Consider the following 230,686-nt stretch of genomic DNA (forward strand, 5'->3'; position numbering starts at 1 on the left):
GCAAAGACACTTCATCTTGGGTCTTTGACAAGGTGATGATATGCCCCCGAAAGTTGATCTTAAAGGAATAACTGTGCCAATTGGCAGGAATATTGGGGTCGAAGCACAACATGCCATCTTTCACGCGCATACCCCCAAACCCTTCGACGATACTCATCCAAGTACCAGCCATAGAGGTAATATGCAAGCCCTCTTCCACTTCTTTATTATAATCGTCCAGATCGAGTCTAGAGGTACGCAAATAAAAGGCATAGGCCTGTTCAACCTTATCCAATCGGGAAGCCAAGATGCTGTGCACGCAAGGGGAAAGGGAAGACTCATGTACCGTAAAGGGCTCATAAAACTCAAAATGTTTTTTATGGTCCTCCCAGGAGAAATGTTCCTCAAAAAAATAGAATCCTTGTAATACATCGGCCTGTTTGATATAGGGTGAACGCAAAATTCGGTCCCAACTCCATTTTTGATTAATGGGCCGCTGCGATGGATCCAAGTCGGAAACAGGTATAAGTTCCTTATCTAGAAAACCATCTTGCTGCAAATACACCCCATGGGTTTCCGAGGCTGGGAAGTAGATGTTTTGTGCTATTTCTTCCCATTGGCCCGGTTCATGTTCTTCCAGCTTGGTTTTCTTTACAATCCGCTCATAATCCTCGCTATACTTTTTCGATACCAACTGCAGTTGTTCCTTGGCATATAGCAGACACCATTGTGCCAAATAATTGGTATACCAGTTGTTATTTACATTGTTCTCATATTCGTTGGGACCCGTTACCCCCAACATCACATATTGGCTCCTCGGTTCTGAAAAGGAGACTCGTTGTGCCCAAAAACGGGCAATGCCCACCAGAACCTCCAAACCCATTTCAGGGATATAGGTCAGGTCGTTGGTATATCGTGTGTAATTATAAATAGCGAAGGCAATGGCTCCGTTCCTATGTATTTCCTCAAAGGTGATTTCCCATTCGTTATGGCATTCCTCGCCATTCATGGTTACCATGGGATAGAGGGCCGCCCCCCCATCGAACCCTAACTTTTCGGCGTTTTCAAGCGCTTTCGGGAGCTGCTTGAATCGGTATTCTAACAGATTCCGGGCCACTTCTTGGTTTTTGGTGGCCATATAAAAGGGAATACAGTAGGCCTCGGTATCCCAATAAGTACTTCCTCCATATTTTTCGCCGGTAAAGCCCTTGGGACCAATATTCAACTTTGGATCATTACCCAAATAAGTCTGGTTTAGCTGAAAAATATTGAAGCGAATACCTTGTTGCGCCTTAAGATCGCCCACGATCTCGATATCGGCCGTATCCCAAATCGATTGCCAGGCCAAGACTTGTTGCACTAAAAGCGTATCAAAACCCATCTCCAAGGCTGTATCCAAAATTTGGTTGGCTGTTGGTATCAGATTTTCTTTGGCATAACGCCGATCGGACACATACCCGCCGAACTTATATAGCTTTAGGGTCTCGTTTTTTTCCATATCGAGCTCATACGCATGCCCTAAGCGTTCCCCTGCCAATACGGTTTCAGGGGCGGAAGATATCCAGTTGCCTTCATGACAGAGTCTGTTAGCCATAAAACTACACACATGAAACTCGGTTTTTAGGGTATACGCCTTAAGGAAAGCCCGTTCACCTTGACTTTCCATAGCCGTTTGGTTCCAAAACTTGTCGTCCCAATTACTGTCTTCGTTGGTTATACCGCCATCGAGATAGGGTTCCAATCGAATTTTATGCGCCCCATCTAAAACCTGGATGGTATAGGAAATGGCCCCGAGTTCTTCCAATTTCAAACTTAGAAAACGTTTCACCGAAACCGAAAGCTGGGCTCCATTGGACATAGTGGCCTTGAATGAACGTTGGTACCAACCCTCACGCATATTCAATTCGCGCCGGAAGTCGGTTACTTGGGTACAGCTATTTAAATCGAACGGTTCCCCGTCAACCCAAATATCTATCCCTATCCAATTGGGGGCATTCAATACTTTGGCGAAATATTCGGGATAGCCGTTTTTCCACCAACCCACTTTGGTCTTATCGGGATAATATACCCCTGCTATATAACTTCCTTGAAAACTTGGCCCTGTATAGGTTTCCTCAAAATTGGCCCGTTGCCCCATGGCCCCGTTCCCTAGGCTGAACAAACTTTCCGACGATTTGACCCGGGCCGCATCAAAACCTTCCTCTATAATAGACCAGGCATTGGGTTTAATATAATCTTGATTCATTTTTCTAGGCTTCCATTAATCCTTTTAAAAAAACTTGGGGCATTTCGTTAAAATCGCGAAAGACGGTATGGGCATGGCCCAAATCTTCCTTTTTACCAATCCCAACCGAATACATACCTCCGCTATTGGCCGCGGTAACACCTGCCTTCGCATCTTCGAAAACCACGCAATGCTCGGCCGGAACCCCTAAATGTTGGGCTGCGGTCAAAAACACCTCGGGATCAGGCTTTGGGGCTGTTACATCATTTCCGTCCACTATGGCATCAAAGAGGGGGCTCAGCTTCATTTTATCTAATATCAAACGGGCATTTTTACTGGCCGAGCCCAATGCAATCTTGGCCCCGGCCCCTTTTAGGAACAACAAAGTCTCTTGTACTTTGGGCAACACATCGCCCGGCCCCATTTGGGCGATATGTGCCAAATAATCGGTATTCTTTTGTTCCATTAAGGTCTTGAAAGTATCTTCATCTATTTGGGTTTGCCCCCATTCGAGTATCAATCGCAAGGATCGTTCGCGGCTCACACCCTTTAAGTTCTCGTTCTGTGCCAGGCTCAGATCAAAACCCAGACTTTGGGCCGTTTTTCGCCAAGCCAAATAATGGTACTTGGCCGTATCTACGATTACCCCATCCAAATCAAAAATAAATCCGCTATATCCCATATATCAATCTTGTTGCACTACTTCATCTACATCATTCACCTTACCGACCAACAAAGCGGCCAATAGAAAACTAAACCCACTCAACATTAGGGCGAAAATGGCTTGGTCGCCATACACATATTTTACCAAAGCCCCCCCTATCAAGGCATTGATAATTTGGGGGATTACTATAAAAAAATTAAAAATGCCCATATATACCCCCATTTTACGCGGGTTTATACTTCCTCCCAAAATGGCATAGGGCATGGCCAGAATACTGGCCCAGGCGACCCCAACCCCGACCATGGAAAGTATCAACCAGTTTTTATCGGGCATAATATAGATGGATAAAAGGCCTAGCCCTCCGATTATCAAAGACAGAGCATGCGTACGTTTCCGTCCTATTTTTTTAGCTATGGTCGGCAGTGCAAAGGCATACAGGGCCGATACCAGATTGTACACCCCGAACAATATGCCGACCCAATCGCCTGCCTCTTGAAAGCCAGTACTACTAGTATCTTCTTTTGGCAAACCATAAATATGTTGGGCAATGGCCGGTGTCGAATACACCCACATACCAAAAAGTCCGAACCATGAAAAAAACTGTACCCAGCTCAATTGACGCATGGTCTGGGGCATTTTTTTAAAGTCTTCGAAGATATCCCATAGCCTGGCCTCTTTAACAGACTCGTTTTCCGTTTCTTTTCCTGAAAAAGCATCCAATTCTTGTGGGGTATACTCCTTGGTACTATAGACCGTCCAAAGGATAGTACCAACCAAAAAAGCGGCACCAATTATAAACGACCAAACGAGGTGTTGGGGAACACTTCCCGCTTCACTGACATTCTCAACACCGAAAAAATCATGTAGAATAATAGGCAACCAAGAGCCAAGAACCGCCCCTATCCCAATCAAAACCGTTTGAATTCCATATCCAACAGTTCGCTGGTCGGAGCGCAGGTTATCGGCTACCAAAGCACGAAAAGGTTCCATGGCAATATTAAAAGAAGCATCCATGATCATAAGCATGCCCGCCCCAACCCATAGCGCCGGTAAGAAGGCTATAAACATGTCGGCCTGCGGCAAAAGCACCAATCCAATAGAAGCTAAAAAGGCCCCGAGCATAAAGAAGGGTTTTCGCCGGCCCAGTTTGGTCCAGGTCTTATCGGAATAGTGCCCTACTATGGGCTGAACGATCAAACCGGTCAATGGTGCGATTAGCCAAAACCAGCCTAAATGATGTACATCGGCACCAAAACCCTGCAAAATTCTACTGGCATTGGCATTCTGAAGGGCAAAGCCCATTTGAATCCCCAGAAAGCCGAAACTCATGTTCCAGATCTCCCAAAATCCCATTCGACGTTTTTCCATGGCAAATTCGTATTAACATTTCTTTTCGCTAACGATCAGCCCAATAAGAAATGGATTATAAATACGATAAGTGCAGTGACTTATCAAAACATATGTTCAGGTGAGAAGTAAGAACAAACGCTTTGACCAGTCCAAAGATATGGATTTTAATCAAATAGGTTTTAATGTAGACCCTATCAGGTGACTTTTATGGCAACGGCCGTAGATTCCCTTTTAACCAAATCGGCCTGGATAACTTGAGTGGTAAAGGCCAAATCGGAATCAGACTCCAAGCGATCGATAAGCATTTGCGCCGCGGTCTGGCCCATATCGTAGCCATGCTGCACCACTGTGGTTAGACTTGGAGAGAATTGTTGCGAGAGAATACCGTCGGTAAAACCAACTACGGCCACATCTTTAGGTACACGCAACCCCTTTTTTTGCGCTGCCTTAATAGCCGATACCGCAAAAAGTTCATTAACCCCAAAGACCCCGTCAAATTCAATTTTCGACAGAAATTCCTGGATTTCGGACACACAAGTATCCATATCCTCTATCTTCAGGATCAGCTGATCATCAACTTCAATACCAACATTTTTTAAAGCATTCATATACCCACGGGTTCGCTCACAACCCACACTAACATAGTCAACGGTGGTAACCAGTGCCACGCGTTTACACCCCCGATCCAATAAATGGGTTACCGCCTTTTTGGCCGCTAGGGCATCGTCGATTACCACTTTATCGCACATGACCTCATCGGTAATACGGTCAAACAAGGTCACAGGCATACCTTGGTCCATGACCTCCTGTAAATGCCTATAATCTTTCTTTCGCAAGGTGCCCTTGGATAACGAAAGTATAAAGCCATCGATACGACCATTGGCCAACATCTCCATATTATTCACCTCTTGCTCAAAAGATTCGTTAGACAGGCAAACCACAACATTATAACCCTGGGCATTGGCCACTTTTTCTACGCCACTGACCAGGGTGGTGAAAAAATGATGCACGATCTCAGGTACGACTACCGCAATATTCTTGGTGCGCCTATTCTGTAAACTAATGGCTATTGTATTGGGCTTATAGTTATATAGTTTGGCAAAGGCCTTTACCTTGTCTCGGGTATCTTGGCTAATCTCCTTACTATCTCTAAGGGCTTTTGAAGCCGTTGAAACCGAAATATCGAGCTCCTTGGCTATTTGTTTTAAGGTCACCCTTTTTTTCATGAAGTACGTTTTGAGGATACGGAAAGGTAGTCCATTTACCCAAAACAACCCCATAAAAACAAAAAGTTCTCCACACGAAAACGCTTTCGTTGTTTATTTCCCACAAAACCAAGGCCATAATTAAATATATTGCCATAGAGAAGTAGGAACATTCCTTTTACCGAAACAACCAACTGCACCCAAACGTTAGTTTCAAAAGTTTTTAGACCAACGAAAAATACATTCGCAACTTTCACTTTCGAATAAAATCACTATATTTCCATAATTATTGCATTTTTCGCAATAATACAAGCCAACCAATTTAGTTCTTAAAATCTTCAGAGCTATTTTTATCAATCCGGCAAACCAAAAAGTTATCAACACGAAACCGTTTTAGTTGATTGTTTCGGATGAATTGCAAACCCATTAACGTTTTTTTTACATAAGTTTAACCGTTGTAACTCAAATTAACTACACTTTAAATTAACTTTTTATGAAGATTACGCTACTGAAAAGTTTTTTGATGGTCGGCGCATTTTTATGTTTCGGCCTGATAAAAGCGCAAACGGTATCCGGTACCGTTTCCGATGCCAACGGCCCATTACCGGGGGCCAGTGTCCTGGTCAAGGGGACCACTACCGGTACCCAAACCGATTTTGATGGAAATTATACCTTGGAAGGCGTCTCAAGCGACGCAACTTTGGTGTTTAGCTATGTAGGTTTTAAAAGCCAAGAGATTGCCGTTGCCGGTCAATCGACCATTAACGTAACCCTGGAAGAAGATGCCGAAACTTTAGATGAAGTGGTAATTATCGGTTATGGTACCACCACGGTAAAAGATGCCACCGGGGCAGTAGCAGCCGTAACCTCTGAAGATTTTAACGGCGGGTTAATCTCTACCCCCGAACAACTGATCCAAGGTAAGACCGCCGGTGTTCAAATCGGACAGGCCAGTGGTGAACCTGGTGCCGGAGTTAGCATTCGTATTAGGGGATCCAACTCTATCCGTTCTAACAACAATCCTTTATTCGTAGTAGATGGAGTGCCTTTAACTGGTGAATCTACCACACCCGGCGGAGGTGATGTAATCAATGGCCCCAATACGGCCCGAAACCCCTTAAGTTTCTTAAACCCAAGTGACATTGAGAGCATGAGTATCTTAAAAGATGCTTCGGCCACGGCCATATACGGTTCTCGTGGTGCTAACGGGGTTGTTATCGTAACAACCAAAAGCGGTAAATCTGGCCGTGGTGGTGTTTGGGAATTCGATTCCAGTTTAAGTATTGCGAGCCCTGCGAATGAATATGACTTGTTCGATGGACCTACCTTTATTCAAAGAACGGCTGATCTCCGTAGTCCTGAAATTGCTGCTGCCAGTAATTTTGGCAATAATACGGACTGGCAAGATTATATTACCCGTACTACAACTTCACAAACACAAAACTTATCCTATTCGAACAACTATGGTAAGGGAAATGTACGAGGTACTTTCTCATACGGAAAACAGTTTGGGGTAATCCAAAAATCGTCCCAAGAACGTATTACCGGTCGCATTAATGCCGCACATCGCTTTTTGGACGACAAGTTAAGACTCAATTTACAAGCATCCATTTCACGTATTAATGATGAAGCACCACCAGTAAGTGCCGAATCGGGTTCAAGTGGCAACTTGATTGGTGCCGCTTATTCCGCCAACCCAACTTGGCCTTCTAACCCTGGATTCTTTTTAGAAGGAAACCAAATTAACCCTGCCAACTACTTGGCAAACTTCCAAGCGGAAACCCATACAAACAGGGAGTTGATCAATTTCTCTACCGAATATGATTTTACTCCTGAACTTACGGGTAAGGTAAATTTAGGGTATGACCATTCCGATGCCGAGGCCATCACTGCCGTTTCCGGTAACATTAACAACTTTAATAGGGTTTCGGGCAATGGACAATCGGCTTATAATACTTTAGAAGCCACCAGTAAACTTTTGGAGGCCACTTTGAACTATAAAAAACAATTCGACAATTCCAGTATAGACGCTATCGTAGGTTATACCTTTCAAGATTTCAGAAGGGAAGGTATCAATTCCCAAGGTTGGGGTTCCCCAACTACCGATTTGAACCGTATGGGTGAGCTATTGGAAGAAACCATTCGTGGTGCCCAAGGTGCCATAGATGGTTCTTACCAGCAATTTGGCTACGACAGCGGATCTACTTTCGTCAACCGATTGTTCCCTATTGACAATACGGGCACTATAGATAACAATTTCAAAAGAGGTTATGATGCTGCCTGGGGCGACACCTTCGACAATACGGACGAACTGCAATCATTCTTTGCCAGGGTAAATTACGACCTGAGCAACAAGTATCTCTTTACCGCTACGATTAGGGCCGATGGATCCTCTAGGTTTGGTGAAAATAACCAATACGGATACTTCCCTTCGGCTGCATTTGCTTGGAAAATGCACGAAGAAGATTTTATGGGCGATGCCTTTTCCACCTTTAAACTTAGGGTAGGTGCCGGTATCACAGGTAACCAAGAAGGTTTAGGATACGCACAATACCTCAAACGTCAACGTTATGCCCAACCCGGTATTACAGACAGCGGCACCATTGCCCGACCCGGTTTGGAAACCGTTGCCGTACAGAACCCGGACTTAAAATGGGAATCGACCCTAGATTTGAACTTCGGTATCGATTTTGGGGTAAATGCAGACCGATTAAGTGGTTCTGTGGATTTGTATAGAAAAGAGACCAGTGACCTATTGTTCCGTCAGGCCGCAGCAGCACCTGCAGCCGACCCTTTTGTTTTCAAAAACTTGGAAGACGGCGTCGTAATCAACCAAGGGGTTGAACTTTCGTTGAACTACGATTTTATACAACAAGAAGATGTTACCTTCAGCGCTGCTTTCAACATTGCCTATAATGATAACAAAGTAGAAGGTTTGAACGGAACTACCGCAGATTTCGGTGCCCTTCGCGGCCCAGGTCTTTCCGATGCCTTTGCCCAACGTTTAGGTGAAGGTATATCGTTGTTCTCTTTCTATATGGCAGAATATGCCGAAGATGCCAGCGGTAATCCGGATTTTGATCCCAGTGACAAAAAATTCGTAGGGGAAGACGCCTTACCCGATGTAACGTCAGGTCTATCGCTGAACCTTCGCGTTAAAAACTGGGATGCCTCGGCCTATTTTAATGGTCAGTTCGGATTCTCGGTATATAACAATACGGCAAATGCTTTCTTGAACTTGCCCACCTTCAATACCACAAGAAATGCCACCGATGAGGCTTTGAACAACAAATCGCAAGAAGTTTCAACCTTGTATTTGGAAAAAGGTGATTTTGTAAGATTACAGAATGCCTCCATAGGGTATAATGTTCCTTTAAGCGGCGAAGGCGCCCTTAAATCCCTTCGTATTTCAGCAACAGGACAAAACCTTTTCTTAATAACCGATTATAGCGGTTTGGATCCTGAAGTAAACTCTTCTACAGGTGATCTAGGAAGCGGCATACCAAGTGCTGGGATCGACTACACCTCATTCCCAAGACCTAGGGTATTCACACTTGGATTAAATGCCAGATTTTAATTAAAAAAAAATGACGATGAAATTCATAAACAAACATATAAAGCTTCTTGCTACATCTTGCCTTGGGGTATTGTTGGTGGTTTCCTGTACCGATCTTGAGGTTGAACAGACAGACTCCATACTTTCACCTAATTTTGAAGGCCTTAGCGCCGAAGAAGCATCAAGTACCCTTGATGGGGCATACAACTCTTTACGTGGTTATATTGGCTCACAGGGCGATTTATTTGCCTTAAGCGAGGTAACCGCCGATGCCTTATTGATTCCAACCCGAGGATCGGATTGGGGCGATAATGGTCTATGGCGTGAACTACACCAACACGCCTGGAAAACAGATCACCAGTTTATTGGAAATGTTTGGAACAATTGGAACCAATTGCAACTTACCGCAAGTGAAATATTGGACGAACGTTCACAATCATCAGCTGCAGACAGGGCGCAAGCCTCCTTTTTAAGAGGTCTTGCCGTATTCGTAATCTTAGATAATTTCGGACAGGTACCTTTCCGTGACACGGCAGCACCACCCTTAGAGGATCCTGCCGTACTTACCGGACAGGCCGCCGTAGACTTCATTATTGCCGATTTAAATGCGGCCATTTCCGGTCTTCCAAGCGATGGTGCCGGTAGCGACAATAGTAGGGCCACGCAATCTGCCGCTCGTTATCTATTGGCCAAGGTAATGTTGAACAAACATATTTACTTAGGTAATGGTTCTGCCGATAATGCCGACATGGCTCAGGTAATCTCTTTGGTTGAAGCTATCGAATCCGATGGTTACGAATTGGTAGAAGGATACTTCGACATTTTTAAGAGTGATGCCGACAACGAAACCATTTGGTACGTACCCACTTCCGTTGGTAACCGTATCTTCAACACCTTACATTACAACTCTACCAATCTTGGCGGAGGGGGCTGGAACGGATTTAGTACCCTAGCCGAATATTACGATCTTTTCGAAGGGGACCCCAATAGTAACCCTGAAGGTGGTGACCAAGAAGAACGCCGAGGCTATGTGCCTACTGCCGGTATTCCAATTGCAGATGCACCTCCTGGTTCAAAAGACGATGACCCTGCCGATGGCTTTGCCGATGGCTCCAATGTGGGTTACGGTTTCTTGATCGGACAACAATATGCTTTGGACGGCAGTGCCTTGACCGATAGGAACGGACAACCCCTGGCCTTTGAAAGGGACTTTGTAAACGCAGCCAATGGTTCGGCTAGTTTAACCGATAATAACGAGGTTACCGGAATTAGGGTCATCAAATACAACCCAACATTTGGTGCCTTTGCCGAACATGAGATTTTCTTCAGATATTCAGATGCCTATTTGATGAAAGCCGAGGCCATGATGCGTTCTGGACAAGATGTGACCGCTATGATCAATGTTTTACGTGAGTTAAGAAAAGCCACTCCTTTGGCATCGGTATCTGAACAAGATCTATTGGACGAAAGAGCCCGTGAATTGTATGCCGAATTCTGGAGAAGAAATGACTTGATCCGTTTTGGTCAGTATACACGTGATTGGGATTTTAAAAACGCTGACGCTGTAAATAATGCAGACAGACAGCTGTTCCCGATTCCGGCCAGTCAAGTAATCTTGAATCCAAACTTGGTTCAGAACCCGGGTTACTAAACCTTTGTTATAGACTTAAAAAACAAAGGCTACTTCGGTGGCCTTTGTTCTTTTTGGTTTTTATTCCATGTCCTAGGGCAAAGGGCGCTTATCATAGCCCAACCCTTTTGACGGTTTTCCTCACGGTACCACAAAACCAACTTACCAACGTAACGCCTAATCCGGAATTCCTTTTAATTTTTTCCGAATTATCGCCAAGATTATTATTTTCATTACCGCTTGATTTTTACAGCGGTTAACCCAATTCTTTAGTCGCTGATTAGGTAAGCTATGAACAGACACTTTATGAAAATCTTCAATAAATCCCTGCTAGGCCTTTGCGCCATTATATTGATTGCCTTCTCATGCAAGGAACAATCGGAAATGGCAGCATCGGCACCAAAAACAACGCCACTATTCAGTCTTTTATCTTCTGAACAAACCGGAATAGACTTTGTAAACGCGATTGAAAACCAAAAGCAATTCAACATTTTCAAATACCGGAATTTTTATAACGGTGGGGGCGTAGCCATAGGCGACATTAATAACGACGGTCTGGCCGATGTTTACCTCACCGGAAACATGGAAACGAACAAACTCTACCTGAACAAAGGCAATATGCAGTTCGAAGATATTACCGAAAAGGCCGGAGTGGGTGGCAATAAACCCTGGTCTACCGGTGTGGCCATGGCCGATGTAAATGGCGACGGACTTTTAGATATCTATGTAAGTAATGCCGGAAATATGGAAGGCGATAACCACGATAATGACCTCTATATTAATAATGGTGATTTAAGTTTTACCGAAAAAGCCGCGGAATACAATTTGGCTAAAACCGGCTTTTCTACCCACGCCTCTTTCTTCGATTATGATTTAGATGGGGATCTCGACGCCTATATCCTCAACAACAGTAATATTCCCGTAAGTAGTTTGGGCTATGCCGAACAACGCGATACCCGTGCGCAGGATTGGGAAAACGTACCCAAGATTTTTAGGGGTGTCGGTGATATGCTTTTACGCAATGACGATGGCAAATTCGTAGACGTTAGTGAAGATGCCGGAATTTACGGAAGCCTGATTGGATTCGGACTCGGGGTATTGGTAAGCGACATCAATGGCGATCTTTACCCCGATATATATGTGTCCAACGATTTTTATGAAAGGGATTATCTCTATATCAATAACCAAGATGGCACCTTTACCGAAGATATCAAAAATTGGACTTCCCACCTATGCCTTTCGGCAATGGGGGTAGATATGGCCGATATAAACAACGATGGCCATACCGATATCTTTATTACCGATATGCTCCCAGATGGAGACGAGAGGGTAAAATCGGTTATGGAGTTCGATGGTTATAACGTTTTCAAACTCAAGCAGAGTAAAGATTTTTACCAACAATACATTCAAAACACCCTTCAGTTAAACAATGGCAACCAGTCTTTTTCTGAGGTAGCCTATTTTAGTGGGGTATCGGCCACCGATTGGAGTTGGGCCGGACTCATGTTCGATATGGACAACGATGGGTATCGCGATATTTATGTGACCAATGGTATAAATCATGACCTTACCGATCTCGATTTTGTGGATTTTTTCGCTAATGAGATTATTCAAAAAATGGCGCTTACCGGTAAAAAACAAGCCATAGACTCTATTATAGATAAAATGCCCGTGGCTCCGCAACCCAACTATGCTTTTAAGAACAATGGCGATATAACCTTTACCAACTTGGCTCAGGAATGGGGTTTGGGCGACCCAAGTAAATCCAATGGTGCTGCTTATGGCGATTTAGACAACGATGGCGACCTAGATTTGGTGGTCAACAATGTAAATATGCCCGTTTTTGTCTACGAAAACCATACCGATGTCCAAACGGACAACCACTTTTTAAAAATCAAACTTTCGGGTGAAGGGAAAAACCCCTTTGCCATTGGTAGTACCGTAAAGCTATATACCCAAGGTCAAATCTTAATGCAAGAACAAGTGCCTTCCCGAGGATTTCAATCGTCTATGGATTATGTAATGACCATAGGCTTGGGCAAATTTACTACTGTTGATTCACTTCGTGTGGTTTGGCCCAATGGTACCACCGAACTCATGACCAACATTGCCGCAGACCAAACCCTTAGTCTAGCGCAGATAAATGCGAAAAAGGAATCCATTCCTACACTTGTAAAAAAATCCCCAACCCTGCTCAAAGAAGTTACAAACCCAGCGTTGGCAACCCATAAAGAAAACCATTACAACGATTTTGACTATGAGGGCCTCATTTCAAAAAAGCTCTCTCAAGAAGGCCCAGCCATGACCACGGCAGATGTGGATGGAGACGGTCATGAAGACGTATTTATTGGAGGTGCAAAAAACCAAAGGGCACAACTCTATTTGCATAGCGGCCAAGGAAAATTGATACCTAAAGCAAATGAAATATTCGACAAGGATAAAGATTTTGAAGATACGGCAGCAGCTTTTTTAGATGCCGATTCCGATGGTGATTTAGACTTAGTTGTTGGTAGTGGTGGTAACGAAGTGGGACAGGAACAAAACTATATTTTGCGACTATATCTAAATGATGGCAAAGGCAACTTTACCACTAGCGATCAACGCTTGCCCAGTACCTTTAAAAATATTTCGGTAATAGCCCCCTACGATTTCGATGGCGATGGTGATACCGATGTGTTTGTGGGATCTAGAAGTGTCGTAGGCACCTATGGCATAGACCCTGACCATCTATTGTTGGAAAATCAAGGCAACGGAAGTTTTAACGATATCACCGAAAAAGCGGCGTTCCCAACTAAAAAGGCCGGTATGGTTACAGATGCCATTTGGGCCGATATGGATGGCGATGGCAAGCAAGACCTTATAACCGTCTCGGAATGGGGCACCCCTAAAATATTTCGCAATAATGGCAGGCGCTTGGGTAAATTCAGTTCTAGCCTAGACAGTTTAAACGGTTGGTGGCATACCCTTGAGGCAGCGGACCTTGACAATGACGGCGACCTTGATCTGGTATTGGGCAACCAAGGGAACAACATACCCTATAAACCCGCCCAAGGCAAACCTATGAAAATGTGGGTCAACGATTTCGACGATAACGGGACCATAGAGCAAATCGTAACCCAACATAAAAACGGCCAAGATTATCCACTTCATCAAAAAAGCGAATTGACGGCACAGATCGTCTCTTTAAAAAAGCAAAACCTAAAAGCATCCGACTACGCCAAAAGAAGTATCGATGGCCTGTTCGAGGCCTCCATATTAGAGAATGCCATAGTAAAGGCTGTAGAAACGCCTTTCTCGGTAATTGCTATTAACGATGGCCAGGGTCATTTCCGGATACAAAAGCTGCCCACTAGGGTACAGTTGTCCTGTGTTTGTGATATTAGCTGTCGCGATATTAACCAAGATGGCCTTTTAGATATCATCTTAGGCGGCAACAATTTTGAATTCAAACCCCAATATTCCAGACTCGATGCCAATTACGGCAGTGTACTCTTAGGCAAAGGCAATATGGAGTTCGAGTGGCAAGATTACAACCGTAGTGGTTTCTTTATTCGAGATGAAATGAAGCATCTAGAATCGTTTAGTGACAAACAGGGCAACGTATTCTTAATTGCGGCCATTAACGATAATAAACCAAGGGTATATGGCTTGGCGAATTAGGGCACTTATCTCGGGCTTGGCCTTTATCGGCCTTTCTTCCTGCGGCCCCGAAGAGGGATCACTTTTCGAATCCCGATCTGCAAAATCTTCGGGTATTTCATTTGAAAACACCCAGACCCCAACGGAAGATCTTAACATACTGGATTACCTTTATTTTTACAATGGTGGGGGTGTCGCCTTAGGCGATATCAACAACGACGGTTTGGTAGATGTTTTCCTTAGTGGAAACCAAACCCCTAATGCCTTATACCTAAACCAAGGCAATCTACAATTTGAGGATATTTCGCAAACCGCTGGCGTGCAAGGCCAAAGTAGTTGGAACACAGGAGCCACTATGGCCGATGTTAACGGCGACGGGCTTTTGGATATCTATGTTTGTGCCGTAGTCGGGTTAAACGGTTTTGACGGCCATAACGAACTTTATGTAAACCAAGGAAACGGCAAATTCACTGAAGAATCGGCCAACTATGGTCTGGACTTTGACACCTACGCCTCTTCTTCGGTCTTTTTTGATTACGATGGCGATGGCGATTTGGACCTATACCTACTCAACCATGCGGTACATACCCAAGAATCGTACGGGAAAGCATCGTTGCGCATGCAACGCAATTATGAGACCGGCGATCGTTTGTTGCGCAACGAAAACGGGCATTTTGAAGATGTAAGCGAAGCAGCCGGAATTTTCGGTGGGGTAAACGGTTATGGCTTGGGTATTTCGGTGGCCGACTTTAACCAAGACGGATGGCCGGATATTTATATAGGCAACGATTTTCATGAAGACGACTATTATTACCTCAACCAAGGGAACGGTAGCTTCCAGGAAGCCTTAAGGGAAAATTTTGGGCATACCACCCGCTTCTCCATGGGAAGCGACGCAGCCGATATTAACCATGATGGTTTGGTAGACCTGATTTCATTGGATATGTTACCGTACAATGAGAAAGTACTTAAATCTTCGGATGGGGATGACAATGTACAGACCCAAAAAATGCGTATCGAACATTTTGGCTACCACTATCAGTTTACGCGAAATATGTTACACCCCAACCAAGGCAAACACGGTTTTTCCGAAACGGCCCTAATGAGTGGGGTAGCCGCTACCGACTGGAGCTGGAGTGCCCTCTTTAGTGATTTTGACCAAGACGGAAACGAGGACCTGTATATTTCCAACGGTATTCCCAAGCGCCCCAACGACCTCGATTTTATTCGATTCGTTAGCAGTGACCAAATCAAGAAAAAAATCAACAACACCAAATTGGTCGATCAAAAAGCACTGGAAATGATGCCTTCTGGCCTTGCCATTAACCAGTTTTTTCAAGGTGACGGAAAACTGCATTTTAACGAAAGAACCGATTGGGTAGGCCGCGACAGTACCGTATCAGGGGCTACGGCCTATGGTGATTTGGATAACGATGGCGACTTAGATTTGGTAATTAATAACCTAAACGCCCCGCCATCCATATTGATCAACAAAACCGATGCACAGGGGCATTATCTAAAAATAAGTCCGCGATTCAAGGGAAAAAACCCTTTTGGTTTAGGTACCAAAGCTTACGCCTTCCATAAGGACAAAATGTGGTATAAAGAACTTTACCCGAACCGAGGTTTTCAAGCCTCGTCGGAACCTATACTGCATTTCGGACTAGGCGCTATTGAACAATTGGATTCGGTTCGGATTATTTGGCCAAACCATAGCTATCAAACCCTTACCGCTGTAAAAACCAACCATCACTTAACCATAAGTCCGGAAGATACCCAACCGTGGAACTATGCTTCTACCGAGAGCAAAAACCTCCTCTTTACCCAAGTAAACGATCAGCTCGGACTAAACTTTGAGCATGAAGAAGATAATTACACCGATTTTAACAGGCAAAAATTGATTCCGTATCAAATCTCGGATCGTGGTCCGGCCGTGGCCCTGGGCGACCTAAACCATGATGGACTGACCGATATATACTTTGGCGGATCTAAACGTAAACGTTCGCAAACCTTTCTGCAGACCGAATCTGGCTTTATACGTTCCGACTTTACGAACTTGGCCCAAGATTCCATTAAAGAAGATGTTGCCGCCCATATTGCCGATTTTAATGGCGATGGTAAACAGGATATACTAATAGGTTCTGGTGGCGGCGATTATTACAAACAAATGAAACCTCTTACCGATTCTTATTTCGTTTCCGAGAAGTCTGGTTTTGCGCTTTCCGACCTACCGGAATCCTTTCAAAATGCAAGCGTAATCGCCCCGTTCGATTTTGATGCCGATGGCGATTTGGATGTTTTTATCGGAAACCAGGCCGTTACCAATGACTTTGGCCGAATGCCTTCTTGTCAATTGCTAAGAAACGATAACGGGCATTTTGAGGAGATTCCGTTACCGGAAACCAATCAAATAGGCATGGTCACCGATGCGGTCTGGAGTGATTTTGATGCCGACGGAACCGAAGATTTGATTATAGTGGGGGAATGGATGGCCCCGCTTTTTTTCAAAAACAAGGGCGGTATTCTTGAAAAAGTAAACCCCCTAAGCGATAACCCAATTGGTCTATGGCAAAGTTTGGTCCCATTTGATATGGACCAAGACGGGGATACTGACTACATTCTTGGGAATTGGGGATTGAATTCTAAATTCACTGCCTCTGAAAAGTATCCGTTACGCATGTACTATGCCGATTTTGACGATAACGGACAAACCGAGACCATCGTAGCTACGGCAAAAGATAATAACTATTATCCGCTCTTATCCTTCGACGAGCTTTCATCCCAATTGGTTTCCCTAAAAAAGGAATACACCTCCTATAAAAGTTTTGGGGGCACCTCAATGGAAGCCCTCCTGAAAAAAATCGCTCCGGCATCCAAACCCCAAGTATTTGAAGTCTCGGAACTCCGTTCCGGCTATCTTAAAAACGAGAATGGACGATTTGAATTCGTAGCCTTTGACGACCCTATTCAAATCGCTCCGATTATGGATTTTTGCATTTACGACTTTGACCATGACGGTACCTTAGAAGTACTGGCTGCCGGCAACTATTTTGGGGTTACCCCTTTACACGGCCGATTGGATGGATTTAGCGGGGCCCTTATTGAACCCGATGGCCATATTAGGGAAACCCATAATTTAGGACTCGATTTAAAGAACCTTTCCGTAAGGCATTTGAACCTACTTGCCTTTAACGAAAAACAATTTTTATTGGTTACCTTGAACAATGCCAAGGCCCAAATCTATCAATTGAAATAGACCATGCGAATGAACACTATTAAATCTTATGGAATGTTGTTGGCAGTGCTGTTGCTAGGTATCTCATGTGATTCGCCTAAAAAACAAATCGACATTAGTCCGGAAGACCTGCATAACTCTGTAGACCGGGTTACCGAGATCATGATCCACGATATTTTCTCTCCTCCGGTGGCCAGCCGTATTTTTGCCTACCCCAATATCGGGGCCTATGAAGTAATGGCTTTGGCAAATCAAGACTACCAGAGTTTGGTCGGTCAGGTTACCGATCTTACCCCAATTCCGGTACCCACAGACACTACGGGGCTAAATTATCCTTTGGCGGCACTTATCACCCATATCGACTTAAGCAGGCGTTTGATTTTTTCGGAAGAAATGCTCACCAGCTACCGCGATAGCCTGTATGCCGTCTGGGAAACCCAAAACCCGACCTCCTTTATGACCTCCAAAACCTACGGGCTTACCGTTGCCGACCATATCGCGGCTTGGATGGACAAGGACAACTACAAGCAAACGCGTACCATGCCCAAATTTTCGGTAAATACCGATGACCCCTCGCGTTGGCAACCAACCCCCCCAGCCTATATGGACGGTATTGAGCCTTCTTGGAACAAGATCAGACCCTTTTTAATTGATTCTGCTGCCCAATTCAAACCCATTCCACCCCCACCCTTCTCCATGGAACCAGGAACCGATTTCTATAAAGAGGTTAAGGAAGTGTATGATATCAGTCTGGAGATAACCGAAAAAGGGGACGATTCCGAAGAAATAAAGATTGCGCAGTTTTGGGACTGTAACCCCTATGTCTCGGTAACCCGGGGACATTTAATGTTCGCCACCAAAAAAATCACGCCCGGAGCCCATTGGATCGGTATTACGAAAATTGCCAGTCGCAAATCGGGTTATGGTTTTAACGAAACCCTATTCGCCTATACTAAAACATCTATGGCCATTGCCGATGCCTTTATAAGCTGTTGGGACGAGAAATACCGCTCTAACCTGATTCGACCCGAAACTTTGATCAACCAATACTTCGATGATCAGTGGGAACCCGTTCTACAGACACCACCATTTCCGGAATATACTTCAGGACATTCGGTAGTCTCAGGGGCGGCCGGACTTACCCTGACCAGTATTTTTGGCGATGATTTCGCATTTGACGACGACACCGAAGAACCCTATGGGTTGGGTACCCGAAGCTTTCAATCTTTTAACGCCGCCGCCGATGAGGCGGCCATTAGTCGCATGTATGGTGGTATTCACTATCGTGCAGCCGTAGAAGTCGGGGTAGACCAAGGGAGAAACTTAGGTCAGTTCGTAATCGACAAGCTAAAAATGCGTAAGTAAGTATGGGTAAAAAACTAAAATGGGGCTTGGTTCTGTTAATTCCGATAGGGTTGCTTTATTACTTATTCTGGCACCCCTTCGATTACCAGGTCGGTTTTACCACCCAAACCACTACGGGAACCCTTAACCAAACCATTAAACTATGGAACCAAACCCAGAAAAACGGAAAAATCATTGCCCAAAAAGGTTTAAATGAACTTACCCAAGAGATTCAAGTCGGCGATTCTATCCATAGGTACCACTGGCAGATCCAACGAAAAACCGATACTACCCTTTATGTCCGGGTACGTGTAACAGACACTGAGAATTCCATTTCGAACCGACTGGCCCTCCCTTTCGGAAAAACCGATTTTAAAACGGGGGTAATCCAAAAAGTAACCGATTTCAATACGGCCCTAAATGAACATTTGGACAAGATTGATGTGCGTGTAAATGGACCAGCGGAAATTGAGTCTATGTTCTGCGCCTATATTCCTTTGGAAGGCAAACAATTATCGAAAGCCCGGGAAATGATGCAGTACTATCCCTTGCTCTCTAATTTCGTAATAGAAAACGGACTGGAGACCAGTGGTATACCCTTTGTAGAAGTCAGCCATTGGGATCCACTTACCGAAGATATCAAATACAATTTCTGTTACCCGATTTCCCCTACAGTGGCCTTACCCCAACATCCCACCATTAAATACAAACGCATTCATGCCAAAAAGGCCCTAAAAGCTACCTACCATGGCAATTATATTACTTCGGATCGTGCCTGGTATGCCCTATTGGAATATGCAGAAAAGCAGGGCCTAGAAATAGCTAAGCAACCTATCGAGTATTTTTTCAATAATCCCAATATCGATATAGACGAAAAAAAATGGAAGGCTGAGATTTTTATGCCTTTGAAGTAAGGAGCTTGTTTCTACTTGATATACAGGGAATTTACCGAGTTTAAGGCGTTTTAGTATGTATCGTATCCAACACCTTAATACGTTTCCGGACGGTTTTGCGCATATAAGGGTGACTATTGGGATATAACGATAAAAACTGTCTGTATTTTTTTAGGGCTAGGGTCTTATCGGCATACAACTGATCGCCTAGGGTACAAATATTATAAAAGGCCATGTCGTCCTTCGGGTTTTCCTCATGGGCTTTTTGAAAGCTTTTCAAGGCTTGCTGCATTTGGCCACGCTCACGTTGTACCATGCCTATAAAACCATACTCCTCCTCAAAAGTATAGGTCTTGAATAGAATGGCTTCCCGGGTATAGTAAATGGCCGAATCAGGAAAATGCTCCCTTTCATAGAGCTGACCTATGTTCTTTAAGGTTTCGAAGGTTGGGCCCAGTACCGTATGCATGAGCTGATAGGTCGCAATGGCATCGGCGTATTCAAATGATTTTATCTGGCAACTCGCCAGTTTATGAAAAATATAGGACTTAGACTCCCCTAGGGCCATTAGGTGCTGAAATACGGGTATGGCATCTTCGTAACGCTCCTTTTCGTAAAGGGCCAAGGCCTTAAAATTCACCAATACCTTATCATTTGGCCTATACGCCAAGGCAGCATCGGCAACGGCCAAGGCGGCATCGGCATTCTTTTGCTCCAAATACCATTTGGCCAAGCTTTGGGAGGCCCTAAAATGTTTAGGCTGTAGGTTCAATGTTTTTAGAAAATAGCCCTCGGCCCGCTCCTTAGCCGGACTAAGAAGCAGGCTTTTGGCCAAATAATAATTAAAGTTGGGTTGGTTGGGTCGGTCTTGCACCAAAGCCTCAAATGTGCTAATCGCCTTTTGTGGTTGTTTTTGTTTTAGGTACAGCTTACCCAAAGCATACCTAGCTTTAATACGATAACTGTCCTTACCGATTACATGCTCATAGGCACTAATGGCCTTTTTGGGCTCATCTATACGTTCGTAGGCCAAAGCCATTTGCTGCTGGGCCTGTAGACTACCATCTTTTTGGTAATACGTCAAGGCCCCGTAATAATCTTCTATTAGAAAAAGACTATCGGCAATTTTTAGAGATTGTTGTCCCATTAATACAATAGGGAAACACAGGAAGCCAAAAAAGAAAAAACGCATCTGTTTTGGTTTAATAGATATGTTAATCCCGCTTTGAAATGGTATACGAGGTCTTACCATCGGTCAACACAAGACTACTACCCTTATCTAAACTTTTTAAAGCTTCTATCTCAGCATTAAAGGCCCTAACTTCTTGTCCTGTTAAATCAGCCGTATTGATCACCGAGAAGGTTTTGGCAGCACCGCCCCCATCCACAACATTTGATTCCATGGCCACTAGATCAAACCGCCTTTCAATAGATACATCTAAATTTTTATCAAGGCTCTTAAACGCTTTTTGTCTTGACATATACGACAAATAGCGCTGTGTTGTTGGCAGGGGCAATTGTCTTTTTTTAACATCAGAATACCGCTCCATCAACAACTCCATATGTCTTTTACTGGTCATAGCAAACAAGAAATAATCCTCCTTTGTCAGTTGGTCTATCGTACCCATTTTACGGTAGATATCGTGTGTTCCCATATATACTTGCAAGCCATTTAAGTCCAGCCCTTTAATATCATTCTCTATGGTCGCGATCAATTGTTCGTCGGAAAGGGTAACGTCCTGTTTTCCGTTTTCCTCTAGTATACCGTCTTCCTCACAAGAGGTATACAGCAACACCCCCATTAAAAACGGGAGTAACCATAAATACTTGAATTTATTTAGTTGGCCGGATGGTTCTTTGCGTAACATATCGATACGTTTTTTTAATAATGATTTTTTGTAAAAAGGGTTGATAAAACTTATATCTCGTGTACCAAAGGTTTCGGACAACAACAGTTGGTACTGTTCTTTTTTGGGTACCCCGGAACCGGTGTCGGCCAAATACTCGTGCAGTTCACTGGTTTTCTTCTGGTAGATATAAACCAAGGGATTGAACCAAAACATTACCCGCATGAGTTCAAAAAACAGCAGATCCAACGAATGCCATTGCCGTACATGTACCAATTCATGTTTTAAGATGGAGGCCTTCTGTGAACCCGTTAAGCGATCGCCCAGAAATACATTTTTAAAAAAAGAAAAGGCCGTCTCGCTATCCGGAAGCTGTATTTGGTAATGGTCTACATGTTTTCGAAGTAACCCTTGCCGCCTTAAGCGCCTAATCTTCGTCAGTTTTACCACAAACCAAATCAAGGCCAACACAGACCCCGTTATGGGTATCAAGTACGCCCATGGGAACGTGTCGTGGGAAGCTTCACTGGTCGGTCCCAATGCCACCTCGTCCAATTGTATCAAAAAATGGGGATACAAAAGGGCATCGGGTGTTACGGTTGACCGAAAAACAGGCAGGCTAATGCTGGGTAACACCATGGCCAAGCTAAAGGCACCTATCAAATAGGCCCGGTTCCATTGGAAAAAGGTCTCTTTTTTAAGGAGTAGATCGTAAATGATCAGAAAGCCCAATTGAAAAGCCATAATTTCGATAAGATAACGTATCATTCTTCTTCGCTTTTAGTGTACCCTTGCTGTAGCTATATGTATAATGGCACTTCAGAATTACCTATTCAATTATCATTTCATAATCTGGCAAACCACTAAAACTAAATCCTAATTGCTCTCCCTGGGTTACTTCAATAGAAAAGTTCCCATCAAAATCAGAAACAGCATAGGCTTCACTGTTGGTCGCCAAAATGTTTACTCCAGGTAAGTTCAATCCTTTGGAATCGGTTACCTTTCCTTTGTAATGCCCATTGTTATCCATTTTCCCTAAAACACGCATTCTTCCTATCGGTTTTCTTTGCACTGTTTTATCATTATTTGCTTGCGAACTAAGCTTAAACGTAATAGGAATGGCAAAAGGCACCTGCACCTTTTTCCCTTTTTGTTCGCCCGGGGTCATTTGTGGTAGTTCTGAAATAATCCGTGCCGCCTCGGTTTCCAATAGTTTATGAGGGCCACGTAGGCGTACATTGGCAATGCTACCATCGGTATCAACGGTAAACAAAACCGATACCCTCCCCTGAATACCTTGTTGCTGGGCTTCTTCCGGATATCTGAAATTTTCTCTTATATGCTTTTGAATTTCCCTTTGGAAACATGCCCTAGGATCAGTATCGTTTTCACAGCCAGGGAAAACCGGCACCTTTTCTACTCTGGAAAATGGAACACCAACGGTTTGGGTTTGCCCATCCATCGGCAATATTTTATTTGGGGTATCATCAGCTTTTCTTTGCAGGAAAGCACTACCATTCTGAATACTATAAATGCCATAGGGATTCCCTTCTTGGCCTTTGATAAAAATCGTGAAACGTTCCTTATCGTCTAGATGTTCGAAAATCAGGTCTTTTAGTGCATTTCTTTCATCTTCAGCGGTAAAATCTTCCCCACTGAACCTGAATTCAACAGAATTCTCATCTATCACGGTAACCCCAGGAAGCGTGGCTTGCTTTTCTTTGTCAACAGGTTGTTCCGTTTCACATGAAGTATAAAGTAGCATACCTCCTAACAGTGGCAGCAATAACAAATACTTCATTTTTTTCAGTTGGTGGGATGGCTTTTTGCGTAACATATCCATACGTTTTTTTAATAGTGATTTTTTGTAAAAAGGGTTGATAAAACTAATATCTCGTGTTCCGAAGGTTTCGGACAACAACAGTTGGTATTGCTCTTTTTTGGGCACCCCGGAACCGGTGTCGGCCAAATACTCGTGCAGTTCACTGGTTTTCTTCTGGTAGATATAAACCAAGGGGTTGAACCAAAACAATACCCGCATGAGTTCGAAAAATAGTAGATCCAACGAATGCCATTGGCGGACATGTACCAATTCGTGTTTTAAGATAGAGGCCTTTTGAGCACCCGTTAAGCGATCGCCCAAAAACACATTCTTAAAAAAGGAAAAGGCCGTTTCGCTATCGGGAAGCTGTATTTGGTTGTGATCGAAATGTACCTTAAGCTCCCCTTGGAGATGCAAACGCCAGATCTTGACCAGCTTGAACACGAACCACATTAGGGCCAATACGGAGCCTACTATGGGAATCAAAAACTCCCAAGGAAGCGTATCACCGGAAGCTTCGCCGCCGGCCCCCAATACCACCTCGTCCAATTGTATCAAAAAATGGGGGTACAAAAGGGTATCGGGCGCAACAGTGGCCCGAAAAACGGGTAGACTAATGCTGGGCAATACCAAGGCCAAGCTAAAGGCACCTATCAAATAGGCACGGTTCCATTGAAAAAAAGTCTCTTTTTTAAGGAACAGATCGTAAATGATCAAAAAGCCCAGTTGAAAGGCCATGACCTCAATGAGATACCTTATCATGATTCTTCGTTTTTAATTTCCTTCATAATGCTCTCCAACTCCGACAGGTCCATGTCGTTATTTTTCATAAAAAAGGAGACCATACTTTTAAAGGAACCTTGAAAATAATTCTCGACCAAGGTGCTTATACTTTGGTTACTGTACTCCGATTTGTTCACCAAGGGAAAATATACATGCCCCCTACCCACTTTTTCATGCCCCACGAATCCTTTACCTTCGAGAATACGGATAATGGTACTTACCGTATTATAGGCGGGTTTGGGTTCGGGCAAACGGTCTATGATCGTGGCCACATTGGCTTTTTCCAATTGCCACAGTTCTTGCATTACTTCCTCTTCTGCTCGTGTTAATGATTTCATATCAAATGGCTTATCGATTTTCAAATATAACTAAATATTTAGTTCTAACTAACTTTTTAGTTAATTAATTTTCGGCCACTATTGTAGACCTGTCAGGTTTTGGAAACCTGGCAGGTCTATCTGGTGTAACGAAAAGGGGGTATCTTCGTCCTATAGGAAAACCAACCGTAATGGACATTTTTTTATTGGTCGTCGGACTTCTTTTTATGCTAATAGGCATCGTCGGTAGCTTTTTACCCGTGTTACCCGGCCCACCATTGAGCTGGGTTGGCCTTCTACTACTACACCTTACCGATGCCGTGCCCCAAGACTGGACCTTTTTAGTGATTACCTTGGTCATCGCACTACTTATTTTCGTGATGGATTATATCATTCCGGCCGTTGGCACCAAGAAATTCGGAGGCAGTAAAGCAGGAATGATCGGAACTACAGTGGGCCTATTGGTGGCCATATTCTTTCCCATTTTTGGCTTCTTTGGTATAATCATTTGGCCGTTTTTAGGGGCTATGGTGGGGGAATTGATCAATAAGGCAGACAAAAAAACCGCCCTGAAGGCGGCTTTTGGTTCTTTTATCGGTTTTATAACCGGAACATTCCTAAAGTTTTTGGTAGCCGTTATCTACCTCGGGCTTTTCATCTCCATTAGTTGGGACTATAAAGCAACACTGTTCTCATTTAGCTGATCCATTCCAAATCGGGATTATGTTCCCGTAGGGCTTTTACGAAACCCAAACGATCTTTTGGCGCGACCATGGTATTGTTACCTAATGAATACTCCAAAGCCAAACGATTGAACGATGGTGCCGGTGCCGATATCCCGTCAATCGTTGCTGTCACCTTGGTTATTCGGGAAATATCCATCTTCCTATTGAATATTCCCCCACATTTAATGTATAGTATACCTTCGGAATCCACTATATAGTAAGTGCCAAAAAAAAGATATACGATATAACCTAAAAAAGGCAATAACCAAAGTACCATTATGCCCAAAGACCTTATGCTGCTTCCTTGAATTAATCCCATTCCTATTGGGAATAACAAAACCAAAAAAGCGAAGAGAAAAAGAGGATAACTGGGTTTGGCAGGAAATCGTTTCAAACTATTGCGTTATAACCAAGTCGTTTTTTCCCTTATATCACCCCTTACATACTCAGGTAGCTCGGCCTCATAATGGCCCATATAAAAGAAACCTATACAACGTTCCCCTTCGGCCAATGGGGTAAACTCACCAAAATATTCAATAAAACGCGGACTAGACCAAAAACTACCGATGCCCAAATCGCTGGCCGTTAACCACATATTCTGTACGGCCATGGCTACTGAGGCCAGTTCTTCCCATTCCGGTAGGCTTTCTTTGGGGTCGCGTTGCATACAGATAGCGATAATGGCACCGGCCTTTTGCGGATTGGTCAACAAACGTTGGGTTACATTGGCCTTAACATGCTCGGTGGTCTCTTCATATTTATTGGAAAGGAACACCCCTAATTCAGTCAGCTTTTCTCCGGTAATGACCTTAAAACGCCAAGGCTCGGTCTTTTTATGGGTGGGTGCATAATTGGCGGCCTCCAATACCTGTTCTAGGGCTGCTTTGGAAATTGGTTTATCAATATACAAAGGCGGGGTTACCGACCTTCGGTTCTTAATTACATCTAAAATCATTTGCTAATACTTTAGTCGCAAAGCTAGTATTTTATTGTGGGTTTTGGGATTCGGAATTGATAGGATTCGTTCCTTTAAATACATTAATTCTCCCCTAAACTTTAGCTTACCAATTGGTTACACCAAATAATAATTCTAGTGAAAACCCTCACCCCAGCCCTCTCCCGGAGGGAAAAGGAGCAAATCCAAAAAAGGTTCGTTTATACTTTATCTTCTCCAAACAACAACTCCAAGCCATGTTTTAATACCGGGCTACGATTCGATTTTTTCCATACCGCCGATAATACGGCCCGTTGGGGCAGATGGTCCAAGGGAATAAAATCGACATTCAGTTTAAAACCTTCTTGGAACGAGGTAGGCACGATTGCCACTCCCATACCATTGGCCACCAAGGTAAATATGGTTTGGGCATGCACCGATTTATGGGCTACCTTGGGGGTAAAGCCGGCGTCTTCACAGATACTCATAACCGTGTCGTAATAATACGGACTGTATTCTTGGGCGAAAAGGATAAACCCGGTATCCTGAAACTGATTCAAGTTTCTGAATGGCTTCCCGCCATGGCCCTCGGGTACCACCAAAGAAAAGGTATCCTCAAAAACAGGTTGCATTTTCAAATCGGCCGGTACACGGGCCATACGTACAAAACCCAAATCGAGCTTGTCGTGCAACAACTGATCTAATTGGGCCCGATTAGACAATTCGGTCAAGGCGGTTTGTATGCCTGGGTGTAATTCTTGTAGTTTCAACAACAATTCGGGGATAATGTTCTGCATGGCCGACCCTAAAAACCCGATACGTAGTTCCCCTAAATTTCCTTGGGCGATTTGTTTTAACTGCTGCACCACGGATTCCATATGGTTGCCCATAAAACCGACCTCCTCCATCAAATAATTTCCGGCCGCGGTCAAGGCCACCTTTCTTGTGCTCCGCTCAAATAGGGCTAGCCCCAACACGTCCTCCAACTGTTTGATCTGCCTACTTAATCCCGGTTGGGAAATAAATAGGCTTTCGGCGGCCTTTCTAAAGTTCAATTCGGTAGCCACGGCCATAAAATAGCGAAGATGCCGCCATTCTAATTCTTTACCTAAAAGCATCAATTATTGATTAAATTGGTATTTATAGGTATCAAAACTAGGAATTATCTTTGAATTGGGCCAAAAAGCCCGCCTAATCAACCTGACCCTCAACCTAATACTGTTAGAACAAGACGAATAATGAACACAAATACATTCCATTTAGGTGCCGATCATTTAACCGCCGGTATCTGCCTTGAACTGGTCCGGGGCCAAAGACCCATGACAATAGATGCGACCACTCGACAAAAAGTTCGGGAAAGTAGTGCTACGGTGCAGCGTATCGTAAATAAAGGGGAGCCCGTATATGGTATCAATACCGGATTTGGCCCACTCTGTACCACCAAAATCTCCAAGGAGGAGACCCGTATTTTACAAAGCAACATTCTGCAAAGCCATAGTGTAGGGGTTGGTGAACCCATTGCCACTGAGATCGCCAAGATCATGTTGGTCCTAAAGGTGCATTCGTTGGCCCAAGGGTTTTCGGGTATAAAGGAAGAAACCTTGGACCGTATCCTATGGCATTTGGAAACGGACGCTATTCCGGTTGTACCTAGCCAAGGTTCGGTGGGGGCCTCAGGAGATCTGGCGCCTTTGTCGCATTTGTTCTTACCCCTGATCGGACTCGGCAAGGTGGTGTTCCAGGGTAAGACCATAACCACCCAATCCCTTTTTGAACAGACGGGGAAAGACCCATTGGAATTAGGCCCTAAAGAAGGCTTGGCCTTAATCAATGGCACCCAGTTCATTGCCGCCCATGCCGTAAAGGTGATCGAGAAATTCCATAATGTACTTACCCATGCCGATCTGGTGGGTAGCATGATGATCGAAGGGCTTCAGGGATCTATAAAACCCTTTCACCCGGCCTTGCACGCCCAACGCCCCTTTAAGGGTAATGTGCATGTGGCTGAACGCATCAACCATTTTTTAAAAGGCTCCGAAATCTTGGAAGACCATGCCGATTGCGAACGGGTACAAGACCCTTACTCCTTACGCTGTATCCCCCAGGTTCATGGTTCGTCTCGAAATGCATGGCTGCACCTCAAGGAACTTGTAGAGGTGGAATTAAACTCGGTGACCGATAACCCTTTGGTCATTGACGACAAACTCACCATCAGTGGCGGAAGTTTCCACGGACAACCCTTGGCCATGGCCCTGGATTATGCCGCTTTGGCCGCTTCGGAAATCGGCAACATATCCGATCGCCGCATCTATTTGGCCTTGGAAGGTAATAGTCCGGGTGTGCCCAAACTATTGATGGAAGATACCGGAATCAATTCCGGATACATGATCTTACAATACACCTCGGCCGCCTTGGCCAGTGAGAACAAGACATCGGCTTTCCCGGCCAGTGCCGATAGTATTCCTACCTCCTTGGGGCAAGAAGACCATGTGAGTATGGGCTCTATCAGTGGTCGAAAAGCATTGCGCATAATCGACAATGTCGAAAAGATATTGGCCATAGAATTATTGACCGCGGCCCAGGCCTTTGAGTTTAGAAAACCCATGAAATCGGGACCCGTTTTGGAGGCCATACATGCTACCGTTCGTAAAGTGGTGCCCTTTGCCGCCGTAGATCGGGTTTTTCATGACGATATTGAAAAGGCCATTGCAATAATCCATGAAAAAGAACTTTTAAAGGTAGTCCGCGAAGTTCGGGATACCGCAAAACTGAATACGGATACCCAATACCAAACCCTGTTCGAAACCTATTGATATGCAAAAGACATTGATCGGGCCCTTTGCCCAAATACTTCCTATGACCGGGCTTCCGCTCAAAGGAGCTTTACAAGATGAGCAATTAACCATTATCAACGATGGGGGTATCTTGGTGATGGCCGGTAAAATCGCCTTGATCGGTAACTATGCCGAAATGAAAGCCATGGCCGATAGCGAAACCTTATTTGAGGTTATCGAAGGAGAACAGGTGGCCCTTCCTAGCTTTGTCGATTGCCATACCCATATTTGTTTCGGTGGAAACAGGGCCAAAGATTATGCCGCTAGAAATGCCGGTAAAACCTATCTCGAAATCGCCGCTGAAGGGGGTGGTATCTGGAGTACGGTAAACCATACCCGGGCCGCTTCCGAGGCAGCACTCGTCGCCGGAATTTTAAGCCGTGCCCAACGCCATTTAGAACAGGGGGTAACCACCATTGAGGTTAAAAGTGGTTACGGACTCAGTGTAGCCGAAGAACTAAAAATGCTTCGGGCCATTCAAAAGGCCGATAAGGAGAGCCCGGCCGATTTGATCGCTACCTGTCTGGCGGCCCATATCGTTCCTAAAGACGGACAAACGGCCCAGGGCTATCTCAAGACCATCGTAGCCGAATTGTTCCCCATACTTCAAAAAGAAAATCTCGCCCAACGGGTAGATGCCTTTATTGAACAAGGGGCCTATACCCCTGCCGATGTGCAATACTATTTTGAAGCGGCCCAAAAACTAGGACTGGATATTACAGTTCATGCCGATCAATTCTCAACCGGTGGCAGCCAGGCCGCCATTGACCACAGTGCCATAAGTGCCGATCACCTCGAAGCCAGTGGACCTAAGGAAATTGCTGCCTTGGCCCAAAGCGACACTATTGCCGTGGCCCTGCCCGGTGCTTCTATGGGATTGGGTTGTGCCTATACGCCCGCCCGTGCCCTGCTAGATCAGGGAGGCGCCCTGGCCATTGCCAGTGATTGGAACCCAGGCTCGGCCCCCATGGGCAACCTATTGATGCAGGCCGCAGTTTTGGGTAGTTATGAAAAACTGAGCAATGCCGAGGTCTTGGCAGGTATAACCTTTAGGGCAGCAGCTGCCTTGAATATCCAAGCAGGTACTTTACAAGAAGAATGTCAGGCCGATATCGTAGCCTTTAAAACTGATAACTATCAGAACATTTTGTACCAACAGGGCATGTTGATACCTGCTCAGGTTTGGAAAAATGGTAAACCGCAAATTCACAAATAAGTTAGATTGACCATGACATTCAAAACCAGTCCATGTTTTTGAAGTCCAACATCGAAACACTAACGCCTAATAGCTATCCATTATGGATTTCAAAGCACAGATAAAACAGGGGATTCCTTCCCAATTACCGGCTCCTAAGCCCTACCCTACCGAAGGGAACCCGGCCCCCAAGCGGAAAGATATTTTAAATACAGCCGAAAAACAGCTGGCCATACGCAATGCCCTGAGGTATTTCCCGACCGCTTGGCATGCCGAATTGGCCCCGGAATTCGCTGATGAACTACAGGAGTACGGCAGGATCTATATGCATCGGTTCAAACCCGATTATGCCATGTATGCCCGACCTATTTCCGAGTATCCGGCCCAATGTGCCCAAGCGGCTTCCATAATGCTTATGATCCAGAACAATTTGGATCCCGCCGTGGCCCAGCATCCCGAAGAATTGATTACCTACGGGGGCAACGGAGCAGTTTTCCAAAACTGGGCCCAGTATCTATTGTGCATGAAATACCTGTCGGAAATGACCGAGGAACAAACCTTGCATATGTACTCGGGCCACCCCATGGGATTGTTCCCTTCGCATAAAGAAGCTCCACGGGTTGTGGTGACCAACGGTATGATGATCCCAAACTATTCCCAGCCCGATGATTGGGAAAAATACAACGCCCTTGGTGTGACCCAGTACGGACAAATGACGGCCGGATCCTATATGTACATTGGTCCGCAAGGTATAGTTCACGGTACTACCATTACCGTAATGAACGCCTTTCGGATGAAACTGAAGTCTGGGGAAACACCACAGGGGAAGATTTTCTTAACCGCCGGATTAGGTGGTATGAGCGGGGCCCAACCCAAGGCCGGAAACATTGCCCAATGTATTACCATTTGTGCCGAGGTAAACCCCAATGCGGCCCAAAAACGCCATGAACAGGGTTGGGTAGACGAATTGATTTCTGATATGGATAGCCTAGTGGCACGTACCCGTTTGGCCATGGCAAACAATGAGGTGGTCTCCATTGCTTTCGTAGGCAATATAGTAGCGGTTTGGGAACGTTTTGATACCGAAAACATCTTTGTACACCTTGGCTCTGACCAAACTTCGCTACACAACCCTTGGGCGGGTGGTTACTATCCGGTCGGACTTTCTTTTGAGACCGCAAACGAGCTTATGGCCTCGGATCCCGATGCCTTTAAGTTGGCCGTAGAGGCTTCCTTACGTCGTCAGGTGGCCGCAATTAACAAACATACCGCAAAAGGCACCTACTTCTTTGATTATGGCAATGCCTTTTTATTACAGGCTTCCCGTGCAGGTGCCGCTATTATGGATGGCGATAAATTCAAATACCCCTCATACGTACAAGATATCTTGGGGCCCAAATGTTTCGATTACGGTTTTGGTCCTTTCCGATGGGTCTGTACCTCGGGCAAAGCCGAAGATCTGAGAAAAACCGATGCCATTGCCGCTCGTGTGTTGCGCGAGATTAAGGCCGCTTCTCCCCAAGAGATCCAAGAACAGATGCAAGACAACATCCAATGGATCGAACAGGCCGAGGAAAACCGATTGGTCGTAGGCAGCCAGGCCCGAATCCTATATGCCGATGCCGAGGGCAGGGCCAAAATCGCCCAAGCCTTTAACGATGCCATAGCTTCCGGTGACTTGGCAGGGCCAGTGGTATTAGGCCGCGACCACCACGATGTAAGTGGTACCGATTCGCCTTTCCGGGAAACCTCCAATATTTTTGACGGCAGCAGTTTTACCGCCGACATGGCCATTCAGAACGTAATCGGAGATAGTTTCCGTGGTGCCACTTGGGTATCGATACACAACGGTGGTGGTGTAGGCTGGGGCGAAGTAATCAATGGCGGCTTTGGTATGCTGTTGGATGGTAGCGACGAAGCCTCGCGCCGTTTGCAATCTATGTTGTTTTTCGACGTTAACAATGGTATAGCCCGACGCGGATGGGCCCGTAACCAAGAGGCCTTGTTCGCCATAAAACGGGAAATGGCCCGTACGCCCCAACTACAGGTAACCCTACCCGAAATGGTAGACGACCAACTGTTGGAGGGCCTCTTTTAAAACCCATACTCCATGGAGAATTATACCCCAGCCAACCCTCAACTCTGGAGCGGACGCCCTTCGGAAGACCAACAATATGTACACGAAAAGGTGGTTGCCGTAAACCTTAGGGAAGCAGCTACCTCGCCGTCTAAAAAGAGCTTTTCAATCTTAGGCTATGCCTGTGACGAAGGGGTCGCCCGAAATCGAGGTCGTGTTGGGGCCTACCACGGGCCCGACCATATCAAAAAAGCCTTGGGGCCTATGCCCAACCATCTTCCCCAGAAGTATCAACTGTTCGACATGGGAAGTGTTGTATGTATTGGTGATGATCTCGAAGGGGCCCAGAAAAGCCTTACCGAAACGGTTCGTGTGATCTTATCCCAAAAAAGTTTCCCGATCGTATTGGGTGGTGGGCACGATATCGCTTATGGTCATTTTAAAGGGATTAGAAACCATTTTGGCCCAGATAAAAAAATAGGAATTATCAATTTCGATGCCCATTTCGACCTTAGGGACAATGGAGGGATACCGACTTCCGGAACCCCTTTTCATCAAATAGCCACGGAGGCCCAAACAAATGGGGAAGCCTTTCATTACCTCTGCTTGGGCATCCGCCAAGACGCCAACCCCAAAGTACTTTTCGAAACGGCACAACATACGGGTAGCAAGTTTATCCTTCAATCAGAGTTTACTCTTTACAACCTTAAAAAGGTGAACAAAAAGCTCCAAAAATTCCTCGATGAAGTCGATTTGGTCTATGTGACCCTAGATCTAGACGGCTTTGCATCGGCCTATGCCCCGGGGGTGAGTGCGCCATCACCTTTTGGCTTTAGTCCGGATATCGTTTTGGAATGCCTGAATACCATTATCGCCTCTAAAAAACTCACCGCCCTGGATATTGCAGAGTACAATCCTACCTACGATATCGATGGTATTACCGCCAAACTAGCAGCCGGCTTGCTACATCATTCCATACATCGATTAAGCGGTAAATAGGCTAAAAAGTGTCGTTGGGAGGATTCGTTCCTTATCGGAAATACCTTTTATGTATCTTCATGGCTTAACCAAACCTCATTAGCCATGCGATACCTATACTGGGCCTTAGTTACGTTGTTTTTAAGTGCCTGTTCCGAAAAAAAAGTCGTTGTTGGTCAGGCTGCCGTAATTCCCAAACCTCAGCAACAAACAAATGGTAAAGGCCATTTCGTCTTATCCCAAAACCTCAGTATTTCAATTGAAAATGACAAGCAACAAGCTATCGTTTCACAATTTTTCGGGGAACTGCCTGGTAATACTTGGCAACTCAGTTTCAGTACGGAAAGTCAGAACCCGCACATTACATTAACATCGGACGGTAAGCTTGCGGAAGAAGCTTATTCATTACAGGTTACCACCCAAGGCATTCAGATAAAATCCGGAAGCGAAAGTGGTTTCTTCTATGCGCTCCAGACTTTAAAACAATTAATGCCTGTTGAAAGCCTTTCGGCCAACTCTGGCGATTGGGGCATACCGGCTGTTAACATTACCGATGCGCCGGAATTTGGTTGGCGGGGTTATATGCTCGATGTATCGCGTCATTTCTTTGATACCGACGAGGTAAAAAAGGTGATAGACTTTATGGCCGAACAAAAGCTGAACCGTTTCCACTGGCATTTAACCGATGACCAAGGGTGGCGTATCGAAATCAAAAGCTACCCCAAACTTACCGAAGTGGGTGCCTGGCGTGTAGATCATAACGAAACCGATGAAAGCATTTCGAACTGGTGGGGACGCCCCGTTCAAAAAGATGGGGAAAAGGCTACCTATGGAGGCTTTTACACCCAAGAAGATATCAAAGACATCGTTGCCTATGCCAAGGCGCGTTTTATTGAAGTGATTCCGGAAATAGATATGCCCGGACACGCCCAAGCTACCATAGCCGCCTACCCTGAAATCGGCTGTGTAAATGCCGCACCCTATGTGGCCACCGGTGGCGTTTACAAGAACAATACGTATAACCCCGGCAAAGAAGAAACCTTTGTATTTGCCGAAACCATGCTGAACGAGGTAATGGACCTTTTCCCCTTTAACTATGTACACATCGGGGGGGACGAATGCAATAAGGAGCAATGGAAACTGGACCCTTTTGCCCAAAAACGCATGAAAGACGAAGGCCTCAAAGACGAACATGAACTCCAAAGTTATTTTATAAAGCGTATCGAAAAGATGATTAATGCCCGGGGAAAGATTATGATCGGATGGGATGAAATCCTAGAGGGTGGTTTGGCACCCAATGCCACCGTTATGAGCTGGCGGGGCGAGGCCGGCGGACTGGCATCGGTAAAAGCCGGACACGAGGTGATCATGACCCCAAACAAATATTGCTATATCGATTTAAAACAGGGTCACGACGATATGGAGCCTAATCTGGGCTACGACTACCTATTACTTTCTACCGCTTACAACTACCAAGTAGTCCCCGATAGCCTAACGGCCGAAGAAGGCAGATTAATCAAAGGGATACAAGCCAATTTATGGACCGAGTCGATAAGCGATTGGGGTAAACTGACCTATATGACCTACCCCCGCTTATTTGCCATTGCAGAAAACGCGTGGACCGCACCTGATGCCAAAGACTGGGATGATTTTACCGAGCGTTTGGCTCCACAACTAAACCGGTTAGACGCTCAAGGCGTACGCTACGCCACTAGTGCTTATAGCCCTTGGATCGATCATAAGGCCGACGGTAAGCAAATACGGGTCGCCCTACATACCGAAGTAAACGGACTCGACATTCGCTATACCACGGACGGTACCGAACCTACATCATCTTCAACAAAATATACCGATACCTTAAGCCTGACCGAGACCGCCACCCTAAAGGCCCGCAGCTTTAAAGATGGTAACCCCATGGGCTATGTGGCCACCATGCATTTGCCGGTACACCAGGGCTTTGGTTTCTTGGTAAAAGACTCCACGGCTTCCAGGGTCAAGGAATTACCCAAACTAAGTGACCTACAATACGGTAAATTGAACAACGGGGATCCAAATTGGCAATACTTACCCGCATCCATAGCCTTATACATAGACTTTGATACACCCAAAACCCTATCGCAAGTATCTTTTAACGCCTTGCGGTTTACGATCTCGGGAATTTATCCGCCAGAAAAAGTAGCTGTTTTTGGGTTGGATACAGAAGGAAACTATAGTCAACTAGGTACGCTAAACAAAACCGAGGAAGCCGGCACACAGGGACGCAATAAAATACGATATAAAGTAGCCCTCAAAGAAATGCCCGTATCGGGCCTACGTATTGATTTGGATGCCATTAACCCCATTTTAGAGGGGCATCATAGGGCCGGAGGCCGACCCTCGATGCGCCTCGATGAACTGGTGCTCGAATAGATCAGGCACCGACCCATCGCCCTCTGCTCAAACACTAGGGTTGCGGCATGGCTACGGTAGCCCCGCTTTGGGCCCGTGCCAACCGATATAATATGAACTGTAGGTAAAACACCGAACCAAAGAGCAGTCCGATCCAATGCTTTGCCGTTGGTTTGATTTCGAGATATTCGAATACTTTTTGAGCTAACAAAAACACATAATTGGTAAAAGCCAAAAAGAATAGGGCCCCGATTAACCATTGGTCCCATTCAAAAAAATGTACATTATCCCTAAATACGAAAAACAATACACCCCATAGTAATACCAATGCCGGCATATAAGCCTTGTTCCATGCAAACTTTACGGCGTCGGACCTTCTGTGCAACCAATACAGGGCATAAAAGCCAAAACTCACAAAGAATAACAAGATAAATACCAACGAATGGATCTTGGTAGCCAATTGGGTAGGCTGGGACGAAAAATGTACCATAACCCAGAACAACAAAAAGATGTTCCCCAATACGAACATCAGAGATTCGAAACGGAAAATTTGGGCAAACAGACTTTCGTCGTACGAAAGAGGAACCAAAAACTCAAAATAGAGATTTTGCAAATACACTAAAAACATAAAACCCAAGCCCATAAAGGCATAGATCCAATGGGTAGATTTGCCACGGTGCTTTACGATCAATAGGAGGCCCATGAGGTACATGGCCAGTTTTAGGACCAAGGTCATTTCGGTAGACCCGAATTTGAGTAGATTTTCAAGCATAACATCAATGTTTTGATTATCAATGTTATAAACTTGAAAAATATTAATAAATTGTAATCTTATTCCTACTTTTCGATGTATTACACTGGCCTTATATCAATTACTTGAACTGGAATACGTTAAAAGGCTGGGCCGTTCCGTTAACGGTAAATACCTTAACTCCATGTGCAGGTACTACGAACACGCGTTCCGACTCGTTACTTAAGGGCAAGTCTGTTTTTTCCCAAAGATCACGCAAGGTATAGCCCTTATGGGCCTGTATACCGAGGGAATCTAAATGAAACCCAATTGGTTTTTCCACTTCGCTACGGTTAAGCAAGGTTACCGCAATACGACCACTCATGGTATGGCCCAAGGGTTTGGCCCATACTTCAAGATCACCATCATCCTTTAAACGCCGGGCCTGATAGCACAATGGATCTTGGTTAAGGGCAATAAGCTCGCTCTGGGTCAAGATAGACAAGGTTTCATTAGACATTTGGGTGAGGTCGTTACCGGCCAACAAGGGCGAATTCATAATACACCACATACTAAAATGGGTCTTGTCTTCTTCATACGACATGCCCCTGCCGATCTGTAGCATATCCATATCGTTAAAATGGCCTGGGCCTGAATACTTCCATAGGTCGGCATTCAAATCTACGATGCGCATAATGGATTCGAAGGAGTTGTGTATATCCCCAGAAATACGCCAAGAATCGGCAATATCCAAGGCCCATTCCCCAGGAAACTTCCAACGACAGATATTGAATACGGTTTCGGGTTTAATGGCCTCGATCTGCCTGGCTATTTCGGTGTAGCGGGTTTGCTCGTCCAGGCCCAGCCATTCGCCGCCACACCAGTCGATTTTTATAAAGTCGTAATCCCATTCCCTTAACATTTTGGTCAGATCTTTATAATCGTGACCATAAAGGCCCATACCCGAACCAATGGTGTCCTTATCCCAGTAAGAGGCACAGGTATTGATACCCGCATCGGAATATATACCAGCTTTTAGGCCCTTGTCATGTATATAGCGGGCCAAAGCCCCCATCCCAGATGGAAAACGTTCTTGATGTGCCAACAAATTACCCAGACTATCGCGCCCGCCAAAAAATCCGTCGTCGGTATTGATGTAAGTATAACCGGCTTCCTTCATACCATTCGAGTCCATGGCGTCGGCCTGCGATTTTATGATATCTTCATTGATATGTACCCGGTAGTTGTTCCAACTGGCCCAACCCATTATTGGGGTTTTGGGTTTGGTTACGGCAACTTCTTCTGGCGCTATTTCCTGTTTTTGGCCTTCAGCACAACCGACCAAAACCAGTAACATACTCCATACGATAAGAAAATGGTTCGTGTTAATATTCACAATCATCTTGATTGTGCTTTACGTAATACGACTTGTAGTTCTTGGCCTTTTTATCTTTACAGCCACAGAGATCCAAAACTTCAAGGTTTCGGAATTCGGTATCGTGGCTTTCTCCCTGTATGGCAATATAGCCTTCGGTAATTGGGGCGCCGTCGGTAAATTTACTCTTATCGAGACCATCTAGGCCAAGGTCTAAAATTGGGTTGGTATAAGTTAACACCGTATCGCCTTCCACAATATGATGCACTATGGAATCGCCAAGGACCACGGCCTCTACTTGTACCCATTTTTCCCTCGGATAGGTTGCTCCTTGGGTATTGGGCATACAATGGGCTTTTGTAAATTCGCCATTCAAGGTTACATGGCAACCAGGCGTACATAGGTTTCCAGTCGGACGTGATTTACCTGGGGTTTGCTCGGCCAACAACTGAAACTCAAAGGAGGCCGGAAACGATTGATCTAAAGTCATGGTCGCCGGATCTTGACAATGTAGCATAAAACCATTATTGGCAAAAGCCCAACCCGGGCCACCCTTAACCTGTTCGCCCACCATACGGTATTGGGCCCGAAGCCGGTAATGGGAGTATTTCTGTTTATAGAACAAATGCCCGAATTTTGAATCGAACTGCTCATAATCGGCATAAGAGGCCTTTAAAACCCCGTTCTCTACCCGAAACGTATTCAAATGGTTATCGCCCAGTTCGTAGCCCCTAATTTTGGGGGTCCAGCCTTCTAGGTCTTTCCCGTTGAAAATAGAGACCCAATTTTCTTTATCGGGACTTTGGTTTTTCTGGGAGGCACAACTCCACAAGACAATGATTACAGCTGCAATGAAACCGATAACGGTCAACCCTTTCTTCATGTTCTTTTTGGTTTTGGATTGGTAATTTTCAAAAATAATGGAAATGCCCCGAATGGGAGGGCCAACCAAATCAGTTTACCACAAAATCGGGGCTACTTTTTATAAAATTCATCGGCTGGTACTCGAAGTGTGGTCAATTCCACCACATGACTGTCTGGGTCTCGGGTATACATCGATTCAAAATAATAATGGTCTTGAATCCAATACTCCAATTGTAGTGCATCGTATTTTTGTTTGGCCTTGGTATATTCCGCAGCTTCGAGTTGAAAGGCCAAATGATCTATTTTTACGTTTTTATTTGTTCCGTCTAATTCAGGATCATTCAAATTTGCCGGAAACAGAGCCACTCCGGTCTTTCCAGTCAACATAAAAATGGGGAATGGCCCCCACTCGGGCAATTCGTATTTCACTAGTCCCAACACCTCGGCATACCAAGCTATTGATCTATCCATATCGCTGACACGTAAGGCCACATGGTCTAAAAATGCGATCTTAAATTCGTGCTTATTGTTCATTACGTCTTTGTATTACCTATTTTACTAGTCAAGTAGTTTTGAAACTGATGGGGTTCATCGATATGTAAAGCCAAGCTTGTGGCCTGTTTTTTTATCCCATAAAGGCCCCGAATCGTACAAGGCGAATGTAAATTAATCAGTACGTTATGCCCTGCAAGTTCGCCCAAAGGTGATACATACAACCGATTTTTGTCAGGTTCCAAATCAGAGGAAGTAACCACAACTTCCTTGATCTCTGAAATTTGAATATGGGTAGAAGCCATAATACCATATCGTATAAGCAGACCATTTTCCTGGACCATTATGGGCCTGTAAATCAAGGATCGGGCAAAACCATATACCTGAAGGGCCGAATACATACTAATGGCCGTAGCTATCCAAGCCGCAGTGGCACTCCATTTTAGCAAAAGAAAATGTAGCCCTACCGCCTCGGCAAACACGATTAACAAAAGCCCGATAAACAGGCTTAGGTGCGTACCTTCTTTGTGGTAACTGAAATTTCTTGGACAGTTTTCAGGTGTTTTCCAGTGAAAAAAACCATAATAAAAAACGGCAATTTCCGTGGCAAACTGATAAACGATGCGTTGGGGCAATACAGTGGCACAGGCCTCGATTAAGTTGGCAAAAAAGTCCCGTTGACCCTTTCCTTGGGACACAAAAGTCTTTCGTAACTTATACATTTTGAACCCTACCCAAGAGATCAACCCCAATTCTATCAAGGGTAACGCCCAAGTTTTAAAGGTGTTTAAATAGACCTGATCCTTTTCGGGCATCAAGAAAATTCCCATCAACAAGCCCAACACCATTACAGGTACTACCGTGGTTTTTGGTATGCTGGTTTTACGTATCAACAGACCATACACCAAGGGGATGACCAACAGAAGATCTAAACTAACCGCCAATGCCATTTGTGGATGCCGTTCCATCCATGGACTTTGCATAATAAAGGCCAAAGTGGCCAATAGGGTTATGGGAATACCGAAGCGATATGCATTAGGATTACGTAATACGATGGACTTCATATTCAAAAATTCAGCATACAATATCTATCAAACCATAAGTCACTTTAGCTAGCCTGACGTTACGTTTTATTTCCCTTAATTTAGGATTATTCCAACCAAGACTGGTAATAGGTACCATCATCGAGATCCAATGCGGTTTGGGTAAGTTGAAGTGGCTTAAACGTATCGATCATAACGGCCAGCTCTAAGGTTTCTTTTTGTCCCACACTACGTTCATAAGCCCCCGGGTGTGGTCCATGCGGTATACCGGCCGGATGTAGGGAAATGAAGCCTTTGTCTACATGGTTACGGCTCATAAAATCGCCATCGACATAATACAAGACCTCATCGGAATCTATGTTGGAGTGGTTATATGGGGCCGGAATGGCCTGGGGATGGTAATCGTATAAACGAGGCACAAAAGAACAGACCACAAAGGCATCAGTCTCAAAGGTTTGATGTATCGGTGGCGGCATATGCACCCGCCCCGTGATAGGCTCAAAATCGTGAATAGAAAAACCGTAGGGGTAGTTATATCCGTCCCAACCAATAATATCGAAGGGATGGGAGGCGTAGACCAATTCGTGCAACATACCCTGCTTTTTGATCTTTAGGGTAAAATCGCCAAATTCATCGTAGGTCCGCAAATTTTGGGGCAGCTTAAAATCGCGCTCACAGAAAGGTGAGTGTTCTAAATGTTGCCCAAACCAATTCCGATAGCGCTTGGGGGTATAAATAGGGCTATATGATTCGGTAATCAACAAACGATTGTCTTCCGCATCAAAATGGATTTGGTAAATCATTCCCCTGGGTACCAAAAGATAATCGCCATATTCGAACGGTATCTCGCCCAACATGGTTTTTAAGGTTCCCGTGCCCTTGTGCACGAAAATCAGTTCGTCGGCATCGGTGTTTTTATAAAAATAGTCGGTCATGGACTTGCGGGGGGCCGCTACGGCAATATGGCAATCACCGTTGAACAATACCACCTTCCTACTCTCAAGAAAATCGTCGGCAGGGTCTATATCGAAGCCTTTTAGCATACGGGAGGTTATGTTATTGGCCACAGCTGCCTTTGGGGACATATCAATGGCATCACCCACCGATTTTACCATAGTGGGCCTATGCACATGGTACATTAAAGACGACATACCATCGAATCCTATGGTACCGAACAGTTGCTCGTAATATAGGTTACCATCTGGTTTTTTGAAGGTAGTATGGCGTTTATGTGGGATCTTTCCCAAAGTATGATAGAGTGGCATACAAATCGAATTATTTATTCCTCAATAAAAATACGACAATGCGGCTATTCCATAAAAAAACCACAGAAAAATCACCCAAAATCACCGATTCATCAAGGAGCAAATAACCTTCACCTCTTACTTGCAAACTTAGGGCCCTCGCTAAAAGACACAAAAAAAGCCCTCCATATGGAAAGCCTTTCATTGGAATTGCCATTTGCATGACAATCGAACATATTCCTTTCGGAATACAACACAACAATACAAAGATACGATAAAGGTCACGTAATTGAACACCCAAAGCAAGAAAAAATAGGGTTAGGCCTATAGCCAGGCTAAACTTGATGTCTTAGACTAAAAGAGTACAGAACGTAGAGAAAAGACAACAAAAGCGTGAACACTTTCCGCGGCAATCCAAAAGATTATGGCGCGGAGCAACCGTTGAGTCGTTGAATGAAAGCATAAAACTTGGCTTAGCCAAAAGTCTATTACTTATATGCTAGGGGCGTAGCGTACTAATCGCTAACTAAAAAATACTTCAGGAGTAGGCTTTTGTTAAATAAGCTCGTGTCCGTTAATCTCGGAATTTCGGTTTTCTTTTACATTTTTGGTCATGGAGGAGGCAGACATATCCATTTCAGGAATACTTAACAAGGGTACCTGGGTATGAAATGCGATTCGTTTAACCACAGGCTCCCGGGTCATCTTCTCTACATAACTGTGCTGATAATTGAGCATGGCCAACAAATGCAGATCCAGTTCTTGGGAGAATACCTCTAGGGTACGAGATACCGAATTCAATTCGGAAACCGTATGTACATAGTGCTCAATATCGCCCAAATACTTGCGTAACATATTTAGGTTAAAACGCTGGACTTCGGTAAGCGGTTCTATCTTATATTGTACGTAAACAATACGTAAGGTAGCCTTAAAAGTACGGGCCAATTCGATGACCGGTCTTAGTTCGCTTTCGGCATAAAATCGGTTAAAATCGGTTGCGAAACCTATTTCCTTGGGGCAATCGAACTCAAAACCGGCCGGAATGGCCAAAACAGGACAGCCCTTAACACTTTTGATCATACGCACGGTATTGCTTCCCATAAACACTTCCTCCAAACCGGAAGCCCCTTTGGTGCCCGTAACTACCAAATCAATATTGTATAACTCGACCACCTCTTTGATTTCCTCGATCAATAAATTAAAAGAAGAAATCGTATTAAAATGATGGTTGGCACATCCAAACTGTTCTTGCACCCGATTCACCAATCGTTGCAACCCTTGCTCGGAAGAAGAACGGACCACATCGTCAACTTGACCGGAAGGGGTAGCCATAAAACGGCTATGGGCAATGGCCGGGGTATAGGTATTCAATAAATGAAAGGTACATGGCTGGTCTTTATACAGCATTACCGCATACTTCACGGCGTTCCAAGCATTCTCGGAAAAGTCGGTAGGTAATAGGATATTTTTCATTTGTTGGTCTAATACAAGGGAAGCCCTTAGTTGTTTTTCTTTTTTGACGGATGGGGGTAAAAGTAAATCCAACTTCCAGCTAAAACTATGACATATGTCAGTTTTCCCCTTCAACCACTGGTTCTGAGCACTTAAGAAGTAACATTGAAGTTATAACGCACAAAAAAGCCCGGCATAACCGGGCTCTATTTTTATTGACAAGAGTTATTAAAAACCTTCAACCAGATCGCGTAAGGCTTTTTCTTCTAGAATTCCGATGCGCTTCCCGGAAATACGAAGCCAACCTTTCTTTTTGAATTCCGATATAATACGAATGGCAGATTCGGTAGCCGTACCTACTACATTGGCAATATCTTCACGGGATAAGGTAAGCACCAAATAACCTTCGGCATCTTCCCCAAAATAGTCTTTCAAGTACAAAAAGGCTTCTGCCATGCGTTGCTTTACATTTTTTTGGGACATATTTACGATAACATCGTCGGCCTCTTTTAAATCATGGGCCATATGTCTTAAGATCTCTACGGTAAAGTCGGGGTTCTGTTTTAAAGAGTTCAAGATATGTTCTTTAGGCACGTAACACACCTCCATATCGCTCACGGCATGGGCACTTAGGTTAGAAAACTCTTCAGCAATAACCGAGCGTTGGCCCAACAATTCGCCCGTTGAAGCCAATTTTACGATCTGGTCTTTACCATTGGCCGAGAGCTTGGATAACTTAGACACCCCATTCCTAACGCAATACACTCCATTAAGTTTTTCCCCTTCTTCAAATAGAGGTTCCCCTTTTTTAATGGTTTTTACTTCTTTGGAATCTGAGACTTTTTTAAGTTCTTCCTTACTCATAGCCCTGAGTGCATTGAACTTACGCACTATACAATTTTCACATCTACTCATAGCCAAGGATTACCGTACCGTATAAAAATACGTTTTTTTAACATTTCTTAAACAGAATTTGTACATTTATATGCGTCCCAAATACTTTTCAGTACACAAAGATACGTAAGAAAACAGCTTTTCTCTGTAACGCGGGTAACAAAGAAAAGCTGACCGATGTCATATTTTTGCAAACAGGTCTTCTAGACCTTTGCGTCAGGTATATTAGCAAATGGAAAAACAAACCGACACATGTTTTCATTGTGGCGATGATTGCGGGGCGAAGCCTATCGTTTATGACGACAAACCATTTTGTTGTCACGGTTGCCAAACCGTATATAGCATCTTTGCCGGTAATGATTTGACGCATTTTTACGACATTCAGGCTGCGGCAGGTAGCACCCCCCAAGATATTAATGGTAAATTCGATTTTCTAGACAATGAAGCTATAGTCGAAAGGCTTTTGGAGTTTAATGATGGTAATATACAGGTGGTTAACCTTTATATACCTATTATTCATTGTAGCTCGTGTATCTGGATTTTGGAAAACCTGAATAAACTGGCCCCGGGCATTGTACAGTCGCAAGTGAATTTCCCCAAGAAAACGGTGCGCATCACTTTTGCTTCGAACGAAACCCATTTGAAGGGTCTCGTCGAAATGCTGGCCAAAATAGGTTATGAACCCTATATCTCCTTAGACGATTATGACAAGGGAAAAGAAAAGACCGACCGAAGCCTAATCTATCAACTTGGTGTGGCCGGGTTCGCTTTCGGAAACGTGATGCTGCTCTCCTTTCCGGAGTATTTTGAAGTGGGCGAATATTGGCTCGAAAAATTCAAAGGAGTATTCCGGTGGATCATGTTCGCCTTCTCGGTACCCGTGGTCTTTTACGCGGGTAAAGACTATATGATATCTGCCTATAATGGGTTGCGTTCCAAAATATTGAATATAGATGTACCCATAGCCTTGGGTATACTCGTACTTTTCCTGCGCTCTACCGTAGAGATCATCTTCGATTGGGGCCAAGGCTTTTTCGACAGCCTAACCGGACTGGTGTTTTTCTTGTTGCTCGGGAAGTTCTTTCAACAAAAAACCTATTCCTTTCTCTCCTTTGAGCGCGATTATAAGTCTTATTTCCCTATAGCCATTACCCGGATAACGCCGGAAGGCAAGGAAGAACAGGCCCAAGTGTATGATATAGAAAAAGGAGATCGCATCCTTATTAGAAATGGGGAACTGATTCCGGTAGACGGGATCTTGATCCACGGCAAGGCTACCATAGATTACAGTTTTGTAACCGGTGAAAGCGTTCCGGTCGAAAAACATTCGGGCGATAAACTTTTTGCCGGCGGAAAACAACTAGAAGGCGTTCTGGAAATGGATGCCCTGAAATCGGTGTCGCAAAGTTACCTCACCCAATTGTGGTCCAATGCCGTTTTTCAACAAGAACAAGACGGATTTCAGACCCTTACCGACAGTATTGGGCGTAGGTTTACCCTTATCGTTCTCAGTATTGCCTTTATTGCCACCGGCTATTGGCTTTATGCCGATCCCAGCAAGGCCATGAATGTTTTTACGGCTGTACTTATAATCGCCTGCCCATGTGCCATTGCCTTGGCCGCCCCTTTTACTTTGGGCAATATGCTGCGTATTTTCGGCCGATTGAAATTTTATCTCAAAGATGCCCGTACCGTTGAAAAACTGGCCCAAATAGACACGGCTATTTTCGATAAGACCGGTACTATAACCACAGCCCAAAAGACCCAGGCCAATTACGAAGGTATGGCCCTGACCGATGAAGAGTCGGTCTTACTCAAAAACACCCTGCGGGCCTCGAACCACCCCCTAAGCCGCAGTTTATATGCCCTGCTGGACGAACACGACATTATGACCCTGGACGATTACCAAGAGGTAGTAGGCAAAGGCATACAAGGCACCAAGGCCTCTAAATCCATTAAAATTGGGTCGGCGGCTTTTGTAGGCGGTACAGTGAACGAACAAGCCAAAACTACTTCGGTTCACTTAAGTACCGAAGCTGGTTATAAAGGGTGTTTTGTGTTCCAGAACCAATACAGAAATGGGGTAAAAGCAGTTTTTGACCAACTGGCCCAGCAGATGGAAGTGGCCGTACTATCCGGTGATAACGACGGTGAAAAAGAACGGTTAAAATCCCTATTGCCCCCTGATACCCAAATGCATTTCAACCAAAAACCCGACGATAAATTGGGCTATGTGAAATGGCTGGAGGAACAAGGTCGTAAAGTACTTATGGTTGGCGACGGACTCAACGATGCCGGTGCCTTGGCACAAAGCCATGTGGGTATTGCCATTTCGGAAAACGTGAACGTGTTCTCACCAGCCTGCGACGGCATATTGGATGCCAGTAAATTCCAATCGATCTACAAATACATTATGGCCTCTAAAAAGGCCGTAAGCATTATAAAGACAAGTTTCGTACTCTCGTTCCTATATAATATCGTAGGGCTATACTTTGCCGTAACCGGACAATTAGAACCCGTAATCGCGGCCATTTTAATGCCCCTGAGCTCTATCAGCATTGTGGTTTTTACCACCGTGGCAACGAATATCCTAGGTAAAAAACTGGAACGATAATGCGAAAAATCGAAAAGAACAACCAAGTGGTTTCGATCCGATTCCTTAGCACCAAGGAATCGTACGGAACACATCAAAAATAGAATATAGATTAAAAGCTGATAAAAGTCATTTTTTCAGGTGGGCCCTGAATGTAGTTTTACAGCGAATTTGTGGAAGTATGAGTGTCATTTATCTATTACTGGCGGTGAGTATCACCGTTGCGGTCATTTTCTTTGCCGCTTTCGTATTGTCCGTGAGGTCAGGGCAATACGACGACTCTTACACCCCCTCGGTACGTATGCTTTTTGACGACGAACTGGTTAGCGAGCCCGGTTCAAAAGCCCCTGCCGAAAACCCAAAAAACGTTCCAGCTAACTCTAAAATAAAAGTTTAAAATTGTAATTATGGAAGTACAACAGTTCTATTACGATAATAAAATCGTAAAAAAATTCCTCTACGCCACCATGCTGTGGGGTGTGGTCGGAATGTTGGTTGGGCTTATCCTAGCCTTTATGTTTTTGTTCCCCAACCTCACCGATGGCATTTCGTGGTTGAGCTTTGGTCGTTTGCGCCCCTTGCACACCAACGCCGTGATCTTCGCCTTCGTAGGGAACGCTATTTTTGCCGGGGTCTACTACTCCACCCAACGCTTGCTCAAAGCCCGTATGTTCAGCGATGCTTTGAGTAATTTTAATTTCTGGGGATGGCAGGCCATTATTGTAGCAGCTGCGGTAACACTTCCATTAGGGTACTCTACCTCTAAGGAATATGCCGAGTTGGAGTGGCCTATCGATATTGCCATTGCCGTGGTATGGGTAGCCTTTGGCTGGAACCTTATCGGAACCTTGTTACGCAGACGCCAACGTCATATGTACGTAGCCATTTGGTTCTATTTGGCCACCTTCGTAACCGTTGCGGTACTCCACATCTTTAACAGTCTCGAGCTTCCGGTTAGTGCGCTTAAGTCGTATTCGGTTTATGCTGGGGTACAAGATGCCTTAGTACAATGGTGGTACGGCCACAATGCGGTAGCGTTTTTCCTTACAACACCCTTTTTAGGTCTGATGTATTATTTCGTGCCTAAAGCAGCCGATAGACCTATTTACTCTTACCGATTATCCATCGTTCACTTCTGGTCCTTGATCTTTATCTATATCTGGGCCGGACCCCACCACTTGTTATATACTTCCTTGCCCGATTGGGCCCAAAACCTTGGGGTTACCTTCTCGGTAATGCTTATCGCACCATCTTGGGGTGGTATGATCAATGGTCTTTTAACCTTACGTGGTGCTTGGGACCGTGTACGTACGAACCCAACACTTAAATTTATGGTGGTCGCTATTACCGGTTATGGTATGGCCACTTTCGAAGGCCCTATGCTTTCGCTTAAAAACGTTAACGCCATTGCCCACTTCAGTGACTGGATCATTGCCCACGTTCACGTTGGTGCCTTGGCCTGGAACGGTTTCCTAACCTTTGGTATGATCTACTGGTTGGTGCCGAAAATGTTCAAGACCAAATTACATTCGGTGCCGATGGCCAACCTGCACTTCTGGATCGGTACTTTGGGTATTATCCTTTACGCCCTTCCGATGTACGTGGCCGGATTTACCCAAGCCTTGATGTGGAAAGACTTTAACCCAGATGGTACTTTGGTTTACGGTAACTTCTTGGAAACCGTTAACGAAATCATTCCAATGTACTGGATGCGAGCCATAGGTGGTACCATGTTCTTGGTTGGTATGATCATTATGATCGTTAACGTAATCATCACCATCAAAAAAGGAAGTCAGGTAGAAGACGAATTGGCCGAGGCCCCAGCCTTGACCAAGGTTTCCAAAAGAAGGGTATTGGGCGAAACTTTCCATACTTGGTTAGAGCGTAAGCCTGTTCAGTTGACCGTTTTGGCCACCATTACCATTTTGATCGGGGGCGCCATTCAGATTATTCCGACCATATTGGTAAAATCGAACATTCCGACCATTACTAGTGTAAAACCTTATACACCACTTGAATTGGAAGGTCGTGACCTTTATATTAGAGAAGGTTGTGTGGGTTGTCACTCTCAAATGATCCGTCCATTCCGTTCAGAGGTTGAGCGTTACGGCGAGTACTCCAAAGCTGGGGAATATGTATACGACCACCCTTTCCTATGGGGTAGTAAACGTACCGGTCCCGATTTAATGCGTATCGGTGGTAAGTACTCCGACAACTGGCACTTAAACCATATGTACGATCCGCAAAGTACCTCTTCAGGCTCCATAATGCCAGCTTACCAATGGTTGATTGAAAATGAGCACGACCGTAGCGATGTACAAGCCAAAATGGAGGCTATGGTTACCTTAGGTGTACCTTATACCGAAGAGGACATTGCCAATGCTCCTGCCCATATGGCCGCACAAGCCGAACAGATAGAAAAGAACCTGTATTCCGATCCAGACTTTGCCAAAAGTTACGAGGACAGCAAAAACCAAGCTGCTGCCAGTGGAGAACCTTTCGTTCAAATGCGGGATAGGGAAATCGTATCCTTGATTGCTTACTTACAGCGTTTGGGAACCGATATCAAGATTAAGGAAAACTAACAAAGAAAACGATTCAACATGTTAAAGTTCATTAAAGGTCATATGGAGAGTATGGAGGGCATAGCCACCTACCCCATGATATCGTTGTTGATTTTCTTTGCCTTCTTCGTAGTTCTTTTTTGGTGGGTATTCACCGCCAAAAAAGACTATATCGAAAAAGTGAGCAACCTACCCTTAGAAGACGAAAACTAACTTAAGTAAAAACCAATACAGATGAAAAATATGTCACCCTGGTGGATCCGTATCCCCATAGTGTTCTTCCTGGTATTTGGATTGATGGAGTACTTTGTAGACTCTGGAGACCAATTGGCCGTTATAAAATACCCGATCACACAATTCTTCCTATTGTTGGTATTGTTGATCCTAATCGCCATCGAAATCATTTTGGTAGCGATAGAAAACGTGATGTTACAAACCCTATCGGAAGAGGCTAAAGCCCGTTATTTGGCCAAAAAGACCGAAGAAGGCAACTTTGGCTGGGCCAAAGGCATTATTGAAAAACTGACCCGTTCGAAAGCCATTGAAGAAGAAGGCGAGATTATCCTTGACCATAACTACGATGGCATCCGCGAGCTGGATAACCGTTTACCCCCATGGTGGGTATACCTTTTCTATGCTACCATTGTTTTTGCGGTAGTGTATCTGGTACGTTTCCACATTGCGGGCGATTACGACCAAAAAACCGAGTATGAGACCGAGGTGGCCGAAGCCCGTGCCGCAATCGAAGCATATAAAAAGACCGCCAAGGATCTTGTTGATGCCAATACAGTAGAACTACTAACCGATGCCAGCGATCTTAGTGCAGGTAAAACCATTTACGAAACCAATTGTATTGCCTGTCACATGGCCGACGGTGGTGGAGGTATTGGTCCTAACCTTACCGATCCGAATTGGATTTTAGGCGGAGGCATCAAAAATGTGTTCAACACTATCTCTGAAGGGGGTCGAGACGGTAAAGGTATGGTGGCCTGGAAACAGAGTCTTAAGCCAGCCGAAATCGCCCAGGTGGCTAGTTATGTTTTGAGCATGCAAGGCACCACTCCGGCCAACCCAAAAGCCGCCGAAGGTGATGTTTGGGTAGATGAGAATGCCCCAGCAGCCGAAGAGGCCCCTGCTACCGAAGCCCCTGAAGCGTCTGTAGAATAGGGACCTACACGCAGCCAAAACCTTGAACTAGAAATAGAACCGACCCTAGTCAACGGTAAAAAGCAACATCATGCAAGAACAGGAAGAAAGATTTAGGGATTCGATCGCTACGATAAGCGAGGAAGGAAAACGGGCATGGATATACCCAAAAAAACCCAGTGGTAGGTTTTACAACTACCGAAAATGGGTAAGCTATGGGCTATTGCTCTTCCTTTTTGCCTCGCCTTTTATCAAGATCAATGGCAACCAATTCCTGATGTTCAATGTGCTCGAAAGGCGCTTTAACATCTTTGGTTTCCCCTTCTGGCCCCAAGATTTCCACCTCTTCGTGATCTCCATGATCATCGGCGTGATCTTTATCGCCCTTTTTACCGTTGGCTTTGGTCGTATTTTCTGCGGATGGATGTGTCCGCAGACCATTTTCCTCGAAATGGTCTTCCGTCGTATCGAATATTGGATCGATGGGGACCGTGGGGCCCAACAGCGTTTGGCACGACAGAAATGGAATGCCGAAAAAATCAGGAAACGCCTGCTGAAATGGTTTATCTATGCCGTAATCTCTTGGTTTATCGCCAATATCTTTTTGGCCTATTTGATCGGCTCCGATAAACTTATGTTATACATTACAGACGGCCCCCAACACCATTTGGGCACCTTTATACCCTTGGTGATCTTTACCGGGGTTTTCTATTGGGTGTTCGCCTGGTTTAGGGAACAAGTTTGTATCATAGCTTGTCCGTACGGACGTTTACAGGGCGTGCTGCTCGATAACAAATCGATTGTTGTGGCCTACGACCATGTACGGGGCGAAGGTGAGAACGGTCGCAAAAAATTTCGTAAAAACGAAGACCGAGAGGCTCTGGGCCATGGTGACTGTATCGATTGTTTACAGTGTGTACACGTTTGCCCCACTGGAATCGATATCAGAAACGGCACCCAATTAGAGTGTGTTAACTGTACTGCCTGTATCGATGAGTGCGACCATATTATGGATCGTATCAAGAAACCCCGAGGGCTTATCCGTTACGCCAGCGAGGAGAACATTGAGAAAAAGGCCAAATTCCAGTGGAATGCCCGTATGAAGGGCTATAGCGCCGTACTATTTTTATTGGTAGGTATTTTGATTGGTATGTTGTTCCTCAGAAACGACCTCGAGGCCAATGTACTGCGCTTACCCGGTCAATTGTACGAGCATAAAGAAGGTAACATTATCAGTAATGTGTATACCTACAAATTGGTAAACAAGACCTCTAAGGATATTGAGGACGTTTCCTTTAAGTTGCTTTCGCACGATGGCAGCATTGAGTTGGTTACCCACAAGAACTTTACGGTACCGGCCCAAGATCTGGCCGAGGGTACCCTGTTTATAGAAATTGACCAAGGCGATCTTAAAGGCGACAAAAACAAACTAACTATTGGGGTTTTCAGTGGCGAGGTGCAGGTAGAAACGGCTACCGCACGCTTTTTGGCCCCCAAGAGTTTTAGATAAATCCATAATTGGGAGTTGAATTAGTGTAAGTAGTGGTTTAAAAACGATAGTAATGAAAAAGTTGAATTGGGGTACCGGAATCGTCATAGCCATCGTTAGTTTTATTGGCTTTATCATGTATTTCGTAATCTATATGAGTACCAATAGAAGGGCCGATCACGATTTGGTTACCGAAGACTACTACAAACAGGAACTGGAATACCAAAAGGAAATAGATGCCGAAAAAAAGACGGGAGCGGCATACAAGATAACTATAGAAAAGACCAAAGAAGGTCTTGTACTTTCTTTCCCAGAACACTTGGATCCCGCTAAGATCCAAGGTACAGTGTCCCTATATAGACCGTCCAACAAACACCTGGATTTTGACTTACCCTTAAGTCTATCCGACCCGCATTTGCTAATACCTGACACTCGTTTGTTGGATGGTCGCTGGGACCTAAAAATCGATTGGAAATACCAAGACGATGCTTATCTACAAAAAGAAAGTATCACTTGGGTACCACAATAATCCCATGTACTGACTATGGTCGCCACAGCATTTTTATTGGGTTTAATGGGCAGTCTGCACTGTATGGGTATGTGCGGACCCATTGCCTTTATGCTGCCGGTAGACCATAAAAAACCCTTGAAAAAGGCCGGACAGATCGGCCTGTACCATGTCGGGCGCTTACTGGCCTACGGCCTTATCGGTCTGGTTTTCGGATTCTTGGGCAAGGGCCTCTATATTTTTGGCATGCAGCAAAAACTCTCCATTGCCATTGGGGTGCTTATGATTTTGATCGTATTACTGCCCCAGCATAGGTTCGCCCGTTTTAAACTGGCCCAACCTTTGTTTAAAATCATAGGTAAACTTAAATCCCGTTTGGGTAAGGAATTGGCCAAAAAATCGCCCGATACCTTTCTTTCCATCGGTTTCTTAAACGGATTTCTTCCCTGTGGTCTGGTCTATATGGCCCTTTTTGGAGCCTTGGCCATGGGCAGCCCGGCCGAAGGTTCGTTGTATATGATCCTTTTTGGATTGGGTACCATCCCCTTAATGACCTCGGTCATATATTTTAGCCATTTATTTAAAAACTCGTTTAAGGCTAAGGTACGTAAACTGATCCCGGTTTTCGTAATGCTGATCGGGGCCCTTTTTATCTTACGCGGACTCGGTCTCGGTATCCCTTATGTATCGCCTAAAATGGCCACCCAAGAAGTTACTGCTGAGGTGGAGTGCCATACGCCTTGATATTGGTGTGCGATGTTGTAGAATAGTCCGAACCATTTATCCAATCTATCAATTATACCAACATTTCATGTTGTACCCCCTAAACTAGAGACTGGGTTAACTGACTTTTCACCTCATAACAGTCGAAACAAACGAACGAGTGTATAAGCATACAGTCGGCCAAATCATAATCGTCCCCAATGGAATCGATTTGGGCGTAAAAAGTCATTGTTGATTTACATGAATCGCACAATGGGTATTCCTGTACCGGTAAACCATCTGGCTTACCGCCAAGTTTATGTCTGGTACCGGCAATATTGTTCCATTTGTAGCCCAAAGCCTGTCGGCCTTCTTCGGATTCAGGTTTTGGAATTAATTTAATTTCGGGTATAGTCATATATTTTATTTATTCACTTGATAATCGATTAGTCCATTTTTTAGGATTCTGTGAAGTATGAAACACAGAAAGCACATAAATATCAGTTCCCTCAACCAAATAATGTATCCCAAACGGAAATCGTCTTATGAATTTAACCCGAACCTCTTCGTATCTATACTGATACCCCAATGGAGTTCTTAGAATGTCGGCATAACCCTCTTCTAAGCATAACTCAAAATCAATGGAAAGACCTTTTCGAATATGTTCATAATACGCAATGGCATGGGTTATATCGGAATCAGCAGCTTCTGATATTTGAAGTTTATAACCCATTGCGTTTGTCTGTATTCCTTAAGCGTGATTCTTCTAGGGAAATATACTTCATCTGCCCTTTTTTATGGAGGGCCAAACGATTTTCAAGTTCTTGTTGAACCGCTTCGCTTAGCGGGATGGATTCCTTTTCTAAATCATCCCATATTTCCTGAACTAGAAGTATTTTCTTTTCCCTAGATAGTTTCTTAATCTCATCAATACTCATACTACCTTATTTTTCGAGTTTGCATTTAGGGTCCAATGAATTCATTGGTATCAATCACTTCGTATTAAAACACCAAACCAGTATTAGCAAGATAACTAATTATAACAGAAGCATGAAAAATGCTTTTGCCTTATACCTATTTAGAAGTCGATTAGAACCTAACTACTCCAAGGTTTTCATTAACTCCGGGCTTAAATCCATTACTTTTTTTGTCAATTTTCCGAGTGCGGAAATATTTGACAGCACAATGACCCCGTTTTTATTTTCCACATCGATTATCATGGATGCCGAATAGCCCCCTGTACCGCCATTGTGCCAATACCACACCGCATCTGCATCTTGCTTAACGATACCCCAGGCCAATCCGGTTGAAAAGCTTTCCGTTGCCTTATAATGCGGTTTTCTTGTCAGGGCTAGGCTCGCATTGGCTTCATCGAACTGGGCCAGGGCGAATTTGGCCAAATCGGCCGTAGTCGAAACAACACCGCCGGCCCCCATTAAAATGGCCAAATCCCATTGGGAAACCTCCTCCCCATCATCATTTAATCCTTTTACCAACTTATCTTTTACGGTTGATCGGTTGGTGGTTGTATGGGTCATTTGGAATCTGTCAAAAATCTTGCCAGTAACCAACTCGCCATAACTAGCGCCTTCCATTTCACCCAATACGAAGCCCAACAAACCCACACCTAAATTGGAATATTCGGATTTTGTACCTGGGGTAGACGACATTTTGAGATGAACGGACAGATCTTCTTTTAGCCGCTCTCTATCGAAAGTCTTATACGGATTGGTCAAATCTAGGGTAGGTGAACTTAAACTTTTAGGCAGGCGCGGAAGCCCAGAGGTATGTGTCGCCAGCTGTTTAAAAGTGATCTGGACATCATCTTTTAGGGTAAAACCTAGATACCCATTGATCGTATCATCTAAATCGACTTTTCCGTTCACGACAAAATCGGCCAGTAGGGTTGCCGTAAACACTTTGGTAATAGATCCGATTTCAAATACGCTATCCCTGTTGACTACGACCTGCACCTCATCTTGTTTTCGTAGTACCCCATAGTAATTGACACTTCCGTTATCGATTATGGCTACTGCTAGTTGGGCTTTTTCGGGGAATGCTTCAAGCTGCTCTTTTATTAATTCCGATTGCTCCTTTGTAATCTGGTCCGTCTGCTTATTTTGGGCATCTATTTTCGTAAGTACGAGTAGACCTAAAATCAGGATGTACATATTTTTCCCCGGCATATTTGATACATTTAAAGAAATAGCGATCAAAAAGGTAACCATTATATAAGAAACCATTCCAAATATAGCTAGTGATTTTAGAATCAATGATGTAAACTACCACGGCATGGGTCAATGCTTTAAAAACATCACAGTCGGTCTTTTAATCGTAAAAGATGCAACAATCCACAATATACCAATGTTTTCATTTATAAGTGTTAGTGTTTTTCATTAAATTACACCGACCAACGAATTACCAACATGACCAAATCCCTGCTCCACTTAACCCTTTATCTTCTCTTTAACCTTGCCTTTTCCCAATCCCAAAAAACAAACCATCAAACACCCAAGGCTTCTTCCATTGCAGAAATACCCGTAAAGCTACTTACAAAGGGATATTACTTTAGAGAAACACCTACCACCATTAGTGGCTATTATCATAATGGCAAGAAAACCTTTAATACGGTAAATGCCTTTAGTATTTCCCCTGATGGTTATGCTACCAATTTATGGGTGCGCGATTCGATACGTCCCATAGACTGTCGTTCCTATAAAAAACTGAAAAACACTTATGAAGCCGGACATAAACATCTAATACGTCTTGTGGAAGAAGATCGGGGATGTAAAGCCCGAAAAGAAATTTACAATTTAGGTGTTGTTCGTAGAACTGGTTCCCAAATAAGGATAGATTTCTACTCACATCACTGGGACGGTTACGGAAGACCCATTAAGGACAGGCCAGCATATTCGTACATCGGAAAAATTGAAAACGATTCCACACTCTTCTTTTTCAAATTCTTGAATTTTTACAACCTTCAGTCACATGACATAGCTGAGAGATTCAATTTTAGAGCTACCACTTCTGCAAGAGCGTTACCACCGGAAACCAAAAATACATTGGATAAGCTAAAAGATAGATTCCCTGGTGACTTTTACGAAATTAAAAAGCAACAATTGGATAGTTATCCACATATCATAAAAGAACAATGCCCCGAATCCCTAACTGGTATTCAATATCAAGGTTATTTTTTTCGCCAAAACCTCTTAGACCTTAAAGATAAAAACACCGCCGATGCCACGCGTTTGGTCTATGGAACAAAAACCGAAGACCGCGAAATAAAAATGGTTTCCGGATTAGCGCTGTATCCCAATGGATATGCCAAAAAACTATGGCTATCGGGCCTTGACCAAATAGCATGTAGATCAAACAAATATCCGAAAAACACTTTTGATGCCGCGCACGCCAATATCACCGCTTCCCTTGTCAAAGGAACTATTGGCACTTGTGATTTTGTGGGTCAAGATATGAGTGGTATGGGCATAGTAACCGTAAAAAACAATAAAATCCGCATCCGCTTCTTTGGCCCTGATTGGCGCAAAAGGACAAAGAAAAATTATCCCATGGTAGTACATGAAGATTATTTTGGCACGATATTAAACCCAAACACGATTCATTTTGATTCACATCATGACCACTATGGCCCGCATATTCAAAAAAGCAAAATCAACCTTATGTATCAATTTAAGAGTACCCCTGCACTTATGCCAATAACGCCCACTTCACAACAAAAGCTAAACCAACTCAATTGGCTCTACCCCATGGAAAACACCGAACAAAATTCCAACAATGCGCCAAACACCTTAGAGCAAAGGTGATTGTATGACCGGAATTAGAGGTTGCTAAGCCCCCTTAAACCAGAAAGGCCCCAAAGGAGTGTTCAATTCCAACCATTTTCAAATTTTCAAATCACCAATTATACTCCTAAAAGTAAGGTTGATCCGGGCCCTATTTACCTTTTTGGTCGGTGGTAAGCGATGCCACCCTCTCCCTACCGCTATTGCGACACAAGATAACCCTTAGCTATCATGTAGGGAAAAAGGAAATTAGGATATGCAATTTTCATAACAAATTAACCTTCAATACATAAATCACCTTATTAAAGTTTTAAAAGTCAAATTAATCCGAGGGCTTTGTACCTTTTGGTTGGCGGTATACGGTGCAACCCTCACCCCTAACCCCTCTCCCTGAGGGAGAAGGGAATTTCAAAAAAGTCATCCCTAATTCCAACCATTTTCAAATTTTCAAATCAACGGACTATTGTCCTAAAAGTAAGGTTGATTCTTGGGGTAAGCACCTTTTTTGTTGGCGGTAACCGATGTAGCCAATGGTCTTGTGTGGTGCCTTGCATGGTTAATAGGCTTCCTGGTTCGAGTTGCATCCAGCGGGTGGCTATGGTCTGTTTATGTTTAAACCCGAACTTTCGGGTGGTGCCTAAACTTAAAGAGGCTATGGTGCCGTGTTTTTTAAGGTCTTTTTCGCCATCGCTATGCCAGGCCATTCCCTCTTCGCCGGTATGATACAGGTTCAACAAACAAGAGTTATAGGTGGTTCCGGTTTTTTGTTCCACTAATGCTTTTAACTCCAAAAGCTCGGGCGTCCACGGCAAGGCCTGTTTGGTGATTTTGGAATAGGTATAGGAAAAAGGTCGGTCGCCATACCAGGCTACCTTGCGCTTGGTCACCACTTTTTTACCGAAAATCATGGCCTCGTCATGCTTCCATGCAATACCTTCCATAAGCCTTTGGAAATAGTGCTCGGCCCGGGCCGCATCAATTACCTTACCGTAATAATACACCTCGCCATCGAAGGGCAACAGGTTTACCAAATCTAAAGGGGTATGTTCGAATAGATCCATTCCTCAAAAATACGGCTTGTTTTTGGTGAAACAGGTTCAATTTACCCCGCTATTATCCCCAAGGGGGATGTGTAATGGTTTTACAGGTATTTCACGAAGTAACCTACCCGATTAAACGATTCCACAAACCCCTTAGGGATTATGGCATTTTCAAATCCTCAAATTTTCAAATCGAACCAAAATTTTTAAAGCCTTTTCCCTTACTAAGGCCTAGGCTTTTTCTTAGGCGATTTTACGGTTTTACCTCCTGGGGCCATGGTATTGGTTATTCCACTGAGAATGGATTTCCATAGATAATTGCCTACACTTTTGTAGGGATCCCGTTTAAAATGCATTACAGCCACCCTAGCTTTTTTCTTTCGGGTAGGATTGGCTTTTTTCACCAGAGTATTTACCGCCCAGCTTAAGAACTTATTCTCTTCCAAAGAATTCACCTTGAACACATGGGCCTCGAGATCGTGGTACAGCATGATCATACTGCCTTGCGAGGCCGTGGCATTGGCCGTACCCTTAAAGGTCATTGAGTCGAGGTCGCCCTCAAGTACTTTTAACCCTATGGCCGGGAAGAGGGCCGAATCGAACAGACATAATTGGGCCGCACCCAAACTACCCCTAAAACTAAAATCGTGATAACCCTTTTGTAAAGGAAACTCCATATATAGTTCTAAAGGGGCCTTTTGCATCAATACCCCATCCAAGTTCAATCGCATAGGCGTTTGGGCCAATGGGGTGATAGTGGTAATATGGTTTAGCTCGGCAACTATTCTAGAAATATCAATCGTAAGCAAGGTATCGCGTTTGGCCAATTTTTCTTGGATCAACACCGAGGCATTTTGAACCTTCACCTTTTCGATCCTAAGCGAATCTGTCATTTGTTGTAAGGCCAAATGCGGTAGTTTTTTTGTTTTCGCGGCATGAAAGGGTTTGCCTTTGTCTTTATACAGTTGCAATTCCAGGTCATGGATACCGATACTATCTATATACACCCCGTGGCCCCGAACCATACGGGCCAATTGAAGCCCGTGTACCTTGAATTCCGGTAGTTTTACATGCACTACATCCTTACTGTTCGGATACAGGGCCGCCATTTCTTGGTTCGACTTTTGCGGATCTATAACCAAATCCTTTACAAGTAAATCGCCCTTGGCAAAATCATACACCAATTCTGAGAAACCGGCATTGTAATGCATACGGTCCATACCCACTTGAACCGCCCCGATTTTCAACTGCTCTTGAAGGGAGCGCATGCGAAAACCATCGGCATCATTGGGTATGATTTCAAAGCCGCTCGTTTTAATATCCAAGGGGTCGTTTCGGAACAGGTAGCTACTATCACGTAGGTCCATTACCGCCAATTCCAAGGCTTTAAAGCGAATTTGGTCTACCCGCACCCCTTGCATTTTACCCAAAGGTATGGCGTCTAGATCCAGGCTCCCCGTTTTCTTATCCGCCTTTTTAAAATTACCATTGCGATACGTTTGGATCTGCAAGCCATCGAAAAGCAATTCTTCGACCTCGATCTTAGACTGGATAAGGGCTTTAAGGATATGAATACCGCTTATGCGTAAACTGCGCATACGAATATCGGTCAGGGCCTTAGTTCGGGAAGTAACACTGTCAAGGGTTTCCGTTTTGGGATGTATGACCACATCGTCTACCTCCAACAGCCCGCGCAGCAAGCGAAAGCGTACTTGACCGACCTCGGCGGAATACCATCCGGAGGGGTTTTCGACTATAAAATCCGTGAGCTTCTTTTCGAGGGTACGCGATACCAAGGCATTGACCGCAACTAGCACTAGTACCAGTACGAGCCCCCCGAGCAACCAAAATTTCTTGGAAAGTTTTATGGCCATGATGTTGGTTTGGCCTAAAGATAGCCATTCTCTTCTTTCCAATGTACAATTAGGTAATGTAACGATGTACCCGTGTAACAATGAAGCAATTTGAAGATGTACCCATTTGAAAATGGAGCTGGAAATTGTTTAATCCGGATTCCAAAGTTCCAAAATAGACGAAATCATAGAGAACTCCCTCTCTGGCGCCTGCTTATATAGACATGCCCTCAACCCTATACAAAGTCATACGACTTTTGATATTAGACACTGTTATCTTTTGGTATTGGACATTGTATACGATCACCGTATATTGCCACAAACAAACCTTACTTTATTATGAAGAGACGCAGTTTTGTGACCAAAACGGCCTTGGGGAGCCTAGCCACAGTGGTTGGAGCCGATATCGTTTTTGGCAACCACCTTCCCAAAGGTTATACCCCCCTTGGGCTGGATACCGTTGATCCGTATAAGGCTTTTGGCAAGCACCCCGATATGAAGGTGTTGAACGACCGCCCTTGGAATATTGAATCGCAAGCGCATCTTTTAGACGATAAGGTAACCCCGAATGCTTCTATTTTTATTCGGAACAATGGGGTAATGCCCGAAGATATCGATGTGGGCAGCTGGACGATTACCTTCGATGGGGAATCGGTAAAGCAATCGAAAACCTATAGCCTGCAAGACCTGAAAAGTAAGTTTACCCAATACACCTACCAGGCTACCTTGGAATGTGGCGGTAACGGAAGGATCGAGTTCGACCCACCGGCCAAAGGCAACCAATGGGGCTTGGGTGCCGTATACTGTGCCGAATGGACCGGCGTAAGACTTCGCGATGTATTGGAAGACGTAGGTATAAAGGACGATGCCGTTTATATTGGATATCATGCGGCCGATACCCACTTGAGTGGCGACCCTAAAAAAGAACCTATTTCGCGTGGCTGCCCCATGAGCAAAGCCCTACAAGACGAAACCCTCCTCGCCTTTAAAATGAATGGGGAAGACATACCGTTGGCACACGGACACCCGGTACGCTTGATCGCTGGCGGATGGCCGGCTTCGGTATCCGGAAAATGGATAACCGGTATCAGTGTTCGTAATAAAGTACACGACGGTACCAAAATGACCGGTTCGGCCTATAGGGTGCCCTGTAAACCCGTAGCACCCGGAACCGAAGTTACCGATGAGAATATGTGCATTATTGAATCGATGCCTGTAAAATCGTTGATTACTTATCCAAAAACTGGGGGGCGCCTGGCCAAAGGGAAACCTTTGCATATACGGGGCCATGCCTGGGCCGGGGAATATGAGGTGGTTAAAATGGAGTACTCTATAGATTTTGGCGCCTCTTGGACCGAGTGTACCCTATCTAAACCCGCTAATCGCTTGGCCTGGCAACATTTTGAAGCTACGGTAAACTTCCCGGCGGAAGGTTATTATGAGGTATGGGCCCGTGCCACGGATAGCAACGGTAAAAAACAACCGATGTTGGTACCCGGCTGGAATCCCAAAGGCTATTTGAACAATGCCTGTCACCGTATTGCGATCAAAGTAAAGGCCTAAGATGGAAAATCCTTTACAATCGCTGTTGCAAAAACTGTACGGACTCTTATTGGGCTTTTTTGCCATTTTAATAGCAGCCGGGGCTTTATTGGTTTATGTAGCCACTAGTCCCGACCCTTTTGGTATGAATACCCCCGAGGTGGTGATCGCCGAAACGGAAACCGAAGAAGTTGTAGATCCCGATTTAATTGAAAACGGAGTGCATGTAGCCTCAGGTTTGGTGGAGGGCGAAGGTTTGATGACCGTGGTACAAAACTGTACCAGCTGCCATTCAGGAAAGCTGGTAAGCCAAAACCGTATGAACCGGGAAGCTTGGAAACATACCATTGAATGGATGCAGGAAACCCAAGGCCTTTGGGATCTGGGCAACAATGAAGTGATCATTCTCGATTACCTCAGCGAATATTATGCCCCGGTACACCACGGCCGTCGCCAAAACCTAACCGATGTGGCTTGGTACGATTTGGAGTAGTAGCTAAGATTTAGTTGTTCTAACACAAATAAAAATCCCGTCAAATGGCCTTTGACGGGATTTTTCGTATCAACTAAAACCTAATAGAACCAGGTATGGGTCTATTATCTTTTTATATCTTAAAAGTCATTACCGGAATCTTGGAATGGTTGGCAATATCTTCACCTATGCTTCCCATAAAGAAATGCAACAATCCTTTACGGCCATGGGTTGGGATAGCGATCAAATCGGCATTGGTCTTTTCACTGAACTCCAAAATCCCTTTTTCAATGGTATAGTGATTGTAAATCTCAACTTCTTGTCCGTTATGTGCCAAATTCTGGAATTTGGAGATACGATCGTAGGCATCTGAAGTACTTAAAAAGTCATCGCCTGGAGTATTAATGAAAACCAAGTTCATCTGGGCATTTAACAATTCGGCAAAAGCCTTGGCCTTTTTATAGGCTGGCAAATTTTCTTTTTGGAAATCGCAGGCAAAGACCATTTGTTCTACCTTAAAATCGTCCCAGTCGTTTTTGATCACCAATACCGGGATATCCATATTACGTACCACCTTTTCGGCATTCGAACCTATAAAGAGTTCCTTTAAGCCGTCGGTACCATGTGAGCCCATAATAATAAGATCGGCCCCTTGTTCCTTGGCCACTTCATTGAGTTCGTTGAACACCTTAAAGTGTTTGATAATCGGTGTAACCTGTACCCCTTCTAAAAAAGGTTTCTTTACAAAATCGCTGAATCTCTTCTCTGCCAATTTTATCAAAAACAGCATTTGTTGATGCTGGTTAACCTCTGAAGAGGAAATAAAGGCTTCGGATAATTCGAGCATATGCAAGGCCAAAATCTCGGCATCGTGCCTTTTGGCCAAAGAAGCAGCCACTTTTAGGGCGTATTCCGACTGCTCGGAAAAATCTACGGGTACGATAAACTTTTTCATGGTATTTGGGGGAATTTAAGGGTTGAACAATCTAGTTAACATCTCATTATATGGTCATGGAAAACAATTTGGTCTCCGGTTTGTTCCGGTGCAAACGCAAATCGAATGCCATGCAAATATTCCTGATAAAAGGTTTGCCACTTTCAAATACTTCGATCCCATCGGCATGTATTCGCAACAAACCATCGGCTTCCATTTCGGTCAATCGCGACAGTATCTCGGGCATTTCTTCCAAATAGCCAACGCCAAAGGGCTGCCATTTCGTATGAAAATGACACATTAAATTCAATACATGGCGGCGTATAACCTCATCTTCCTCCGTTAATAAATGCCCACGGTAGACCGGAATGGTTTCTTTCTCCAACAGCTCGTAGTATTCCTCAATACTTTTTACATTTTGGGCGAAGCCGTACCAACTATCGCTGATACTGCTCACACCAAGTCCGATCATTACTTGGGTATTCGATGCCGTATAGCCCATAAAGTTGCGGTGTAGGGCATCGCGTTCCATAGATTGATGCAGGCTATCGGTAGGTAGGGCAAAATGATCCATACCGATCTCTACATAACCAACTTCGGCCAAGAGGGCCTTGCCATGTTCGTATTGGGCCCTTTTCTCATCGGGTTTGGGCAGATCTTCGTCTTTATAGCCCCGTTGGCCGTTCCCTTTGATCCAAGGTACGTGGGCATAACTATAAAAAGCCAGGCGATCGGGCATCAGCTCTTGGGTCTTTCGGATGGTTTGGTCAACGTCGGTACGTGTTTGGAATGGTAGGCCGAAAATAATATCGTGACCCACTGAGGTGTACCCGATTTCCCTGGCATTATTCGTTGCTTCGGCCACCTTTTCAAAAGGTTGGATCCGATTTATAGCTTTTTGAACGGTAGTATTGTAATCCTGGACCCCAAAACTTACCCTACGGAACCCCACATCGTACAGGGCTTGTAAATGCTCTCGGGTCGTATTGTTCGGATGACCCTCAAAACTGAATTCGTAGCCCTCGGCACGATCGGCATTTTCGAACAGACCATTGATCAATCGGCCTAAATTCTGCGGACTAAAAAATGTCGGGGTGCCACCACCAAGATGCAATTCCTTGATACGGGGCCTTTCCGGAAGGGCATTCACATATAAGGCCCACTCTTTTAACAAGGCGGTGATATAGGGGTCTTCTACCTCGTGGCGTTTGGTAATACGTTTATGGCACCCACAAAAGGTGCACATGCTCTCGCAAAAGGGCAGATGTATATACAAACTGATGCCTTCGGTGGCATTGCTCTCTTCGAAGCCTTTTACCAAACTCTGCATCCAGCCTTGGCCCGAAAACGAAGGCAGGTGCCAATAAGGCACGGTAGGATAACTGGTGTAGCGGGGGCCCGCCACATTATATTTTTGAACTAAACTGCACATAATACCTGAATGACGCTCCAAAAGTAGAAGAAGGCCTACCCAAAAAATATGACAATTGTCAGGTTTGACCCGTAGCAGGTATGCAGCTTATCGAAAAAAACTACAGCAACCCCTTATTTTACAGGGTTTTGCCCCATTTCTATACTGAGCAACCCACCAGCCTTTAATTGTTCATGGGTAAAGGTTAAATTCGTCAACTCCACCCCATTTAAACTGGCTTTTTGCACATATTTATTCTGGGCACTGTTATTTTTGACTTCGATTTTCAACTGCTTATCACCGGCCAAGGGCAAGGTAACCTTATCGAATAGGGGCCTGCCTACCAAATATTCTGGTCTACCCGGTGCCATTTGATAAAAGCCCATGGCGTTCATCACATACCAGGCCGACATTTGTCCGCAGTCTTCATTACCGATAATACCTCCGGGCTCGGTGGTGTAAAACTCACGCAAGATATAATCTACCTTTTCTTGGGTTTTCCAGGGTTGGCCCGCTTCGGTATAAAAATAGGCGATATGGTGGCTAGGCTCGTTCCCGTGGGCATATTGGCCAATAAGCCCGGTAATATCGGCACTGGCCCCATCGCCCGTAATCTCTGAAGAAGTGGTAAACAGACTGTCTAATTTAGTGGTAAAGGCTTCCTCAGACCCGAACAACTTTACATAACCGGGGGTATCGTGGGGCACGAACCAACTCCATTGCCAGGCGTTACCCTCTACATAATCGGAATGTTCGTGATCGGAGTAGTTGGGATCGAAGGGGGTACGCCAACTACCGTCGGCATTTTTGCCCCGCATAAATCCGGTACTGGCATCAAAATATTTTTGATAATTGAGGCCGCGTTCCAAAAATCGTTCTACCAGGGCATCGTCGCCATTCGCTTTGGCGATTTGGGCGATACACCAATCGTAATAGGCATTTTCGAGTCCGTAGGTCACTGAGTTCCCGATTTTGTCTGATGGGATATGTTCCCCTTTATTGATATACCAATTGTGCTTGGTCATTACCCGTTCGCCTCGGGGTTCTTTGATCTTGGCCAGGGCCGTGGTATCGTAGGAAGCACTTACCAAAGCCGCCTTTAGGGCCCTTTGCGGGTCTACCCCGGGCAGATTCTTGGTCAAAGCATCGGCCAAATTGGCCACGGCGGGGTAACCTACCATAGTACCCGTGTAGTTGGAAGCCAAGGGCCATTTAGGTAAAATACCGCCCTGTTCGTATTTTAACAATAGGTTGTTGGCCCAATCGGCGGCCAAGTCTTCATCCAATATGGTCATTAAAGGGTGTTGGGCCCTAAAAGTATCCCAAAGGGAGTAGACCGTATAGTTCATTTGCCCTACTGGAGAAGTATGGATCTGTTTGTCCATGCCGCGATAGCGACGGTCTACATCCTGATAGATCATCGGCGCCAATTTGGTATGGTATAGGGCCGTATAGAAAATGGTCTTAATATCGGAATCGTCGGTTTCTACATACACTTCCTGCAAGGCATCGTTCCATTGCTTACCCGCTTCCTGGCGTACGCGATCGAAATCCCAATGGTCTAGCTCGGCCTCCAAGTTCTTTTGGGCCCCGGCCACATCGACCATAGAAATGCCCACTTTTAACAGCACAGGCCCTTCGGAGGTTCCGAAATCGAGATAGGCATCTACATTTTTACCTTCATACAAGCTTTTCGCTCCCACAGAAACACTATCTACCATGGCCTGGGTTATGCTAAAGGGTTTAGAAAACTTGGCATAGAAATGTACCGGATGATCGTAGGCCCAACCTTGTGATACCTTGGTTCCCTTTAGGGTGGAATCGTTGACCACCTCCATGGTATTGGAAACGTTACTGTGTCCCCAATTCGCTTGAAGTATATGGCCTAGATCGAACAATAGCTGCTGTTTTTCGCCAGTAGCATAGGTATACTTATGCATCCCGACACGAGTGGTGGCCGTGAGCTCGGAAGTTACCTTATAATTATCGAAAGCCACTTTGTAATAGCCGGGTTCGGCAGACTCTTGGGCCTTACTGAAGGCAGCCACAGGTTTTTCACTGGGCTCCCCGGTAAAGGGCAACACCAATACATCGCCCAGATCCCCTATTCCCGTACCGCTTAAGTGGGTATGCGAAAAGCCATAGATCAGGCTATCGGCATAGTGGTAACCACTGGAAGCCTCCCAGCCCATTAAATGGGTATCGGGACTCAATTGTACCATACCATAAGGTACTACGGCACCCGGGTAGGTATGCCCATGAAAGCCGGTTCCGATAAAGGGATCGACAAAGGCCGTTAAGTCTTCGGTCGGGGTCACCGGGTTCGCCTTTTTATCGCTGCCCGAACAGCCCACCATAAGCGTTGCCAAACCCCATAAGGACAAGTAACCTAATATTACATTTACTTTCATAGTATCGTTTATTCTTTTATTGAAAAACTTGCTTCTAGTTTAAAGTCTTGGGACGATTCGCCAATGGCCAGATTAAAGTTTCCGGCCTCGGTTTCCCATTCTTTCTTTCGATTGATCAAGGCCAACTGGGCCGCATCTACTTCAAAAACCACTTCTTGCTCTTGTCCGGCCCCCAGATGGATGCGATCAAAACCACGCAACTGCCATTCGTAAACGGTAACCGAGCTCACTTCGTCATTGATATATAATTGAGGTACCACATCACCGGCCCTATCACCTGTATTTTTCACTTTGAAGCGTACTTTTAAACTTCCGCCTTGGGTAGTGAGTTTGTTTTCCAAACGTAAATCGGAAAAAGCAAATTGGGTATAACTCAATCCGAAACCGAACGGAAAGAGTTCGGTTACTACCCTGCTTTCACCCGTACCATTGGGACCATCTTTGGCCTGCCCTCTTTGTGAATCGGGTTTGTACGGAAAATTAAAAGGTACCTGACCCACCGAACGCAATACGGTTACGGGTAGCTTTCCGCCCGGATTATAATCACCGAATAGTACTTCTGCAATCGCCTGCCCACCGTACTTACCCGGAAACCAAGCTTCCAAAATAGCTTGGGCTTGCCGATTGGCATGGTTGATGGTTAACGGATGCCCATTGAGCAAAACCACGATTATGGGTTTACCTGTCGCTACCAAGGCATCTAACAACTCTTGCTGATGGCCAGGCAGGTTCAGATCGGTACGGCTTAGGTTTTCGCCCACCATGCTTTCGTCTTCCCCAAGGCAAACGATAACCGCGTCGGAAGTTTCGGCTTCCTGTACCGCTTGAGCGATCTTGGCTTTTTCAGTAGCATCAAGGGGTACATCAAACACCTCGGAATCGGGCCAATTTTTATTTTTCAGGTCAATGCCTTCGGCATAGGCCACATTTACCTTTCCTTTCAAATAAGCGGAAATTCCGGCATAGGCCGAAATGACATCGGTACCCAAGGCCCCATACCTACTAATGGAGGCCGAGGTGTTTTTGGCCATGGGGCCACAGACCAGAACCTTGTCCAATTTGGCTACATCCAAGGGTAAGGTTCCTTCTTCGTTTTTCAACAAAATAAGTGACTCCCGTGAGGCTTGCAGGGCCAAAGCCTGATGTTGGGCCTTACCCACGACTTTTGCGGCTCCTTTTTCATCGCGATAGGGGGCATCGAACAAACCCTCCTTGAACTTAACGTACAACACATCGGATACCCGTTGATCTAAGGTAGCCTGGGTCACTTTTCCTTCGGCCACCAATTCGCGTAAAGGGGCCACAAAGTTCTTCGGATGGTTAAAGGTGGTACGTACATTGAGCCCAGCGTTAATGGCCTGGCGCACGGCGTCTTTATAACTTTCGGCCACGTGGTGCTTGTTGTATAGATAAGCTACGGCATCGCTATCGGAGACCACATAACCTTTAAACCCATAGGTGTCGCGCAATAATTCCGTTAAAAAATAAGGACTACCGGTAACCGGCTCGCCATCATAATCGTTATATGAACTCATAACACCCAACAAATCGGTCTCTTCTATCACCCGTTTAAATGGGGCCAAATACATTTGATGCATGTCGCGCCAGCTAATATGGGGGTCTAGTCGTACGTGCCCATCCCGACCTCCTTTGGGTGCCGAGTAAACCGCATAGTGCTTTAGGGTGTTGGCCAAGCCGTTTTCCTGTATACCTTTAGAAATATTCACCCCATATTCCCCCACCAAAAAAGGATCTTCACCAAAACTTTCTACAATACGCCCCCAACGTTGGTCTCGGGCCACATCCATTACCGGGGAATATATATTGTGATAGCCCAAGGCATAGCCTTCGGCGCCGATTACCTGTCCGGTTTTATAGAGAAGTTCCGGATGCCAGGTAGAGCCCATTCCAATCTGGGCCGGAAAAGAGGTCGATTTATAATGGTTCAAACCGCGGATTCCCTCATTGGTGAATTCTACGGGGATACCCAAACGGGTCTCTTCTACAAAGAATTTTTGAATCTGGTTCAAGGCCCAGACGTGGGAATTGTACGGAAACTTGTACTGGGCATCGACATAGACCCCGTTGGAAGGTTCGTCTATATTGGCCAAACCATCTTTCCATAGCTCATTTTTCCAACTCGGGGCCGGTAATTCATCTTTAGCCACCCTGCCATACCCGTATAAAGTGACCAATTGCATGGTTTTTTCATCGGTGGTCATTTGGCCCAACAAATCGGCTACCCGGGCATCGATAGGAGCTTTAGGATCTTCATAGACATCCTTTTTCCCATTTTTATTGAAATCGACCCACCCTTTTTTATACATTTTACCTGTCTGGGCCAAGCCATTGGTACCCATCATTAAAACGACGATAAAAAAGAAAGATTTCCAGTATTTATCCGATTTCCATTCGATCATAGTAAACACATTTGATACGGTTATGAAGTCATTTAAACTTTTACCATTTGTTAAAAGTTTAAACCACTTCAATTTGTGGCAAACCTGCCACTCTGTACACCTTATGGCAGTAAGGTAGGCATCCCCTAAGGCAACCACCAAATTTTTGGCTTAATACCTTGGGTTGGTATACGAACAGAGGCCATGGACTTATCAACTCCTAAAGAAGCATGGGTTTTTACCCCCTTTGATAACGAAAACTGTTTTCTAAAAAAAAGGAATATCGACGGGATTAAACCCTACACCCTTCCACAAGGTCTATTCAGGGGGACATTTTTTTATAACCCAAGATTTTATGTAATATCACATTTAAATTTAGATAACCACCATGCAAACCTTTTTCAAAACCCTAGTCTTCTTTACCTTTTGTGTAGTTTGGCATCCGGCCACAGGGCAGTCCGATACCCCACCGAACATTATCTATGTACTGGCCGATGACCTCGGTATTGGCGATGTGGCCATTTTTAATGCAGATGGAAAGATCCAAACCCCTAACCTAGACCGCTTGGCCACCGAGGGCATGCGATTTACAGATGCCCATACCTCATCATCGGTATGTACCCCTACCCGATATGGTATATTAACCGGAAGGTATAACTGGCGAAGCCCCTTGAAACAAGGTGTCCTTACCGGAATTTCCAAAGCTTTGATCCCGAATTCAAGAACCACAGTGGCGTCACTATTAAAACGCAAAGGCTACCATACCGCCTTTGTTGGTAAATGGCATTTAGGTTGGGACTGGGCCGTAAAAGAAGGTTTAGAAGCCAGTGGTAGCGGATGGCAGCCCAAAGACACCGATTGGATCGACTTTACCAAACCCATTACCAATGGACCAAAAGACCTTGGTTTCGACTATTCCTATGGGCATTCGGGCTCCTTGGATATGGCTCCTTATGTTTATGTAGAAAACGGTATACCCACCCAAGCTCCTAAAAAAACTACCGTTGACAAAGGAAAATATACCTGGTGGAGACAAGGCCCGACCAGCGACGATTTTATACATGATCAGGTTACGCCCCACTTTTTCGACAAGGCCATTTCCTATATTGATCAACAAGAAGGCAAGCAGCCCTTTTTTATGTACTTGGCCCTACCATCGCCCCATACCCCCATTTTGCCAACAGCCGAATGGAAGGGTAAAAGTGGCCTGAACCCCTATGCCGATTTCGTAATGCAGGTCGATGCCCATATGGGCGACCTTATGGCCGCTTTGACGAAAAAAGGTATGGCCGAAAATACACTGATAATCTTTACCTCGGACAACGGATGCTCTCCCCAGGCCGATTATAAGGTCTTGGCCGAAAAAGGACACGACCCCAGTGCTATTTATCGCGGACATAAAGCCGATATCTTCGAAGGCGGACACCGGGTGCCCTTTATTGTACGCTGGCCCCAAAGGGTTGCCGCCAACTCGGTTTCTGAAACCGTAATATGTACCACCGACCTTATGGCCACCGTAGCCGATATCGCTGGTTTGGAATTAGCCGATACCGAAGGGGAAGATAGTTTTTCCATGTTGCCCCTACTCGATACCAAAGCCAAAGGCAAATACCAAAGGGGCAGTACCATACACCATTCCATTAACGGAAGCTTTGCCCTGCGTAAAGATGAATGGAAATTGGTAATGTGTCCCGGTTCAGGCGGATGGAGCGCCCCAAAACCCAATGCCAAGGAAATTGCCGAGCTACCCGAATATCAATTGTACAATTTGGCCACCGATCCGGGTGAAACCGAAAACCTGTTCGAAAAAGAAACCCGGGTAGCCGCCAAAATGACCAAAGAGCTCTTACGCATCATTAACAAAGGGCGTAGCACCCCTGGCAGCAAACAGGCCAATGACCCTAAAACCGACGGCAAAGCCTGGAAACAATTGGAGAAAATAAGTAAATAAAGGTTATCTGAACCCTATAGTTACAAATACCCTCATCCCCCAAAATGCTTCGGGACAGGCTAACCCCTTTCCCGCTGAGCGGGTTGCCTTGTAATAATAATTTTCAAGCTGATGGGGGCCAAACCAAAAGCTTGTTCTCCATAAACATGGCTTTTCACCAAAAAACTAGGTACTTCAACCGCTTTACAAAATAATAATGCCACCCCTTTGCCGTTTGCCATTAGAGTAACGTACATTTACATCCAAAAATTTACAGAAAGATGACACTACTTCTTATGGCAGGCGGCTTTGGTAGCCGATATGGTAAACTAAAACAGTTCGACGGATTCGGACCCAACGGGGAATTCTTGATGGAGTACAGTATGTACGACGCCATCCAAAATGGTTTTACCCATATCGTAGTCGTAACCCATAAAGACAGTGTCGAAAAAATACAAAGTTACCTTAGGGAGCGTTTACCCGCCCACGTGGCCTTAGACGTAGTGCCCCAGGTAATTGAAGACGTACCAGCCGGTAGCACCTATGACCCAGACCGTAGTAAACCTTGGGGAACCGCCCATGCCGTTTGGGCTGCCCGCGATGTAATCAAAGGCCCTTTCGGGGTATTGAATGCCGACGATTATTATGGTCAACAGGCCTTTGCCGAATCGGCCGGGTTCTTTAACGATACCTCCCATACCAATAACTACGCCTTGGTAGCCTATCGTTTAGACGAAACCTTATCTACCCATGGTTCGGTTTCCCGTGGGGTAAGCGAAACCGATGGCAATATGCTGAAACAGGTTACCGAACGTTTAAAACTGGTGCCTTTCGAAGGACAGGTTAAAGACGAAGAAGATGGTACCCTATTCAAAGGCGACGAGCCTGTAAGTATGAACTTTTGGCTGTGCCGTGCCAATATCTTCGACTTTATAGAAAAGCGTTTTACTGAATTCCTAGCCTCTTCGGAGTCGGAAGGGAAAGGAGAGATTTACCTGCCCAAGATTGTTCAAGAAATGCTAGATGCCGAAATGATCGGGGTGGCCGTAGTGCCAAGTAATAGCCAATGGTTCGGGGTAACCTACTCAGACGATAAGGAATTCGCCCAAAAAGAATTGGCCGGAAAAGTAGATAAAGGCCTATACCCATCGCCACTTTGGGGGTAAAAAACATGGGGGCCGATCGCCATAATCGTACCTAAAAACCTATAATCTCGAGTATCGAGTATGGAACAAGAGAAATTGGAACAGGTTCTTTCCGCTTTTATTAAGCTAGAAGGACCTGTTGTATTTAGTACCCTTTCCCAAGGATTGATCAACGACACCTATCTGGCCCAAGATACGGCCAACGACAAAGGCTATGTACTACAACGCATCAATGCCGGGGTTTTTGAAAATATAGAAGGCCTTATGGCCAATGTATCCAAGGCCCTTAAACGTTTACATGGGGAAGGTTACCATAAAATAGCTATGGGAGAGACCCAGGATGGGCAACCTTTTCTAAAAAATGCGGCCGGCTATTGGCGGGTCATGGATTATATAGACCAGAGCACGGCCTACAACACCAGTTCCGATATCGAGATCGCCCGTGAAGCCGGACGTATCGTGGGGCGTTTCCACGAATTGATGCAAGCTGCCGATCCGGAAGATTATGTAGCTACCATTCCGCAATTCCACCATATGCCCTTGCGGGAACAACAGTTTAAGCATGCCCTAAAAAATGGGCTGAAAGACCGCAAGCTAAAGGCCCAGACTGCCATTGATTTTGCGCAACGCACCTTGCCCTTGGTTACCGACCCGGTATTGCAACAGCTGCCTTTACGACTTTGCCATAACGACACCAAGCTTAACAACATACTATTTTCCAAATCGAACGATAAAGCCCTTTGTCTTATTGATCTAGACACCCTTATGCCTGGGCTCTTTCTGTTCGATTTTGGCGATGCCATTCGAACGATTGCCAATCCGGCCGAAGAGGATTGTCGCGATCTAGACCAGATCGTATTCAATAAACCCATGTTCGAGACCTTTGTACAAGGTATGGCACCCCATCTCGGCTTTTTGACCGCGGCGGAAGTAAAGACCATGGCCCTAGGTGCTATTTATATGCCCTTTATTCATGGGCTTCGTGCCTTGACCGACTATCTTTTGGGCGATGTGTACTATAAAGTGGCCTATCCCGAGCAAAATATAGATCGCTGCCATAGTCTTTTCGCCTTTGCCCAACAAGCACTGGACCATAAAGCGTTTATGGAAAAAACGATACAAAGATCGTTTTCAAAATAACGGCTGACTTCCACTAAAAAAACGGCAAGTCGTACTAAGATCTTGGCATAGTAAAATTGGTCGATGTCGTATATTACACCCAAAATCAAAGCATATGACCATAGGTGTTGGCGGATCTACGATCACCGCGGAATTGGATAAAATCCAAGATATGACCACAGGGGTAAAACCCATTGGATTGGCCGAATATAAAGCCCGTATCGAAAAAGCGGCCCAATTACTTCGAAATTCCAATTGGAATGCCCTGTACATCAATGCAGGAACCAATCTGCATTATTTTACCGGTACCGCCTGGAACCCCTCCGAACGTATGGTAGGTGCCCTCTTGTTGTCCCATGGTGAAATCGTTTATATCGTGCCCCGTTTCGAGGAAGGAACTTTCTTGAAATTCCGCCAGATCCAAGGTTCGATCCAATGCTGGGAAGAACACGAGAGCCCTTATGCCTTGGTAAACCAAATCCTGCACCAGCACGGTATCGATCAAGGCCATTTGGCCCTAGACGAAAATTGCCCATATTTCTTGGTAGACGAACTCCAACAGGCCAATGCCAGTTTCCAATTCGAAAATGGGGGTGCCATTACCCGAGCCTGCCGTATGCTTAAATCGGAAGCCGAAATCGCCATAATTCAACGGGCCAAAGACATCACACTAACGGTACAAAAAGCGGCAGCCCGTATTATACGCCCCGGTATCTCTGTGGCCGAGGTTACCGATTTTATCAATAGGGCCCATATCAAAGCGGGTATCCCCTCCGGAAATTATTTCTGTATCGTTCTCTTTGGTGAAGACTCCCAATATCCGCATGGCGTAAGCAAGCCGCAAAACCTTGTGGAAAATGATATCGTTTTGGTTGATACCGGTTGTAAACTACATGGTTATATCTCCGACATTACACGCACTTATGTCTATGGCAGCCCAACCGAGCGCCATAGGGAAATATGGAATTTGGAAAAGGCCGCCCAACAAGCTGCTTTCGAAGCCGCTCAACTGGGCACCCTTTGTGGTGCCGTAGACGATGCAGCTCGAAAAGTAATCGCCGCTGGCGGGCTAAGTCCCGATTACGAACTGCCCGGCCTGCCCCATCGCGTGGGACATGGCACCGGAATGGATATTCACGAATACCCCTATTTGGTTCGGGGAAGCCAGATTCCCCTGGAAATAGGGATGGTAGTCAGCAACGAACCCATGCTCTGTATTCCGGGGGAATTCGGTATACGGCACGAAGACCATTTCTATATGACCGAAAACGGCCCCAAGTGGTTTACCCAACCCATGCCTAGTATTGATGACCCCTTCGGTATAGCCCCCTAAATTAGGTTATTCTTCGTTCTGGTTATACCAGTTTAAAAAACGATTCATTGGGGAACTGTTTTAGATACATTACATTAGGGGCACCAAAACACAAAAGACCCTCAAAGCTGTGGCCCGATTGGAAATTTGTCCGCATCTAAAGAATTGCGCCTATCAACATTTTGAAAAGGCCGAATCGTACTTAGATGTAGTAAGCACCTTTGCCAGATTATACTATGTCATCGAAGGAAAAGGACAACTGAACTTTCTAGATCAACGTATTGATCTAGCTCCAAACAACTTATACCTTATCCCTTCCTTTGCCCGTTGTACCTATATCTTTGAACCTGGCCTAAAACAGTACTACATCCATCTCGACACCTTATGCTCCAATGGGTTACCCATGGCCCTGAATTTTCAACTAAAAACCAACCGGCCAACCGACGAATTTGACCTACAACTCATTAAAAAAATCGTGGCTGTACACCCATTACACGCCTTGCGAAATGCCAAACCCGAAGTATACCAGAAAAAAGATTGGCTACAAAAGGAAATGGGTTACCGTAGTGCTGCCGTACGTTACGAAACCCAGGGTATCTTACTAAAATTACTATCGGGCTTTATCTTGGGAACCAACCCAAAGATTTCGGCGAACCCCCATTTTCATAGTATAACACCACTACTTCAGTTTATTGAGGAGCATATTGGACATAACCTGACCCTAGCAGGATTAGCGGCACAGAGCAAGTTGTCCAAACCCCAGCTCACCCAAATATTCTTGGCACTTTTTGATAAAAGCCCCACGGTTTACATCTTGGAAAAACGATTGGAAAAATCGAAAACCTTAATAGTGAACACCAATCAAAACCTACAATTAATCGCAGAGCAATGTGGCTTTAAAAGTTATTCCTATTTCTGTAAGCAGTTTAAAAATGCCTATGGGTTGGCACCTTTGAAATACAGGCACTCCCATTAACCCCATGGTTTAGCGTGCTTGCATTTGTGGGCTACCCTTGTATCGTAGTTCGAGCACTTGAAGGGTTCCCTCCTTTTTCAATGCTTTAAGATCAATTACGATTTCCGTTTTGTTTTCGGTAACCGTTACCGGCTCCCTCGATTTATAATCGACCACTCCCAAAATGGGTTGCGACAATTTGGGTAGGGTTATGCTTTCTTGCCCCTCCCAAAGAAACAACCAAGCTTTTTGGCCCTTTCGGGTACTCACCCCTCCTTGAAAGGGATAATAGGGGCCGCCGCGTGTACCATAAATGGCCCCACCATATTGATCTAACCAAGCCCCCAAAGCATTCATTAAAACCACTTGTTCTTTAGGAAAACTACCATTGGGTTTTGGGCCTAGATTAATCATATAATTGCCATTATTACCTACCACTTGTACCAAATCTAGGATCAATTCTTGGGCCGTCATCAAATCGGGCGATTTATTAAAAGACCACTGTTTTTTATCTAGGGTAACCCAGGCCTGCCAAGCATGGTCTCCCCAAACCGTTACATTGTTCCCGTGGTTTACCAGGCGTTCACGATCTTGAAAATCGCCCGCATAAGTACTGCCATCTATATCGATATGGTTGTCTTTACCGGCCATTCGCCTGCCAATGTCTATGCGGGTACTTAACAGTACATTTTCGTTCAGAGCCCTTAGGTCGCGATACATTTTAGAGCCCATTTGATGGGTATAGGTTTCGTCCCATTCCCCATCGAACTGAATAAAACCCACCCCATAATCTTCGATCAACTCGGCACATTGGGCATACATATACTTCAAATACCTATCCATATTAGGGGCATCTGGCAAGGTCTCGAATAGGGTTCCTGGCCCTCCAAATACATTGGGGGTCCAATCGGGATGGTACCAATCTATATTCGAGTAATAGGCTCCTAAAACGATTCCGGCCTCATCGCAGGCCTGCTTTAGCTCTTGCATAATATCCAATTTTAAACCGGCCTCTTCCATATCGTACCTACTCCATTTAGAAAACCAAAGGGCAAAGCCATCGTGGTGTTTCGCCGTAGGGGAAATATATTTCATGCCCCACCTTTTCAATAGGTCTACCCATTCCCTGGCGTCAAATTCCGTGGGTGCAAAATCTTTATAAAAGGCATCGTATTGGGCTACGGGTATTTTCTTGTGTCTACTCCAAGAGATCTCTTTACCGCCCAAGGATGAAGGCCCCCAGTGTACGCTTAAACCCACTTTAAGATCACGCCATTGTTCTTGGGCACTTTGTGGCACCTTTAATTCAGGGTTTAAATCGCCACCACCACTCAATTGACTCCAAATTTTTATAGAGTAGAGACAGAACAACCCCATTATAATGATCAAACGGTTATTACATACTGCCATAGATGTTTATTTTTGGGTAAAACTAGAAGAGCCTTTACATTTAAAACTGCTTTTTCCCTAATAATTTATGCTTTATTGAACCCCTAATGCGCGCTACGGAATCTACACCATCTTTCTACCTTAAGACCCTGAAACCAGAAGACCTGGAACCGTACTACCATATGGTTAGCCGGAACCGGGAACGCCTAAACGATTTCTTTGCCGGTACGGTCTCACGAACCCAGACTAAAGCCGACACCAAGGCTTTTCTAGAGTGGATGCAACAGGCCAAAGCGCAAAAACAGTATTATCCGTTTGTAATCGTGGCCCAAGAAACGGGGGCTTTTATTGGCTTTATCGACCTAAAAAACCTCGATTGGCATTTACCCAAAGGCGAAATCGGGTTTTATTCCGATCAGGATGTCGAAGGCCAAGGCTTAATGTCATTGGTATTGCCACAATTCTGCGATTATTGTTTTACCGAAATCGGGCTGCATAAGGTTTTTCTGCGTACCCACCAGACCAATGTGGCCACCCAACGTTTGGCCTTAAAAAGTGGTTTTACCCGAGAGGGCCTATTACGGGAAGACTATAAGACTAGCTCGGGTGCATATTTAGACCTCATCTATTATGGTAAACTGGCTTCGGAGGCTTCTAATAGTCTACGTTTTGAAAAAGTTGAAAACGAGCATCCCGATTTTCAACGTTTGGTTAGCCAGTTAGACTTGGAACTAGCCAAAAGGGATGGCGATGCCCATGGATTTTACGACCAATTCAACAGTATCCAAAACCTAAGGCATTGTTTGGTAGCCTACCAAGGAACCAAAGCAGTGGCTTGCGGTGCCTTTAAGGCCTTTGACGCAGAAACCATTGAAATAAAACGAATGTATACGCTTATGGAATTCCGAGGTAAAGGGATTGCTGGCAAAGTACTAGGGCAACTAGAAAGTTGGGCATTAACCTTAGGCTACTCCCAAGCAGTTCTGGAAACCGGGAAAAGGCAACCCGAAGCTATTGCCCGATACAAAAAATCGGGTTATAACACCACACCCAATTATGGCCCCTATCGGGGTGTCGAGAACTCTATCTGTTTTATAAAGGTCTTACACTAAGACAGCATAGGAACCACCCTTATCCAGCAAACTTTATACGTATTTTTCCTTCATTTTATCGGGTTTTTTCAATATTAACTTCGTTTTTTCGTTCGTTTGTAACCAGTTACCGGATTCCCAAATCCTGAAAGACCTACGAACATGTTATTTAAAAGCGACCTTCTTAAAGGGAATAAGTTCTTCGTACTATTTTCCTTCCTGTATTTTAGCGGTTCACCACTTTTGGCCCAAGACTCTGATGGTGATGGCATTCTTGATAGTGAAGAGTGTAGCCCGAACATTGTCTTTCAATCCAACGAACTAACTATTGACCAGCACTGTACACCCAACTTTTCCGCCGAAGGCGATTATTTACCACTAGAAATGGCCGGACAACATTGCAGTGGTAACCCTGAATTTGGAAACAACCAATGGAACAATAGCTATATACGGCCCGGCGAATATATTTCTAGCGCCACCTCGGTAAGTCAATGTGAACTTCCTGAGGGGGACTTTAGAGGCATAATGCTTAAAAACCGAGACGACCAACCTATACCCGTTCAACCCAACACCCAATATCGCCTTACCATTCAAATGCGACATAGCAATTATAGCTTAGGAGCACCCCATAATGTGTTTCCTATACTCAGGTTTTATATAGATGGGCAATATATTACCCCCGCCAACCTGTCTCATCATAATGGGCAATGGTACGAACTCTACGCGACATGGAACAGTGGTAGCAAAACCCAAATCGCAAAATATGGCTTACACAATGGCCAACGCTACGGTTGTGGCAACGATATGCGTTATCATAGTTTTAAAATGGAATTGGCCAATCCTGGCCCTCCCGGAATTTCTAACTGTGATTTTGATGAAGACGGCATACCCAATATCAATGATCTTGATTCTGATAATGATGGCATTCTCGACCAAGTAGAAGGTAACGTGGATACCGATGGTGACGGTTTTCCTGATTTTCTTGATTACGATTCGGATAATGACGCTTGTAGCGATGCCAATGAAGCCTATCACAACCCCAATGCCGATAATGCAGATGGTATGGAGTACAACGATGCCGATAGCCACACCATTTCTGATGGTAGTGGCAAAATAAATGCCGATGGTACGGTAGGTACTGCACCATACACACCACCGGTCAACAATAACCGCCTTATTGACGATGGACCAAACTCTATCTGCCAAAAACTGCCCGACCTAGGCGTTCTCTTACTAATCAATGATGGTATCGTTAAAGGAATTAAAGACCAACAAATTGTAATAAGGGTTAAGGAACTGAACCAAACCCAGACCATACCTGGGCAGCCCATTACCATAAAAATCAACAGGTCTGGAGATATGGCTTTTACCTACGATCCAGGTTTGGCCCTAATACAGGTAAACCAAAACCATATTCCACTTGCCAATAACGATTGGCAGTTAGACACCAGCGACCCTTCTTTCTATATCTTTAGAAATACAGCTGGTTTGCAGGCCGGTGCCTTTAGCAGTATAGGCATTGTAGCCCAATTTGATTCGCAAGGCACTACCGGGAAACAGAATTTTACCGCCTCCTTGGAAAGGGCTTCCGGAGGAGAAACCAATGCTACCAACAATTCCGATGTCGAAACTGTTGTTTTTTTAAAGGAGTAAACTTTTCGATCCAAAACTTTTTATGGATTACCCATCTTTGGCGACTCCTTAAGCAATAGCACCAAAACCAGGGCGAGTATGGCCAAGGGCACAAAAAACTTGAGCATTACACCGAGATAGGCATTTTTATCCAAGCCCATAATCACTACCATGGCTATACCACTAAACTGACCCACCAACAAGAGAAAGCCTTGAGAGGTGGCCTCTGGGGTGGGATGGGTAATCTCGGCCATGTACTGAAACCCTATTGGCCCGGCACTCATAACGAAGAAGCCTAAAAGAAAGCTACTTGCCAAGGCGATTTGGTACACGCCTTCATGGGCCATGCCCAGCCATTGTGCCAGTTCGGGCGCATGGGCCATACCGGCCACCGCAGGCAACATTCCGGCAATACAAAGCACCAAAAAAGGCTTCCGTTTTTGGTATTTATCGGATAGCATGGGTAAAATTAATGCCCCAATGATGCCTCCAATCAACATAATACCCCCAATGAGCCCATCGGAATCGGTCACTTCCAAATGGGCTGCTATGGCATCTACCAAAGAACTGATGGCATTAAAAATACCCAACCCAATCACAAATAAAAGTCCGGTCAGCCAAGCACCCTTGGAACGTAACAAATGTCCGTAGCCCGCTTTAAAACCCAGGTTTTGTACGTCAGAACCTTCTCGGATTCCCTCCGGCCTTGCCCTAAAAAACCATAAAAACAACAAAGCCGACAATACCGTAGGGAACATATAGATCCACAACATATGGTCTACTCCTTGGCCATAATTCACATCGGCGGCGGCGGCAACGACCAGACTGGGGGTAACCACCATCACCAAAATAATGCCTACATATTGGGCCAAGGCCAAAAAACCGGCTACCATAGCACGTTCATCCCCGGGAAACCAGCGGGCACTAAAGGCCGTAACACCATTTAAAATAAAGGGTTGGGCCACGGCCAATATCAATTGACCCACGAAAACCAACAGTATATTATGTCCGAAAAAACCTTTGATAGCCCCACCAATCAAGGTTAGTATGGCGCCAAACCCGATGCCTTTACGTATACCATAAGTGTCTAAAAAATAACTGGCCGGTACACACATAAGCAAGAACATAACCATATAAACCAGGGCCAAAGTATCTATAGTCAACCACGAAAATCGTGTTAACTGATTGCCGTAAAACACCTGGGCCACTCGGGCAATTGGGGCGTGGGTAAGCCATTGTAACTCTACCATTATGGTAAGAAACATAAACAACAACAGCATTAACCACCGCTTTCGGGGATATTTTTGGGTAGAAACCATGGATTTGATTTTATTTCATTACTTTTACATACCGGACGGTCTGTTTCCAAATATATAAACATTTCCATGGATTACATAATCGCACATGATGTAGGCACCCAGAGTAACAAGGCTGTATTGATCAGCACTGGGGGTAAGATAGTCGATTCAAGTGAGTATTCCTATGGTATGGACTTACCCAAACCAGGTTGGGCCGAACAGCAACCCGAAGACTATTGGACCGCCGTTTGCCAAGGTACCCGAAAAGTTGTAGCCCATTTAAAACCAGAAGACCAAGTACTTGCCATGGTCTTTTCTACCCAAAGCATGGGTATTATCCCTGTGGATAAAAAAGGTAAGGTCTTGCACCCGAATATTTCTTGGGTAGACGCCCGGGCCGAACAACAGGCAAAAAAAATAGTCAACCGTTTTTTGGGGCAATCCGTTTTTAAGGTAATCTCGGGTGTAGAATTATCGGGTAAAGATGTGATACCCAAATTACTTTGGATCAAAGAAGAACTCCCACAGGTCTATCAAAACACCCATAGGTTTCTCGATGTTAATGGTTATCTCAAATATCGCTGTACGGGCAAAATGGTCACTGAATGGTCTGGGGCCTGTAGTTATGGCTTTAACCTAGAAAAAAAAGATTGGGAACGCCTTTTCTTTAAGATTGCTGGTATTGACCTCGAAAAATTACCTCCCTTGGTAAAATCGACTGATTTAATCGGTGCATTGACCCCGGAAGCGGCCCAAGATTTGGGGCTTTCTACATCGACCCAAATTTTCGGGGGCTGCGACGACACCCAAAGCGGGGCCATGGGCAGTGGTCAAATAGACCCCGAGAGCGCCCACGCCTATTTAGGCACCTCGGCTTGGTTGGGGGTTAGCCATTCCAAACCCTTCAAGTTTAAAAGAGGGGTGGCCAATTTGGCCAGTGCCGACCCTAAAAGCACCATACTGGTTGGCATTACCGAATCTTCAGGGGCCAATCTCGAATGGGCCCTAGAGAACCTCTACAAGCAAGAAAAGAAAGACGGTTTGGACATTTACGCCCTTATGGAGGCGGAGGTAGCCGCGATACCGGCCGGCGCCGACGGACTGATCTTTACCCCTTGGTTTACCGGAGAGCGGGCACCGGTTACCAATACCACCCTACGTTCCACCTTGTTCAACCTAGGCCTGGAACACACCCGGGGCCACATACTATGTGCCTTGCTCGAAGGGGTTGGCTATAACCTTCGTTGGACCATGGAGAATATGCAAAACGACTATGGTTTTACCATAAAGGAACTCACCTTAATCGGAGGTGGCACCTTGAATACGGCTTGGATACAAAGTTTGAGTGACATTCTGCAAATACCCTTACACATTACCCAACACCCCAAAATGGCCGGGGCCATTGGCTGTGCCATGACCGCATTGGTAGGCCTAGGACTGGCCCCCGATTTTAAGGCCGTAAAAAAATACAACCCTAGGGTACAAAGCTTTACCCCGCGAAAAGACCACCAACAAGTGTATCAAGATAGTTACGAAAACTATAAATTATTGTACAACACCCTTAAGGGTATGTATAAAAAGATAAACGGAAAAAGATTCAACCACCAATGACCGAACAAGAAGCACGTATCGCTGTAGACAAGGCGGGTAAAAAACTACTGGCCGAAGGTCTTGTGGCCCGCACCTGGGGCAATGTCAGTATTCGAATCAATGACAACGAAATGATCATAACACCTTCTGGAAGACCCTATGAGGAACTGGGGCCCGAAGATATGGTCAAGGTAAATTACCGTACCCATGCCTTTGAAGGCCATGTTAAACCATCTTCTGAATACAAGTTGCACACCGAAATCTATAAGACCCGTAAAGAGGCCAATGCCGTTATACACACCCATCAAATGAACGCCTCTACCGTGGCCACGGCCCGTCGTGAAATTCCTCCAATTCTCGACGACCAAGCCCAACTTTTGGGGCCATCGGTACGTGTAGCACCCTACGCCTTGCCCAATACAAAAAAAATAGTAAAAGCAACGGTACAAGCCCTTCGCGGACGCAATGCCGCCCTAATGGCCAACCACGGTGCCGTTTGTATCGGCCCTAATATAGAAGAAGCCTTCGTAGCCTGTCAGGTGCTGGAAAAAGCCGCTAAAGCCTTCATTGAGGCAGAATTTTTGGGCGGTGCCAAATCCATTAATAAATTTGAAGCTTGGTTAATGCATAAGTATTATCTTATGAAATATTCTAAACAGGCTAAAAAGAATACATAATGGGCAGAAAAAAAGATCCACGTAGTAAAGAGAACATCATACAGGCGGCCTTTATCCTTTTTTTGGAAAAGGGCTATCGCGATGTTACTATCAAAAACATTACCGATGCAACTGGACTTTCGAAAGGAGCGGTTTACCATCATTTTACCAGTAAGGAAGAAATCTATATGGCCACTTTGGAGGTCTTTTATTTCGACTTGGTAAACCAGGAAGCCGAACAGATGATTACGGGTAATTTCGTTAACGACATTGAAAACGTATATCATTTTGCGGCCGAGGTTTTTGCCAGAATTGAAAATTTGACGAAAACCGGGCTCGATTTCCCAATCAGAAACTATTTCAGTTTCCAGTTGGAGAGCGAAACCCATAGCGAGGTTAGGGCCCGTATACGGGAATCGGTGGTCACTTATAGAAAACTAGCCGAAGGTATTGTACGCAAAGCCCAGGAAAATGGACAGATTTCCACCGATTGGGACCCCGAGTCCATAGCCCTACAGGTGTTGGGTATGGTTGAAGGAATCGCCATTAACCACTCTACGGTTAAAGGAGACATTAAAAACGTGCTCCTCTCTAAATACAAACAAGTTTTTACCACCTATTTTAAAATGATCGGCGCTACCTAAAGCGTCTTATTTGGCCTTTTGGTGCTGCGCCTTTCGACATGCCCACGACTATATCAGCGTAACACCAACTCTTTAGAGGCCCTAAAAAAAGAACCCATGAAAAGCCCGTTTAGCATTAGTCATTACCACGATACCCAACCTATTTACCAAAAACTAAAAAAATTGGTCGACCAAGAAGTGGTTGGCCTCCCCAAGGCCCTATTGGAGAAGTCTTTGGGCTATTTCGATGAAAAATGCCCTAAGTCAAAGGCCATGATCGATCGGGCCAAGGAATACATTCCGGGTGGGGTACAGCACAATCTAGCCTTTAATTACCCCTACCCCATCGTTTTTACCAAGGCCGAAGGGGCTTATCTCTACGATCTGGATGGCAACCCATATCTAGATTTCCTCCAGGCCGGCGGGCCCACCGTTTTGGGTTCCAATCCTGAGGAGGTTCGAAAAGAAGCCGTAGCATTATTGGAAAGTTGCGGCCCATCGACAGGGCTCTTTCATGAATATGAACTGAAATTGGCCCAACTCATTTGCGAAAACATGCCCTCGGTAGAAAAGTTTCGCATGCTTAACAGTGGATCTGAATCGGTTATCGCGGCGGTACGAGTAGCCCGTTTGGCCACCAAAAAGAAAAAAATAATAAAAGTAGGCGGGGCCTACCATGGTTGGATGGACCAAATGGTGTACGGCACCAGAATTCCGCGTACCGGGCGTTTTGAGGCCCATGGTATTCCCAAGGCCTATACCAAGCATACCCAAGAAGTCTACCCCAACGATATTAAGGCCTTAGAACGCAAATTGAGATTCAACAAGTTACGGGGAGGTACGGCCGCAGTGATCGTAGAGCCCTTAGGGCCCGAAAGTGGCACCCGCCCTGTACCTATAAATTACAACAAACAAGTACGCGCCCTATGTGACAAATACGGAGCCCTATTGATATTTGACGAGGTTGTAACCGCCTTCCGGGTTGGTATGCAAGGAGCACAGGGTTACTTTGACGTTATGCCCGATCTTACCGTTTTCGGCAAGGTGGTGGCCGGGGGTTATCCGTCTGCCGGTGGTCTTGGCGGTAAAAACGAGTATATGCGTTATTTGGCCGCTGGTTTGGATGGCGATAAAAAAATAAAAAAAGCCAAGGTAGGTGGCACCATGGCCGCCAATCCGCTTAGCTGTGTGGCAGGCTACCATACCCTAAAACAAATTTTAGATACCGATGCCTGTGCCCAAGCTGGAAAAGCCGGGGATCGATTGGCCAAAGGCCTGCAAGAGATCATGCAGAAATACCAATTGCCCTATGTAGTCTACAACCAAGGTTCTATCGTGCATTTGGAAACCTCGGGGGTCTTGTTCGTTGATGTAAACTTCGCCAAACCCTGGACCTTGCCCAATGCCCTAAAACAGATTAAAATACGTAAAGATGTTATGGAACAGATGGGGGCCGCCTTTATGGCAGCCGGCATCGTTACCCTGGCGGGTAGTAGGCTATATACCTCGGCGGCCCAGACCGATGCCGTTATCGATGAGGCCCTTGCTAAATTCGATGGGGTATTCGCCCAAATTAAGGGCTAACCATTACCAGGACTTAAAAAACAAAAAAGATCATTAGTCAATCCAGGAACACCCCTAGTATTTTCCTTTGCCGTTTCCGGGTTTCTTTTTGAAGCATAAAAAACGGGGCAAAAGCCCCGTTCCAGTTCAACTAAAATAACTACGCGATTACTTCTTACGCGTACATTTTATCTTTAAATCGCCTTCCGGAGTTTGTGAAAAACCTTCCATTTTATCTCCATTTGCAGTCAACTCTACCGGAATACTCGATCCTTCTACCCAAACCGAAAAAGTAATGGTGTTCCCTTCAACCTTAACATGGGTACCCTCCATAGAACCTCCATCAATGGAAATAACTACTTTATACTCCCCATCGGCCTGGGAAATAGCTATCTCGCCCGTATTGTATTCATAAGGCGCGTTCGGGGAGGTATATTTCCAAGTTCCCAACACCCCTTTGGAAGCTACCATGGACTGTAGCGAAAAGGCTAGGAATAATACCGGTAACAAAAGGGCAATTCTTGCTTTTTTCATTGTGTTTATATTAATATTAGTAATTGATGTTTCCTAAAAGAAAATGAAACGGCCCTCAAAACATACCAACCGTTCGGTTGCAATTTAACCAATTAATTTCAATTAGACGTTAATCCTATCCCAATTTAAGCTAAAGCCCTGTTACGAACAAACTTGCCAACGTAAACTTAACATGGCCTAACCCACCTTTTTATCCTCTAAACGACAGCTTTAACTACTTAAAACCATCTCAAATCGCTTCAATCATAACGATTTAGAAACATCTAAAGTTCGGATAATCAAATAAAAAATGTATTTTAGCGACCGGACGGTCGGTTTCGATTCGAAACGACAACTCAACTTTAACTAAACAATCCAATATGAAAATGAGACAGACCTATCTTATCTTATTGGTATTCTTTTTCATGGGCTTCACCACCTTGGTGGCCCAAGAGACCTTAACCGGTACCGTTACCGATGCCGACGGTTTACCGCTGTTGGGGGTTAACGTAGTGGAAAAAGGAACCAGTAATGGAAATGTGACCGACTTCGATGGCCGCTTTAGCCTAAAAGTCGACCAACTACCAACCACCCTATTCTTTAGCTATGTTGGCTTTAAGACCGCAGAGATCAACGCAACCAACAATTCCCCCATTCAAGTCGTACTGGAGGAAGATGCCCAAATGATCGACGAGGTCGTGGTTACCGCATTGAATATCGAAAGGGACAAAACCTCTTTGGGCTATTCCCTTGATGTGGTAGACTCTGAACAGGTAACCGTAGCCAAGGAAAACAACATTGTGAATTCCTTAAGTGGCAAGGTATCAGGGCTCCAGATAACCCAAACCACGGGAGGGGTCAATAAAGAAAGTCGGGTGATCCTGCGGGGCATTAGCTCCCTGACCGGAAACAATACTCCGCTTTTAGTGGTCGATGGTTTTCCCATGAACGGTAGTTTCTCCGATATAAACCCAGACGATGTAGAAAGTATCAGTGTCTTAAAAGGTGCTGGCGCCTCAGCGGCCTATGGTTCGCGTGGGGCCAATGGGGTCATTTTGGTCACTACCAAAAAGAGTGCCCAAAAAGACAAGATTGGTATCTCAATAGCTTCTTCCATCGGTTTTGAAGACATTATGCTTACCCCTGATTTCCAAAACGAATTCGGTACCGGTGCTTTTTCCGAGTTTGCACCCATTAACAGCGACGGGCGTCCGGTCTTAGATTACCCCTTTTCCTGGAGCTGGGGGCCAAAAATGGAAGGCCAGACCTACACCAATTGGCTAGGTAACGAAGATACCTTTACCGTTCAGGGCAATCCTTTTGAAGAATTCTACAGAACCGGGGTATCTGCCATTAATACGGTAACCTTGGAAGGCGGGGGCGATAAATCGACCATGCGTTTTACCTATACCGACCAGCGAACCAAAGGTATTATTCCGAACAACGACCTAAAGAAGCACACATTTAACCTGCGGTCCACCTCAAAACTGACCGATAAACTATCGATGGATAGTAGGGTGACCTATATTTTGAATACCGTACGCAACTCGCCGGCATTGGCAGAGAATGGCGACAATACCGCCCTAATGCTTTCCCTAATGCCCCGCGACATTAAACTATCGGACCTTAAGGCCAATACCGAAGATGCCAACGGCAACGAATTGAAATGGCTGAACGACAATACCTTTAACAACCCCTATTGGACCCTTGCCCATGTAAACAACCAAAACAAATTGGATCGTTTACAAGGTTTCCTATCATTGACCTACGATATATCCCCTGCTTTTACCTTGACCGGTAAATCAGGTATCGATATCCTTGGACAAGATTATACCTATCATGCCGATTCGGGTAGTTCGGTTTATTCCAATGGCCGTGGTGAATACCGTCATAACACCAATGAGACCATAGAGTGGAACTCCGACTTCTTATTGAGCTATAAAAAGACCCTAGATCGTTTAAACCTAGGATTCAGCGTTGGGGGCAACTATCTCATGCGAAAATACAATCGCTTAAACACCTATGGTAAAAACGAAAAGGCCCCCGACCTGTATAGAATCAGCAATTATGGGGTAGTTACCACAGACGATTGGGAGTCTAAAAAAGGTATCTATTCCTGGTACCTGTTAGGCCAGGCCGATTATGGTGGGTACGCCTATTTGGATGCTACCTTTAGAAACGATATCTCCTCTACCCTACCCAAAGAAAACCGTTCATACTTCTACTATTCGGTAAACGGTAGTTTGCTTTTCTCCAAACTGTTGGGCTTGGAGGGCAGCACCTTTAGTAGTGGTAAGATCAGGGGATCCGTGGCCACTGTAGGTAACGATACCGATCCATATCAATTGCTTACCACCTACAATTTTGACAATAGGACCTATTTACCCTATGCCATGGCCTCGAGCCCAAATGGACTTCCCAATTCCGACCTGAAGCCTGAAAACACGGAATCATGGGAAGTAGGTACAGACCTCGCCTTTTTCGACAATAGGCTGTCTATTGGCGGAACCTATTACGAAAGTGTGACCGATAACCAGATCATGCCGGTTACCATTTCCCGTTTTTCGGGCTACCATACCAAACGTATCAACGCCGGAAGCATCAAAAACTCTGGTTTCGAACTGGCCGTGAACGGTACCGTTCTGCAGAACGAGGATTTCAGCTGGGAATTGGGTGCCAATATTACCAAGAACAAATCTTTGGTTCAAAGCCTGCACCCCGACCTAGAAAACCTGGTCTTAGGTAAACTTAGGACCGTTACGGTAGAAGCCCGCCCCGGTAGTCCGCTTGGCGAAATTTGGGGCTTCGATTATCTGCGCGATAATTTTGGTCGACGCCTGATCAATGATCAAGGGTTCGCCCAAAAAGGGGAACGTAAGAAACTAGGCGATATCAACCCGGATTTCTACGGAGGTATTACCACTGCCTTCAAGTACAAAAACTGGTCTTTAAGGGCTTTGGTGTCTTACCAGCAAGGTGGGGAGTTCTACACTTGGGGCCGTGGGTATAGACTGTTCTTCGGAACCGATGCCCAGTCGGCCGTTGGTCGTGTAGACGGCGTTATCGAAGACGGAATCAATGAAAACACCGGTTTTGAGAATACCCAGTCCATTAACCCGATGTTACAACACTTTACCAATGTTTTCACAAACGATATCTCTACCGACCTTATCCTAGACGCTACCAATGTAAAAATGCGTGAAATGGTTTTGGCCTATGAGGTACCCCGAAGTTTTTTAGCGAACACCGGAATAGACCGTGTAACCCTGAGCGCCTGGGGGCGTAACCTGTTCTTTTTCTATAATGCCGCCGGCGATATAGATCCAGAATCGTCTTATAGCAGCGGAAGTGTTGGAAACGGATTTGAGCATTCGTCCCTCCCCTCTACCCGAACCTTTGGAATGGATCTAAAACTTGACTTCTAAAACATTGCACATGAAAAAGTATTTCTATCATATCGCATTCGTCTTGGCTCTTGGTACACTTACCGTAGCCTGCGACGACCATTTAGACAAGCTGAACACAAACCCGAACGGACCAGAGACCATAGACGATGCGCCCTTGTTCACCAAGGCGGCCCATAGTCTTTTGGAATATACCGCGAACACCTCTTCCTTTAAGTTCGGGGGACAATATTCGCACTCCATTATGTGTGGGGGTACCGCCCGTACGGCCGATGGTTATACCGATGGCTTCGATGGGGATTATAACGGTATGGCCTCGAACCTAATGGATAACGTGATCCGCCAAACGACAGACGCCTTAGCCATTACCGCCGAGGGCGACGGCAAAAACGAACTCCGACACGCCCTGATCAGTGTGGTAGAGGTCATGGCCTTTGCCAAGCTAACCGATATGTACGGCGACATACCGTATTTTGAGGGAGGCCATGGTAAAGAAGGTAATGTAACCCCGAAATACGATAGCCAAGCCGACATCTACGACGATATGGTGGCCCGTTTGGCTTCCAGTATCGACATTATTCAAGGGGGTAATCCGGCCAACGCCTATCCGAACAGTGACCCTTTCTTTGAAAACGATATGGACAAATGGGCCCGATTGGCCAATTCGTTCCGTTTGCGTTTGGCCCTGCGTATGCGCAATGCGGATCCTGCCAAAGCCCAAGCCGTAATCGCGGCCTGTCTTACCAAACCTTTTATTGAAACCATAGATCAGAATGCAACTTTCGATCGCTTCGAAACCGTAAATCCGTGGTTCGATCTTACCTATCGCTGGCCCGAACTTAAAGTTTCGACCAAATTCTTGGATCAATTGCAAAATACTGCCGACCCTAGGTTGCCGGCTTTGGTGGCCCCCGATACCAACGGAGGTTACCGGGGCATTACCAACGGCATCTCTGATACCGACTTTGCTGAGTCTGACTTTGGTTCGGCTTCCAACTTAGGCGACAAGGTTATTGAAAGTGGCTCCAAGCTTTATTTTATGACGGCTGCCGAAGTTTGGTTCTTGCGTGCCGAAGTAGCCTTATTGGTCAATGAAGATGCTGCTATGGCCAATACCTACTTCCAAAACGGATTACAAGCTTCCTTTGACCAGTGGGATGTAGACGGTTCCGCCTTCTTGGCCGGGCCACATGGTTCTTTAGCCGGAAGTCCAGAGGCAATGACCGAGCAGATCGACACCCAAATCTGGGTCGCCCTGGCCCCAGATTACCTAGAATCTTGGTTCAGCATCCGTAGAACCGGTTACCCAGTTATAGAACAACGTACAGGTGATATGCAATTGGGGGTTACCAACGGGGTACTTCCCTCTCGATTCCTTTACTCCACCTTGGAGCTTAGCACCAATAAAACGAACGTAGAGGCCGCCATTGCCAATCAGGGGGCCAACAAAATAGATACTCAGTTATGGTGGGACAAACAATAACAAAAAACAGCCCTATGAAAGCGCTACGATACCTTAGTTTGGCCTTAGTGGCCCTTGTGACCATGGCCTGTGAAGACGATGATACACTACCTGTTTTGGCCGATTTCCAATTTTTGGTAGAAGAGGCCCAAGTAACCTTTAACGGAACCACCCAAAGTGCCAGCTCGGTAGTTTGGGATTTTGGCGACGGCAATAGCAGTAACGAGGAAGACCCAGTACACATCTATGCAGGTGCAGGTACCTATACCGTAACCATGACCGCTACCGATGCCAACGGGGCCACCTTTGTAGAGACTAAAGAGGTCGTTGTACCCGAATCACTTAGCATCTTGCTAACAGGCGGACAAGCCTATCCGAACGGAAAAACCTGGCGTATAAAACAAACCAGTACTGCTGGCGATGGGGCCGGCCCCATCTCAAACGACCTGAACCTTTTCATCGCTTCTCCGGATTATATTCTGCTCGGTGTTGGATTGGGTGGAGGTTATGAAGATGAATTCACCTTTAAATACGACGGTTCATATTCGGTAAACAATATAGACGGCCAGAGTTTAATGGGCTTGGTTTATGCCATGATCGAAAAACAGGCCGATATCCGTGCCGTATCTGCAGATCCGCAGAACGTACCCCTGGCCGATGTGGTCTATACTCCGGTCACCGATGCCACTTGGGAAGTGGTAGAAGGCGATTTCACCATTCAAAGCGCCTTGGGTCCGGTACCTTTTGTAGATAAACAACAACTGATTTTGGGCGACTATATAGGTTTTGCCGATAAGGCCTATAACGTGGTACTTAAAAGTATTAGTGAAGATAGTATGAGTATCGCCATAGGCTTACATACCGAAGCCGCGGCCTATACCCTGCCGACTTTGTTCCTACACCTTACGTTGGAACCCAAATAAACCAATTTGTATACTGTCAAAAGCCGGTTTTCTCAAGAAAACCGGCTTTTTTTTTCCGTTGGGGCTAACCCAAATTACCACACCTCTTATCGAAAGCATGGTGCTCTTCTAGTGGCAATTATGTATTTTTACTTTTTAAGACCAAACCAATGTTCCCCCTATGAATAAGATTATCCCGATCGTATTCCTATGCGTTATTTTCAATGTCCATTCCCAAGATTCGATTCCCTTATTTCATTTTGACAGTATAAGTAATCATTTACAAAAACTAGCCCAAGAAGAGAAGTTTGAGGCCATTGTAAATTCGATAGATAATTTCCATAAAAACGATTCTGCCTACAACAGTCTACTGGTAACCAAAGGGTACTATCAATTACGGCTCAAACAATACGGGGAAGCCGAAAACACCATGCGTTTCGGACTAGAAAATGAAAAGGGCGACCTTCGTAGTAGTTTCTATCAAAACCTTGGTGTTTCCCTAGAAAGGCAAGAGAAATGGCAAGAAGCCTTAACGTATTACGACAAAGCCCTTGTCGAGTACCCCAGAAACCACATTTTCCTATATAAAAAGGCGTATTGCCTCGAACAATTGGGCCAAATAGAAAATGCAGCAACAAAATACAAAGAAGGTATTCGTATGTATCCCTTCTATCGGGCACCTTACGCGGCATTGGCCAATCTCTACTACCAACAACGGCAAACGGCACAGGCCCTCTTATTATACAATATATTCCTGGTTATGGAGCCTGACGCCGATAACGCCTTCCATTACCTTAAATTGGCCAATGAGCGCGCCAATTACCCACTAGAAACCATCGTTGTCGACCCCATAGCCATATCCATCGACGATGACGGCTTCAAAGAGATAAACAAAATTTTGAACGCACGGATTTCCATGAATTCCAATTATCCGTTACCCAATGACCTGAATATTGCCTTGGTCAGGCAAACCGATGCCCTATTAAAGTTGTTAGGGGAATTTAAGGGTTCTGGCGGGTTTTGGGAAAAAGACATCATTCCCTATTACAAATGGGTATCGTCAAGCGAAAAATTCAACGATTTAAGCTATACCGTTTGCTATTCCATCAAGAATGAAAAATACAAGAAGCTGGTCGACAAACAGGTTGAAACGATTCAAGGGTTTATGGGCGATTCCGAAAATAAACTGTCCGAAAACATACAGATCGGAAAATCGCCTTGGGAAGACCAACCGGGGAACGTTTATCACCATTATGGCGATGGGTACTTAAGTGCCATAGGCCGATATGAAAATGAAACCCCCAAAGGCTATTACGAATATTATACTTCAAAAGGAAGACTGTCGAGTAAGGGTTACTTTAATGAGAAGGGTGAAAAAACCGGTAAATGGACCTGGTATGGGCCTGGTGGTTACCTAAAGGAAACCGCGAATTATGAAAAAGGTGAGTTATCGGGAGAAAACCTAGGTTATTTTAAAAATGGCCGCTTGGAATACAGGGCACAATATAAAAACGATGCACTAGACGGCGATTACGAGCTATATCGTCAAAATGGAGCCCTTTACCATAAAAAGCGCTTTAAAAACGGGAAACTTGACGGTGATTTCCTTTCCCATAAAGAGGTAGGTGAAGGCCATCCGCATCAAAAAATCAACTATACCAAGGGCCTGATCCAAGGACAAGTCATAACCTACAACGACCTCAAGAACACGATTGCTACCTATGAATTCAAGGAAGGTAAGCGAAATGGTACCGACAAAGCCTATTACGATAATGGCATTTTACAATCGCAAAACCAATTTGTCAACGGGCTAATGCAGGGTATGCAAAGTAGTTATTTCCCGAACGAACAACTGGAAAGTGAAGTCAACGCCATGGATGACCTGTATGAGGGGGTTCGAAAAACCTATTTTCCGGACGGTGTATTGGAAACCACCTCTGAATATTCCGAAGGAAGCCGGAATGGCCTATTCACCGAATATGACAATGATGGCAAACCCTACTACCAATTCGAATACAAAAAGGATAATCTGATCGCTTACACCTATTTCGACAAAGCCGGTGAGGTAAGAAAAGCGGCCAAAAAGAAAGGTGGGGAGTTTCCTTATACCGGTTATACGGCATATGGTCAGAAAAAGGGGGAAGGTCTTTACGATATAAAAGGTGGTAAGGAAGGCCTATGGAGCTTTTATTCGGACCACGGGGTACTAAACGATTCCGGCACCTACTCGGACAACCGATTGATAGGGACGGCCAAGACCTACTACAATACGGGTGAACCTTTGTCGATTAGCCAATATGGTACCGATGGGGTTATCCATGGTTACTACCAAGAAATGCATACTAATGGCAAACTTAAAACGCAAGGTTGGTACATTTCTGGGCAGCGACACGGGCAATGGGAACACTATTATCCTGACGGCACCTTAAAGGAGCGCTTGTACTACCACAAAGACGAACTACATGGCTCCCAAGACTTTTTCGCCCCGGATGGGAAAAAGGCCAGTTCTTCGGTTTACGAATACGACACATTGCTCCATGACCAATATTACGATCCACAAGGCCATGTTATGCAAAAACTGGATTATAAAAAAGATGCCCAGTTAGTGTTATCGAGTGCCTATAAAAACGGACAAATGGAAACATCCCAGCAATATCGCTATGGGATAAAACATGGTAGCTATAAGCGATGGGGGTATTTCGGACAAGTATTGGTAGAAGGCCAATATGTAAACGGTAAGGCCCAAGGGGTTTGGAAAAGCTATTATGATACCGGTGAGTTAAGTCGCGAATTCGCTTTTATCCTCGACAAGCTTACCTATGATAAATCTTTTTATAAAAATGGGCAATTGGAAAGTGAGGAGTACTATCTCAATGGCCAAAAACATGGTACTTGGAAAAACTTTTCGGAACAAGGTCATCTAGAATTACAGATAGAGTACCTTTTGGACCATAAGGTAGGGCCTCAGTATTTTTATGGGCCGGAAGGCGAACTCCAATTGATCAGACATTACCAAATGGGGCGACTTATGGGCTATAGCTATCATGACGCCAATGGTAGACCCACGGCCATGACGCCTTTGGCAAACGAGAGTGGGAGAATCGAGGCAACTTATAAAAACGGAAAACCTTCGCGCCAAATGAACTATGACAAAGGCGAGTTTAACGGTGATTACGACTCATTCTACCATAGTGGTCAACTACTAAGGCGAACACCCTATTCAAAAGGGAGGGTGCATGGCGAATCCGTTGAATATTACAGCGATGGCACACTGAAAAAAAGACTGCCCTACCAATACGATTTTTTGCATGGTACGGTAGAGGAATTTTATGCCAACGGCAAACTTAAACGTACCACAGAATACCTTTGGAACAAACTCCACGGTAACCAAATTTGGTATAACGAAAAAGGTGATCCCATTAAGAAGACCACTTACTTTAACGATAGCATCCTTTTGTCCGAAAAACCATAATACATGTTAAGGAACCTTTTTATTCTACTGCTATTTTCGGTAAATCTGGTGCATTCGCAGCAAACCGATTCCGTTGCCTATTATCGTAACCTTTTTCCAAATGCCCATGCGGTCCGTACCAAGCAACATACTACCGTGACCATAAAATTAGTCGATGGCAGACCCCTTATAACCCAAGAGCAGGAAGAAGAAATCCTGTATCTAGACAAGATGGCCAATGCCAACGCCAAACAATCCTTATATCAGTCGACCTTTGTCAAGGTTAGCGATATCGAAGCGAAAACACTGGTCCTGACCGACAACGGGAAATACAAGGAATTCAAGGTTAGTGAGTTTACCGAAAAAGATGAGTTGAACAATTCATTTCACGACGACTTTAAATCTATAAACTTTATTTTTCCCCAATTACGCAAAGGGGCGAAAACCTCGTTAACCTATACCGAGCAAATCAATGACCCTCGTTTTTTGACAACTTTTTTCGTGAATGATCATTTACCGGTTATCTCAAGTAAGTTAAAGGTAATCGTAGATCAGGGGGTAACTTTAAAATATTCTGAATTCAACCTAGATCAATTACCAGTAAATAAAACCGTAAAGGATACCAGAAAAGGCAAAATATACACTTGGACGGCCAAAAATTTGGAGGCTCCAAAAAATGAAAATAATACCTTGGGGTATAGGTACCGATACGGCCATATTATACCCATGATTGGCAGCTATCAAGCTCAGAACGGAAAAGTGTCGGTCTCTGAAAATACCGACGCCCTCTATTCATGGTATAGCTCCCTGCTCGAAAATGTAAATCGCGATAGTCCTTCGGAAGAAATCACTAAAAAGGTCGGGGAATTGACCGCCAATCTCCAAACCGACATAGAAAAGGTAGAAGCCATATACCAATGGGTCCAGGAAAACATCAAATACATAGATTTCGAATACGGTCTGGGCGGATTCATACCACGGAATGCCAACGACATATATGCCAAGAAATTTGGTGACTGTAAGGACAAAACCAGTCTTTTACACGCCATGTTGCAGGTTGCCGGTATCGAGAGCCACTTTACATGGATCGGTACGCGCGAACTCCCATATACCTATAAAGAGGTACCAAGTCCGATAGTGGACAATCATATGATTTTAACCTATATGGACGGGGATAACCCGTATTTTTTGGATGCCACGGGAAGGTATTCTACCCTAGAGCTTCCCACTTCCTTTATTCAAGGTAAAGAAGCCCTAGTCGCTAAAAACGAAGACACCTATGTTGTTATGGAGGTACCCACCGTACCTGCCGTAAAGAACCTTTTTCATGACCACAGTAAAATTACCCTAGAAAACGGTGTACTAAAGGGTGTTGGGGAAAGTGAAATTTTCGGCAACCAAAAAAAGGCGGCCTTCTACAGTTTGGAGCGTACCGACAATACGCATAGCACCAAACAATTCTACAACCAATTTTTTAGAAAAGGTAACAATAGCTTCCAGTTCCTGAACCTAACGGAGAAAAACAAATTCGCCTACGACAAACCATTGGGTGTAGCCTATACCTTCAGTATTTCAGATTATTACAAAGAGATCGCCGGGAGTATTTACCTGAACCTAAACCTTAATAAAAAAGTACTGGAATACAGCATAGACAAAAAAAGGGAACTGCCTTTTGTTTTTAAATACCTGGAAGCCTTTAACCTAGAGTTGGAACTCGAAATCCCCGCAGGGTATCGTTTGGAGTATTTACCGAACGATTTCGAATGCCATAACGCACTTTTAACAGGAAGTATAAGCTACAAACAAGAGGGAAACAAGGTGTTATACCGTCAAAAACTGGAGACTTTCCAGCTAGTAATAAACCCTGACCAACTGCCATTAATGCGGGAAACCGTAAAAAAATTCGAAAAGGCCTACAAAGAGGTCTTAATTTTTGAAAAGGAATAGCCAATTATGAAAAACATCCGGACCATCCTTCCAATACTATTCTTCCTGAGCATACTACAGGTCTCCTTGGCCCAAAACGAACAAGCCAGTTGCTTATCTTATGATTGGGGTGCCGCCTCGCAATACGGGCCCATAACTGATTCTGAGCAGGATATGATCATACTCAAAGAACAAAAAACGGTTGAGTTCCATTATGATGCAAACGGCGACCTTAACCACCACTTTCTAGAAAATACGGCCGTTTGGTTGAACGCCGATGACACCATAGAGGAATACAACAAAATCTATCTACCGTATAATAGTACCTCGCAATTATTAGTCAGCAAAGCACGGGTTATTAGTCCTAAGGGAAAGGAACTCGTATTAGATCAATCTAAAATACTGGAGGCCAAAGATGACGAAACCGGTAGGCAATACAAATATTTCGCCCTTGAAGGTATTGAAAAAGGAAGCATTATTGAATATATGTACATTGAGAGAAAAAAGCCTTCATACAATGGCATTGCCTATCGCATTCAAGACGAACACCCTATTTCTTCCTTTAGCTTTAAATTGGAGAGCCCGAAGAGCTTGGAGTTCAAACTTACCTCATCCAACGGTATCCCAGAGGCGGTGAAAGACACGGTAAATGGTAAGAATATTTGGAAAATCGGGCCAGTACCTATTGCGGAGTTGGAGCGGGAAGAAGGCGCGGCCTATGACGCCCTTAGGGGTAGTGTTTCGTTTAAGCTCGATAGAAATTACAGCAACGGAATGCGGAATATTTCCGGGTACTCTCAAGTATCCCAGAACATCTTCAACTACTACTACCCCAATCGTTCATTAAAGGAATTGGAACCCTTAATGGCCTTTATTGAGGAAGTCAGTGGTACCACTTCGGATTTGGAATCCCAAATCCGAAAACTTGAAGATTATATTAAAACAAATGTTTTCCTTACAGAAGGAAACGATCCAGGCTTGGAGGACCTAAAGCAGGTAATCGAACAAAAAATAGCCAACAATACAGGGGTATTAAAGCTGTATACGGCCCTGTTCGAACAACTCGGAATAACGCATGAACTCGTTTTAACCTGTAATCGCTTAGAAGATAAGTTTGACCCTGTATTTCAATCGCATCATTTTCTAAGGGATTACCTGATTTATTTCCCAAAACAAGACAAATACCTTGACCCTCACAGCCTGTATAGTAGATATGGATATCCTACCGCCCAATTGACCGACAATTATGGCCTTTTTATAAAAAAAGTCTTTGTGGGTAGTTTTAAAGCCGGACTTGACGAGGTACGCTATATAAACCCGGTACCTTCTTCCGCTTCCGGCGATAACCTGGATATAAGCATCAGTATGGCTGCAGATGCACCCGAAAACACCCAAATTGAGATAAAGAGGGAAATTTCCGGCTATTATGCCAGCTATATGCATCCGTATATGGATCTTATGAAGGAAGAAGATGAAGAGGAACTAATGGACTCCTTTGCGAAAAGCTACAATCAAGGCCTAGAGGCACAAACGTATAGCTTCACCAATAAAGACCCGAAGCTTTTCGGTCAAAAACCCTTGGGTATCAACATGAGCTTCGACACCAATCTGTTTGTTGAAAAAGCCGGCAACCGATACTTGTTGAACATTGGCCAACTCATTGGGGAACAGATGCAAATGTATCAGGAGAAAAAAAGGGTGCTCCCCTACGAAAATGACCATCAAAGATATTATGACCGGACCATAAAGGTACGTATTCCGGACGGCTATTCCATTTTAAACCCGGAAGATGCCGTAATCGAGCATACCCATAAGGTAAACGGCTCCAAGGTTTTTGAGTTTGTTTCAGGTTACGAGATGAATACGAACGAAATGCAGATCACCATTAAGGAAACCTATGCCCAAAACATTGTGGCACCGGAAGACTTTGAAGGTTTTAGAAAAGTAATCAATGCCGCGGCCGACTTTAACAAGGTCGTTTTGGTCGTAGCCCCTAAATAGCGGCAAAACCCAAGTGGCCTTACCACCATCCACAATTAAAAACAATCAAAAAAAAATCGACATATGTCCTTACCCGAAAATATCGCTACACTTCTTCAATCCGAAGAAATTAACTGGCAAAACTTATTGGAGGCGACCATTTCCCATTTCGATTGTACTACGGGCACCCTGCATTTTTTAGACCCAAAGACCCAATTACTGCACCTAAAGGCCAGTAAAGGTATTCCCGGGTTTTTAATGCCCAAGGTATCGACCATTCCGGTAGGCAAAGGTATGGCCGGTATAGCGGCCGAACGTAAAGAGGCCGTAGAAATGTGTAACCTACAAACCGATGCCTCGGGGGTGGCCAGACCGGCCGCCAAAGAAACCAAGGTTGAGGGCTCCTTGGCCGCCCCATTGCTATTGGACGGGGTGCTGTATGGCACCATTGGCGTGGCCAAACCCGTGGCCTACGATTTTAGCGAAAGCGAGATTGCGGCCTTGATGGAAATAGGCACGGAAATTTCCAAACGTTTGGTATAGGTCCGTACCCTAAACAATAATTGAAATCAGCCCCTATTCCTTTGAATACACTTTACGGCCATCCATCCAGGTTTCTAGGACTTGGATTTCGGAAATCTGATGGGGGTCAACTTTGCGTGGGTCCTTTTCCAGAATGACCAAGTCGGCAAATTTGCCTTTTTCTATACTCCCGAATTCATCTTCGGACATGAGCTGCCAGGCCGCCGAACTGGTTACTGCCCTAATGGCCGACTCTACCGACACCTTTTCTTGCGGCGCCAATACATAATCGGGCTCTTTATAGGTGGTTCGGGTTACGGTAGTCTCGATCATTTGTAGGATATTGGGATCGGTAACCGCGAAATCGGACTGAACGGTATAGTTGATGCCTGCCTTTTCTACAGCCGCGCACCTGTCCAACAACTGTACTTTTTCGGGCCCGAACACCTTATCGCGCATATGGGTGCCCCAATAGTTAACATGCCCGATCAGAAAACTGGCAGAAACCCCCAGTGCTTTCATTTTTTCAATCTGTTCATCGTGTAGAATGGAACAGTGTTCTATCCGTGGTCGTAAACTGGCCACATCATAGCCTTTTTTCGCCAGGGAATCGATTACCGTCAATATATTGTCAATGGCCTTGTCGCCATTCCCGTGAATGGTAAGTTGCCATCCTTCTTTGGTCCGTTGTTCGGCAATACGCATCAGTTCGGACACACTCATATATTCGACCCCTGAATTACCATGTTGGTGCGGATCGAAATAACCATCGCGCTGCAGGCCGGTAAAGCCTTGATTGGATCCATCGGCAATCAGTTTAAAACCAACGATCTTGGCCAAGGCATTCCCATCGTACATTTTAGTCCCCGCTTCGGTCCATTTATCGTTTATGGTATAAAAAGGATAGGCCCTTATACGTGCCGAAAAATCGTCACGCTTCGAGGTTTCGAACAATACCTGTGCCTCTTCGGCACTTTGCATGGTAGCCCCTAAAGAAAATTCACTGGTGGTGGTTATACCAAAACTATTGAAGGAATTCAGGAGTTTTACGATGGCTTCCGAGAAATCGAGATTGGCCACGGCCGGGATCTGGCCATAGATCTGCATAAAGGCTACATTGTTTTTGATAACCCCGTTCAACTTCCCACTTTCATCGCGTACGAATTCGGCCCCTTCCGGATTTTCGACATCGGCCGGTATTCCGGCTACCTCATAGGCCTTCGAATTCACATAGGCCAAATGCCCGGACGCGTTCAAAATAAAAATCGGATGCTCGGTAGAAATGGCATCCAACTCTTTAAAGGTAAGTGCCTCTACCCCATCTTGCACAGCCGGATCCCATCTACTGGCCACGATCCATTCGCCCTTGGGTTTTTCACTGGCCATTTTCTTTAGATGGGCCAACACTTTCTCTGTATTGGCAAATTCGGTCATCCCTACATTTTCGGTGGCCAAGAAAACAGGTGCAAAAGTCATAATATGGGCATGGGGATCTACAAAACCGGGTAACATGGTCTTGCCCTGTAGATCGATTTTGGTTACTTCTTTACCGACCGAAGACTCCACGGCTTCCAAAGATCCCGTGGCCACGATTTTTTTACCTTGTATGGCCACTGCCTCCACTTCAGAAAAATCGGTATCGACGGTCATGATCGTACCGCCATGGAACAGGGTAATCGGGTCAGCACTTTTTTCAACAGATTTGGTTTCCTTACAAGAAAACAGGCTAAAGCCCATAATAGCGGCACAAAGCCCTTTGGCCCATAAACGGCCGTAACGTTGGTGTGGTTTCATTTTGAATAGCATTAGGTTTGAAACCCTAAGATACCATATAACCGAATTATACGAAAACGATTTAGTGATAATAAGCGCGCAGCCCCATATGAAGATTTAACCTATTTTCGCGCCATCAACCAAACTTTAGCAAACATGAAGAAAACCTTGGCCATTATTGGCACTCTAATCCTATTCGCTGTTGTGGTCGGCGGGCGTTTATACAAAAAGTACCAACGCAAGCAAATTCAGGATACCCAACGTATTGAACAAAGACAGGCCATGCAAAAAGCCCAGCAGGAAAGGGCCCGTATCGCCGATTCGCTGGCCCAATTGGAACAACGACGTATTAATGATTCTATGGGTCAGGCCCGTGTAGACCAAACTAAGGCGGGGCTCGAAAAGCTTCGTGCCACAAGGGCAGCCCTGGAGGCTCAAGAGCAATAAATCCAATATAAAAAGACTGTCTTAAGGAAGCCACCTAAGACAGTCTTTTTATATTCGTTCAATCAATCCCAACGGTGTCCGGTAGATAAGGCCAATTTACCTCCTCCGGTAAAAAACAAGGCCAAGGCACCCAGAAGGAACAAGCCTAATAGCTCTACACCCCAACCTCCATGTTGGTTAAGCGTGAAAATTTCGGCAGAATGTACCAAGAACATGGCAAACAAGGCCCCAAAGATCATAATGCCGGCACCTAAACGAGTCCTGAATCCGACCAATATCAGTAAAGGTCCCACGATTTCCGTGATATAGACCCCATAGGCCAAAAAGCTGGGCAAACCACTTTCGGCCAACATGCCTTCTATAAAGGAAACCCCACTTAATTTGGCCAGGCCATGAAGTAACATCAGGCCTCCAATAGCGATACGAAGGATCAATAGACCCAAATCATTGTTCTTATCCATATGAGTAGTTTAAAAGGTTACATTGGCATTACCCACAACCTTCAAATGCCCCCACCACTCCTCATTTTGAACCGGTTATGGTTTTTACAAGGTACAAAAATCTTCGAAGCACACTAAATTAGAACCTATTACACCATCCAAAACAAGGCTGTATCAACTATCGATCTCGCCCCAGCACATGTATTTTATCTCCAAGAATTCATTCATCCCGTACTTGGATCCCTCACGGCCAAAACCACTTTCCTTAATGCCCCCAAAAGGAGCTACCGTGGTTGAAATGGCACCGGTATTTATGCCTACCATTCCATACTCCAAGGCTTCGGCTACCCGCCATAATCGGGCGTAATCGCGGCCGTAAAAATAACTGGCCAGACCGTATTCGGTGTCATTGGCCAAAGCGATGACCTCGGCCTCAGTGCCAAACTTAAATATAGGGGCAATCGGCCCAAAAATCTCTTCTTTATAGACCCGCATGTGCTTATCGGCATGGGCCAATACCGTTGGCGGATAAAAACAACCTTCGCCCTTGGCACCACCAGTGGTAGTTTTCGCCCCGGCCCCAACAGCCTCTTGTACCATGGCATCCATTTCGGAAACCGCTTGGGTATTGATCAACGGACCTATAACCGTACCGGGCTCCGTTCCATTACCAACTGGTAAAGCGGCTACGGCTTCACTAAATCGGTTTACAAAAGCATCGTAAATTCCTTCTTGGACAAAAATACGATTGGCGCAAACGCAGGTTTGGCCTGCATTTCGGTATTTGGCGAGCAGGGCTCCTTCGACGGCCTTCTCTAAATCGGCATCGTCAAAAACGATAAATGGGGCATTACCCCCAAGTTCTAGGGACAGTTTTTTAACCGTATCGGCGCTTTGGCGCATTAGGGTCTTGCCCACGGCAGTAGATCCGGTGAACGAAAGCTTACGCACTGCTTTACTGGCGGTCATTACCCCTCCAATGGCCCTTGAATCGGTACCCATGACCACATTGACAACCCCAGGCGGAAATCCGGCTTCTTGGGCCAGCTGCATCAAGGCCAAGGCCGATAAGGGGGTTTGTGCGGCCGGTTTTATAACTACCGTACAACCTGCGGCCAAAGCCGGGGCCACCTTTCGGGTAATCATCGCATTCGGAAAGTTCCATGGTGTAATCGCCGCCACGACCCCAATGGGTTGCTTTACAGTGGTTATGCGGGCATTGGCCATATGGGCCGGAATGGTATCGCCATACACCCTGCGGGCTTCTTCGGAGAACCATTCTACAAAAGAAGCCCCATACAATATCTCGCCTTTGGCCTCGGCCAAGGGTTTCCCTTGTTCCAAGGTTAAAATAAGTGCTAGGTCATTGGCATGGGTAATAATCAGATCGTACCATTTGCGTAAAATCTTGGCCCGTTTCCCGGCAGACTGGGCCTTCCAAACTTCAAAAGCGGCCTCGGCCTTTTCAATGGCCAATTCTGTCTCGGCAGCACCACAATCGGCCAATTGGGCCAAAACCTCTCCATTATACGGGTTGGTGACTTCAAATCGTTTATCGTTTACGGCATTGATCCATTCCCCATTGATATAGGCATCGGTCTTTAACAGCTCCGGATGTTTCAGTTCCATACTTTCAGTTTACAGCAATAAAGTTACATATTGGAATACATGGCATCTATTTCGGCCTTGTATTTTTTTCGGATGACCCGGCGCTTGGGCTTCATGGTCGGCGTAAGTTCGGGATCGCTGCCATCTGTTTTAACAAACTCCCAGGTATCGGCCAATAGGGTAAACTTTTTAATACTCGAAGTATGCCCCAAACCGGAATTGACCTTAGCTACAATATCCTGGAATTTGGCCACCACTTGTTCGTTTTTGCAAAGCGCTGCTAAATCGTTTGCCTCAATACCTGCCCTTTTCGCCCACTCTTGCAAGGCTTCCGGAGCCGGTAAGATTATGGCAGAAATAAACTTCCGTTTTTCGCCAACGACCATAACTTGTTCCACCAAAAAATCTTCTTTTAATGTGGCTTCAATAGGCGATGGGGCCACATACTTACCCCCAGAGGTCTTTAACAACTCTTTTTTACGATCGGTAATCTGTACGAATTCAACCCCGGCGGCATTGGTTACCAATTTCCCCACATCGCCAGTGCGGAACCACCGTTTTCCGTCTTTTTCGAAAATTACCTCGGCCGTAGCTTCCGGGTTTTTATAATAGCCCAACATAATATTGGGGCCCGCGGCCAAAATCTCGCCTTCATCAGGACCAAAACTACCATCTATATCCAATGACACCTCTACTTCGGGGACCAAACTACCTACCGTACCTACTTTAGAGCGGTGTTTTTGGACTGAGTTGATCGTCAGGGTCGGGGCCGTCTCGGTAAGTCCGTAGCCTTCCCGAATACGGATACCGGCCGTAGAAAACACCTTTACCAAGTGTTTGGGACAGGGCGCAGCACCCACGGCCATGGCCTTTAAATTGCCTCCGAAGGCCGCACGCCATTTGCTAAATACGTGGGTGTCGGCCTTGGCCAAATCTTCTTTTTCCTTTTCCGTAAGCTCTTTGTCGAATTCAAATCCGTCGGCCAGTGACAAGGCCCAAAAGAAAAATTCTTTCTGCGGCCCCTCTAAGGCCAACCCTTTGTTGTAGATACTCTCGTATATTTTTTCCAACAAACGGGGTACCGTGGTAAAATAGTGGGGCTTTATGGTCATTAGATCACCCTCGGGTCCTACTAACTCTAAATGGGAAGTTTGATATACACTGCATCCGTTGTAGATATAGCTATAGGTTACATTCCGCTCAAAAACATGACAAATAGGCAAAAAACTAAGGGTGGTCTCGCCTGTTTTAGGCTCTAAATGCGGAATCATACTGACCACATTGCTAATGATATTATTATGCGATAACATCACCCCTTTTGGGTTGCCCGTGGTACCCGAGGTGTAGATTAGGGTGGCCAGGTCATCGGTCTCTATACCGGCTTTGATCTGCTCTACTTCAACCTGACTTTGGTCATCGGTTTCAAAGAGGGTCTCCCAAAAGGGAGTTCCGTCGGTTAGATCAAAGGCAAAAACCGCCTCTAAGCTGGGTACCGATTTTTGGGCCTCTTGCACTTTGGCGGCCAAATCGTGCTTACCTACAAAGGCATAGCGTACTTCAGCATTATTAAAAATATAGGTGTAGTCCTTCGCGCTAATCGTAGGGTATACAGGCACGGTAACTGCCCCTATCTGCCCTATGGCAATGTCGGCAATAACCCATTCCGTTCTATTCTGATAGACCGCAATCGCGATCTTATCGCCTTTTTTAACCCCTAGCTTAAGTAGCCCACGGCTAAGCTGGTTGGCCTTGGTAATGATATCTTGGGTACTGAAGTGTATCCATTGGCCATCATTTTTATAAGAGATGGCCTTTTCCATAGGATGATTGGCCGCTTGGTAATATATAAAGTCGAATAATCTACGTACTTCCATGATTGGTCTTTTGGTATTATTTGGTTCGGTTTTTCCGGTAAGAATCCTTGATATGAATCTTACCATCGCGGAAGGTAAAAAGGTCACAACCATTCACCTCTACTTGTTTCCCATTGGCATAGGTACCCGTAAAGTACCACATAGAGCAGCCCCTGTCGCCGGAAACAAAGTGGGTGTCATCGTTCCATTGGGCATCAGGAAACGCTTTGAAAATATCCAAAAAGCTTTGGCGCACCTCCTTAGCCCCGGAAAAACGCGTACCATGGGCATGGGTACCCGCTGAACCTTCATAAATACAATCGGGTGTCATACAAGCCATTAAAGTTTCAATATCGTGTTTATTAAAGGCTTCGGCAAAGGTTTTGAGTAAGGCTATTTTTTCTTGGTTTTCCATGATGCTAATCCATTTTAAACTGTTCTAATTTTTTCTTGATCTCGGCCGGAAGCGGAATGGCCTTACGCGCACCTTTATCCAGCAAGGCGTAGGTGATTTCCGCCGAACCCAATAGTTCTTTTTTCGTATTGAACATGCGGTGGGCAATAGTGGTGGTCTTGGTAGCAAGGGTTTCTGTATGGGAATAGATTTCCAAAGCGTCGTTCTCGAACACTTCCTTTTGATACCGAAAGCGCTGTTCCAATACCACGATACCCAGATTACGCTTATCGGCATACTTACGGTCATAGCCTATAGCATCGAAAAACGACAAGGCCGCCAACTCGTATTTATTTACATACCACATCACGTTCATATGGGCATTGGAATCGCTTTCGCCCATACCCACGGCTCCTTTATAGGTGAGCATTCCTTTTTCCATAGTTCTTAGGCCGCCACAGGTGGGCGATTTTTAATGTATGAATCTTTTAATTTGATCTTGGCTCCCCTAAAATGGAGGATATCGATCCCGTTTACCTGAATACGTCTATTGTTCGATACCGAGGCGGTAAACATCCATTCGACATAGGCCCGGGGCCCTTGTACCAAAATCTCGCCCAGTTGCCATTGGGCATCGGGGAAGCGTTCGAGTACCGCAGAAAATCCCTGACGTACCTTCGCTTTACCTACATGCACCTTGCCGCCCACTTCCATTCCGGCAGCTTCCATAAAGGCGCTATCCTCATCCATATATTTCATAATCCCATCTATATCATGGGCGTTCCAGGCTTCCATGAAACTACTTATGATCTTCTTTCTACTTATGGCTCCCATCGCTTATGGTTTTTATGGGAATTCTAGGTCGAACCCCCTACAATTTTCAAAAGTCTTAACAAGTTGTAATACCTCTAGATCGTTATACCTTGGCCCCACGATCTGCATCCCAATAGGCAGGCCATGGCTACTAAATCCGCAGGGAACCGACGCCGCCGGTTGCTGACTCAGGTTGAATAAAAACGTATACAACCAGGGGTGGAACAATTCCGATTCGTCGGCAGCGGCCAACTCTGCCTTAAAAGGCAGGGATGCTACCGTAGGTAACAACAAAAAATCGTAGCCCGCAATAAGTTGGGCCGTTCTTTCCCGAAGTCTTTGCAAGGCGTTATATGCTTGGTATAGGGCAACCGCCGTCATATCCTTCCCTGTGGAGGTCCAGTTATTTATCAAGGGTGATTTGACCTTATCGGACTCCGGAAGGGTATCGAACTCGGTCAAGCAACGGATCTTGTAAAACGCTTCCGCTACCTTATAATCTTCGGTCGCAAAGGGTTCCTTTTCCAAAACCGCTATTTCCAACCCGGCATCCCTCAAGGATTTTACCGCATTATCCATGGCCGAAGCCACTTCCGTATCCACGGCCGGCCCTAGTCCTAAAGAAGGAATATACAATGCTTTTTTCCGTTTGATATCCAAGCCATCCAATGCCTCCAGATAATCGACATTATCGTAGGGTAAAGCCGTAAAATCGCGTGGATCGGGCTCACTTAACACCCTCATCAACAAAGCGGCATCGCTTACGTTTCGGGCCATGGGTCCCGCAGCCAAAGCCGGACTGTTCGGAAAATAGTAGGGCACGCGTCCCTGGGTTGGTTTATGTCCGACCAAGCCACAAAAAGAGGCCGGTAATCGAATGGATCCCACAATATCGGTACCTATGGCAAAAGGGCCCATTCCGGCAGCCACGGTTGCCCCGGAGCCCGAAGAGGAAGCCCCCGTATTGTAATCGGTTTGCCAAGGGTTTCGGGTAACCCCATGCCTAGAACTTACCCCACCACCCAAAATGCCGTAATCGCACATGGTATTCTTACCCATGATCACCGCATTATGCGCCTTGATCCGGGCTACGGTCGAATGATCGGTGGTGGCCCATTCGGCCTTATTCGCCGCAGAGCCGCGGTACATGGGCATATCTTTACAAGGTAGGGCGTCTTTGACCGTGGTGGGTATACCATCGAGCAAGCCGACCGGGGCACCGGCCAACCAGCGTTTTTCAGAGGCCGAAGCCTGCGCCATGGCCCTGTCGTAATCGAGATGGTAAATGGCATTTATGGTTGGGTTTACCGCATCGATACGTTCGAACATGGCCTTGACCACCTCAACAGGTGATAGGCGTTTGGAAGCATAGCTCTCCAAAAGTTCCCTAGCCGTCATATGTACGATTGCTTTTCCCAAATTATAGCGCGCTTAAGGTCTTATATGATTTTTGTCCGTAGAGCAAAGGGGCATCGTCGGCCATGGCAACGGCTTCTACCTGCCCAAAAAACACCGAATGCGAACCTTGTTCCACAACTTGGGTCAGGGCACAACTCCATTGTACCAAAGCCCCTTGCAGAACCGGAATACCCTGGGCATTATCTTGCCAGTCGCCGGTTTTGAATTTTTCCGAAGGGTCTTCGTAACGACCTGCAAAAGCATTGGACACCTCTACTTGCCTTTTGGACAATACATTTACCGAAAACCGTTTGGCCGCCAAAATCTGATCATGGGCAAAGGCGTTTTTATTTACACAGACCAGCAGGGTCGGCGGACTATCGGATACTGAACAAACCGCAGTGGCCGTTAAACCAGACCGCTGGCCGTTATGGGCCGTGGCGATTATGGTAACGGCCGCCGCAAGTTGCTGCATGCCTTCTTTAAACTGTTCTTGGGTAATGCACATTACCCGTTCACTTTTTTGATCACCCCTTCGGCAAATTCTTCCAAAGCCTCCATTTCTAGGTCATCGCCAAAGAAATTACAGTGGTGCCAAACGAAAAATTCATCAATCTGATACTTTTCGGCCAAATGCATGACTTGGTCCAAGGTTTCTTGTTGTCCCCCATTCCAAACACGTCCCATGGGTACGTGATAAGGCGGTGCATTATAGGCGTAGTTGAAGGTTTCGGTAAACATATCTTTATAGCGTTTACGCGAAGCCTCCGTTTTACCGGTAAGCAAGTGGGCCCCTAAGGCCAAAATATCGTTATTGGTGGCATTCAACCCTTTTTCTTGGGCCGCTTCTAGACAGTTATCTAAAATAACCGGCATAAACTCTTCTTTATCTGCCGTTACGAACGATACCATTTTCGCCCCTTCGCCTGCCCAAAAACGAGCGGTTTGCATTGAGTATGAAAAGGGGGCGTATACCTTCGGATAAGGTTGTTGTAAAGGTCTTGGCGTAATGGCCCCTTTGGCTAAAATACCGCGGGAATCGACCGTATCGGCCGGACTCCAGTCTTTGGTTGGGTTAAACTCCCAAGGTACATTGGCCGGGAATTTCCAGAACTCCCCATCGTGGCTGGTGAGGTCTTCGGTCCACAGTTTTTTTACCAAGGCCCAGTTTTCGTACAAGGCCCTACGGTTGCGTTGATCGGCCTCGGAACCGTCCGACTCGGCCGAGGTAATATCGAGATGTTGGCCCAAAGTGGCCGTCCAACGTGCGGTATTCCCGCGCGAGAACCCAGCAAAGGCACGGCCTCCGGTCATATGATCGAGCATGGCAATGTCTTCGGCCACCTCAATTGGGCTCTTGGCCGTAAGGTTCATACCCAATTGCCCTACCAAAAAGTTCTTGGTGTGTTGGGCAATGTACAGGTTCCACATCAAAGGGTTGGTCGTGGCCTCAATACCCTCGCACTGCATATGGTGCTCGGTTAAACAGAAGCCTTCGTACCCTAATTTTTCGGCATAGACCATTTGGTCCTTAAGCTTTTCCATCATAATCTGGAAACGTTGGGGGTCGCGCCCAGCCAAGGCTACGTTTTCCCCATACTGCCGCATAAACGGAATGGCTAAAATTTTAAATCTCATCCTATGTTCTTTTTGGTTATTCTCAGTTTATTCACTGGATTACCACATTGCTAATTCAATAGTTCATAAATTCCGGCAATACCCTGGCCACCACCTACACAAGCGGTTACCATGCCGTATTTGTTGCCCCTTCGCCTCATTTCATGGAATAGTTGCGTAGAAAGTTTGGCTCCGGTACAGCCTAGCGGATGACCCAAAGCAATCGCCCCACCGTTTACATTCACGATATCGGGATCTATACCTACCTCACGGATTACGGCCAAAGCTTGGGAAGCAAAGGCTTCGTTCAGTTCTACCAAATCGATATCGTTGAGTTGTAGCCCGGCCTGCTTTAAAGCCTTCGGAATGGCCTCGATGGGCCCTACCCCCATATACAAGGGATCTAAGCCCGCTACGGCACAGCTTACCATACGCGCGATGGGTTCTAAATTCAGTTCTTTTACCAAGGTTTCGCTTACCACTAACAAGAAGGAAGCCCCATCGGAAGTCTGGCTCGAGTTTCCGGCAGTTACAGAACCTCCAGCCTTAAATACGGGGCGAAGTTTAGCGAGTACTTCCGGATTGGTGCCGGCGCGTACGCCTTCGTCGGTATCTACTACAAACTCTTTGGTCATGCGCTTCCCGTTACTGAAATGGGTCTCGGAGACGGAAATGGGAACGATTTCGTCTTTAAACTTACCATCGGCTATGGCCTTAGCGGCCAATTGGTGCGAACGGGTGGCGAACACATCCATATCTTCCCGGCTGATGTTGTATTTTTCTGCCACGGCTTCGGCCGTATTCCCCATACCGATATAATAATCGGGGGTATTCGAAGCTACCTTATAACTCGGGGCGTATTTATTACCCAACATGGGCAACATACTCATACTTTCGGCCCCACCGGCGATATAACAATGCCCGCGACCGGCCCGTATTTTAGCGGTGGCGATATCTATGGCCTCTAAACCAGAGGCACAGAATCGGTTTACGGTAACGCCAGGCACTTTGATACCCATGGACATCAAGGCCACCTGCCTTCCGATTTGAAAGGCCTGTTCGGCCTCGGGAACCGAACAACCTACGATAACATCGTCTACCATTTCTGGGGTAATCTGTGGCACCTCGGCCATCATATGGGCCACTACCTTGGCCCCTAATTCGTCGGAACGGTGGAATCGGAATCCGCCTCGATGCGATTTTCCAACGGCCGTCCGGTATGCTTTAACTATATAGGCTTCCATTTTTTTCTATGGTTTCGTTGCTTAATTTCTTAGGGGTTTGCCGGTCTTTAACATATGCTTGATTCGTTCAAAAGTCTTGGGTTCAGCCGCCAGACTGGCAAAAGCCTCCATTTCCAATTCCAACAGATAGGTCTCGGAAACCTCTTGGGTACCCGAAAGGTCGCCCCCACATAAGATCCACGCGATTTTCTTGGCGATCAAGGCATCATGCTCCGAGAAGTAACCGCCGTGTACATATGAGTTAATGAACACATAAATGGCTGCCAATCCGCCCTGACCCAATACCGTAATCCTTTCGCGTAGGCTTGGTGCTTCATAACCCGGTGCCAAGGCCAGTACTTGTTGTTTGGCCCTGGCCAAGGTAGCATCGGGGCGAGCTACGATGGTGTCTTTATGGGCTACTAGATAATCCATATCGCGGGCCTCAAAGGCCGAGTTGGAGATTTTTGACATGGCCAATTGATTGAACTTCGCAATCAATTTGGGCATCATCACATCTTCAAAATAGAAGCCATCGGAAAGCTTTAATGCCATTTCCTTGGTACCACCCCCGCCGGGTAACAAACCTACACTGGCCTCGGGTAGTCCCATATACGATTCATAAGCGGCCACAATGGCATCGGAATGCATGGCGATCTCGGCACCACCACCCAAGGCATGCCCCTTTACGGCACTCACCACGGGCACCTGGGCCAAACGCAAGGCCGAAGTCATTTGCTGAAAAGTACCACAAGCCGTTTCTATGGCCTTAAAATCTTTCTTTTCGATACTCTCGGCCACACCTACCAAATTGGCCCCAACCGAAAACGATTTGGTGTTGTTACCAAGTACAATGCCTTTCCAGCCCTCGGTTTCCGCAATGCGGATGGACTCCAAAATTCCTTGGGTTACTTCCAACGAAATGGCATTGGCCTTGGAAATGAACTCTAAACAAAGTACCCCATCTTGCATATCGTGAAGGCGTACCCCGTCGTTCTCAAAAACAGCTTTGGCTTCAGTGCTACCCAAATTGGCGAATTCGGCACGGTCGGGTACCGCTTTATAACCACCGGACAACATATCGAAATACTGTTCCCCATCTGGACTGTAAAAACCTTGTCCGCGTTCTATAAGACCTACGGCCCAATCGGCCACGGTGGCGCCTTCGGCTTGGGCCAATTCCAATCCTTTTTGCGTACCGATAAGATCCCAATATTCAAATGGACCTACTTCCCAGGCGTAACCGGCCTTCATGGCATTGTCAATGCTATAGATATTGTCCGACACCTCGGGAACCCTATTGGAAATATAGGCGAAGAACATACCAAAATAGCGACGTACGAATTCCCCAGCCTTGTCACCTGATACCAAAAGCTGTGCAAGACGTTCTTTTAGATTACCATGGGCCCACAAACTTGGAATGACAACTTCGGGCATTGATCCATAGGAATTGGTTTTTAAATCCAAGGCTAGAATTTGCTTTTTACCTTGGTCATCTTTGGTCTTTTGGTAATAGCCCTTTCGGGTCTTGTCGCCTAAGGCCCCATTTTCCAACAGCCATTTGATATAGTCCTGCCGTGGTCTTTGGCTAAATTCCTGAAGGAGTTCATCATCGGGACAGGAAGCCACCATAAAATCCATGACCTTTTCGTTTACATCGATACCGATAAGGTCTTGAAGCCTAAAGAAGCCTGTTTTGGGTCGGCCGATAGGTTTTCCTAAAATGGCATCGGTCTCGGCAATGTTCAGATCCAACTCCTGTACCAATTTTTCAATGATAATACCCGAAGCCACACTAAATCGATTGGCTATAAAAGCGGGGGTATCTTTACATAAAACCGTGGTCTTGCCCAACACCTTTCTTCCATACGCCATAAGGTCCGATACCAATTCGGGTTTGGTAGCTACCCCTGGAATAATCTCCAAAAGTTCCATTTGACGAACCGGGTTAAAGAAATGCATCCCCAAGAAATGGGCTTTAAAATCGGCCGAACGCCCTTCGGTCATAAGGGCAATGGGAATACTTGAGGTATTGGATGCCACGATAGATCCCGCTTTTCTATGGGCATCTACCTTTTCGAACAAGGCTTTTTTAATGTCGAGGTTTTCTACGACCACCTCAACGATCAAATCACTTGCGGCAATTTTGGCCAAATCGTCTTCTATATTGCCTATTTGTACGCGTTTGGCAAAATCCTTGGTATAAAAAGGTTTCATACGCGACTTGCCCGCCGCCTTTAGTGCCGCTGCCGCAAAGGCATTACGGTTCGATCTTTTGGCCCGGGCCGCCCCTTCCAATTTTGGCGGAACGATGTCTAGCAACAAAACCTCGCAGCCGACATTGGCATATTGGGCGGCGATGCCCATACCCATGGTGCCAGAACCCAGTACGGTAACATTTTTTATCCGTGTCATCTTTGTTTTCTTATGGTTTGGGCGTTTTGGCCCACTCTATTTATAGTTTTCAATTTCGGCCAATGGTATCCGGCTTTTCGCAAAATGTCCGGAGCCATAGGCTATCTGATTATCGTTTTCATCGTACAACATGGCATCGGCCACATAGCCTTTTCCCAAAACCTCGCGCAAGCGACCCTTGGCGATCAAAGTGCCACTGGTTACGGGTTTCAAAAACTCGATTTGGAAACGACTGGTCAGTAAATGCACTTCTTCCTCTACCGACATACAGGCATAAAAGCAGGCGTCGTCCAAGAGTCGGAAATAGACCGATCCGTGTGTAAAACCCAGCCCCATATGGTATTTTGGGGCCACGGCCAACCGAATTTCGGCGGCAGCCTTACTCACTTGTATCTCCGTGGTATCGTAAAAATCGCCCAAGGGGATATTTAGATACAGACTTTCGAGCTTTTGATAGTGCGTACGGGCCATAGTTTACAAAATCAGTTCTTCGCCTTCCCCTTTAATGGTAAGCATATCGGTATTGGTCAGGGTTACGGCACATGAGGCTATACGAGGCATTTCGAATTTGTAGAAATAGCGCAGCGTTAGCAACTTGCCCTCGTAAAAAGCCTTGGGTCGTTTTGTGGCGCCGGCATTCAGGGCCTTTTTGGCGGCAACCCCCATTTTTAGCCATTGCCAACCGATGACCAAGGTGCTAAAGAGCTCCATCATAACATTGGCATCGGCCAAGAAGGTCTCAAAATCGCCAGCAGCGGCATTGGGAAACAAATGGGCCAAAGTAGCTTCCAATGTTTTAAAAGCCTCGTCTAAATCATTGGCATGGCCTTTTAAATCTTCGTATCCTTGGGCCTCATTGATGACGGCATACACTTCTTTCCCGAACAATTTTAGGGCCCTACCCTTGTTCATGGTCATCTTACGCCCTAACAGGTCTTGCGACTGAATGCCCGTGGTACCTTCGTACAAAGACATGATCCTGATATCGCGATAGTATTGTTGTAACGGAAAATCCATAGTAAAGCCATAGCCACCCAATACCTGTAGGCCATTGGATACCGAAGTCTGCCCTTGTTCGGCCGGATAGGTCTTTACGATCGGGGTAAGCAGCTCCATGATCAATTCGTAATCGTGCTTGGCTTCCCCTTCGGCCAAATGTTCTAGGTCAAAATAACGGGAACACTCCAAAATCAGGGCGAAAGAACCTTCAGTTACGGCACGCTGCAACAGTAGCATTCGACGTACATCGGCATGGTTCATTATGGAAATCTGCTCGGTGGTGGCGTCTTTTACCCCAGACTTGTTCAATTTACGGCCCTGGTTACGCTCGTTGGCATATTGTAAAGAGGCCTGGTAAGCCGCCGAAGCGATTCCAGCGCCCATTACCCCCGTACCGATACGTGCCCCGTTCATCATCTGAAACATATATTGAAGTCCGCGGCCGGGTTCGCCGACCAACCAACCCTTACAGTCGTTTTTACCGCCAAAACCTAGGTGTACTGTGGCAAAACCTTGTTGGCCTACCTTTTCGAACTCGGCAATAGATTGTACATCGTTGTACTCCAAACCACCATCGGCGGTCAATCTGTTTTTGGGTACCACAAAAAGGGAAATACCCTTGGTACCTGCCGGTGCCCCTTCGATACGGGCCAAGGTTAGGTGGATCACGTTATCGGTAAACTGCATATCGCCCCCCGAGATAAAAATCTTCTGGCCTTCTATATTGTAGGTACCATCGCCATTGTCGGAGGCCGAGGTCTTGATATCGGATAAAGAACTACCCGCTTGCGGCTCGGTAAGGCACATAGAGCCCATCCATTCGCCATTGGCCATTTTTTCTACATAGGTATCTTGTAGTTCCTGGCTACCGAAGGTGATGATCAATTTGGCGGCCCCTGCCGTTAACAAGGCATAGCCCGGAGCACTGTTGTTGGCCGCGTTCATGATCAAATCTATGGCGCGATACACGGTCATGGGCATTTGAATGCCATGGTTCTCGTAATCGAACATGGCGCCGAACCAACCCATTTCGGCCAAGCCGGCATTTACCTTCTCTATATGCGGATGCACATAAATCTGACCCTCTTTAAAATACACCGGTTTGGTATCCATTTCCGTGCTATACGGAAACAGTTCACGGTCGGAGAATTCTTTAAAGGAATCCAACATCATCTGGATATTCTCCAAGTCGTATTCCTGATATTTTTCGTGCCCGATTACGGGACTTAGGTCCAACACTTCCTCTAAAATAAAGCGTAGGTCGTCTAATTCAATATACTTTTCAGCCATTGTCTCTCTTACTATTCGATAAATATTATGGGTAGCCCGCCTCTTAAGCCCCTAGGACGAAGCCCGCTGTTGGGCGTGGCTACTGTATTGATTTTTAGCTATAGGATCATATGTGCTCTAGGGTGTTCAATCCTTGATGTTTTTCTGGGTAACCCTCCATATAGTCTTTTACGATCTGTTGGTAGTTACGCACTTGGGCCTCGGTATGTTTGGCCGAAATTCCGACCGAAAACTTGGCAGATTTTATAGCCTTTTGCTGCTGTTCACAGGCATAGTTATCCTCGGCCACAAAATCGTAGGTTTCCATGGGATCGGGGTTTTTGGCCAATTTTTTCATTTTTTGCCCCGCAAAATAGGCGTTGACATAACGGGGCAATAGTTTGATCTGATCCACAAGCCCTTGAGGCTCTACCTTGGAGCGCACCACCAAACGGGAACGATCGGGCGCCAATGGAATCACATGGAAGACAGACCAGCTATTAAAGCCCTCGGCCAAGCCACAGTTGGGGAACAACATGGGGACATAGGCCTCTTTTTTTGCATTTTTTATGGGCAATAAGGGCTGATACGCCAAGCGTTTATTAAAATCAGTCTCTACTACCGGCTCTTTGAACATGTAGTGTGGGCCTACATAACAAAACTCGGCATTGTCGTGATCGAACATAAACAGGGTTTTGCTGTGCAATTGCTTAAGATGGTATACATCCATAAAGTTCTCTACCAAGATCTTCCAGTTACAGGCTACTTCTTCATCTATGATAAAATCTTTGGCCTCAACCAATTGTAATGGTTTATGTACCGGACTCAAATAAGGCATCACCCCTTCGAAATAATCGGACAGGGATTGTTCCGGATTTTCATCTTTATGCACAAATACCATACCCCGGAAAATATCGACGGAAGCCTTATGCAGGCAGAATTTCTTTTTGTCGAGGTTCGGGAATTGGGTCTTTTCATCGGGCACGCTAACCAATTCTCCGGTCAGGTTATACACCCAGTTATGATACGGACAAGTAATGGCCGTTTGTTGTTTTCCCACGGCGCGTAACAGTTGGGTACCCCGGTGGCGGCATATATTGTGAAAGGCCCGCAGGCGGTTATCGCGTCCTTTGACCACCATAATATTATCGTTACCCACTTGAACGGTAACATAATCGCCCGGATTGGCAAGATCTTCCACGAATCCGGCAAAGTTCCACACCCTACCGAAAACCATCTCTTTTTCCTTTTCGAACCAGGCTTCGGAAGTGTATGCCTCAATGGGCAAAACAGGCATTAATCTGGTATCTTGTTCCATGCTATCCTAATTTTTTTTCTCCTCTAAAAATACTTCCCCTTTAGACCAATCGTCTTGACATAGGTCAAAAAAAGAAGTATATAACCAACTTATTTCCAAGGCCAAAGCTGCTTTTTAGAAGTAAGCCGGAAAAAATGGCTTTAAGATGAACATGATACTAAAGCAGAACCACAACAAGGCGGTTAACCAAAAAGCCAAGGGGTTTTCTTCCCTATGGGCGTTGATCAAAAAAAGCATCTCGTCTGTACGGAAACCATCGGCGATCCAAGAGAGGAACAACAATCCCCATCCGATAGACATCCAATTCCCAATCTCGGGATGGGTATAGGGCAATATCAAACTTGCAAAGCCGCCCAGTATCGCAATTAAATTCAGTGTTTTCATCAGTTTATTTTTAATGTTTTAAGATCAATGAAAATGAGGCCGGAACCCTAAAGTAACCGACCTCAGCTTAACTACCAATCAAGAATATTGTTCAATTTCACACTTACCCCGGCCATAAAAGGCAATCCGCGGGAAACATAAGGAAAGGAAACAAAAGGTACCGCCCCTTTTCTTGCCCCTAAAATATATTCGGTATCGGCTATATTGTTGGCGAACAAGGTTACATCTAACTTGCCATTGGCCAAACCGCGCACCCCACCGGAGGCATTCCACAGTCCGTAAGGGTCGGCACTGAAATCGGGGTCGTTATCCTGGTAAAAATATACCCTGCTCTGCCAAGAATAATCGGTCTCCAAAAAGAGGTTACCGAAGTTTTTAAGTGGGATTTCGAAGCCACCGTAAAACTGTACGGAGGTACGAGGGGTAAAGGTGGGCTGGTTGCCCGAATAATCCAATTCTACCGTAGTACCCGGAACCTCGCCACTAACCGTGGTCTTAAAATCTTTGTATTCGGCATTAATATATGAGAAGCTACCCCCAATAGTTACATTTTCGGTCAGATTGACCGCAGCTTCCATTTCAAAACCGGCCGAAGTAGACTCGGCCACGTTCTGAATCGCCAGAACATTGCCCGTAAGCTCCTCTACCTGAAGGTTTTTGTAATCGTAATAGAATACCGAAAGGTTGTAGAAACCATAGCCATTGGCGAAATCGGTCTTTAGGCCCATCTCATAGGCATTGTTGTACTCGGGCTTTACCTCTGGCAAACGGTAGTAACCAAAACCACCGGGTTTATAACCTCTAGAGTAACCGGCATACGACATTACCCTATCTGAGAACTTATACGAGAGGTTTACCCTGGGCTGAAAAGCCACCCAAGAATTGTCTACCGTATTGTCGGCAGCCCCCAAACCTTCGAAAAGGGTCTGGATGTTCTTTTGCTTGGCCGGATTTTCGAACGTAGGGTTCGGGTTTTCAAAATCACCTATATAAATCGATTCTTCTTGCTGATAGCGCCCCGAGGCCAATTCGGCCACATAGCGTAATTCCTTCTTATCGTAAGATACACGGAAACCGGCCGTAAGATCGAGTTTGTCACTTAAATGGAAGGTGGCATCGGAAAAGACCGAACCACTCATGATCTTGGACTGATGCAAGGTTTCTTCCTTAAACGGGGTGGCATCATAACCTAAATAGCCCCTGCCGATTATGTTGTAACTCTCATCGTAACGAGTAGGCGAGGTTAAGGCCAAGAACCTATCGATCTGGGCATCGTCGGAAATCATATTGTTCCACTGATCCGAATCTTGGTAAAAACCGTTAAGGGCCACCAACCAATCTACGGTATCACTGGTACCTTTTAATCGGAACTCCTGGTTATAGGTGTCGAATTCGTCAATTGACTCGAAACCGGCATAAGGGACAGGACTTTGGTCAAAATCGACCACAAAATCCAAGCGGTTATGGTTGTAAGCCGACAGAGACTCGAACACCATATGTTCGCCAATGTACTTTTTCAAGGTCAAGGTGGCCGTGGTGTTTTCAGATTCATCTTTCTCACCATCGAAATCCTTTACTGTTGTACGTGAAAATCTATCTTGTTCGATAGGATAAACCTGCGAAAGATCAATGGTGTAGATTTCCCCCGTAAAAGGGTCTACCCCAAAATTGCCCTGGGTAACATCGGTAGCTGGCACCGGCACCCCTTGGGTTATATAATTATTGGCCGTTGATACAAATGGTGCACCACCCCTATCGGAATTGGTATGCGAAATCTTCAGGTCTGCCGTAAAGGTATCGCTAGGGGCATAAAAGAAGCCCAAACGATTGGCCAATAGATCTACCTTTCCCAACTCTTTCTTGGCCCCGGTCTCGGCATCTATAGAAGTTACCAAACCATCGCGTTGTTGGTATTTTCCGCTTAAGCGCACATAGAATTTATCGGACAAGGCAAAGTTGAATACATAATCTGCGATCTGTTGTCCTTCGTTGCCCATAGTCCCTTTTAAGGTTATATCATTGAAAGGTTGGGCACTGTTCGTATTAATGGCAATAGCACCTGCCGAGGTATTTCTACCGAACAGGGTACCTTGAGGCCCTTTTAAAACCTCTATTCTTTGGATATCGAAAAACTCGTTATTACCCGCGGTAAGCCTACCTGAAAAGAAACCGTCGGTAAAAATACCTACACTACTCTCTATAGAGTTGTGGAAGATATTGGAACTGATACCACGAATACTATATACCGAGGCTCCAGGCGTATCTCCTCCGGAAAGGCCGGGTATTTCGGTAAGAATACCGTCGAGGTTGTTTATTATGGGTTTGGCATCGAGCCGTGAGTTATCGAATACACTGACCGCTATAGGCACCTCTTGTAATTGTTGTTCCCGTAATTGGGAGGTAACCACGACCTCGTTCAAGCTGGTCCCGTAGGCCATATGAACGGATAGGGCATTGTTGGGCGCCTCTAAAACGATTTCTTGCGTAGCATAGCCCACATAGGTAAAGACCAAAGTCAAAGGATAACCTTCTTGGGTCCCTAGATCGAAACTCCCATCCATATCGGAAAATACCCCGGTATAGGTCCCCTTAATACTTACGGTAGCCCCTGGCAAGGGTTCATTGGTTCCTTCATCGTACACCTTTCCCCCTATGGTTTCTTGCCCATAGACCCCCAGGACCAAGCTGAAAAAAAGCCATGGCAATGCCCGCTTAAGCACCGAAGTGCCCAGTTCAATTAGTTTCATTCTGAGTTAGTTTATGTTAATATTACATTTAGCGCTGAAGTGCTGCCGCAACTTCAGGAAAGTATACTTCCAATCCTTTTTCGGTATAGTAGGGGTAAATCAACTTGGAAATATGATCCAAGGCTCCTTCCAAATCATCGTCTTCCTTACCCTTCGTAGCCTGGCGGGTCAACCAAAAATGTAACGTATTGGTAATTGCTTCCGCCAAGGTTTTATACATACCTTCTATTTCTTCTTGCCTAAAATACCCTTTACCTACACTGATAAACAAAAGACTCTCGATTATCTCGATCTGCCTATTCACCATTTTTTGGTGTTTCAGTGCAATTTGAGGATACATCTGGATAATGGTCACGATATCTTTATAAAAGAACCTGTACTTGCTCACCTGTACGAGAAAGTGCCTCGGCGCCTCCATACCCTTACCCTGACTGATCAAAATCTGATCCGAGACCGAAACCGCTTTGATACTGGCGATCATATGGTCGTAAATGGTATTCATCAACTCCCTATTATTCGGGAAATGATAGGTGATGTTACCCGGGCTTATCTGAAGGTACTCCGCAATGTCCCGCACTTTAACGTTGGTAAAACCACGTTCGTTGTACAAAGCGATTGCGCCTTCCAATATCCTTTTTTTCGTCTGCTGGGCTTTTGACATTATCCTAATTTTCGTTTGACGGATGTGCAATATACGTCAATCGATCTTGCCAAAACTATACAAAAAAATCAATTGTACAAAATTTTAGCTATTTATTTGTACAACTGTACTATTTTGACTAAAATTGACCGTGATAAAAAATAACGACATTCAGTTGAACACTATAGATGAAGGTGTTAGCGCCCTTAAAACAGGGGGTATGGTTATTGTTGTAGATAACGAAGACCGCGAAAATGAAGGCGATTTTATTTGTGCTTCGGAGTTGATAAGCCCGGAAACGATCAATACCATGGCCAAATTGGGCCGCGGATTGATATGCACCGCTATTGAGCCCCAACGGGCCCAAGAATTGGGCTTGGATATGATGGTTAGCCAAAATACCGACGCCAACCAAACCGCCTTTACCGTCTCCATAGATCTTATAGGTCATGGTTGCACAACGGGTATATCGGCTTACGATAGGGCTACTTGTATTAAGGCCATGACCCAAGCTCAATATACCCCCGCCGATTTTTCGAGGCCAGGACACGTATTTCCATTAGTGGCCAAAAAAGGGGGTGTTCTTAAACGTGTTGGCCATACCGAAGCGGCCGTTGATCTGGCCAAACTGGCAGGCTTATATCCCTCTGGTGTATTGGTAGAGATCATGAACGAAGATGGTACTATGGCCCGCTTGCCCCAGTTGCGTGAACTGGCTACCGAATTGGACATACCCTTGATATCTATAGACGATTTAGTGGCCTACCGTCTACAAAGGGAACAATTGGTACGCCGGGTGCAGACCACCGCAATAGATTCGGTATATGGCCAACTGGAACTACATGCCTTTGAGCAATTGACTACGGGCGATATGCATATTGTAATCAAAAAAGGCAGTTGGGAACCTGAAGAACCCGTTTTGGTGCGTATGCATTCGAGCAGTGAAACCATTGAGTTTTCCCAGCTTCTCTATTCCGGAGAGTCTACCGTACTGCAAAAATCCTTATCCATGTTACGCGATGCCGGAAAGGGTATTGTGGTCTTTATGCGCCATAAAGAAAAAGAGGCCGATATACTTACCCAACTTCGTAACTTATCGGAGCCGCCTAAAAAGGAAGCCTCTAGATCCGCAGAAAAAAACCAACGCGATTATGGTATCGGTGCCCAAATTATCAGGGCCATGGCCATTCAAAAGATCAAACTCATTACCAATAACCCCAAACGCCGCGTAGGTTTAGTGGGTTACGGACTGGAAATCGTAGAAAACATTGAACTTTAATACCACAGATATGAAATCGATACAACTCTTAATCTTAATCTTGGCCTGTACCCTTGGACACCAGGCCCATGCACAAAACCAAGAAAAATTACATGGACATTGGAAGACTACTTACGACTACCAAGGCGATAAAGTAGAAGTTACCTATCAAATAAAAACCGAGGCAAAAAAAACCCAGGCCCGTACGGTTAAAATGAGTATGCAGGGCCAAAGTGAAAAAGACGACACCCTGGTCATGTCCAATATTACGATGAGCAATGGTAAGGGCAGTACCAAATACCACATTGAATATGAAGGTGAAAAGTATGATGTAGACGCCAAATTAAAATTGGTAGATAAGAACACCCTGGAAGTTTCCTATGACTTTTATGGCTATTCCGATACGGAAACCTGGAAACGCACTAATAAGTAACCCTAATACCCATAGCATCATGCCTATTCAAACCCTGAACCCCTATACCAATAAAGTAGAACAAGTTTTTGAACCCCACACGTCCGAGCAGATCGACACGGTAATCAGTACGGCCCACAACGCCCATCTAAGCTGGAAGAACACCCCCATTGCCAGGCGATGCGAACTGGTTAGTAAACTGGCCAATGTTCTGCGCGATGAGGCCGACCGTTGGGCCCGAATCCCGGTAATTGAAATGGGGAAACTCTATCGCGAAAGCCTGGATTGGGAAGTTGATATCTGCGCCCAAATTTGCGAGTACTATGCCAAAAACGGTAAAAAATTCATGGCCCCCGATACCTTAAAGCGCAGCTTACTCAGTGGTTCTACCGTGGTAGAAAAGCACCCCATAGGTGTACTTTTCGGCATAATGCCATGGAACTATCCGTACTATCAAATCTTTCGCTTTGCCATACCTAACGTCATTGCCGGAAACACCATTATTCTAAAACATGCCTCCAATGTACCCCAATGTGGTATGGCCGTAGAGGAGATGTTCAAAAAGGCCGGGTTCCCCGAAGGGGTATACACCAATGTATTGGTTTCTGGTTCTAAGGCCGCCCAGCTTATAGAGCACCCCCATGTAAAAGGGGTTTCACTAACGGGTAGCGAGGCCGCAGGGGCCAAAGTGGCCGAGTTGGCCGGTAAGCACCTTAAAAAGGTGGTCATGGAATTGGGAGGTAACGACCCCTTTATCGTGCTAGACGATGCCGATATCGACTATGCGGTGGAATTAGGACTCTTGGGGCGTTTTTTCAATACCGGTCAAACCTGTATCGCCTCAAAACGATTTATCATCCATGAAAAGGTATACGACGAATTCCTAACCAAATTCAAGGCCGCCTTTGCCTATTTTCAACCGGGCGACCCCATGGAATACAAAACCATGTATGCCCCCATGAGTAGTATGGCCGAATTGGACTACCTGCATCAATTGGTAACCAAAGCCCAAGAGCAAGGGGCCACCTTGGAAGCCGGAGGTAATCGCATGCCCGATCTCGAAGGGGCCTGGTATGCCCCGACCATACTGGCCAATGTTACACCGGATATGGATGTTTACCATCAGGAGTTGTTCGGGCCGGTAGCGGTTTTCCATAAAGTAGCTAATGACCAAGAGGCCATTGCCCTGGCCAACGATTCGGAATACGGACTTTCATCAGTGGTGATGTCCAAAGACAATAAACGAGCCGATAGCGTGGCCCAACAATTGGAGGCCGGTATGACTTTTGTAAACTGCCCTAGTATTACAGAACCGGAAACCCCTTTTGGTGGAATAAAGAATTCGGGTTACGGCAGGGAATTGGGCCAAATGGGCCTAGATGAGTTCATTAACCGAAAAACCGTTCGTAAAATTCCGGTATGGGCCTTTAAAATGTTATTGAAAAAACAGAAAAAGGCCTTAATGGGTTAATATCGAGTCGATTATTGCAAAAACACCCCTTCCTATTTCAAATTTTGATATAGGTCAAAGGGGTTGTGTATCAATTTATTGATCTTGCCGACCATACTTTAATCCTTACTCGAAATGGAACGGACAAAACCCATGATGCATGCCCTTCCGGTTGAAGCCTACACCTCCCAGGAATGGTTCGACCTAGAAATGAAGACCCTTTTCAGTACCACTTGGCAATTTGCCGGCTTGGTCGAAGATATTCCCGAACCCGGAGATTATATTTCGGTGCAGGCGGGCAACAACAACATCTTTATCGTTAAGGGTAGGGACCATCGTCTGAGGGCCTTCCATAATATGTGCCGCCATAGGGGAACGCAACTGCTAAGGGCTGTGGGTAAAACACAAAAGGCCATTACCTGTCCGTATCACGATTGGACCTACGATCTAGAGGGTAAGTTAATCAGCCTACCCAAAAAGGAAGTCGAGTTTCCGGAGCTAAAAGACAAAAAACTGCATGAATGCGGACTGAACCTTCACGAAGCCTCCGTAGGTATCTTTAAAGGTATGTTGTTCGTTCATCCCGATAAGGACGCCCCCAGTATCATGGAGTTCTTTGGGGAGGTAGAACCGTACCTAGGACCCCATGTAGTTGAGGAACTGATGGAGTATACCGAAAAGCCGAATGAAGTTGCCTATACCAAAGAGATCAACGCCAACTGGAAGATTATCGTAGAGAATTATATAGATCATTACCATTTGGCCCATTTGCATGAAACTACCTTGAATATGTACGATCATGCCAAGGCCGAATTTGGTTGGGCCGGACCGCATTATTGGTTTTACGAACCTCTGATGCCCGACTATTTGGCCGATATCGATAATGCCGCCCTTTACCCCTTGATCAAAAGCGTGCCCCGCGAGCAAATAGGTGCCTATGTACCCTGGTTGTTCCCCAATATCGGAATTACCGAAGACGAGGCCGAATGGAACACCTTCCATTTGACCCCATTGGCACCCGACCGTACCTTGTTGGTCATCCGGTCTAAGACCGAGCCAGCCAGTGAACGTGAATACGCCGCACAAGCCAGTAGATCGAACCGAAGCCCGGTTTGGAGCAAATACGGTAACCGGGGCAAATACGACGGCGATTGGGAAGATGACCCCATGGCCTCGGGCGACTTTATGCTGGAAGATGTTTATGCCTGCGAACAACAACAAAAATCGTTGAGTTCACCACTGTTTCAAATCGGTGCCACGGCCCAAAGGGGCGAATATGCCGTAAAACGCTTTCAAGAAGAAGTGTACAAACATATGGCGGCCCACGGTGCCTTTGACAAGAAATAAATCTACCCTAACCACCAAACGAGAACCATTATTTTAAAAAACTACCCGATAAACCCTATCGCATGTCCACTTTCCACTCCTTAAAAATCATAGATAAAAAAGACGAAACCGCAGAGTCGGTTAGCCTGGTTTTCGAGATACCCACAACCCTAAAGTCCGATTTCACCTATAAGGCAGGGCAATACCTAACCCTTAGGTTCCGAATCGAGGGGGAAGACGTACGCCGCTCCTACTCCATTTGCAGTGCCCCGACTAACGATGGCCCCATGCGAATCGGGGTAAAACGGGTTAAAAACGGATTGGTCTCCAACCATATCTCCGATACGCTTCAGGTGGGGGACCAGGTGGAGGTAATGCCCCCCAACGGTCGTTTTTTCGTAACACCGGACCAAGCGAATTATAAAACCTATTATCTCTTTGCCGCTGGGAGTGGTATTACGCCGATATTGGCCATCTTAAAGACCATTCTCCACCAAGAAACACGCAGTTATGTGTATTTGATGTACGGTAACCGCGACATGAAATCGGCCATGTTCAAAACGGAGCTCGACGATTTACTGGAAGCCTATAGCGACCGTTTTTTTATGACCCATATCTTAAGTCGTAGCCGTAGTAGCTGGCTCGATATGCTCCGTAAAAAAGATGAGGACCATAGAAAAGGCCGTATAGACACCCTGTCGGTAAAAGGTTTCGTAAACGATTACCAACCCTATGCCCAAGACACCGAATATTATATCTGCGGCCCCGGTACCATGATCGAAAACACCAAAACCGCCCTAAAAGAGATCGATGTACCCGACTCGCGAATCCATTTCGAAAGTTTTGGTGACACCACCTCAGAAGCTAGTGGTATTGGGGTATCCCAAGCCCAATTGGAGGCCCATTTAAACGGTGAAAAGATCAACGTCCCTATGAAGGAAGATCAAACCATTCTACGCGCCTTAATCGAAGCCGGGAAAGAACCACCCTACTCTTGTGAAGGTGGGGTATGCTCTACCTGTGTCTGTAAGCTGGAAAGCGGTAAGGTTCATATGAAAGCCAACATGACCCTAGACGAAAAAGAGGTGGCCCAAGGCTTTATCCTAAGCTGTCAAAGCCTTCCCCTAACCGAAAAGGTGGTGGTGCGGTATAAGGAGTAGGTTATTGCTCTTCAAACCGCAACACATAACTTACCGTACTTGCCCCTCCATGAATATTGGTGCCCGACGGTACGAACAAGTGGGTAGGGCAGCCTTGGGAATCCAATAGTAATTGTGGACGTTCGAATTTACCCCGCATACCCCCATAGTGAAAACTGTAATCTTTGGGCAAGGTCCCTTCGGGCAAATAGTCTTTCATCAAATGGAACGCTTTGGTTGGCGAACCAAAATTGATACCGTCTTCCGAAGCCCACAATAAGCCGCCACCCCTTTGGATCATACCATGGTTATCGGTGGTCATCAGGTAAAATTTACCCCCGCAACTAAAGGCATAACCATCTTCTATAACCCGGTCATTGTTCGTAATCGGTACCGGCAATTGCACATATGGCCCTTCGAGGTTTTCGGCAACGGCCAAACCCATGGTAGAAATTCCCTTTTTCTGGGTTTTGTAATACAGGTAATAGCCCCCGTTAGTATGGGGTAATAGAGCCGGGTTGTTGACCCCGTTGCCCGGATTAAAATTCCAATAATCGGGGTTGGCGGGAGGTTGTAAGATCATACCATCTCGACCTACTTTTTTCCATGGGCCGTAAACCGACTTAGACACCAACATGCCTATGCGCTGATTGGCCGGCATATGTTCCAATCCGTCGTTAGAGATATAGGTCAGGGCATAACCGTCTGCCACTTTTTTAATATTGGGATTGTGAATTCCCATACGATCCCAACTATGCCTACCCGATGGCGACAAAACCACCTTTAAAAATGTAAAGGGTTTTTCGGGATGGTCCGATACGTAATGGGCAATCTCACTATGGGTTTTCCATCCAGGTACCACCCCAATGCTATCGGGCCAACGTGCGGCAAAAATATGCACTTTACCATCTTCACCATAAATGGGGGAACTACCCCAAACGTGATAGCCCGGGTCATGTACCGCCACACCAACATATTCCAATAAATCTGCCGTTCCACCATCGAGGTCTAGGGCTTGTGCATAACCCGAAAGGAAACATAGGAATGAAATGACAATAAAAAAGGTTTTCCGGAACATTTTCGTAGTATTTATGTTTGGAAGTTAGTTTAGTTCAAGAAATAACCCATGAAAACTTGTTGTTTGTAACTAAAACCTTAAAATTTGGTTAGTCTCCCTTGGTTTTTCCTTGCTTCCTTTTTTTATAGGCCTTAAAGCGTTTTTCGTAATCGTCGAAATCGGCATCTGTCCAGTCTTTGGTGCGTTTTAGGGGTAGATCTACCGCCTCTTTAACCCCTTGGGGCGCTTGTTCGGAAAAGGTATTACGCCCCCGATAATCTTTTTGTAACTCAAAAGCATCGTACAAATCGCCAATGGCGGTATAGGCTTCGTACCTCAGCGTATTATCTTCAATCTTAATCAATTGATACAGCTGGGTGTTAGAGGCCGAACGGTCTACCCAAGGGTAAAAACTACTGTCGTACATCTTGGGACCACTGACCGATACCACATACACCGGGCCTTTGTCCCCTTTGTATTGGGCGCCATAGTCTTTGTTGGTACCACGCCCATAGGTATGATCGTGCCCTTGGAGCACCAAATCTACCCCATACTGCTCGTACAGCGGTTGCAGGGCCGTCCGTAGTTTTAGGTTTTCGGGCCCCTTACGAGCCGAGTACAAGGGGAAATGATGGGTGACCACCGTCCATTTTTTGGGATTGTTTTTCAACACCTTTTCCAACCATTGGCGTTGTACCTCCATGGTTTCGGGATGATAACGGGCCGCGCAACTATTTAGACTGATCAGCCGCATATCGTGATAATCGATAAAGTAGACCGTTTCGCGCAGTTCCGGAATTCCCGCGGGCCCATTTTCGGGTAAACGGAAGCTCTGTTGCCAATAGGGCGACAATTTTTTATGCCTGTCCAATCGGTCACCGGCCACACTATCGTAATATTCATGATTGCCCGGGGTCATTACCGAAGGTACGCTGCCATTGATCCAGCCCGCGGCATGGTACCATTCGCCCCATTCCGAATCGCGGTTAGATCGGTTGATCAGATCCCCGGCATGCAACATAAAATCTACCTGTGGCATAGTACCATAGGCCTCCCTTACCACCCGCGACCACATAGATTTCAACTCGGTTTGGGAATCGCCGAAATAGAGAAAGGAAACGGGGCCGGCATCGGCCCTGGCAGTCGTAAAATGGAACCATTCACTCCAGTGGCTACCATCGCCCACCCTATAGGCGTATTTGGTATCGGGTTTTAAATCGGTAAACACCAACTCATGCTGTTTGGCTACCACATGATCTTCCAAATGAGGGATATTCTCAAAAAAACTGGACGTGGCCCATATCGTTTTTACGGATTTTCGAAAATCGGGCGAGCCCGTGGCCTGTGCGAACTGGGCCTGTGCCTGGGTTACCGAAGTATCGGTACGCCAACTTACCGCTTGCGAACTTGCCGGTGTGGCAGTGAGGGTCAATATAATCCTATCGGGTACCGGGCTAGGGGAAAATTCTCCATTTTGGGCACAAACCCTACTGGAAACCATGACCAAAGCCATAGCAAGCATTACATATTGTTTCATAATATATAGATTGTTAAAAAAGGAGGGCCATGATCGACCCTCCCTATATAAGCTAGGCAACACACACCTAGCAACTCAAACCAACTCCAATTGAACCTGAATTAAAACTTAAAGCGCAGACCGGCCAACCAACGGGTACCGTTGATCTCGTATTGGTTCAATCTATTGGGAATACCATCGAGGTAACTGCGGTTGCCCTCATTGGTGATATTGATCCCTTCTATGGTAAAACTGAGGTTTTTGGTAATCTCATAAAAAGCCGAAAGATCGAAACGCTGGTTCGCATCGGTCCACCTTCCATTGATCCCCCTATTGGGCGATTCGTTAAAGGCATCGCGGAAATTATAGGCAAAACGGATACCGAAACCATACTTTTCATAAAAAGCGATGGCATTGTATACCTTTTCGGAAGTTCCCCCAATTACATTGTCGTTTTCATCCTTGGCATCGGTATAGGTAAAGTTGGCCTGCATACCCAAACCATCGAAGGGCGATGGTAAAAAGGAGAAAAATTGCGAAGCACTCAATTCGAACCCTTTGATGGTTCCGTCGGCATTGATCGGACTGGTCAATATGGCATCTACCACTTCGGGTTCCAAGGTTATGGGGTTTAGGATCTCTACCTGAACCACTTCCTCATTACTATCGAATGCGGTTAGATCCTTAACATCTTTAAAGAAAACACCCGCCGAGAAAACACTTCCGGAATTGTTGTAGTATTCAAAGGAAACATCGACCTGGTTGGCCATAAACGGATCTAATTCCGGATTCCCGTTAAAAGCGTTATACGGACCTTCTGAAACTATCTCCCCCGTATCGTCAAATTCGACATCGTTCACATTGAATGCCGCTCGGGTGTCTTCGGGGGCCGGCCGTTTCATAACACGGGCCAAGGCCACACGGGTCAGGAACTTATCCGAAAGCTCCAAGGCGATATTGAAACTGGGCAATATCTCGGTATATTGATTGCCCGCCGTAATAATGGCCCTTTCGAATAGCTCGGAATCGAAATCGCGATCGTTCACCACACTTACCCCGGTAGATTCGAAATCGGTACCTACGACCCTTACCCCAATGTTACCACGGAAAGGCTTACCAAACATAGTACCCCTAAGGTTCGATTGTACATAGGCCGCCCAAGAATCGAAAGAGGTATTGTAATTGTCCTCGAACAAGCGATCGGTACGGTCGGCGGCAGATTCGATCAAACCTTTGGATTGTGCCAATTCATAGGCCGCGTAAGAATCTGGATAAAGAAAGGGACCAAAACCGGCTATTTCGAGTTTTTCGCCGTAATCGCTAGGGGAATTACGAAGGTTGTCGAAAACCGAACTTACATCTGAGAACTCGCCGGTAAAAATCTGTCCGGGACGGTTTCTATCCTCGTCACGATCTAAATAGCGGGCACCGAATTCCAGTTCCTTAAAAATACCTTGATTCCAGTCGTAGGTAAAATCGGTTTGGGCCGCAGTCTGTTTGTGATCATAAAGATCAAAACTACCCCCGGCACTGAAACTAACGCGGTTATCCGGATTATTAACATCGTAAATATCTGGGTCGTTAATATCGAAATTGGTGGGGTTGATGAGGGTAAAACCAGCGTCGCCGCCCGAAAGACGGTATCCAAAGGTCTCCCCAGGGCCCAAAAGCCCGTTTAAACGACTTTCGATACGGGCATCGCCCTTGGTAATTTCCTCCACGGTATTTTGGGAATAACTTAACCCTAAAGACCCTTTTAAACGATCGGAGAATTGATAGTCGGCCCCAAAGCCAAATAACTTCAACTCTTCGGTATCTTCCCGAACCGAACTTCTCGACAAAAGTGAAATATCGCTGAACTGGGCCTCGACAATGGTATTGTTTTCATCGACCACAGCAGAACCGGGCACCAAGACATCATCCATCATTCGGCGCCATTGGATCTCGTTCTGGCTAAACTGTCGGAACTTTTTCTTTTTGGATAGGGTTCCGTTAAAGTAGAGGTTCAACTGCTCGGTAGGTTGATATTGAAGTGCCAAATTAAAAGTGGCCTGATCGTTTTCCCTCTCGTTATATCGGCTCCTCGATTTTTCGGGATACAGGAACTCTTGGCCATCCTGACCCAAATCGGTATCGCGGTACCCACCCGACCTATCGTCGTGATAGGCATCCCTTCGGTACTTTCGCTTTCCGCCCTGAAACCCGAGTATGACCCCGAACTTATCGTTGAAAATGTGGCCCAATTGCACCGAACCATCTGGGGTTACACTGCCCTCCAAAGATTCGTAATTGGCCCGTAACCTACCCGTTATCACGGTTTCCTTTTCCAGCTCCAAGGGTTTGGCGGTCACAATATTCACGGTACCCCCGACACCACCTTCGATCTGTTTGGCGGTCGGACTTTTATATACTTCCAAAGAGGTGGCGAGATCGGCCCCAAGCAAGCCTACATCGAGCCCGTCGCTATCGTCGGCCGCCGCCCCTGGACCAATACCCGATCCGTTTACGGTGATTTTGGTAAAGAAAGATGAAAGTCCGCGTACGCTTACCTCCCGGCCCTCGTTATCTTGGCGGGTCAGTTGTACCCCGGTTACCCGCTGTAGGGCATCGGCAATATTGGGATCGGGCATTTTACCCATATCTTCGGCAGAAATCGCGTCTACGACCTGGTTAGCCTCCCTTTTGATCTTGGAAGCCTTGGCAAAACTGGCCCTATAACCGGTTAGTACCACCTCATCGAGTTCGGCGGCATCTTCCTCCATGCCCACATTCAAGGTCTTGGAACTGCCCACAGACTTTTCAATGGTCTTAAAACCCAAAAAGCTAAAAACCAATACATCGCCGGATTGGGCTTCAATCTCGTAGGCTCCGTTGAAATCGGTGATTACCCCACTCGAAGATCCTTTAACATGCACCGTTACGCCCGAAAGTGGCACGCCCTTATCGTCGCGTACTACCCCCTTGACCAGGGCCTGAAAATCATCGGCACTCGGCCAAATGTAGTCCAGAATCGATTTGGGTTTGGGCCGTACCCCTTTGATCAATACTTGTTTTTTAATGATATCGTACTCCAAGACCTCATCGGGAAACATCAGATCCAGTACGTCTTTGATCTTTACTTGTTCTACCTTTAGATCCATACGACGGGCCGCATCGATCTCCTCGGTTTTGTAGAAGAACGAAAAATCGCTTTGGGCCTCGATCGCCTCAAAGATTTCGGCCACCGACGCATCGGTAAGATCCAGACTGACTTTTTGCTTCTGGGCATAGGTATTGGCCTGTATTTTAAACAGCGCCAAAAGAATTAATAAGGCAGAGAGCTTCATTTTTCTGTGTTTTTTCAGAAAGCCCCTGAGTACTCGGGGGAATAACCTCGAATTTTCCATAAATTTGAAATGATTTTGATTGGTAACGTAATTGAAATCGATCCTACCGGGTAACATGGCCGTGTTTCCCGGTTTTTATTTTTTCTATACTCAGTTGTTTTTAGGGTTATATATGTAGATTTTATTTTCTGCTATATGATAGTCGAAACCGACGCTTTCTTGAAACACTTCCAAGACCTCATAAATGTCCTCATCGGTAAAGCGACCACTAAAACGGGTCTGTTCCATGGCCTTGAAATCATTGATTATACTCACATTGTACCGGCGTTCTATACCGGAAACGATATCGCCAAAGGCCTGGTCGCGGAACCTAAAGATGCCTTGGGTCCAGTCGAGATAGTCGTTGGGATCAACCGTTTGTTTTTGAATACCACTAGATGATAGCGCCGCCATTTCGCCCGGCACCAGATTTAATACGGGGCTTCCGTCGCCTTCGCCAACCTGTACACGACCTTCTACTAAAACCACATAGTTTTCCTTCGCAAAGCTATTAACGCCGAATGCCGTGCCGAGTACTTCGATTTGCATCCCATCTATAGCTACCACAAAAGGTCTTTCGGCATCTTTGGCCACATCTAAATAGGCCTCCCCGGTAATGGAAACCTGTCGTTGTCCCGTTTGGCCGAATTTAACCGGAAACTTTATGGAACTTCCCGCATTAAGTCGCACCGCCGTACCATCGGAAAGTTCTAATGAAAATGTTTTTCCATGAGGTATCCGTAGTTCGTTATAAACCAGGGTGGTAGCCGAACCTTTTTCGTAACTCAGGGAGTTTTGGTGGTGAATGGCCTTACCCAAGCCGTCGAAATCTATACTTTCGACTTTCCCGGACTCCGTTAAGGGTATGGCACCCGAGTCGGTAGTTAAAACAATACGGTTCTCGGGAAATTGTAACTGTGGTACTTCTTCTTTTACCCACCATGTTCCCAGGCCATAAAGTCCGATCAAAATGGCGATCGCTGCGGCCAATTTTAACCAAAGCCTGCCGCGCCCCTTAAGTGAATCTTGACTTAATCTGTGCTGGAAATCGAGCCAGAGTTCATCCGCTATGGTATCCTGCTCGCTTAAAATCGCTTCCTTGGTCTTCGATTCGTTTTGAAAGGACTCCAGAAAAGATTCCAACAGCAATTTCTCCTCAGGGGAACAGTTGCCAGATTGGTATTTATCGAAAAGTTCTTGGGCCTTTTTCTTGTCCATTACTACAGGTTCTCATTCCAATAGTGTCGAGAATAAGGAAAGGGTACTACTTGAATCCGAAAAAAAAATGAAAATTTTCTATAGCCCCCAAAAAAGTAAGAGTATGGGCCAAACGATATTCTCCTGAAGATTTTCGCGGAGAACGCCCAGGGCATGGGTAATATGGTTTTTCACCGTTTGCAGGGAAACCCCCATTTTTTCGGCAATTTCCTTGTGGGTCTGATCATCGAACCGACTGAGTTCAAATGCCTGCCTACACTTGGGCGGTAACTTGGCTATTTGAGATTTGATTTCGCGTTGTAATTCGGCCATTTCCATTTGGGCATGGGCCGATAGGCTACGATCTAAAATCTCTAATCGGGCCAGATCTTGTAGACTCGGACCCTTTTTACGCAAATGCGCAAAGAGTTGGTATTTTACCGCTTGAAACAGGTAGGCCCGAGGATTGGCCAAGGTAATTTGGTCCCGTCTGACCCAGAGCTCGGTAAACACATTTTGCACCATATCGCGGGCCAATTCTTTATCGCCAACCACATTCTGGGCATAGCGCAACATTTCGGAAGCATGGGCCTTATAGACCGCTTCGAATGCCTTGGGGTGTGCTAAAATCGTTGTGGTTTTCGTTTCCATTTTTAGGCCCGTTCAACAACAGGAAAATCCCTTCTAGAATTCGGTATCCCTATCTGGTTTGCCAATTTAGCAAAAGAAGACAGAATTGGATATCGAATCCTTATTTTCGGCTATAAGATAATGATTTCTTAATAGTCGAACAGATTCCTAAAGCTGGGACTACTCGCTAACAAACCCTTTACCCGCCCGATAACTAAGTACGATACCATGGGTAGCGCCCAAGGGGGAACCCGACTCGTTACGGGTATAATTGTACAGGGCCCTGATGTTTTTCATTATATAAAACCCAGCCATGGCCGTAAACGAACTATTGGTACGATAGCCTGCCCCGATCTCGATCATACTTTTGATACTTAAGGAAAGGTTCACATCGACTTGAAAAGGGGCACCGGACTCATATTTGAACAACATACTGGGTTTTAAGATATAATCGGGACTATAGCGATCCAAGACAAAATGGTATCCGGTATACCCATAAATGGGTTTGGATAGTTTTAGATTATCTTGGTTAGAAAAGCTATCCCCAATCAAATTTGGTATGGAGACGCCTGCAAAGAAATTGGCATGCCCGAACATAACCCCAGCACCCGCCATGGGCATGGTCGAATTGATATTCTCAGAAAAATTGGGGTCATCGGTAATGCCCAAACTCAATAAATTCTGATCGTACATAAGCACACCGGCTTGTAGACCAAAGGAAATAAAAGAACGGTCGTAGACCTTCCAATACGGATAGGCATTATCGTTCAATATTATACGATACGAATAGGCCCCGTAAATCTGGGTAGCGGTGGTTACCCCCACCTTATCGTTGATTACAGCCGCGCCCAAGCCCATGTTCCTATCCCGAATGCCACTATGGGCCGAGAAAGAAAAGGTCTTTGGCGCCCCGTCAAATTCCGAGCTACCAAAACCGATATTGCTCAGGTTGGCCTCCCAATCGCCTTGAATACCCGCATAGGCCGGATTCACCAAAAAAGGATTGTAATTATATTCGGTAAAAGTGGGCGTCTGCTGGCCCCAAACCGAAACACTGACCCAAAACAAAAGTAGGAATGGATGGTATAAAAATCTGGTCATGATTATCGTTTAAGGACTAGGAACCCTTGGGTTGCCTTTAGGTTATGGGATTCAGGAATATCGATTTGGAAGAAATAGGTGCCTTCGGGTAAGGTACCCCCACCCCTGTTGGTAAGTTGGTTGGCCTGGCCCCGAAATACCTGTGAAACATTGTCGTAACCCGATATCTTAAATACGGCATCGCCCCATCTGTTGTATATGGTCACCACGTTATTAGGGTATTGTTCTATTCCTTTGATTTCCCAAAATTCGTTGATACCATCGCCATCGGGAGAGAAACCATATTGGGTCTCTACTTCGGGTTCTTCTATAGTGGTAAACGACTGTTCGTCACAGCCCGTAGCATCGCCATCTTCGTTATAGGGAATTATGGTTACAAAAATTTCACTTTCGAATGGTAAATCGGTAGCCAATTGATAACTGGTCAAAAGGCCCACATCTACCAAGGGCAATAGATCATCACCGCCGGGAGAAGTCCCCACGCCAAGGTGGTAGCCTGTGGCCGTATCTATGGCCTCCCATTCCAAAACCGTGTCCACAGCTACTTCGGTGTCTCCTGTGGCCGGATGCACCAAGGCACTACAGGGGGGCGGATTGGGTATACTTAGGGTCGTAAATCGGACCTCGTCGCAAAAGGCCGAAGTTCCTGCGGTATTATAGGCCTCTACCAATAGATAGAGGTCTTGCCCTTCGGGTAGGGGCTGTGACCACTGATAGGTGGTAACCGCGCCAACATCCATCGCATTTAATAGATTATATTGGCCTGACACGTTGCCCAAGGAAATACGGTAACCATCGGCTTGTGTAACCTCTTGCCACGAAAATGCGGTATCTATGGGTACGGCCGTATCGCCTTGGCTTGGGTATACCATTAACGGACAGTCTGGAATCGTTTGTGGGGGTACGGTTACAAAACTTTCTTCGGCGCAACCCAAGGCATCACCAGCGGTATTGTAAGGAACTATTGTTACGTAATAGGTTACGCTTTCTACCCATCCCGGGCCAAAACTATAGCTGGTTACATTGCCTACATCTTCGTTTAGGGTAATCTCACCGCCACCGTTTACCGAACCTACCGTAATTCGATAGCCTAAGGCCTCGGGTATGGCAGCCCATTCGATATTGGCATCCAATGGTACATTGATGGCCCCATTCAGCGGGGAGGTCATGGCCGTACAATTCGGTGGGGCAGCCCCATTAAGGGTGGTAAAACTATTTTCGGAACAACCACTGGCATCCCCCAGGGCATTGTAGGGCACTACACTGACATAAATGGTAGTGTTCTCGGGCAGGTCGTCCGGCAAATCGTAGGTGATATTGGCTCCCACGTCGACATTATCTACTATATCGTTACCCCCACTGCTTGTGGCCACGGTCAATCGGTAGCCGGTAGCCTCACCTAAGGGAATCCAGCTGATATCGGTATCCAAGGCAACCCCCACGGCATTGGGTGCAGGTACCAATAGGTTGGAACAGGCCGGTGGACTGGGTGCTACATTGGTATCGAAACGTTCTTCGGTACAACCTACGGCATCGCCCACCGCATTATAAGGGGTAATAGTAACGAATATGGGCGATAATCCCGGCAGATCGTTGGGTAAATCGTAAGTGGTTACGTTCCCCACATCTAACTGGTCTAGAATATCGTTACCGCCACTAGTGGTTCCCATACGTATTCGGTAGCCCGTGGCCGTGGCCGAAGCCGCCCAGGAAATATCGGAATCTACGAACACCCCGGTGGCATTGTTCGTAGGGTCGGTCAATTGGGTACAAGTCGGTAAAGTGGCCACGGTTTCCGTGGTAAAACTTTCTTCGGTACAACCCAAGGCATCCCCTTCAGCGTTATACGGAACAATCGTGACGAAATAGGTGGTCGATCCGTCCAATTCGGCGGCAAGGTCATAGGTTGTTATATTACCTACATTGGCCGCATTCAGAATATCGGTGGCACCGCTCGTGGTGCCCATATTAATCTTATAGCCAGTTGCCGTTGGTGACACGGTCCAAGACAAATCGATATCGACGGCTACATCGGTGGCTCCACTTAAAGGCGCCGTCAATTGGGTACAAGCCGGTACCGTGGCCACGGTTTCAGTGGTAAAACTTTCTTCGGTACAACCCAAGGCATCCCCTTCAGCGTTATACGGAACAATCGTGACGAAATAGGTGGTCGATCCGTCCAAATCGGCGGCAAGGTCATAGGTAGTTATATTACCTACATTGGCCACATTCAGAATATCGGTGGCGCCGCTCGTGGTGCCCATATTGATCTTATAGCCGGTTGCCGTTGGTGATGCTGTCCAAGATAAATCAGTATCGATAGCTACATCGGTGGCTCCGCTTAAAGGCGCCGTCAATTGGGTACAGGCCGGTACGGTGGCCACGGTTTCAGTCGTGAAGCTTTCTTCGGTACAGGTCGTGGCCGGTCCGTTGGCGTTATAGGGTACAATGGTCAGGTATACCGTAGTGTTTTCGGGTAGATCGGTGGCCAAATCATAAGTGGTCACATTACCTACATCCAAATTATCCAAAAGGTCATTACCCCCAGAACTCGTACCTAGGGTAAGCCTATAACCATCGGTATTGGCAGCAGCCGTCCAACTTAAATCGGTAGAAACGGCAATATCGGTTGCGCCGTTCAATGGGGATACCAAAGCCGTACAGGCTGGTGGATCATTCAGGGTACCGGCACCTGTCCTAAAGCTTTCTTCGGTACAGGCCAAGGCATCGCCAATATTGTTATACGGGATTATGCTTACATAATACGTACGATTGGTACGTAGGTCGTCGGGAAAGGAAAATGTAGTCGCATTGCCAACATCAACCTGATTTACTACTTCATTACCCCCTTGGGTAGTACCTACCACTACCAAATAACCGGTGGCATCGGCTACGGCATTCCACGCCAAGCCGGTATCGACGGGTACATTGGTAGTACCATTCAATGGATTGCTTAAAGTGGTACAAGCTGGTGGCACGGGTATTAACTCCGTGGTGAAAGAGGCTTCGGTACAGGCCGTGGCATCGCCTTCGGCATTATACGGGGTTAGGGTTACGAATATTTGGGTATCCTCTGGTAAATCGGTGGTTAGATCGTAGGTGGTTACATTGCCTAAGTCTACATTGGAAAGCACTTCATTACCCCCAGATGTAGTACCCACGGAAATTCGATAGCCATCGGCATTGGCCACAGGGGCCCAGCTTATATCGGTGGTTACCTCCACCTCCGTAGCGCCATCTACCGGAAGGGTCAAGACCGTACAATCGGGAACGGGAGCGATGATGGTATTGGTAATGGTAAAGCTTTCCTCGACACAACCCACGGCATCTCCTGTATCGTTATAAGGTACCAAGCTTACGAACACCGTATCGCCTGCATTAAAATCATTGGTAAAACTATAGGTGGTTTCGGTTACGGCCTCATTGTTTACCACGACCACATTACCGGGCATGGTCCTTACCGTTAACCTGTAACCACGCGCAAATAGGGCGCTATCCCAACTTAGGTTGGTGTTTTCGGGTACGTCTATGGCCCCATTCAAAGGGGAGGTCAATTGGGTACAGGCCGGAAGCGGACAATCCAACACATCGCCGGTGATGATCCAGCCATAGGTGTCGATTATAGCCTGTCGTTCTTCCAGGGCATCGCAATAGGGCAAGGTGGCCGCCCCAAATTGCAATCCGGGTGTAAGGGTCTGTTCAGACCAGGCAATAAGCGTATTGTCATAGTTAGTACGTGACAGCCCAGCATTGTCCAACATTTCTTGAACTTGGGTTACTTGGGCCATATTCCAATCGCCCAAATCTTGATCGAAAGCTGTGGCATTATCGAACATGGACCGCATGCTAGTAGTTCGAATATCCCATTGTTCCATGTTCTGGTTATAGGCCGAGGCATTTCGGAACATATAATCCATATTAGCGACGTTGAACACCCGCCAATTGTTCAGATTTTGATCAAAGGCCGTAGCCCCACTGAACATGGCCGACATATTTTCCACGCGACGCACGTTCCACGATCCAATGGCCGAATTAAAGCTGGTGGCGCCTTGGAACATACGCTCCATAGTGGTTACCGAGGCCACGTTCCAGGCATCCATACTTTGATTATAGGTCGTGGCATTTTGGAACATACCACCCAAAGTGGTGACAAAGGAAACATCCCATGCATTGAGGTTTTGATCAAAAACCGTAGCCCCATAGAACATTTCGAACATGTTCTGGGCTTCCCCCGTATCCCAGTTGCCCAAGGATCCGTTAAAACTTTCGGCCCCTTTGAACATGGCCTCAAAATCGGTTACCGAGGCCACATTCCAGTTATTCAATTCTTGATCAAAGGCCAAAGCCTCTTCGAACATAGATTCCATTAAGGTTACCGAACTTACATCCCAAGTATTTATAGGCTGATTAAACAGTTCGGCCTCTTCGAACATCGATGTCATATTGGCCACGGCGCTTACATCCCAATTGGCCAAAGGTTGGTTAAAACTTTCGGCATTTCGGAACATGGCGGTCATATTGACCACGGAGTTTACATCCCAAGTATTTAAGGGACTATTAAAGGCTACGGCATAGCTGAACATATACCGCATATTGGTTACATGGGTTACGTTCCAGTTGCTGATGTCTTGGTTAAAACTTCGGGCCGAGCTGAACATGGCCGACATATCGGTTACCTGGCCCACATTCCAATTGTTCAAGGGTTGGTCAAAACTACGGGCACTGGTGAACATATCACTCATATCGGTAACATTGGACACGTTCCAGGTGTTCAAGGGTTGATTAAAATCTACACATCGCTCGAACATCTCCGACATATTCGTCACTTGGGAAACATCCCAATTGTCTAGCGGTTGGTTGAAGGCCATATCGTATACAAAACCGTTGAACATGCCATGCATATCGGTCACATTGGATACATCCCAACTATTTAAGGGTTGGTTGAAGGACTCTGCCCTTTCAAATGCTTCGGACATATCGGTTACCGACGACACATCCCAGCCATCCAAAGGTTGATTAAAGGCCTTGGCTTGCTCGAACATACTCCGAATAGTAGTCACATTAGACATGTTCCAAGAATTCAAGGGTTGATTGAATTTGGAAGCCGAATAAAACATACTACTCATATGGGTAACATTGGAAACGTCCCAATTGTTTAAGGGTTGATCGAACTCGGAAGCCCCTACAAAGGTGGAAATCATATGGGTTACATTGGAGACATCCCAGTTATTGATGTCTCCATTAAACTCGCGACACCCACTGAACATACTCGTCATATGGGTAACTTGGGAAAGGTCGGGTACATCGGTGGCATTATAGGTCATATTACGACAACCATAGAAGGCACGTTCCATAGATTGCCACTGTTGGGTACCCCATTGGTCTATGGTCTGTAATTTAATGGCATCGGTATTGGAATAATCGTGATATGGCGCCGGGTAATCGCCAATAATCGATACCGTATACACGCCCGGATTGAGGTAGGTATGGGTAATATCGCCAGTTACATTGTTATTGTATTCACCATCGCCCCAATCTATGGAATAGTTGTAGCTTAAATAGTTCGGGTAGCCTGTATTGGCCTCGATCTTTAACTGATTGGCGTTGGTCGTGGATGAGCTGGTAACCGAAGTATCGTAAGTAAGTTTAAAGGCATCGGGACTGTTAACCCAACTATCTACCACGGTAAAACTCATTTCGGTACAACCCGTAGCCGGGCCTTCGGCATTGTATGGAACCACGGTAACGTAAACCGTATCGCCCGGAATAAATTCGTTGGTAAAAATAACTTTGACCACATTGCCTACATCCTCGTTGTCATAAATCACTTGGGTGGTTGCACCGTTTTCGCGCCGTATGCTAATGCGGTAACCCGTGGCATTGGGGGCCGGGGCCCATCGAATATCGGAATTGGCAGGCACATTGGTATCGCCATCCAAAGGTGCGGTAACCTGGGTACAGAGTACAAAAGAACAATTGGGAATATCGCCGGTAAAGTTCCAACTGTGGTCGTCTATCAATTCTTGACGGGCCGCCATACCATCGCAATACTTAAGCGCAGTTGCCCCAAAATTTATATTGTCCCTCACCGATTGGGTGGCCCAACCGATCAGTACGTTGTCGTAATTCTCTTGGGAAAGACCACTGTTGGAGAAAATATCGGTCATATTCGATACATTGGCAATATTCCAAGGGGCTAGATTCCGGTTAAAAACACTGGCCGAAAGGAACATACCATTCATATTGGAAGCCGCGGAAACATCCCAGCCACTGATGTCTTGATCGAATACCGATTGTGCAAAGCTGCGTTGAAAATTGGTTACCGCACTTACATTCCATAAATCCAAAGGCTGATTAAACGATTCAGATCTATAAAAGACATAAGACATATTGGTCACTTGAGATACATTCCAAGCATTCAGGTTTATGTTAAAAGTCTCGGTTTCTTGGAACATGGAGGCCATACTGGTCACATTGCCCACATTCCACCCGCTGATATCCTGGTTGAAAGCATCGGCCCTTTCGAACATTCGGTTCATATTCGTTACCTGGCTTACATCCCAATTATTTAGGGGTTGGTCAAAGTCCCGAGTATCCCTGAACATATTTGCCATATCGGTGACATTACTTACGTTCCAGGTATTTAGGGGTTGATTAAATACCATCGTGGCATAAAAGCCATCGAACATGCCACTCATATCGGTAACCGAAGACACATCCCATTGATCCAAGGGTTGGTTAAAATAGGTAGCCCTAAGGAACATATCGGACATATCTGTCACATTACTTACGTTCCAATTGTTAATGTTCTGGTTAAAATCGCAATATTGTGAAAACATGCCACTCATATCGGTAACCGCAGCAACATCCCAATTGTTCAAAGGTTGATCAAAGTCGGCACCCGCAAACATATCTACCATTAAGGTAACATTAGCTACGTTCCAGGTATTCAAGGGTCGGTTAAAACGATTGGCATAGGCGAACATACCACTCATATCGGTTACCTGACTAACATCCCAATTGCCAATAATCTGATTAAAATTATTGGCTGCACGGAACATATTCTTGGTGGTGGTTACCGAGGCGGTATTCCAATTGTCCAAGGGCTCATTAAAGAGATGGGCCCCGGAAAAAGTTTCCGACATATCGGTTACCGAAATCGTATTCCAATTGTCCAAGGGTCGGTTAAATATCTCGGCATCGGCAAACATGCCGGAGATATCTGCAATAGTACTTACATTCCAATGGTTAAGAATGCCGTTCATGGCCACAGCTTCACGGAACATATTCTTTAAACTGATGACTTGCGTAAGATCGGGTGCCGCAATGGCATCGAAATTAAGGTTGGTACAGCCGTAAAAGGCATTTTCGAAAGATTGCCAGGTGAGGTTTCCCCAATTGACTATTTCCAATATCTTTTCGCGATCCCCGCCATCATTAAAGTAAATGGCCGGAAATGTACCACTGATACGTACGGTGTAAATACCGGCACTGGCATAGGTATGGGTAATATCTCCAGTGACATTGGTATCGGAATTTCCATCGCCCCAATCTACCGCGTAATTATAGGTAAAGGCCGGATTAGTAGGTATCGTAATCTCCGTGTCCAATGAAACACCGGGCAGGGAAGTATCCCATCGGGTTTCAAAATCTTGGGCGGTTAGGGAAAGGGAAAAAAAGATAAGAACGAGCGACAACCATCGTACAAGCATAGGGAACTTAGGGTATTTCTAAAATTAGGACCAATTTGGCCGCTAAAACTAAGTTCCGTTTCTAGTTAGGGAAACATAATGTTGTCAAAAGCAAGATTTATATGGTGAGTTTGGTTTTTACCGCTAGTAAGTTTTTCTAGCATCCTAAACCCAGATTCCATCTAGCTTTTATAGGCTATTACCCTGTGGTCACATGTTGAATGCCCTATTTCCAATCACAAAAAAGCCCCCCATTATATTGGAGGGCCCTTGGTGTAGTTGTTTAGGATGGTTTTATGCCGTTAAAATCCAAAGGCATTTTAGAATTTATCTTCCCACAAAGTGGTTATTTCAGTATGGGTTAAATTGCGGTCGTAAATCGCCATTTCATCCAAGGTACCTTGAAAAGGGACGTCTACACATACGGCGCCACTACTATCTAAACGGTTGCCAATGGCCAAATGACTATCGGTATCCTCAATATCAAAAGGAAAAGCATTGACCGACGTAGCGAGGGTCAAGGTTTGTTCCGTTTGGTTGATAACCACTTCGAACCGATCTGACCATTCATTGGTACCCGGATCAGCTTTGTAGTTTACCACTACATGGTACCATTGATCTAATTGGAGGTCGGTATCAGTTATAAAACCACGGTAGGCCGATGCGGAATTACCATAAAAAATGATGGATAACTTCCCATTTCTCACCCGCATAATGAACTCTTGCTCGTCTTCACCACAACTGGTCGATTGCGACAGTTTTGAGAGTATGGTGCTATTCTCGAGCGAAGTAGCTGGTTTCATCCAAAAGGAAATCGCAAAGTTCTTATCGACGCCATGAAAGAAGTCTTGATCATCTAAATCGATGAACGCCCCTGGTTTTGAAAAATCGAAAGCTTTGTCCGCTATGCCATTACGGTCTTCGGCCAGGGCCAATTCCATGGCGGTCCCGGTATTGGCATTGGCCGACATATCTGTGGCATCGCCGTCTAGGGGATAATGGGCCACAAGACCATTCTGGGGTATTTTTACATCATTAAGGGTAATGGTTACCCCAGCATTTTTGGAGGTTGCCCCACTAGACACGACCACGGTGGCCGTAATTTGTGGTTGGCTTTCAAAGTCGAACAAATCGGCATTTTTAACCGTAATCTTTCCAGAACTGGCATCTAGGGCCAAAGCCCCTGAGGGGTTCTCTTGGGTTAATTTGAAATTTAGGGAACCTTGATCCGTACTCCCCATAACCGTAGAAATATCTTGTCCGGTTTTGGGGTTTTCATCTATGGTTACTTTAACATCGGCAGTGGTTACCTTGGTCGTACTTGGTGCATCGTCTTTGCCGCAAGAAAAGCTTAACAGGGCCAATATTATGGCCGTACTTATTTTTTTCATCGTATTGGATTTAATATTGATTTGTACATTGATTCGATTAGCATTCGGGGCCTATTCTATCGCTACTTTTCTGATGATATGATTTTCGGAATCACCCACATAAACACTACCATCTACTGGATCAACTACCACACCTACGGGTTTGCGGAAAAGAGATACATCGGCCGGGCCATCTACATAACCCACTACCCCACTTCTACCCGCGAAAATCTGGGTATCGTAAAAAAGTCCGCTATCATCCAAGGCGGCCTTTAGCACGGTATGCAATCCGTTTACGGCTGTGGTTATATATAGGGCATCGGTAGTGGTATCGACGGCGATACCTTGTGGCCCTCGGATTACGATACCTTGAGAGGCCAAAGTGGCCAAGCCCCCGCCAGCATCCAATACTTTAACCTTGTGGTTTCCGGTATCGGTTACAAAAAGGAGGTTGGTTGTTTTATTTATGGTAATATCGGTCGGGGCGTTCAGTCGCGATACGTTCGATCCGCCATCTACATCACCTACCATACCATTACCGGCCATGGTAGTAACAACCCCTGTATCGGTAATTTTTCTGATAGCATTATTACGGGTGTCGGCCACATAAACGAACATGCCATTTGCGGTTACCGCCACCCCAGAAGGGTATTGGAATTGGGCTTGGTCACCCGTTTGATCGGTTAAGCCTGCCGTACCGTTACCAGCCAAGGTAACCACTCCGCCAGCGTCTATTTTACGAATAGCGTGGTTGTAACTATCGGCCACATATACCACCCCAGATTGATCTACGTCTACATCGGTGGGGTGATCAAAGGTGGCCCCGGTTTTGCTTCCGTCGTCAAAACCAGCTACGCCAGGTTTTCCAGCAAAAACACTTACGACCCCGGTACTTATCTGAACATGACGGATGATGTGGTTGTCAGTATCGGCTATATACATATCGTCGCCCAAAATGGCTATGCCCTTGGGCCTCGAGAATCTAGCGGCTGCTCCTACTCCATCCATAAAACCGGAAGTACCGCCCTTACCTAAGAAGGTGGAGGTACGCAATACGGTATCGTCAACATCGGTTACGATAATGGTTACGTCTTCCGTAGCACTTAATCCGCCATCGGAAACCATGACTTTTACGATATGTTGGGTCGCAGTCTCATAATCGAGACTATGGTTTGGGTGTAAGGTGATTATTCCGTTCGGATTCACACGGAACTTATTCGGGCCGGTCTCGGATGGCACTAAACTAAAGGTGATATCGGCATTCTCGGGATCGGTGGCCGTAACCACACCCACTTGGGTACTTGGTGCAGCATCTTCGGCAATTTCAAAGGTAAAGGGAGCATTCGTAAATACTGGGACTTCATCGATATCGTTGATTACCACCTTAATTTGAATACTGCTACTCAAACTGCCATCGGAAATGTTAATGTTCAGTAAATAGCTGCTTTGCGCCTCTCTATCCAAATTGTCGGCCGTATTCGTAAGGGCGCCAGTATCGGCATCTATGGCAAATACATTGGAAGCAGAGGCAGGAATAGTACTTGCAATGGTGAATTTTAATGCATCGTTATCGGGATCGGTAGCCGTTACAGTTCCCATGGCAACGCCCGCCGGGCTGTTTTCATCTATGGCAAATTCCTGGTTGGCAGCAATTACCGGAGCTTGGTTCTCATCTACATCTACCACCGTAATGGTCATGTTTTGTTCTACTTTATCGGCACCATCGGTCACGGCAACTTTAATGGTATGGGAGCTAGCGGTTTCAAAGTCTAGTGAGGCATTATCAGAAAGGCTTAAATCGCCTTGACTTGAAATTTCAAACAGGCCATTACTGTTTTCGGTGATACTGAATACAAGTTGATCCCCATCGGGATCAGTTGCCTTTACTTTTCCTATAATCTGGGCATCGTCAATAGCCTCGGAAGCGGAAAAAGTCTGCGCCTTTATTTCGGGCGGGGAATTTTCAACGGTATCGTCTTCGTTACTACAGGAATACAGGGATACAGCTACGACCGCCAGGGCCAAAACCGTTTTGATTGCGTTCGTTTTCTTCATGGATTTTATATTACAAAATTGAGGGTCTCCCCTTTGGTTTTGCAAAGAAAACGCTAGCAAAAAACGATCATTCCATCTTCACCTTTTCCATTTCGGACAAGTGTATATTTAAAATCGGACAGTATCTATTACACACTGTAATACAGTACCTTAACCCAGAATAAAATCTAACGATTTTACCTAGTCCGGATAGATATCGCGCCCAAATTGCTCTTTATACAGGTTGTTTAAATAGGTGCCGTTGGTTAGACCGACCGATAGGGCCAATTCTTGAAGCGAACGCTTGGGACCACTTTCAATGACCTGCCTAATACGTTGTAGTTTTATCTCCCTGATAAAGGCGTTAGGTGTAAGACCAGTCTCTTTTTTTAATGCCCGGTAAAGGGTCCTTTCCGAAATATTAAGATCTTGTGAGAGCTGGGCCACTCCAAAATAGGGGTCCGAAATATGTTCTTCCACTAAGTTTCGGGCCATTGACGTATGGGTTGGCGTAGGGTCCGGTATTGGGAAGTTATCGGCAGGTTTTTCGATTTCTGATTGAAGGAATAACTTCCGCTCTCGGGTATTTTCCAGTACATTCCGTAACCTAAATACCAATTCTTCCTCAATAAAGGGTTTGGTCAGGTAATCTTGGACCCCTAACTGAAGCATCCCTAATTTACTTTGGGTATCGGCCCGGGCGGTGAGCATTATAACGGGTATCATGTATGGTTTGGCCTTCATGGCCTCTAGCAAGGCACTCCCATCCATAACCGGCATCATAAAATCGGTTACTACGGCATCGATCCGTTCATTTTCCAAAATCGTGAGGGCCTCTTTGCCATTGGCCGCTTGTACTGTTGTATACTCTTTTAAAACCTCCGCCACATAGTCCCGCATTTCGGCATTGTCGTCTACGACCAATACCTTCTTTTTTGTCAAATGATTCTGATCATACACCTTTTTGTAAAGTTCTAAATTTCTATTCCCATGGGACTCACTTCTTTCTTTCGAAACTTTATCTAAAGTAATCGTTATGGTTAACCCGCCTTTGGCATTGTTCGCAGCTTTAATGGTTCCGCCAAGAAGACTGATAACCTCTTTACTAAAAGCCAACCCTATGCCACTACCCCCCGCCTTATTTAAATCGTTATCAGCCTGATAATAGCGTTCGAAAATACGTTCCAAATCCGTATCGGCCACCCCGGTTCCGCTATCCGAAATCCGGATTTCGTAGGTCTGGCCAAGGTTGCGGACGCCCATGCTGACTTGTCCTTGGCTGGGGGTATACTTTAGGGCATTGGTCAAGATATTGCCAAACACCCGTTCTAGATAAATGGAATCGGCGAAAATGTAACCTTCTTCTTTTGCCTGATCTAAAGAAAAACGGATGTCCTCTTTATTGAAGATAGGTTCGAACGATAGGAATACGCGTTGGACAAACTGATTCAGATTTAAGTTTTTATGCTCCAACATCAAAGAATTGGATTCGATTTTAGCTATGTCGATAATATCGTTTATCAACCCTTCCATCTTGTTAATATGGCGCTCTACTTTTTTGACCCTTTGAATCGATTCCCCGTCATTGATTTCTTGATATAAGCTGTTTAATTGGCCTTTTATCAGGGTTATTGGTGTACGAAACTCGTGGGTAAGGTTTACAAAAAAGTGGTTTTGAAAGGTATTAAGCTCTACCAATTCCTTACTTTGTTTATCGAGCCGTTTTTGCATTTTAACCGCCTGTTCGTGCTGCCGTTTTAATTGGTCCTCGTAGTTTTTGTTGGTATACTTAAACCCCCAAACACAGAGGAACAATATGGAAAACAAAGCGGCCCCATTATTCAACAAATGATCGGCCTCGTACCGAATTCCTTCCGTATTAAGGATGATATAGTAACCTACTATACTTAGAAAAAACCCTGAAAAGTTGACCCATTTGTTTTTAAAGAACAACAAGCTGATTATGGCGATTATCACACAATAAATACCAAGGATCGGCGTGGAAATGGTGGGAAACAAAACCAGAAAGTAGAGGTAATTGACCACCCATAATAATGCGGATGCTTTTTGATACCCCATGCGTTTATGAATCCATAACACTAGGGTATACAGTAAGCCCATTACCCCATGGAAAATGGCCATGGCGTAGGCACCCGTAAATAATGAATACAGGCCAAAAATAGGGTTTAATACCACCCCGTTTAAACTTAATAAATTTAAAAAGGAGACTTTTTTCCTTTGAAGTGCCGTGGGCTTATCACCTAACCCAATCTGCACCAATCTTCGCAACAACAACATAGGAACTCTTTAAAATACCCAAATCAACCCGTAAAAATTACGGTTCCAACTAGGTGGGACAAATGTACCCATTACGAAATAAGCCTTGTCGAATACTTATTTTACCATTTCAGTCAGGTTTTGATGAAATCGGACATCCAATTCATAAAGAGGTATTCCCAGCCCATATGCGTTGGCCGGTATCCCATATTCGTGAACCAGGGTATTCCCTAACTCCAATTTACGCCATCGATCAATGCCATTTACCTTAAGGGCTAACCTAAAATTCCGTTTCTTTGGGAGTATCTGTGCCCTTATCGGGCTTGTTTTTTTGGAGAAATCAGTCCAAGGGCGAGGTATTTTTTAATCCTTCAATTCTTTTATGGGTAAACTTTTTAAAACCTTCCTAATCGTAATTTGCCTGACAAGGCTAAACGAACCCTTGCAATCCCAAACCCAGGAACTGGATAGTTTAAAAACAGCCTTGGCCAATCATACCGTACAAGATACTACCCGTGCCAACCTCTTGTACAGTATGGCCTACTACAACTTTCAAAGGGATTCGGAACAGGCCAACCTTTATCTTAACAAGGCGGCAAGCTTAAGTGACAGTCTCAACTACGCCCTTGGTCAGGCCAAAGTGTTCTATTTAAAAGGGGTTTTTGAGAATATTAAATCGAATATCCCTCAAAGTCTTTCCTATTTTGAACAGGCATTGGAAAAATACAAATCGATAAACGATATCAAGGGAATGGGGGTTATCAATATTGCCTTTGGTATAACCCACTACGATCTATCTGAATACGACAAAGCCATTGAACGCTATAAAAAAGCCCAAAAAATATATGAGGAATTAGGAGATGAAAGAGAACAGATTACTTGCTTGATAAATATAGGTAACGCTTACTCTGAAAAAGGAGAATATACCAAGACCATCGATTATTATAAAAGGGCCTTAAAACGTAGTAAGGCCAGTGGTGATGCAGATGGGGTGTCATCGGTTCAGTTTAATTTGGGCGTTGTCTACAAAATACAGGGCAATTACCCCCTGGCCATAGCAAACTACAACAAGGCCTTGCAATACAATTTGGCCACGCAAGATACCTTGGCCATGGCCAAATGTTACAATAATCTAGGCGATATCTACACCCTGATGGAAAACTATGACCGGGCCCTAGGACATCTGAAAAAATCTTTGAAATACGCCCAACAAAAGGGCAATACACGTCTGGTAGCCTCTACCCAAAGTATTATCGGGGGTATTTATCTAAAAAAGAATGATCCAGAATCTGCCTTAAATTATTATAAGACCTCACTTGAGTTGAGTGAAAATACAAACGACCTAAGGCAGCTGGCGGTATGTTACAATAGTATTGGCAAAGCAAAACTAATGTCGCGATACCCCAAGGAAGCTCGAAAAGCCTTTGAAAAAGCGAATGAAATAAGTTCTGAAATACAGAATAAGCAGTTATTGGCCGAGAGCTACCTAGGTATCGCCGAAAGCCTACTCTGGGAAAACCAATTCCACAAGGCCGTTACACCCCTAAACCTAGGTTCGGAAATCGCCGATGAACTCGAAATGTTAGCCATGCGCAAAAAAGTCGCAGGCTTGCGGTATACCATATTTCAGGGCAACCGAGACTATAAAAAAGCCTTGGAGAGCCACATCCAATACAAAAAACTGAATGACAGCCTTTTTAACAAGGAAAATGTTGAAAAAATAGCCCAATTGGAATATGAATACAAATACAAACAGGCCATGGACTCGGCCAATATACGGGAGTTAAAACTGACCAAAACCGTTTTGACCACCTCCCAGGATCTCGAAAAATCGAGACAGCGATACCTTTGGGCGGTTATTGGTATCTTATTGGTAACCTCGGTACTTGGTGGGGCCTTTTTCTTTCAGAAATATCAAAACATCAAAGCCAAAAACCAAACGATTTTGACCGAGCAAAAGTTGTTGCGTTCTCAAATGACACCACATTTTATGTTCAACTCCCTGTCGGTCTTACAGGGGATGATCCTGAACCAGGAAAACGGCAAATCGCTAACCTATCTATCAAAATTCTCAAAGCTCTTACGAAGTACCCTAGAGGGTTCGCGACAAAAATTGGTAGCCCTTTCCGATGAGCTGGCTACTATAGATGGGTATATGGAGTTGTGCAACCTAGATACCAATCCTCCATATCAATATACACTTCAAGTAGACCCAGACGTAGACCCCCGTTCATTGAAAATACCCCCCATGCTGATCCAACCTTTTGTTGAAAACAGTGTGGAACATGCTTTTACGGCCTATGAACCCAACAAACGTATCGAGGTCGGTATACAGTGTAAAAACCAACAACTATGCTGCACCATAACCGATAATGGCAAAGGCATATCGGAAAACAGATCCAAAACCAAAAAAGGTAAAAACTCCCTGGCCACTACCATTAGTACGGAACGCTTGCAAAAATTGGCCAAAGAATTCGGTATGCCGGGCTCCATAACCATACAAAACAGAGCCGTTTTTGGAGAAAAGGGGACTTTGGTTACCTTAATAATTCCGTATAAAATACATGTTGATTCCTAAAAACCGACATATTCATTTCTTTGGAATAAGTACATTTTTATGCTGCTGGTTCTTTTGCATACAACCCGTTTTAGGACAAACCAAAAAAATAGACAGCCTAAGGCTACGCCTAACCTTACACTCAGAAAAAGATACCCTAAGGGTAAATTTATTAAATGAGTTGGCCCATGCCCATCATGTAAAGGATACGACCAAAGCCACATCGTATCTCGAGGAATCTTTGGCAATAAGTGAGCACATCGGCTATGTAAAAGGCAAAGCGAACGCTTTGTTTATAAAGGGCAAATTAGCCGCTGAGGCAACGTATTACAAGAGAGGAATCGTTGAATTCTCCAAAGCCGTAGCATTGTACCAAACCATAGATTGGCATGAAGGTACTGCCCAATGTTACAAGGAAATGGGGCTGTTCATGTACAATAATAGCCGTCAAAAAGAGGCCATTTCATACTTTAAAAAAGCTTTGGTAGCCTCGAATAAAACCGACCATACGAAAGCTACCGCTGAGATTTTATATGAGTTGGGTTGGTCGTATACCGATATCGACGATTATGAAAACGCCAGGATCTATTTTCATAAAGCCCTACAGATCAATGAAACCATCAATAATGCCAAAGGCAAGGCTTCTTGTAAAAATGGTATTGCCGTAACCTATTCCAATGAGGGGAATTATCCCTTGGCCTTAGAATATTTTAACCAAACCCTAGAAATCGCCAAAAAGAACTCGATTACAAGACGTATCATGCTAACCTATGGCAACCTGGGGAACCTATACGAAGCTTTGAAGAAATACGATAAAGCGATTGAATTCTATAAAGAAACTTTAAAACTTGCCAAGGAGACAGATATAGGTGTGCTTTCAAAAACCTATAACAATTTAGGGCAGACCTATAAGGGAAAAAAAGAATTTAGTTTGGCCAATGAATACTATCAAAAGAGCCTGAAATTATATGCCGAGATCAACGATAAACGTGGTGAAGCTTTTGTACTTAACAATATTGGGGACATTTATTTGGAAACAAAAAACTATCCGGAAGCATACGCCATGTATTGGCGATCACAAAAACTAAGTTTGGAAATCGATAACCTTAAAGGATTGAGCGCCTCCTATTTAGGGTTGGCACAAACCCTGATCGGCCAAAAAAAATACCATCAAGCCCTTGAATATGCTTTAAAATGTAAGCAACTATCGGAAAACCATAGGTTTTTTTCAACTCAAAACAAAATACTGGAAACACTGGTAACCATCTATCAAAATACCGGTAACTATAAAAAAGCACTAGAAAGCCATAGGCAGTTCAAAATTCTGAACGACAGCATCTTCGATAAGGAGAATATTCAAAAAATCGCCCAATTGGAGTACGAATACAAGTACCAACAAGCCTTGGACTCGGCCAATATCCGTGAACTGAAACTCAGTAGAACTATTTTGACCACCTCCCAAGACCTCGAAAAATCGAGGCAACAATACCTTTGGGCCGTTATTGGTATTTTATTGATCTCTTTGGTACTTGGAGGCGCCTTTTTCTTTCAGAAGTACCAACACATCAAAGCCAAAAACGAAACGATCTTGACCGAACAAAAACTGTTGCGCTCGCAAATGACGCCGCATTTTATGTTCAATTCCCTTTCGGTACTTCAGGGTATGATACTGAACCGGGAAAACGCTAAATCGCTGACCTACCTATCGAAATTCTCTAAGCTGTTACGAAACACCCTAGAGGGATCTCGTCAAAAATTAGTGGCCCTTTCCGATGAACTGGCCACTATAGATGGGTATATGGAATTGCGTAACCTAGATACCGAACCTCCTTTCCGGTATACCTTAGAGGTAGATTCGACCGTAGATACCCGAAGCCTGAAAATACCCCCCATGCTTATACAACCCTTTGTTGAAAATTGTGTAGAACATGCTTTTAAGGCCCATGAGCCTAACAAACAGATCGAATTGGGCATTCAATTCAAGAACCAAGAGTTGTGTTGTACCATAACCGATAATGGCAAAGGTATTTCCGAAAATAGATCCAAACGCAAAAAAGGTAAAAACTCCCTCGCCACCACCATTAGCTCGGAACGCTTGCAAAAATTGGCCAAGGAGTTCGGTATGCCCGGTTCCCTAAATATACAGAACCGTGCCGATTTTGGAAAAAGGGGTACTTTGGTTACTTTGATAATTCCGTATAAAATAGATTCGACTGCGATATGAAGGCAATTTTGATAGAAGACAAGGAGCACATTCGAAAAGGGTTAAGGCGCATGCTAGAAATGGTAGCGCCCGAAATACAGATCGTAGGGGAATGTGGTACGGTATCAGAAGCCGTTATCGTGGCCCAAGCCTGTACCCCGGAACTGGTGTTTTTGGATATCAATCTGCCCGACGGTACGGGTTTCGACTTTTTAGAGGGTACCGAAACACTCGATTTTAAGGTCATTTTTATCACTGCTTACGAAGAATATGCCCTACGGGCCTTAAAAATGGGCGCGGTAGATTATCTATTGAAACCCGTAGATCTCGAAGAATTGAAAGCCGCTTTACTAAAGGTAGCCGAAACCCCGGTGCACTCGCAAAAACAAGCCATCAACACTGCGAAGAAAGCCTATGAAAACCAAGGGGACACCCTAATCCTATCGCTTCAAGACTCGTACCAGATCATAGACCTGAACGAACTGGTCTTTTGTGAATCAGACAAAGGCTATACCACCTTTTATCTGGAAAATGGTAAAAAATACCTCACCAGTAAAACCATAAAAGAGTACGAAGAACACCTACTCAATTTTGATTTTACCCGCCCCCACCAATCCTTTATGGTCAATTTAAAGTTTATAGACAAATATGATAAGGCCGGTACCATATACCTGAAAAACGGTAAAAAGATTCCGGTATCGTCGCGTAAACGGGAATCTTTTTTAAGCCATCTTTTTAACTGGAATAAAAAGTAGCATATCAATACCCTTTACTCTTTAGGTAGTTATAGTTTAGGACATCTCCCTATTATTTATGTATTTGGTCCATCGGCATCCCAAAACACAAATCGACTGTCAAGTAACGCTTATGGATTGGCTCTACCCGAAAAATACTTGGGTGTTTCCTAGGCTTTTTCTTTGATCTAGATTTACCATCCGAAAACCAAATCAATTCGTATGGAAGACCTTAAAATGAAACTAGGCAAAGCAGGAGCCGTATTGGCCGTATTGGGATTATTATCCCTCGTACTCTCCATTTTCAATTACAACATCAGACTCCTTTCTTGGATAGACGTATGGGGCAGTACCATGGGTTGGATCCTAAGATTCGTGTTTATTGGCGTAGGTGGTGCCCTTTTCTACCTCTACGGCCGCGAAGAAGCGGAATAACCCTTTATTAACGACACAGCACTTTCCCCTATCCTTGATTTCGTTTACAGGCGGAATGCCTTTGCCCTATTCCTTTTTTAGGTACTGGCTTTGGTATGGCCATAAACAATGAAATGGTCCTAACGAAGGCGCAAGGGGCTGCTTATCAATATCAATTTAATCCACAACAAATGAAACATCTTACACTATTCGTAGCCGCCTGTATGGGCTTGGTTACCTTGATTTCTTGCGGCGGAAGCGCGGCCAACCAGCCTCCAACGGCCGATGGCTTTGCTAGCATTGAAGAAGAACTGAACAATGAATTTGGCGATAACGCCTATTACACCGAACTGACCATTACCCATAACAAAAGCATTGGTAGCATTATCACCACTATGGTCACCGATGCACCAGAATCTTTGAAAATGGGACAATGGACCTATTCACAAGGGGTTTGGAAGCAAACTTCTGAGGTAAGTCTGGAAATTCCGGAAAACACCAAGGCCGAAGATTTTATGTTTCAATTGAACGATAAGATCAACTTGGAGACCTTAGGCGGTTTGGTCGAAAAATCGATGGGCCATTTAACCGAAGAAAAAGAGCTCGAAAATCCAAGCCTACAAATGGCCTTTGTGAAATTTCCTAAAAACGGCGATCTGGCCCAGACCGAATACAATGTATTTCTTCAACCCGAACATGGGGGTACCACTTTTAGTTACCGCTATGACCTTAAGGGCGCACTGATCGAGATGGATTATTAAGAGCCAGTTTAAGTTTTATCCTTCAGTTTTGTTATGGCTCTTTTATCACCACTTTTTGTTATAAAAATACTCATTTGGCCCTGCCTGCCGGCAGGCAGGGCTGCCAAACTCCGTTTTTCACGCCTCAATTGGCAATAACCTGCCCGTCCGGCAGGCGGGAATGGCCTATAACCCCCGAATTACTCGGGGCTAAAAACAAAATTTAAACAGGCTCTAGGTAAAAAAAAAACGAAACTTATCTCAACACCATTTAATTTTTAAGCCAATTACCATTGAAAAATTTAAATAGATTCCCCGCATTGTGGCTCTTGGTATTTACCCTAGTCGCCTTAAGCTGTAATAATGACGATGACGGCACACTAGTTGTTCAAGCAGAAGACCTGGAAGTGACCCTAGATGAAAATCCTTCCCAAGGTGCTTCATTGGGTACCATAGAAACCTCCGGAAACGGGACCCCGAGTTTTGAGCTGGTTTCGCAGACCCCTTCTGGTGCTTTAAGCCTAGACGAAGTCACAGGCGAAGTTACCGTGGCCGATGCAGCCGCATTCGACTTTGAGACCAACCCTGAAATTTCGGCTACGGTAAATGTCGTTGGGGCCGCCGAATCGGTAACGGTTAGCATTGCGTTGAACAATGTACCCGAAATAACCCTTCAAGATCTAACGGTCGATATCGATGAAAATCCGGCCGATGGCGATGCAATAGGTACGGTACAGGCCACCGGAAATGGTGATACCGTTTTCAGTATTGCTACACAAAGCCCGGCAGGTGCCTTGCAAATCGATGAAAATACCGGTGCCCTTACCGTGGCAGATGCCGGTCTATTCGATTTTGAGACCCATCCGGTAATTACTGCCACGGTAGCTGTTGTAGACGGTATAAACACCGCCGCTGTTACTGTAAGCCTGAACAATGTTTCGGAGTTAAGTGCCCAAGACTTTAGCGTTACCATAGATGAAAACCCTACCAATGGGCAACTCTTAGGTACCATACAGGCTAGTGGATCCGGAAACAACACTTTTTCCATTAGCACGCAAAGCCCGGCAAACGCCCTTAGTATCGACACCACTACCGGGGAGTTGACGGTCGCAGACCTCAATCTTTTTGATTACGAGACTAATCCGGTAATCACGGCTACTATTTTGGTCGAAAGCGGGGTAGATACCGCCACCATTACGGCCACTATAAACCTAAACGATGTTTCGGAGCTAAGCGCACAAGACTTTTCGGCTACCATAGACGAAAACCCTACCAACGGACAAGTCTTAGGAACCGTTCAAGCCAGTGGATCCGGTAACACCACTTTCTCCATTAGCACCCAAAGCCCGGCAGGTGCCATTACTATAGATGCCGCTACCGGTGAGCTAACTGTCGCAGATGCCAATCTTTTTGATTTTGAGACCAATCCGGTAATCACGGCAACTATTTCTGTCGAAAGCGGGGTAGATACCGCCAATATTACGGCCACTATTACCCTAAACGATGTTTCGGAGCTAAACGCACAAGACTTTAGCACAACCATAGACGAAAACCCGACCGACGGGCAAGTATTAGGCACCATACAGGCAACAAGTAACGGAACCCTTACTTTTTCCATTAACTCACAAACACCGGCAGGCGCCCTAGGTATAAATGCTGGCACGGGTGAATTATCGGTAATCGACCCCAATCTTTTCGATTATGAGACCAACCCCATAATCACAGCTGAAATTTTGATTGAAAATGGCACTGAAACCACCACGGCTACCGCTACCATTACACTGAACGATGTAGATGAAGTATCCGCCCAAAACACGAACTTAAATATTGCCGAAAACCCTTCCAATGGAGACGTGGTCGGTAGTCTACAGGCCTCTGGTTCAAACTTAACATATACCATTACCTTTCAAAACCCGGCGGGGGCATTTAGTATAGATGCCAATACGGGAGAACTTTCGGTAGCCGACGAAACTTTATTCGATTTCGAGACCAACCCCAATATGTTGGCCACCATTTCGGTAAGCAATGGTACCCAAACCGTTTCTGCCAATGCTATGGTAGCGCTCGACGATCTCAATGAAATTGGGGAATATAAGTTTGGAGGCGTAATCTTCTGGATAGATCCTGCTAGTAACAATAGTGAAGGCCTTGTATGCGCAACCACTAATCTCAATGTTGCCAATTGGGGCTGTTCAGGTACACTAACCGGGGCTTCCGGAACGGGTATAGGCACCGGGGAAACCAATACGGCTACATTAATCGCTGCCGGATGTGGTCTTACCGCCGCAGAATCCGTATCCAACTTAGACTGGAATGGCTACGATGATTGGTTTTTACCTAGTATTGATGAATTCAACGAAATAGCCGTAAACTACAACGCCTATATCTGGCCAACTATTCAAGCGAATGGAGGAAGCGCCCTTATGGGCACGGTTTGGACTTCTACCGAAGTTAATGCGAATGATGCCTATATAGCCTTTTTGGGAGGTAATGCCCCTGTGGCCCTAACCAAAAGTGTCGCAAATATTCACGTATTACCCGTCAGATCTTTCACAGATTTCTAAAAACGGAAATATTCATAAATCACAAAGCACGGTTTGTCAGGCATATAGGGCAAACCGTGGCTTTGATCCAATTAACACAATGAAAATGGAAGCCTAGTTCAATCAATACCTAGCATATGAGAAATACAAAACAACTTTTAGCTTCCGTTCTCCTATTTTTCACCCTATTAATAGGATGTAATACCGATGACTCCGATACTTCTGGAGTCCAAGAACGGGCCACCCCACAAGCATTTATGGCCCTAAAGCAAACCGCTTATGAAAGTCATATTCAAAACTTTCGGTTCGATGCTGGTACAATTGGCAGCTTCACCACCGACAAGGGGGTACAATTAACCATTAACGGGGCCTGCCTATCAAAAAATGGAGCAGCCGTTAACGGAATGGTCGATATCAATCTGGTAGAGGTTTTTGATAGAAGCGGTATGCTTACCACCCACAAACCTACCATGGGCCAGTTACCCAATGGCGACAGGGCACTTCTCATTTCTGGCGGCGCTTTTTCAATTGAAGCCGAACAAAACGGGGAGACCTTAACCTTAACATGCCCTATTCAACTCATAGTTCCTTCGAACCTCACCGGAGGTACCGATATGGCCATGACCCTTTGGCAGGGAGGCTATGACGATGACTGCGATGCTATTGAACAATGCGATGTGGTTTGGGAAGAAATCACCGAAAATGTGGCCGAAGCCATCAATTTTTCGCAGGGACCAGATGGCGAACCTGCCTATTACGCTTACTTCAGCAATTTTGGCTGGACGAACATCGATCGCTTTTATACCGACAATAGACCCAAAACTACTTTAATGGTCGCCGTACCCCAAGGGTTCAATGACCAGAACAGTGTGGTTTACCTCTCCTACGACGGAGAACCGAATGCCCTGGCATACCTCGATACTTTTGATAGTAACACCCAATTGTTTTCGGAACATTACGGACAAATACCCATAGGGTTGGACTGCCATATCATTTTTGCCAGTACCGACAATGGGCAATGGCAATACGCCATAAAACAGGCCACTATATCAGAAAATGGAACCATAACCATATCGGAAACCGATTTACAATCAGGCACTGAAGCGCAATTAACGGCAGCCATTACCGGTTTGCCGTAAAGGTTGGTTGGTAGAAAAGGTGCCCGTTTTGGGCACCTTTTATCACCTTGATAAACAATACAGCATTAATACAAATACACCCATGCACAAAAACATTACATACTTTACACCCATAGCCCCCAAACAGGCCTCTACCCGCCAAGAAGAAAAGTGGGACGCTGCCGTGGCCCTATTTAAAAATAAGGCCTTTGCCCAAGTGTTACCCACCTTACTCGATTACCTTGGGCCTCAATTCCAATCCAAGAAAAAAGGGGACACCTATGAAATAGCCCATGGTTCAGTGGTAGTTTCGCTGACCCAAACCGATACCGAACTGCATATATCTTGTCCGTTCGTAAATATCGCCCAAGCCAAAAAAGTGCCTCTGATGCGCCGGTTGGCCGAGTTGCGGATGTATCCGTTGAACCTGACCAACCTGGTCTTGGAAAACGATTTGGTGTATTTCAGCTTTTCTTGCCCATTAAATCTGTGTGAACCTTATAAAATTTATGGTGTTTTGCGTGAAATATGCTTCTATGCAGATAGTTATGACGACGAATTCATAGAAAAATTCGGAGCCACACATTTGCAAGAACCCAATATCACTGCTTTCGCCAATGATCTTAAGGAAACGGCCTATGCCAACTACCAAAGTATTTTGGAGCAAGGCTTGTCGCGATTGGCCCATTATATGGAAAAGCGACACATTAACAATGCATGGTATACCCTGAACATTAGCTTGAAGCAAATTGAGTTCCATATAGAACCCCAAGGGTATTTGCGGAGCCTGTTGGAAAAAGCCATCGACGGTATTTTCGATAGGAATCTGGCCATTCAAGACCGTTTATTACACGGTAAGGCAAGTTTGGAAAAACTAAAAGCCTATGACAAAGACAATTTCTATAAAGACCTCTATCAAATAGAAACCTTCGTACCCCATAAATACAGCGGTAAAAAGGAGAACATTCGCGAAAATTGGGAAGACAGTTATGCCGAAGCCCAAGATATGCTAGCCAACTCGCGGTTCGAAGATGCCTGCCATTTGATGCAATCGTGCTTTTACGGTCTGTTTTACTACAATTTGGTAGGCGAAGACCTGGCACAACCCATCACCGACGCCTTGGCACAGGCCAGCGGATTAGACTGGAACCAAGCCGCCCCCATTTTGTTAAAAGGCATGGAGGCCTTGATGGAAGATCAGATTTTAGAAAATGATTTTGGTATGGATCTCTCCAAAATCATGGGCGCCCAAATGGAACAGTCCATGGCTGCTATGCAACAAATTATGGCCAACTTTAAAACCAACTAAGATGAGTGTAATACGCGACATAGAAAATTCAGTTTATAGAATCAACACTGCCCAAGGTTCGGGAACCGGCTTTTATAGTCTGGCCGATCAAATTATCGTAACCAATTACCACGTTGTGGCCGGTTGTATGGCCGTAAGTGTAGAAGGCACGGACAAACAACGGTACAAGGCCCAGGTAGTTTATGCCAACCCTGGCAAGGATATCGCTTTTTTAAAGGCCGAAAATTTACCGAACCCGGCCCAATCGGTGGTTACCAACCATCAGAACGAAACCATTTCCCGCGATAAAGTGCTGGTTCTGGGCTACCCCTACGGCATGCCCTTTACGGTAACCGAAGGTATCGTATCTAACCCCAACCAGCTCATAGACGGCAGTAACTTTATACAGACCGATGCGGCCATAAACCCCGGCAACAGTGGCGGACCGGTAATCAACGAAAAAGGCGAACTCGTGGGTATGGCCACCTCCAAGTTTACGGAGGCCGATAATATGGGCTTCGCCATTCCCATGGAAACCCTGCGCGAAGAACTTGAAATAGTCGGGGATCTGTCAGATGGTTTTACCTTAGGTTGCCCCAGTTGTGGCGGACTCATCGCCGAAAAGACGGAATATTGCCCCAATTGTGGTAACGACATTAACGAAAATTGGTTCGAGGCACACCCGCTCTCCGACTTTAGTATTCAAGTAGAAACCGCCATAGCCAAATTGGGTATCGCCCCAGAATTGGCACGCTCGGGTCGCGAACGCTGGTTTTTCCATCAAGGGAGTGCCGAAATACGAATGTTCGTTTACGACAACAACTACCTCTTTGCCACTTCACCTTTGAACGAACTGCCCCGAAAAAATCTAGCGGAGGTGTACGAATATATTTTAACCGCCGATACTGGGGCGCATCGTTTGGCCATTTCGGACAACCAGATCTTTCTCTCGTACCGGGTACATATCAGTGACCTCTACTCCGACAACAAAGACACGGTCTTGGAAGGTTTGGCCCAATTGGCCACCAAAGCTGATGATCTAGACGACCATTTCGTAAATGCCTACGGCGCGAAAATGACAGTCTATAGTAAATAACCGTAACTAAAAATAACAGCTTAAAATCCCGACGATCATGACCTACTTTATTTCGGCCATATCCGTATTGGTAGTATTCATAGGTATTGCCGCCATTGTTATCAACAACCGGATCATAGACCAAAAAAACCGGGTGGCCCAAGCCTTCGGCAGTATCGAAGTGTATCTAAAAAAGCGTTTTGACCTAATTCCCAATCTGGTGGCCATGCTGAACAAATACATGGCCCATGAAAAAGAGGTGCTGCTTAAAGCCACAGAACTGCGAACCCAAGTTGCAAATGCCCAAGGGCAACAAGAGAAAATCGAAGCCTCAAATGCCTTGACCCAACTTATGGGCGGATTACATGTAAACGTGGAAAATTACCCAGAACTGAAGGCCGATAAACAGTTTGGGGTGCTCCAATACCAGCTAGCCGACATTGAAGATCAAATTTCTGCGGCCCGCAGGGCCTTTAACGCCTCTGTAACCCAGTACAACAATACCATACAAATGTTTCCGGCCAATATTATAGCAGGAATTCGAAAAGACGGCAAAGAAAAACTGCTAGAAATCCCAAAGGCCGATCAAAAAGAAATCGATATCCATCAACTTTTAAACCAATAAACCATGCAAATGTTCGACAACCTTCCCTGGTACGGTTATATAATCTTTATCATCGCCGTGGCCGCTTATGCCTATCGCTATTTTAGCAAATTCAAGGAAGGCTATGATGAAGCCGACCTAAAAACCGTAAAATTCAAGACATCAGAAGCCGGTAACCTAACCGCCGACCAACAATTTGCCGTGGCCCTTTATGCCCCTTTGACCGAGTGGTACGGCGCCGATACCAATACCCTAACCTTCTTAAATGCCAAAGCGGCCAACCGCTATTTGCAAAGATGGCGCATAGACACCCGGGAAGGCTATTGGGACCTTACCGAGTACTTTATGAAACAGGGAAGACGTTGGTATTTCGATTTTATATATAAGCTAGTTAAAAACGAACCTGAAGAAAATTGGAACGATCTTATGAAAGGGTATTTTGGGGAAAATGAACGTGCCGAACGTTATCTCAAAAACTTAAAATCGGATACGATATTGAATACCTTAAAACAGAAAGGCCTGATTACCTTTGATTCCGAAATGGATGTGGGTATCATCGGCTACGATGCCGCTACCCTAGTAGGCCAGGCCAGACAAGCCTATACCACCGGAATCATTACCGAAGATGAAGCCTTCAAGGTTTTACAATTTGCCAAAGATCTGGCTACCACTCATTTTTCGTCTTGGGAAGACTTCGGAAAGAGTTTTATCATCGGCTTTGCCATAGATCAAAGTCATCGTGATGCTGCCTTTAGGGAAGAAGTGTACCACCTCTACAAACAAGTTGTGGCACACCCCAACAGCCCTTGGAACACCCTAATTTGGCCCTAAATATGAAGCAGGAAAAGGCCGATATAACCAAAATACACCAAGAAACCTCAACCGCCCTACGCGATATTTTTCAAAAGCGTAGACGCACCCGAATACTCCAAAAATGGGTATGGGGCATTACGGGTATATTTTTGGTGCTCATGCTCTTGGGCCTATTGGCCTATAACCTGCCCTATTTTGTTTCCGAGCTACCCGAACTTCAACTGAGACCCGAATACCGTATGTACCCCTTGATCGGGTGCGTGGTTTTGTTGACGTTTTCGAGCTATTCCTTTACAGCGGCCTTTCAGAAATTCAAGTTAGCCGAAACCCAGACCATGGCCCAGATGGTCAAACGTTTGTTTCCCCAGGTAGTATTTGCGCAACAAATCAAAGCGCCCGAGGCCCAAGTGGTGGATAGTAAACTGTTCCCTTGGATCAAAGAAGATTCGGCCTTGTATTGTTATGGTCAAATTAGGTCGCGAACCCAAACCACAGAAATCAACATCACCGATCTGGGTATGGTAAAAGCCAACCTATCGAACCGATTTTTGGCCGGGCTCATGCATATTCCCGTCCTGAATTTTTTTTTGGTGCTATACCAGCAGGTTTTTAAGCAGATGGTCTCGCACAACTCGGCCGAAACCGTCAATTTTACCTTTAGGGGCATGTTCTGTTGGTTCCGTTTTAAAAAGAAACTCAACGGACATACCGTGGTCTTGCCCAATACCCCGGGCTCCAAATTGGACCGCTGGGGCAGTTTTAACTTTACCGAAGAAGAACGCATCTATTTAGAAGACCCCCGTTTTAACGACAAGTTCGTTGTGTACGCCACGGATCAGGTAGAGGCACGCTATGTGCTTTCTTCCGCCTTTATGGAACGGATATTGGAACTAATGGAGAAATTTGACCGTCAGGTGTATCTATCGTTCCAAGACCGAAAACTCTATCTGGCTGTGGACAATGCCAACGGACTATTTTCTTTTCCGGCCGGACAATTGGATCGGGTGGAAACCGTACAAGATCTGGCCCATGATATACAATTGGCCCTCGATGTCCCGTTTGAGTTAAAGCTCCATTAAGCCCATATCTATGGAATATTTGATCCTTACTGCATTATTCCTTTTACTGGCTAGCCTGTTATACCTATGCTACCTACTGCTTAGGTGGTTTTTTGCCAGAAAAGTGCGTGTTCAAGGGTTGATGCTAACGCTGGGGCTTATATTCTTGGGACTTAGTATAAACCATCTCTTTTTTAAGCAAATGGTTTTCGTGCAATCCCAAGTATATCCTGATCTGTATTTGGTGAAAAATCCGGTTCAGGATCAAACGGTATTAAACGCGGCCATAAAACAAAAGATCTTGGAAACCGTAGCCGCCCACGGACCAACTTCAACAGGCGTATGGCATGCGGAAACCATAGCCCAATACCAATTGCGGTTTTATGAGTATACCCGTAGCAACGCCTTTCATATTTTTGCCGATGCCGGTACCAGTTACTTTTTGGAAAACAAAGAAGATTTTGGCGGTTTTGTCTCCGAAGAACTGGGTATGTATACCCAAAACCGACTGGCCGAGTTCTATTTTACGAGCTGTAAAAACAATAGTTCAGAATATTGCGGGGACCTGGCCTATTTTAAAGAAGGCCAATTCGACTATGCCGAAGAGATTCCCAACCTGCTCCCAAGACACGAACCCCCAAAAGATAGCTTGCCATGAGACTCGTATTTCTATTCATTTGTTTAAGCTTGGTCTCTTGTAACCTGAAAACAAAAAAGGCGGACAAAAAACAGACGCCACACGTTTTAAAAACCACATCGGACAGCTCCGAAGCTGTTTTGGAGGCTCCGGCATCGGAGCAAACGCAGTCAAAATTAACCCAAGAGATCAGTATCGAAAACCTCTATTTGGCCCTGACGGAAAAAGACACCACAGCATTTTTTCGGCAGTTTCCCAAAGATTTCCATCAGTTTCAAAGTTACTTTGGATGGAATACCCCAGACGATGCGCCACATGAACTATACGAACACAGTGTACACTATATAGAGTACTTCTTTTATCTCCTGCGTAGCGGAAATCATGCCGAACAGGAAGAGATCCTCATAAACATTTGCACCAATGGTGCCTGGGAGGCCGATGGGGTCAACTATTTTCAAAACCATACTCTACAATATCTAAAGGAAAAAAACCGATATTCCCTGATAAACGACTTGGACGATACCCAGGCCAAATCGGTGCTCTTCTTTCTTTTCGATGGGCCACACCCCAAATATGATGCAGATTTTGCGGCTCAGCTTAATCCCGCTAAAAAAACACTTTTAGAGTCTTTATTCGCCTCCAAATTCTCCCAAGGTTATAATGCCCAAACCTATAGGCTATCGGACTACGAAGGCATGGAACATTATACGATTACCGATATCGACATCAACAAAGATGGCAAACTCGACAAGGTGGTCAGTGCCGATCCCTATCAGGGTGATGAGTTGCTATTGTTCCTCTATGGTAAAAACGGCTATGAATTCGCCCTAAAAACCCGAAACTTTTCTGAAGATGGGGGGCACCAAATCACATCGGTTATTGCCGATGAAAATGGTTTTGTGGTCATCACCGCATTCCCAGATCGTGGTTTCTTTGAGGCGCATCATCATATCGCGCTTAAAAAAGGGCGTTGGATACTTACCCACACGGTGTATAAAACCGCTTCAGGCCAAGAACAAGACCATTCTATTTCCGTTTGTCAGGTGCCCCAGGGTATAGATTTAGGTAACGGCAATGACCCTATTTTACTCCACGGGCTACCCGACGAAGATGAAAGAAATCGCATTTGTACCAATGAAAAAAGGGTCACTAGGGCCAACATAGATGTGCAAAGTGTGCAAGAGATAAAAGCTTATGTAGAAACACCATTTCCCTCTATTTATGAATATTATCAAATAGAACGGACAGAACCCGAAGCTATATGGTCGAACAAAATGTTCGGCCGCTGCTGTTCAGAAACCGATATGTCGTATGCCGAACTCTTGACCTTCGACATACAAGCCCAAACCTCCCAAACCCAATACCCCGCTTCCCATTTGTCGGATCAGCTTTACTGGACTGCTTTTGTTTTTACCGAAAATAGCCCGCCGGAAATCAAGCTCCTTCTTAAACGAGATAACGCTCTACATAAAAGCCATACCCAATTGGACATCGATCAGGTACTACAACCCAACGACACCTTGTTATACCCCTTCAAACTAAGTCTGGTAAACGGTTATGCCAAATCGCATAAAACCTATACCGAAAACGGCCGGGTTAAATTGCTTGAGGTCTTTTTAAATGGAGAATATCAAAGCAGGGTTCATTTGCAAGACACCCCTGTTGTACAAAGCTTCGGTCTTGATTTTATGTTTACTAAAAACGATGTGGTTAGCCTGGTACCAATTAGCTTTTATACCGGAAGCACCTTTGACGACGTTTGTATTTCAGAAATACAAAGTAGTTTAGGCCAAATCGCACATCATAGTATCAACCAAAAATATGTAATACAAGAACTTAGTGAGAAAACCAAAAAAATAAAAAACGAAGACTAACACCCCTTTGAAAATACTGAAACAAATCATTAATTATTTTGCCTATACGGTTGTTGCCCTTCTAATGGGTATCGCCTATATGCGCGTGGTCTTAGGGCCGAACGATGTTGCTGCTGAAGGATTGGGCTACCTCTGGCATATGTTTTACCAAATGGGACTAATCGGGGTAGGTCTTCGGGTGGGGGCCATAGTTGCCCTTTTGTTTATTACAGTAGACGTTCTTTATCTTAGAAAAAGGCTGGCCCAAGGTTTAAAATCTAGTTTGATACGTTTGGGGGCAATCGTATTGATTACCCTATTTGTGGGATGCCTACACTATATTCTTGAAAAAGTAATCGATATCATTTAAAAACTATTGGCAAATTGAACACCACAACCCAAAGATTGTTTTTTTACTGGATCGGTAGTTTGGTACTTGCCGTGGTCGGTTACTACCTACTTTGGCTGGTTATGCCCCGTCATGGGGTATTCGGTTCGTGGTACCGAATGCCTTTGTACCATTGGGGGTACCCCATACCATTTATCGCCATCCCCTGTTTTTTTTATGGCCTTTTGGCCCATTCGCTAGCGGCATATTTTTTAAAACAGAACCAGCCCAATCGGATATTCTTAACCCTTGTCATAATTATATTGACCATGCTGTTAAGTGCTCCTTTTGGGGGTATGCTCTGGCATTTCTACGATATGAAACTGGGCCATTTTCCCATAAACTGGCTCTCTAAAATGGTTAAACTGGGTACCGCATGGGGATTGGAGCTAGGGGGACCTATCATTCTATTCTCTTTTCCTTACAACCTTTTAGGAGCTATTTGCTGTTTTTATCTGACCCAAATGGGTGCGGAACGATTCAGCAACAAGAAAAAAGTACAGGAATAATACGATAATCCTATGAAGTATCTATTACTATTTATACTGCTTACCACAAGCCTGTCTTGCACCGATGAAAAGATTTATTTGGATGAAAACGGTAAGGAAACCAGTCGGGAAAACGCCCTATATTATCGTAACAAACCCGTTTGGCAAAAAGGGGTGTACATCATGGACGATTATTACCTCAGCGGGGAAAAACACTTTAAGGGTCAAACCTTGGATTCTTTGGGCATCCAACTGGATGGGGACGCTACCTGGTATCTAAAGACCGGAAAAATAAACCGTAAGGAAAACTACAAAAACGGCATCCTTGCTGGGCGTTATTTGCCCAAATCGGAGGCCGAAGGTTCGGAAGATAGCGGTTGGGAAGAAAAGGACTTGGTGCTGGTAGCAACCGCGCTTCCCCAAGACGCTACCCCAGATAAACAAAGGCCGAACACAGAACATTCCATAGCGTTTAAAGAGGTAATGGCCCAACTGCAAACCAAAGACCTTCCGCTTGTAGAAACCACCAATTTCGACAGTTTTATTGAGGCCGAAGACTACGATGCCATAGATACCGAAGCGGGGATTGACCTTAAATTGTTCCAACTCGATCAAATCTATCCCGATTTTTATGGCGAAAACAGGAACTACAGAATCATTTCGGCCTATAGGTTGGTGTTTTCCGATGCTTTTTATGCCGTAGTGATCACAGTTAAAAAATCGGAACATGAAATGGAGTCGTTACTCATACACTATGATCTTGAGGGCCATCGTATGGAACATACCCAAGTGGCCTATGATGAAATTGCCGAAGGTATGTCGCGTAGCATGGCCAGGATCAATACATCAGGACTAACGGTACACCAAGTGTTTTGGGACGATCTTCGAAAGATACAAGAAATCGAGTATGAGATAGGCAGTAATGGGGAGATGAACCAAGTGGACAAGAAACAACTACACGAGGACATAGCCAACTACAAGCTGATCGATCGAAGCCTCCAAGAACTTAATCTCGACTGGATTCTATTTAAAACCAATCTTATCGCCGTTCAAAAACTGTCCAGTTGGCCGGAAGAAGCCTTGATCGTGTTGCCCCGCATAAAGCAAGAAGATGCCCAATACCTCGAAATAAAACCCCAACTGGTTTTGGTCAATACCGAAAAGGCCAAGGTAACCCATACGTTTTACGAAAAGGCCGCGGAGGCCCCGTTTTGGGCCTCGGATGCCGTTCGCCTTGACCTAATCAGCATAGATGTAGTGCCTTACCCTATCTCAGATCAGACGAACGCCTATGGTATCCGGGCCCGTTACACAGGGTCATCTCGGGTAAACCCCTATCAGCAAGAAACCCTGTCCCTATTCGTAAAATCAGGCGATGTCTTAAAAAGGATTTTACACGATTATGAGGTCGTTGATGCTGGTGGCGAATGGGATGGCGAATGCGCAGGCGAGTTTCACGAGACTAAAAAGACCATATCCCCTAGCCAAAACCCAAGCCATGGCTATTTAGATTTGGTGGTACACCATACCCAGACCCAGACGAAAAACTTTCTAGATGGTAATGATGATTGCGACAGCCAAGACCAAGTAAGCACACGAACCAGCTTATTAAGCTTCAATGGTACCAATTATGAAGAAACCAAGGGTTCGGCCGTAGTAGTGCAAGATGGGGAAAAAGAAGCCTTTTCCAAATTCCATCCGCCTAAACTAGAAGATTTTACCTTGGAGACTTATTCGGTTAAAGATGCCCATCAACTGGGCGATCTAAAGATAATCAGCGGCTATTACCAGTCGGCAGAACAGGACGAGACAGATTGGGGCGATTGCCTAGTAGTACTTGACGCCCAGGATAAAATGATATTCAAATCTAAAGGCGCGGGCGATGTGTACTTGTACGAGCCCCATTTTTTTAGAAACCCAAATGACGGTAAAACATTGATTATTTGCCAATTGGCCTTTGAATACGCTTTTGGTGGGGACGTATTTATGCTGGAAAACGGGGCCATTAGTCCGTTGGGCAATTTGAATGTTGAAGGCTATGATGAAGACCAATACTTGACCGATATCGTGCGTATACACCAAAACGGGGAACAGATTGAATTTAGCTTCGAGGCCGAAAAATTAGTATGGGACCGAGGTGGGGAAGGTGAAAAAACAATGCCGAACGACAACCTCAAGTACATTTATAAAGACCAAGTTTTGAAACTGGTTAGACAATGAATTCATTTAGAGCCTGTTTAAATTTGTTGAAAAAATTCTGATTCGCCTAGTTCGTGGTACTAAAATCTACAAGGGCAATCCAATCTTTTCCTAGATTGGGTTTCCGGCAGAAAACAATGCTTACATTTGCTGGTACCTAAACGGCCATTACTTGCTTATACCTAATAAATAGCGAGTAAAAACCAGTAGTTTAGGTGATAAAAGCGTAAAGAAATACTTTGGAAAAACTTCCAAACAATAAACTGTCGAAGCGTTGGCAAAGGAGTGTTTTAGGTCTTTGCCTTATGTATCTTTTGGGGCTATTCAATCCGTTGGTCTTGGAAGTACTACACCAAGTTTCGCATTATGCCTCCTCCGAAGACCATTCCCACGGTTTTTTCAGTGACCATAGCGAAATAGATTATAGTGCTATTGAATCTATGGCCGTACACTCCCATATGACCTTGGACGAATTCAAGGATTTACTCATTCTTAACGATACGGAGGATAAGGATGTGGAAGATAGCCCTTCATTTAAGTTTCAGAAACATTATAGTAAACGAAATCCTTATACACTTTTTAACGGGTATATGACCGATTCCAAAAAGCAATGGTTCTATTGCGCCCCCTTAGCCAAGGGGTATGCCCAGCTCTGCCTCCGACCACCTAAAAACGGGTAACCTTAACCAGGGCCTATCCGATTTCGTTGAAAAAAAGCAGTTGATAGGACCCATTACTATCCGATTACATTTTTCTACACCCGTTTCGACATAAAAACAAGTCGAAATGAGGTCAACTTTTTATATAACACGACATGAAATATTTTATGGCGGTCTTACTCTTGTTTTTGGTAAGCCAGGGTGCCGCTCAAACCCTAAAAGGCCAAGTGGTCGATGCCTCGGGCACCCCCTTGGAAGATGCCGGAATCTTAAACCTCACTTCCGGCCAGCATAACCATTCCGATGCCAACGGAAAATTTGTTTTGGAACGTACTTCGGTAAACGATACTCTGTATTTTTCCCGCTTGGGTTATGCCACCCTAACCCAAGTAATCCGTCCGTCGGATTTAACATCGCCCATGACCATTGTGCTTCAAGAAAGTACGATAGCCTTGGATCAGGTTGTACTCGTCTCGAAAACCGACCTGATGAGTAGCATCGTAGATGTAGATATTGAGACCAATCCGGTAAAATCGCCCCAAGAAATCCTTCGGAAAGTCCCCGGATTGTTTATCGGACAACATGCTGGGGGCGGTAAGGCCGAACAGATTTTCTTACGCGGTTTCGATGTGGACCATGGAACCGATGTGGCCCTAAGCGTAGACGGTATGCCCGTAAATATGGTTTCCCATGCGCACGGTCAAGGTTATGCCGACCTCCACTTCGTGATTCCGGAGACCATAGAGAACATAAACTTTGGCAAGGGCCTATATTACTCCGACCAAGGCAATTTTAATACGGCCGGTTATGTAGACCTACGATTGCGCAAGTCTATCGATAAAAACCTAATGTCGGTAGAATTGGGTCAATTCAATACAAGAAGATTCGTGGGTATGCTCAATTTGATGGACAATACCCATAGTAGCTCTTATATAGCTTCAGAACTGAACCTGACCGACGGCCCTTTCGAATCGCCCCAAAATTTTAACCGCATCAACCTCATGGGCCGTTACCATAGTGTATTGCCCAACAATCAGGAATTACTACTGACCGCCTCCTACTTTAGCAGTAAATGGGATGCCTCCGGACAAATTCCCCAACGGGCCGTAGACCAAGGTCTTATTTCCCGCTTTGGGGCCATTGACGATACCGAGGGCGGGCAAACCAGTCGCAGTAATCTGGTTTTGGACCATAGTAAGGACCTAGGAGATGGAAAAAGCCTGAAGACCATGGCCTTTGTTTCGCAATATGACTTTGAACTCTATTCGAATTTCACTTTTTTTCTCGACGACCCTGTAAATGGTGATCAAATACGCCAAAAAGAAGATCGCTTGCTACTTGGGGCCAAGACCGTACTCCATAATGAAATGGCCCAATTGGGAACCGTAAATTTCGAATACACGGCCGGATTGGGTTTTCGCTACGATAATGTGGATGATAACGAGCTTTCGCACACCAAAAACAGACAAGAGTTATTAGAACGTTTGGCCTATGGCGATGTAGACGAGGTAAACACCTATATCTTTGCAGAAGCCACCTTTAGCTCGGGTAAATTCACCTTTGAACCTGCACTACGCTTAGATTATTTTAAGTTCGATTATATCAATAAACTTTCGGAACTGTATGATAGTCAGAGTGAGGAAAAGGTGGCCTTCAGTCCAAAATTCAATACGATATATAACCCCACGGCCAACACCCAGATCTTTTTAAAGACCGGTATCGGTTTCCATGCCAACGATACCCGGGTGGTGGTCGCGAACGATGGTAAGGATATTTTACCCAAGGCCTATGGCGTAGATATCGGGGCTGTTATAAAACCCGCCGATAAACTAATTTTGAATGCTACCTTGTGGAGTTTGTTCCTAGAACAGGAATTTGTCTATGTGGGCGATGCCGCCATTGTCGAGCCTAGCGGCAAAACCAGACGCATGGGCGTGGAAATCGGCGCCCGTTACCAACCCAAGGATTGGCTGTATCTGTACACCGATGCCAATTTTACGCATGCCCGCAGTACCGAAGCACCCAGTGGGGCCGATTATATTCCGTTAGCCCCCGATTTTACCATGAACGGTGGTATCTCCTTAGGAAAGGATCAAGGTTTTTCAGGAGGTATCCAATACCGATTTATAGACGACAGACCGGCAAATGAAGATAATTCCATAGTTGCCGAAGGCTACTTCGTTACCGATGCCAATCTGAACTATACCCTTAACCAATGGACCTTCGGGCTCATCGTGGAAAACCTATTCGATACGGACTGGAACGAAGCCCAATTCGCTACCGAAAGCCGCTTGTTCAACGAACCCAATGCTGTTGAGGAAATCCATTTTACACCCGGCACCCCTTTTTATCTTAGAGGAAAAGTATCGGTGCGCTTATAAAATCGAGAAGCCTCTTTGGCTTTAGTAAAATTGGTCTAAAAACCGCCGAGGGTTTTCCTTGGCGGTTTGTTTTTTAGGTGTGGTTTGGCTTGCCAATAAGCATGGGATAATAAATCACATCACGACTTATTGCTAATCAGATTTACATCTCCATTTCTATGACTCAGGCAAATTCAAAATGTAGTTGGTGCTCCTTCCACCTTCTCCTGAATCCAACAGCACCCCTTTTTCTACCAAATCCTGAATATCCCTAAGGGCCGTATCTCGATGTACTTTTGTCATTTTTGCCCATTTCGAGCTATGTAACTTTCCTATGAAGTCACCATGGAGTTTATTGATCATATAAACTTGCCGGGCATTGAATAGCGTAGTTTTATGTTGCTCCCAAAATTTTGCCTTTACCAATATTTTGGATAATAATTCATCTGTTGCCGTAAGTGCCTCAATCAAGCGTTCAAAATACCACACGAGCCAGTGCGTCACATCCATGCTTCCTTTTTGGGTTGATTCCAAAATATTGTAATATCCATTTTTTGATTTCATGATTTGTGCCGACATACTATAGAATCTTTGATTGGTTCTGTCGGCACGAGCCAATTGACAATCACCAATCGCTCTTGCAATCCTCCCATTTCCATCGTCAAACGGGTGGATGCTAACAAACCACAAATGCGCAACGGCCGACTTGATTATTGGCTCCACTCCCTCATTCGTATTGAACCATTCGATAAATGCATTCATTTCGTTTTCAAGTCTTGATGCCGTGGGAGCTGTATAATGCACTTTCTCGCTTCCCATAGGCCCGGAAACAACTTGCATGGGGCCCTTCTTATCATCTCGCCAGTCTCCAACGATGATTTTGTATAGGCCACTTCTCCCCGTTGGAAAAAGCGCCGCATGCCACCCGCATAGACGATCTTTGGAAAAGGGGGCTTTAAAGTTCTGGGTAGCATCCAACATCATTTCCACCACACCTTCAACATCACGGCTTGCTTCAGGTAGGCCTGATATATCCATTCCCAACCGTCGAGCTACAGACGACCGTACCTCTTGGGGGTTCAACAATTCACCTTCAATTTCACTTGTCTTTACAATATCATCGGTTAATGTTTCGAGCACAGCTTCTTCTTGTAACTCAAAACCCATTCCCTCCATTCTTCCGATAAGCCTGCCCTGAAGGTTGCGCGCTTGACTTACATACGGAAGTAAGGTTTCATTGTCCCAATCAAAATTTGGCCAATCTTTCCTCTGATGTAGATACACGATAAATTGATTTAACAAGTAAATAATACATTGAATATAAGGCTTATTCGCAGTAAATCAAATTTTTCGCAGTAATAAATACGGCATTAATGATGGTTATTTGCCGTATCTTATAATGATTGAAGGATAAAACGGGATCATTACCCAAACACAACAATTGCGCTTGATCCATTGGAAAACCCATCACTTTTACACACAAAAAAACCTCCCAGTTTCCCGAGAGGTTTCGTTTTGTTGGCGGTCTGGACGGGACTCGAACCCGCGACCCCCTGCGTGACAGTCGCAAATTATTGGTTTTCAAATAGTTGCATTTAGTTTCTTTTGTTTTGAAAATCAGTATTTTATGGTTTTTCGCTTTTCTTTTAGCTTCCTTGAGACTACATTTAAGTATTCATTTGTTGTACCTATGTTGTACCCAAAACCAGAAAAGTATGTCTTCAATCAAAGTAGTTTTAAGAAAAAAAGCATTATCCAATGGCTCATTTCCAATCTTTTTGCGGGTAACTAAAAACCGTAGAACCAAATATTATCGCACTCCTTTGAATACCACTTTGCAGGAATGGAACGAGGATACAGGTTCTTTTAATGGAAAGAATGGGGGTTACATTCAAAAGAATCGGGTGCTATTGAAAATAAAAGACCGAGCTCTAAAAACGTATTATGACTTGGAGCTTGAAAAAGAAGATTTCTCGCTTGAGGATTTTGACAAGCATTTTCGGGTAGATACCAATCCAGCTTCACAAGATGTATTTCGGTTTTGGGATGAAATTATTGAAGAAATGCGTGATGCTGGCAGAATGGGTAATGCCAAATTGTATCACGATGCTTCCAATTCAATCAAAAGATTTATTGGTTTTAAAAGCCTGCGTTTTACTGAGATTGATGCTACTTTTTTAAATAAGTATGATGCTTTTCTACGTTCAAGGGGTGGAACTGATGGTGGAATTGGTGTCAAAATGCGAACTATTAGGGCCATGTATAACAAAGCCTTGGAACGTAATATTTTTAAAGTAGAAAAACATCCCTTCCATGTTTATAAAATCTCAAGATTAAAAGGGAAGGGCATCAAGAGAGCCTTGAATTTAGAGCAAATCAACAAGATTCATAACGTCGATTTGGCTAAGTATCCACATCTAATCAATTACCGAAATTATTTCATGTTCAGTTTTTATTCTAGAGGAATGAACTTTGCTGATATGATTGAGTTAAAATGGGGTGATATCCATGGTGAACGCATCCGATACATCCGTAATAAAACAAAGCGTCCATTTTCAGTTAAAATTAATCCACCCTTAAAAGCTATTTTGGATTACTATCGTGAACACTCGCTGGGGACAAAGTATATTTTTCCAATTCTCTTATACAACGATTTGACCCCTTTGCAGTTGGATCATCGTAAAAAGAAAACGTTGGCTCAATACAACAAAGGCTTAAAGGAAATAGCCAATCTCTGTGGTATCAATCAAGCCTTAAGCTCTTATGTGGCCAGGCATAGTTATGCCAATTGTCTTAAACAAAAAGGAGTGGCTACAGACATTATTGGAGAATCGCTTGGGCATGCAGATATAAAAATTACCCAAGTCTACCTCAAAGAATTGGGTAATGAAATTGTAGATGACGCAGTGGAAGTGCTCTTTAACTAGAAATGAATCTTCATGGTGCCGAAAAAGGTTGCTTTATTGTCCCCTTAGCATGTAAGATATCAGAGAACCTGTTATCGTTTTGCTAGACTAAAGTTTTAATCGAAATATAATAAAGGGAATTTAAACCGCTACATTCAATTAATATCCGTTTCTTTACCAAGCTTTACAGATTATCCATGAAAATTGAGCCAGTCTTGAAATAAAAAGAGAACCCCTCCATCGTCATTTTCCAATTATCACTAGGGGTCCATTCTAAGCTTTTTTTTGAAAATTTCAACACTAATGTACCAAATACAGTAAAGGCTAACTTTTTTTACTGCTTTTGCATTACCCCCTTGGTCAAATCAATTGGCGAGATTGAAATTGGACAGAGGAGCAATCCCAAAGGCAATGGAACCATAATTTATGTCTGAAGCTCGTTATGATTAAACACCAAATACTATGAGGCCACTTTCAATAGCAAAACAAGTTACCTATAGGGATGGTGAATCACTTAAAAGATATCTGCAGGATGTAAGCCGTATCCCCATGATTACGGAAGATGAAGAAGTCGAGTTGGTAATTCTAATAAGAAATGGGGACAATTTGGCGCTTGAAAAGTTGATTAATTCAAATTTGAGGTTTGTTATATCCGTAGCCAAACAATATCAAGGCCGGGGTTTGAAATTACTCGATTTGATAAACGAAGGAAATCTGGGATTGGTAAGGGCTGCAAAGCTATTCGATGAGACCCGTGGATTTAAATTCATATCTTATGCCGTTTGGTGGATACGTCAAGGGATACTCCAGGCGTTGATGGAAACCACAAGAATGGTAAGATTGCCTCTGAACAAAATAAGCGTAATTAACAAGATAACCAAAGCTTCCTCCAATTTCGAACAGATTCACCAACGACTCCCTTATGCCGAAGAAATTTCTGAATTGATAGACGTTTCTCTTGCTGAGGTCCAACTCTGTATGAAACATTCTATGTGGCCCATGTCTATGGATGAAAGATTAAATACAGAAAGCGACAACTTTACGCTGTATGAAGTTTTAAGTTCTGGCAATTTAGATAGCCCTGAGAAGGGTCTTATTGAAAATTCATTAAGGACAGAGTTAGGGGGATTGCTAAATATCCTTTCGGATCGTGAGACCTACGTGATCAAAAAATATTACGGGATTGGAACAAATAACGGAATTGGCATGGGTCAAATTGCCTACCAACTAGGCCTCACAACAGAACGGGTAAGACAGATTAAAACGAGGGCATTGTTACGTTTAAGGGAGTCATCAAAGTGCGACTTCCTTAAGGAATATTTGAAATAGTTCTGTTTTTGAACAGACGATTTATCAATAAGACCATATCCCATTTTTTATTTTCTAATATCTTTTCGTGTTGTATTCAAAGGTTACACAATGATTTTGTGCTTAAAACACCATTTATTGACTACCTTTAAGAAGCAATTACTTTCACTTTCCTCAAGGGTATTAGATTCCTATTGTTCAGGCAGAAAATCTGTTTTAACTATCCAGGATTTAAAATGTAAAAATCCATTGATCGTTATGTGCCTGCTAGGTGACCACCTTTACTTTTAAACTAAGGATATGAGATTATACATAAAATACATGGTCAGTCTTCGTTGTAAAATGTTGGTAAAGGAAGAATTGATAAAGTTGGGACTGGATTACGTTAAATTGAATCTAGGCATGGTTGAAACTATAGGGGAAATTACCCATGAAAAACGAGTCCAACTCAAGAATAATCTGCTCAAGTCCGGATTGGAATTGTTGGATGATAAGAAGAGTATATTAATCGAAAAAATAAAAAATGTAATAGTTGAAATGGTTCATTATCATGATGAAATTCCAAAAACAAACTATTCAGGTTATTTAAGCGAAAAACTGGGATACGACTATACCTATCTGGCCAATACTTTTTCTGAAGTGCAAGGAATCACCATACAGCACTATATTATCAAACATAAAATCGAAAAGGTGAAAGAATTATTGCTATATGATGAGCTTAACTTGGCGGAAATTGCCTATAAACTTCACTACAGCAGCCCATCTCACCTGTCAAATCAATTTAAAAAAGTTACTGGTCTCACACCATCTTTTTTCAAAAAAATGAAGAAAAGAAGACAGCAAAATCTTGAAAACCTGTGATATATGTAAGTTTCACAAATATTTATATAGCAAAATTCCCTTGGTTCTGTCGCATCTTTACTTGCTGTTATGATGTTAATGAACAAGACTAAATACAAAACATTTATGGACATATTCGAAAGGGACAATTTGGTTTACGGTATTTTCAAAAAATTAAGAGATGTCTTTAGAACTGTATTCGATAATGAAAGCCAAGAAACTGCAATGCGGAAGGAATTGGAGAAAAATCTAAAACCCAATTTAATCAGAATCGAGAAATGACTTCGGGAAATTTCAAGTACATGGCCTGAACAAAACTGGGAGAAAGAGAATTTAATTTTGTTTATTGATTAGTGCTTTTAGATTATTTAAAGGCCCAAAAAAGAACAGGAACTAAAAAACACTGCTCTTTTTTTGTGAAAAGCCAAATGGGCTGGTATTGTAGCAACCATTGTTTTGGTTAAGCAATTTTATATCGCAAGCAGCAATTATGAAATAAACACCATGAGAAAATGCGCGATCTGTTTTGCGCTTATTTTAATAATGTTAAGGGTCGCCATTTCACTTTCATTAAGCAATAAAAAATAAAATTATGTCGAGAGAAAAAGAAGGAAAACAGAAATCAGGAAAAACAGCGCCATCAAGCACGCCGAAAGAGAAAAAAGCCGCAAAAAGAGCAAAACGGGATGCTAAAAAAAGAGCGGAACAAAACAATAAGTTACAGACTTGATTATGGAACCAGGTGAATTTGAAGAATTAAAAACGTTTAATCTGGTAGATGTATTGGAATACAGTTCCAATGACATAGTAGTCAAAAACATAATGGTTCAGGATAATTGTATCATACAGGCGTTTGTATTTGATTTTGGCAAAGTTCAATCTTTTGAAGAATCTCCTTACTCTCGCTTCATTCACATAATCGAGGGAAAAGCTGAAATGGTAATCAACAATAATTCCACTTTTATGCAAATGGGAGATTCCATTATTGTTCCTGCATATACGTTTAGTTCTATCGAAGCAAATCATAAGTTCAAAATGATTTGTACTACCATTAAGGACTAACTATAGTGTATGAATAGATAATTGGTATAATGACAAAACGCTTCAGAATCAAGCTAACGCTAATGCACTGGTCTATTCTGATAGACAATCAAACCCTTATGAAAGTAGCACTATGGACGCGGACAACTAAATAATACAACTTATGAAAGCTAAAGCTCTGGTTTATTGTGAAAATGAATTTGGCCGTATAGACGGTAAAGTGGCCAATGGACTTATTCGGCAATCGGAGACCTATGAAATCGTCGGGGTCATTGATAGTTCTAAGGCTGGTCAGGATGCGGGAGAATATCTTGAAGGTGTAAAAAATGCAATTCCCATTTTCGAAAGTATAGCAGTGGCTTTAGAAGAATTAAACGCTATCCCTGAATATTTTATTTATGGTGTCGCCCCACTCGCTGCCTTCTTAAGTGATGAGCAAAGGGAAGTTATTTTTAGTGCTATGAAGGGTGGAATGAATATAGTTAACGGTCTTCCTGAGTTTCTCAGTGAGAATACTCAATTTGCCCGTATGGCCCGTAATTATGGAATAACCATACTGGATGTCAGAAAACCTCCAAAACGTGAAAATCTCCATAATTTTTCGGGACGTATTCAAGAGGTGAAGGTTCCGATAATTACGGTAATGGGTACTGATTGTGCGGTGGGTAAAAGAACCACATCATTGGTATTGGTGGAAGCCCTGAGGAATGTAGGTATTAATGCTGTCTTTGTGACCACCGGTCAGACGGGCTTGCTCCAAGGCTCCAAATATGGGGTGGCCATAGATGTCTTAACCTCTGGGTTTGCCACGGGTGAGGTTGAAAACGCCATCTTAAATGCCTATAATCAGGAAGGACCTGATATCATCGTTGTGGAAGGACAGGGAGCATTGAGCCACCCTGCATTTACTTCTTCAAGTGCCATTATTCGTGGGGCAATGCCAGATGCAATCATAATACAACATTCCCCGAAGCGGAAAAGTTATTGTGACTACCCTAGAATTCCTTTGTTGGATTTGGTAGATGAGATTGAAATGATAGAGGTATTCTCCAAATCAAAAGTTATCGCCATTACCATTAACCCTGAAAACATGACCCAAGAAGAGTTGAATCAAATAATAAATCAGTACGAATCAGAATATGATTTGCCTGTTTCGGATGTCTTACTACACGGATGCGATAAGCTGATTAAAGAATTGATCAAAACATTTCCAGAGTTAGAAAGAGAGTCGGTGTTGGTTTGAACTTTCCCAGAATCGATATTGATTTGGCAAAGACTGCCCACAACATCCGACAGTTGAAAAAATTGTACGGCTCCCAAGGCATTGATATAATAGGGGTGACCAAGGTAATCGGGGGCAATCCGATAATCGCTGATGTATTGGTCAAGAATGGTATTAAAATCCTTGCAGACTCTCGAATTTCGAATATAATAAAAATGCGAAGAGCAGGCATAAAGGCACAATACCTGTTACTCCGAACACCAGCACTCAGCCAGGTACAAGAAGTCGTTATTCACACCCACATAAGCCTAAATTCTGAATTGGAAGTTCTAAAAAGACTATCGGAGTGTGCTTTGAGAAACCATATCACACATAAAGTTGTTCTCATGGTGGAACTTGGAGACTTGCGGGAAGGAATCATGCCATCGGAAATGAATTCCATTGTAAAAGAAGTACTCAGCATGGAGGGCCTGGACTTGGTGGGCATAGGAACGAATCTTGCATGCTTTGGCGGAATAAGTCCTGATGCGGACAAAATGAACGAGTTGTCTTCAATGGCCATTCGTCTGGAAGAAAAATTCAAAATCACCCTAGCAATTGTGTCCGGCGGTAACTCCGCAAATTACAACTGGGTTACGTCTTCAAAAGATGTGGGCAGAATAAACAGCCTACGATTAGGGGAATCTATTTTCTTAGGAAGAGAGGCACTTTGTAGAAAACCAATACCGGGACTTTTTACCGATATTTTTACTTTGATGGCTGAGATCATCGAAGCAAAACGAAAACCATCACAACCCTATGGCCAAGTATATCAAAATGCGAATGGTGATATCCCTAAGTTTGAAAATAAAGGCTTGATGGATAGGGCGATTCTTGCTATTGGAACGCAGGACGTTATAGTTTCAGGAATTACTCCAAAACAAAAAATAACCGTGCTGGGTGCCAGCAGTGATCATTTGTTGATTGACAATACCGAAACAAATCTAAAGGTCGGAGATACTATGGCGTTTGACCTGAATTATAGCGCACTGTTAAGAATATTTAGCACCCCTTACATTGCAAAAAACACAATCAATCAATATGAATGTGAAAGCATACTGTGAGGAGGTCGAGAAAAAAGACCTTCAGAATAAACTTTTGGCCCCCTCAATCTGGATACGGGAAAACCATTCACAAATGGTGAGTTTAATGGACACGGATTTTAATTTGATTTTTGAACCTTGTATTTTGGAAGATTACCAATATTCGATCAGAGAAGATATCATGGAAAAAATTGGCCGAATTAGTAAAGCATTGGATAGACAAAATAAAATGTTGATTGTCCGTTCTGCCTGGAGATCTTCCGAACATCAAAAGCTTTTATGGGATTCCAAATTTGCACACCACCAGAAAAAACATCCCGAAAAATCGAACAGTGAAATCAAAGAAACCATAAGCTATTTTATCGCTCCCCCAACCATGTCGTTGCATGCGACAGGTGGCGCAGTAGATGCCTTGATTTATGACAAACTTGAGGATGGTGTGATGGATTTTGGAACTAACAATGGTTTGGAAATCGACCTTTCAAAAAAATGTTATCCCTACCATCCAGATATTAGTGCTAAAGCGAAAAAAAATAGGGCCTTGTTGATCGGTCTATTTGAAGACGAAGATTTTGTATGTGATTTGAAGGAATATTGGCATTTTGATTATGGCAATGTAGTTTGGGCCATTGAAAAAGAAAAGGAATATGCCATTTATGAACCCATAACTTAGATGTGCCGACCCACCGAATGAAGAGCAAGGGGTTGTTTACTATCTGCAAAATCCTTTGATTAATCTCCCAGTTAAAACCAAAAAAGAAGGCCGGAGCCCTCTTTGACATTTTTGTTCCTTAAGAAAACCGTATTAATTTTAAGGCAGTATGCCTCCGGTGATTTCTCCAGCTCTCATGACGGGTAATTGGCCTGTCAATACTTGGATTGTTGTCTTTAGTTATACTCTTTGTCTGCTTCATAATTCCTTCTCTATTTAACTACTTGTGATGGGTGCAATATGCTCCCTTATCTACACTCAAAGTTGGAGGTAAAGGTAGTCGAAACTTAATGGTAAGGGAGTGAGTTTAACACGATGCTAAGACAGATAAAATGCGAGATGCAGGCTATTTGATAGTTTGAAATTTTGAAATCTCCCTCCTGTGGGCATTGTCCATTTAAAGTATGAACAACGTATTGCAGGGAAACACCTTTAGAACGATTCATAGTGGCTTAAAACACATCTTGTTCATGGAACATCCTTTTGCAAAAGGCCAAAGTTCCCATGCCCTATTTTTCTTTAAAAACACTTTTTTGCATAGCGATGAACCTCAAAATTAACGGAAAGCCATTTAATGACCTTTTATCGCTCCAGACCATGTGTGATTTATGTAAGATTTCCATGAATTGGTATAACATGCTCGGGCATGGGAAATCCTATCTTTATAATTAAACCTAATTACTATGGATAATAGCCCTATGGGTGAGTTGAAAAATATATTGAAAAAAGGGCAAAGGAGAAACCTGAACATTATTGCCACATTGGTTGTATTGCTTTTTGCGTTCAAACCATGGGTTCAAATTGGCGCAGGCGAGCGGGGGGGTGTCCAGAATTTTGGAGCCGTACAAGACCATGTTTTGAATGAAGGAATACACTTCAAGATACCGATAGTACAAACGGTAATCTTGATGGACGTAAAAATTCAGAAGGCAATGACAGATGCTGCCCCTTCATCTTCTAACCTGCAGGATGTAGACCTATCTGTTGCCCTCAATTATCATATCATACCTGATAAAGCCAATTTGGTATATCAAACCATTGGGGTTGAATTCAAAGAACGTATCATTGACCCAGCAATTCAAGAGGTAATGAAAGCTGTGTCAGCCAGATACACTGCCGAGGAATTGATTACCAAGAGGCCTGCAGTCAGTACCGAAATGCAACAAGCACTCACTTCAAGATTGCTGGCATCGAACATAGCAGTTGACGCTTTTTCGATTATCTCATTTAGTTTTTCCCAAACGTTTACCGATGCCATTGAGGCAAAACAGACCGCGGAGCAAAATGCTCTGAAGGCAAAAAGAGACTTGGACAGGATAAAGGTCGAAGCCCAACAAACCATTGCTGCGGCAACAGCCGAAGCCGAAGCGCTACGGTTACAAAAAATGAATATTTCTCCTGATCTTATTGAGCTAAGAAAGATAGAAGCTAACCTTAAGGCCATAGAAAAATGGAACGGGATTTTACCTGAAGTGACTGGTGCAGGTGCAATTCCATTTATTGGAGTAGGTGGTGCAATTAAAAACTAATGATGAGAATGTCTTGGGATTTTAATACAGTATCCATAATTATGGTGTTGTTGTTTGTCCACCTTATATTAGGTGGTGTTCGAGGACTATATAGACATCTAATGATTGAAAAACATCAACACAATTATTATGCCGACCCTCCCATGAATATTTTTGGCAAACTCGCACACAATTGGTTGGCCGGTACTTTGAGTTCGACCACTTTTTTCCTTTCAGCTTCCATTACGGTAATGCTTTTTTTATTCTTTTGAAAGATGAGATAAAACGAAAAGAAAAATTATTCTTGGAATTCATTCTCTCTTGGACAGGAAGTTATATCGGCATGTGCTCCAAAATACCTGATGCTTAAAACCGGAAGATATTGTTCTTCTGATTCTTCGGTGAAATTGAAAAATCTGTCTACTTTAAAATCTATGGTGAAAAAGTTGATGCCACAATTTTGAAACATCACTCTTGAAGGTGTTGCCCTGGCATAAGCTTTTGTAAGCGTATCACAGTGGATGTTTCTTCGCTATCATCTTCCCAAACCCTAACATTCTCAACAAACGAGATGATAAAATTTTCCCCAATGTGTTTATCCTCATGTAGTGGATACTTTTCAAGTATAACCGAAAGAATTTCATCGAAGACAACTATTTCTTCCACACCTAATGCTGTTTTGCCACAAAATGAATACCCATCTTCAACACGCCCAAGAAAAATCCCTTCCACTTTTTTTATTTGACTTGTTCCTTGGGGAGGGAAAATGGCCAATGTGGTCAGAAATATGAAGAATAATGTTCGCATAGTAATTTTTATGTCCCTTAATCGGAAGTTAAATTGATGGGGGTTAAGTTCAAGTACCTTTCTGTCTTTAAGATGTCTGGTTTATTTTGGAATACTTGTCTTTAATAAGAGAAGTTTGATTTGGGTACTGACAAAGAAGACAACAACAATATGTAAAATGCCATCTTTTAAAGATGGCATTTTAATTGATACGGAAATAAGAGATTTTTTAAACCAATTCCACATTTACTGCGTTCATTCCTTTTTCTCCTCTTTCCACTGTAAATTTAACGTTGTCATTTTCACGAATCTTGTCAATAAGACCGCTTTGGTGCACGAAGACATCCTCATCGGAATCTGTAGGTTTGATAAAACCAAATCCTTTGGCACTATTGAAAAATTTTACTGTTCCTTCTTTCATTACTTTATATTTATTATTTACTCTTTTGTTCAATACTCGTTTTATAATATTCATCTTATTTTTTGTCTTAAAATTTCGTTATTGCCGCACCACGATAGTCTGCAGCTTTCCCAATTTGCGCAAAACGCTGACATGGTCTCTAATGGCACTAACGAATGTTCGTTTTGTATTATAGGGCATCCCATATTCTCTGGCTGTTTCCGCCACGATATTTGATATTTTTTTATAGTGTACGTGACAGATGTTGGGGAGTAGATGATGTTCTATTTGATAGTTCAGCCCCCCGATCAACCAGGAAAAAAACCTGCTTCTGGGCGCAAAATTGGTTGTAGTGGCCAATTGGTGCGCAAACCAATCGCCTTCGACCACCCCGTCTTTATCAGGTAGGGGAAACTCCATATCTGGCATAATGTGTGCCACCTGAAATATACTACTGATGAGCAGTCCAGTGACAAAGTGCATGCTCAGGAAGGCCAAGATAATAATCCACGGGGCCAAGGGTACCATTAGCAAGGGTATGATCAGGGCATACGAATAGTAAAGCAGCTTCCAACCAATTATCTTCATAACTTCATCCCTGAATTCATTCTTTTTGTTCAGATATCCCATCTTCCTGTAGCGTGCAAGTCGAACAAAGTCTTTGGCCGTGACCCATGAAATGGTGGATATGCCATAAAAGAACCACACATACCAATGTTGGAATCTATGCAGTGCATTTTTCTTGGCATGTGGAGAAAACCTAAGGAAAAAGGGAGCATTTATATCATCATCCGCTCCTTCTATATTTGTGTAGGTATGGTGCAGTACATTGTGTTGAATTTTCCAAACCGTGGCGTTCGCACCTATGAGGTTCATGGTATAACCAAGGTATTTGTTCACTTTTTGATTTTTGGAGTACGAACCATGGATGGCATCGTGTATGATGCCCATGCCGATTCCGGCCATACCAATTCCACTGGTTATATATGAGGCAAAAAGCAGCCATGGGGATGCAATGGCGCCAATATTGATAAAAACAAGGGGAACAAAGAACACTGTTAACATCAGAATGGTCTTACCGACCATGCTTTTGTTCGCATGCTTGCTGATATTGTTTGTTTTGAAATATTGGTTTACCCTGTTCCTAACTGTTTTTGAGAAATCAGAGTTTGTTCTTTTTGAAAATTTTGGCCTATTGATGCCGTCAATTGTGGTTTGATCTTTTGTCCACATGTGATTTAAAGGATACTAGCAAGCGCAATCTGTTTATGATATGTTGAACGATTATACTGTCCTGGAGCTACTTAATATTAGTAGACTAAGACGGCAAGCTTCAACACCCTGAACGTTGGGCTTAGAATGTTATTTAATAATTACCTTAAAAAGAAGAGAGCTGAAAATAAATCGAGAATTGGGTAAGACTAAATGAATCTGGGCTTTCTGATTTTTACATGGCAAAAGTACCCGTAATTTGTGCAATATTCCCCAACTATATGTTAAATATTGATATTCAATGTTTTAAGATATAAGGTGCAGATAATAAACCAAAAGGCGTAATAGGATGAATATACAGTTTGTTGATATTTCTTTATGCTTCATTAAAAGGCCGATTTTCCACACCCAGTGGACATCCTGCCCCTAAAAAAATGCCAATTGACTTTCGGTTTTGAGAAAGAGCTTGTTGAATGTAACCTACTTGTCTGTATGGACCATGTTTCATAGCATCTTGTTTTTTCAATCAAAGTGTTCTATTTTCTTATTGAATTAAAGTTTAAGAATTTTAACCAAAATGTCTTACTCAACATTTTCCAAAAACTTGACAGCGTACTTGCAGTAATCAATTATCATGTCCTTACACGTTTCAAATTCTTTTCGATTTCCTAACCAATTTCTGCAATTTTCCGTTATTTCTTTGCCAGCTTTTAATTCAGAGTAAGAAATGCACTTGATATGTTTAGGTGTTATTAAGACGAACAAGGCATTTTCAAAAGGGTAGTCATCATACTTTTCGATATCCTTCAAAGCTAGTCTGCCACTTTTTCGGAATTTAACCTCAATAAAATGTGCTTTTTTATCTTTAAAAACAACAAAATCAGGCATTTGCCGAATGTTCTTTGATACATCGCCACGAATACCTTTAAGCAAATCCGCAATGCCAGGAATGGAGTTTTCCATTCCATATTTAAATACCTGAAAACCCAATGAAATAAAGAGCTGCTCAACAATGGCCTCTGCTATTCTTCCTTTAATCACTCCTGAAACCCAAGGGTTTCCATTTTGCTTATTATAACAATCACTGCATAGTCCGTTTTTAAATTTGGTATAAGCCGCACATTCGATACACTCTGGCATAAATAATTCTCTAAATTAAAGGGGGATTTCAATGTTATCACCAAAATAACCAAACCAAATCGCATTAAAAAATGACAATTGTTATTTGGGGTTTTCCTATAAAAAAACTGTGGTTTTTGCTTAATAAACAGGGTCTCTATTAGCTTTTTGATGCATTACATGCTTTACCAAAAGCCAGAGCTAGAAGGAATTTTAATTTTAATTTTTGATTACCTACTTTTTAATATTTGGAGCAATCTATGGTTGATAAAATAATTGCTCTTCCCAATTTTCAACTTGGTCAAAAACTGTTCTTCGTGTTGGGCAAGCGCATTCAAATAGCTACTTGCAGTGTTTCGGTGCACGTTAAGCTCACGCTCTAAAAAATCAATTTTAGTGTAGGGATGCTTAAAAAGAGTATTGATTAAATCGTGACTGTAAAACTTGAATTCACGTCGTATCTTCTGTTTATATTCATCCATCAAATGTTTGATATTGTTGACTACCACAATGGTGTCCCTAGCGGTAATTTCCACTCCCTTCAACATCCATAACAACCATTCTTGCCAGCTTTCGTCGGTTCGTACTTTTTGCAACAATCTGTAATAATCCGCTTTGTTTTTAATGATGTAACTGCTCAAATATAAAACAGGGATGTCCAGTAGGTTTTGATGAACCAAATACAGCATATTCAGTATTCTCCCTGTTCTACCGTTGCCATCATAAAAAGGGTGGATACTCTCAAATTGATAATGCACAATGGGCATTTTAAGCAAAGGGTCCACGGGATGTACTTTAGGATCATTGATATAGGTTTCCAAGTTGTTGAACAGGGCCATAATTTCACTGTATTGTTGGGGTGGTGTAAATACAACTTCTTGGGTCCGAGGGTTTTTTAGAACCGTACCAGGTACTTTTCTTATGGGATGATTGGGCGAAACAAGCTCTTGTATTCGTTTGATGTCGTTAATACTAAGCACTCCTTTTTCCCGTATGATATGAAACCCCAATTTTAAGGCCTGAGCATAGTTTTGTGCTTCTTTGGCGGCTTGCGAGATATTTTTGGTCTCAATAGCAGCCTGGTACAACTCATCATCTGTAGTCACAATATTTTCAACTTCATTACTGTCCTTTGCCTCTTGTAATGAAATGGTATCTATGAGTATCTGTGAATTGGGTATCTTTTTTACCTCTCCCTTTAATTGGGCCAGGGCACGGCTTGCTGCATTTAAGTTTTTCAATACAGCAACCGTCTCTATCTGAACCTTTGGCGGTAGAAAAGGAATTTGAACTTCTGTTTCCAATTAATCGTATTTGCTTTGCTATACAAGAAACAACTTTTTTTGTGCATATAAGTCATTTAATGCACAAATAATCGATTTTTTTGTGTACGTTATGAAAACATGCACAAGGATTATCTGTTTCAAGGTATTTGAGACAGAAAGGAATTGCTTATTGCTTTTTATTCCAATCATTGTAAACCTCAAAGGTTTTTGGGTGCTCTTTAAAAAACGTATCCAAATGAGTTTGATAGGCCTCTATCCCTTGATTATATGCTTCCTTTTTTATGTCCTTATTGGATTCGTTTTGGATATAGCCAAACAAAATTGCTCCTGCAGAAACCACCATAGAACTGATAAAGGCAATCACGGCCCATTGCGGATAGATCTTAGCATTTTCTAATTTTCGGTCTAATTTATTTACATAAGCCTCCCGATCTTCGGTTTCCTTTTGCTGAAAACTTTTTAGTTCAGATACTAAGTTGTCAATGGGAGCCAAATCAAACTTGACCTTTAAATCCTCAGCCCTCTGTAGACCATTTTCCAGTCTCTTCACGTTGGCCTCAAAATCGGTCAGCTCATTAACCAAAAGTTGTGTGATTGTCTCAAGTTTATTCATAATATGGAATTTAAATACCCATTCCTTGGTCAATGGATTTCTTGATTGCTTTTTTGGCAAGGGATATTGCTAGCTTCTGAGGAACCGGGACCACTTTGTCCAACAATTTGATAGTGTTCTTTGGCGAGATGATTCTATTTGGCGCATTGTAGCGCGTTAGTTGTCTCCCAATTCCAGCCATGCCCATATTTCTATGTATCTCACTTCCCTTAAAACTGTGTCCTTGAAATTCAAATCGAAAACCTTGGAGTTTACCTTGCTTATTGATACTTGGAATGACGTCAACCCCATTGGCTTTCATCCCAATAAGATACAGTTGATAGTTTTCAGGTTTTTGATGTCTCAAGGTCAGCTCATGTCTTCGTTTGATTTCATTGCGCAATTCTTGGGTCTGGAATTCCCGTTCCATCTGTACTTGTTTAACCGTGGTCAACCGTAAAGTTTCAGCAGTTTTTTCGGCGGCCTGTTGACTCCGTTTTCCAATAAAGCTGTCATTGTAGGCGATTCCTTTGAAGTCAATACGGTTCACATATAAGTGAATATGGGTATGCTCTCTATCCCTATGGACAAATGCAATGGCTTGTCGTTCACCAAGCTTCATTTTCTCCATGAACTCCTTAGCGACCCTTTCAAGCTCTTGTTTTTTTAGACGTTGCCCATCGTTGATTGTCGGACTGAGTACAAAAGATAGTGTGTTGCGTTCACAGTTATGGTTCAATTCCTGTATGCGCTTAAATTCTTCGGTAATCTCTTTGGGGTTTTCCCCTACCAAGTGCTGTCTAAGCACTACCTCGGCATCCTTTTCCTGATTCCAGCCATAACCCATCGAGGCACGGGTATGTGATATGGATTTTCCCTTGCCTATCATTTGCTGAATCTTTTAAGATGTTCCTTGATTTGCTTAGCAGTTTCGTAGACCATTTCAGTGAGCTTTGGACTTTTCTTCCGGAACATATTGCCAATCGATTTGAAGTTGTTGTGGTATTTGGCCAACATTTGATAGATTTCGATTTCCTCATCCGACAATCGTTCAACAGTGGCTTGTTCCATGGCCGCCCTGCGAAGGAATTCACTTAACGACAACCCACATAGTCTGGCTTTGGCCAATAACAGCTTTTTTTCATAAGTGGTACAACGGAATTTCACCAACTGGGTTTTTCCCTTAAACGACTCCTTTTTTCCCCTGCGACCATCGGGAGCAGGCGAGATTGTGTCCACAGACACACATCTCGAATTCTTAACAGAATTACGTTTTGGGTTGCCCGTTTCATCAATCAATTCTGATAATGTCACGCTAGATACTGCTTCTTCTTGGGTGAGGGGTACATTATTTTTTTCTGCCCAACGACGTAATGCAACTTCAAGTGCATCAAATTCTTTTTCCAAATTATTACTGCGCATGATGCTTCAACTTTTCGTTTATATCCTTAAATCCAGCATAACAATTTCTTCGGTCTGTAGCTTTTGGATACAATCCGATTAAATAGTGTGTCGCTTTATCTCCTGCGCTGTCATTGTCCAACGTTAGATTGAGGGCGGAATATTTTTCTAGGATGGAATTGACTTTTGTAGCAAAGGCCAGAGAGTTCAGAATAAGTACATCAGATTCAACGAACCATTTGGGTTGAATAACCAAAAGCGACAAAAAATCGAACATTCCCTCAACTACCGTAAGTCTTGGATTGTGATTTTCAATTAAGGTGATGGCCTTGGGAGATGCACAGTATTTCTGGAAACAATTGCGTAGTTCCCATCCCCCATTTTTGTTTTGTAGCCCCAGAGCAAAAAAGGATTTTTCACCTATTCCGAAGTGTACTTGTTTGATATATCCATAAGCCAAGGTCAATGGGATTTTACGCTTTTGTAGGTAATCAATTAAGGCCACATGACTTATTGGCCTTATATCGTGAATACTAATTCTCTTCTCTTTTAAAACTGGGAGGGGCTGATGAAAAGAAAAAGAACTTGTTTGGCCCTGGAGCCATATTAAGGTTTCCCCGACACCAAAGCTTTTCAATCGACAAACAAGGTCGATTACGTTTCCTCCAAGGCCTTCCCCATGGTCGTACCATCTATTTAGGGTTTTGGAGACTTTAAAAGAGGCTTGGGTTTCTGACCGGAAGGGACTCAGAAACCAAGCTTCTTTTTCCGTTTCCCTTACTGGAAAGTGCCCTAGCTTTGCCATCGTGTGAACGATGCTAACGGTACGGGCTCTTTCACAGTTAAATCTTTTTTCTTTCATGGCTCTATTTACATTTAAATTTTGATGATTTGATGAAGAATCATTCAAAAGGGCCATTCCTGATGGTCTTACTGGCTTCATCATTTTTTCATCGATTCATCATTTCATCTTTATTTGGTTCTAGCTTTGTCATCATTCTTTGTTTTGATGACGGAATGATGACAAAGTGATGACAGATTTAAATCCCATAAATAGAGGGATGTTCCTAGGATGTCATCATTTCATCAAAATTTTTCAGCAGAAAATGCTTGGAGATGGAAAAGTACCTGCCTTTTGCATCCTCTAAATTGATTTCACCATTGTTCCAAATGGTTGCCCGCTGGTAGCTGTTTGAGTTTTTCTGGTTTTCCAATTTCCAATCCTTCTTTAACAGTCTACGCAATTGGGTCAGGTCAGTCTTCACCCTGGTCTTGTTGAGCATGTGGAGGGCATCCATGGGGCATAGTTGGATTTCGCTCAACTCAAACTTGTCCATGGCGCTAAGTAGTAGACTGGCCAATTCTTTTTCTACTCTGTTGCGGTTGTTGTTCACTAGCTTTTTTAGAGCTGGAGTAAATAGTTGGTTGGGTGAAAACCACATTCGAGTGGATTGAATCGTACTGACTTTACGATTGCCCAGATAGGATAGAAATGCTGGGATTTCAGTGATGAGTTTTTCCAAAAAGTCTGTTTCCTCATTTTTGATGGGAGGAATTTTACGAACCCAGAAACGCGTTTCATTACCATCAATTTTAATGAAGTTATCCTCGTTGTTGCTACAGAGGATAAACTTCCCGAAGAACTCCACTTCACGTTTGTCTTTCCCTTTGGCCTCTAATTTGTTTCTATTGGTGGTACTCAGGTATTTTATGCGCTCTGTGAGTTCCTCTTTATTGAACAATACTTCATCTATGCATATCAAAAGCTTATTGGCCCAATCTGCATTGAACTGACTGCCAAAACTGTCGTTGGTGAGGTAGGTAAGGTTGTTTTCAAAGATTTCCTTTAGCCATTTTAAGAAAGAACTTTTTCCTGTGCTGCGTTCCGAAGATACCAGACACAAAATCGGCAAAATCTGGATGGGCTTTACATATAATAACTGCAGATAATCCAATCCCAATTCCCTTTGGGACCCAAAGATGTGCTCCAAGAATTGTAACGTCTTATCAATGGTGCCTTCCTTTGGAACAAAGCTTAAGGGAGAGTAGATATTATAGAAGTCATGGTGTTCTTTTTTGAAATCTATGTGGTTGGGAATACAGGTGAAACCATCATACTTTGGAACCTTGCTCAAAAAATCCTTACCATAATCTTGCTTAATGGTATGTTCACTCCACGAAACCAATTGTTCGTTAAAATGGCCTGAAATTGTGGGTGATTTTACTAGTTTATAATACGTAGTACCCACCCTTACATAGGGGATTGTTTCCATAATTAAACTTTCAGATTATTGAGCTAAACTCTTTTTCTTTTCAACAGCTGCTCATTGAACTTTTGTTCCAAAAATTCATCTGATAAATCTGGTTTGCCCAAGAGCCAGGCGTCAATGGCCTCCTTATCAAAAAATTTCTGTCGTACATGGACATTTTCGCCCATGGGAATCAAACGGAGTGAAGTGAGTTTGTAGATCTTACTTTTTGACAAGCCCGTATAGGCCACCAAATCATCTACATTCATTACCCGTTTGTTTTGGGAAAGCAGGGTTTTAATTTCGGTTAATAGTCCTACGACTTTCTTTTCCTCAGTCATTAGATTTAGATTTAAATTAATGATTGAGTAAAGGCCTTTACTGTGAATGCGCAAGGCAAACATAGGAAAGCTAATCACGTTAACTGGAACAATAAATGGGGCTTGTCAAAGAATTGTGGTAAGTTTATTGTTCTCCGAACACTTCAATTATCTTTTCATGCTCAAGAACCACCAGTTGCTTGTCCTTCATTGAAGTGTTCCATCGACTGAAACTTGATTCTAGTGTGTTGGGATTAACAGGATTCCCGTTCATCGAGAAGGATTCTTTGATTATTTCGAAAAGCATTTTCCGCCGAGCTGTATCGATGTCAATTATTCCATCCCTGACAAAACGATGCATCAATGAAAACACAAAGAAATAATTGGCCGAGCTGCCATTTTTTATGAGGTTACGATTGTTTATTTTGGTTTGGGGAATATATCCCATCAATAACAAATGAAAATTATCCAAATCTTTATCCGTCAACAATAATTTTGGGAAATCCTTTCCGTAGAGATTGATTTTAATCATTTCCAATCCGTGTTTGTCCCGATGAAATCTTTTTAGCCCTGACTGATAGCCAGCAGAAAGAATAATGGTCAGAAAGGCCATGCTCAAATATCCAGTAAAAATCAAAAGTTGTGTTTTGAATGAATCGGAAAAAGTGAAGGCTGCAATAAAAGCGACAGGTGTCATACAGGTCAAAAGAAAAAGGATTTTCTTCCCTTCACTTTTATCCAAGGAATGATAAAAGCTTTCCTTTTTCTTCAGAAACTTGTAAAAGAACTTTCCAATGGCCTCAATAACTCCCTTCATTCTAATGAAAATCACAAGATTAACCTAAATGTAAACAAAAGAAATTACCTTTGGAAGGTGTTGTACCTATGTTGTACCCAAGGGAAAGAAAAAAGGCTCCCGATTTCTCGGAAGCCTTGTGTTTACTGGTGCGGTCTGGACGGGACTCGAACCCGCGACCCCCTGCGTGACAGGCAGGTATTCTAACCAACTGAACTACCAGACCGTTTGCTGTCGATGTTTATCGGATTAGCGGTTGCAAATATACACCCGTTTTTCGTTTTCGCAAGCTTTTTTATCGAAATTTTTGTCGCTCTACCAAATAGGTATTCATCACCTGGGCAAAGCCCTGACCAATATCTACCGGTACATACTGTATGCCATATTTGGCACACTGAAGGGAAATCCCTCTAAAATAATCGGTTACATGTTTCGTATAGCTTTCACGCACCCGATGGGCATGCACATCGATGTGTTTTCCGGTCTCTACATCCAAAAATCGTTTTGGGGTATCGTCAAAATCCAAATCGAGTTCGGTCTTGGCATCGGATAGGTGAAAAAGTACTACTTGGTGTTTGTTATACTTTAAATGCCGTAAGGCCTGAAAGAGTTGATTGGCATCGGATTCGGGATCCAACAGATCGGTAAACAGGAAAATGAGACTGCGCCTATGGATCTTTTCGGCAATTTGGTGTAAAAAGGTATAGGTACGGGTATGGGTCTCCGGTTTCTTTTCCAGGCTAATGCGTTTTAAGGCCTCTAGTACCATTCGATGGTGCCGCTCACTGCCTTTTTCCGGGGCATAGTATTGGTAGGTATCGGCATAAATACTCAAGCCTACCGCATCGCGCTGTTTTTTAAGTAGGCCCATTAATGCGGCTATGGCCAAAACCCCAAAACCAAGTTTGTTCAAATTATCTAAACATTGGGTATCTACCGTCGGATAAAACATGGAAGCCGACCCATCGAGTATAAAATGACAGCGAAGGTTGGTCTCCTCCTCGTATTTTTTGGTGTACAGCTTATCGGTCTTGGCAAAAAGTTTCCAATCGATATGGCGGGTACTTTCACCTGGGTTGTATATGGTATGCTCGGCAAACTCAGCCGAAAAACCATGGAAGGGGCTTTTATGAATACCACTGATAAAGCCCTCTACCACCTCTTGGGCCAATAACTCCAGATTCTGGAACAATGGGGCTTTATGTAACTCTTGACGGATATCCATAGGCAAACTTTATACTAAGGTAGCTTTTTAAGCAGACAATTGGAACGCCACACGAAAAGGACCATGGCCAAACATTAGAAAATATGGACAAAGTCTTAGATGCTTTATAAATCGACCAAAAGTGGACCCATCCCAAATTAATCCATGAAAGATAATTGGCGTACGCTAAACTGCGTTAGGGATCAAAGCTAGCTACCATGTAGCGCGGCGAGCCCGACCCGAAGGGGAACGCCCAAAAACCTACTTAAATAATAACATTTATAACTAGAAAGTTCGCCTATAAAAAAACCCCGCCTAAGGCAGGGTCTTCTTATTTTGTTATCGTTCGTTGCTTACAAAGCGTTGTCGATGGCATCGGTATATACCTTCTTCGGGGATACCCCTACTTGGCGGCTAACTACCTCTCCATCTTTGAACAACAATACGGTAGGAATGTTACGCACCCCGTATTTGGCGGCAAATTCTTGGTTGGCATCCACATCTACCTTACCTACTACGGCCTTACCGTCGTACTCACCGTGGATCTCGTCAATAACGGGACCTACCATACGACAAGGTCCGCACCATGCGGCCCAAAAATCGACCAAAACCGGTTTGTCGCTCTTCAATACCACTTCCTCAAAGGAAGCATCTGTTATTTCTAGTGCCATTTGTTTGATTTTTATGTTACTGCAAACTTAGTCATTAATTCACTGCTACCCTTACCCAACGTAGATTCGTTTTACTTATTGGGTTATTGCTAAAATTTATGTGGTCTAGAGAATAGAGTATAGAAGATAGACCATTGACAAAAATTGATATGAAATTAAATACTCCCTTCTCCCTGAGGGAGAAGGGCCGGGGATGAGGGGGTTTCACCTCTAGAAGCCCATTTCCCCATGAACAAGCTGTCTATATTCTTTGTTCTATTTTCTATAAGCGAAGCGGTCTAAACCTTAATTCAACTTAAACGACACTTCCATATCATCCAGCTGTTCCAAAAGTTCGGCGCAAATGTTTACTTTTTGCTTTCTACTGGGCATACTCAACTTGATCTTATCTTCCATCTCGTAGACCACAAAATTAAGGGCATGGTCGCCTTTGAACATTCCTAAAGTATCCTGTAGACCTTCTACATGGGCATCGGTAAGCTTGGCCAGGTTCAAATTCAAGGTCAGTTTTTTAGCAAAGGTTTCCATGACCTCCTGTAATAATTGGATGCTGTTGAACTGTATGCGTGGATCGCCTTTTTTACCAGTATCGCGATTTACCCAGCCTTCCTTTACAAATAGTTTGATATACATAAAACCGTTTATGGTGAGGAAGTGGCGTAATTTGAGATACTCTTCGCCGAACATCCGAAACTCATAGCTTTCGTTATAGTCCTCTACCGTAAAGGCGGCCCAGCCTTTACCGTTTTTAGAGACCCGGTGCTGTACATCGGTGATGATACCCGCCAAACTCAATTCTTTATTTACGCAGGCTTCCAGTTGATGTAAATGGCCCAAACTGGCATTACAGAAGGCATCGATCTCGCGTTTAAAATCGTCCAAAGGATGGCCCGAGATATAGATGCCGACCACTTCTTTTTCCTTCCGCAGTTTTTCCATGGTGCCCCAAGTTTCACAGGGCGGTACTACGGGCTCCGGAATCTGTACGTCGCTCGACTCCCCGAACAGACTTACTTGGGCTGAGTTTTCATTCTCTTGGAACTTGGCCCCATATTTAATCACCTTTTCCAAAAAGGTTACCCCATCGCCCTCTTGATGGAAATATTGGGCCCGGTGTACTTGGTCAAAGGAATCGAAGCCGCCTGCCAAAGCCAGGTTTTCAAAGGCTTTTTTATTAGCGGCACGTAAATCGATACGTTTCGACATATCGAAGACCGAGCGGAAAGGCCCGTCTTCTTTTCGGTTATTGACAATGGTTTCTACGGCACCTTTACCCACACCTTTAATGGCACCCATGCCAAAGCGTACGGCACCTTCGTTGTTTACCGCGAACTTGTAATATGATTCATTCACGTCTGGTCCCAATACCTCTAGCCCCATGCGTTTACACTCTTCCATAAAAAAGGTTACCTGCTTAATGTCGTTCATATTGTTCGACAGTACCGCAGCCATATATTCGGCCGGGTAGTGGGCCTTCAGATAGGCGGTTTGATAGGCTACCCAGGCATAGCAGGTAGAGTGCGATTTGTTAAAGGCGTAGGAGGCGAAGGCTTCCCAATCTTTCCAGATTTTCTCCAGCTTCTTTTCGTCGTGTCCGTTCGCTTTGGCCTGGTTTACGAATTTGGGCTTCATTTTGGCCAGAACCGCAATCTGCTTTTTACCCATGGCCTTACGCAATACATCGGCCTCACCTTTGGTAAAATCGGCCAGTTTTTGCGACAACAGCATCACTTGCTCTTGGTAGACCGTAATCCCATAGGTCTCGGCCAAGTATTCTTCCATGGCCGGTAAATCGTATTCTATCTCTTCATCGCCATGTTTCCTTCTAATAAATGATGGAATATACTCCAGCGGTCCTGGGCGATATAAGGCGTTCATGGCGATCAGATCGGCAAAAACCGTAGGTTTTAACTCGCGCATGTATTTCTGCATCCCAGGAGATTCGTATTGGAACACCCCCACCGTTTCACCCCTTTGGAACAAGGCATAAGTTTCTTCGTCGTCTATGGGGAAATTCTCCGGATCTAAATCTATATCGTGCCTGGCCTTGACAATCTTAACGGTATCCTTGATCAGGGTCAGGGTCTTCAACCCCAGGAAATCCATTTTTAGTAGCCCCGCACTTTCTACCACCGAGTTATCGAACTGGGTCACATAGAGGTCCGAATCTTTGGCCAGGGATACCGGTACGAATTTGGTAATATCGTCGGGGGTAATAATAACCCCACAGGCATGTATACCGGTATTACGTACCGAACCTTCCAAGATACGGGCCATGTTCACGGTATCGGCCTCTAGGTCGGCCCCCTCGGCTATGTTCAATAGCTCGTTTATCTTCTCGATTTCCTCCGAACGGAACTTGGCCTTGAGTTCCGCCTCGGTCTTCCCGAAAATCTTGGCCAGTTTCGACATATCGGGAATCAGCTTGGCAATACGATCCGAATCTTGAAGCGGAAGATCCAACACACGCGCCGTATCGCGGATAGACGACTTGGCGGCCATGGTACCATAAGTAATGATCTGGGCCACCTGATTTGCCCCATATTTATTGATCACATACTCCATTACCCTACCCCGGCCTTCGTCGTCGAAGTCGATATCGATATCGGGCATGGATACACGTTCCGGATTCAGGAACCGCTCAAAAAGCAGATCGTACTTTAAAGGGTCTATATTGGTAATGGTGAGACAGTAAGCCACAACCGAACCTGCGGCCGAACCCCTACCCGGCCCTACGGATACGCCCATATTACGGGCCTCGCGGATAAAGTCTTCCACAATCAAAAAGTAGCCTGGGTAACCCGAGTTGGCGATAATCATCAACTCAAAATCGAGACGTTCTTCTATCTCGGGGGTTATCTCGCCATAGCGTACTTTGGCCCCTTCGTAGGTAATGTGGCGCAAATAGGCGTTCTCGCCCCGTTTGCCCCCATCTTCGAGATCTTGTGCGTCTTGGAAACGATCGGGTATGTCGAATTTGGGAAGCAGTACATCACGGGCCAATTCAAAGGGCTCGACTTTAGCGATGACCTCCGAAATATTCAAAATGGCCTCCGGCAGATCCGTAAAGGCCTTTTTCATTTCATCCGAAGACTTGAAATAATACTCTTGGTTCGGCAAGCCGTATCGATAACCGCGTCCACGGCCTATGGGGGTGGCCTGTTTTTCACCATCCTTTACACACAAAAGAATGTCGTGGGCATTAGCCTCGTCCTTAGAAGTATAATAGGTATTGTTGGTGGCCACTAACTTAATATCGTACTTGCGGGCCAAATCGATCAGGGTGGGGTTTACCCGATCTTCGTCCTCCTGTCCGTGTCGCATCAACTCGATGTATAGATCGTCACCGAATTGTTCTTTCCACCACACCAAGGCTTCCTCGGCCTGTTTTTCACCCACGTTCAATACTTTGGAAGGCACCTCGCCATAGAGGTTACCGGTTAGTACCATAACATCTTCCTTGTATTGGGCAATCACCTTCTTATCTATTCGGGGCACATAGTAAAACCCATCGGTATAAGCGATCGAGGCCATTTTGGCCAGGTTATGGTAGCCTTTTTTGTTCTTGGCCAGCATCACGATCTGGTAGCCGTTATCTTTTTGACTTTTGTTGGTATGGTCTTCACAAACAAAAAACTCACAACCTACAATGGCGGTAATTTCTTGTTCGGTAGGCACCTCTCCTTTTTCCAGGGCTTCTTCGTTTCGGGCTTTTACCCCTTTGTTATGGCCGTTCACTTCTTTTACAAAGTGAAATGCGGCCATCATATTCCCATGGTCGGTCAGGGCTACGGCAGGCATTTGAGCTTGGGCAGTGGCCTGAACGAGGTCTTTTATTGAAATAGTCGATTGAAGTACCGAAAACTGGGAATGGTTATGTAAATGGGCGAACTGGGCCGTTTTAAGCTTTTCTAGACTTTCCTTTACATCTACACCCTTACCAGCAGCGCCTTGCTGTTTTGCCTGCCGCTTCCGGATTTTATCACTCTCCTGTTTCAGGTTTAAATGGGTCAACCCGATAACGGCTATAGGTTCTGGGTTGGCCGTTTGGAAATCCGAAAAATAAGTAGGAACTACATCGAGCTGCTCTAAGGTAAATCGCTCCTTACGTACCAGTTCAAAGAAACAACGGGTGGTAGCCTCTACATCAGCAGTAGCGTTGTGGGCCTCACCAAAACCAACACCAAATAGATAATTGTGCAATTCGGTCAGGGTAGGCAACTTAAACTTACCGCCACGTCCGCCCGGAATCTGGCACAAACTAGCCGTTACCTCGGTACAGGTATCCAATATGCCCAACTTGTTCTTATCGCCTTCCTGAAGATCGTCCAAGGCCCAAGTACCCGCTTTGTTACGTTTGGTCTTGAAATTATAAGATTCCAAGTCCAAATCGTGATACCCCAATGTCTCGTAGTTTGGGGTTATACCCATGCGGTGGAATTCCGCCCCCATAACATTGACATCGAAGGTTACATTCTGCCCAACCAAAAACTTGGTTTTGGCTAAAACCGCATTAAAGCGCTCCAGCCCCTCAGCCAAGGGTATACCCTGTTCTTGGGCCAATTCAGTAGAAATACCATGGATCTTCTCCGACTCATACGGAATATTGAAACCATCGGGCTGTACCATAAAGTTGTCGTGCTCCAATACCCGTCCCATATCGTCGTGCAATTGCCAGGCAATTTGTATACAGCGTGGCCAGTTGGCACTATCGGTCATGGGGGCCTTATAGCTCTGTGGTAATCCGGTGGTTTCGGTATCGAAGATCAGGTACATGGGCAAAAATTTTCTTGCGGGTGCAGAAAGGTAAATGTACTTAAAAGTGTTTGCTGGAAAAAACCTACTTTTCAAAAAGGATCAACAATTACCATTCTTTATGGGATAACCCAATAATTTACTTCATATAAAAATATAAGAAACGGGAATTGGATGTACATAAATGCTGCCCTCATATTTCTTAAAGAAACGCCTTCGTTTCAACTATAATGAAATCAACTTCCTTTTACCATTCAACCTAATTTCCTGCATTTCAGCAGCATAACCTAAACATCCAAAAATCAAATTACGTAGGCGTAAAAACCATTTTATGTCGTCTTTTTCTGTCTTTTCAACTTGTTTACAGACCTAGTTTACCCATGAAAACTAAATTCGATTAGTCCTAAATCCAATGCCTATGGCCCTTTTTACCCCTCAAAAAGGTCTTACATCCAAAGCCTCTTATGCCTACAAGGCATGTGTCTACCTTTGCTTAGTTTTTTCAACCATACCTTTAGTCGCTTTTGATACAGTAGACAAAACCTATACTTTAAAAAACGAATTCTCAACCTATTTCGCCCCAGGCGACTTTGACGACGATGGTATTTCCGATATAGACGAAGGCCTAAATTGCAGCCCAATCTACAATCAATCGACTATCACAACCAACAACCCTCCACCTTGTACCAGCGGAATCGACACCAATACCTATATTCGGGTGAACGCCAATTCGGCGGGTTTCGGAGGCACCTGCGATGGGCCTTGGACCTCAACTATGATAGTAACTTTTAACGACCTTGTACCCGGAATACCGGCCACTTATCGGGTTAGCTCTTCCCATGCCGCATGTGGCAATCAAAAACCGATGACGGCAACCTTGACCGGGCCAGACGGTTTTTCGAGGATTACCCAATGTGGGGGCACCATTAACCAAGGGTACGGCAATTGGACCCCGACCTTTACACCAACTTCCACAACGGCAACCTTTACCATTCAAATCAGTATTCCGGGGCCGAACAACCAGACCGGCGGGGATATTTGGGTTAATATAGACGCCCCTAGACAAACCATCTACCCTCAACCACCTCACAGTGCACCTCCTGGGGCTGCCACCTGTACATCTGTAGACACCGATGGTGATGGCATCCCAGATTATCAGGACCTTGACAGTGATAATGATGGTATTTTGGATATCAACGAAACCAATGCAGACACCGATGGCGATGGTATTGGTAATTGGCGTGACCTAGACGCAGATAACGATGGAATTTCCGATCTTATTGAATCGGGCCTGGATGCCCATGTGTTCGACCCTGATTTAAATGGTGTTATAGATGGCCCGCAGTTTGCCGATGCCGACGATGATGGCCTGGCCGAAATCCTAGAAACAGACTACGGCCCCAACCAGAGTATAGTACCGGCCAGTACCGATTCCGATACTATACCAAACTATCTAGATTTAGATAGTGACCAAGACGGCCTGCCCGATGCGCTCGAGGGGGTGACTACAGCCCAATTCCAAACCCATGATGGCAATGTATCTGACAACGATACCGATGGCGATGGCATAATCGATCTTAGAGACCCGAACGATACTAGTGCAGGTGACTTTGGCGGGTTGTTCATACTAGCTGTAGATACCGATAACGACGGTACCCCAGATTATCTAGATCTAGATAGTGACAACGACACCTATCTGGATCAAGATGAAGGTGGAAGTACTATTTCCCAGGTGAGTTACCAAAATCCGAACGGTAATCTTAGCAACCTCCTCAATGACCTTCCCGATGAAATTCCCAATGACAACGAAGTAGGTTTCCGCGAACAATGCCTACCCCAAATAGAACCCGGCACCGACTTTTTAGGCTGTGATGCGTATTACGTACTCCCCGACCTACCCTCCGGCGGTAATTATTTTGACGGCGACCAAGGACAGGGTAACGCGTACTTCCCTGGGGACACTATTACCCAAGACATTAGATTATACATCTACAAAGCCGGCCCACGCCCCGATTGTTACAGTCAAAACGAGCTGAACATCAGTTTTAACCGCTTTACCCAAACCGGACAATTGGGCCCCGATCAAACCATTTGCTCAGGTACCTTGCCCCAAACCTTAACCGCCAGCACGCCTACCATAGCCGAAGGCATCTTAAGTTACCAATGGCAACAAAGTAGTAATGGCACCGATTTTAGTGACATTACTGGAGCCACTGCAGCAGATTACGCCCCAACCAGACCATTTACCAGCGAGCAATGGTTCAGAAGGGTAGACACCTCCATCAAACAAGGCTTGGCCTGTACCCAAACCACCAATTCCCTTCACATAAGCATCATTGACCTACAAGTGGGACAATTCGGTGGGCCGATTGATCTTTGTGTAGGGGAAACGCCTCCTGAACTGACTCCGCTTCAAACCGCTCAAGGTAGTGGTACCTTAACTTTTCAATGGCAACAAAGTAGCGATGGTACCAACTTTTCGGATATTGTAGGAGCAACCACCCCAACTTACCAACCTCCTCTTTTAAACGATAACAACTGGTTTAGAAGAATGGACACCGCCACTACCAATGGAGAAAGTTGTTCGGCACCTACAAACGCCATTCGCATTCGGATCAATCGTATTGAACCCGGCCATATAACCGGCGACCAATTACTTTGTGCCGGTACCACCCCAAACACCCTGAGCCCCGATGTTATGGCTACGTCCACGGGCAACTTAGGCTTTCAATGGGAAGAGAGTCTCAATGGCACTGATTTCATCGCTATACCCAATGCCAATGGGGCCCATTACGATCCACAGGTTTTTAGTGGCGTAAAATATTTCCGCCGTATCGCTAGCTCCGATCTTGATGGTAAAGTCTGTTATGCCGTATCGAATACGGTTACGGTAAGTTACCAAGAACCCATCAACCTTCCGGAAGCCGTAGTCACCCCCTTTAGTTGTGAGCCCGGGGAAAACACCCCCGCCGGAACTACGGTTAGCCTTGATCTAACACAAGTTACCGGAGGAAATGGCAACTATACATTTATTGAATTTATCTGGGACAACCATACCTCGGAAAACACCCTTGACGATATTTCGCTTCAGGTAGGCCCAAGTAACACCTATACCAGCACTAGCCAAGAAGACCAAACCCTTCTTATCCGGGTTCAAGACGAACTCGGCTGCTGGGGCCAGACCCAGGTTAATGTATCGGGGGTTACCCCCTTAACGGCCACGGCCACTATAACCCATGAATTATGCGAAGGATTCAACGATGGCGCCATTTCCCTAAGTATTGAAGGAGGCACCCCACCCTATCGCACCAGCCTAAATAGCAATAACGCAACGGACTTTATCGAAAACCAAACGCTTTTCGAAGGTCTGGTGGGCGCACAACAATATGTGATCTATATACGGGATGCCAAAAATTGTGAAACCGTGGTCTTAGCCGATTTGAATATGCCCGTAAACCTAATGGCCGAACCCCAAATAAGCTATCGCTGCGATACCGGTTCGGGAGTGGCCTTAAACCAGGTTTATTTTCAAGTAGACCCCAGCCTTTTGGACAGAACACTCTTTATTCTCAACGGCGATTACGAATCGGCCAGTCTCGACCCTGTTTTTAACAATCTGGCTCCGGGCGCTTACCAATTGACCATGGCCCACGACAATGGCTGCATTATGGATGGACCCAGTTTTGAAGTACAGGCGTTTGGCGATTTGGCACTAAGTCTAGACACCCAGACCCTAAATACCATTATTGCCGTAGCCAGTGGTGGTAATCCGCCTTACCAATACCGTATGGAAAATGGCGAGTACCAAGACCAGGCCCAATTCCCAATAACGCAAACCGGCACCTATACCCTATGGGTGAGGGATGCCAATGGTTGTGAGGTTGCCGCATCTGTCTACAAAGAGTTTTTACCCGTAGAAATCCCCAATTTCTTTACCCCAAATGGCGACAACAGCAACCAAATCTGGAAACCCACCAATCTTGAGTTATTCCCTGAAGCACGTACGCACATCTACGATCGTTATGGACGTTTATTAAAAATTCTGATCGATCCCGAAGGCTGGGACGGTATTTACGAAGGCGAACAGATGCCGTCGGGCGACTATTGGTACCTGCTCCAAATTCAAAAAGATGCAATAGTATTAGACCCAATTATTGGCAACTTCACCCTCTACCGCTAGGCATAAATAATGGTTTCCTAACTTTTAAAACCGCCTTTCTAGGTATTTTTGAGCAAAAACCAAATATGACCCGCTCGTTTTTCTGTGGTGTAATCGCCCTTCTATGCCTGTATGCTTGCGGACCGAAAAAAGAAAAAACTCCAAAACTGGTAGAGGCTACCGCCCACTTACGTCAAACGGAACTAAAACCGTTTTACCATGGTGTAGCCTCGGGCGACCCGACCCCAAATAGTGTCATTCTATGGACTAGGGTGAGTCCGGACACCCAGCTTAGCGAAATCGAGGTACAATGGGAGCTGGCCCTAGATGCCACATTCACCCAAGTTATCCAAAAAGGTAGTTTTAATACGGATGGCGGGCGCGACTATACCGTAAAAGTCGAAGCTACGGGATTAGAACCCAACACCCATTATTTTTATCGCTTTCATGCCTTGGAAGGCACTTCGAATACTGGTCGCACCAAAACCAGTGGTGATCCTTATTCCCTGCGCTTTGCCGTAGTCAGCTGCAGTAATTACGAGGCAGGTTACTTTAATGCCTATGCCCGAATCGCCGAAGAGCCCGAACTCGATGCCGTTATCCATCTGGGGGATTATATCTATGAATACGGTGTTGGGGTATACGGCGACACCACCATAGGTCGGAAACATATTCCCATTCACGAAATCGTCAGTCTTCAAGATTATCGTGAACGCTATTCGCAATATCGTCTAGACCCCGACCTTAGGAGCGTACATGGCGCCCATCCCTTTATCGCCATTTGGGACGACCACGAAATTACCAACAATGCCTATGTGGATGGGGCCCAAAACCATCAGGCCGAAGAAGGAAAATATAGCGATAGACGTTCGGCCGCCCGAAAGGCCTATTACGAATGGATGCCCATACGCGAACAAAAAGAACACTATAGGAAATTGTCCTATGGCCCCTTGGCCGATGTTCTGATGCTGGACGAAAGATTGGAGGGCCGTACCAAACAAGCCGATAGCTTGGCCGATCCAAGTCTTAATGCCGCAGACCGACAAATGTTGGGAGATACGCAACTAGAGTGGCTTCAAAACGGATTGACCCAATCGGAGGCGCGTTGGAAACTAATCGGTAACCAGGTAACCTTCTCGAAGTTACAATGGGGTTACGATAGTTTCAATACCAATCTCGATGCCTGGGACGGCTATCCGGCCGAACAGCAAAAAGTGGCCGATATCATTACTGAAAACCAATTGGAGAATGTCGTTTTTTTAACTGGCGACACCCACAGGGCTTGGGCTTTTGAAAGCACTATAGACCCCAAGGGCTATAATTCCGAAACCGGAGCGGGTGCCATCGCCATTGAATTGGGCACCACCAGTATTACCTCCGACAATGCCAATGAACGCCAGCCTGGGGTTGATGTTATCCCTCATGAAAAAAAGATAACCGGTGCCCCATTGAACCCCCACCTCAAATATGTAAATTCCAGAGATCATGGGTATCTGCTATTGACCTTAACGGATAGCCTGGCCACTGCCGACTTCAAAGTGGTAAAGACCTTGCGGAAACCAGACCCCCAGATTGTATCGGACACCATGTTCACCATAGTCTCGGGCAGAAATCGGCTATCCCCCGTAAGGGAAAAATAAAACAGGAATCTAGTAGCATTTCAATTTTGAGATTCAGCCTATAAAAAAGCAGGTTTTTTAGGTGGTATTTCCATGTTGAAATGGTATATACTTGCCAAAACCAAGAGAATACGTATATTTGCACCCGCTTTTCACCCGATTATGTTCGGGAAAAGCCCTTAGAGATTCCCGCATTCGCGGGAATGAATTAATAACCAGGGTCGGGCACCCTACATAATTAATGTGATATGCCAGTTAGAATTAGATTACAGAGACACGGTAAAAAAGGAAAACCTTTCTATTGGGTAGTTGCTGCCGATAGCCGTGCCAAAAGGGATGGTAAATTTTTGGAAAAATTGGGAACTTACAACCCAAATACCAACCCTGCTACCATTGACCTAAACGTAGATCAAGCCGTACAATGGTTGGAAAATGGGGCCCAGCCTTCAGATACCGCCAAAAAAATCCTTTCTTACAAAGGCGCTTTAATGAAGCACCACTTGAACGGTGGAGTTCGTAAAGGAGCTTTTAACGAAGAAGAAGCCCAAAAACGTTTTGACGCTTGGTTGGCCGAGAAAGAGAAGTCCGTTGCTTCTAAGGAAGAAGGATTGGCCAAGGAAGCCGAAGCTGCCAAAGCCAAAGCCCTTGCCGCTGAGAAAGAAGTAAACGAAAAGCGTGCCGCTGCCGCTGCCGAAGTTGAGGCTGCCGCTGCTGCTGAAGCTACCGAAGGGGAAGAAGCTGCTGCCGAAGGAGGCGAGGAAGCTACCCAAGAAGAAGAGTAAGCTGCTTTTTGCCAACCCTCATCGCGGGGTTTTAAGACAATCTAAAGTCCTGTTCGGGAAAATGTTTAAGAACCAAGAAACGGTCGAATTTTAAACGTGTGAAAAAAGAAGATTGTTTTTATCTCGGCAAAATCGTTTCAAAATATAGCTTTAAGGGTGAGGTATTGATTAAACTCGATACCGATGAGCCCGAAGCTTACGAAAATATGGAATCAGTTTTTGTTGCCCTTGGCAACCAACTGGTTCCATTTTTTATTACCCAATGTCGGCTACACAAATCAAACCTGCTCCGAGTCCGTTTCGAAGATGTGAACACCGAGACCGATGCAGACCGCATTATGGGGTCCGAACTCTTTTTACCCCTTAGCCTTTTACCAAAACTAGAGGGCGACCGATTCTATTATCACGAAATCATCGGATTTGCCGTTATCGATAAGGTACACGGCCCTATTGGCCAAGTTACCGCGGTTAACGATACCACTTCACAAGCCCTTTTGGAGGTAGAAAAAGACGGAAAGCAGTTGCTTATTCCCATTACCGACGAAATCTTGGTCAAGCTAGACCGGGAACAAAAAAACCTCCAGGTACATTGCCCTGAAGGCCTTGTTGATCTGTATCTCGAATAAAGGCTGGTAGCCTAAACTTGATTTATTCTTTAGCCAAGGTATAGTTTTCCCAAAAGTCAATGGTACCTTGGGAATAGTCGGTTCCACAATGTAGTTCCTCACCTAAGTTTTCGGGCACGGTTACCCGAAAGCCCAAGTCGCTGTAGAAAGCAATACTTTCTTCAATATTCTTCAAGAGGAAATCACCTGTACCATAATCGAAATGGATGTGATGTTTATCTCGAGCTTCGCTGTTGGCTTGCACATCCCATAAAAACCCACCTGAAGCCCTATAGCCACCACAAACTACAAAGGCAGCCGCTTGATAGGTATCCCCAGACCTATGGATGAATTCATTGGTGTAGTAGTGTGAGCCGCCCGACACCGTCTCTACCAATAATTTATCGGCCGGTAAATCGTATTTCTCTATAAAGGCATCCAGTATTACCGAAAGCCCTTCGGTATCCTGCACCTTGGCCCAACTCGGTATCTTTTCTCCGCTCTCGCGGGTCTTGAAGGCGTTGGCCGTAGGCACCACCAGTATAATATTATGGTTTCGGGCATACTCCACCTGGCGGTAGACCGCGCCAAGATGCGGATGTGTTCCCCCATCGCCATGTAGATAGAGTGCCAATTGTTTTGGTTCGCCTTTGGGCAATACAAAAGAAACCTCCATGCCACCCAATTCGGTAATAAAGCCCGGATCTTGGGTCACTTGGGTAAGGAACTCCTCCTTGACCTTGATTTCAACCGCTTGGCCCTGATTATCCCCGGTTTCTTCATCCTTACTACAGCCATAAAGGCCTAGTAGTACCAATACTAAACAGCTAATTCGATTTTTCATAATGTTTGATAAGATTTAGGTGTTTTCATAACGGTCGTTAACCACTACTATTCTTTTGGGCCTCGAAAATTCGACCAATAACACTGTGTCATAAATACACAAAAAACATTATTTACAGACCGACTGCGCTGTTTTTTCTTAAAATCGGCTTATTTAACGACTTGAATTCTTTATATTGAGCCTGTTATAAAACAAACCGCTCAAACACAACTTCAAATAGCCCTGGAAAATGAAAAAGAAAATACTGATAGCCGTATTGTTGGTCTTGGCCCTTGCCGCCTATTTCGTACTTCGCGATACCAGCACCACCATTGATGCAAAAATAGATGTGGCCGCGTTACCCCAAGCCTCGGAAGCCCAACTAGAGGCCATTGCCGAAAGTTTTATTCTGGCCAAAAAAGGCGATGTCATCGAAATACCTGAAGGCTATTACGAATTCAGTACCCAATTGTATTTAGATAAAGTACCCGGGGTAACCATAAAAGGCGCCGGTATGGATAAAACGGTGCTTTCCTTCAAAAACCTGACCGTAGGGGCCGAGGGAATTAAAATCTCTGCCGACAGTGTATTGATCTCTAGCCTTACCGTTCAAGACACACCCGGCGATAACATTAAAATACAGAACAGTAAGGGTGTAACCTTACAAAATGTGCGGACCACCTGGTCGCAGGGTCCGGCCGAAACAAACGGGGGTTATGGCATTTATCCGGTTACCTGCCAAGATGTGCTTATTGAAAACTGTGAGGTTTCCGGTGCCTCAGATGCCGGTATTTATGTAGGTCAATCACGAAACATTGTGGTCCGTAATAACTATGTATTTAACAATGTGGCCGGTATAGAGATTGAAAACTGTATCAATTCCGAAGTCTACAAAAACCTATCGACCCATAATACCGGCGGCATATTGGTTTTTGACCTACCCAGTCTTCCCGCCGGAAACGGACATACCTGCAAAGTCTATGACAACGAAATCATCGAAAACAACTATAAAAACTTTGCTCCCGAAGGCAATATCGTGGGTACGGTTCCCCCAGGGACCGGTATCATCCTTTTGGCCGCCAAAAACGTGGAGATCTACAATAACAAAATCGTAGGACACAAGACCATGGGCACGGCCATAAGTAGCTACCAAACGGTACAAACGCCATGGAACGACGCCAATTACGACCCCTTCACCTATGATGTATACATTCACGACAACAGCTACCACAGCGATGGTTACCGCTTTCCCGATTATTCCAAAGATTTTGGTAAACTGGTCGTATTCTATCTCGGCGCCAAAGCCAAGGATATTGTCTATGATGGAATACTGGATGACAAAAAAGGTACGGATTTGGCCCAAAACCCCATGAACCTATGTATCCAAAACCAAGATGGGGCCAGTTTCGCCATGATCGATGCGGCCAATGATCTGCAAAATATTTCCGACGACCCGGCCCCGTACGATTGTACCCATACCATTAAAACCGATGTTTCCGCCCTACAATAACTTCCTATGCGCTATTACGCCCTACTTTTATTTTACCTACTACTTATTGCCTCCTGTAAACAAGAACCTAAAACAACCGAGGCGCCACAACCAATTGCCCAAAAGTCCGACCCCCAAGCCTTCTTTAAGGACAGTGTTATGATGCAGCCGGAAAAACTGCCCTATAAATCCCTCTCGGAATACGGCTTTTTCTCAGGAGACATCAAAGCTTTGGCCCCAAACCCTGGTGTAATACCCTATGATTTGATCACCCCATTGTTTACGGACTATGCCCATAAAAAACGGTTTATTTGGATGCCCCAAGGGGTACAGGCCAAAATAGGACAAGAAGACAGGGTCTTAGATTTTCCCAAAGGCTCGGTCATTATCAAAAATTTCTACTACCCCAAAGAAGATTTTCGGGCACAACGCATTATGGAAACCCGATTGTTGATCCATGAAGAAGCCGGTTGGCAGGCCTATCCTTATGTATGGAACAACGCCCAAACCGAAGCTCAATTAAAGGTTACCGGTAAAGTTATGCCCATTACTTTTACCAATCCAGACGGTGAAAAACAATCGATTAACTATGTGGTGCCCAATAAAAACCAATGCAAGAACTGCCATAACCGTAAAGATGTGCTCATGCCCATTGGGCCCAAGGTAATGCATCTGAATCGTGACCTGACCTTTGGAGACGGCAGCATGAACCAGTTACAAAAACTGGATTCGGTTGGCTATTTAGCAAACTACAATCCTCAAAAAGCCTATACCAAAGTGGCCCAATGGGACGATGAAGCTGCCGATTTAAACGATAGGGCCAGATCTTATCTCGACATCAATTGTGCCCACTGCCATAATGCCGAAGGATCGGCCAACACCTCTGGACTCTTCCTAGATTACCTAGAAACCGACCCCACGCGAATCGGACTTTGTAAATCGCCCGTGGCTACCGGAAGGGGTAGTGGTGGTCACCAATACGATATAGCACCGGGCAATAGTGACGGGTCTATTTTGAGCTACCGTATGGCCTCGGTACAACCCGACATTATGATGCCCGAGATCGGTCGGGTGTCGGTACATAAAGAAGGGGTTTCCCTCATAAATGCGTGGATTGATGCCATGGTGCCCAATTGCGATTAAGGCCATTTATCGATACGCCATCAAGCCCGCTAAACCTTTTGTAGCTCGCTTTGTCTTTTCGAAGCAGTTGTTGGTTGGATAGTTGGCCAACTTCATTTTGGTTGTACTATCTTAAGGCATTAAAAACTTGGATTATGAAGTTTCCCTTATGGTTAATAGGCTTGGCCCTCGCTCTAATAGGTTGCAAAAACCAATCGAAATCTGATGCACTAAACCCCGAGCGCCCGCCTAACGTAATTATAGTATTTACCGACGACCAAGGCTATAACGATGTGGGGGTTTTTGGAGCCAACGATATTGCCACCCCGCATCTAGACCGTATGGCCGCTAACGGGCTAACCCTTACCAATTTTTACTCGGCCCAAGCCGTTTGTTCTGCCTCTAGGGCCGGACTACTTACCGGATGTTATCCTAACCGGATCGGTATCCATAACGCTTTTATGCCCAACACCCCCATCGGTTTAAACCCAGAGGAAACCACCATGGCCGAAATGCTCAAGTCCATTGGCTATAGCACCGCTATCTTTGGAAAATGGCATTTGGGCGACCAGCCCGAGTTTATGCCCACAAAACAAGGTTTCGATGAATACTTCGGTATACCGTATTCCAACGATATGTGGCCCTTACACCCACAGCAAGGCCCTGTTTTCGATTTTGGCCCTTTACCCCTTTATGAGAATGAAAAGGTAATAGACACTCTTACCGATCAAACCCATTTAACCACCCAAATTACCGAAAAAGGGATCGATTTTATAAAACGGAATAAGGCTAACCCTTTTTTCCTGTACGTGGCGCATCCGCAACCCCATGTGCCTTTGTTCGTCTCAGATAAGTTCAAAGGAAAGTCGGGTCGGGGCTTATATGGCGATGTGATTATGGAAATAGATTGGTCGGTGGGCCAACTTATCCAAACCCTTAAAGAAGAAGGTTTGGAAGACAACACCTTGGTTATTTTCACCTCGGACAATGGCCCATGGCTGGCCTATGGCAACCATGCTGGAAGCGCGTATCCGCTTCGCGAGGGCAAGGGCACCGCATGGGAAGGCGGTCAACGCGAACCTTTTATAGCCCAATTCCCAAAAAGTTTCCCAAAAGGAAAAACCTTAGACCAACCTCTAATGGCCATAGATCTTTTACCAACCATTGCCGAACTGACCGGGGCTCCCCTACCCCAGAAAACCATAGATGGTAAAAGCGCCTTAAGCCTGTTCGAAGGCAGCACCCAAGAATCGCCCCAAGACACCTATTTCTTTTATTATCGGGTAAACGAATTGCATGGCCTGCGCCACAAGAACTGGAAAATGTATTTCCCGCATAAATACCGCACTTTAAATGGCGGCAAAGCTGGCATGGACGGCCAAGCCGGGCGTTATAACTATGTAGATATAGAAGAAGTGGAACTCTATAATTTAGACACCGATGTTTCGGAAAAAAACAATGTCGCCGAACAGCAACCTGAAATCGTGGCAAAAATGACCGCTTTGGCCGAAGAAATGCGCCAAGAACTCGGGGATGCGTTAACCGAACAAAAAGGAACCGGCAATCGCGAACCCGGAAAAATGACCAGCGATAAACCACAATAAAAAAATGGTCGTATCTTGGTAACGAAAGGCAACCCCATATAACCCTTTACCGTTGCCCAATGAAGATACATACCGAAAAAGAACATTTCATACATATGGGCCACCATGCCTTTAGGCTTCGCAAACTCTTCCAAAAAGACCTTGCCAAAGCCAAAGAGTTGTTGGAATTCCTGCCATATGGAGTTTATATTAACGGTAGCGAAAGTGGTCGTTATGACCATATGGACCTCAAGCTTAGGTTAAAGGGCCCAGAGATAGAGGCCTTGGCCGAATTAGGCATGGCCTATTTACCCCAGATAAGTAATTTACATCTACTGGAACTAACCAAAAGGAAGGCCGCCTCTTTTTACCAGACCAATGACAAGCTTGGATCTACTTCTTATTTTCAACAAATATCCATGAATGGGCAAATGGTGTATTTACATACTACAAAACTACACCTAGAGGGCCAATCGTATTTGAACTTGGCCACGCTTTTACCGGAATTAGGGCAAGTGGGCAGGGTGGTCGAAGGCATTCTTTCTTCTCTGAATGAGAACTTGGGAGTATGGCAATACTTTGATACTTTGGGTAAAAAAGAGAAGGTAATCTTTAAACTACTGGCCCAAGGCTTGGATAACCACCAAATTGGTGAACGCCTATTTCTTTCGCACCATACCGTAAATACCCATAGGCGTAACATTTACCAGAAAATGGGTATTCAGAGTATTGGGGAACTGGTTCGAATGGGTACCGCCTTAGAGCTTATTGAATAAAATCACCTTTTAAAATACGTATAGGTTGCGGGTTGCTGGGGGCCATCAGTAGTCATGGTAGTAGTCGTTTGCCAATTCCGCCTATTCCAATAGTACAAGACCCCGGTTTCGGTACCCACCAAAAGTTCAGGCACCCCGTTGCAATCAAAATCAGTCACTTCAGGTCCGTCAGTATGGCCCATTAGGGTTCGAGATACTATCCTACCCATATATTGCAACACGGTTTTATCGCCCTGCTTCCCCATATTCCTCATCCAATCTACCGCCGGTTTAGACGAAAATACTAGGTCTTCGAGCCCATCGCCATCCCAATCGGCCCATTCTATCTTTAATCGGCCATGACTCTTACCGGTACGCTGGTTCAACTGGATCGGACTACCATCGGGAAAAACAAAGCTGCGCTTCGGATGCGACAATACCAATTTCCCATCGACTCTTTTTCTTAGAAAACAAGCCAAATACCCTTCATAGTCCAGCATGACCAAATCTTGCAACCCATCTTGGTTATAGTCCATGATCAAAGGAGAGGTTCGCCATGGGGCCAATAATTCGTTGCCTTCGGAAACCCCTGGAATCCATGCCGGTTTCTGGGGCTGGCCTTCCCAATCGACTAGTAAAGGTTCGGGTGCTGCCAATTTTGCATTTCCCTTCTCACCTTTGTTTTTGATGAATACTATATTTCCATTATGCTCATTTACCAATACATCGGGCAGGCCGTCATTATCCCAATCGCCCACATCTAAAGTGGTATAACCCCAATGCGGATCTTCGGTACCCGGCAAGGCCGTTTCGGCTACCAGTCTAATAGGGCCTTCATTGGTGGTCAAGGATATAGGTCTATCCCATTTCGGGGGAACACCGCCTAGGTTTTTTACAAACAATACATCACCGGCTCCATTACCACTTATAATGTCGTCCAATCCGTCGTCATCCCAATCAAAAACCCTTGGGGCGGCCAAGGCACCCAAATCGAGATAACGGGCCTGTTGTTGTAAAAATAATGGAGCTTCGAATTGGGGCATCCCCTGCTTCAGGTTTCCCGTATTTCGCACCCAAGTAACCTTGCCTTCTTCATCGCCGGCCAAGATATCGAGATGGCCGTCTTGATCAAAATCGACCGTTCGCAATTTAATAGCACCCCCATAAAATGAATAAAACTGTAGCGGTGTTTCCTGTATGGTAATGAGCTTCTGGGCTTTGAACTGCGGCACACCATTTTCTAAAACATCACCTTCAAAATAAGCCAATTGACCAAAAGGGGTAGCTGTTACATAATCGTAATCCCCATCGGCATCAAAATCGCCTAGTGCAATATCGATATGATAGCCCGGTATTTCGAATGAAACATCATCTATAAGTGTTAACGGTTGTGAATAACTTGCTTCAACCGACTCACCTTCATTTTTAAACCACAACAATCGAGGTTTACCATTTTTAGTCTGTGCACATACCAAATCATGCCGGCCATCGGAATCCAAATCTACTTGTAGCCAACTGTTTTTTTGGGTGTCGATGACATACTCGTTTAAATATTTGGGCATACGTTGGCGGTCCCAAAATACGTTTTGGGGCACATCTTTATAGATTATCAATTCGGTCTTGGAGGCATCTGGAGTAATGACATGGGTACGACCAGCTACCTCCGACACGGCAAAAAATTTACCATCGTGCCCTAATCGAAAACGGTCCGACGACACCCTTCCAGCATACCTAAACAATGGAGAAGACAGGGATTTACCAATATTCTCAAAATAATACACCCCAGACTCTACATAACTGCCTGCCTCCGAAACCAATAAATCCATATCACCGTCGCCGTCGAAATCCATTGGCATGGGCACCGATTTAAATCCCACATCGAGATCCACTACCAAATCGGGGTTTTGATAGGCCATCTTTAGCATTTCATAAGAGTTTTCCATGGGCCTGGCCTCCCGCTCCGAGCCACAAGAGATAAAAACCAGCAAACAGCAGACATACACTAACCACTTCATATAAAACAGCTTAAGATTCAAGTCGAAAGGTACATATTGCCCCCAACCCAAACGTATGGAATTTTACCAAGCCTAAATCTTATTTTGCTTATATATGGTCTTCAAGGATAAATTACCATAAATCTAGTATTGCACTTAAACCCGAACACACCTACTTTTACCCTACCTAAATCTACTAGTCCAAGCTTTTGAAATCCGCTTACACCAACACCAAAGCCTCAATGGCTGCCAAACCTCAAACTATGAAATCCCTTTCTCGAGCCTGCCTTATTTGGGTAGGCTTTTTTCTTGCCCCATTACTTACGATCCACGCCCAAGAAGACACGCCCTACCATCGTATGGATGGCTTTTGGATACGACTGACCGAAGATGGCCGGTTTACCAGTCTTTTCTATTTCAAAGGGGACGAAATTCTTGAAATCGTGAACGAAGATGGCGAATTCAAATTTTTCGAAACGACCCGTGATGGTTTGCCAACCGTTAAAAAATCGTTCCAAGTTGGGAACAATGCCGTTTTTATTTGGAGCGCCACCTGCCCTGAAGGTGCTTGTATATGGAGCGAGACCCAAAGTTATCATTTTTCGTTGCTCACCGATACTGAGATGCAAGTACATTGGAACCGGAAAGTAAACAACAAAGACGCTAAAGATTATGGTGGCATAGACTGTTATGGCGAAGGCGGCAGGTGTTTTATTCAAGAACGTGAATTCGTAATGCACAAATACCAAGAAGGCTATCCCATTCCGGCCTTAGAAGGTAAGGACCTAAAATTCAGGACAAGTTTGAAAGAGTGGGCAGACGAATATATAACCCAAAAACGCCCATAAGCATACAGATGATAAAGAAATACCTTACCCTTCTAGCCCTTGTTATCCTTGGACCTTTTTCTTGGGCACAAACCACCCAGGAAGCATTTCAAAAATTCACCGAAGCCGTTTGTGGGCATCTCGATTCTTCTTATGCCAACAAAGCCAAACATGAGATTCGTGACCATCTCAGTGGGGCCATTGGAAAAGCGGTAGCAGACGAAGCCTTGTTCAAGGCGGTCAGGGAAGCATTTGAGACCGAAAACCCAGACCTATCGGAAATGATGGCCCAGAGTAAGTTTGAAAGTGATGTAATGGGCCATATCTATGCCCATTGTGAACTTTATGGCCAACTGGATAATGCCCAGAACAAACTCGCGTATAAATCGGTTAAGTCCATTATAGGCGAGGTATGCCCAAAACTATCTGAGTTGGACGAACTACCACAGTCGGAATGGCTCGACTATGTAAACATAGTTCAAAACGAGGCTATTGAAAGACATATGGATGTGGTGCAAGAAGAATTCGGAACGGTGGGTAATGACCCCTTTTTTGTGGCCCTATACGAAGAAAAGGTAGCCAATTGCCCCAAATACATCGAGGTGGTCGAACTTATGGATAAGTTACAAGCGCAGGAAAGTGACCGCATCAAAAGCAAACGAATGGCCCCATTCGTAACCAGTTATTGCGAATACTTGGGTTCGGGATGGGAAGGTAAATCGAAGACCGAGTTGGAAGCCATTAAAAAACAGGCTATGGAAAAGGCAATGGATGAACATGGTGAATTAATGCAAGACATCATCAGTGCCTTTCGCGAAACTTTCCCCGAAGATGGCGACGAACGCTTTTCCGACACCTTTGAAAGTTACACCAAAAGCCAGTGCGATCGCTATGCAAAGATGCAAGAAGAAGTCTTGGCCGATAACGGAAGTGTTTTGACCCAGGTACAAAACGATCTTTGTCAGCAAATGCAAGCCGAGGAAGACCCGACCAAAATTAGCGAGGCTCGTTTTCTTGAATTGGCCCAAAAATCACTTAACAAATATAATGAGGCCTTAATCGCCGAATATGGCGCCATAGACGACAGCACTTTTATTCAGACCCTGTTTTTAAAGCTGGCCATATATTGTGACGCTTACGAAAAGTACATAGAAAGCCAAACCGACTAAGACCGAATTGGACTACCTTTGCCCCAAAAAACATGGCGGCCTTCCGGTTTAAAGAATTCAGTATAGAACAAGATCAATGTGCCATGAAAGTGGGTACCGACGGGGTACTACTAGGCGCTTGGGCAGGAATAGACCACGAACCCGATAGTATCTTGGATATAGGGGCAGGCACTGGTATCATCGCCTTAATGTTGGCCCAACGAAGCCATGCCGAAACCATCGATGCCCTAGAACTAGACAACGCGGCCTACGAACAATGTGTAGGTAACTTTGAGGCCTCGCCCTGGGCAGACCGACTGTTTTGCTACCATGCCGCCTTGTTGGAGTTCGCCCAAGAAATGGACGAACCCTATGACCTGATCGTTTGCAATCCGCCTTTTTATAGTGAATCGGTTAGCTCGGGCAATACCCAAAGAGACCAAGCCCGGCAAAACGATTCCATGCCCTTTACCCATCTACTAACCGTTGCGGCCCATTTTTTAACCGATACGGGTCGCTTTTGTATGATCGCTCCTTTTAAAGAGGAAAAACAGTTGTTGAAATTGGGGACCTCAACAGGGCTTTATCCGACACGTATATGCAGGGTACGCGGTAATGACCAGTCACCTATAAAAAGAAGCCTTCTCGAATTTGGAAAACAAACCGTGGATGTCGAAACTACGGAATTGACCATAGAAGTTGAAAGACACCAATACACAACCGCTTACAAACAACTGACCCAAGACTTCTATTTAAAAATGTAACATTGCCTCTTTGTTTTGTTATATTTCTTTATCTACCTTTGATTCCCCTTTATAAGTGGTCGTAAGGCAAAGGCCACCCCAGAGGGATTGTATTTTTTTGCCTTTTGAAATTCGAATGGAAGCGGTATAGCGCATTGATTATACCCATACTCCTTGAAAAACATTGAAAAGATGAAACCAGATTTGTTCGAAGCACCCGATTATTACAATATGGACGACTTATTGTCCGAAGAACATAAATTGGTACGCGATGCCGCCCGCCAATGGGTAAAAAGGGATGTGAGTCCGATAATTGAAGATTTTGCACAAAAAGCCGAATTCCCCACCCAGATCTTGAGCGGTTTGGCCGAAATCGGGGCCTTTGGCCCTTATATTCCAGAAGAATATGGTGGCGCAGGTTTAGATCAGATCAGTTACGGACTAATCATGCAAGAGATTGAACGTGGCGATAGTGGGGTGCGCTCTACGGCCTCGGTACAATCTTCTTTGGTTATGTACCCGATATTCGCCTATGGTTCTGAAGAACAAAAACAAAAATACCTACCCAAATTGGCTACTGGGGAAATGATGGGTTGTTTCGGGCTTACCGAGCCAGACCACGGATCGAACCCCAGCGGTATGGTAACGAACTTTAAAGATATGGGCGATCATTATCTATTGAACGGTGCCAAACTCTGGATCTCTAACTCGCCCTTCGCCGATATCGCCGTGGTTTGGGCCAAAAACGAAGCTGGCCGGATCCATGGTTTAATCGTAGAGCGTGGCATGGAAGGTTTCTCAACCCCTGAGACCCACAACAAATGGTCGTTACGTGCCTCGGCAACCGGAGAACTGATCTTCGATAACGTAAAAGTGCCTAAAGAAAACCTATTACCCGGCAAAAATGGTTTGGGTGCGCCACTCGGTTGTTTAGATTCTGCCCGTTATGGTATTGCCTGGGGTGCCATTGGTGCTGCCATGGACTGTTACGATACCGCTTTGCGCTATGCCAAAGAGCGGGTACAGTTTGGTCGACCAATCGCAGCTACCCAATTACAACAAAAGAAATTGGCCGAGATGATTACCGAAATCACCAAAGCCCAATTGTTGGCGCTACGTTTGGGGCAGCTGAAAAATGAAGGAAAGGCTACCTCGGCACAGATATCCATGGCTAAAAGAAATAATGTGGAAATGGCCATAAACATCGCCCGCGAAGCCCGACAGGTTTTAGGGGGCATGGGAATTACCGGCGAATACAGTATTATGCGCCACATGATGAACCTAGAATCGGTGATTACCTACGAAGGTACCCACGACATTCACCTATTGATTACCGGGGCCGATATTACCGGCATGGCTGCTTTTAAATAAGGGGATATCACCTAAAAAAAGCCGTCTATTCCATAAAAAAAACCGCTAGCAAATTACTAGCGGTTTTTTATTGTGGATTTGATAAATACTTAATTGATTATCACAGAAATATCAAAGGGCACTTTATAAGTAGTTCCGTTTTCCTCTAAGAGTACATAACCCTCACCAACATAACGAATGGCATCGTAGGTAGCTTGATCTAATTGACCCGTAAGTACGGTAGACGGATTCTGGAAGAAATTCTGCAATACCTCACTCTCAATTTTAATGGTCGTAACCTGGGCACTTCCTAAATCGCCGTTGAACTTAATTAAAAACTGACGGGCCAAACTACTACTTGATTGCTCGTATAAGGTGGCCGAAGTAATCTCTAGGGTCGGATGAGCAGGATATTCGGGTAAGGTACGGACAACTAATTCCGATTCACCCCAAATTTCACCTTTAAAGCCTACATTGGTCACGGCTTTGATCGTAACCGTATATTCGGTGTCCGGCTCCAAATCCTTTATCGGATAAATGGGGTAGTTAAAGCTATAACTAGGCGTAATACGTTCACCATCTAACCAAACCGAATAGACCGTATCGGTTCCGCCCTCAATACTTTCTTGATCCCAATCGATTTTAAGACTGTTATGTTCCCTGTCGGCCAAACGCACCTCAAACTCGGGGAATTCAGGATACACATAGGTTGTAAAAGTCACCGAACTTTCGCTTTCAGTACCATTAATACTGTCGGCAATAACGGTTATGGTATAAGTTTCACCCTCCACCAAATCATTAAAGACATAAGAAGTTGCGGTATCCGTCAAATATTGCTGAACGATCTCATCGTTTAACTTTATGGTATAGCTAAAGCTGGCTCCATCTGGGGCCTCAGGGGTATCCCAGGCTACTCGTAACAAATAGGGATCATATAGATTGTGAATATCGTAGCCCGGATCTTTTTTAACCTCTAAAGTAAAGGAGGAAGGCGGTGTTCCTAAAGTGCTAAAATTAGCATATTGTTCGGTGGTGACATCGTATTCGCTGCGGGCCAACACTTTTACCACAAAATTCGAAAAAGAATCTAAGGCATCAAATACATATTCGGTTCCGGTAATGTTCGCCTGTACTAATTCGTTGTTCAAATAAATACTATAACTAACTTCAGAGCCATCTGTAGTTGTTGAAGCGGACCAAGTAACGGTGGCCCCAGAATTGGTTACTTCACTAACGGTTATTTCGGGTACTGTAAGTCCGGAAGGTGTCAAAGTCGTAAAACTCTCACTGGCCTTCGCACTTAAACCCTCCCCATCGGTCACGGTCACTTCTACCTTATATTGGGTTTCGGGTACCAAGCCTGTTAGGGTATACGAGGTTTCGCTAATATCGGAAGCTATATAATTCCCGTCTAAACGGATACCATATTTCAAATTTCCGGAATTGGTCGAGGTAGCCGTCCAACTTATGGTAGCTTCATCATAGGCTTCGGTAATCTCTCCAATGGTTATTTCAGGAGGTTCGGACGGTGCGCCATCATCGGTGGTTGAACAACTAAATGCCACGATCAACACAAATAGGGGTAAGATTTTCTTCATGTAGGGAATACTTTGGTAATTTGTTAAAAAACGTGGATTCCCGCTTCGTATTATGCCCGAATCCGTGCTAAAAACCATGCAAAAAAAGGCAGCCCCATTATGTTGTTCACTCTGATGGCATTACCCTCAAAGCATTTTAAAAAAAATCTATAAAAATGATTTAAACCACAATGTAATAAGGTGCCTCAGGGTTTAGATCAATCTACAATCCCCATCTTGTTAAGTAAGAATGAAGCGTTCATGTTTTGGCAAATCCCTGATTTCATAATATAGTCGAAATACAGTTCCCCATTTACGATCTGGGCGTCGAAAAAGTGGTTCTCCACCTCGGCGTATTCGTTTGCAATGTCGCACAAGGATAGATCATGGGTGGCTACTATTCCGGTGGCCCCTGCCTTGACCAAACGCTCTACGAATTTTTTGGATCCAATGGCCTTATCGGTGCTATTCGTGCCTTTTAAGATTTCGTCTAGGATTACAAAATAGCTTTCGGTTTCCAACGCATCTACGATAAACTTTAAACGCTTTAGTTCTGAAAAGAAATAAGATTCCGAATCGGCCAAGGAGTCAGAGGTACGCATACTGGTTATTAGCTTAATAGGACTGTACATGAACCGCTTCGCACGTACAGGCAAGCCCATATTCCCCATAACGATCAAAAGGGATACGGTACGTAGATACGTACTCTTGCCTGCCATATTGGCCCCGGTAACTACAAAAAAGCGATTGGCTTGCATGGTAAAACCATTGGTTACAGCATCTGGCCCCAATAGCGGATGTACCGCAGCCACGGCCTCTAATACCGGGCCATCTTTCCGTATCTCAGGATAGGTATGGTCCGGATGGTTAAAGGCATAATTCGCCAAGCTATTGTAGGCATCAAAATGGGCCAAAACCACGAACCAATCTTTTACATGTTTTCCATTTTGGGCGATCCAAGATTCAATACGCCCTACCTCCCATAAATCCTTAAGGAAAAAACCATTGGTAAACAATCCGATTATTACATTGTTACGTTGATCTAATGCCGATAAATAACGACCGAATTGCTTTAAGGCTTTGGTGGTCGTACCCGCTTCTCCTTCCAATCGCGCTTTGGTTTTTTGTAATAGAGTGCTTTCAAAACCTTGCCTTTCTACCAAGGCCATCAATCTATGGTATTGCTGAAAAACCTGGGCGATTTTTCCGGTATGGGCAGATAGCCTACTCACACGTTTCACATAGATTCCTGTAATGCCCAAGCCTATAAAGAACCAAAATGTTAGTATTCCCCCTGGCACCCATCCCATAAAATAAGTGCTGAGCATTACCACGGAGCCCAGGGAGAATGCTTTTGGAAACCATTTCATTAACCCAGGTAGAAACGGGGTGTAATTGGCCAACCAACCCAGCGTTGTCTTTGTATCAACCTCGGTTTTTATCAACCGACCGGATGCGATGTACTCTTGCCGCCATGTAGCTAAATCTGCCAATTCAGCAATGGCCTGCTGCCTTTCGGTAATAGCTGAGGTTTCATTCGCTTTAAACCACTGGGCCAAAACATGCTTCCCATCCGACAACGTGGTTCGGTTTACATATTGAAAAAGGGAATTATCGCCAAAGAGGTCAATATCTTGAGCATAAACATGATCGGGCTCATGGTATTCATTCCCATTTGGTAAATGATTCCATGCCCCGCATAACACTTCGATTTCGGTCTTATTAATAGTAATTAAAGCCTTTAAATAGTCACGATGGTAGCGTACATCGGTATGTTTGGATATCAAAACCAAGAAGCCCGCAAAGACAAGTACAGCGCCAAAGAACCAATACCCCGACCCTTGAACACCTAGATAAACCATATAGGCTGCCAAAAGAAAAGACAAGCCCCTAGCCGTAGCAAGAAGGGTCAGCTTTTTTTTGGTTTTAAGCAGTTGTTCGGTTTGGCCCGTTAGTTGGGCTTGATAAAAAGATACTGGATCCATAAAGGGGTTTGAACTTAGAGACTGTTTTAAAGCGCCGCCAATTCGGCCTGTAATTTTTTGGGCATTTTCGAAACTACCAAGTCATAGGAATGCTGGGTAAGCTCTTCGACAAGGGTTTTGGGTACCCGCTCGAGAAAAACGGTGTTCCAGTGTTTCTTACTCATATGATAGCCCGGAATAATATCGCCATCGAATTCTTCACGAAGCATTTCAGAACGTTCAGGATCACACTTTAGATTTACTTGGGGCGGAAAGCGCTCCAAGGCTACCAAGGCGAACATTTTACCCATTACCTTGAACACCAAGGTGTGTTCGTCGAAAGGAAAAGTCTCCGTTACCCCCTTTTTCGACAAACAAATTTCGCGAAACAACTCAACATTCATACTTTGGTTTATAAGGTTCTCAATTAGTACACTTTGCCCTCGGCATCGTACACGATGACTTTTTCCCAAAGGTCTTTACAGTTCTCTACAAATGCCTCATGGGCCGGTTCTACTTGGTAGCTTGCCTGATCTTGGGCAGAGGCAAAGGTAACCACCAATTTATAGGAAAAACTATCGTCTACCACCTCTCGTGAAGCTTTAGGCGGCACACCTATAAAATTCGTTTGGGCATATTTAGAATTCTTAAGGAACGTACTTAATTCACGTTCGAATTTTTCACGGTCTTGTGTATTATCGGGTTGTTTCAACCAAAAAAACACGGTATGTACAAAAGTAGGATTGAAATTCGCTTCTTTTTTTTCTTGGCCCAAGGCCGCTGTGGTAATGCTCATAAGGAGTATGGGTAGAATTAGTTTTTTCATCTGTATATTTATTTATCCAATAAAGGATTCTTCTCCGTCTCGGGAATCTCTAAGGCAGAGGTATCTAAAGACCAACCTATGGTAGCCACGATCTGCCCCATAAGGTGCACTGCCCCTATGGCCTCGTTTTTGGCGGACTCCATCAATCCGCTTTGGGGTATTTTCTGCTTAATATGTTCTTTGGCTTCTTGGGTAAGTTGGGTTAAGTCACTGGGCGAAAAACTATTAAACAGACCATTCTTAACATCGTAAAATTTTAATTCGGGTTCTACGGAGAGTATCTGGGGTTCGGGAAAATGGGATAACACTATGGTCTTTTCTTCCCTGTTGGCGAACATTTTTATCTTCTTAAGATCATAACCGATATGTGCCTTGGCATTAATTACAATCAAAGCCTTTTTTTTACTGCTCCAAAGTTTCATAAAACCTTCTTTGGAGTTTTCATAAGTATAGATTTCGGCAAATTCCCCTTCTACCGAAATTAGCTTGCACACCGCCCGCATTTTTTCGAGCAACACCGAACTTTGGTGCTGGGTCAGGTCTTTTTTTTCTTTTTTACGGAAAAGGGTATATAACCAATAAGTAGCCCCGGCCCCTAAGGCCCCGCCAAAAAGAATAAGTATCATACTATCCATAAACCAAAATTATGGTTATTTTTTCACTACAGTAATGCATGTAGAAAGTTCGCCGTATTATTAAGGTTTCTTTTCCTCAGGATTGATAATACCTCATACACATCAAGGTCAGGATTTCTCCTATATAAGACCATTTCCCGAAAAGCCTTTATTGCCTGTCCCGGATTTAAATCGATAATGTCAGTCAGAAAATCATCTGCCCTTTTTGCCTTTAGACCAAATGAGGCCAAATACGATTCAGGGAAATCTTTAATATTCTCGGTTACTATTACATTGGCATTGGTTTTTATGGCAGCGGCCAAAACATGACGGTCTTTAGGGTCTGGAAGCGAAAGGGTTTCAATTAAACCTCCGTAATTTGTAACAAGGGCATCGGGAAAAGCCAAATTTGCACGATTGGTTCTTTTAACAATCTCATGATCATCGACTCCTTTTCTTCGCATTACCGCTACCCACTCATCAAAAATATGTTCACTCCATTTAGGCGTATACAAATCATAATATGCCAACCAAAAAAGTAAATCCCGTATTTCCAATGGATAAATGACATTGGTATCTAGAACACAGATAAAACGAACACTATGAATCATATAAGTTACGTTCCCCGTCGGCTTTCATTATATCTATGATATGCCGTTTTTGGGCCTTTTTCATTTCAGCCTTAAACCTTAAAACATCATCTAACTTAATCCTTCTATGCTTTCCTACCTTAACAAAATCGATTTTACCAGTCTCCAATAATTTAACCAGATGAGGTCGGGAACAACCTAAAATTTCAGCCGCCTTTTGGGTGGTAACCTCCGTGGCAATGGGCACCATGGAAAAAGGAACGCCTTTACCCATGGCTTCCAAGATATCGCCAAGAAGCTTTAATGCGGTAAACGGTATTTTAATACGCTCCTGTGTTTCCTCAATCTCGATTTCCGGATGGTCATTTTCACCACTCAATTGTTTAATTACAGCAGCTAATGCATCGTAAGATGCTATGGCTATCTTTTGTTCGTCCTTTGATGGTTTCGTAATATAATTAGTGGTTTCCATAGTATGAATCACATTTATCTACACAATAATAAACGAAATAAACGAAACTACCTTACATCCAAAATGTTAAACTTATAACGATTACGAGGTCGGTAGTCAAGAAAAGCTACTCAAAACCATACATTACCGGCCTACTCGGACTAGCGTCGTTTTCAAAAGGCGCCACTTGCAGGTTAAGTACATACGTACCATCGGAAATGGTATTGGGTACAAAGACCAGTTCGGTTAAAGTGGCATGTTTTCTGGGCGCTTCATGTATTTGCCAAAAGGCCTTATGGGCCAAAAGGGCGCCCCCATCTTTTTCTTTATCTACCGAGGGAAGGTCTACCAAGAGATGCTGAATACCTTGTTGTACCAAATAAGTCATGGCCTCTTCTAAAATATAGGGCGGATTGCTATGTGAATACTGTTGGCTTAGTTTGTCGTTGGTATTGGGTAGCGTTCTTATAATTAGGGCCTCAGGTTTTTTACGACCCAACACATAACGTAACTGTTCTTTGGATATCACCCAATCATCGCCTTGTTTTTCCGGTGCTACGGTAACTAACAACCCCTTGAAGAAATAGCGTTGAAGACATTGGTTTACCGAGAAAACCTCTTCGGTAATATGCCCAAGACATTCGGTATGGGTACCATGGGCATGCGGATTAAAAGTAATATCGTTAAAGTTAACCGTCCCACCTTGGGCTACACTACCCACATATCCATCGGTCTGGTTGGGTTTAATCGTTGGCGGTGCTTGGTACCAAGCCGTAGGGTTGCCTTCGCCATGCCTAAGGGGAATGGAAATATCCATGGGTTTCGACAAATCGATCTGACATTTTTTACCGCCAAGTACTAGGGTAGCTAACATGGTGTTTTTAATCCAAATGTACGCTAAAAAGATCGCTGGCGATACCATCGGTCAAGAACCTTCCTTGGTCGGTAACCCGTAATCGGCCATTGACCTCTTCTAAAAGTCCGGATTGGATTGGTTTTTTGCTGTCTTCCAAAAGTCTTTGTGTAGTCCCTGTCCCAAACTCATCAGTAATCTCTGCCAAAGAAATACCTTGGGCCAATCGCAGACCGACCATAATCTTTTCATTAAAGCGATCGATAGGGGTCAGTATTTCGGTTTCACTGGGCAATTGCCCTTGTTCAATGGCCTGACAATACTTTATATTGTGGGCCACATTCCAAGATCGGTGTTTGCCGTTGTAGGAATGTGCCGAAGGCCCAATACCCAAATAAGGTTTTCCCGTCCAATAGCCTGTATTGGCTTTGGAATGATAGCCCGGTTTTCCAAAATTGGAGAACTCGTAATTTTCGAATCCGGCCTGTAACAATACTTTTCGGAGTATACGATAATGCTTTTCCGCCGCCGCCTCATTGAGGGGTGCCATTTTACCTTTATCTATAAAACGGGCCAGGGCAGTTTGCGGCTCTACCGTAAGGGCATATGCCGAAATATGGGGAACGTTAAAGGAAAGGGCTTTTTCTATATTGGCCAGCCAACGTTCGGCATCCATTTGGGGCATGCCATAAATAAGATCCAAGGTAATATTATCGAAGAGTTGGGTAGCATAGCTCAGGCATTGCTCGGCTTCCACAGCATTATGGGCACGGTTCATTAGTTTTAGGTCTTGCCCAAAAAACGATTGTACCCCAATACTTAAACGATTGACCCCGATTTGTTTTAGATTTTCCAGTTTTTCCAAACTCAAATCATCGGGATTGGCCTCTACGGTAATCTCTGGGCTGTCACTCAAAGTATAATGCTCATTGACTACATCCATTAAAGCCCTTAACTCCCAAATCTCTAAGATAGAAGGCGTACCTCCTCCGAAATATAGACTTTGCACGGCCTCACCTTTCAGTTCAGCGCTACGAAGGCGAAGCTCTACTTGTAGTGCCCCTAACAAGCGGGACTTATGTTTTAGCGAGGTTGAAAAATGGAAATCGCAATAATGACAGGCTTGCTTACAAAAGGGAATGTGGATATAAATGCCCGCCATTTTATCTGTTTTTCCCTGCAAAATTAAGGGAACCGGATACAAATAAAAAACCGGCGACCCCTCACGATCACCGGTTTTGCTAAGATAATTGAAACTAACTTACTAACGTAAGCTATCCCTCTACCTTGTTGTGTAAGCAAAAGGGATAGCCAATAGCAAGGACATTTTTAATGGTTGGTTAGATAGGCCAAAGCTTCGGAATCGAATCGAAGACGTTTCTGTTTTTGCTTACCATCTTTTTCCATTCCGATCTTAAAACGAATCATATTTCCTTTTCCTTGAATATAATCTATCTCACATTGGCTAGAGGTAAAAGCCCAGCCAGGGTATTCGGTAGCCAATTGTTTACGAAGCGATTTCGGTATGTTGACTCCCTTATACCTTTCCGCACTTTTAACAACATTTCCTTGGTTATCGTAAGTAGCCATAACTTTATGCCCCCCTTCTTCCAGAAGAACGGAATAGGTTAGATGTGGCACTTGTACGCCTTCTTTTGGCTTTTCTGAATCTTCCCAAACCTCATGGGTCCGGATATCAAAATCCGCTACAGTTCTTCTAAATTTACGAATACTAAGAGGTAACATACTGCCTCTAACAGCCGTCAAATAGGATTGGTTTTTTACCACGACTTCGGTGGTAGACGGTTTTACATTTTCAACAGATGTATAGGCAAAAGTTTCTTGGGCTTGGCAAAAATGGCAATAGCCTAAGGCAATAACCAGGCCGAGGAACATTTTCATTTTACACGGGTTTATAGGTTCTAGTTTTGCATTCCGTTTTCACGGACAAAGGCCGGCATAGGTTCTTGTCAACAACACCCAAATGTACTGAGCCTAAGCAGAGAAGTCACATTTTTGCGATAGACAAATAATAGACAACGGCCATATTGAAGTCAATAAAACCAGTAATAAGCCCAGATTCCCGTTCAAGTAAATCTTCACATACTAACCTAAAAAATAGTGTATATGATAGCTATTTAACCCCTAAGTAAATAATAATCTTTGACTAAGCGACCGCTCACCTCGATTGAAATCGAATGACCTAACCTATTCTATCGCCATTCTGCTTTACAAAAGCGGCCCAACCCGAATAATTTTTGCCTACCTCTACCCTACCTTGGTTGTAGAAATGGCAAACGGCCGCAGCCAAACCGTCGGTGGCATCGAGGTTTTTGGGCAAGGTTTTCAGTTGCAATAGATTCTGAAGCATTTTGGCTACTTGTTCCTTACTGGCATTACCATTACCGGTAATGGCCATTTTGATCTTTTTGGGCATATATTCGGTTATAGGCACCTGTTTAGAGAGTCCGGCTGCCATAGCAACCCCCTGTGCCCTTCCCAATTTAAGCATAGACTGCACGTTTTTTCCAAAAAATGGGGCCTCAATGGCAATCTCATCCGGATGATAGGTATCAATCAGCTCTATGGTGCGCTCAAAAATGAGCTTAAGCTTGGTATAGGGGTCTTTGTATTTCTGAAGTAGCAACTCGTTCATTTGCAAAAACTCCAAGTTTTGGCCGGATACCTTTATAATCCCAAAACCCATTATGGTGGTTCCCGGATCAATTCCCATTATAATCTTTTCATTCATTGCTGCCATGCTGCCTCGTATTCACCACCAAAGGTAAGCTGAACTTGGCACTTACCGGTATTCCTTTTTTAATAGCGGGTTGAATTCTGGGTAATACCTTAAGACTCTGTTCTACAATTCCGTCGAATTCAGGCACCTCATCGGTAATACGTGCATTGGTTTCCAACTTTAGTAAGGAGACCGTTCCTACGGAATCTACTTTAAATATTACGGTAAGGGTATCATGTACGTTTTCGGTTACCAAAAACTCATAATGGGAGAAGGATTCTGAAAGATGTGCCAATAAAGTTTGCTCAAAACAGACTTTTTGTTCGGTTTTTGGGGCCAATTCATCACAGGCTTCAAAAAGTGGATATTGATCTACCGAATCTAGATTTAAACGCAACAATTCGGCCACTACTTGTTCATGGACCCGTTTTTCCTTTGATACAAAATAATGGCATCCCGTGGCCCACATAAGCCCGGCCAAGCAAATACCTTTATACACTGCCCTAAGGTTCATAAGGGAAATGTACGCTTTTTTAGGCAGATGGCTGTCTTAGTCACTCATCTAGCTGGGCCTCCCAACCTATATCAATGTACTCCCAGTCAATTTCTTCCCCCGAGATATGAACGACCATAAAGCCTTCCTCGTCATAATGTATCCCATTATTCTTTCGGGATCCTCTACGCCAACTAGGCCGGCCTGCCAAAGACCCACCGGTCAAGAAACGGGTTTTGCCGTGTAGTTCAATGTCTTCGATCCAATGCAAATGCCCTTGAAGTACCAATCGCAAATTATGTTTCTCGAACAAACGCAAGACGGCCTGTCCATTTTCAATCCATAAATTATTAGGGGTAGTGGGCACCCCGCGCCCATAGCGCTGCGGGTGGGTCGTTAAAAAGGGAATATGGGTTACCAAAACCAAAGACATATCATGTGGAGTTTTTAGAGCCAATTGGGCCAGCCATTCAAATTGCTTATCATCTACCTTGCCTATATACTTACCATTACCTTTCATTATCGAGTTTACGGAAATAAAACGCCAGCCTTTATGGTCAAAACTATGGTAGGTTGGCCCCATATAACGTTCGTACAGACCGTAATAATAATCGGGATGATCTTCGGACACATCGCTTTCGGGATAAATGCCATACAATTCATGGTTGCCAATGGTGTTCTTTACGGGTACCTGGATCTGTTCTGACATTTTTAGGTAATCTTGAAAGAGTTGATTGGAACGCACCGAATCGCCCCGTAATACATCATAAACCAAGTCACCCCCGGTAACCACCATATCTATTTCTAGGGCGTTTATACTATCAATGGCCTTTTTAAACGCTTTTTGGGCACCACGTTCGGGTTGTAGATGGATATCGGTCAAAAATGCAAATGAGAAACCTGTGGTACGCTGCGCAGTTCCTAGATAAAGAATACCCATGAAAGCAAGGCAGCACCATTTTAGTCGTATAGTTTTCATTAGAAAAAAGTTTGGTGGTCGGAAAGATAGATTACAAAAATCCAATGGATATTACCAAAAGATTAAAACCATGGGGACATATGGAATTCTTCATAAATCCATAGGCTACGATTAGCTTTTATGAGCTATTATATTTTTCGATAAAAAGAAAAGACTGCTTGGTCGGCTTCCTTATAATTACACATCAAATTATATGGTTTTTATACACAATAGTTAGTGTTAGGCAACATACTTTTGAGGGGAAACCCCCTATGATGTTAATTCGTCTTCGTAACATCCGGACTGGGTAAGACGCACAACCAAACCTTTTCGTGGATTTTTAGATCAAGCTTTTTTTGTAGTACCGTTCCCAAGGGGTTTCGACGCCAACCAACCCGTCGAAACCTCAGCAGGAATGGGCTTTTAGCGAACCGGCGGCCTCCCGCCCGGCAGGAAGAATTATATACCAAACCAAGTAATCAAATTATTGTTTCTTTTAAAAAACAGTTCCCTATGCTATCTCCCTATTTGAAAAAAGGGAAAATTTTATTTTTTCTTTTTTCGTTTTTATCCTTTAGCGTTATTCACGCCCAATCATCGGATTTGATTCTTATTGAACAATCCTTAGAAAACAAAGATCAAATTCTAAGCAAATTGCCAGAAGATGCAAAAATACTTTTGGTGGCTTCTGACCAAAATGGTTGGACTCTTTTGAGAGAGTATCTTTATCAAAACCCGAATACAGAACAAATCCATCTGTTTGCCAAAATACAAGGGCAAGAATTGATTTTAGGTCAAAACCGGTACAACAAGACAAGTTTAGAGGCCGAACCTGAAATGGCTATGTTAGAAGGTGCCTACCAAACTGCGCCATTTAAATTACTGATATACCACTGTTCAGCCAACCTAACCCACCCTCTCCAGGCTTTAATTAGTCCTTTAAGTAATATCGGTGCCTTCGATGTAGGGCTTTCTACCCAGTGCAACGATATGGTATCAGACAACTTTATCTTTGGCCCTACTTCTAGATCAAAATCTACGGTCAATTCCATTTTAAACTAATCACCATGAATAGAAAAATCAGCTTATTAGGAATTCTAATATTTCTGTTTTCATATGCAACCGTATTAGGCCAGGTAAACATGACGGTTACCCAAGGCCCTAATATTGATGTTATGGTTACCGTAGGAACAGCCAACGTTAGCCTTCTCACTTTTGAAGACGACCTTGAAACCGCATTAAATAACCAAGGTATTCCTTTAGGGAAGCTAAGGGTAGA

General features: G+C 44.6%; 180 protein-coding genes and 1 tRNA gene (2 of these 181 running past the window's edge). 89 read left to right on the plus strand and 92 right to left on the minus strand.

The features are described 5' to 3' along the window. The 4 genes from B7P33_RS08090 to B7P33_RS08105 all read right to left on the minus strand — a co-directional run. Positions 1-2,224, minus strand: the 5' portion of a protein-coding gene (locus B7P33_RS08090) for a family 65 glycosyl hydrolase domain-containing protein (RefSeq protein ID WP_097441475.1). 71 nt of this gene lie to the left of the window's left edge; only the first 2,224 of its 2,295 coding nucleotides appear in the window; the start codon lies at positions 2,222-2,224; the stop codon falls past the left edge of the window. A gap of 4 nt (positions 2,225-2,228) precedes the next feature. Then, complete coding sequence (pgmB, locus tag B7P33_RS08095) at positions 2,229-2,885, minus strand: beta-phosphoglucomutase (RefSeq protein WP_097441476.1); 657 nt, start codon at positions 2,883-2,885, stop codon at positions 2,229-2,231. Between the two features lie 3 nt (positions 2,886-2,888). Further along, complete coding sequence (locus B7P33_RS08100) at positions 2,889-4,235, minus strand: MFS transporter (RefSeq protein ID WP_097441477.1); 1,347 nt, start codon at positions 4,233-4,235, stop codon at positions 2,889-2,891. 176 nt (positions 4,236-4,411) lie between these two features. Continuing rightward, entirely contained in the window at positions 4,412-5,443 is a 1,032-nt protein-coding gene (locus B7P33_RS08105; RefSeq protein WP_097442276.1) for a LacI family DNA-binding transcriptional regulator, read from the minus strand. 472 nt (positions 5,444-5,915) lie between these two features. On the opposite strand from B7P33_RS08105, the gene B7P33_RS08115 reads away from it, so the two are divergent. From B7P33_RS08115 to B7P33_RS08140, 6 genes are all read left to right on the plus strand, one after another. Continuing rightward, positions 5,916-8,999 (plus strand): SusC/RagA family TonB-linked outer membrane protein, encoded by a 3,084-nt coding sequence (locus B7P33_RS08115; protein WP_097441479.1) that lies wholly within the window; start codon positions 5,916-5,918, stop codon positions 8,997-8,999. Positions 9,000-9,015: 16 nt separating this feature from the next. Next, positions 9,016-10,629, plus strand: a complete 1,614-nt coding sequence (locus tag B7P33_RS08120; protein ID WP_097441480.1) for a RagB/SusD family nutrient uptake outer membrane protein — start codon at positions 9,016-9,018, stop codon at positions 10,627-10,629. Positions 10,630-10,914: 285 nt separating this feature from the next. Beyond that, positions 10,915-14,268 (plus strand): VCBS repeat-containing protein, encoded by a 3,354-nt coding sequence (locus B7P33_RS08125; RefSeq protein ID WP_097441481.1) that lies wholly within the window; start codon positions 10,915-10,917, stop codon positions 14,266-14,268. Continuing rightward, positions 14,252-17,503 (plus strand): VCBS repeat-containing protein, encoded by a 3,252-nt coding sequence (locus tag B7P33_RS08130; RefSeq protein WP_097441482.1) that lies wholly within the window; start codon positions 14,252-14,254, stop codon positions 17,501-17,503. Before B7P33_RS08125 ends, B7P33_RS08130 begins: the two co-directional genes overlap by 17 nt. A 3-nt stretch (positions 17,504-17,506) precedes the next feature. Then, entirely contained in the window at positions 17,507-18,847 is a 1,341-nt protein-coding gene (locus B7P33_RS08135; protein ID WP_394341522.1) for a vanadium-dependent haloperoxidase, read from the plus strand. A gap of 2 nt (positions 18,848-18,849) precedes the next feature. Continuing rightward, the gene (locus B7P33_RS08140; RefSeq protein WP_097441484.1) at positions 18,850-19,740 is read left to right on the plus strand and encodes a GyrI-like domain-containing protein; all 891 of its coding nucleotides are present in this window, start codon (positions 18,850-18,852) and stop codon (positions 19,738-19,740) included. Between the two features lie 40 nt (positions 19,741-19,780). Here B7P33_RS08140 and B7P33_RS08145 read toward each other — a convergent pair whose 3' ends face one another. The 4 genes from B7P33_RS08145 to B7P33_RS08160 form a co-directional block, all read right to left on the minus strand. After that, positions 19,781-20,911 (minus strand): tetratricopeptide repeat protein, encoded by a 1,131-nt coding sequence (locus B7P33_RS08145; protein ID WP_172435895.1) that lies wholly within the window; start codon positions 20,909-20,911, stop codon positions 19,781-19,783. 22 nt (positions 20,912-20,933) lie between these two features. Next, the gene (locus B7P33_RS08150; RefSeq protein WP_097441486.1) at positions 20,934-22,334 is read right to left on the minus strand and encodes a M56 family metallopeptidase; all 1,401 of its coding nucleotides are present in this window, start codon (positions 22,332-22,334) and stop codon (positions 20,934-20,936) included. A 61-nt stretch (positions 22,335-22,395) separates the two neighbouring features. After that, positions 22,396-24,150: a M56 family metallopeptidase gene (locus B7P33_RS08155; protein ID WP_097441487.1), complete on the minus strand. Its 1,755-nt coding sequence runs from the start codon at positions 24,148-24,150 to the stop codon at positions 22,396-22,398. Further along, positions 24,147-24,509, minus strand: a complete 363-nt coding sequence (locus B7P33_RS08160; RefSeq protein WP_097441488.1) for a BlaI/MecI/CopY family transcriptional regulator — start codon at positions 24,507-24,509, stop codon at positions 24,147-24,149. Before B7P33_RS08160 ends, B7P33_RS08155 begins: the two co-directional genes overlap by 4 nt. Before the next feature lie 170 nt (positions 24,510-24,679). Here B7P33_RS08160 and B7P33_RS08165 point away from each other — a divergent pair, with 170 nt between their 5' ends. Further along, positions 24,680-25,192: a DUF456 domain-containing protein gene (locus tag B7P33_RS08165; RefSeq protein ID WP_097441489.1), complete on the plus strand. Its 513-nt coding sequence runs from the start codon at positions 24,680-24,682 to the stop codon at positions 25,190-25,192. Here B7P33_RS08165 and B7P33_RS08170 read toward each other — a convergent pair. The 3 genes from B7P33_RS08170 to B7P33_RS08180 all read right to left on the minus strand — a co-directional run bounded on the left by B7P33_RS08170 (position 25,185) and on the right by B7P33_RS08180 (position 27,265). Then, positions 25,185-25,532, minus strand: coding sequence for a PH domain-containing protein (locus tag B7P33_RS08170; protein WP_097441490.1), 348 nt, complete (start codon positions 25,530-25,532; stop codon positions 25,185-25,187). The two genes, B7P33_RS08165 and B7P33_RS08170, sit on opposite strands and share 8 nt — an antisense overlap. Positions 25,533-25,616: 84 nt before the next feature. Further along, the gene (locus B7P33_RS08175) at positions 25,617-26,168 is read right to left on the minus strand and encodes a nitroreductase family protein (protein ID WP_097441491.1); all 552 of its coding nucleotides are present in this window, start codon (positions 26,166-26,168) and stop codon (positions 25,617-25,619) included. Positions 26,169-26,368: 200 nt separating this feature from the next. Then, a complete protein-coding gene (locus tag B7P33_RS08180; protein WP_097441492.1) occupies positions 26,369-27,265 on the minus strand; it encodes a LysR family transcriptional regulator in 897 nt (298 codons plus the stop codon). A 120-nt stretch (positions 27,266-27,385) separates the two neighbouring features. Between B7P33_RS08180 and hutH the strand changes: the two genes are divergently transcribed. The 5 genes from hutH to B7P33_RS08205 all read left to right on the plus strand — a co-directional run bounded on the left by hutH (position 27,386) and on the right by B7P33_RS08205 (position 35,640). Further along, the gene (gene hutH / locus B7P33_RS08185; protein WP_097441493.1) at positions 27,386-28,960 is read left to right on the plus strand and encodes a histidine ammonia-lyase; all 1,575 of its coding nucleotides are present in this window, start codon (positions 27,386-27,388) and stop codon (positions 28,958-28,960) included. Position 28,961: 1 nt separating this feature from the next. Continuing rightward, on the plus strand, positions 28,962-30,197 hold the full coding sequence (hutI, locus tag B7P33_RS08190; protein ID WP_097441494.1) for an imidazolonepropionase: 1,236 nt from the start codon (positions 28,962-28,964) through the stop codon (positions 30,195-30,197). An 82-nt stretch (positions 30,198-30,279) separates the two neighbouring features. Beyond that, positions 30,280-32,274 (plus strand): urocanate hydratase, encoded by a 1,995-nt coding sequence (locus B7P33_RS08195; RefSeq protein ID WP_097441495.1) that lies wholly within the window; start codon positions 30,280-30,282, stop codon positions 32,272-32,274. Between the two features lie 12 nt (positions 32,275-32,286). Next, positions 32,287-33,252 (plus strand): formimidoylglutamase, encoded by a 966-nt coding sequence (gene hutG, locus B7P33_RS08200; protein WP_097441496.1) that lies wholly within the window; start codon positions 32,287-32,289, stop codon positions 33,250-33,252. An 84-nt stretch (positions 33,253-33,336) separates the two neighbouring features. Beyond that, a complete protein-coding gene (locus B7P33_RS08205) occupies positions 33,337-35,640 on the plus strand; it encodes a beta-N-acetylhexosaminidase (protein WP_097441497.1) in 2,304 nt (767 codons plus the stop codon). A gap of 34 nt (positions 35,641-35,674) precedes the next feature. On the opposite strand, the gene B7P33_RS08210 is transcribed toward B7P33_RS08205, so the two are convergent. From B7P33_RS08210 to B7P33_RS08245, 8 genes are all read right to left on the minus strand, one after another. After that, positions 35,675-36,391 (minus strand): hypothetical protein, encoded by a 717-nt coding sequence (locus tag B7P33_RS08210; protein ID WP_097441498.1) that lies wholly within the window; start codon positions 36,389-36,391, stop codon positions 35,675-35,677. A gap of 100 nt (positions 36,392-36,491) precedes the next feature. After that, positions 36,492-37,751, minus strand: coding sequence for a glycoside hydrolase family 27 protein (locus tag B7P33_RS08215; RefSeq protein ID WP_216359368.1), 1,260 nt, complete (start codon positions 37,749-37,751; stop codon positions 36,492-36,494). Beyond that, a complete protein-coding gene (locus B7P33_RS08220; protein ID WP_097442278.1) occupies positions 37,735-38,607 on the minus strand; it encodes a 3-keto-disaccharide hydrolase in 873 nt (290 codons plus the stop codon). Before B7P33_RS08220 ends, B7P33_RS08215 begins: the two co-directional genes overlap by 17 nt. Before the next feature lie 92 nt (positions 38,608-38,699). Beyond that, positions 38,700-39,122: a VOC family protein gene (locus B7P33_RS08225; RefSeq protein ID WP_097441499.1), complete on the minus strand. Its 423-nt coding sequence runs from the start codon at positions 39,120-39,122 to the stop codon at positions 38,700-38,702. Beyond that, positions 39,122-40,144, minus strand: coding sequence for a hypothetical protein (locus B7P33_RS08230; RefSeq protein WP_097441500.1), 1,023 nt, complete (start codon positions 40,142-40,144; stop codon positions 39,122-39,124). The genes B7P33_RS08225 and B7P33_RS08230 overlap by 1 nt, the downstream gene beginning before the upstream one ends. Before the next feature lie 86 nt (positions 40,145-40,230). After that, on the minus strand, positions 40,231-41,388 hold the full coding sequence (locus B7P33_RS08235; protein WP_097441501.1) for a homogentisate 1,2-dioxygenase: 1,158 nt from the start codon (positions 41,386-41,388) through the stop codon (positions 40,231-40,233). Positions 41,389-41,922: 534 nt separating this feature from the next. Then, the gene (locus tag B7P33_RS08240) at positions 41,923-42,840 is read right to left on the minus strand and encodes a universal stress protein (protein ID WP_097442279.1); all 918 of its coding nucleotides are present in this window, start codon (positions 42,838-42,840) and stop codon (positions 41,923-41,925) included. Positions 42,841-43,047: 207 nt separating this feature from the next. Further along, positions 43,048-43,734: a Crp/Fnr family transcriptional regulator gene (locus B7P33_RS08245; RefSeq protein ID WP_245871723.1), complete on the minus strand. Its 687-nt coding sequence runs from the start codon at positions 43,732-43,734 to the stop codon at positions 43,048-43,050. Positions 43,735-43,945: 211 nt separating this feature from the next. On the opposite strand from B7P33_RS08245, the gene B7P33_RS08250 reads away from it, so the two are divergent. The 8 genes from B7P33_RS08250 to B7P33_RS08285 all read left to right on the plus strand — a co-directional run bounded on the left by B7P33_RS08250 (position 43,946) and on the right by B7P33_RS08285 (position 52,757). After that, positions 43,946-46,327, plus strand: a complete 2,382-nt coding sequence (locus tag B7P33_RS08250; RefSeq protein WP_097441503.1) for a heavy metal translocating P-type ATPase — start codon at positions 43,946-43,948, stop codon at positions 46,325-46,327. Between the two features lie 160 nt (positions 46,328-46,487). Beyond that, on the plus strand, positions 46,488-46,703 hold the full coding sequence (gene ccoS, locus B7P33_RS08255; protein ID WP_097441504.1) for a cbb3-type cytochrome oxidase assembly protein CcoS: 216 nt from the start codon (positions 46,488-46,490) through the stop codon (positions 46,701-46,703). Between the two features lie 10 nt (positions 46,704-46,713). Continuing rightward, positions 46,714-48,891, plus strand: coding sequence for a cytochrome-c oxidase, cbb3-type subunit I (gene ccoN, locus B7P33_RS08260; RefSeq protein WP_097441505.1), 2,178 nt, complete (start codon positions 46,714-46,716; stop codon positions 48,889-48,891). An 18-nt stretch (positions 48,892-48,909) separates the two neighbouring features. Next, a complete protein-coding gene (locus B7P33_RS08265; protein ID WP_097441506.1) occupies positions 48,910-49,083 on the plus strand; it encodes a CcoQ/FixQ family Cbb3-type cytochrome c oxidase assembly chaperone in 174 nt (57 codons plus the stop codon). A gap of 21 nt (positions 49,084-49,104) precedes the next feature. Further along, on the plus strand, positions 49,105-50,037 hold the full coding sequence (locus tag B7P33_RS08270; protein ID WP_097441507.1) for a cbb3-type cytochrome c oxidase N-terminal domain-containing protein: 933 nt from the start codon (positions 49,105-49,107) through the stop codon (positions 50,035-50,037). 70 nt (positions 50,038-50,107) lie between these two features. After that, positions 50,108-51,526: a cytochrome c oxidase accessory protein CcoG gene (gene ccoG, locus B7P33_RS08275; protein WP_097441508.1), complete on the plus strand. Its 1,419-nt coding sequence runs from the start codon at positions 50,108-50,110 to the stop codon at positions 51,524-51,526. A gap of 52 nt (positions 51,527-51,578) precedes the next feature. Then, complete coding sequence (locus tag B7P33_RS08280; protein WP_097441509.1) at positions 51,579-52,034, plus strand: FixH family protein; 456 nt, start codon at positions 51,579-51,581, stop codon at positions 52,032-52,034. 15 nt (positions 52,035-52,049) lie between these two features. Further along, positions 52,050-52,757 (plus strand): sulfite exporter TauE/SafE family protein, encoded by a 708-nt coding sequence (locus B7P33_RS08285; protein ID WP_097441510.1) that lies wholly within the window; start codon positions 52,050-52,052, stop codon positions 52,755-52,757. Between the two features lie 79 nt (positions 52,758-52,836). Here the strand turns inward: B7P33_RS08285 and B7P33_RS08290 are convergent, their stop codons facing one another. The 4 genes from B7P33_RS08290 to B7P33_RS08305 all read right to left on the minus strand — a co-directional run bounded on the left by B7P33_RS08290 (position 52,837) and on the right by B7P33_RS08305 (position 54,901). Continuing rightward, positions 52,837-53,133, minus strand: a complete 297-nt coding sequence (locus B7P33_RS08290; RefSeq protein WP_097441511.1) for a hypothetical protein — start codon at positions 53,131-53,133, stop codon at positions 52,837-52,839. Between the two features lie 9 nt (positions 53,134-53,142). Then, complete coding sequence (locus B7P33_RS19825) at positions 53,143-53,448, minus strand: type II toxin-antitoxin system RelE/ParE family toxin (protein ID WP_097441512.1); 306 nt, start codon at positions 53,446-53,448, stop codon at positions 53,143-53,145. Then, on the minus strand, positions 53,438-53,653 hold the full coding sequence (locus tag B7P33_RS08300; RefSeq protein WP_097441513.1) for an addiction module protein: 216 nt from the start codon (positions 53,651-53,653) through the stop codon (positions 53,438-53,440). Before B7P33_RS08300 ends, B7P33_RS19825 begins: the two co-directional genes overlap by 11 nt. 162 nt (positions 53,654-53,815) lie before the next feature. Beyond that, complete coding sequence (locus tag B7P33_RS08305) at positions 53,816-54,901, minus strand: serine hydrolase domain-containing protein (RefSeq protein ID WP_172435896.1); 1,086 nt, start codon at positions 54,899-54,901, stop codon at positions 53,816-53,818. Positions 54,902-55,141: 240 nt separating this feature from the next. On the opposite strand from B7P33_RS08305, the gene B7P33_RS08310 reads away from it, so the two are divergent. Then, complete coding sequence (locus B7P33_RS08310) at positions 55,142-56,536, plus strand: hypothetical protein (protein WP_097441515.1); 1,395 nt, start codon at positions 55,142-55,144, stop codon at positions 56,534-56,536. A gap of 431 nt (positions 56,537-56,967) precedes the next feature. On the opposite strand, the gene B7P33_RS08315 is transcribed toward B7P33_RS08310, so the two are convergent. Both B7P33_RS08315 and B7P33_RS08320 read right to left on the minus strand, forming a co-directional pair. Continuing rightward, positions 56,968-57,576, minus strand: coding sequence for an alpha-ketoglutarate-dependent dioxygenase AlkB family protein (locus B7P33_RS08315; RefSeq protein ID WP_097441516.1), 609 nt, complete (start codon positions 57,574-57,576; stop codon positions 56,968-56,970). A 203-nt stretch (positions 57,577-57,779) separates the two neighbouring features. Beyond that, the gene (locus tag B7P33_RS08320) at positions 57,780-59,429 is read right to left on the minus strand and encodes a hypothetical protein (RefSeq protein ID WP_097441517.1); all 1,650 of its coding nucleotides are present in this window, start codon (positions 59,427-59,429) and stop codon (positions 57,780-57,782) included. A gap of 318 nt (positions 59,430-59,747) precedes the next feature. On the opposite strand from B7P33_RS08320, the gene B7P33_RS08325 reads away from it, so the two are divergent. Together B7P33_RS08325 and B7P33_RS08330 are read left to right on the plus strand one after the other, a co-directional pair. Continuing rightward, positions 59,748-60,971, plus strand: coding sequence for a sulfite oxidase (locus B7P33_RS08325; RefSeq protein WP_097441518.1), 1,224 nt, complete (start codon positions 59,748-59,750; stop codon positions 60,969-60,971). Position 60,972: 1 nt separating this feature from the next. Continuing rightward, positions 60,973-61,443 (plus strand): monoheme cytochrome C, encoded by a 471-nt coding sequence (locus B7P33_RS08330; RefSeq protein ID WP_097441519.1) that lies wholly within the window; start codon positions 60,973-60,975, stop codon positions 61,441-61,443. Between the two features lie 112 nt (positions 61,444-61,555). On the opposite strand, the gene B7P33_RS08335 is transcribed toward B7P33_RS08330, so the two are convergent. From B7P33_RS08335 to B7P33_RS08350, 4 genes are all read right to left on the minus strand, one after another. Continuing rightward, positions 61,556-62,377, minus strand: coding sequence for a universal stress protein (locus tag B7P33_RS08335; protein WP_097441520.1), 822 nt, complete (start codon positions 62,375-62,377; stop codon positions 61,556-61,558). Positions 62,378-62,423: 46 nt separating this feature from the next. Continuing rightward, positions 62,424-63,788 (minus strand): oxygen-independent coproporphyrinogen III oxidase, encoded by a 1,365-nt coding sequence (gene hemN / locus B7P33_RS08340; RefSeq protein ID WP_097441521.1) that lies wholly within the window; start codon positions 63,786-63,788, stop codon positions 62,424-62,426. A 113-nt stretch (positions 63,789-63,901) separates the two neighbouring features. Further along, complete coding sequence (locus B7P33_RS08345; RefSeq protein WP_097441522.1) at positions 63,902-66,178, minus strand: GH92 family glycosyl hydrolase; 2,277 nt, start codon at positions 66,176-66,178, stop codon at positions 63,902-63,904. Positions 66,179-66,186: 8 nt separating this feature from the next. Further along, positions 66,187-68,598: a glycoside hydrolase family 3 N-terminal domain-containing protein gene (locus tag B7P33_RS08350; RefSeq protein ID WP_216359369.1), complete on the minus strand. Its 2,412-nt coding sequence runs from the start codon at positions 68,596-68,598 to the stop codon at positions 66,187-66,189. A gap of 367 nt (positions 68,599-68,965) precedes the next feature. Between B7P33_RS08350 and B7P33_RS08355 the strand changes: the two genes are divergently transcribed. The 5 genes from B7P33_RS08355 to B7P33_RS08375 all read left to right on the plus strand — a co-directional run bounded on the left by B7P33_RS08355 (position 68,966) and on the right by B7P33_RS08375 (position 75,059). Beyond that, positions 68,966-70,528: a sulfatase family protein gene (locus B7P33_RS08355; protein ID WP_097441523.1), complete on the plus strand. Its 1,563-nt coding sequence runs from the start codon at positions 68,966-68,968 to the stop codon at positions 70,526-70,528. Positions 70,529-70,788: 260 nt separating this feature from the next. Next, complete coding sequence (locus tag B7P33_RS08360; RefSeq protein ID WP_097441524.1) at positions 70,789-71,673, plus strand: nucleotidyltransferase family protein; 885 nt, start codon at positions 70,789-70,791, stop codon at positions 71,671-71,673. Positions 71,674-71,733: 60 nt separating this feature from the next. Then, positions 71,734-72,792, plus strand: coding sequence for a phosphotransferase enzyme family protein (locus B7P33_RS08365; RefSeq protein ID WP_097441525.1), 1,059 nt, complete (start codon positions 71,734-71,736; stop codon positions 72,790-72,792). Between the two features lie 94 nt (positions 72,793-72,886). After that, positions 72,887-74,104: a M24 family metallopeptidase gene (locus tag B7P33_RS08370; RefSeq protein ID WP_097441526.1), complete on the plus strand. Its 1,218-nt coding sequence runs from the start codon at positions 72,887-72,889 to the stop codon at positions 74,102-74,104. Positions 74,105-74,213: 109 nt separating this feature from the next. Further along, positions 74,214-75,059, plus strand: a complete 846-nt coding sequence (locus B7P33_RS08375; protein ID WP_097441527.1) for a helix-turn-helix domain-containing protein — start codon at positions 74,214-74,216, stop codon at positions 75,057-75,059. A gap of 9 nt (positions 75,060-75,068) precedes the next feature. Here the strand turns inward: B7P33_RS08375 and B7P33_RS08380 are convergent, their stop codons facing one another. Beyond that, positions 75,069-76,448, minus strand: coding sequence for an alpha-L-fucosidase (locus B7P33_RS08380; RefSeq protein WP_097441528.1), 1,380 nt, complete (start codon positions 76,446-76,448; stop codon positions 75,069-75,071). 86 nt (positions 76,449-76,534) lie between these two features. Here B7P33_RS08380 and B7P33_RS19765 point away from each other — a divergent pair, with 86 nt between their 5' ends. After that, a complete protein-coding gene (locus tag B7P33_RS19765; RefSeq protein WP_097441529.1) occupies positions 76,535-77,539 on the plus strand; it encodes a GNAT family N-acetyltransferase in 1,005 nt (334 codons plus the stop codon). Positions 77,540-77,680: 141 nt separating this feature from the next. Next, on the plus strand, positions 77,681-79,171 hold the full coding sequence (locus tag B7P33_RS08390; RefSeq protein ID WP_097441530.1) for a hypothetical protein: 1,491 nt from the start codon (positions 77,681-77,683) through the stop codon (positions 79,169-79,171). 20 nt (positions 79,172-79,191) lie between these two features. Here B7P33_RS08390 and B7P33_RS08395 read toward each other — a convergent pair whose 3' ends face one another. After that, complete coding sequence (locus B7P33_RS08395; RefSeq protein WP_097441531.1) at positions 79,192-80,469, minus strand: MFS transporter; 1,278 nt, start codon at positions 80,467-80,469, stop codon at positions 79,192-79,194. 66 nt (positions 80,470-80,535) lie between these two features. On the opposite strand from B7P33_RS08395, the gene B7P33_RS08400 reads away from it, so the two are divergent. The 4 genes from B7P33_RS08400 to B7P33_RS08415 all read left to right on the plus strand — a co-directional run bounded on the left by B7P33_RS08400 (position 80,536) and on the right by B7P33_RS08415 (position 84,901). Next, a complete protein-coding gene (locus B7P33_RS08400; RefSeq protein WP_097441532.1) occupies positions 80,536-82,059 on the plus strand; it encodes a xylulokinase in 1,524 nt (507 codons plus the stop codon). Then, complete coding sequence (locus tag B7P33_RS08405; RefSeq protein ID WP_097441533.1) at positions 82,056-82,715, plus strand: class II aldolase/adducin family protein; 660 nt, start codon at positions 82,056-82,058, stop codon at positions 82,713-82,715. Before B7P33_RS08400 ends, B7P33_RS08405 begins: the two co-directional genes overlap by 4 nt. After that, positions 82,715-83,338, plus strand: coding sequence for a TetR/AcrR family transcriptional regulator (locus B7P33_RS08410; protein ID WP_097441534.1), 624 nt, complete (start codon positions 82,715-82,717; stop codon positions 83,336-83,338). Before B7P33_RS08405 ends, B7P33_RS08410 begins: the two co-directional genes overlap by 1 nt. A gap of 96 nt (positions 83,339-83,434) precedes the next feature. Next, the gene (locus tag B7P33_RS08415; RefSeq protein ID WP_097441535.1) at positions 83,435-84,901 is read left to right on the plus strand and encodes an aspartate aminotransferase family protein; all 1,467 of its coding nucleotides are present in this window, start codon (positions 83,435-83,437) and stop codon (positions 84,899-84,901) included. A 147-nt stretch (positions 84,902-85,048) separates the two neighbouring features. Here the strand turns inward: B7P33_RS08415 and B7P33_RS08420 are convergent, their stop codons facing one another. Then, positions 85,049-85,414 (minus strand): hypothetical protein, encoded by a 366-nt coding sequence (locus B7P33_RS08420; RefSeq protein ID WP_097441536.1) that lies wholly within the window; start codon positions 85,412-85,414, stop codon positions 85,049-85,051. 359 nt (positions 85,415-85,773) lie between these two features. Here B7P33_RS08420 and B7P33_RS08425 point away from each other — a divergent pair, with 359 nt between their 5' ends. From B7P33_RS08425 to B7P33_RS08455, 7 genes are all read left to right on the plus strand, one after another. Then, entirely contained in the window at positions 85,774-88,818 is a 3,045-nt protein-coding gene (locus tag B7P33_RS08425; protein ID WP_097441537.1) for a SusC/RagA family TonB-linked outer membrane protein, read from the plus strand. A gap of 10 nt (positions 88,819-88,828) precedes the next feature. Next, a complete protein-coding gene (locus B7P33_RS08430) occupies positions 88,829-90,280 on the plus strand; it encodes a SusD/RagB family nutrient-binding outer membrane lipoprotein (protein WP_097441538.1) in 1,452 nt (483 codons plus the stop codon). A 14-nt stretch (positions 90,281-90,294) separates the two neighbouring features. Next, on the plus strand, positions 90,295-91,182 hold the full coding sequence (locus B7P33_RS08435; protein WP_172435897.1) for a PKD domain-containing protein: 888 nt from the start codon (positions 90,295-90,297) through the stop codon (positions 91,180-91,182). Positions 91,183-91,342: 160 nt separating this feature from the next. After that, on the plus strand, positions 91,343-94,633 hold the full coding sequence (locus tag B7P33_RS08440) for a tetratricopeptide repeat protein (protein ID WP_097441540.1): 3,291 nt from the start codon (positions 91,343-91,345) through the stop codon (positions 94,631-94,633). A 3-nt stretch (positions 94,634-94,636) separates the two neighbouring features. Continuing rightward, positions 94,637-96,559 (plus strand): DUF3857 domain-containing protein, encoded by a 1,923-nt coding sequence (locus B7P33_RS08445; protein ID WP_097441541.1) that lies wholly within the window; start codon positions 94,637-94,639, stop codon positions 96,557-96,559. A gap of 6 nt (positions 96,560-96,565) precedes the next feature. Further along, positions 96,566-98,539, plus strand: a complete 1,974-nt coding sequence (locus tag B7P33_RS08450) for a DUF3857 domain-containing protein (RefSeq protein WP_097441542.1) — start codon at positions 96,566-96,568, stop codon at positions 98,537-98,539. Between the two features lie 63 nt (positions 98,540-98,602). Beyond that, positions 98,603-99,061, plus strand: coding sequence for a GAF domain-containing protein (locus tag B7P33_RS08455; RefSeq protein WP_097441543.1), 459 nt, complete (start codon positions 98,603-98,605; stop codon positions 99,059-99,061). 33 nt (positions 99,062-99,094) lie between these two features. Here B7P33_RS08455 and B7P33_RS08460 read toward each other — a convergent pair whose 3' ends face one another. Next, the gene (locus B7P33_RS08460) at positions 99,095-100,834 is read right to left on the minus strand and encodes an amidohydrolase (protein ID WP_216359370.1); all 1,740 of its coding nucleotides are present in this window, start codon (positions 100,832-100,834) and stop codon (positions 99,095-99,097) included. Positions 100,835-100,969: 135 nt separating this feature from the next. On the opposite strand from B7P33_RS08460, the gene B7P33_RS08465 reads away from it, so the two are divergent. Further along, positions 100,970-101,260, plus strand: a complete 291-nt coding sequence (locus B7P33_RS08465) for a hypothetical protein (RefSeq protein WP_097441544.1) — start codon at positions 100,970-100,972, stop codon at positions 101,258-101,260. Between the two features lie 62 nt (positions 101,261-101,322). On the opposite strand, the gene B7P33_RS08470 is transcribed toward B7P33_RS08465, so the two are convergent. The 17 genes from B7P33_RS08470 to B7P33_RS08550 all read right to left on the minus strand — a co-directional run bounded on the left by B7P33_RS08470 (position 101,323) and on the right by B7P33_RS08550 (position 120,399). Beyond that, the gene (locus B7P33_RS08470) at positions 101,323-101,721 is read right to left on the minus strand and encodes a DoxX family protein (RefSeq protein ID WP_097441545.1); all 399 of its coding nucleotides are present in this window, start codon (positions 101,719-101,721) and stop codon (positions 101,323-101,325) included. A 153-nt stretch (positions 101,722-101,874) separates the two neighbouring features. After that, the gene (locus B7P33_RS08475) at positions 101,875-103,329 is read right to left on the minus strand and encodes an NAD-dependent succinate-semialdehyde dehydrogenase (protein WP_097441546.1); all 1,455 of its coding nucleotides are present in this window, start codon (positions 103,327-103,329) and stop codon (positions 101,875-101,877) included. A gap of 23 nt (positions 103,330-103,352) precedes the next feature. Then, entirely contained in the window at positions 103,353-105,182 is a 1,830-nt protein-coding gene (locus B7P33_RS08480; RefSeq protein ID WP_097442282.1) for an AMP-dependent synthetase/ligase, read from the minus strand. Positions 105,183-105,198: 16 nt separating this feature from the next. Beyond that, entirely contained in the window at positions 105,199-105,576 is a 378-nt protein-coding gene (locus B7P33_RS08485; protein ID WP_097441547.1) for a nuclear transport factor 2 family protein, read from the minus strand. Positions 105,577-105,580: 4 nt separating this feature from the next. Then, the gene (locus B7P33_RS08490) at positions 105,581-105,997 is read right to left on the minus strand and encodes an acyl-CoA thioesterase (protein WP_097441548.1); all 417 of its coding nucleotides are present in this window, start codon (positions 105,995-105,997) and stop codon (positions 105,581-105,583) included. 5 nt (positions 105,998-106,002) lie between these two features. Then, positions 106,003-106,389 (minus strand): nuclear transport factor 2 family protein, encoded by a 387-nt coding sequence (locus B7P33_RS08495; RefSeq protein ID WP_097441549.1) that lies wholly within the window; start codon positions 106,387-106,389, stop codon positions 106,003-106,005. A gap of 12 nt (positions 106,390-106,401) precedes the next feature. Next, positions 106,402-107,787 (minus strand): amidase, encoded by a 1,386-nt coding sequence (locus B7P33_RS08500; RefSeq protein ID WP_141402416.1) that lies wholly within the window; start codon positions 107,785-107,787, stop codon positions 106,402-106,404. Position 107,788: 1 nt separating this feature from the next. After that, a complete protein-coding gene (locus tag B7P33_RS08505) occupies positions 107,789-108,274 on the minus strand; it encodes a flavin reductase family protein (RefSeq protein ID WP_097441551.1) in 486 nt (161 codons plus the stop codon). After that, entirely contained in the window at positions 108,274-109,404 is a 1,131-nt protein-coding gene (locus tag B7P33_RS08510) for an LLM class flavin-dependent oxidoreductase (RefSeq protein ID WP_097441552.1), read from the minus strand. The genes B7P33_RS08505 and B7P33_RS08510 overlap by 1 nt, the downstream gene beginning before the upstream one ends. Before the next feature lie 50 nt (positions 109,405-109,454). Next, positions 109,455-110,627 carry a thiolase family protein gene (locus B7P33_RS08515; RefSeq protein ID WP_097441553.1) on the minus strand — a complete coding sequence of 391 codons (1,173 nt, stop codon included), beginning with the start codon at positions 110,625-110,627 and terminating at the stop codon, positions 109,455-109,457. A gap of 21 nt (positions 110,628-110,648) precedes the next feature. Continuing rightward, positions 110,649-113,021, minus strand: a complete 2,373-nt coding sequence (locus tag B7P33_RS08520) for a 3-hydroxyacyl-CoA dehydrogenase/enoyl-CoA hydratase family protein (protein WP_097441554.1) — start codon at positions 113,019-113,021, stop codon at positions 110,649-110,651. 36 nt (positions 113,022-113,057) lie between these two features. Next, the gene (locus B7P33_RS08525) at positions 113,058-113,492 is read right to left on the minus strand and encodes a PaaI family thioesterase (protein WP_097441555.1); all 435 of its coding nucleotides are present in this window, start codon (positions 113,490-113,492) and stop codon (positions 113,058-113,060) included. A 3-nt stretch (positions 113,493-113,495) separates the two neighbouring features. Continuing rightward, positions 113,496-115,310 carry an acyl-CoA dehydrogenase gene (locus B7P33_RS08530; RefSeq protein WP_097441556.1) on the minus strand — a complete coding sequence of 605 codons (1,815 nt, stop codon included), beginning with the start codon at positions 115,308-115,310 and terminating at the stop codon, positions 113,496-113,498. 106 nt (positions 115,311-115,416) lie between these two features. Next, on the minus strand, positions 115,417-116,607 hold the full coding sequence (locus B7P33_RS08535; RefSeq protein ID WP_097441557.1) for an aromatic ring-hydroxylating oxygenase subunit alpha: 1,191 nt from the start codon (positions 116,605-116,607) through the stop codon (positions 115,417-115,419). A gap of 114 nt (positions 116,608-116,721) precedes the next feature. Beyond that, entirely contained in the window at positions 116,722-116,991 is a 270-nt protein-coding gene (locus B7P33_RS08540) for a hypothetical protein (RefSeq protein ID WP_097441558.1), read from the minus strand. 71 nt (positions 116,992-117,062) lie between these two features. Continuing rightward, positions 117,063-119,738 (minus strand): TonB-dependent receptor, encoded by a 2,676-nt coding sequence (locus B7P33_RS08545; RefSeq protein WP_097441559.1) that lies wholly within the window; start codon positions 119,736-119,738, stop codon positions 117,063-117,065. Positions 119,739-119,766: 28 nt separating this feature from the next. After that, positions 119,767-120,399: a TetR/AcrR family transcriptional regulator gene (locus B7P33_RS08550; RefSeq protein ID WP_097441560.1), complete on the minus strand. Its 633-nt coding sequence runs from the start codon at positions 120,397-120,399 to the stop codon at positions 119,767-119,769. A gap of 130 nt (positions 120,400-120,529) precedes the next feature. Here B7P33_RS08550 and ribB point away from each other — a divergent pair, with 130 nt between their 5' ends. From ribB to B7P33_RS08575, 5 genes are all read left to right on the plus strand, one after another. Continuing rightward, the gene (gene ribB, locus B7P33_RS08555; protein ID WP_245871725.1) at positions 120,530-121,657 is read left to right on the plus strand and encodes a 3,4-dihydroxy-2-butanone-4-phosphate synthase; all 1,128 of its coding nucleotides are present in this window, start codon (positions 120,530-120,532) and stop codon (positions 121,655-121,657) included. 10 nt (positions 121,658-121,667) lie between these two features. Continuing rightward, positions 121,668-122,069: a hypothetical protein gene (locus B7P33_RS08560; protein WP_097441561.1), complete on the plus strand. Its 402-nt coding sequence runs from the start codon at positions 121,668-121,670 to the stop codon at positions 122,067-122,069. A 19-nt stretch (positions 122,070-122,088) separates the two neighbouring features. Next, complete coding sequence (locus B7P33_RS08565; protein ID WP_216359371.1) at positions 122,089-123,519, plus strand: NAD-dependent succinate-semialdehyde dehydrogenase; 1,431 nt, start codon at positions 122,089-122,091, stop codon at positions 123,517-123,519. Positions 123,520-123,633: 114 nt separating this feature from the next. After that, a complete protein-coding gene (locus tag B7P33_RS08570; protein ID WP_216359372.1) occupies positions 123,634-124,845 on the plus strand; it encodes an aromatic ring-hydroxylating oxygenase subunit alpha in 1,212 nt (403 codons plus the stop codon). 62 nt (positions 124,846-124,907) lie between these two features. Further along, positions 124,908-125,984: a ferredoxin--NADP reductase gene (locus tag B7P33_RS08575; RefSeq protein WP_097441563.1), complete on the plus strand. Its 1,077-nt coding sequence runs from the start codon at positions 124,908-124,910 to the stop codon at positions 125,982-125,984. 1 nt (position 125,985) lies between these two features. Here the strand turns inward: B7P33_RS08575 and B7P33_RS08580 are convergent, their stop codons facing one another. The 10 genes from B7P33_RS08580 to B7P33_RS08625 all read right to left on the minus strand — a co-directional run bounded on the left by B7P33_RS08580 (position 125,986) and on the right by B7P33_RS08625 (position 148,222). Continuing rightward, entirely contained in the window at positions 125,986-127,041 is a 1,056-nt protein-coding gene (locus tag B7P33_RS08580; protein WP_097441564.1) for a glycoside hydrolase family protein, read from the minus strand. Between the two features lie 88 nt (positions 127,042-127,129). Then, positions 127,130-128,557, minus strand: a complete 1,428-nt coding sequence (locus B7P33_RS08585; protein ID WP_097441565.1) for a purple acid phosphatase family protein — start codon at positions 128,555-128,557, stop codon at positions 127,130-127,132. A gap of 101 nt (positions 128,558-128,658) precedes the next feature. Beyond that, entirely contained in the window at positions 128,659-131,862 is a 3,204-nt protein-coding gene (locus tag B7P33_RS08590; RefSeq protein ID WP_172435898.1) for a TonB-dependent receptor, read from the minus strand. Between the two features lie 150 nt (positions 131,863-132,012). Beyond that, a complete protein-coding gene (locus tag B7P33_RS08595; protein ID WP_097441567.1) occupies positions 132,013-133,119 on the minus strand; it encodes a FecR family protein in 1,107 nt (368 codons plus the stop codon). Between the two features lie 78 nt (positions 133,120-133,197). Continuing rightward, a complete protein-coding gene (locus tag B7P33_RS08600; RefSeq protein ID WP_097441568.1) occupies positions 133,198-133,749 on the minus strand; it encodes an RNA polymerase sigma-70 factor in 552 nt (183 codons plus the stop codon). 159 nt (positions 133,750-133,908) lie between these two features. Beyond that, the gene (locus tag B7P33_RS08605; protein ID WP_097441569.1) at positions 133,909-134,829 is read right to left on the minus strand and encodes a PorP/SprF family type IX secretion system membrane protein; all 921 of its coding nucleotides are present in this window, start codon (positions 134,827-134,829) and stop codon (positions 133,909-133,911) included. A 2-nt stretch (positions 134,830-134,831) separates the two neighbouring features. After that, positions 134,832-142,541 carry a BspA family leucine-rich repeat surface protein gene (locus tag B7P33_RS08610; protein WP_097441570.1) on the minus strand — a complete coding sequence of 2,570 codons (7,710 nt, stop codon included), beginning with the start codon at positions 142,539-142,541 and terminating at the stop codon, positions 134,832-134,834. Positions 142,542-142,840: 299 nt separating this feature from the next. Next, positions 142,841-143,911 (minus strand): LamG domain-containing protein, encoded by a 1,071-nt coding sequence (locus B7P33_RS08615; protein WP_097441571.1) that lies wholly within the window; start codon positions 143,909-143,911, stop codon positions 142,841-142,843. Between the two features lie 51 nt (positions 143,912-143,962). Then, positions 143,963-145,945, minus strand: coding sequence for a cadherin domain-containing protein (locus B7P33_RS08620; protein WP_097441572.1), 1,983 nt, complete (start codon positions 145,943-145,945; stop codon positions 143,963-143,965). A gap of 180 nt (positions 145,946-146,125) precedes the next feature. Next, positions 146,126-148,222, minus strand: coding sequence for a hybrid sensor histidine kinase/response regulator transcription factor (locus tag B7P33_RS08625; protein WP_097441573.1), 2,097 nt, complete (start codon positions 148,220-148,222; stop codon positions 146,126-146,128). A 421-nt stretch (positions 148,223-148,643) separates the two neighbouring features. Between B7P33_RS08625 and B7P33_RS08630 the strand changes: the two genes are divergently transcribed. The 19 genes from B7P33_RS08630 to B7P33_RS08720 all read left to right on the plus strand — a co-directional run bounded on the left by B7P33_RS08630 (position 148,644) and on the right by B7P33_RS08720 (position 171,953). Then, a complete protein-coding gene (locus B7P33_RS08630) occupies positions 148,644-150,779 on the plus strand; it encodes a tetratricopeptide repeat-containing sensor histidine kinase (RefSeq protein WP_172435899.1) in 2,136 nt (711 codons plus the stop codon). Then, complete coding sequence (locus tag B7P33_RS08635) at positions 150,766-152,982, plus strand: tetratricopeptide repeat protein (protein ID WP_097441575.1); 2,217 nt, start codon at positions 150,766-150,768, stop codon at positions 152,980-152,982. Before B7P33_RS08630 ends, B7P33_RS08635 begins: the two co-directional genes overlap by 14 nt. Further along, complete coding sequence (locus B7P33_RS08640) at positions 152,979-153,716, plus strand: LytR/AlgR family response regulator transcription factor (protein ID WP_097441576.1); 738 nt, start codon at positions 152,979-152,981, stop codon at positions 153,714-153,716. Before B7P33_RS08635 ends, B7P33_RS08640 begins: the two co-directional genes overlap by 4 nt. Before the next feature lie 201 nt (positions 153,717-153,917). Then, positions 153,918-154,130 carry a hypothetical protein gene (locus tag B7P33_RS08645; RefSeq protein WP_097441577.1) on the plus strand — a complete coding sequence of 71 codons (213 nt, stop codon included), beginning with the start codon at positions 153,918-153,920 and terminating at the stop codon, positions 154,128-154,130. A 170-nt stretch (positions 154,131-154,300) separates the two neighbouring features. Then, entirely contained in the window at positions 154,301-154,870 is a 570-nt protein-coding gene (locus B7P33_RS08650) for a hypothetical protein (protein ID WP_141402417.1), read from the plus strand. A gap of 272 nt (positions 154,871-155,142) precedes the next feature. Next, positions 155,143-157,413 carry a hypothetical protein gene (locus tag B7P33_RS08655; protein ID WP_141402418.1) on the plus strand — a complete coding sequence of 757 codons (2,271 nt, stop codon included), beginning with the start codon at positions 155,143-155,145 and terminating at the stop codon, positions 157,411-157,413. 116 nt (positions 157,414-157,529) lie between these two features. Beyond that, entirely contained in the window at positions 157,530-158,531 is a 1,002-nt protein-coding gene (locus tag B7P33_RS08660; protein ID WP_097441580.1) for a hypothetical protein, read from the plus strand. Positions 158,532-158,613: 82 nt separating this feature from the next. Beyond that, entirely contained in the window at positions 158,614-159,819 is a 1,206-nt protein-coding gene (locus B7P33_RS08665; RefSeq protein ID WP_141402419.1) for a YbjN domain-containing protein, read from the plus strand. Between the two features lies 1 nt (position 159,820). Beyond that, a complete protein-coding gene (locus tag B7P33_RS08670) occupies positions 159,821-160,894 on the plus strand; it encodes a trypsin-like peptidase domain-containing protein (RefSeq protein ID WP_172435900.1) in 1,074 nt (357 codons plus the stop codon). Positions 160,895-160,931: 37 nt separating this feature from the next. Further along, positions 160,932-161,498 carry a LemA family protein gene (locus B7P33_RS08675; RefSeq protein WP_097441583.1) on the plus strand — a complete coding sequence of 189 codons (567 nt, stop codon included), beginning with the start codon at positions 160,932-160,934 and terminating at the stop codon, positions 161,496-161,498. Positions 161,499-161,501: 3 nt separating this feature from the next. Then, a complete protein-coding gene (locus B7P33_RS08680; protein ID WP_097441584.1) occupies positions 161,502-162,308 on the plus strand; it encodes a DUF1266 domain-containing protein in 807 nt (268 codons plus the stop codon). A 2-nt stretch (positions 162,309-162,310) separates the two neighbouring features. After that, the gene (locus B7P33_RS08685; RefSeq protein ID WP_097441585.1) at positions 162,311-163,369 is read left to right on the plus strand and encodes a DUF3137 domain-containing protein; all 1,059 of its coding nucleotides are present in this window, start codon (positions 162,311-162,313) and stop codon (positions 163,367-163,369) included. A gap of 10 nt (positions 163,370-163,379) precedes the next feature. Continuing rightward, positions 163,380-164,006 carry a hypothetical protein gene (locus B7P33_RS08690; protein WP_141402420.1) on the plus strand — a complete coding sequence of 209 codons (627 nt, stop codon included), beginning with the start codon at positions 163,380-163,382 and terminating at the stop codon, positions 164,004-164,006. Beyond that, entirely contained in the window at positions 164,003-165,859 is a 1,857-nt protein-coding gene (locus tag B7P33_RS08695) for an NADase-type glycan-binding domain-containing protein (RefSeq protein ID WP_141402421.1), read from the plus strand. Before B7P33_RS08690 ends, B7P33_RS08695 begins: the two co-directional genes overlap by 4 nt. A 7-nt stretch (positions 165,860-165,866) precedes the next feature. Beyond that, positions 165,867-166,208: a hypothetical protein gene (locus tag B7P33_RS08700; RefSeq protein WP_141402422.1), complete on the plus strand. Its 342-nt coding sequence runs from the start codon at positions 165,867-165,869 to the stop codon at positions 166,206-166,208. Positions 166,209-166,222: 14 nt separating this feature from the next. Continuing rightward, entirely contained in the window at positions 166,223-166,735 is a 513-nt protein-coding gene (locus B7P33_RS08705) for a hypothetical protein (RefSeq protein ID WP_097441589.1), read from the plus strand. A 12-nt stretch (positions 166,736-166,747) separates the two neighbouring features. Then, positions 166,748-168,934, plus strand: coding sequence for a PA3715 family protein (locus tag B7P33_RS08710; protein ID WP_141402423.1), 2,187 nt, complete (start codon positions 166,748-166,750; stop codon positions 168,932-168,934). A 218-nt stretch (positions 168,935-169,152) separates the two neighbouring features. Continuing rightward, the gene (locus B7P33_RS08715) at positions 169,153-169,593 is read left to right on the plus strand and encodes a hypothetical protein (protein ID WP_141402424.1); all 441 of its coding nucleotides are present in this window, start codon (positions 169,153-169,155) and stop codon (positions 169,591-169,593) included. Between the two features lie 134 nt (positions 169,594-169,727). After that, positions 169,728-171,953: a TonB-dependent receptor gene (locus B7P33_RS08720; protein WP_097441592.1), complete on the plus strand. Its 2,226-nt coding sequence runs from the start codon at positions 169,728-169,730 to the stop codon at positions 171,951-171,953. Between the two features lie 156 nt (positions 171,954-172,109). Here the strand turns inward: B7P33_RS08720 and B7P33_RS08725 are convergent, their stop codons facing one another. Next, a complete protein-coding gene (locus B7P33_RS08725; RefSeq protein ID WP_245871727.1) occupies positions 172,110-173,216 on the minus strand; it encodes a Fic family protein in 1,107 nt (368 codons plus the stop codon). A 431-nt stretch (positions 173,217-173,647) separates the two neighbouring features. Here B7P33_RS08725 and B7P33_RS08730 point away from each other — a divergent pair, with 431 nt between their 5' ends. From B7P33_RS08730 to B7P33_RS08770, 9 genes are all read left to right on the plus strand, one after another. Continuing rightward, positions 173,648-174,859, plus strand: a complete 1,212-nt coding sequence (locus B7P33_RS08730) for a site-specific integrase (RefSeq protein WP_141402425.1) — start codon at positions 173,648-173,650, stop codon at positions 174,857-174,859. Positions 174,860-175,300: 441 nt separating this feature from the next. Next, a complete protein-coding gene (locus B7P33_RS08735) occupies positions 175,301-176,167 on the plus strand; it encodes a sigma-70 family RNA polymerase sigma factor (RefSeq protein ID WP_097441594.1) in 867 nt (288 codons plus the stop codon). Between the two features lie 279 nt (positions 176,168-176,446). Continuing rightward, positions 176,447-177,007, plus strand: a complete 561-nt coding sequence (locus tag B7P33_RS08740; protein ID WP_097441595.1) for a helix-turn-helix domain-containing protein — start codon at positions 176,447-176,449, stop codon at positions 177,005-177,007. 571 nt (positions 177,008-177,578) lie between these two features. Then, the gene (locus B7P33_RS19375; RefSeq protein ID WP_172435901.1) at positions 177,579-177,716 is read left to right on the plus strand and encodes a hypothetical protein; all 138 of its coding nucleotides are present in this window, start codon (positions 177,579-177,581) and stop codon (positions 177,714-177,716) included. 2 nt (positions 177,717-177,718) lie between these two features. Beyond that, positions 177,719-178,048 (plus strand): cupin domain-containing protein, encoded by a 330-nt coding sequence (locus tag B7P33_RS08750; protein WP_097441597.1) that lies wholly within the window; start codon positions 177,719-177,721, stop codon positions 178,046-178,048. 142 nt (positions 178,049-178,190) lie between these two features. Continuing rightward, on the plus strand, positions 178,191-179,270 hold the full coding sequence (locus tag B7P33_RS08755) for a DUF1611 domain-containing protein (RefSeq protein WP_097441598.1): 1,080 nt from the start codon (positions 178,191-178,193) through the stop codon (positions 179,268-179,270). A 23-nt stretch (positions 179,271-179,293) separates the two neighbouring features. Continuing rightward, positions 179,294-180,352, plus strand: coding sequence for an alanine/ornithine racemase family PLP-dependent enzyme (locus tag B7P33_RS08760; RefSeq protein WP_216359373.1), 1,059 nt, complete (start codon positions 179,294-179,296; stop codon positions 180,350-180,352). Between the two features lie 85 nt (positions 180,353-180,437). Next, a complete protein-coding gene (locus tag B7P33_RS08765) occupies positions 180,438-181,004 on the plus strand; it encodes a M15 family metallopeptidase (protein ID WP_172435902.1) in 567 nt (188 codons plus the stop codon). Positions 181,005-181,726: 722 nt separating this feature from the next. Beyond that, positions 181,727-182,572 carry a prohibitin family protein gene (locus tag B7P33_RS08770; RefSeq protein ID WP_097441601.1) on the plus strand — a complete coding sequence of 282 codons (846 nt, stop codon included), beginning with the start codon at positions 181,727-181,729 and terminating at the stop codon, positions 182,570-182,572. A 447-nt stretch (positions 182,573-183,019) separates the two neighbouring features. On the opposite strand, the gene B7P33_RS08775 is transcribed toward B7P33_RS08770, so the two are convergent. The 16 genes from B7P33_RS08775 to dnaE form a co-directional block, all read right to left on the minus strand. Next, positions 183,020-183,358 carry a hypothetical protein gene (locus B7P33_RS08775; protein ID WP_097441602.1) on the minus strand — a complete coding sequence of 113 codons (339 nt, stop codon included), beginning with the start codon at positions 183,356-183,358 and terminating at the stop codon, positions 183,020-183,022. A 208-nt stretch (positions 183,359-183,566) separates the two neighbouring features. Next, positions 183,567-183,758 (minus strand): cold-shock protein, encoded by a 192-nt coding sequence (locus B7P33_RS08780; RefSeq protein ID WP_097442286.1) that lies wholly within the window; start codon positions 183,756-183,758, stop codon positions 183,567-183,569. Positions 183,759-183,836: 78 nt separating this feature from the next. Beyond that, positions 183,837-184,802, minus strand: a complete 966-nt coding sequence (locus tag B7P33_RS08785) for a fatty acid desaturase family protein (RefSeq protein WP_097442287.1) — start codon at positions 184,800-184,802, stop codon at positions 183,837-183,839. A 729-nt stretch (positions 184,803-185,531) separates the two neighbouring features. Beyond that, positions 185,532-186,089, minus strand: a complete 558-nt coding sequence (locus tag B7P33_RS08790) for a hypothetical protein (protein ID WP_097441603.1) — start codon at positions 186,087-186,089, stop codon at positions 185,532-185,534. A gap of 209 nt (positions 186,090-186,298) precedes the next feature. After that, positions 186,299-187,372, minus strand: coding sequence for a Fic family protein (locus B7P33_RS08795; protein WP_097441604.1), 1,074 nt, complete (start codon positions 187,370-187,372; stop codon positions 186,299-186,301). 148 nt (positions 187,373-187,520) lie between these two features. Further along, positions 187,521-188,000 (minus strand): DUF6730 family protein, encoded by a 480-nt coding sequence (locus B7P33_RS08800; protein ID WP_141402427.1) that lies wholly within the window; start codon positions 187,998-188,000, stop codon positions 187,521-187,523. Then, positions 187,978-188,835: a relaxase/mobilization nuclease domain-containing protein gene (locus B7P33_RS08805; protein ID WP_097441606.1), complete on the minus strand. Its 858-nt coding sequence runs from the start codon at positions 188,833-188,835 to the stop codon at positions 187,978-187,980. The genes B7P33_RS08800 and B7P33_RS08805 overlap by 23 nt, the downstream gene beginning before the upstream one ends. Next, a complete protein-coding gene (mbpA, locus tag B7P33_RS19660; RefSeq protein WP_245871729.1) occupies positions 188,832-189,368 on the minus strand; it encodes a mobilization protein MbpA in 537 nt (178 codons plus the stop codon). Before mbpA ends, B7P33_RS08805 begins: the two co-directional genes overlap by 4 nt. Further along, positions 189,358-190,293 (minus strand): toprim domain-containing protein, encoded by a 936-nt coding sequence (locus B7P33_RS08815; RefSeq protein WP_245871731.1) that lies wholly within the window; start codon positions 190,291-190,293, stop codon positions 189,358-189,360. Before B7P33_RS08815 ends, mbpA begins: the two co-directional genes overlap by 11 nt. Positions 190,294-190,414: 121 nt before the next feature. Next, positions 190,415-191,620 carry a primase-helicase family protein gene (locus tag B7P33_RS08820; protein ID WP_097441608.1) on the minus strand — a complete coding sequence of 402 codons (1,206 nt, stop codon included), beginning with the start codon at positions 191,618-191,620 and terminating at the stop codon, positions 190,415-190,417. A 23-nt stretch (positions 191,621-191,643) separates the two neighbouring features. Further along, a complete protein-coding gene (locus B7P33_RS08825; RefSeq protein WP_097441609.1) occupies positions 191,644-191,937 on the minus strand; it encodes a helix-turn-helix transcriptional regulator in 294 nt (97 codons plus the stop codon). Between the two features lie 124 nt (positions 191,938-192,061). Next, positions 192,062-192,733 (minus strand): hypothetical protein, encoded by a 672-nt coding sequence (locus B7P33_RS08830; RefSeq protein WP_097441610.1) that lies wholly within the window; start codon positions 192,731-192,733, stop codon positions 192,062-192,064. Positions 192,734-192,864: 131 nt separating this feature from the next. Continuing rightward, positions 192,865-192,938: transfer RNA gene (locus B7P33_RS08835), tRNA-Asp, on the minus strand. Between the two features lie 69 nt (positions 192,939-193,007). Then, a complete protein-coding gene (locus B7P33_RS08840) occupies positions 193,008-193,937 on the minus strand; it encodes a DUF58 domain-containing protein (RefSeq protein WP_097441611.1) in 930 nt (309 codons plus the stop codon). A gap of 332 nt (positions 193,938-194,269) precedes the next feature. Then, the gene (gene trxA / locus B7P33_RS08845; RefSeq protein ID WP_097441612.1) at positions 194,270-194,587 is read right to left on the minus strand and encodes a thioredoxin; all 318 of its coding nucleotides are present in this window, start codon (positions 194,585-194,587) and stop codon (positions 194,270-194,272) included. Between the two features lie 285 nt (positions 194,588-194,872). After that, positions 194,873-199,363, minus strand: coding sequence for a DNA polymerase III subunit alpha (gene dnaE / locus B7P33_RS08850; protein ID WP_097441613.1), 4,491 nt, complete (start codon positions 199,361-199,363; stop codon positions 194,873-194,875). A gap of 397 nt (positions 199,364-199,760) precedes the next feature. Here dnaE and B7P33_RS08855 point away from each other — a divergent pair, with 397 nt between their 5' ends. From B7P33_RS08855 to rimM, 4 genes are all read left to right on the plus strand, one after another. Next, on the plus strand, positions 199,761-203,522 hold the full coding sequence (locus tag B7P33_RS08855) for a T9SS type B sorting domain-containing protein (protein ID WP_172435904.1): 3,762 nt from the start codon (positions 199,761-199,763) through the stop codon (positions 203,520-203,522). Between the two features lie 65 nt (positions 203,523-203,587). Further along, positions 203,588-205,141, plus strand: a complete 1,554-nt coding sequence (locus tag B7P33_RS08860) for an alkaline phosphatase D family protein (protein ID WP_097441615.1) — start codon at positions 203,588-203,590, stop codon at positions 205,139-205,141. 227 nt (positions 205,142-205,368) lie between these two features. Beyond that, a complete protein-coding gene (locus B7P33_RS08865) occupies positions 205,369-205,902 on the plus strand; it encodes a 30S ribosomal protein S16 (protein ID WP_097441616.1) in 534 nt (177 codons plus the stop codon). 98 nt (positions 205,903-206,000) lie between these two features. After that, the gene (gene rimM, locus B7P33_RS08870) at positions 206,001-206,528 is read left to right on the plus strand and encodes a ribosome maturation factor RimM (protein WP_097441617.1); all 528 of its coding nucleotides are present in this window, start codon (positions 206,001-206,003) and stop codon (positions 206,526-206,528) included. Between the two features lie 22 nt (positions 206,529-206,550). Here the strand turns inward: rimM and B7P33_RS08875 are convergent, their stop codons facing one another. Then, a complete protein-coding gene (locus tag B7P33_RS08875) occupies positions 206,551-207,351 on the minus strand; it encodes a hypothetical protein (protein WP_097441618.1) in 801 nt (266 codons plus the stop codon). 229 nt (positions 207,352-207,580) lie between these two features. On the opposite strand from B7P33_RS08875, the gene B7P33_RS08880 reads away from it, so the two are divergent. From B7P33_RS08880 to B7P33_RS08895, 4 genes are all read left to right on the plus strand, one after another. Further along, positions 207,581-208,840: a parallel beta-helix domain-containing protein gene (locus tag B7P33_RS08880; RefSeq protein WP_097441619.1), complete on the plus strand. Its 1,260-nt coding sequence runs from the start codon at positions 207,581-207,583 to the stop codon at positions 208,838-208,840. Between the two features lie 6 nt (positions 208,841-208,846). Next, positions 208,847-209,962, plus strand: coding sequence for an SO2930 family diheme c-type cytochrome (locus B7P33_RS08885; protein WP_097441620.1), 1,116 nt, complete (start codon positions 208,847-208,849; stop codon positions 209,960-209,962). 134 nt (positions 209,963-210,096) lie between these two features. Next, positions 210,097-211,545: a sulfatase family protein gene (locus B7P33_RS08890; RefSeq protein WP_097441621.1), complete on the plus strand. Its 1,449-nt coding sequence runs from the start codon at positions 210,097-210,099 to the stop codon at positions 211,543-211,545. A gap of 59 nt (positions 211,546-211,604) precedes the next feature. After that, entirely contained in the window at positions 211,605-212,300 is a 696-nt protein-coding gene (locus B7P33_RS08895) for a helix-turn-helix domain-containing protein (RefSeq protein WP_216359374.1), read from the plus strand. A gap of 2 nt (positions 212,301-212,302) precedes the next feature. Here B7P33_RS08895 and B7P33_RS08900 read toward each other — a convergent pair whose 3' ends face one another. After that, positions 212,303-214,294, minus strand: coding sequence for an FG-GAP repeat domain-containing protein (locus B7P33_RS08900; RefSeq protein ID WP_141402428.1), 1,992 nt, complete (start codon positions 214,292-214,294; stop codon positions 212,303-212,305). A gap of 242 nt (positions 214,295-214,536) precedes the next feature. Here B7P33_RS08900 and B7P33_RS08905 point away from each other — a divergent pair, with 242 nt between their 5' ends. The 4 genes from B7P33_RS08905 (at position 214,537) to B7P33_RS08920 (ending at position 218,362) form a co-directional block, all read left to right on the plus strand. Next, positions 214,537-215,121, plus strand: coding sequence for a hypothetical protein (locus tag B7P33_RS08905; RefSeq protein WP_141402429.1), 585 nt, complete (start codon positions 214,537-214,539; stop codon positions 215,119-215,121). Between the two features lie 8 nt (positions 215,122-215,129). Then, on the plus strand, positions 215,130-216,269 hold the full coding sequence (locus B7P33_RS08910) for a hypothetical protein (RefSeq protein ID WP_097441624.1): 1,140 nt from the start codon (positions 215,130-215,132) through the stop codon (positions 216,267-216,269). A 32-nt stretch (positions 216,270-216,301) separates the two neighbouring features. Next, positions 216,302-217,012: a tRNA1(Val) (adenine(37)-N6)-methyltransferase gene (locus B7P33_RS08915; protein ID WP_097441625.1), complete on the plus strand. Its 711-nt coding sequence runs from the start codon at positions 216,302-216,304 to the stop codon at positions 217,010-217,012. 171 nt (positions 217,013-217,183) lie between these two features. Continuing rightward, entirely contained in the window at positions 217,184-218,362 is a 1,179-nt protein-coding gene (locus tag B7P33_RS08920) for an acyl-CoA dehydrogenase family protein (protein WP_097442290.1), read from the plus strand. 89 nt (positions 218,363-218,451) lie between these two features. On the opposite strand, the gene B7P33_RS08925 is transcribed toward B7P33_RS08920, so the two are convergent. From B7P33_RS08925 to B7P33_RS08985, 13 genes are all read right to left on the minus strand, one after another. Continuing rightward, positions 218,452-219,939 carry a fibronectin type III domain-containing protein gene (locus B7P33_RS08925; protein ID WP_172435905.1) on the minus strand — a complete coding sequence of 496 codons (1,488 nt, stop codon included), beginning with the start codon at positions 219,937-219,939 and terminating at the stop codon, positions 218,452-218,454. 197 nt (positions 219,940-220,136) lie between these two features. Beyond that, complete coding sequence (locus B7P33_RS08930; RefSeq protein ID WP_097441627.1) at positions 220,137-221,903, minus strand: MutS-related protein; 1,767 nt, start codon at positions 221,901-221,903, stop codon at positions 220,137-220,139. Between the two features lie 26 nt (positions 221,904-221,929). Next, positions 221,930-222,286: an MmcQ/YjbR family DNA-binding protein gene (locus B7P33_RS08935; RefSeq protein WP_097441628.1), complete on the minus strand. Its 357-nt coding sequence runs from the start codon at positions 222,284-222,286 to the stop codon at positions 221,930-221,932. A gap of 23 nt (positions 222,287-222,309) precedes the next feature. After that, positions 222,310-222,708, minus strand: a complete 399-nt coding sequence (locus B7P33_RS08940) for a Dabb family protein (protein ID WP_097441629.1) — start codon at positions 222,706-222,708, stop codon at positions 222,310-222,312. Positions 222,709-222,716: 8 nt separating this feature from the next. Continuing rightward, a complete protein-coding gene (locus B7P33_RS08945) occupies positions 222,717-223,343 on the minus strand; it encodes a DUF4230 domain-containing protein (RefSeq protein WP_097441630.1) in 627 nt (208 codons plus the stop codon). Between the two features lie 26 nt (positions 223,344-223,369). After that, the gene (locus B7P33_RS08950) at positions 223,370-223,933 is read right to left on the minus strand and encodes a PIN domain-containing protein (RefSeq protein WP_097441631.1); all 564 of its coding nucleotides are present in this window, start codon (positions 223,931-223,933) and stop codon (positions 223,370-223,372) included. After that, positions 223,923-224,384, minus strand: coding sequence for a helix-turn-helix domain-containing protein (locus B7P33_RS08955; RefSeq protein ID WP_097441632.1), 462 nt, complete (start codon positions 224,382-224,384; stop codon positions 223,923-223,925). Before B7P33_RS08955 ends, B7P33_RS08950 begins: the two co-directional genes overlap by 11 nt. A gap of 106 nt (positions 224,385-224,490) precedes the next feature. Next, complete coding sequence (locus B7P33_RS08960) at positions 224,491-225,237, minus strand: cyclase family protein (protein WP_097441633.1); 747 nt, start codon at positions 225,235-225,237, stop codon at positions 224,491-224,493. Between the two features lie 7 nt (positions 225,238-225,244). Further along, positions 225,245-226,378, minus strand: coding sequence for a radical SAM family heme chaperone HemW (hemW, locus tag B7P33_RS08965; RefSeq protein WP_097442291.1), 1,134 nt, complete (start codon positions 226,376-226,378; stop codon positions 225,245-225,247). A gap of 167 nt (positions 226,379-226,545) precedes the next feature. Then, positions 226,546-227,118 carry a hypothetical protein gene (locus B7P33_RS08970; RefSeq protein WP_097441634.1) on the minus strand — a complete coding sequence of 191 codons (573 nt, stop codon included), beginning with the start codon at positions 227,116-227,118 and terminating at the stop codon, positions 226,546-226,548. Positions 227,119-227,419: 301 nt separating this feature from the next. Then, positions 227,420-227,968 carry a crossover junction endodeoxyribonuclease RuvC gene (ruvC, locus tag B7P33_RS08975; RefSeq protein WP_097441635.1) on the minus strand — a complete coding sequence of 183 codons (549 nt, stop codon included), beginning with the start codon at positions 227,966-227,968 and terminating at the stop codon, positions 227,420-227,422. Further along, the gene (locus B7P33_RS08980; RefSeq protein WP_097441636.1) at positions 227,961-228,470 is read right to left on the minus strand and encodes a hypothetical protein; all 510 of its coding nucleotides are present in this window, start codon (positions 228,468-228,470) and stop codon (positions 227,961-227,963) included. Before B7P33_RS08980 ends, ruvC begins: the two co-directional genes overlap by 8 nt. 40 nt (positions 228,471-228,510) lie before the next feature. Further along, positions 228,511-229,428, minus strand: coding sequence for a metallophosphoesterase family protein (locus tag B7P33_RS08985; protein ID WP_097441637.1), 918 nt, complete (start codon positions 229,426-229,428; stop codon positions 228,511-228,513). A gap of 492 nt (positions 229,429-229,920) precedes the next feature. Here B7P33_RS08985 and B7P33_RS08990 point away from each other — a divergent pair, with 492 nt between their 5' ends. Together B7P33_RS08990 and B7P33_RS08995 are read left to right on the plus strand one after the other, a co-directional pair. Beyond that, entirely contained in the window at positions 229,921-230,469 is a 549-nt protein-coding gene (locus tag B7P33_RS08990) for a DUF4347 domain-containing protein (RefSeq protein WP_097441638.1), read from the plus strand. Between the two features lie 5 nt (positions 230,470-230,474). Beyond that, on the plus strand, positions 230,475-230,686 hold the 5' portion of the coding sequence (locus tag B7P33_RS08995) for a T9SS type B sorting domain-containing protein (protein WP_097441639.1). It continues 5,764 nt past the right edge of the window; only the first 212 of its 5,976 coding nucleotides appear in the window; it begins with the start codon at positions 230,475-230,477; its stop codon lies beyond the right edge, outside the window.

This window comes from Sediminicola luteus (genome assembly GCF_002514735.1).
Classification (GTDB): Bacteria; Bacteroidota; Bacteroidia; order Flavobacteriales; family Flavobacteriaceae; genus HQA918.

Excerpts from the sequence above, each read along its gene's own strand:
- B7P33_RS08100 (WP_097441477.1), bottom strand. The coding sequence starts at position 4,235 with ATGGAAAAACGTCGAATGGGATTTTGGGAGATCTGGAACATGAGTTTC.
- B7P33_RS08135 (WP_394341522.1), top strand. The coding sequence starts at position 17,507 with ATGCGAATGAACACTATTAAATCTTATGGAATGTTGTTGGCAGTGCTG.
- B7P33_RS08980 (WP_097441636.1), bottom strand. The coding sequence starts at position 228,470 with ATGAACCTTAGGGCAGTGTATAAAGGTATTTGCTTGGCCGGGCTTATG.
- B7P33_RS08950 (WP_097441631.1), bottom strand. The coding sequence starts at position 223,933 with ATGATTCATAGTGTTCGTTTTATCTGTGTTCTAGATACCAATGTCATT.
- B7P33_RS08600 (WP_097441568.1), bottom strand. The coding sequence starts at position 133,749 with ATGGAAACGAAAACCACAACGATTTTAGCACACCCCAAGGCATTCGAA.
- B7P33_RS08305 (WP_172435896.1), bottom strand. The coding sequence starts at position 54,901 with ATGCCGGGGAAAAATATGTACATCCTGATTTTAGGTCTACTCGTACTT.
- B7P33_RS08350 (WP_216359369.1), bottom strand. The coding sequence starts at position 68,598 with ATGATCGAATGGAAATCGGATAAATACTGGAAATCTTTCTTTTTTATC.
- B7P33_RS08330 (WP_097441519.1), top strand. The coding sequence starts at position 60,973 with ATGGAAAATCCTTTACAATCGCTGTTGCAAAAACTGTACGGACTCTTA.
- dnaE (WP_097441613.1), bottom strand. The coding sequence starts at position 199,363 with ATGTACCTGATCTTCGATACCGAAACCACCGGATTACCACAGAGCTAT.
- B7P33_RS08640 (WP_097441576.1), top strand. The coding sequence starts at position 152,979 with ATGAAGGCAATTTTGATAGAAGACAAGGAGCACATTCGAAAAGGGTTA.
- B7P33_RS08840 (WP_097441611.1), bottom strand. The coding sequence starts at position 193,937 with ATGGATATCCGTCAAGAGTTACATAAAGCCCCATTGTTCCAGAATCTG.
- B7P33_RS08785 (WP_097442287.1), bottom strand. The coding sequence starts at position 184,802 with ATGTTAACAGTGTTCTTTGTTCCCCTTGTTTTTATCAATATTGGCGCC.
- B7P33_RS08770 (WP_097441601.1), top strand. The coding sequence starts at position 181,727 with ATGGATAATAGCCCTATGGGTGAGTTGAAAAATATATTGAAAAAAGGG.
- B7P33_RS08140 (WP_097441484.1), top strand. The coding sequence starts at position 18,850 with ATGGGTAAAAAACTAAAATGGGGCTTGGTTCTGTTAATTCCGATAGGG.
- B7P33_RS08175 (WP_097441491.1), bottom strand. The coding sequence starts at position 26,168 with ATGATTTTAGATGTAATTAAGAACCGAAGGTCGGTAACCCCGCCTTTG.
- B7P33_RS08285 (WP_097441510.1), top strand. The coding sequence starts at position 52,050 with ATGGTCGCCACAGCATTTTTATTGGGTTTAATGGGCAGTCTGCACTGT.
- B7P33_RS08710 (WP_141402423.1), top strand. The coding sequence starts at position 166,748 with ATGAAGTATCTATTACTATTTATACTGCTTACCACAAGCCTGTCTTGC.
- B7P33_RS08890 (WP_097441621.1), top strand. The coding sequence starts at position 210,097 with ATGAAGTTTCCCTTATGGTTAATAGGCTTGGCCCTCGCTCTAATAGGT.
- B7P33_RS08825 (WP_097441609.1), bottom strand. The coding sequence starts at position 191,937 with ATGACTGAGGAAAAGAAAGTCGTAGGACTATTAACCGAAATTAAAACC.
- B7P33_RS08750 (WP_097441597.1), top strand. The coding sequence starts at position 177,719 with ATGGAACCAGGTGAATTTGAAGAATTAAAAACGTTTAATCTGGTAGAT.
- B7P33_RS08665 (WP_141402419.1), top strand. The coding sequence starts at position 158,614 with ATGCACAAAAACATTACATACTTTACACCCATAGCCCCCAAACAGGCC.
- B7P33_RS08695 (WP_141402421.1), top strand. The coding sequence starts at position 164,003 with ATGAGACTCGTATTTCTATTCATTTGTTTAAGCTTGGTCTCTTGTAAC.
- ccoN (WP_097441505.1), top strand. The coding sequence starts at position 46,714 with ATGGAAGTACAACAGTTCTATTACGATAATAAAATCGTAAAAAAATTC.
- B7P33_RS08635 (WP_097441575.1), top strand. The coding sequence starts at position 150,766 with ATGTTGATTCCTAAAAACCGACATATTCATTTCTTTGGAATAAGTACA.
- B7P33_RS08525 (WP_097441555.1), bottom strand. The coding sequence starts at position 113,492 with ATGGCCCGTACGCACTATCAAAAGCTCGAAAGTCTGTATCTAAATATC.
- B7P33_RS08490 (WP_097441548.1), bottom strand. The coding sequence starts at position 105,997 with ATGGAAAAAGGAATGCTCACCTATAAAGGAGCCGTGGGTATGGGCGAA.
- B7P33_RS08920 (WP_097442290.1), top strand. The coding sequence starts at position 217,184 with ATGAAACCAGATTTGTTCGAAGCACCCGATTATTACAATATGGACGAC.
- B7P33_RS19825 (WP_097441512.1), bottom strand. The coding sequence starts at position 53,448 with ATGGGTTATAAACTTCAAATATCAGAAGCTGCTGATTCCGATATAACC.
- B7P33_RS08170 (WP_097441490.1), bottom strand. The coding sequence starts at position 25,532 with ATGGGATTAATTCAAGGAAGCAGCATAAGGTCTTTGGGCATAATGGTA.
- B7P33_RS08690 (WP_141402420.1), top strand. The coding sequence starts at position 163,380 with ATGGAATATTTGATCCTTACTGCATTATTCCTTTTACTGGCTAGCCTG.
- B7P33_RS08550 (WP_097441560.1), bottom strand. The coding sequence starts at position 120,399 with ATGTCAAAAGCCCAGCAGACGAAAAAAAGGATATTGGAAGGCGCAATC.
- B7P33_RS08245 (WP_245871723.1), bottom strand. The coding sequence starts at position 43,734 with ATGAGTAGATGTGAAAATTGTATAGTGCGTAAGTTCAATGCACTCAGG.
- B7P33_RS08415 (WP_097441535.1), top strand. The coding sequence starts at position 83,435 with ATGAAAAGCCCGTTTAGCATTAGTCATTACCACGATACCCAACCTATT.
- B7P33_RS08675 (WP_097441583.1), top strand. The coding sequence starts at position 160,932 with ATGACCTACTTTATTTCGGCCATATCCGTATTGGTAGTATTCATAGGT.
- B7P33_RS08955 (WP_097441632.1), bottom strand. The coding sequence starts at position 224,384 with ATGGAAACCACTAATTATATTACGAAACCATCAAAGGACGAACAAAAG.
- B7P33_RS08310 (WP_097441515.1), top strand. The coding sequence starts at position 55,142 with ATGACCAAATCCCTGCTCCACTTAACCCTTTATCTTCTCTTTAACCTT.
- B7P33_RS08970 (WP_097441634.1), bottom strand. The coding sequence starts at position 227,118 with ATGAAAATGTTCCTCGGCCTGGTTATTGCCTTAGGCTATTGCCATTTT.
- B7P33_RS08925 (WP_172435905.1), bottom strand. The coding sequence starts at position 219,939 with ATGAAGAAAATCTTACCCCTATTTGTGTTGATCGTGGCATTTAGTTGT.
- B7P33_RS08165 (WP_097441489.1), top strand. The coding sequence starts at position 24,680 with ATGGACATTTTTTTATTGGTCGTCGGACTTCTTTTTATGCTAATAGGC.
- ccoS (WP_097441504.1), top strand. The coding sequence starts at position 46,488 with ATGAGTGTCATTTATCTATTACTGGCGGTGAGTATCACCGTTGCGGTC.
- B7P33_RS08250 (WP_097441503.1), top strand. The coding sequence starts at position 43,946 with ATGGAAAAACAAACCGACACATGTTTTCATTGTGGCGATGATTGCGGG.
- B7P33_RS08240 (WP_097442279.1), bottom strand. The coding sequence starts at position 42,840 with ATGAAAAATATCCTATTACCTACCGACTTTTCCGAGAATGCTTGGAAC.
- B7P33_RS08645 (WP_097441577.1), top strand. The coding sequence starts at position 153,918 with ATGGAAGACCTTAAAATGAAACTAGGCAAAGCAGGAGCCGTATTGGCC.
- B7P33_RS08280 (WP_097441509.1), top strand. The coding sequence starts at position 51,579 with ATGAAAAAGTTGAATTGGGGTACCGGAATCGTCATAGCCATCGTTAGT.
- B7P33_RS08215 (WP_216359368.1), bottom strand. The coding sequence starts at position 37,751 with ATGATTGTGAATATTAACACGAACCATTTTCTTATCGTATGGAGTATG.
- B7P33_RS08990 (WP_097441638.1), top strand. The coding sequence starts at position 229,921 with ATGCTATCTCCCTATTTGAAAAAAGGGAAAATTTTATTTTTTCTTTTT.
- B7P33_RS08335 (WP_097441520.1), bottom strand. The coding sequence starts at position 62,377 with ATGAAAAAGTTTATCGTACCCGTAGATTTTTCCGAGCAGTCGGAATAC.
- B7P33_RS08585 (WP_097441565.1), bottom strand. The coding sequence starts at position 128,557 with ATGAAACAATATGTAATGCTTGCTATGGCTTTGGTCATGGTTTCCAGT.
- B7P33_RS08590 (WP_172435898.1), bottom strand. The coding sequence starts at position 131,862 with ATGAAGCTCTCTGCCTTATTAATTCTTTTGGCGCTGTTTAAAATACAG.
- B7P33_RS08405 (WP_097441533.1), top strand. The coding sequence starts at position 82,056 with ATGACCGAACAAGAAGCACGTATCGCTGTAGACAAGGCGGGTAAAAAA.
- B7P33_RS08230 (WP_097441500.1), bottom strand. The coding sequence starts at position 40,144 with ATGAAGTCCATCGTATTACGTAATCCTAATGCATATCGCTTCGGTATT.
- B7P33_RS08410 (WP_097441534.1), top strand. The coding sequence starts at position 82,715 with ATGGGCAGAAAAAAAGATCCACGTAGTAAAGAGAACATCATACAGGCG.
- B7P33_RS08495 (WP_097441549.1), bottom strand. The coding sequence starts at position 106,389 with ATGGGAGCCATAAGTAGAAAGAAGATCATAAGTAGTTTCATGGAAGCC.
- B7P33_RS08765 (WP_172435902.1), top strand. The coding sequence starts at position 180,438 with ATGGACACGGATTTTAATTTGATTTTTGAACCTTGTATTTTGGAAGAT.
- B7P33_RS08910 (WP_097441624.1), top strand. The coding sequence starts at position 215,130 with ATGATAAAGAAATACCTTACCCTTCTAGCCCTTGTTATCCTTGGACCT.
- mbpA (WP_245871729.1), bottom strand. The coding sequence starts at position 189,368 with ATGCGCAGTAATAATTTGGAAAAAGAATTTGATGCACTTGAAGTTGCA.
- B7P33_RS08860 (WP_097441615.1), top strand. The coding sequence starts at position 203,588 with ATGACCCGCTCGTTTTTCTGTGGTGTAATCGCCCTTCTATGCCTGTAT.
- B7P33_RS08475 (WP_097441546.1), bottom strand. The coding sequence starts at position 103,329 with ATGGAACTGAAACATCCGGAGCTGTTAAAGACCGATGCCTATATCAAT.
- ruvC (WP_097441635.1), bottom strand. The coding sequence starts at position 227,968 with ATGAATGAAAAGATTATAATGGGAATTGATCCGGGAACCACCATAATG.
- B7P33_RS08530 (WP_097441556.1), bottom strand. The coding sequence starts at position 115,310 with ATGGCTGAAAAGTATATTGAATTAGACGACCTACGCTTTATTTTAGAG.
- B7P33_RS08720 (WP_097441592.1), top strand. The coding sequence starts at position 169,728 with ATGAAATATTTTATGGCGGTCTTACTCTTGTTTTTGGTAAGCCAGGGT.
- B7P33_RS08355 (WP_097441523.1), top strand. The coding sequence starts at position 68,966 with ATGCAAACCTTTTTCAAAACCCTAGTCTTCTTTACCTTTTGTGTAGTT.
- B7P33_RS08380 (WP_097441528.1), bottom strand. The coding sequence starts at position 76,448 with ATGGCAGTATGTAATAACCGTTTGATCATTATAATGGGGTTGTTCTGT.
- B7P33_RS08615 (WP_097441571.1), bottom strand. The coding sequence starts at position 143,911 with ATGAAAAAAATAAGTACGGCCATAATATTGGCCCTGTTAAGCTTTTCT.
- B7P33_RS08155 (WP_097441487.1), bottom strand. The coding sequence starts at position 24,150 with ATGATAAGGTATCTCATTGAGGTCATGGCCTTTCAACTGGGCTTTTTG.
- B7P33_RS08120 (WP_097441480.1), top strand. The coding sequence starts at position 9,016 with ATGAAATTCATAAACAAACATATAAAGCTTCTTGCTACATCTTGCCTT.
- B7P33_RS08470 (WP_097441545.1), bottom strand. The coding sequence starts at position 101,721 with ATGGATAAGAACAATGATTTGGGTCTATTGATCCTTCGTATCGCTATT.
- B7P33_RS08505 (WP_097441551.1), bottom strand. The coding sequence starts at position 108,274 with ATGTGCATTACCCAAGAACAGTTTAAAGAAGGCATGCAGCAACTTGCG.
- B7P33_RS08930 (WP_097441627.1), bottom strand. The coding sequence starts at position 221,903 with ATGGATCCAGTATCTTTTTATCAAGCCCAACTAACGGGCCAAACCGAA.
- B7P33_RS08320 (WP_097441517.1), bottom strand. The coding sequence starts at position 59,429 with ATGGCCATAAAACTTTCCAAGAAATTTTGGTTGCTCGGGGGGCTCGTA.
- B7P33_RS08895 (WP_216359374.1), top strand. The coding sequence starts at position 211,605 with ATGAAGATACATACCGAAAAAGAACATTTCATACATATGGGCCACCAT.
- B7P33_RS08520 (WP_097441554.1), bottom strand. The coding sequence starts at position 113,021 with ATGACACGGATAAAAAATGTTACCGTACTGGGTTCTGGCACCATGGGT.
- B7P33_RS08510 (WP_097441552.1), bottom strand. The coding sequence starts at position 109,404 with ATGAGATTTAAAATTTTAGCCATTCCGTTTATGCGGCAGTATGGGGAA.
- B7P33_RS08670 (WP_172435900.1), top strand. The coding sequence starts at position 159,821 with ATGAGTGTAATACGCGACATAGAAAATTCAGTTTATAGAATCAACACT.
- B7P33_RS08210 (WP_097441498.1), bottom strand. The coding sequence starts at position 36,391 with ATGCTTGAAAATCTACTCAAATTCGGGTCTACCGAAATGACCTTGGTC.
- B7P33_RS08365 (WP_097441525.1), top strand. The coding sequence starts at position 71,734 with ATGGAACAAGAGAAATTGGAACAGGTTCTTTCCGCTTTTATTAAGCTA.
- B7P33_RS08105 (WP_097442276.1), bottom strand. The coding sequence starts at position 5,443 with ATGAAAAAAAGGGTGACCTTAAAACAAATAGCCAAGGAGCTCGATATT.
- B7P33_RS08740 (WP_097441595.1), top strand. The coding sequence starts at position 176,447 with ATGAGATTATACATAAAATACATGGTCAGTCTTCGTTGTAAAATGTTG.
- B7P33_RS08235 (WP_097441501.1), bottom strand. The coding sequence starts at position 41,388 with ATGCCACTCTATCATACTTTGGGAAAGATCCCACATAAACGCCATACT.
- B7P33_RS08605 (WP_097441569.1), bottom strand. The coding sequence starts at position 134,829 with ATGACCAGATTTTTATACCATCCATTCCTACTTTTGTTTTGGGTCAGT.
- B7P33_RS08815 (WP_245871731.1), bottom strand. The coding sequence starts at position 190,293 with ATGATGAAGCCAGTAAGACCATCAGGAATGGCCCTTTTGAATGATTCT.
- ccoG (WP_097441508.1), top strand. The coding sequence starts at position 50,108 with ATGCAAGAACAGGAAGAAAGATTTAGGGATTCGATCGCTACGATAAGC.
- B7P33_RS08205 (WP_097441497.1), top strand. The coding sequence starts at position 33,337 with ATGCGATACCTATACTGGGCCTTAGTTACGTTGTTTTTAAGTGCCTGT.
- B7P33_RS08425 (WP_097441537.1), top strand. The coding sequence starts at position 85,774 with ATGAAAATGAGACAGACCTATCTTATCTTATTGGTATTCTTTTTCATG.
- B7P33_RS08960 (WP_097441633.1), bottom strand. The coding sequence starts at position 225,237 with ATGTTAGCTACCCTAGTACTTGGCGGTAAAAAATGTCAGATCGATTTG.
- B7P33_RS08160 (WP_097441488.1), bottom strand. The coding sequence starts at position 24,509 with ATGAAATCATTAACACGAGCAGAAGAGGAAGTAATGCAAGAACTGTGG.
- B7P33_RS08440 (WP_097441540.1), top strand. The coding sequence starts at position 91,343 with ATGAATAAGATTATCCCGATCGTATTCCTATGCGTTATTTTCAATGTC.
- B7P33_RS08180 (WP_097441492.1), bottom strand. The coding sequence starts at position 27,265 with ATGCTTTTAGGTAAAGAATTAGAATGGCGGCATCTTCGCTATTTTATG.
- B7P33_RS08370 (WP_097441526.1), top strand. The coding sequence starts at position 72,887 with ATGACCATAGGTGTTGGCGGATCTACGATCACCGCGGAATTGGATAAA.
- B7P33_RS08985 (WP_097441637.1), bottom strand. The coding sequence starts at position 229,428 with ATGAAAACTATACGACTAAAATGGTGCTGCCTTGCTTTCATGGGTATT.
- B7P33_RS08880 (WP_097441619.1), top strand. The coding sequence starts at position 207,581 with ATGAAAAAGAAAATACTGATAGCCGTATTGTTGGTCTTGGCCCTTGCC.
- B7P33_RS08565 (WP_216359371.1), top strand. The coding sequence starts at position 122,089 with ATGCCTATTCAAACCCTGAACCCCTATACCAATAAAGTAGAACAAGTT.
- B7P33_RS08790 (WP_097441603.1), bottom strand. The coding sequence starts at position 186,089 with ATGCCAGAGTGTATCGAATGTGCGGCTTATACCAAATTTAAAAACGGA.
- B7P33_RS08660 (WP_097441580.1), top strand. The coding sequence starts at position 157,530 with ATGAGAAATACAAAACAACTTTTAGCTTCCGTTCTCCTATTTTTCACC.
- B7P33_RS08325 (WP_097441518.1), top strand. The coding sequence starts at position 59,748 with ATGAAGAGACGCAGTTTTGTGACCAAAACGGCCTTGGGGAGCCTAGCC.
- B7P33_RS08535 (WP_097441557.1), bottom strand. The coding sequence starts at position 116,607 with ATGGAACAAGATACCAGATTAATGCCTGTTTTGCCCATTGAGGCATAC.
- B7P33_RS08270 (WP_097441507.1), top strand. The coding sequence starts at position 49,105 with ATGAAAAATATGTCACCCTGGTGGATCCGTATCCCCATAGTGTTCTTC.
- B7P33_RS08455 (WP_097441543.1), top strand. The coding sequence starts at position 98,603 with ATGTCCTTACCCGAAAATATCGCTACACTTCTTCAATCCGAAGAAATT.
- B7P33_RS08540 (WP_097441558.1), bottom strand. The coding sequence starts at position 116,991 with ATGAAAACACTGAATTTAATTGCGATACTGGGCGGCTTTGCAAGTTTG.
- B7P33_RS08735 (WP_097441594.1), top strand. The coding sequence starts at position 175,301 with ATGAGGCCACTTTCAATAGCAAAACAAGTTACCTATAGGGATGGTGAA.
- B7P33_RS08685 (WP_097441585.1), top strand. The coding sequence starts at position 162,311 with ATGAAGCAGGAAAAGGCCGATATAACCAAAATACACCAAGAAACCTCA.
- B7P33_RS08595 (WP_097441567.1), bottom strand. The coding sequence starts at position 133,119 with ATGGACAAGAAAAAGGCCCAAGAACTTTTCGATAAATACCAATCTGGC.
- B7P33_RS08885 (WP_097441620.1), top strand. The coding sequence starts at position 208,847 with ATGCGCTATTACGCCCTACTTTTATTTTACCTACTACTTATTGCCTCC.
- B7P33_RS08775 (WP_097441602.1), bottom strand. The coding sequence starts at position 183,358 with ATGCGAACATTATTCTTCATATTTCTGACCACATTGGCCATTTTCCCT.
- B7P33_RS08450 (WP_097441542.1), top strand. The coding sequence starts at position 96,566 with ATGAAAAACATCCGGACCATCCTTCCAATACTATTCTTCCTGAGCATA.
- B7P33_RS08400 (WP_097441532.1), top strand. The coding sequence starts at position 80,536 with ATGGATTACATAATCGCACATGATGTAGGCACCCAGAGTAACAAGGCT.
- B7P33_RS08865 (WP_097441616.1), top strand. The coding sequence starts at position 205,369 with ATGCCAGTTAGAATTAGATTACAGAGACACGGTAAAAAAGGAAAACCT.
- hutI (WP_097441494.1), top strand. The coding sequence starts at position 28,962 with ATGCAAAAGACATTGATCGGGCCCTTTGCCCAAATACTTCCTATGACC.
- B7P33_RS08195 (WP_097441495.1), top strand. The coding sequence starts at position 30,280 with ATGGATTTCAAAGCACAGATAAAACAGGGGATTCCTTCCCAATTACCG.
- B7P33_RS08625 (WP_097441573.1), bottom strand. The coding sequence starts at position 148,222 with ATGTTGTTGTTGCGAAGATTGGTGCAGATTGGGTTAGGTGATAAGCCC.
- B7P33_RS08940 (WP_097441629.1), bottom strand. The coding sequence starts at position 222,708 with ATGAAAAAACTAATTCTACCCATACTCCTTATGAGCATTACCACAGCG.
- B7P33_RS08875 (WP_097441618.1), bottom strand. The coding sequence starts at position 207,351 with ATGAAAAATCGAATTAGCTGTTTAGTATTGGTACTACTAGGCCTTTAT.
- B7P33_RS08575 (WP_097441563.1), top strand. The coding sequence starts at position 124,908 with ATGTCCACTTTCCACTCCTTAAAAATCATAGATAAAAAAGACGAAACC.
- hemN (WP_097441521.1), bottom strand. The coding sequence starts at position 63,788 with ATGTGCAGTTTAGTTCAAAAATATAATGTGGCGGGCCCCCGCTACACC.
- B7P33_RS19375 (WP_172435901.1), top strand. The coding sequence starts at position 177,579 with ATGTCGAGAGAAAAAGAAGGAAAACAGAAATCAGGAAAAACAGCGCCA.
- B7P33_RS08465 (WP_097441544.1), top strand. The coding sequence starts at position 100,970 with ATGAAGAAAACCTTGGCCATTATTGGCACTCTAATCCTATTCGCTGTT.
- B7P33_RS08360 (WP_097441524.1), top strand. The coding sequence starts at position 70,789 with ATGACACTACTTCTTATGGCAGGCGGCTTTGGTAGCCGATATGGTAAA.
- B7P33_RS08620 (WP_097441572.1), bottom strand. The coding sequence starts at position 145,945 with ATGAAGAAAACGAACGCAATCAAAACGGTTTTGGCCCTGGCGGTCGTA.
- B7P33_RS08115 (WP_097441479.1), top strand. The coding sequence starts at position 5,916 with ATGAAGATTACGCTACTGAAAAGTTTTTTGATGGTCGGCGCATTTTTA.
- B7P33_RS08905 (WP_141402429.1), top strand. The coding sequence starts at position 214,537 with ATGAAATCCCTTTCTCGAGCCTGCCTTATTTGGGTAGGCTTTTTTCTT.
- B7P33_RS08830 (WP_097441610.1), bottom strand. The coding sequence starts at position 192,733 with ATGAAGGGAGTTATTGAGGCCATTGGAAAGTTCTTTTACAAGTTTCTG.
- B7P33_RS08545 (WP_097441559.1), bottom strand. The coding sequence starts at position 119,738 with ATGAAACTAATTGAACTGGGCACTTCGGTGCTTAAGCGGGCATTGCCA.
- B7P33_RS08485 (WP_097441547.1), bottom strand. The coding sequence starts at position 105,576 with ATGGAAAACCAAGAAAAAATAGCCTTACTCAAAACCTTTGCCGAAGCC.
- B7P33_RS08515 (WP_097441553.1), bottom strand. The coding sequence starts at position 110,627 with ATGGAAGCCTATATAGTTAAAGCATACCGGACGGCCGTTGGAAAATCG.
- B7P33_RS08435 (WP_172435897.1), top strand. The coding sequence starts at position 90,295 with ATGAAAGCGCTACGATACCTTAGTTTGGCCTTAGTGGCCCTTGTGACC.
- B7P33_RS08570 (WP_216359372.1), top strand. The coding sequence starts at position 123,634 with ATGGAACGGACAAAACCCATGATGCATGCCCTTCCGGTTGAAGCCTAC.
- B7P33_RS19765 (WP_097441529.1), top strand. The coding sequence starts at position 76,535 with ATGCGCGCTACGGAATCTACACCATCTTTCTACCTTAAGACCCTGAAA.
- B7P33_RS08150 (WP_097441486.1), bottom strand. The coding sequence starts at position 22,334 with ATGATACGTTATCTTATCGAAATTATGGCTTTTCAATTGGGCTTTCTG.
- B7P33_RS08610 (WP_097441570.1), bottom strand. The coding sequence starts at position 142,541 with ATGCTTGTACGATGGTTGTCGCTCGTTCTTATCTTTTTTTCCCTTTCC.
- B7P33_RS08730 (WP_141402425.1), top strand. The coding sequence starts at position 173,648 with ATGTCTTCAATCAAAGTAGTTTTAAGAAAAAAAGCATTATCCAATGGC.
- B7P33_RS08225 (WP_097441499.1), bottom strand. The coding sequence starts at position 39,122 with ATGAACAATAAGCACGAATTTAAGATCGCATTTTTAGACCATGTGGCC.
- B7P33_RS08145 (WP_172435895.1), bottom strand. The coding sequence starts at position 20,911 with ATGCGTTTTTTCTTTTTTGGCTTCCTGTGTTTCCCTATTGTATTAATG.
- B7P33_RS08265 (WP_097441506.1), top strand. The coding sequence starts at position 48,910 with ATGTTAAAGTTCATTAAAGGTCATATGGAGAGTATGGAGGGCATAGCC.
- B7P33_RS08220 (WP_097442278.1), bottom strand. The coding sequence starts at position 38,607 with ATGAAGAAAGGGTTGACCGTTATCGGTTTCATTGCAGCTGTAATCATT.
- B7P33_RS08855 (WP_172435904.1), top strand. The coding sequence starts at position 199,761 with ATGGCCCTTTTTACCCCTCAAAAAGGTCTTACATCCAAAGCCTCTTAT.
- B7P33_RS08755 (WP_097441598.1), top strand. The coding sequence starts at position 178,191 with ATGAAAGCTAAAGCTCTGGTTTATTGTGAAAATGAATTTGGCCGTATA.
- B7P33_RS08315 (WP_097441516.1), bottom strand. The coding sequence starts at position 57,576 with ATGGATCTATTCGAACATACCCCTTTAGATTTGGTAAACCTGTTGCCC.
- B7P33_RS08390 (WP_097441530.1), top strand. The coding sequence starts at position 77,681 with ATGTTATTTAAAAGCGACCTTCTTAAAGGGAATAAGTTCTTCGTACTA.
- pgmB (WP_097441476.1), bottom strand. The coding sequence starts at position 2,885 with ATGGGATATAGCGGATTTATTTTTGATTTGGATGGGGTAATCGTAGAT.
- B7P33_RS08130 (WP_097441482.1), top strand. The coding sequence starts at position 14,252 with ATGGCTTGGCGAATTAGGGCACTTATCTCGGGCTTGGCCTTTATCGGC.
- B7P33_RS08820 (WP_097441608.1), bottom strand. The coding sequence starts at position 191,620 with ATGGAAACAATCCCCTATGTAAGGGTGGGTACTACGTATTATAAACTA.
- B7P33_RS08650 (WP_141402417.1), top strand. The coding sequence starts at position 154,301 with ATGAAACATCTTACACTATTCGTAGCCGCCTGTATGGGCTTGGTTACC.
- hutH (WP_097441493.1), top strand. The coding sequence starts at position 27,386 with ATGAACACAAATACATTCCATTTAGGTGCCGATCATTTAACCGCCGGT.
- B7P33_RS08125 (WP_097441481.1), top strand. The coding sequence starts at position 10,915 with ATGAAAATCTTCAATAAATCCCTGCTAGGCCTTTGCGCCATTATATTG.
- B7P33_RS08945 (WP_097441630.1), bottom strand. The coding sequence starts at position 223,343 with ATGGATAGTATGATACTTATTCTTTTTGGCGGGGCCTTAGGGGCCGGG.
- B7P33_RS08395 (WP_097441531.1), bottom strand. The coding sequence starts at position 80,469 with ATGGTTTCTACCCAAAAATATCCCCGAAAGCGGTGGTTAATGCTGTTG.
- B7P33_RS08805 (WP_097441606.1), bottom strand. The coding sequence starts at position 188,835 with ATGATAGGCAAGGGAAAATCCATATCACATACCCGTGCCTCGATGGGT.
- B7P33_RS08290 (WP_097441511.1), bottom strand. The coding sequence starts at position 53,133 with ATGACTATACCCGAAATTAAATTAATTCCAAAACCTGAATCCGAAGAA.
- B7P33_RS08480 (WP_097442282.1), bottom strand. The coding sequence starts at position 105,182 with ATGGAAGTACGTAGATTATTCGACTTTATATATTACCAAGCGGCCAAT.
- B7P33_RS08560 (WP_097441561.1), top strand. The coding sequence starts at position 121,668 with ATGAAATCGATACAACTCTTAATCTTAATCTTGGCCTGTACCCTTGGA.
- B7P33_RS08460 (WP_216359370.1), bottom strand. The coding sequence starts at position 100,834 with ATGAAACCACACCAACGTTACGGCCGTTTATGGGCCAAAGGGCTTTGT.
- B7P33_RS08915 (WP_097441625.1), top strand. The coding sequence starts at position 216,302 with ATGGCGGCCTTCCGGTTTAAAGAATTCAGTATAGAACAAGATCAATGT.
- hemW (WP_097442291.1), bottom strand. The coding sequence starts at position 226,378 with ATGGCGGGCATTTATATCCACATTCCCTTTTGTAAGCAAGCCTGTCAT.
- B7P33_RS08935 (WP_097441628.1), bottom strand. The coding sequence starts at position 222,286 with ATGAATGTTGAGTTGTTTCGCGAAATTTGTTTGTCGAAAAAGGGGGTA.
- B7P33_RS08420 (WP_097441536.1), bottom strand. The coding sequence starts at position 85,414 with ATGAAAAAAGCAAGAATTGCCCTTTTGTTACCGGTATTATTCCTAGCC.
- hutG (WP_097441496.1), top strand. The coding sequence starts at position 32,287 with ATGGAGAATTATACCCCAGCCAACCCTCAACTCTGGAGCGGACGCCCT.
- B7P33_RS08900 (WP_141402428.1), bottom strand. The coding sequence starts at position 214,294 with ATGAAGTGGTTAGTGTATGTCTGCTGTTTGCTGGTTTTTATCTCTTGT.
- B7P33_RS08345 (WP_097441522.1), bottom strand. The coding sequence starts at position 66,178 with ATGAAAGTAAATGTAATATTAGGTTACTTGTCCTTATGGGGTTTGGCA.
- B7P33_RS08680 (WP_097441584.1), top strand. The coding sequence starts at position 161,502 with ATGCAAATGTTCGACAACCTTCCCTGGTACGGTTATATAATCTTTATC.
- B7P33_RS08580 (WP_097441564.1), bottom strand. The coding sequence starts at position 127,041 with ATGTTCCGGAAAACCTTTTTTATTGTCATTTCATTCCTATGTTTCCTT.
- B7P33_RS08300 (WP_097441513.1), bottom strand. The coding sequence starts at position 53,653 with ATGAGTATTGATGAGATTAAGAAACTATCTAGGGAAAAGAAAATACTT.
- trxA (WP_097441612.1), bottom strand. The coding sequence starts at position 194,587 with ATGGCACTAGAAATAACAGATGCTTCCTTTGAGGAAGTGGTATTGAAG.
- B7P33_RS08780 (WP_097442286.1), bottom strand. The coding sequence starts at position 183,758 with ATGAAAGAAGGAACAGTAAAATTTTTCAATAGTGCCAAAGGATTTGGT.
- B7P33_RS08430 (WP_097441538.1), top strand. The coding sequence starts at position 88,829 with ATGAAAAAGTATTTCTATCATATCGCATTCGTCTTGGCTCTTGGTACA.
- B7P33_RS08445 (WP_097441541.1), top strand. The coding sequence starts at position 94,637 with ATGTTAAGGAACCTTTTTATTCTACTGCTATTTTCGGTAAATCTGGTG.